This window comes from Vibrio sp. AH4 (assembly GCF_030710545.1).
In the GTDB taxonomy this organism is placed as follows: Bacteria; Pseudomonadota; Gammaproteobacteria; order Enterobacterales; family Vibrionaceae; genus Vibrio; species Vibrio metoecus.
In genome coordinates this window covers 345,437-576,122 of sequence record NZ_JALAIV010000001.1, presented here as the reverse complement: position 1 = coordinate 576,122, position 230,686 = coordinate 345,437, and the positions used below count along the sequence as shown (strand labels likewise).

At 48.4% G+C, this 230,686-nt stretch carries 189 protein-coding genes, 3 tRNA genes, 4 rRNA genes, 2 other RNA genes, 1 pseudogene and 1 other annotated feature (2 of these 200 cut by a window edge); of the genes and pseudogenes, 125 read left to right on the top strand and 74 right to left on the bottom strand.

Annotated elements, in window-relative coordinates; genetic code table 11:
- Nucleotides 1–991, top strand: partial view of a thiamine/thiamine pyrophosphate ABC transporter permease ThiP gene (gene thiP, locus MKA69_RS02735; RefSeq protein ID WP_305847466.1) — the 3' portion only. Its footprint begins 602 nt before the window's first position; the window shows 991 of its 1,593 coding nt (coding positions 603–1,593); its start codon lies beyond the left edge, outside the window; the stop codon is at nt 989–991.
- Nucleotides 992–1,002: 11 nt separating this feature from the next.
- On the top strand, nt 1,003–1,719 hold the full coding sequence (thiQ, locus tag MKA69_RS02730; protein WP_305847465.1) for a thiamine ABC transporter ATP-binding protein: 717 nt from the start codon (nt 1,003–1,005) through the stop codon (nt 1,717–1,719).
- A 100-nt stretch (nt 1,720–1,819) separates the two neighbouring features.
- Here thiQ and yjgA read toward each other — a convergent pair whose 3' ends face one another.
- Nucleotides 1,820–2,389 (bottom strand): ribosome biogenesis factor YjgA, encoded by a 570-nt coding sequence (yjgA, locus tag MKA69_RS02725; RefSeq protein ID WP_055029244.1) that lies wholly within the window; start codon nt 2,387–2,389, stop codon nt 1,820–1,822.
- A gap of 110 nt (nt 2,390–2,499) precedes the next feature.
- Here yjgA and pmbA point away from each other — a divergent pair, with 110 nt between their 5' ends.
- On the top strand, nt 2,500–3,843 hold the full coding sequence (gene pmbA / locus MKA69_RS02720) for a metalloprotease PmbA (RefSeq protein WP_055064375.1): 1,344 nt from the start codon (nt 2,500–2,502) through the stop codon (nt 3,841–3,843).
- A gap of 72 nt (nt 3,844–3,915) precedes the next feature.
- On the opposite strand, the gene mgtE is transcribed toward pmbA, so the two are convergent.
- The 12 genes from mgtE to MKA69_RS02660 all read right to left on the bottom strand — a co-directional run bounded on the left by mgtE (nt 3,916) and on the right by MKA69_RS02660 (nt 13,174).
- Nucleotides 3,916–5,277, bottom strand: a complete 1,362-nt coding sequence (mgtE, locus tag MKA69_RS02715; protein WP_000840452.1) for a magnesium transporter — start codon at nt 5,275–5,277, stop codon at nt 3,916–3,918.
- 170 nt (nt 5,278–5,447) lie between these two features.
- The gene (locus MKA69_RS02710) at nt 5,448–5,726 is read right to left on the bottom strand and encodes an HPr family phosphocarrier protein (protein WP_001135899.1); all 279 of its coding nucleotides are present in this window, start codon (nt 5,724–5,726) and stop codon (nt 5,448–5,450) included.
- Nucleotides 5,727–5,735: 9 nt separating this feature from the next.
- The gene (gene rapZ, locus MKA69_RS02705) at nt 5,736–6,596 is read right to left on the bottom strand and encodes an RNase adapter RapZ (RefSeq protein ID WP_001237194.1); all 861 of its coding nucleotides are present in this window, start codon (nt 6,594–6,596) and stop codon (nt 5,736–5,738) included.
- Nucleotides 6,597–6,608: 12 nt separating this feature from the next.
- On the bottom strand, nt 6,609–7,055 hold the full coding sequence (ptsN, locus tag MKA69_RS02700) for a PTS IIA-like nitrogen regulatory protein PtsN (protein WP_001177165.1): 447 nt from the start codon (nt 7,053–7,055) through the stop codon (nt 6,609–6,611).
- Nucleotides 7,056–7,057: 2 nt separating this feature from the next.
- Entirely contained in the window at nt 7,058–7,345 is a 288-nt protein-coding gene (gene hpf / locus MKA69_RS02695; protein ID WP_001166644.1) for a ribosome hibernation promoting factor, read from the bottom strand.
- A 24-nt stretch (nt 7,346–7,369) separates the two neighbouring features.
- A complete protein-coding gene (locus MKA69_RS02690) occupies nt 7,370–8,833 on the bottom strand; it encodes an RNA polymerase factor sigma-54 (RefSeq protein ID WP_000804821.1) in 1,464 nt (487 codons plus the stop codon).
- 55 nt (nt 8,834–8,888) lie between these two features.
- Nucleotides 8,889–9,614, bottom strand: coding sequence for an LPS export ABC transporter ATP-binding protein (gene lptB / locus MKA69_RS02685; RefSeq protein WP_000996178.1), 726 nt, complete (start codon nt 9,612–9,614; stop codon nt 8,889–8,891).
- Nucleotides 9,615–9,616: 2 nt separating this feature from the next.
- The gene (gene lptA / locus MKA69_RS02680; protein ID WP_000830441.1) at nt 9,617–10,114 is read right to left on the bottom strand and encodes a lipopolysaccharide transport periplasmic protein LptA; all 498 of its coding nucleotides are present in this window, start codon (nt 10,112–10,114) and stop codon (nt 9,617–9,619) included.
- The gene (gene lptC, locus MKA69_RS02675) at nt 10,095–10,658 is read right to left on the bottom strand and encodes an LPS export ABC transporter periplasmic protein LptC (RefSeq protein WP_001102449.1); all 564 of its coding nucleotides are present in this window, start codon (nt 10,656–10,658) and stop codon (nt 10,095–10,097) included. Before lptC ends, lptA begins: the two co-directional genes overlap by 20 nt.
- A complete protein-coding gene (kdsC, locus tag MKA69_RS02670; protein WP_305847464.1) occupies nt 10,655–11,212 on the bottom strand; it encodes a 3-deoxy-manno-octulosonate-8-phosphatase KdsC in 558 nt (185 codons plus the stop codon). The genes lptC and kdsC overlap by 4 nt, the downstream gene beginning before the upstream one ends.
- 3 nt (nt 11,213–11,215) lie before the next feature.
- A complete protein-coding gene (gene kdsD, locus MKA69_RS02665; RefSeq protein WP_000072350.1) occupies nt 11,216–12,190 on the bottom strand; it encodes an arabinose-5-phosphate isomerase KdsD in 975 nt (324 codons plus the stop codon).
- Between the two features lie 24 nt (nt 12,191–12,214).
- Nucleotides 12,215–13,174 carry a calcium/sodium antiporter gene (locus tag MKA69_RS02660; protein ID WP_305847463.1) on the bottom strand — a complete coding sequence of 320 codons (960 nt, stop codon included), beginning with the start codon at nt 13,172–13,174 and terminating at the stop codon, nt 12,215–12,217.
- Between the two features lie 496 nt (nt 13,175–13,670).
- On the opposite strand from MKA69_RS02660, the gene mlaF reads away from it, so the two are divergent.
- The 8 genes from mlaF (at nt 13,671) to MKA69_RS02620 (ending at nt 19,038) form a co-directional block, all read left to right on the top strand.
- Nucleotides 13,671–14,474 (top strand): phospholipid ABC transporter ATP-binding protein MlaF, encoded by an 804-nt coding sequence (mlaF, locus tag MKA69_RS02655; RefSeq protein ID WP_055030930.1) that lies wholly within the window; start codon nt 13,671–13,673, stop codon nt 14,472–14,474.
- A 4-nt stretch (nt 14,475–14,478) separates the two neighbouring features.
- On the top strand, nt 14,479–15,255 hold the full coding sequence (gene mlaE / locus MKA69_RS02650; RefSeq protein WP_080004243.1) for a lipid asymmetry maintenance ABC transporter permease subunit MlaE: 777 nt from the start codon (nt 14,479–14,481) through the stop codon (nt 15,253–15,255).
- A gap of 2 nt (nt 15,256–15,257) precedes the next feature.
- The gene (gene mlaD / locus MKA69_RS02645) at nt 15,258–15,749 is read left to right on the top strand and encodes an outer membrane lipid asymmetry maintenance protein MlaD (protein ID WP_055043531.1); all 492 of its coding nucleotides are present in this window, start codon (nt 15,258–15,260) and stop codon (nt 15,747–15,749) included.
- Between the two features lie 3 nt (nt 15,750–15,752).
- Nucleotides 15,753–16,388 carry a phospholipid-binding protein MlaC gene (gene mlaC / locus MKA69_RS02640; RefSeq protein WP_055030931.1) on the top strand — a complete coding sequence of 212 codons (636 nt, stop codon included), beginning with the start codon at nt 15,753–15,755 and terminating at the stop codon, nt 16,386–16,388.
- Nucleotides 16,388–16,717 carry a lipid asymmetry maintenance protein MlaB gene (locus MKA69_RS02635; RefSeq protein ID WP_032473106.1) on the top strand — a complete coding sequence of 110 codons (330 nt, stop codon included), beginning with the start codon at nt 16,388–16,390 and terminating at the stop codon, nt 16,715–16,717. The genes mlaC and MKA69_RS02635 overlap by 1 nt, the downstream gene beginning before the upstream one ends.
- Nucleotides 16,710–16,964, top strand: a complete 255-nt coding sequence (ibaG, locus tag MKA69_RS02630; RefSeq protein ID WP_000376481.1) for a BolA family iron metabolism protein IbaG — start codon at nt 16,710–16,712, stop codon at nt 16,962–16,964. Before MKA69_RS02635 ends, ibaG begins: the two co-directional genes overlap by 8 nt.
- A 7-nt stretch (nt 16,965–16,971) precedes the next feature.
- Complete coding sequence (gene murA / locus MKA69_RS02625; protein ID WP_305847462.1) at nt 16,972–18,231, top strand: UDP-N-acetylglucosamine 1-carboxyvinyltransferase; 1,260 nt, start codon at nt 16,972–16,974, stop codon at nt 18,229–18,231.
- Between the two features lie 78 nt (nt 18,232–18,309).
- The gene (locus MKA69_RS02620; RefSeq protein ID WP_032473107.1) at nt 18,310–19,038 is read left to right on the top strand and encodes a 1-acylglycerol-3-phosphate O-acyltransferase; all 729 of its coding nucleotides are present in this window, start codon (nt 18,310–18,312) and stop codon (nt 19,036–19,038) included.
- A gap of 80 nt (nt 19,039–19,118) precedes the next feature.
- Here MKA69_RS02620 and MKA69_RS02615 read toward each other — a convergent pair whose 3' ends face one another.
- From MKA69_RS02615 to MKA69_RS02590, 6 genes are all read right to left on the bottom strand, one after another.
- A complete protein-coding gene (locus MKA69_RS02615) occupies nt 19,119–19,508 on the bottom strand; it encodes a RidA family protein (RefSeq protein ID WP_000170060.1) in 390 nt (129 codons plus the stop codon).
- 104 nt (nt 19,509–19,612) lie between these two features.
- Nucleotides 19,613–20,080 carry an aspartate carbamoyltransferase regulatory subunit gene (pyrI, locus tag MKA69_RS02610; protein ID WP_000032501.1) on the bottom strand — a complete coding sequence of 156 codons (468 nt, stop codon included), beginning with the start codon at nt 20,078–20,080 and terminating at the stop codon, nt 19,613–19,615.
- 11 nt (nt 20,081–20,091) lie between these two features.
- Complete coding sequence (gene pyrB / locus MKA69_RS02605; protein WP_000013853.1) at nt 20,092–21,021, bottom strand: aspartate carbamoyltransferase; 930 nt, start codon at nt 21,019–21,021, stop codon at nt 20,092–20,094.
- 249 nt (nt 21,022–21,270) lie between these two features.
- Entirely contained in the window at nt 21,271–22,275 is a 1,005-nt protein-coding gene (argF, locus tag MKA69_RS02600) for an ornithine carbamoyltransferase (RefSeq protein WP_305847461.1), read from the bottom strand.
- A 149-nt stretch (nt 22,276–22,424) separates the two neighbouring features.
- Complete coding sequence (locus tag MKA69_RS02595) at nt 22,425–23,801, bottom strand: PhoH family protein (protein WP_000502893.1); 1,377 nt, start codon at nt 23,799–23,801, stop codon at nt 22,425–22,427.
- 204 nt (nt 23,802–24,005) lie between these two features.
- A complete protein-coding gene (locus tag MKA69_RS02590) occupies nt 24,006–24,224 on the bottom strand; it encodes a hypothetical protein (protein ID WP_001013830.1) in 219 nt (72 codons plus the stop codon).
- Between MKA69_RS02590 and rapA the strand changes: the two genes are divergently transcribed.
- The 5 genes from rapA to MKA69_RS02565 all read left to right on the top strand — a co-directional run bounded on the left by rapA (nt 24,223) and on the right by MKA69_RS02565 (nt 31,276).
- The gene (gene rapA, locus MKA69_RS02585; RefSeq protein ID WP_055029258.1) at nt 24,223–27,132 is read left to right on the top strand and encodes an RNA polymerase-associated protein RapA; all 2,910 of its coding nucleotides are present in this window, start codon (nt 24,223–24,225) and stop codon (nt 27,130–27,132) included. The two genes, MKA69_RS02590 and rapA, sit on opposite strands and share 2 nt — an antisense overlap.
- 96 nt (nt 27,133–27,228) lie before the next feature.
- The gene (locus tag MKA69_RS02580; RefSeq protein WP_001925938.1) at nt 27,229–27,966 is read left to right on the top strand and encodes a pseudouridine synthase; all 738 of its coding nucleotides are present in this window, start codon (nt 27,229–27,231) and stop codon (nt 27,964–27,966) included.
- A gap of 39 nt (nt 27,967–28,005) precedes the next feature.
- On the top strand, nt 28,006–28,983 hold the full coding sequence (locus tag MKA69_RS02575; RefSeq protein ID WP_305847460.1) for a D-2-hydroxyacid dehydrogenase: 978 nt from the start codon (nt 28,006–28,008) through the stop codon (nt 28,981–28,983).
- Nucleotides 28,984–29,108: 125 nt separating this feature from the next.
- Nucleotides 29,109–30,281 (top strand): YjgN family protein, encoded by a 1,173-nt coding sequence (locus MKA69_RS02570; RefSeq protein ID WP_305847459.1) that lies wholly within the window; start codon nt 29,109–29,111, stop codon nt 30,279–30,281.
- Entirely contained in the window at nt 30,281–31,276 is a 996-nt protein-coding gene (locus tag MKA69_RS02565; protein ID WP_044128057.1) for a M48 family metallopeptidase, read from the top strand. Before MKA69_RS02570 ends, MKA69_RS02565 begins: the two co-directional genes overlap by 1 nt.
- Nucleotides 31,277–31,364: 88 nt before the next feature.
- On the opposite strand, the gene MKA69_RS02560 is transcribed toward MKA69_RS02565, so the two are convergent.
- From MKA69_RS02560 to pepA, 3 genes are all read right to left on the bottom strand, one after another.
- Nucleotides 31,365–34,226, bottom strand: coding sequence for a valine--tRNA ligase (locus tag MKA69_RS02560; RefSeq protein ID WP_305847458.1), 2,862 nt, complete (start codon nt 34,224–34,226; stop codon nt 31,365–31,367).
- A 93-nt stretch (nt 34,227–34,319) separates the two neighbouring features.
- On the bottom strand, nt 34,320–34,769 hold the full coding sequence (locus MKA69_RS02555; protein WP_001141708.1) for a DNA polymerase III subunit chi: 450 nt from the start codon (nt 34,767–34,769) through the stop codon (nt 34,320–34,322).
- An 83-nt stretch (nt 34,770–34,852) separates the two neighbouring features.
- The gene (gene pepA, locus MKA69_RS02550; RefSeq protein WP_055027386.1) at nt 34,853–36,364 is read right to left on the bottom strand and encodes a leucyl aminopeptidase; all 1,512 of its coding nucleotides are present in this window, start codon (nt 36,362–36,364) and stop codon (nt 34,853–34,855) included.
- A gap of 193 nt (nt 36,365–36,557) precedes the next feature.
- Here pepA and lptF point away from each other — a divergent pair, with 193 nt between their 5' ends.
- Both lptF and lptG read left to right on the top strand, forming a co-directional pair.
- Nucleotides 36,558–37,658, top strand: coding sequence for an LPS export ABC transporter permease LptF (lptF, locus tag MKA69_RS02545; protein ID WP_000587728.1), 1,101 nt, complete (start codon nt 36,558–36,560; stop codon nt 37,656–37,658).
- Nucleotides 37,659–37,661: 3 nt separating this feature from the next.
- The gene (gene lptG, locus MKA69_RS02540; protein ID WP_000472773.1) at nt 37,662–38,732 is read left to right on the top strand and encodes an LPS export ABC transporter permease LptG; all 1,071 of its coding nucleotides are present in this window, start codon (nt 37,662–37,664) and stop codon (nt 38,730–38,732) included.
- Between the two features lie 79 nt (nt 38,733–38,811).
- Here lptG and MKA69_RS02535 read toward each other — a convergent pair whose 3' ends face one another.
- Complete coding sequence (locus MKA69_RS02535) at nt 38,812–39,285, bottom strand: RDD family protein (protein ID WP_032469948.1); 474 nt, start codon at nt 39,283–39,285, stop codon at nt 38,812–38,814.
- A gap of 191 nt (nt 39,286–39,476) precedes the next feature.
- Between MKA69_RS02535 and MKA69_RS02530 the strand changes: the two genes are divergently transcribed.
- Both MKA69_RS02530 and MKA69_RS02525 read left to right on the top strand, forming a co-directional pair.
- Nucleotides 39,477–39,561: transfer RNA gene (locus MKA69_RS02530), tRNA-Leu, on the top strand.
- A gap of 335 nt (nt 39,562–39,896) precedes the next feature.
- Complete coding sequence (locus MKA69_RS02525; RefSeq protein ID WP_055064387.1) at nt 39,897–41,150, top strand: HD-GYP domain-containing protein; 1,254 nt, start codon at nt 39,897–39,899, stop codon at nt 41,148–41,150.
- A gap of 34 nt (nt 41,151–41,184) precedes the next feature.
- Here MKA69_RS02525 and MKA69_RS02520 read toward each other — a convergent pair whose 3' ends face one another.
- Nucleotides 41,185–42,609, bottom strand: coding sequence for a methyl-accepting chemotaxis protein (locus tag MKA69_RS02520; protein ID WP_305847457.1), 1,425 nt, complete (start codon nt 42,607–42,609; stop codon nt 41,185–41,187).
- A gap of 730 nt (nt 42,610–43,339) precedes the next feature.
- Between MKA69_RS02520 and MKA69_RS02515 the strand changes: the two genes are divergently transcribed.
- The 6 genes from MKA69_RS02515 (at nt 43,340) to rrf (MKA69_RS02490) (ending at nt 48,728) form a co-directional block, all read left to right on the top strand.
- Nucleotides 43,340–44,882, top strand: a 16S ribosomal RNA gene (locus tag MKA69_RS02515).
- Nucleotides 44,883–44,950: 68 nt separating this feature from the next.
- Nucleotides 44,951–45,026, top strand: a tRNA-Glu gene (locus MKA69_RS02510).
- Nucleotides 45,027–45,313: 287 nt separating this feature from the next.
- Nucleotides 45,314–48,200 (top strand): 23S ribosomal RNA (locus tag MKA69_RS02505).
- Nucleotides 48,201–48,330: 130 nt separating this feature from the next.
- Nucleotides 48,331–48,446, top strand: a 5S ribosomal RNA gene (rrf, locus tag MKA69_RS02500).
- Between the two features lie 48 nt (nt 48,447–48,494).
- Nucleotides 48,495–48,570: transfer RNA gene (locus MKA69_RS02495), tRNA-Thr, on the top strand.
- A gap of 42 nt (nt 48,571–48,612) precedes the next feature.
- Nucleotides 48,613–48,728: ribosomal RNA gene (gene rrf, locus MKA69_RS02490) — 5S ribosomal RNA — on the top strand.
- The 16S, 23S and 5S rRNA genes sit together here with 2 tRNA genes alongside, the layout of an rRNA operon.
- Before the next feature lie 58 nt (nt 48,729–48,786).
- Here the strand turns inward: rrf (MKA69_RS02490) and MKA69_RS02485 are convergent.
- The 5 genes from MKA69_RS02485 to leuA form a co-directional block, all read right to left on the bottom strand.
- On the bottom strand, nt 48,787–49,578 hold the full coding sequence (locus MKA69_RS02485) for a DUF547 domain-containing protein (protein WP_305847456.1): 792 nt from the start codon (nt 49,576–49,578) through the stop codon (nt 48,787–48,789).
- A gap of 100 nt (nt 49,579–49,678) precedes the next feature.
- Nucleotides 49,679–50,281 (bottom strand): 3-isopropylmalate dehydratase small subunit, encoded by a 603-nt coding sequence (gene leuD, locus MKA69_RS02480; RefSeq protein WP_305847455.1) that lies wholly within the window; start codon nt 50,279–50,281, stop codon nt 49,679–49,681.
- A 15-nt stretch (nt 50,282–50,296) separates the two neighbouring features.
- A complete protein-coding gene (leuC, locus tag MKA69_RS02475; RefSeq protein WP_000030313.1) occupies nt 50,297–51,700 on the bottom strand; it encodes a 3-isopropylmalate dehydratase large subunit in 1,404 nt (467 codons plus the stop codon).
- A gap of 57 nt (nt 51,701–51,757) precedes the next feature.
- Nucleotides 51,758–52,849 (bottom strand): 3-isopropylmalate dehydrogenase, encoded by a 1,092-nt coding sequence (gene leuB / locus MKA69_RS02470; RefSeq protein ID WP_305847454.1) that lies wholly within the window; start codon nt 52,847–52,849, stop codon nt 51,758–51,760.
- A gap of 106 nt (nt 52,850–52,955) precedes the next feature.
- A complete protein-coding gene (gene leuA, locus MKA69_RS02465) occupies nt 52,956–54,506 on the bottom strand; it encodes a 2-isopropylmalate synthase (RefSeq protein ID WP_000999703.1) in 1,551 nt (516 codons plus the stop codon).
- A 395-nt stretch (nt 54,507–54,901) separates the two neighbouring features.
- Between leuA and MKA69_RS02460 the strand changes: the two genes are divergently transcribed.
- The 7 genes from MKA69_RS02460 (at nt 54,902) to ilvN (ending at nt 63,191) form a co-directional block, all read left to right on the top strand.
- Nucleotides 54,902–55,537 carry a TetR/AcrR family transcriptional regulator gene (locus tag MKA69_RS02460; protein ID WP_001131022.1) on the top strand — a complete coding sequence of 212 codons (636 nt, stop codon included), beginning with the start codon at nt 54,902–54,904 and terminating at the stop codon, nt 55,535–55,537.
- A gap of 129 nt (nt 55,538–55,666) precedes the next feature.
- Nucleotides 55,667–56,200 (top strand): phosphatase PAP2 family protein, encoded by a 534-nt coding sequence (locus tag MKA69_RS02455; RefSeq protein ID WP_001263816.1) that lies wholly within the window; start codon nt 55,667–55,669, stop codon nt 56,198–56,200.
- Entirely contained in the window at nt 56,197–57,285 is a 1,089-nt protein-coding gene (locus tag MKA69_RS02450; RefSeq protein ID WP_055029046.1) for an MJ1255/VC2487 family glycosyltransferase, read from the top strand. Before MKA69_RS02455 ends, MKA69_RS02450 begins: the two co-directional genes overlap by 4 nt.
- Before the next feature lie 305 nt (nt 57,286–57,590).
- Nucleotides 57,591–58,550 carry a transcriptional regulator LeuO gene (gene leuO / locus MKA69_RS02445; protein ID WP_305847453.1) on the top strand — a complete coding sequence of 320 codons (960 nt, stop codon included), beginning with the start codon at nt 57,591–57,593 and terminating at the stop codon, nt 58,548–58,550.
- Between the two features lie 174 nt (nt 58,551–58,724).
- Nucleotides 58,725–60,530 (top strand): long-chain fatty acid--CoA ligase, encoded by a 1,806-nt coding sequence (locus tag MKA69_RS02440; RefSeq protein WP_055031077.1) that lies wholly within the window; start codon nt 58,725–58,727, stop codon nt 60,528–60,530.
- Nucleotides 60,531–60,973: 443 nt separating this feature from the next.
- Nucleotides 60,974–62,695, top strand: a complete 1,722-nt coding sequence (locus MKA69_RS02435; protein WP_305847452.1) for an acetolactate synthase 3 large subunit — start codon at nt 60,974–60,976, stop codon at nt 62,693–62,695.
- 1 nt (nt 62,696) lies between these two features.
- The gene (ilvN, locus tag MKA69_RS02430) at nt 62,697–63,191 is read left to right on the top strand and encodes an acetolactate synthase small subunit (protein ID WP_001215916.1); all 495 of its coding nucleotides are present in this window, start codon (nt 62,697–62,699) and stop codon (nt 63,189–63,191) included.
- Nucleotides 63,192–63,291: 100 nt separating this feature from the next.
- On the opposite strand, the gene serA is transcribed toward ilvN, so the two are convergent.
- The 5 genes from serA to MKA69_RS02405 all read right to left on the bottom strand — a co-directional run bounded on the left by serA (nt 63,292) and on the right by MKA69_RS02405 (nt 66,632).
- The gene (gene serA / locus MKA69_RS02425) at nt 63,292–64,521 is read right to left on the bottom strand and encodes a phosphoglycerate dehydrogenase (protein WP_001151635.1); all 1,230 of its coding nucleotides are present in this window, start codon (nt 64,519–64,521) and stop codon (nt 63,292–63,294) included.
- A 252-nt stretch (nt 64,522–64,773) separates the two neighbouring features.
- A complete protein-coding gene (gene rpiA / locus MKA69_RS02420; RefSeq protein ID WP_000189751.1) occupies nt 64,774–65,430 on the bottom strand; it encodes a ribose-5-phosphate isomerase RpiA in 657 nt (218 codons plus the stop codon).
- A gap of 109 nt (nt 65,431–65,539) precedes the next feature.
- Nucleotides 65,540–66,124, bottom strand: coding sequence for a 5-formyltetrahydrofolate cyclo-ligase (locus MKA69_RS02415; protein ID WP_305847451.1), 585 nt, complete (start codon nt 66,122–66,124; stop codon nt 65,540–65,542).
- A gap of 3 nt (nt 66,125–66,127) precedes the next feature.
- A non-coding RNA gene (ssrS, locus tag MKA69_RS02410) (6S RNA) lies at nt 66,128–66,311 on the bottom strand.
- A 12-nt stretch (nt 66,312–66,323) separates the two neighbouring features.
- Nucleotides 66,324–66,632 (bottom strand): cell division protein ZapA, encoded by a 309-nt coding sequence (locus tag MKA69_RS02405; protein WP_305847450.1) that lies wholly within the window; start codon nt 66,630–66,632, stop codon nt 66,324–66,326.
- A 242-nt stretch (nt 66,633–66,874) separates the two neighbouring features.
- Between MKA69_RS02405 and MKA69_RS02400 the strand changes: the two genes are divergently transcribed.
- From MKA69_RS02400 to MKA69_RS02390, 3 genes are read left to right on the top strand one after another with little or no spacing between them, the layout of a single operon-like run.
- The gene (locus MKA69_RS02400; RefSeq protein WP_305847449.1) at nt 66,875–67,450 is read left to right on the top strand and encodes a YecA family protein; all 576 of its coding nucleotides are present in this window, start codon (nt 66,875–66,877) and stop codon (nt 67,448–67,450) included.
- Nucleotides 67,451–67,462: 12 nt separating this feature from the next.
- A complete protein-coding gene (gene ubiH / locus MKA69_RS02395) occupies nt 67,463–68,671 on the top strand; it encodes a 2-octaprenyl-6-methoxyphenyl hydroxylase (RefSeq protein WP_305847448.1) in 1,209 nt (402 codons plus the stop codon).
- Between the two features lie 11 nt (nt 68,672–68,682).
- On the top strand, nt 68,683–69,912 hold the full coding sequence (locus MKA69_RS02390) for an FAD-dependent 2-octaprenylphenol hydroxylase (protein ID WP_305847447.1): 1,230 nt from the start codon (nt 68,683–68,685) through the stop codon (nt 69,910–69,912).
- 98 nt (nt 69,913–70,010) lie between these two features.
- Here MKA69_RS02390 and MKA69_RS02385 read toward each other — a convergent pair whose 3' ends face one another.
- Nucleotides 70,011–70,217: a DUF1107 domain-containing protein gene (locus MKA69_RS02385; RefSeq protein WP_001235991.1), complete on the bottom strand. Its 207-nt coding sequence runs from the start codon at nt 70,215–70,217 to the stop codon at nt 70,011–70,013.
- A gap of 628 nt (nt 70,218–70,845) precedes the next feature.
- Complete coding sequence (gene ygfZ, locus MKA69_RS02380; RefSeq protein WP_305847446.1) at nt 70,846–71,817, bottom strand: tRNA-modifying protein YgfZ; 972 nt, start codon at nt 71,815–71,817, stop codon at nt 70,846–70,848.
- Nucleotides 71,818–71,969: 152 nt separating this feature from the next.
- Here ygfZ and MKA69_RS02375 point away from each other — a divergent pair, with 152 nt between their 5' ends.
- Together MKA69_RS02375 and MKA69_RS02370 are read left to right on the top strand one after the other, a co-directional pair.
- Nucleotides 71,970–72,230, top strand: a complete 261-nt coding sequence (locus MKA69_RS02375) for a succinate dehydrogenase assembly factor 2 (protein ID WP_000287744.1) — start codon at nt 71,970–71,972, stop codon at nt 72,228–72,230.
- Between the two features lie 4 nt (nt 72,231–72,234).
- Nucleotides 72,235–72,624, top strand: a complete 390-nt coding sequence (locus tag MKA69_RS02370) for a protein YgfX (protein ID WP_371131851.1) — start codon at nt 72,235–72,237, stop codon at nt 72,622–72,624.
- 28 nt (nt 72,625–72,652) lie between these two features.
- Here the strand turns inward: MKA69_RS02370 and nadB are convergent, their stop codons facing one another.
- Nucleotides 72,653–74,260: an L-aspartate oxidase gene (gene nadB, locus MKA69_RS02365; RefSeq protein ID WP_305847445.1), complete on the bottom strand. Its 1,608-nt coding sequence runs from the start codon at nt 74,258–74,260 to the stop codon at nt 72,653–72,655.
- Nucleotides 74,261–74,775: 515 nt separating this feature from the next.
- On the opposite strand from nadB, the gene rpoE reads away from it, so the two are divergent.
- The 14 genes from rpoE to MKA69_RS02295 all read left to right on the top strand — a co-directional run bounded on the left by rpoE (nt 74,776) and on the right by MKA69_RS02295 (nt 87,140).
- The gene (rpoE, locus tag MKA69_RS02360; protein WP_001005347.1) at nt 74,776–75,348 is read left to right on the top strand and encodes an RNA polymerase sigma factor RpoE; all 573 of its coding nucleotides are present in this window, start codon (nt 74,776–74,778) and stop codon (nt 75,346–75,348) included.
- Nucleotides 75,349–75,379: 31 nt separating this feature from the next.
- Nucleotides 75,380–75,994 carry a sigma-E factor negative regulatory protein gene (locus MKA69_RS02355; RefSeq protein WP_000763850.1) on the top strand — a complete coding sequence of 205 codons (615 nt, stop codon included), beginning with the start codon at nt 75,380–75,382 and terminating at the stop codon, nt 75,992–75,994.
- Nucleotides 75,991–76,956: a sigma-E factor regulatory protein RseB gene (gene rseB / locus MKA69_RS02350; protein WP_055028200.1), complete on the top strand. Its 966-nt coding sequence runs from the start codon at nt 75,991–75,993 to the stop codon at nt 76,954–76,956. Before MKA69_RS02355 ends, rseB begins: the two co-directional genes overlap by 4 nt.
- Nucleotides 76,953–77,423 (top strand): SoxR reducing system RseC family protein, encoded by a 471-nt coding sequence (locus MKA69_RS02345; RefSeq protein ID WP_055028199.1) that lies wholly within the window; start codon nt 76,953–76,955, stop codon nt 77,421–77,423. The genes rseB and MKA69_RS02345 overlap by 4 nt, the downstream gene beginning before the upstream one ends.
- Before the next feature lie 112 nt (nt 77,424–77,535).
- Nucleotides 77,536–79,329 (top strand): translation elongation factor 4, encoded by a 1,794-nt coding sequence (lepA, locus tag MKA69_RS02340; protein WP_000680628.1) that lies wholly within the window; start codon nt 77,536–77,538, stop codon nt 79,327–79,329.
- 91 nt (nt 79,330–79,420) lie between these two features.
- The gene (gene lepB, locus MKA69_RS02335; protein WP_055029052.1) at nt 79,421–80,317 is read left to right on the top strand and encodes a signal peptidase I; all 897 of its coding nucleotides are present in this window, start codon (nt 79,421–79,423) and stop codon (nt 80,315–80,317) included.
- A 31-nt stretch (nt 80,318–80,348) separates the two neighbouring features.
- The gene (gene rnc / locus MKA69_RS02330) at nt 80,349–81,026 is read left to right on the top strand and encodes a ribonuclease III (protein WP_000188754.1); all 678 of its coding nucleotides are present in this window, start codon (nt 80,349–80,351) and stop codon (nt 81,024–81,026) included.
- Nucleotides 81,019–81,996 (top strand): GTPase Era, encoded by a 978-nt coding sequence (era, locus tag MKA69_RS02325; RefSeq protein ID WP_305847444.1) that lies wholly within the window; start codon nt 81,019–81,021, stop codon nt 81,994–81,996. Before rnc ends, era begins: the two co-directional genes overlap by 8 nt.
- Nucleotides 81,997–82,065: 69 nt before the next feature.
- Complete coding sequence (recO, locus tag MKA69_RS02320) at nt 82,066–82,791, top strand: DNA repair protein RecO (protein WP_001279493.1); 726 nt, start codon at nt 82,066–82,068, stop codon at nt 82,789–82,791.
- Nucleotides 82,788–83,519 (top strand): pyridoxine 5'-phosphate synthase, encoded by a 732-nt coding sequence (pdxJ, locus tag MKA69_RS02315; RefSeq protein ID WP_000095367.1) that lies wholly within the window; start codon nt 82,788–82,790, stop codon nt 83,517–83,519. Before recO ends, pdxJ begins: the two co-directional genes overlap by 4 nt.
- Before the next feature lie 4 nt (nt 83,520–83,523).
- A complete protein-coding gene (gene acpS, locus MKA69_RS02310) occupies nt 83,524–83,904 on the top strand; it encodes a holo-ACP synthase (protein ID WP_000635060.1) in 381 nt (126 codons plus the stop codon).
- A 256-nt stretch (nt 83,905–84,160) separates the two neighbouring features.
- Nucleotides 84,161–85,441 carry a hypothetical protein gene (locus MKA69_RS02305; RefSeq protein WP_371131850.1) on the top strand — a complete coding sequence of 427 codons (1,281 nt, stop codon included), beginning with the start codon at nt 84,161–84,163 and terminating at the stop codon, nt 85,439–85,441.
- A gap of 9 nt (nt 85,442–85,450) precedes the next feature.
- Entirely contained in the window at nt 85,451–85,855 is a 405-nt protein-coding gene (locus tag MKA69_RS02300; protein ID WP_081018348.1) for a hypothetical protein, read from the top strand.
- Nucleotides 85,848–87,140, top strand: coding sequence for a sensor domain-containing diguanylate cyclase (locus tag MKA69_RS02295; RefSeq protein ID WP_305847443.1), 1,293 nt, complete (start codon nt 85,848–85,850; stop codon nt 87,138–87,140). Before MKA69_RS02300 ends, MKA69_RS02295 begins: the two co-directional genes overlap by 8 nt.
- Here the strand turns inward: MKA69_RS02295 and barA are convergent.
- Entirely contained in the window at nt 87,128–89,905 is a 2,778-nt protein-coding gene (gene barA, locus MKA69_RS02290) for a two-component sensor histidine kinase BarA (RefSeq protein WP_305847442.1), read from the bottom strand. The genes MKA69_RS02295 and barA overlap by 13 nt on opposite strands.
- A 172-nt stretch (nt 89,906–90,077) precedes the next feature.
- Here barA and rlmD point away from each other — a divergent pair, with 172 nt between their 5' ends.
- From rlmD to eno, 5 genes are all read left to right on the top strand, one after another.
- On the top strand, nt 90,078–91,400 hold the full coding sequence (rlmD, locus tag MKA69_RS02285) for a 23S rRNA (uracil(1939)-C(5))-methyltransferase RlmD (protein ID WP_095468712.1): 1,323 nt from the start codon (nt 90,078–90,080) through the stop codon (nt 91,398–91,400).
- A gap of 69 nt (nt 91,401–91,469) precedes the next feature.
- Nucleotides 91,470–93,686 (top strand): GTP diphosphokinase, encoded by a 2,217-nt coding sequence (gene relA / locus MKA69_RS02280; RefSeq protein WP_055031066.1) that lies wholly within the window; start codon nt 91,470–91,472, stop codon nt 93,684–93,686.
- A 99-nt stretch (nt 93,687–93,785) separates the two neighbouring features.
- Nucleotides 93,786–94,598, top strand: coding sequence for a nucleoside triphosphate pyrophosphohydrolase (gene mazG / locus MKA69_RS02275; RefSeq protein WP_305847441.1), 813 nt, complete (start codon nt 93,786–93,788; stop codon nt 94,596–94,598).
- 277 nt (nt 94,599–94,875) lie between these two features.
- Complete coding sequence (locus MKA69_RS02270) at nt 94,876–96,513, top strand: CTP synthase (RefSeq protein ID WP_154138981.1); 1,638 nt, start codon at nt 94,876–94,878, stop codon at nt 96,511–96,513.
- A 78-nt stretch (nt 96,514–96,591) separates the two neighbouring features.
- Nucleotides 96,592–97,893 carry a phosphopyruvate hydratase gene (eno, locus tag MKA69_RS02265; protein ID WP_000036741.1) on the top strand — a complete coding sequence of 434 codons (1,302 nt, stop codon included), beginning with the start codon at nt 96,592–96,594 and terminating at the stop codon, nt 97,891–97,893.
- A 102-nt stretch (nt 97,894–97,995) separates the two neighbouring features.
- Here the strand turns inward: eno and MKA69_RS02260 are convergent, their stop codons facing one another.
- A complete protein-coding gene (locus tag MKA69_RS02260) occupies nt 97,996–99,207 on the bottom strand; it encodes a multifunctional CCA addition/repair protein (RefSeq protein WP_305847440.1) in 1,212 nt (403 codons plus the stop codon).
- A gap of 92 nt (nt 99,208–99,299) precedes the next feature.
- On the opposite strand from MKA69_RS02260, the gene MKA69_RS02255 reads away from it, so the two are divergent.
- Both MKA69_RS02255 and MKA69_RS02250 read left to right on the top strand, forming a co-directional pair.
- Nucleotides 99,300–100,889, top strand: a complete 1,590-nt coding sequence (locus MKA69_RS02255) for an ExeA family protein (protein WP_305847439.1) — start codon at nt 99,300–99,302, stop codon at nt 100,887–100,889.
- Nucleotides 100,889–101,650 carry a general secretion pathway protein GspB gene (locus MKA69_RS02250; protein WP_032469988.1) on the top strand — a complete coding sequence of 254 codons (762 nt, stop codon included), beginning with the start codon at nt 100,889–100,891 and terminating at the stop codon, nt 101,648–101,650. The genes MKA69_RS02255 and MKA69_RS02250 overlap by 1 nt, the downstream gene beginning before the upstream one ends.
- Nucleotides 101,651–101,727: 77 nt before the next feature.
- Here MKA69_RS02250 and MKA69_RS02245 read toward each other — a convergent pair whose 3' ends face one another.
- From MKA69_RS02245 to MKA69_RS02235, 3 genes are all read right to left on the bottom strand, one after another.
- Complete coding sequence (locus MKA69_RS02245) at nt 101,728–102,336, bottom strand: TIGR04211 family SH3 domain-containing protein (protein ID WP_000733233.1); 609 nt, start codon at nt 102,334–102,336, stop codon at nt 101,728–101,730.
- Nucleotides 102,337–102,503: 167 nt separating this feature from the next.
- Nucleotides 102,504–103,766 (bottom strand): inorganic phosphate transporter, encoded by a 1,263-nt coding sequence (locus MKA69_RS02240; RefSeq protein ID WP_000404208.1) that lies wholly within the window; start codon nt 103,764–103,766, stop codon nt 102,504–102,506.
- Between the two features lie 147 nt (nt 103,767–103,913).
- Entirely contained in the window at nt 103,914–104,594 is a 681-nt protein-coding gene (locus MKA69_RS02235; RefSeq protein WP_009355407.1) for a TIGR00153 family protein, read from the bottom strand.
- A 205-nt stretch (nt 104,595–104,799) separates the two neighbouring features.
- Here MKA69_RS02235 and MKA69_RS02230 point away from each other — a divergent pair, with 205 nt between their 5' ends.
- The 5 genes from MKA69_RS02230 to tnpA (MKA69_RS02210) all read left to right on the top strand — a co-directional run bounded on the left by MKA69_RS02230 (nt 104,800) and on the right by tnpA (MKA69_RS02210) (nt 113,068).
- A complete protein-coding gene (locus MKA69_RS02230; protein WP_095469922.1) occupies nt 104,800–106,317 on the top strand; it encodes an inorganic triphosphatase in 1,518 nt (505 codons plus the stop codon).
- Between the two features lie 347 nt (nt 106,318–106,664).
- Nucleotides 106,665–107,921: a methyl-accepting chemotaxis protein gene (locus MKA69_RS02225; RefSeq protein WP_055028192.1), complete on the top strand. Its 1,257-nt coding sequence runs from the start codon at nt 106,665–106,667 to the stop codon at nt 107,919–107,921.
- A gap of 123 nt (nt 107,922–108,044) precedes the next feature.
- On the top strand, nt 108,045–110,891 hold the full coding sequence (gene glnE, locus MKA69_RS02220) for a bifunctional [glutamate--ammonia ligase]-adenylyl-L-tyrosine phosphorylase/[glutamate--ammonia-ligase] adenylyltransferase (protein ID WP_055031061.1): 2,847 nt from the start codon (nt 108,045–108,047) through the stop codon (nt 110,889–110,891).
- Between the two features lie 63 nt (nt 110,892–110,954).
- Nucleotides 110,955–112,385, top strand: coding sequence for a bifunctional D-glycero-beta-D-manno-heptose-7-phosphate kinase/D-glycero-beta-D-manno-heptose 1-phosphate adenylyltransferase HldE (hldE, locus tag MKA69_RS02215; RefSeq protein WP_305847438.1), 1,431 nt, complete (start codon nt 110,955–110,957; stop codon nt 112,383–112,385).
- A gap of 224 nt (nt 112,386–112,609) precedes the next feature.
- Nucleotides 112,610–113,068: an IS200/IS605 family transposase gene (gene tnpA, locus MKA69_RS02210; RefSeq protein WP_055027481.1), complete on the top strand. Its 459-nt coding sequence runs from the start codon at nt 112,610–112,612 to the stop codon at nt 113,066–113,068.
- A 132-nt stretch (nt 113,069–113,200) separates the two neighbouring features.
- Here tnpA (MKA69_RS02210) and tolC read toward each other — a convergent pair whose 3' ends face one another.
- Nucleotides 113,201–114,517, bottom strand: coding sequence for an outer membrane channel protein TolC (gene tolC / locus MKA69_RS02205; RefSeq protein ID WP_055029065.1), 1,317 nt, complete (start codon nt 114,515–114,517; stop codon nt 113,201–113,203).
- 232 nt (nt 114,518–114,749) lie between these two features.
- On the opposite strand from tolC, the gene nudF reads away from it, so the two are divergent.
- The 7 genes from nudF (at nt 114,750) to tnpA (MKA69_RS02170) (ending at nt 122,392) form a co-directional block, all read left to right on the top strand.
- Nucleotides 114,750–115,376 (top strand): ADP-ribose diphosphatase, encoded by a 627-nt coding sequence (gene nudF / locus MKA69_RS02200; protein WP_001150032.1) that lies wholly within the window; start codon nt 114,750–114,752, stop codon nt 115,374–115,376.
- A gap of 6 nt (nt 115,377–115,382) precedes the next feature.
- Nucleotides 115,383–115,829, top strand: a complete 447-nt coding sequence (locus tag MKA69_RS02195; RefSeq protein ID WP_000080870.1) for a DUF1249 family protein — start codon at nt 115,383–115,385, stop codon at nt 115,827–115,829.
- A 30-nt stretch (nt 115,830–115,859) separates the two neighbouring features.
- Complete coding sequence (gene cpdA / locus MKA69_RS02190) at nt 115,860–116,672, top strand: 3',5'-cyclic-AMP phosphodiesterase (RefSeq protein WP_170938089.1); 813 nt, start codon at nt 115,860–115,862, stop codon at nt 116,670–116,672.
- Between the two features lies 1 nt (nt 116,673).
- Nucleotides 116,674–117,261 (top strand): esterase YqiA, encoded by a 588-nt coding sequence (gene yqiA, locus MKA69_RS02185; RefSeq protein ID WP_305847437.1) that lies wholly within the window; start codon nt 116,674–116,676, stop codon nt 117,259–117,261.
- 330 nt (nt 117,262–117,591) lie between these two features.
- Nucleotides 117,592–119,472 carry a DNA topoisomerase IV subunit B gene (parE, locus tag MKA69_RS02180; protein WP_055029068.1) on the top strand — a complete coding sequence of 627 codons (1,881 nt, stop codon included), beginning with the start codon at nt 117,592–117,594 and terminating at the stop codon, nt 119,470–119,472.
- A 3-nt stretch (nt 119,473–119,475) separates the two neighbouring features.
- Nucleotides 119,476–121,761: a DNA topoisomerase IV subunit A gene (gene parC / locus MKA69_RS02175; RefSeq protein ID WP_000102521.1), complete on the top strand. Its 2,286-nt coding sequence runs from the start codon at nt 119,476–119,478 to the stop codon at nt 121,759–121,761.
- A 172-nt stretch (nt 121,762–121,933) separates the two neighbouring features.
- A complete protein-coding gene (gene tnpA, locus MKA69_RS02170) occupies nt 121,934–122,392 on the top strand; it encodes an IS200/IS605 family transposase (protein WP_055027481.1) in 459 nt (152 codons plus the stop codon).
- 127 nt (nt 122,393–122,519) lie between these two features.
- Here the strand turns inward: tnpA (MKA69_RS02170) and yacG are convergent, their stop codons facing one another.
- From yacG to nadC, 8 genes are all read right to left on the bottom strand, one after another.
- Nucleotides 122,520–122,717 (bottom strand): DNA gyrase inhibitor YacG, encoded by a 198-nt coding sequence (gene yacG / locus MKA69_RS02165; protein WP_000162865.1) that lies wholly within the window; start codon nt 122,715–122,717, stop codon nt 122,520–122,522.
- An 88-nt stretch (nt 122,718–122,805) separates the two neighbouring features.
- Entirely contained in the window at nt 122,806–123,546 is a 741-nt protein-coding gene (zapD, locus tag MKA69_RS02160; protein WP_000207202.1) for a cell division protein ZapD, read from the bottom strand.
- Nucleotides 123,547–123,577: 31 nt separating this feature from the next.
- Nucleotides 123,578–124,186, bottom strand: coding sequence for a dephospho-CoA kinase (coaE, locus tag MKA69_RS02155; protein WP_305847436.1), 609 nt, complete (start codon nt 124,184–124,186; stop codon nt 123,578–123,580).
- On the bottom strand, nt 124,183–125,058 hold the full coding sequence (locus MKA69_RS02150; RefSeq protein WP_305847435.1) for an A24 family peptidase: 876 nt from the start codon (nt 125,056–125,058) through the stop codon (nt 124,183–124,185). Before MKA69_RS02150 ends, coaE begins: the two co-directional genes overlap by 4 nt.
- A 57-nt stretch (nt 125,059–125,115) precedes the next feature.
- The gene (locus MKA69_RS02145) at nt 125,116–126,342 is read right to left on the bottom strand and encodes a type II secretion system F family protein (protein ID WP_000648399.1); all 1,227 of its coding nucleotides are present in this window, start codon (nt 126,340–126,342) and stop codon (nt 125,116–125,118) included.
- 53 nt (nt 126,343–126,395) lie between these two features.
- The gene (gene pilB / locus MKA69_RS02140; protein ID WP_305847434.1) at nt 126,396–128,084 is read right to left on the bottom strand and encodes a type IV-A pilus assembly ATPase PilB; all 1,689 of its coding nucleotides are present in this window, start codon (nt 128,082–128,084) and stop codon (nt 126,396–126,398) included.
- Nucleotides 128,084–128,545, bottom strand: coding sequence for a prepilin-type N-terminal cleavage/methylation domain-containing protein (locus MKA69_RS02135; RefSeq protein WP_305847433.1), 462 nt, complete (start codon nt 128,543–128,545; stop codon nt 128,084–128,086). The genes pilB and MKA69_RS02135 overlap by 1 nt, the downstream gene beginning before the upstream one ends.
- A 244-nt stretch (nt 128,546–128,789) precedes the next feature.
- Nucleotides 128,790–129,680 carry a carboxylating nicotinate-nucleotide diphosphorylase gene (gene nadC / locus MKA69_RS02130; protein ID WP_055027604.1) on the bottom strand — a complete coding sequence of 297 codons (891 nt, stop codon included), beginning with the start codon at nt 129,678–129,680 and terminating at the stop codon, nt 128,790–128,792.
- 287 nt (nt 129,681–129,967) lie between these two features.
- Between nadC and ampD the strand changes: the two genes are divergently transcribed.
- Nucleotides 129,968–130,519 carry a 1,6-anhydro-N-acetylmuramyl-L-alanine amidase AmpD gene (gene ampD, locus MKA69_RS02125; RefSeq protein ID WP_000567323.1) on the top strand — a complete coding sequence of 184 codons (552 nt, stop codon included), beginning with the start codon at nt 129,968–129,970 and terminating at the stop codon, nt 130,517–130,519.
- A gap of 63 nt (nt 130,520–130,582) precedes the next feature.
- Here ampD and fldB read toward each other — a convergent pair whose 3' ends face one another.
- Entirely contained in the window at nt 130,583–131,101 is a 519-nt protein-coding gene (gene fldB, locus MKA69_RS02120; protein ID WP_000690108.1) for a flavodoxin FldB, read from the bottom strand.
- Between the two features lie 167 nt (nt 131,102–131,268).
- Between fldB and xerD the strand changes: the two genes are divergently transcribed.
- From xerD to recJ, 3 genes are read left to right on the top strand one after another with little or no spacing between them, the layout of a single operon-like run.
- The gene (gene xerD, locus MKA69_RS02115; protein ID WP_304572761.1) at nt 131,269–132,147 is read left to right on the top strand and encodes a site-specific tyrosine recombinase XerD; all 879 of its coding nucleotides are present in this window, start codon (nt 131,269–131,271) and stop codon (nt 132,145–132,147) included.
- Nucleotides 132,148–132,163: 16 nt separating this feature from the next.
- A complete protein-coding gene (gene dsbC / locus MKA69_RS02110; RefSeq protein WP_095474639.1) occupies nt 132,164–132,916 on the top strand; it encodes a bifunctional protein-disulfide isomerase/oxidoreductase DsbC in 753 nt (250 codons plus the stop codon).
- A 51-nt stretch (nt 132,917–132,967) separates the two neighbouring features.
- On the top strand, nt 132,968–134,707 hold the full coding sequence (gene recJ / locus MKA69_RS02105; RefSeq protein WP_305847432.1) for a single-stranded-DNA-specific exonuclease RecJ: 1,740 nt from the start codon (nt 132,968–132,970) through the stop codon (nt 134,705–134,707).
- Between the two features lie 44 nt (nt 134,708–134,751).
- Here the strand turns inward: recJ and MKA69_RS02100 are convergent, their stop codons facing one another.
- Nucleotides 134,752–136,656, bottom strand: coding sequence for a bifunctional UDP-sugar hydrolase/5'-nucleotidase (locus MKA69_RS02100; RefSeq protein WP_305847431.1), 1,905 nt, complete (start codon nt 136,654–136,656; stop codon nt 134,752–134,754).
- Nucleotides 136,657–137,113: 457 nt separating this feature from the next.
- Between MKA69_RS02100 and pdhR the strand changes: the two genes are divergently transcribed.
- The 19 genes from pdhR (at nt 137,114) to lpxC (ending at nt 161,458) form a co-directional block, all read left to right on the top strand.
- Entirely contained in the window at nt 137,114–137,884 is a 771-nt protein-coding gene (gene pdhR, locus MKA69_RS02095) for a pyruvate dehydrogenase complex transcriptional repressor PdhR (RefSeq protein ID WP_000331318.1), read from the top strand.
- A 49-nt stretch (nt 137,885–137,933) separates the two neighbouring features.
- The gene (gene aceE, locus MKA69_RS02090) at nt 137,934–140,594 is read left to right on the top strand and encodes a pyruvate dehydrogenase (acetyl-transferring), homodimeric type (RefSeq protein ID WP_001281965.1); all 2,661 of its coding nucleotides are present in this window, start codon (nt 137,934–137,936) and stop codon (nt 140,592–140,594) included.
- 18 nt (nt 140,595–140,612) lie between these two features.
- Complete coding sequence (aceF, locus tag MKA69_RS02085) at nt 140,613–142,502, top strand: pyruvate dehydrogenase complex dihydrolipoyllysine-residue acetyltransferase (protein ID WP_305847430.1); 1,890 nt, start codon at nt 140,613–140,615, stop codon at nt 142,500–142,502.
- 267 nt (nt 142,503–142,769) lie between these two features.
- Nucleotides 142,770–144,197 carry a dihydrolipoyl dehydrogenase gene (gene lpdA, locus MKA69_RS02080; protein WP_000031534.1) on the top strand — a complete coding sequence of 476 codons (1,428 nt, stop codon included), beginning with the start codon at nt 142,770–142,772 and terminating at the stop codon, nt 144,195–144,197.
- Between the two features lie 174 nt (nt 144,198–144,371).
- Nucleotides 144,372–144,773: RNase P RNA component class A (rnpB, locus tag MKA69_RS02075), an RNA gene on the top strand.
- Between the two features lie 181 nt (nt 144,774–144,954).
- Nucleotides 144,955–145,905, top strand: coding sequence for a 16S rRNA (cytosine(1402)-N(4))-methyltransferase RsmH (gene rsmH / locus MKA69_RS02070; RefSeq protein ID WP_000127225.1), 951 nt, complete (start codon nt 144,955–144,957; stop codon nt 145,903–145,905).
- 9 nt (nt 145,906–145,914) lie between these two features.
- Nucleotides 145,915–146,235 (top strand): cell division protein FtsL, encoded by a 321-nt coding sequence (gene ftsL, locus MKA69_RS02065; protein ID WP_305847429.1) that lies wholly within the window; start codon nt 145,915–145,917, stop codon nt 146,233–146,235.
- Nucleotides 146,232–147,977, top strand: a complete 1,746-nt coding sequence (locus tag MKA69_RS02060; protein WP_305847428.1) for a penicillin-binding transpeptidase domain-containing protein — start codon at nt 146,232–146,234, stop codon at nt 147,975–147,977. Before ftsL ends, MKA69_RS02060 begins: the two co-directional genes overlap by 4 nt.
- Nucleotides 147,978–147,993: 16 nt before the next feature.
- Complete coding sequence (murE, locus tag MKA69_RS02055; RefSeq protein WP_305847427.1) at nt 147,994–149,481, top strand: UDP-N-acetylmuramoyl-L-alanyl-D-glutamate--2,6-diaminopimelate ligase; 1,488 nt, start codon at nt 147,994–147,996, stop codon at nt 149,479–149,481.
- A complete protein-coding gene (gene murF, locus MKA69_RS02050; protein ID WP_305847426.1) occupies nt 149,478–150,839 on the top strand; it encodes a UDP-N-acetylmuramoyl-tripeptide--D-alanyl-D-alanine ligase in 1,362 nt (453 codons plus the stop codon). Before murE ends, murF begins: the two co-directional genes overlap by 4 nt.
- Nucleotides 150,836–151,918: a phospho-N-acetylmuramoyl-pentapeptide-transferase gene (gene mraY / locus MKA69_RS02045; protein WP_305847425.1), complete on the top strand. Its 1,083-nt coding sequence runs from the start codon at nt 150,836–150,838 to the stop codon at nt 151,916–151,918. Before murF ends, mraY begins: the two co-directional genes overlap by 4 nt.
- Nucleotides 151,919–151,941: 23 nt before the next feature.
- Nucleotides 151,942–153,264 carry a UDP-N-acetylmuramoyl-L-alanine--D-glutamate ligase gene (gene murD / locus MKA69_RS02040; protein WP_055029085.1) on the top strand — a complete coding sequence of 441 codons (1,323 nt, stop codon included), beginning with the start codon at nt 151,942–151,944 and terminating at the stop codon, nt 153,262–153,264.
- A gap of 16 nt (nt 153,265–153,280) precedes the next feature.
- Nucleotides 153,281–154,477, top strand: a complete 1,197-nt coding sequence (gene ftsW / locus MKA69_RS02035; RefSeq protein ID WP_032469982.1) for a cell division protein FtsW — start codon at nt 153,281–153,283, stop codon at nt 154,475–154,477.
- Nucleotides 154,464–155,525 (top strand): undecaprenyldiphospho-muramoylpentapeptide beta-N-acetylglucosaminyltransferase, encoded by a 1,062-nt coding sequence (gene murG / locus MKA69_RS02030; RefSeq protein ID WP_055029086.1) that lies wholly within the window; start codon nt 154,464–154,466, stop codon nt 155,523–155,525. The genes ftsW and murG overlap by 14 nt, the downstream gene beginning before the upstream one ends.
- Nucleotides 155,526–155,538: 13 nt before the next feature.
- Nucleotides 155,539–156,999 (top strand): UDP-N-acetylmuramate--L-alanine ligase, encoded by a 1,461-nt coding sequence (gene murC, locus MKA69_RS02025; RefSeq protein ID WP_000152814.1) that lies wholly within the window; start codon nt 155,539–155,541, stop codon nt 156,997–156,999.
- 179 nt (nt 157,000–157,178) lie between these two features.
- Nucleotides 157,179–157,961, top strand: a complete 783-nt coding sequence (locus MKA69_RS02020) for a cell division protein FtsQ/DivIB (protein WP_000608983.1) — start codon at nt 157,179–157,181, stop codon at nt 157,959–157,961.
- Complete coding sequence (gene ftsA, locus MKA69_RS02015) at nt 157,954–159,216, top strand: cell division protein FtsA (RefSeq protein ID WP_000167614.1); 1,263 nt, start codon at nt 157,954–157,956, stop codon at nt 159,214–159,216. The genes MKA69_RS02020 and ftsA overlap by 8 nt, the downstream gene beginning before the upstream one ends.
- Before the next feature lie 30 nt (nt 159,217–159,246).
- Nucleotides 159,247–160,443 (top strand): cell division protein FtsZ, encoded by a 1,197-nt coding sequence (gene ftsZ / locus MKA69_RS02010; protein WP_000462806.1) that lies wholly within the window; start codon nt 159,247–159,249, stop codon nt 160,441–160,443.
- 97 nt (nt 160,444–160,540) lie between these two features.
- Nucleotides 160,541–161,458, top strand: coding sequence for a UDP-3-O-acyl-N-acetylglucosamine deacetylase (gene lpxC, locus MKA69_RS02005; protein ID WP_000621100.1), 918 nt, complete (start codon nt 160,541–160,543; stop codon nt 161,456–161,458).
- 106 nt (nt 161,459–161,564) lie between these two features.
- Here the strand turns inward: lpxC and MKA69_RS02000 are convergent, their stop codons facing one another.
- Nucleotides 161,565–162,038: a DUF721 domain-containing protein gene (locus MKA69_RS02000; protein ID WP_305847424.1), complete on the bottom strand. Its 474-nt coding sequence runs from the start codon at nt 162,036–162,038 to the stop codon at nt 161,565–161,567.
- Between the two features lie 353 nt (nt 162,039–162,391).
- On the opposite strand from MKA69_RS02000, the gene secA reads away from it, so the two are divergent.
- The 6 genes from secA (at nt 162,392) to MKA69_RS01970 (ending at nt 172,386) form a co-directional block, all read left to right on the top strand.
- A complete protein-coding gene (secA, locus tag MKA69_RS01995; RefSeq protein WP_000628948.1) occupies nt 162,392–165,103 on the top strand; it encodes a preprotein translocase subunit SecA in 2,712 nt (903 codons plus the stop codon).
- Nucleotides 165,104–165,193: 90 nt separating this feature from the next.
- Complete coding sequence (gene mutT / locus MKA69_RS01990) at nt 165,194–165,592, top strand: 8-oxo-dGTP diphosphatase MutT (RefSeq protein WP_055029090.1); 399 nt, start codon at nt 165,194–165,196, stop codon at nt 165,590–165,592.
- Nucleotides 165,593–165,705: 113 nt separating this feature from the next.
- Nucleotides 165,706–166,515 (top strand): 4-hydroxy-tetrahydrodipicolinate reductase, encoded by an 810-nt coding sequence (gene dapB / locus MKA69_RS01985; protein ID WP_055029091.1) that lies wholly within the window; start codon nt 165,706–165,708, stop codon nt 166,513–166,515.
- A 482-nt stretch (nt 166,516–166,997) separates the two neighbouring features.
- The gene (gene carA, locus MKA69_RS01980) at nt 166,998–168,137 is read left to right on the top strand and encodes a glutamine-hydrolyzing carbamoyl-phosphate synthase small subunit (RefSeq protein ID WP_000045131.1); all 1,140 of its coding nucleotides are present in this window, start codon (nt 166,998–167,000) and stop codon (nt 168,135–168,137) included.
- 16 nt (nt 168,138–168,153) lie between these two features.
- A complete protein-coding gene (gene carB, locus MKA69_RS01975) occupies nt 168,154–171,384 on the top strand; it encodes a carbamoyl-phosphate synthase large subunit (RefSeq protein ID WP_158106354.1) in 3,231 nt (1,076 codons plus the stop codon).
- A 216-nt stretch (nt 171,385–171,600) separates the two neighbouring features.
- Nucleotides 171,601–172,386 carry a TSUP family transporter gene (locus MKA69_RS01970; RefSeq protein WP_305847423.1) on the top strand — a complete coding sequence of 262 codons (786 nt, stop codon included), beginning with the start codon at nt 171,601–171,603 and terminating at the stop codon, nt 172,384–172,386.
- Here the strand turns inward: MKA69_RS01970 and MKA69_RS01965 are convergent.
- From MKA69_RS01965 to gltB (MKA69_RS01920), 10 genes are all read right to left on the bottom strand, one after another.
- Complete coding sequence (locus MKA69_RS01965) at nt 172,316–173,176, bottom strand: LysR family transcriptional regulator (RefSeq protein WP_305847422.1); 861 nt, start codon at nt 173,174–173,176, stop codon at nt 172,316–172,318. The genes MKA69_RS01970 and MKA69_RS01965 overlap by 71 nt on opposite strands.
- Nucleotides 173,177–173,326: 150 nt before the next feature.
- Nucleotides 173,327–173,947: a TRIC cation channel family protein gene (locus MKA69_RS01960; RefSeq protein ID WP_000381505.1), complete on the bottom strand. Its 621-nt coding sequence runs from the start codon at nt 173,945–173,947 to the stop codon at nt 173,327–173,329.
- Nucleotides 173,948–174,028: 81 nt separating this feature from the next.
- The gene (btuF, locus tag MKA69_RS01955; RefSeq protein ID WP_305847421.1) at nt 174,029–174,859 is read right to left on the bottom strand and encodes a vitamin B12 ABC transporter substrate-binding protein BtuF; all 831 of its coding nucleotides are present in this window, start codon (nt 174,857–174,859) and stop codon (nt 174,029–174,031) included.
- Complete coding sequence (locus MKA69_RS01950; RefSeq protein ID WP_055031583.1) at nt 174,860–175,813, bottom strand: cobalamin biosynthesis family protein; 954 nt, start codon at nt 175,811–175,813, stop codon at nt 174,860–174,862.
- A 12-nt stretch (nt 175,814–175,825) separates the two neighbouring features.
- On the bottom strand, nt 175,826–176,521 hold the full coding sequence (gene mtnN / locus MKA69_RS01945; protein ID WP_000689863.1) for a 5'-methylthioadenosine/S-adenosylhomocysteine nucleosidase: 696 nt from the start codon (nt 176,519–176,521) through the stop codon (nt 175,826–175,828).
- A 71-nt stretch (nt 176,522–176,592) separates the two neighbouring features.
- Nucleotides 176,593–177,027, bottom strand: a complete 435-nt coding sequence (locus MKA69_RS01940) for a DUF1499 domain-containing protein (protein WP_081020269.1) — start codon at nt 177,025–177,027, stop codon at nt 176,593–176,595.
- A 170-nt stretch (nt 177,028–177,197) separates the two neighbouring features.
- Nucleotides 177,198–178,610 (bottom strand): FAD-dependent oxidoreductase, encoded by a 1,413-nt coding sequence (locus MKA69_RS01935; RefSeq protein WP_000081724.1) that lies wholly within the window; start codon nt 178,608–178,610, stop codon nt 177,198–177,200.
- Between the two features lie 18 nt (nt 178,611–178,628).
- Complete coding sequence (gene gltB / locus MKA69_RS01930; RefSeq protein WP_305847420.1) at nt 178,629–183,092, bottom strand: glutamate synthase large subunit; 4,464 nt, start codon at nt 183,090–183,092, stop codon at nt 178,629–178,631.
- Nucleotides 183,093–183,499: 407 nt separating this feature from the next.
- Nucleotides 183,500–184,969 carry a glutamate synthase subunit beta gene (locus MKA69_RS01925; protein ID WP_305847419.1) on the bottom strand — a complete coding sequence of 490 codons (1,470 nt, stop codon included), beginning with the start codon at nt 184,967–184,969 and terminating at the stop codon, nt 183,500–183,502.
- Nucleotides 184,970–189,514 carry a glutamate synthase large subunit gene (gltB, locus tag MKA69_RS01920; protein WP_055027563.1) on the bottom strand — a complete coding sequence of 1,515 codons (4,545 nt, stop codon included), beginning with the start codon at nt 189,512–189,514 and terminating at the stop codon, nt 184,970–184,972. It lies immediately after the preceding gene.
- A 579-nt stretch (nt 189,515–190,093) separates the two neighbouring features.
- Between gltB (MKA69_RS01920) and MKA69_RS01915 the strand changes: the two genes are divergently transcribed.
- The 3 genes from MKA69_RS01915 to arcB all read left to right on the top strand — a co-directional run bounded on the left by MKA69_RS01915 (nt 190,094) and on the right by arcB (nt 195,347).
- The gene (locus MKA69_RS01915; RefSeq protein ID WP_305847418.1) at nt 190,094–191,032 is read left to right on the top strand and encodes a TIGR01212 family radical SAM protein; all 939 of its coding nucleotides are present in this window, start codon (nt 190,094–190,096) and stop codon (nt 191,030–191,032) included.
- Between the two features lie 67 nt (nt 191,033–191,099).
- Nucleotides 191,100–192,839 (top strand): diguanylate cyclase domain-containing protein, encoded by a 1,740-nt coding sequence (locus tag MKA69_RS01910; RefSeq protein ID WP_305847417.1) that lies wholly within the window; start codon nt 191,100–191,102, stop codon nt 192,837–192,839.
- 150 nt (nt 192,840–192,989) lie between these two features.
- Nucleotides 192,990–195,347, top strand: coding sequence for an aerobic respiration two-component sensor histidine kinase ArcB (arcB, locus tag MKA69_RS01905; RefSeq protein ID WP_055044196.1), 2,358 nt, complete (start codon nt 192,990–192,992; stop codon nt 195,345–195,347).
- A 58-nt stretch (nt 195,348–195,405) separates the two neighbouring features.
- Here the strand turns inward: arcB and arcA are convergent, their stop codons facing one another.
- Nucleotides 195,406–196,122, bottom strand: coding sequence for a two-component system response regulator ArcA (arcA, locus tag MKA69_RS01900; RefSeq protein ID WP_001194426.1), 717 nt, complete (start codon nt 196,120–196,122; stop codon nt 195,406–195,408).
- A 316-nt stretch (nt 196,123–196,438) separates the two neighbouring features.
- Between arcA and MKA69_RS01895 the strand changes: the two genes are divergently transcribed.
- Both MKA69_RS01895 and MKA69_RS01890 read left to right on the top strand, forming a co-directional pair.
- Complete coding sequence (locus MKA69_RS01895) at nt 196,439–196,828, top strand: DUF3293 domain-containing protein (protein ID WP_032469979.1); 390 nt, start codon at nt 196,439–196,441, stop codon at nt 196,826–196,828.
- Nucleotides 196,829–196,850: 22 nt separating this feature from the next.
- Nucleotides 196,851–197,336, top strand: coding sequence for a putative 4-hydroxy-4-methyl-2-oxoglutarate aldolase (locus MKA69_RS01890; RefSeq protein WP_001204894.1), 486 nt, complete (start codon nt 196,851–196,853; stop codon nt 197,334–197,336).
- On the opposite strand, the gene MKA69_RS01885 is transcribed toward MKA69_RS01890, so the two are convergent.
- Nucleotides 197,333–197,758, bottom strand: coding sequence for a hypothetical protein (locus MKA69_RS01885; RefSeq protein ID WP_095469941.1), 426 nt, complete (start codon nt 197,756–197,758; stop codon nt 197,333–197,335). The two genes, MKA69_RS01890 and MKA69_RS01885, sit on opposite strands and share 4 nt — an antisense overlap.
- Nucleotides 197,759–198,029: 271 nt before the next feature.
- Here MKA69_RS01885 and thrL point away from each other — a divergent pair.
- The 4 genes and pseudogenes from thrL to thrC all read left to right on the top strand — a co-directional run bounded on the left by thrL (nt 198,030) and on the right by thrC (nt 202,939).
- Nucleotides 198,030–198,141, top strand: a pseudogene (gene thrL, locus MKA69_RS18180) (thr operon leader peptide).
- Nucleotides 198,077–198,195, top strand: a sequence feature (Thr leader region). It overlaps the preceding pseudogene by 65 nt.
- Before the next feature lie 30 nt (nt 198,196–198,225).
- Nucleotides 198,226–200,685 carry a bifunctional aspartate kinase/homoserine dehydrogenase I gene (thrA, locus tag MKA69_RS01875; protein WP_305847416.1) on the top strand — a complete coding sequence of 820 codons (2,460 nt, stop codon included), beginning with the start codon at nt 198,226–198,228 and terminating at the stop codon, nt 200,683–200,685.
- A gap of 20 nt (nt 200,686–200,705) precedes the next feature.
- The gene (gene thrB, locus MKA69_RS01870) at nt 200,706–201,662 is read left to right on the top strand and encodes a homoserine kinase (RefSeq protein WP_000118013.1); all 957 of its coding nucleotides are present in this window, start codon (nt 200,706–200,708) and stop codon (nt 201,660–201,662) included.
- The gene (thrC, locus tag MKA69_RS01865; RefSeq protein WP_305847415.1) at nt 201,659–202,939 is read left to right on the top strand and encodes a threonine synthase; all 1,281 of its coding nucleotides are present in this window, start codon (nt 201,659–201,661) and stop codon (nt 202,937–202,939) included. The genes thrB and thrC overlap by 4 nt, the downstream gene beginning before the upstream one ends.
- 78 nt (nt 202,940–203,017) lie before the next feature.
- Here the strand turns inward: thrC and grcA are convergent, their stop codons facing one another.
- Nucleotides 203,018–203,395, bottom strand: a complete 378-nt coding sequence (gene grcA / locus MKA69_RS01860) for an autonomous glycyl radical cofactor GrcA (RefSeq protein WP_000614137.1) — start codon at nt 203,393–203,395, stop codon at nt 203,018–203,020.
- Nucleotides 203,396–203,739: 344 nt separating this feature from the next.
- Between grcA and nfo the strand changes: the two genes are divergently transcribed.
- From nfo to MKA69_RS01845, 3 genes are all read left to right on the top strand, one after another.
- Nucleotides 203,740–204,594: a deoxyribonuclease IV gene (gene nfo / locus MKA69_RS01855; RefSeq protein WP_305847414.1), complete on the top strand. Its 855-nt coding sequence runs from the start codon at nt 203,740–203,742 to the stop codon at nt 204,592–204,594.
- 378 nt (nt 204,595–204,972) lie between these two features.
- Nucleotides 204,973–205,653 carry a uracil-DNA glycosylase gene (ung, locus tag MKA69_RS01850; RefSeq protein WP_000083543.1) on the top strand — a complete coding sequence of 227 codons (681 nt, stop codon included), beginning with the start codon at nt 204,973–204,975 and terminating at the stop codon, nt 205,651–205,653.
- Nucleotides 205,654–205,741: 88 nt separating this feature from the next.
- Nucleotides 205,742–206,293 (top strand): hemerythrin domain-containing protein, encoded by a 552-nt coding sequence (locus tag MKA69_RS01845; RefSeq protein WP_032470003.1) that lies wholly within the window; start codon nt 205,742–205,744, stop codon nt 206,291–206,293.
- A gap of 72 nt (nt 206,294–206,365) precedes the next feature.
- Here the strand turns inward: MKA69_RS01845 and MKA69_RS01840 are convergent, their stop codons facing one another.
- Nucleotides 206,366–206,545, bottom strand: a complete 180-nt coding sequence (locus MKA69_RS01840) for a DUF3545 family protein (protein WP_000343856.1) — start codon at nt 206,543–206,545, stop codon at nt 206,366–206,368.
- Nucleotides 206,546–207,237: 692 nt separating this feature from the next.
- Here MKA69_RS01840 and MKA69_RS01835 point away from each other — a divergent pair.
- From MKA69_RS01835 to MKA69_RS01815, 5 genes are all read left to right on the top strand, one after another.
- The gene (locus MKA69_RS01835) at nt 207,238–208,668 is read left to right on the top strand and encodes a sodium:alanine symporter family protein (RefSeq protein ID WP_032469977.1); all 1,431 of its coding nucleotides are present in this window, start codon (nt 207,238–207,240) and stop codon (nt 208,666–208,668) included.
- A gap of 163 nt (nt 208,669–208,831) precedes the next feature.
- Nucleotides 208,832–209,602: a peroxide stress protein YaaA gene (yaaA, locus tag MKA69_RS01830; protein ID WP_055065104.1), complete on the top strand. Its 771-nt coding sequence runs from the start codon at nt 208,832–208,834 to the stop codon at nt 209,600–209,602.
- Between the two features lie 32 nt (nt 209,603–209,634).
- Complete coding sequence (locus MKA69_RS01825; protein WP_001935559.1) at nt 209,635–209,775, top strand: DUF5363 family protein; 141 nt, start codon at nt 209,635–209,637, stop codon at nt 209,773–209,775.
- A complete protein-coding gene (locus MKA69_RS01820) occupies nt 209,756–210,571 on the top strand; it encodes a TatD family hydrolase (protein ID WP_162233353.1) in 816 nt (271 codons plus the stop codon). Before MKA69_RS01825 ends, MKA69_RS01820 begins: the two co-directional genes overlap by 20 nt.
- Before the next feature lie 186 nt (nt 210,572–210,757).
- On the top strand, nt 210,758–212,014 hold the full coding sequence (locus MKA69_RS01815) for a NupC/NupG family nucleoside CNT transporter (protein WP_000051826.1): 1,257 nt from the start codon (nt 210,758–210,760) through the stop codon (nt 212,012–212,014).
- A gap of 309 nt (nt 212,015–212,323) precedes the next feature.
- Here MKA69_RS01815 and MKA69_RS01810 read toward each other — a convergent pair whose 3' ends face one another.
- Complete coding sequence (locus tag MKA69_RS01810; RefSeq protein ID WP_032469975.1) at nt 212,324–212,506, bottom strand: hypothetical protein; 183 nt, start codon at nt 212,504–212,506, stop codon at nt 212,324–212,326.
- A gap of 106 nt (nt 212,507–212,612) precedes the next feature.
- Here MKA69_RS01810 and deoC point away from each other — a divergent pair, with 106 nt between their 5' ends.
- The 4 genes from deoC to deoD all read left to right on the top strand — a co-directional run bounded on the left by deoC (nt 212,613) and on the right by deoD (nt 216,872).
- A complete protein-coding gene (gene deoC, locus MKA69_RS01805) occupies nt 212,613–213,392 on the top strand; it encodes a deoxyribose-phosphate aldolase (protein ID WP_055029106.1) in 780 nt (259 codons plus the stop codon).
- A gap of 87 nt (nt 213,393–213,479) precedes the next feature.
- Nucleotides 213,480–214,826 (top strand): thymidine phosphorylase, encoded by a 1,347-nt coding sequence (deoA, locus tag MKA69_RS01800; protein ID WP_305847413.1) that lies wholly within the window; start codon nt 213,480–213,482, stop codon nt 214,824–214,826.
- Between the two features lie 17 nt (nt 214,827–214,843).
- Nucleotides 214,844–216,064, top strand: a complete 1,221-nt coding sequence (gene deoB, locus MKA69_RS01795; protein ID WP_305847412.1) for a phosphopentomutase — start codon at nt 214,844–214,846, stop codon at nt 216,062–216,064.
- Nucleotides 216,065–216,146: 82 nt separating this feature from the next.
- On the top strand, nt 216,147–216,872 hold the full coding sequence (gene deoD, locus MKA69_RS01790; protein ID WP_000224887.1) for a purine-nucleoside phosphorylase: 726 nt from the start codon (nt 216,147–216,149) through the stop codon (nt 216,870–216,872).
- A 96-nt stretch (nt 216,873–216,968) separates the two neighbouring features.
- Here the strand turns inward: deoD and MKA69_RS01785 are convergent, their stop codons facing one another.
- Nucleotides 216,969–217,592: a YtjB family periplasmic protein gene (locus MKA69_RS01785; protein WP_000349083.1), complete on the bottom strand. Its 624-nt coding sequence runs from the start codon at nt 217,590–217,592 to the stop codon at nt 216,969–216,971.
- A 102-nt stretch (nt 217,593–217,694) separates the two neighbouring features.
- On the opposite strand from MKA69_RS01785, the gene serB reads away from it, so the two are divergent.
- A complete protein-coding gene (gene serB, locus MKA69_RS01780) occupies nt 217,695–218,675 on the top strand; it encodes a phosphoserine phosphatase (RefSeq protein WP_305847411.1) in 981 nt (326 codons plus the stop codon).
- Nucleotides 218,676–218,780: 105 nt separating this feature from the next.
- On the opposite strand, the gene MKA69_RS01775 is transcribed toward serB, so the two are convergent.
- Complete coding sequence (locus MKA69_RS01775) at nt 218,781–221,123, bottom strand: PilZ domain-containing protein (protein WP_305847410.1); 2,343 nt, start codon at nt 221,121–221,123, stop codon at nt 218,781–218,783.
- Between the two features lie 130 nt (nt 221,124–221,253).
- Between MKA69_RS01775 and radA the strand changes: the two genes are divergently transcribed.
- Together radA and fusA are read left to right on the top strand one after the other, a co-directional pair.
- Nucleotides 221,254–222,630: a DNA repair protein RadA gene (gene radA, locus MKA69_RS01770; RefSeq protein ID WP_305848219.1), complete on the top strand. Its 1,377-nt coding sequence runs from the start codon at nt 221,254–221,256 to the stop codon at nt 222,628–222,630.
- A gap of 270 nt (nt 222,631–222,900) precedes the next feature.
- Nucleotides 222,901–224,988: an elongation factor G gene (gene fusA, locus MKA69_RS01765; protein ID WP_000774527.1), complete on the top strand. Its 2,088-nt coding sequence runs from the start codon at nt 222,901–222,903 to the stop codon at nt 224,986–224,988.
- 115 nt (nt 224,989–225,103) lie between these two features.
- Here fusA and MKA69_RS01760 read toward each other — a convergent pair whose 3' ends face one another.
- From MKA69_RS01760 to chrA, 3 genes are all read right to left on the bottom strand, one after another.
- Nucleotides 225,104–226,789 carry an AMP-binding protein gene (locus tag MKA69_RS01760; RefSeq protein WP_305847409.1) on the bottom strand — a complete coding sequence of 562 codons (1,686 nt, stop codon included), beginning with the start codon at nt 226,787–226,789 and terminating at the stop codon, nt 225,104–225,106.
- Between the two features lie 143 nt (nt 226,790–226,932).
- The gene (locus tag MKA69_RS01755) at nt 226,933–228,087 is read right to left on the bottom strand and encodes an HD-GYP domain-containing protein (RefSeq protein ID WP_055065098.1); all 1,155 of its coding nucleotides are present in this window, start codon (nt 228,085–228,087) and stop codon (nt 226,933–226,935) included.
- 83 nt (nt 228,088–228,170) lie between these two features.
- Nucleotides 228,171–229,313, bottom strand: a complete 1,143-nt coding sequence (gene chrA, locus MKA69_RS01750; protein ID WP_305847408.1) for a chromate efflux transporter — start codon at nt 229,311–229,313, stop codon at nt 228,171–228,173.
- A 319-nt stretch (nt 229,314–229,632) separates the two neighbouring features.
- Between chrA and MKA69_RS01745 the strand changes: the two genes are divergently transcribed.
- Nucleotides 229,633–230,686 carry the start of a beta-galactosidase gene (locus MKA69_RS01745; RefSeq protein ID WP_305847407.1) on the top strand. It continues 2,021 nt past the right edge of the window, so only the first 1,054 of its 3,075 coding nucleotides appear in the window; the start codon lies at nt 229,633–229,635; its stop codon lies beyond the right edge, outside the window.

The following is a 230,686-nucleotide window of genomic DNA, read 5'->3' as shown; positions in this document are numbered from 1 at the left end:
TAGCTTTGCAACCGTGATGGCGCTCGGCGGCGGGCCTAAAGCAACCACGATTGAGCTCGCTATCTACCAGGCGATCAAATTCGATTTCGATCTGCAAATTGGCGCGTTATTGGCGATTTGGCAGATGTTGCTGTGTACCTTACTGACTTTTACCCTGCAGCGTTTTTCTCATTCCCGCCCCATGAACAGTACCGCAAGCAAGGTGACTGAGCGTTGGATGCGTGATTCATGGCGCGCCAAAGTTTGGGACGCGAGCTGGATTGTCGCCGCATGCGTCTTGGTGTTGCCACCGCTACTGATGGTGATATTGGCAGGGATCAATTCAAAGCTAGGCAAGGTACTGACGAGTGGCGATTTTTGGTCGGCAGTCAGCCACTCTTTGCAAGTGGCGAGTTTAGCCAGTAGCTTGGCTCTGGCCAGTGGAATCGCGATGTTACTCACCAGCCGAGCCTTGCGGTTGAAAGCGGCCCATCACCGCGCGAATGGCGTGGAGTGGATCGCGACGTTAATTCTGGTGACGCCGGGATTAGTGGTGAGTACCGGGCTGTTTTTGTTGCTACGTAATATCACCGATGTGTTTAGTTTAGCTTACTGGATTGTGGTCGCAGTCAACGCGCTAATGGCGCTGCCTTACGTCGTAAAAACCTTGAGCCAACCTATGTGGCACTTGGCTCAGCAATATGAATTGCTGTGCGCCAGTTTAGGCATGTCTGGTTGGCGTCGATTTCGTTTAGTGGAGTGGCGCGCGCTGCGCAAACCTATTTCCCATGCGTTTGCGATCGGTTTTCTGCTCTCGATGGGGGATTTAAGCGCAATTGCCCTGTTTGGTAGCCAAGATTTTCGCACTCTGCCGCTCTATCTTTATCAACTGCTCGGCAGCTATCAGATGGATACCGCGGCGGTCGTCGCGTTGGCCATGCTGATCATGAGTGTGGGTTGGTTTTATGTGATTGAGCGGCTGTTTGCCCAGCGTCCGCTTACCAAACGCTAATAAGGAAAAGCATGTTAGCTCTAGATAAAGTGCGTTACGAATATGAGCACGAATGGTTTGAGTTTGATCTAAACGTGGCTGATGGCGACATTGTGGCGCTGATGGGACCCAGTGGCGCGGGTAAATCTACCTTGCTGAGTCTGGTGGCGGGATTTATTGAACCGGTGAGCGGCAGCATCAAGGTCAATGATCAGTCGGTACTCGGTTTAGCGCCTTATCAACGCCCTTTTTCGATGCTCTTTCAGGAGCACAACCTGTTTGCCCATCTTACCGTGCGTGAAAACATCGGCTTAGGTTTACACCCTGGCCTCAAATTGAACGCTGAGCAGAAACAGCAAGTGATTGATGCCGCACAGCAAGTAGGAATTTCCGACTATCTGGATCGTTTGCCTGAGCAACTTTCAGGGGGACAACGCCAACGGGTGGCACTTGCGCGCTGTTTTGTGCAGCCGAATCCGATTTGGTTGCTTGATGAGCCGTTTTCGGCGCTCGATCCTTTACTGCGTGAAGAGATGCTTGCGCTAGTGAAACAGTTAGCCTGTGAGCGCAATCGTACCGTAGTGATGGTGACGCATCACTTAACCGATGCGCGTGCCATTGCCAGCCAAGTGGCGTTTTTGAGCCAAGGTAAAGTGCAAGTGGTGAGCGATTGTCCGGCGGTGACGGCGCAGCATCCTCATCCTGAGCTAGCTCAGTTTGTGGCGGCGGCACTGAGTGAGCCGAAATAACGCTGAGTGAACGGATATACATCGACCGTAAAGAAAAAGGTTAGCTTGCGCTAACCTTTTTATGATCTTACTTAAAACGAGATAGCTTGCTGCCTGCGTTTTATTCCTCTGAATCCAGATCGTCTTCACTCTCTTCTTCGATCTCTTGTTGTGCCAACATGACTTCTTTCAGTAGTTGGAAGATCTCGCGAGATGATTTTGGCGGCTTGTTGCCCGCTTTTTCTTTGGTGGCTTGACGCGCTAACAGACGCAGACGTTGACGATCCGCGTCAGGGTACAATTCCATCGCCACCTCAATCGCGCTATCACCTTCAGCAACGATGCGATCACGCAGTTGTTCCAGTTTGTGCAGCAAAGCGGTGGTTTGTGAATGTTTGTTACGCAGTTTATCCAACGCCGTTTGTAGCGGCTCCGGATCGATATGGCGCATCAGTTTGCCAATGTATTGCAGTTGGCGGCGACGAGCTTCGTTTTTAAAACGTTGCGCATCTTTAATCGCCTCGGCCAGATCTTCTGGCAGTGGGAATCTGGCTAACGCGGAAGGCTTTAGCTCAACCAGCTCTTCGCCCAGTTTTTGCAGGGCCAACATGTCATTTTTCAATTCGGTTCTACTGACCCAAATGATCTCTTCTTCCTCTTCCCAAGGGGCTTTTTGGTTTTTACGTGCCATCTTCTTCATCATGATGAGTTACTTATGTCGGCTATTTTAGCAAGAATCGTGGGGAGAAAGCGAAATTCTTGTTATCCTAATAACATCAATAACCAATGGTTGAATGAAATATGGATGTAAAAGAGCGAGTTGCGTTGCAGCGTCAAGAGCTGGAAACCGCGGTTGCCAAAGCATTAGAGATGGCGGCGGCGAGTTCGGATGCGGCTGAAGTGGCGATCACCAAGAGCACGGGGTTAAGTGTTTCGACCCGCATGTGCGAAGTTGAGAACGTTGAATTCAACAGCGATGGTGCACTTGGGATTACGGTTTATCGTGGCCAACGTAAAGGCAGTGCTTCAACGTCAGACTTGAGTGAAAAAGCGATCCAACAAACTGTGTTGGCGGCGCTGGATATTGCGCAGTACACCTCTGAAGATCCTTATGCAGGCCCCGCGCCGAAAGAATTGATGGTGCAGGATATTCCTGATCTTGACCTCTTCCATCCTGATGAGCCGAATCCCGATGTGGCGGCGCAAATTGCCATTGCGGCAGAACGTGCGGCGTTAGGTTACAGCAAGAAAATTAAACAAAGCGATGGCGGTAGCTACGATAGCCACTATGGCATTCGTGTCTACGGTAACAGCCATGGTCTGCTAGCCAGTTATGCTTCCAGCCGCCACAGCATTAGCTGTAGTGTGATTGGTGAAGGCCGCAACGGTGAAATGGAGCGTGATTACAGCTACACCGTTGCCCGTCACCGTGACGATCTATGGACGCCAGAACGCGTGGGTTTGCTAGCGGCGGAAAATACCGTCAGTCGTCTGGATCCGCAAAAGCTGAAAACAGGCCAGTTCCCCGTGATGTTTGCGGCAGATGTGGCGACTGGTTTAATCGGTCATCTGGTGATGGCGATCAGCGGTGGCAACTTATATCGCAAATCGAGTTTCTTACTCGATCATCTTGGCAAAACCATTCTGCCAACGTGGTTCAATATCAGTGAGCGTCCGCATGTGATGCGTGGTTTGGCTTCCAGCCCATTTGATAGTGAAGGGGTTCGTACCCAAGATTTGGAAATCATCACCGATGGTGTACTAGCGACTTACTTACTGACCAGCTACGCCGCGCGTAAAATGAACATGACGCCAACCGGTCATGCCGGTGGCATTCATAACTGGTATGTGAAATCGACCGGTCAAAACTACCAACAGATGCTCAAAGAGCTGGGCACCGGCTTGCTGGTGACCGAAGTGATGGGACAAGGGGTGAATGTGGTAACGGGGGATTACTCGCGCGGCGCTGCCGGTTTCTGGGTAGAAAATGGTGAAATCAAATACCCTGTTTCTGAAATCACCATTGCAGGTAACCTCAAGCAGATGTTGCAGCAGATTGTCGCAGTGGGCAGTGATGTGGAAACACGCTCCCAGATCCAAACCGGTTCTATTTTGATTGAATCAATGAAAGTGGCGGGCGAGTAAGCTCTGATCTATCGAATGAAAAAGCCGACAGAAAGTCGGCTTTTTTGTCGAATCAATTTGGGAAATGAGACATTAACTGGCCAGCAGCAAAGTGGCTAGACCGAGAAAGACGGATAAACCAATCACATCGGTGACGGTGGTGAGCGCCATCCCGCCGGCAAGAGCTGGGTCGATGTTCATCTTTTTCAGCAAAATAGGAATGCTTACCCCGGCAATACCTGCCACGATCAAATTGGTCATCATTGCGGCGGAAATGATCCCGCCTAGCATCCATTCGCCTTTCCACACCACGACGATGGCTCCGATGATCAATGCCCACGTAATGCCATTCAGTAGGCCGATTGCCGCTTCTTTCATCAGCAATTCGCGTTTGTTACTGTCACCGATATGACCCAGTGCCAGTCCACGAATCACCAGAGCAACGGTTTGGTTGCCCGCAACACCACCCATAGATGGCACGATGGTCATCAACACGGCCACCGCCGCCATTTGTTCGAGTGTGGCTTCAAACATGTTCGAAACCGAAGCCGCAGCAAGGGCGGCTAGCACGTTGGCACCGAGCCAAATACTGCGTTTGCGCGCTGATTTCACCACAGGGGCGAAGGTATCTTCATCATCATCCATACCCGCCATACTCATCATTGAGTGTTCGGCGTCTTCACGGATAATATCGACCACGTCATCGATGGTAATACGGCCAACCAGATGCTGATTTTCATCCACCACAGGGGCAGAAACCCAGTTACGCCGTTCGAACAGATTCGCGATATCGGAGTCTTTCATATCGACTTTGATCGCTTCATCCGCATCGTCCATCACTTCACTGACGGGCACATCCGGTTGGGTGGTGAGCAGAGTGACAAGAGAAAGATGGCCAATCAGTTTGCTTTCATCATCAATCACATACAGCGCATCGGTGGCTTCGGGTAGTTCGCCCTTCATGCGCAGATAACGCAGTACAACGTCGACATCCACATCGGCACGGATGGTGATCACGTCGGTGTTCATCAGACCGCCGGCGGTATCTTCCGGATAGGAAAGAGCGGTTTCGACCCGCATGCGATCCGCGGCATCCATTTGGGACAGAACTTCGCGTGACACATCATCCGGCAAGCTACGCAACACGTAGGCGACATCATCGATGTCCATACCTTCGGTTGCTTCGGCGAGTTTCTCTGGTGCCATTTTCGACACCAGCGCATCCTTAACGTCTTCATTCAGCTCATCAAGGATTTCACCGTAATCTTCCGGGTCAGTCAGTTGCCATAACACCTCACGCGCTTTACGTGGTGAGGCTTCCAGCAGATGAGCAATATCTTCTGGCTCCATGTCCTGCAGTTGGCGACGAACATGAACAAAGCGGCCATTATCTAAGGCTTCAGTGATTTCTTGGAGGGTGAGGTGAGCTTGGTCAAATTCGATTTGCTCGGCCATGGCTTCCCCCTAGGTTGGAATTGGAATAATGGTCAGCATGGTAACTTAATTTACCTGCTTATTTAATAAGATCTTAGTGAGGAAGAAAGATTTCTTTACTGTTATTTACTGGGATCTGGTAAGTGGGTTCTGAAGAGCGATAAGTTGTAGGTCAGAGAAAACCAATAACCTTACTCATCTTCATCAAATTTTTGTTCAATAAGCTGACAAACGGCCTGTAGTGCTTGTTCGGCTTGCGAACCTTCCGCGGAGATCACCACGTTTTGCCCTTGCGCGGATTCCAGCATCAGTAGCCCCATGACACTATCGGCTGTCGCTTCTCGGCCATCTTGGCTCTGCACGGTTAGTACAGCATCAAACGACTGAGCCAATTGCACCAATTTGACGGCTGCGCGCGCATGCAGACCAAGGCGGTTTTGGATGAGAACGGTTTGGCTCAATTGTGGCATGGTGGACTCCTAGGATTGCTGTTTTTCCAATGAAGTATGGCGGATTTGTACCTGATGACCAAGTTGGGCAAAGTATTCGCCAATCTGTTGTGTCAGATAGACTGAGCGGTGTTTGCCGCCAGTACAACCGATCGCAATGGTGAGATAGCTGCGATTATTTTTCTCAAGCATGGGCAACCAGTATTCAAAGAATTTTTGGATTTGCTGTTTGAGTTCCATCACTTCGCTATGGCCTTCTAAGAAGGATTTGATCGGCGCATCCAGCCCAGTTAGTGGTCGTAATTGCGGTTCCCAATGTGGGTTGGGGAGAAAGCGCACATCGAACACGTAGTCGGCATCGGTTGGTAAACCGTACTTAAAGCCAAACGATTGAAACACCATGACGAGGTCTTTGCGCTCACGGCCTTCAATGCGCATACGCACGGTTTCGCTCAGATCATGCAGCGACTGATTGCTGCTATCAAGGAGCAGATCGGCTTGTTCCTTGAGTGGACCCAACAGTTGTTTTTCTAACTCTATCGCTTGTGCGAGCGAAGGCTTGCTGTGACTCAGAGAAAGAGGATGAATACGCCGTGTTTCACTGTAGCGTTTGAGCAGTGTCTCTTTGCTGGCATCAAGAAACAGCATGCTGACATCATTATTCTGCTTGAGCTGTTCGAGCACATCCTGCACTAAGCCCGGTTCTTTGGGCAAATTACGGATGTCGATGCTGACAGCCACATTCTGCTGACTGCCCTGTACCGATTGAATAAAAGCGGGCAGCAGACTGACGGGTAGGTTATCAACGCAATAGTAACCTAGGTCTTCCAGTACGCGAAGAGCGACGCTCTTACCGGCTCCTGATTGTCCGCTGACCACGATCAAACGCATACTGTTTGCCTGCTATTGGTTTACCATGATGTTAAACAGCTCTTGATCGCTTTCTGCATTGCGAAGCTGCTTGAGGATCTGCTTATCGTTGAGGCGTTCTGCCATACAAGCGAGAGTTTTCAAATGCTCTTTGCACTGATCTTCAGGAACCAAGAGAGCAAACAGGAGATCGACCGGACGGTTATCAATCGAATCGAATTCAATCGGTTCTTCACATTGCAGTAATACCGCGACCGCTTTTTCACTGTCGGACATGCGTGCGTGAGGGATGGCAATCCCGTTACCAATACCAGTACTGCCCATTTTCTCGCGGCTTAACATGCACTCGAACAGTTCGGTGGCATTCTGGCCAGTGTGAAGGGCAGCGACTTCGCTGATGATTTCTAGTGCTCGTTTCTTACTAGAACATTGGACTGCACTTTTGGTGCAGTCCAATGAAAGTACTTCGCTCAATTGCATGATTAATAACTACTTAGCTTTTCTTTGTGCTTATTCAATTGTCGAACCAATTTATCCACCACACTATCGATGGCGGCATACATGTTTTCATCGTCCGCGTGGGCGTGAATTTCAGCTTGGTTTACGTGGAGCGTAGCTTCGGCGATCTGGCGCAGTTTTTCAACACGTAAAATGACTTGAACGTGATTAATGTGGTCGAAAAAACGCTCAAGTTTGTCAAATTTGGAGTGAACATAGTCTTGCATTGAATCGGTAAGATCAATGTGGTGGCCTTGAATGTTGATTTGCATAGACTTTCCTTTTCTAGTTTAGGCCTATAGCAGGCGTTTACGCTGACTTGATGGAGCAATGCCGAGTGACTCGCGATATTTAGCAATGGTTCGTCGCGCCACTTGGATACCTTGGTCAGCCAGTAGGGTTGCGATCTTGCTGTCACTCAGTGGCTTGGCTGGGTTTTCCGCCGCCACCAGTTTTTTGATCAGCGCTCTGATCGCAGTGGACGAGCACTCTCCGCCATTGTCAGTACTGACGTGACTGGAGAAAAAGTACTTCAACTCAAAAATGCCGCGTGGGGTATGCATGTATTTCTGCGTGGTGACACGCGAAATGGTGGATTCATGCATTTCCACGGCCATTGCGACATCGTTGAGCACCATCGGCTTCATCGCTTCTTCTCCATACTCGAAGAAATCGTGCTGGTGTTCAACTATGCACTTGGCAACTTTGAGCAGTGTCTCGTTTCTACTTTCTAAACTTTTGATCAGCCATTTTGCTTCTTGCAAATTGGTGCGGATGTAGTTGCTCTCCGCATTATTGCCGCGCATCAGGTCGGCATACTGCTGATTGATCTTCAGTTTAGGCACACTGTCTGGGTTGATGGTGACCAACCATCGACCTTGTTCTTTATACACTGACACATCAGGAATGACGTACTCAGCGTGATCTTCAGAGATTCGACTGCCTGGGCGAGGATCGAGTTGCTGAATGAGCTGTAGGATCTCGCGTAAGTCCTCTTCTTTGAGCTTAGTCTCTTTCAGAATGGTTTTGTAATCGCGATTACCTAAATCATCAATGTATTGTGAGAGTAGCAGTCGTGCCTCTTCCAACCATGGGGTCTCAATGGGATAGGTGGTGAGTTGCAGCAGTAGACAATCTTGCAGATTGAGTGAGGCAACACCAAAAGGATCAAACTGTTGTATGCGTTTACGCACCGCTTCGATTTCATCCAACTCAATCTCATCGCTGTGTAGGCTTTCTTGGATTTCTTCTAATGAGACCGTCAAATAACCGTAGTCATCGATGGCATCGATGAGGGCGGTTGCGATGGTGCGATCCACATCGCTAAAGGGGGTTAAATCGAGTTGCCAGAACAGGTAATCTTGCAGGGTTTGGGTGGTTTCGCCTTGGTAGATCGGTGCATCATCATCGAGTGCCAGGCCTGTACTGCCAGTATTGGCGCTATAAACTTCATCCCAAGTGGTATCCATTTCCAGTTCGGCACTGATTTCGGATTTTTCAATCAAGTCTGAGCTGTCTTGTGGCTCAGGTTCGTAGAGTTCTTCTGGCTCGCGTGGGCTTTCTTCCGTCAATCGCACGCTATCGAGTGATGGTGCATCGTCTTGGTTATCTTCCACCTCTAACAAGGGATTGGATTCCAATGCTTCCTGAATTTCTTGCTGCAGATCCAGCGTCGAAAGCTGCAACAAGCGGATGGCTTGCTGGAGCTGCGGAGTCATGGCTAACTGTTGACCTAGCTTGAGCTGTAATGACGGTTTCATGCAGTAATGGATGCCTTGTTATTGTTAGTATTGTTTGAACTCTACTCTGTTTTAATCATAGACGGAATTGTTCGCCGAGATAAACCTGCTTCACTTGTTCATTATTAAGAACATCTTGTGGGGTGCCTTCCGCAATCAGACGTCCTTGGCTGACAATATACGCTTTTTCACACACATCGAGTGTTTCACGTACGTTGTGGTCGGTGATGAGGACGCCTAAACCACGATCGCGCAGATGTTCGATGATTTTTTTTATGTCGATAACTGAAATCGGGTCAACGCCGGCAAAAGGCTCATCGAGCAAAATAAATTGTGGGTTAGCGGCCAAGGCTCGCGCGATCTCGACTCGGCGACGTTCACCTCCCGATAGCGCCATTCCGGCACTTTTACGGATGTGTTGAATATGGAACTCTTCGAGCAGATCTTCGAGTTTGTCTTGACGCTCTTCATGGGTCAGCTCTTCACGAGTTTGCAGTACGGCCATGATGTTGTCTTCGACCGAGAGCTTGCGGAAGATCGACGCTTCTTGTGGTAGGTAGCCAATGCCCATGCGTGACCGGCTGTGCATCGGTAAAATACTGATGTCGTTGTCATCAATAGTGATGGTGCCTTCGTCACGCGCGACCAGACCCACAATCATGTAAAACGAAGTGGTTTTGCCTGCTCCGTTCGGGCCAAGCAAACCAACAATCTGGCCTGACTCAACTTGTAAGCTGACGTCTGAAACCACTTTGCGTTTTTTGTAGCTCTTGGCTAAGTGCTGTGCTTTTAGAATGGCCATGGTTACTCTTGTTGTACTGCTTGTGGTTGAAGAACGGTTGACACACGTCCTTTGCCTTCACTATCGGCAATCAGCTTTTGTGAGCTGATTTTGTAGCGGATTTTTCTGCCGCGAATTTCACTGTCATCTTGTGACAACATGGCTTTGTTGATCATCACCAATTCATCATCACGAACTTTGTAGTACAGCTCATTCGCTTCCCCATACAGGGTTTTGCCTTCATCGGTGAGCTGAGAAAAGGTCGCGACGTCGCCGTAGCCTTCAATTTCTTCAATCTTACCGTTCGTTGCATTGCGGATCACGATCAGCTTGTCGGCATTGATGTTGATGCTGCCTTGCTTGAGTTTCACATCCCCGATAAAGGTCACGCGGTTGCTTTTCATATCCAGTTGTTGACTGTCGGAGTCAATGTAAACCGGTTGTTCTCTGTCGGTAGAGAGTGCATAAGCCTGAGTCGAGGCAAGCAAACAAGCAATAAGACTAAGGTGTGAGCGTTTCATATCTACCTTGTACTTGGTTATAAAGTTCAGCCGAGTGATCGGCAAAGTTGCCTTTCATCGCTTGACCATGTGTTTCAAATTGTGGACCGCGTAGTTCGACCGGTTTATCTGCCCAGAAATCACGGCTTTTCAATTGGATACTCATTTCACTGGTCGAAAGAGTATCAAAACCGGAGTCGGGGAGTAGATTCTTCGCGAGAACATCATCGTACAGGGTTAGCACCTGATCTTTACTCAAAATGCCTCGGCGTGCGGTAATTTCCCACTCTTGTAATGTGCCTTCCCGATACACTTTGAGTATCGGTGCTTTGAACAAGGTATTGCCGCTTTTGGCGTAGTGATCTAAATGGATAGAGGTGATCACATAGTTACGGATGCCTTGTTCGCTGTATGAAATATTTTCTAAATTTTCGCCACTGAACATCGGCAGCTCCAAGTTAGGGGCTACCTGAATCGTGCTGTTTTGCTCTTGCTCTAGCAGGTAATAGAGTGACCAAGAACAGATAAACAACAGCAGGACATAAACAATGCGTGGCACATTCATAGGCTCAGGCCTTTATGTACATCCAATTCGTCACGCGCCTGTAAGATTAAATCACACACTTCTCGGACTGCACCGTGGCCGCCTTTTATGTGAGTAACATAGTTAGCACGCTTGGCAAGGAGTGGATGGCCATCTGCAACACACACACGCAGGGCGACTTTTTCCATGACTGGCCAATCGATAAGGTCATCGCCAATATATCCGGTTTGCTCAGGTGCGATCGCGAGCTTTTGACAAATGTCATAATAAGCCTGCACTTTATCATCCTGCCCCTGATAGATCAGTGAAATGCCTAGCGCTTTCATGCGATTTTCAACAATCTGTGAACGGCGACCAGTAATGATCGCGATTTCAATGCCGGCATTCATTAGGGCTTTCACGCCGTAGCCATCACGAGTGTGGAAGGTTTTCAGCTCTTCGCCTTGATTTCCCATGTAAATTAGGCCGTCAGAAAATACACCGTCAACATCACAAATCAGCAGTTTGATCTGTTTGGCAATTTCCAGCAGTGAAGGTTCCAGTTCTCCGTATAAGGTTGAGATGGTTGAACTCATTAATTACATCACTCCGGCTTTGAGTAGGTCGTGCATATTCAGCGCGCCAACCAATTTATTATTTTCAACAAGCATCAGTCCATTGATGCGCTTGGCTTGCATCAAATTCAACCCTTCTACCGCCAGTAAATTAGGCTGTGCTACGGTCGGTTGGCGAGTCATCACGTCAGCAATCGCGGTGGTGTGAATGTCGATACGTTTGTCGAGAATACGGCGTAAATCCCCATCGGTAAAAATGCCGAGTAGGGTATCGTCTTCATCAACCACGGCAGTCATGCCGAGCCCTTTTTGGCTGATTTCCAGCAAGGCATCACGGATAAGTGCTTGAGGTGCAACTTTAGGTAACGCTTCACCGCTGTGCATAATGTCATTCAGCTTGAGGAGTAGTTTACGCCCAAGTGCGCCACCTGGGTGAGACAAAGCAAAATCTTCTGCGGTGAAACCGCGTGCCTGCATCAGCGCAACCGCCAACGCATCTCCCATAACGAGAGTGGCGGTGGTGCTGGATGTTGGGGCTAGCTCTAGTGGACAAGCTTCACGTGGTACGGTGATTTGTAGGTGGATGTCCGCCAGTTTTGCCATGTTGGAATTGGGGTTGCCCGTCATGCTGATCACGCGAATATTCAAGCGTTTGAGCACGGGAAGTAGGGCGAGAATTTCTGATGATTCACCAGAATTGGAGATGGCAAGCACGATATCGCCACGTTCAATCATCCCCAAATCGCCGTGCGAGGCTTCTCCTGGGTGAACGAAGAATGCTGAAGTCCCCGTACTGGCTAACGTTGCCGCAATTTTCTTACCAATGTGACCGGATTTTCCCATCCCCATCACCACCACTTTACCCGTTTGATTGGCGAGTATGGTGGTACATGCATTCGCAAAATCAGTGTTAATGTACTGCTCTAACTGCTGCAATGCTTGGATTTCAGTGCGCAAAACTTGCTTGGCGACATCTTGGTAATTAAAGGTATTAGACATGCTCGGTATTCCCTTCTAATGCACTTAGATATTCATCATCAAGTAAGTAATGTAAGCGACGAATGCACACAGCAAGAGTACGCCTTCGACTCGGGTAATTTGTCGCTTTTTACCTAAAGCGACCGCAACCAACAACAGCGAAACGCCAAGCATGACCCAAAAGTCACGTCCCATCGCTTCTGGGCTGAGTAGTGACGGGTTGAGTAAACCAGGCAAGCCCATGACGGCTAAAATATTGAAGACGTTAGAGCCGATGATGTTACCGACTGCCATGTCGTCTTCCCCTTTCAGTGCGCCCGCTAAAGAGGCAGCAAGCTCAGGTAAGCTCGTTCCCACGGCAATAATGGTTAAACCAATCACCAGATCGCTCATACCAAAATACTTGGCGATCACCACGGCGTTATCGACCAACATGCCAGCACCAATCGGGAGCAGGATCAAACCGACGACCACCCAAAATGCCGCTTTCGGGTTGCTGACGCCTACCGGAATTTCAGACTCTTGCTCATCCAGTAGAGCATCACCATTGTGTTTTTCTTTACGGCTAACTTGCAGCATCACGAGGATAAAGGCGGCAAAAAGCGTAATCAGTAAAATGCCTTCATAAAAGCCAAGGTGGTTATCCCACAAAATCGCGCCGGCAATCAACGTTACCCCAATCATCATCGGGAGTTCACGACGTAGTACTGCCGAGCCAACTGAGAGGGGTTTGATTATGGCGGTAATACCTAAAATCAACGCGATATTGGCAATGTTTGAGCCCAGCACGTTACCGACTGCGGTATCGGTTTTGCCTTCTAAAGCGGCTGTAGCGGAAACCATCATTTCTGGTGCTGAGGAACCCATCGCCAAGATGGTCATGCCGATCACTAAAGGCGAGATGCCCACATTGCGAGCCAAAGCCGCTGAACCGAATACGAGTTTGTCTGCTCCCCATACTAGGATTGCAAGACCGATAAACAGAAAGACCACCGCTTCAAGCATGATGATTCCCAAACATTAAATGAATACGAATACCTAATGCTTAGAAACAAGAGAGAGTGCGCTATCAGTGAGAGAACGAAGTCCTCAAGTGATGAATCAAGCCCACTCTGTATGCATCATCAGCGTTTTAGGCAGAGAATTGACCGCCAATTTTGACTTGTTGATCATTAAAAGGGAAGTCGAAGTTCCAATTAATTGTCGCCATGCTGCGTCAATTCGCTGCTGATTGCGTCAGTTTGTGCAACAGAAATAATAGGAGAGAAACCGCAGTGTGAAGGCTTAAAACCCCGACAAATCAAGGTTGCCTCTCGGCAGGTATCGGCTATGCTCACTGAAGGTTTGTATGTCGATTTGGCGTTATAGAAGGCTAAACCTCGCTTTGACAAATCTTGGTCAATAACCGAGATGCACATTGAAGCATGCTTTTAATTGCACCATATTGTGCATTATCATGCGCATTCTTTCAGGATGTCGACCTAACAGTGAAGTGCTCCCTATGTCTCAATCTGACTTAGTCACCATCAAAAATTTGCGTTTTTCGCGCTCGCAGCGCGTGATTTTTGATGACATCGATCTGCATGTCCCTAAAGGCAAAGTAACTGCGATTATGGGGCCTTCAGGGATAGGTAAAACCACACTCTTACGCTTAATCGGTGGTCAACTGTTGCCTGAGCAGGGTGAGATCTGGTTCGATGGTGACAACATTCCCACTCTCAGTCGTCGCAAACTATACCGCGCGCGTAAAAAGATGAGCATGCTGTTTCAATCAGGCGCACTCTTTACCGATCTTAATGTGTTTGACAATGTGGCCTATCCGCTGCGTGAACATACCGAGCTCGACGAATCCATGATCAAAACCTTGGTACTTCTTAAATTAGAGGCCGTGGGGTTACGTGGTGCTGCGTATTTAATGCCGAGCGAACTGTCAGGCGGAATGGCGCGCCGAGCCGCCCTGGCGCGTGCGATTGCGCTCGACCCTGAATTGATTATGTTTGATGAGCCGTTTGTGGGGCAAGATCCCATCACCATGGGCGTGTTAGTGGAATTAATCCGCAGCCTCAACCAAGCCTTGGGGGTGACGTCTGTGGTGGTATCACACGATGTGCCTGAAGTCATGAGCATTGCAGATTGGGTTTATCTGTTGGCAGATGGTAAGGTGATCGCTCAGGGTACACCACAAGCGCTGCGTGATAATCCCGATCCGCGCGTACAACAATTTTTATGCGGCGATGCAGATGGACCTGTGCCATTTCGTTTTCCGGCCAAGCCGATAGAACAGGAGCTGTTTAGTGCTAAATGATGTGATGCGATGGGTCAGCTCAGTCGGGCAACGCACGCTGGCGGTCAGTGAAACTTTTGGCCGTGCGAGTTTGATGTTGTTCGGTGCACTAGTGGGGCGTCCGCAGCCGGTACGTCATTTCCCTCTTTTAGTCCGTCAGTTGTACAGTATTGGCGTGCAGTCTTTGGCCATCATCATTGTCTCGGGTCTTTTTATTGGCATGGTGCTCAGCTTGCAAGGCTATGTGATTCTGGTCGATTACGGTGCTGAAACCAGCCTAGGTCAAATGGTGGCATTATCATTGCTGCGTGAATTAGGCCCAGTAGTCACGGCGCTGCTGTTTGCTGGGCGTGCTGGATCCGCCTTAACTGCTGAAATTGGTTTGATGAAAGCGACCGAGCAATTATCCAGTTTGGAGATGATGGCGGTTGACCCACTGAAACGGGTTATTGCGCCACGCTTCTGGGCCGGCGTTATCTCCATGCCGCTGTTGGCGATGATTTTCATGGCGGTTGGTATTTGGGGTGGTCAATTGGTGGGTGTCGATTGGAAAGGGATTGATCACGGCAGTTTCTGGTCAGCCATGCAAGCCTCGGTCGAATTAGGTCAAGATATCGGTAACAGCACCATCAAATGTGTGGTGTTTGCGTTTACCGTGACTTGGATTGCTCTGTTTAACGGTTATGACGCGATCCCCACTTCAGAAGGGATCAGCCGAGCCACCACCCGCACCGTAGTGCACTCATCACTGGCCGTACTTGGGCTAGATTTTGTTCTAACCGCATTGATGTTTGGGAACTGATCATGCAACAAACACGAAAAATTGAATTTTGGGTTGGCAGCTTTGTACTCGCAGGAATTTGCGCGATTTTGGTGATGATTTTTCAGGTCGCTGACGTGAAAGGTCTGGGTGCTAGCGATACTTATCGCCTGACGGCGGAGTTTGACAACATTGGTAGCTTGAAAGTGCGTTCGCCAGTCAAAGTCGGTGGTGTCGTGGTTGGACGGGTTGAGTCGATTGCACTCAATAAAAAAAGCCTACTGCCTACCGTGACGTTGGCGATCGATAGCCAATATAACCAGTTTTCTGAAAACTCAAGCTTACAGATCCTGACCTCAGGTTTGATCGGTGAGCAATATTTGAGCTTAGTGCCGGGGTTTGTGTTGGATGACGAAGCCATGCTTAAAGAGGGCGATCGCATTGAAGATACAAAATCAGCATTGGTTCTTGAAGATTTGATCGGCCAAGTGCTGTACAGCGTGGGTGGTGGATCAGATAAGGACAAGAAGGAATAAGTCATGTGGAAGAAAGCCCTGCTCCTAGTGAGTGTTCTGGTCATGCCTTGGTTCGCAACCGCGGCCACCATTGATAGCAGCAACCCTTATCAAATGATGAAGGCGGTGGCTGAAAAGTCGTTCGATCGTCTGAAAAACGAGCAAGAGAAAGTGCATCAAGATCCGCAGTACCTCAAGGTCATTGTGGAAGAAGAATTGATGCCTTATGTCAATGATCAATACGCCGCCCTGAAGTTGCTTGGCCCGAACCTCAAGGGTGCGAAACGTGAAGATGTGGCAGAGTTTGTTAAAGCGTTTCGTGATTACTTGGTCACCAACTATGCACAGGTATTAACGCAGTATACAAATCAAACCATCGAGTTTGGCCCTGAAATGCCTCTGGAAGATGATCGTCGGATCACCAGTGTCAAAGTCGAAATCGTTGATGCGCCTCGTCCGAATATCAAACTGGAATTTAAACTACGCCAAGAAAAATCCGGTGAGTGGAAAGCATTCGATATGATTGCTGAAGGGGTGAGCCTGCTTTCCAGTAAGCAATCGGAGTGGAACGGAAAAATTCGTCAAGATGGCATTTTAGCGGTAGCACAAGAGTTAGAACAATTGGCTAAACAACCCATTCGTTTTGAGAGCAAAAAGTAATGACTCATCCACAATGGTTAGTTGAGAATGAACGAAAGTTCAGTTTGATTGGCGAGTTGGATCGAGAAACTGTGCCTGAATTGTGGATCTTTCTCAAAAATTGGCAGCCGCAAGTGAAGCAAATCGAGCTTTCTTTGCAACAAGTTGTCAGAATTGACTCGGCCGGAATGGTGCTGTTAATTCACTTAATAGAGCATGCAAAAGTGAGAAACTGTCATATAATGCTCAGCTTCGTGCCAGAACAACTGCGCACACTGTTTCAGTTGAGCAATATTGAACATCTGATGTCTCAACACATAGCCAAACCAGCAGAGGTGAATTGTGGATAGCGCACAAGTCCAACAAATTTTACAACAAGCCCTTAATCTTGAAGAAATTCATGTCAAAGGAGAGGGCAGCCATTACGAAGTGATCGCTGTCGATGCTTGTTTTGCCGATATGAGCCGCGTGAAGAAACAGCAGATGATTTATGCCCCTTTGATGGGATACATCCAACGCAACGATATTCACGCGGTTACAATGAAAACGTTTACCCCACAAGAGTGGGCACGCAATAAGAAGTTGATGTCCCTTTAAGGTTTTTATGGAAAAGTTTCGAGTTATTGGGTCCACGCAGCCACTCCAAGGCGAAGTGACCATTTCAGGCGCAAAGAATGCCGCCCTACCGATTTTATTTGCTTCAATTTTGGCGGAAGAGCCAGTTGAAGTGGCCAATGTGCCTCACCTACGTGACATCGATACCACTATGGAACTGCTTGAGCGTTTAGGCGCGAAAGTTGAGCGTAATGGCTCTGTGCATGTGGACGCCGGTCCAATCAACCAATATTGCGCACCTTATGATTTGGTAAAAACCATGCGTGCCTCGATTTGGGCCTTAGGTCCATTGGTGGCGCGTTTTGGTCAAGGTCAAGTTTCTCTACCGGGGGGCTGTGCAATTGGTGCGCGCCCTGTGGATCTGCATATCCATGGTTTGGAGCAGCTTGGCGCAACCATTACCTTGGAAGATGGCTATGTAAAAGCCCACGTCGATGGTCGTTTGCAAGGCGCGCATATTGTGATGGATAAAGTGAGCGTGGGTGCCACGATCACCATCATGTGTGCCGCAACACTCGCAGAAGGCACTACCGTACTGGATAACGCGGCGCGTGAACCTGAGATTGTGGATACCGCTATGTTCCTCAATAAATTGGGTGCGAAAATCTCTGGTGCCGGCACGGACAGCATTACCATTGAGGGCGTAGAACGTCTTGGTGGTGGTAAGCATGCTGTGGTTCCCGATCGTATCGAAACTGGCACCTTCTTGGTCGCCGCTGCCGTATCGCGTGGCAAAATCATGTGTCGTAATACGCACGCTCATTTGTTAGAAGCGGTTTTGGCTAAGCTCGAAGAAGCTGGCGCAGAGATTGAGTGTGGCGAAGATTGGATCAGTTTGGACATGACAGGGCGTGAGCTCAAAGCGGTTACGGTACGTACTGCGCCGCACCCAGGTTTTCCAACCGACATGCAAGCGCAGTTCACACTGCTGAACATGATGGCAAAAGGCGGCGGCGTGATCACTGAAACCATCTTCGAAAACCGGTTTATGCATGTGCCTGAGTTAAAACGCATGGGTGCCAAAGCGGAGATTGAAGGCAATACCGTGATTTGCGGGGATGTCGATCGTTTAAGCGGTGCGCAAGTGATGGCAACCGATCTGCGTGCTTCTGCCAGTCTGGTGATTGCGGGTTGCATCGCTAAAGGCGAAACCATTGTCGATCGTATCTATCACATTGATCGTGGTTACGAGCGAATTGAGGACAAACTCTCAGCGCTTGGTGCCAATATTGAGCGTTTCCGCGACTAGCGTTAAACTCCTCATTCATGAATGGGCCGAAATCCAAGGGTTTCGGCCTTTTTCTTCCAGTGCTTTTGGAGAAGTTGCATGATTGCGTTATTGCGAATCTTGGCAGTGGCAGTGTTCGCTGTCTATATGTTTGTGTTTGGTTGTGGTTACTGTTTATTTAGCCCACGTAACCCTAAACACGTTTATACCTTTGGTAAGCAGTTTGCGGCGATGTCGAAAGTGTTCGGCATTAAGCTTGAATACCGCGCTCCGGCCGATGTTGATCAGCGTGGTCAGCACATTTATATTGCTAACCACCAGAATAACTGGGATCTGTTTACGGTTTCCAAGGCGGTAACCCCTAAAGTGGTCACCGTCGGTAAGAAAAGCCTCGCGTGGATGCCGCTGTTTGGTCAGCTCTACTGGTTGACGGGCAATATCCTGATTGATCGCGCCAACAAAGCCAAAGCTAAAGGCACCATTGATCAAGTGGTTGATTCGATGAAACAGAGCGATGTTTCGGTGTGGATGTTTCCTGAAGGTACGCGCTCGCGTGGCCGCGGTTTGCTGCCATTTAAAGCCGGCGCTTTCCATGCGGCAATTGGTGCGGGTGTGCCGATTATCCCTATCGTGTGCAGCTCGACCGATAAACTTAAGTTTAATCGTTGGAACAACGGTCATGTGATTGTCGAAGTGTTACCGCCAATCAGCACCGAAGGCTACAGCAAAGAGAATATCCGCGAGCTGTCACAGCACTGCCATGATCTGATGAAAGACAAACTGGCGCAGTTGGATGCCGAAGTGGCTGAGCTGAACCGTAAAGCCTAGCCACAGTTTTGAGCAAAACAAATAAAAAGAAAGGGTTGCCAGTGGCAACCCTTTTTGCATTTTAACGCCAACGAGTGGGATTATTTGCGTACTGCGATCGCTTCGATTTCGATGCCCACATCTTTTGGCAAACGCGCGACTTCAACACAAGAACGCGCTGGGTAGTGCGCCACTTTATGTTCATCAAAGAATGCGCCATACACTTGGTTTACCGTGCCGAAGTCATTGAGATCTTTCACGAATACGGTCATTTTCACAATGTCACCGACGGTTAGGCCAGAGGCTTCAACCACGGCTTTCACGTTGTCCAGTGATTGGCGAGCTTGCGCAGCGATATCCGCAGGAATGTCACCTGTGGTTGGGTTAACTGGGATTTGACCAGACGTCAGCACCATGTTGCCAAGATCAACACCTTGAATGTATGGGCCAATGGCAGCTGGGGCCGCGTCAGTATGCAGAACTTTTGTCATCTTTTTTATCCGTTAGTGGTTCCAAAATCGCTGTTCAGTTTGCCTGTAAAGCTGGGGTAGGTAAAGCACCGCACGCTCATTTCTCCCCTTCTGACTAGCAAAGGTTACGCTTCGATTTCCGTGACTACATCGCGCGCAAACACTTTTTCGCAGTATTTGCATTTCAGGCGGATATCGTTGTTCTTCTCAGTAATTTTGAAGCTGCTTTCCACAGGCTCGTTGTGTGAAATACAGTTGCTGTTTGGGCAGGCAAACACATTATTAATGCGCTCTGGCAGTTTCAGTGCCAACTTCTTCACCACTTCATAGTTTTCAATTTGGTTCACGGTCGCGTGTGGCGCGTACAGCGCGAGTTTGTTGGCTTGCGCTTCACTGATGAACACATTTTCAATCTTGAGCAGATCTTTGCTGCCGAGGGCAGAAGAAGGCAGATTGAGGCCGATGGTGACACGCTGCGCAGAGTTGTGCATATCAAACAGCTTCAGCACTTTAATCCCCACTTTGGCGGGAATATGGTCAATCACCGTGCCGTTTTTGATCGCTTCAACTTGTAATTTCGTCTCTTTGCTCATGATTGCTCTCCTTACAGCGATTCGTTCAAAACTAGAGCCAGCAAGGCTTCACGGGCGTAAACACCGTTTTCAACTTGCTCGAAATAGTAAGCGTGCGGGGTTTTATCTACGTCAGTAGTGATCTCATCCACGCGTGGCAGTGGGTGCAGCACTTTCAGATTGCTACGCGCATCGCTCAGGTGGGCTGCGGTCAAAATATAAGCGGATTTGATGTGCGCGTATTCCGATTCATCAAAACGCTCTTTCTGTACACGTGTCATGTACAGAATATCCAGCTCTGGGATCACGCTTTCCATATCACTAAACACTTGGTATTTCACGCCTGCTTCATCCAGCTCTTCACAGATGTAATCTGGCATCGCTAATGCTTCAGGTGCCACAAAGTAGAAGCGGTTGTTATCAAATTTAGCCAGTGCTTGTGCCAGCGAATGTACGGTGCGGCCATATTTTAAATCACCGACGAACGCGACATCGAGGTTGTCGAGACGGCCTTGAGTTTCAAAAATCGAATAAAGATCGAGCAGGGTTTGCGACGGGTGTTGGTTTGAACCGTCACCGGCGTTAATCACTGGGACGCCGTTAGAAAATTCAGAGGCTAAACGTGCTGCCCCTTCTTGTGGGTGACGCATTACAAAAGCATCAACGTACGAAGAAATTACGCGTACTGAGTCAGCTAAAGTTTCGCCTTTCTTCGCCAGTGACGTGTTGCCGCCGTTATCAAAGCCAATCACGCTGCCACCGATACGTTGAATCGCCGTTTCAAATGAGAGGCGAGTACGAGTGGAGGGTTCGAAGAAACAGCTGGCCACGACCTTATGCTTAATCAATTCTGGATTCGGTTGTGCCTTCAGTTGGCCTGCGGTTTTCACTATCAACTCCAACTCAGCGCGTGAGAGTTCAGCAATGGAGATGATGTGCTTTTGGTAAAGCGAATTCGCCATGATCGTCTTCCCTATATTTTCTAACAGCCATAAAAAAGCCCCCCATAAGGGAGGCTTTAACAAATCGATGAGGGGAAAAACAGTGAAGCCAGTAAGCCAATTTGCTTACTACGATGGACACTGCTTTGAGCTGCACGCTGTGCAAATTTCATTGGCTACCCCTCAGACAAACGGTCGGCATTATACGCCGAAAGGCTGTGAGCACAAGCGATTACATCACAGAGTCAGGGATATTAAATCAGTGGCACTCTATTGGCCTAAAGTGGCGACCATCACCGCTTTGATGGTGTGTAGTCGGTTCTCCGCTTCATCAAACACAATCGAGTATTCTGACTCAAACACCTCTTCGGTGACTTCTAAGCCTTGCATGCCGTATTTGGCCGCAATCTCTTGACCCACTTTGGTTTGGTCATCATGAAATGCCGGTAAGCAGTGCATGAATTTAACTTGCGGATTACCTGTTGCTTTGATCACATCCATGTTGATTTGATATGGCTTCATTAACGCAACCCGCTCATCCCAAGCATCCGCCGCTTCGCCCATCGAAACCCACACATCGGTGTAAAGGAAATCACAGCCTTTTACGCCCTCATGCACGTCTTCCGTCAAGGTGATTTTGGCTCCGGTTTGCTTGGCAATCTCTTGGCAGGTTGCCACTAAGGTATCGTTTGGCCAGTACGCTTTCGGCGCGACTAAGCGAATATCCATGCCCATTTTGGCGGCTCCCACCATCAGGGAATTGCCCATGTTGTTGCGTGCATCACCAAGGTAAGCGAACTTCATTTCATGCAGTTGTTTACCGCGCCCATGCTCTTGCATAGTCAGAAGATCGGCCAAAATCTGCGTGGGGTGAAATTCATCGGTTAAGCCATTCCACACCGGAACACCCGCGTATTTTCCGAGCACCTCAACAATCTCTTGGCCGAAGCCACGGTATTGAATGCCGTCGTACATGCGGCCTAACACGCGCGCGGTATCTTTCATCGATTCTTTATGACCAATTTGCGAGCCAGAAGGGCCGATGTAGGAAACTTGTGCACCTTGATCAAAGGCCGCCACTTCAAAGGCACAGCGAGTACGGGTGGATGACTTTTCAAAGATCAACGCAATGTTTTTGCCTCGCAGCGTTTTTTGCTCAGTGCCTGCGTATTTGGCGCGTTTTAGCTCGGCAGACAGATCCAGTAGGAAGTGGATCTCTTTTGGAGTGAAGTCGAGCAGTTTTAAAAAGTTGCGGTTACGTAAATTGAAAGCCATTTCCCTATCCTCGTTTGGCGATTCCAGTTGCGGCTAGTAAAGCATGAAAATGTTATAAAAGTGAATAAATATTTTTAATTAAATAAAGAAAAGGCAAGGGAAGATAGATTTTGTGAGGCGAGATGCACATAACATCTCGCCAAAAGTGATTATAAATTCTCTTCAGCGAATTCAGCCAAACGGCTGCGTACTACGCCATTGAGGTGGATATTGGCGCTGCCTTCAAAGTTTTTGAAGCGCTCAACCATGTAGGTAAGGCCTGAGGTGACAGGGGTTAAATAGTGGGAATCAATCTGCGCTAAGTTACCTGAGCAGACAATCTTGGTGCCTTCACCACAGCGGGTGATGATGGTTTTGATCTGCGAGGCGGTGAGGTTTTGACACTCATCGAGCAGCACGAAGGCGTTTTGGATTGAACGACCACGCATAAAGTTGATCGATTTAAACTGAATGTTGGCTTTATCGCAGATGTATTTGAGCGAGCCATCGGTACAGTGATCATTTTTATGCAGCGCTTCTAAGGTATCGGTGACGGAAGCGAGCCACGGCATCATTTTTTCCTCTTCCGTGCCGGGCAGGAAGCCAATCGATTCGCCGATATCAGGGGTGTTGCGAGTGACGATGATTTTATCGAACATTTTGCGCTCGACGGTTTGCTCCAGCGCCGCCGCCATTGCTAACAGGGTTTTGCCACTGCCGGCCGCTCCGGTCAGGATCACCAGATCAATATCCGGATCGAGCAGTGCGTCCAGCGCCATCCCTTGGTAAATATTTTTTGGGGTGATGCCCCACGCTTTGCGATGCATCATGCGTTCACGGCTGAGATCGCGCAGCGTCAATTTATCGCCATCGATGGTTTCGACCCGCGCGGCAAAGTCGCTGTCTTCATCAATCACATATTGGTTGAGGAAGGTTGGATCGAACGGCGCGCGATCCAGCTTATGAAAGGTTTTGCCGCCGAGCGTGTAGCTCGCGACATCTTCTACGCTGTCCCAAAAACTGCCGGGACGAGTTTGAAAGCCCTTGGTCAGGTATTGAATATCATCAATCAGTTGGTCGGTGCGGTAGTCCTCTACATACAGCACGCCCGCTCCTTTGGCGCGCAAACGCATGTTGATGTCTTTGGTCACCAGTACCACGGCGCGTGGCGCACGTTGAGTTTGGAGATAAAGTACGGCATTGAGGATCCGGTTATCGCCCTCTTTATCGGTAAAGGCTTTGACGGTTTCATGCAGTTCATAATCGGCGAGGATCGAGATGGTTCCTGTTGCGCCCTCTTGCTTAGAAAGCGGGATCCCTTCGGTGATTTCTTCGGGAGTGGCATCATGGAATAAGTGCTCTAAAGCCCGAATCGCTACGCGTGCATCGCGCGCCACATCGCGTTTGCTGTCTTTGATTCGGTCGAGTTCTTCAAGAACGGTCATCGGGATGACCACGTCGTGCTCTTTGAAAGAGTAAATCGCGAGAGGTTCGTGGAGTAGGATATTGGTATCCAGTACAAACAGTTTCCGATCGGTATCGCCCATAAGCGTCTCCTTGCTACATGTAGCATGCTTTGTCGTGGATGTTCACAAGCGGCCTGTAGGATCGTACGCTCAGGTGAGCGTTACGATCATTGTCGACTTGCTGCAAACCCGTGTTGATACTCTCTGTTTGAACTTGCAGGCTTTGTGCCAACCAATTTTTGACACAAATCCCGCACCTTCAATTCGAGTATAGCAATCATCTTGTTAACAAATGCCATTGGTTTTTGACAATTTGATGTCACCCAAAAGCTCTACAAAAAAAAGCGCGTTACGGCAGGGAATGGGCGTGACCTGTGTCACGCCATCAAGTAAGATTAGCGGCCTTTTTCTGCACTCAAAGCGGTCAGCATCCATAATAAAAAGCTGGCTGGAGTGAAGTGCAAAAATTCTCTGCAACGCTATTTGATGAGGTAGTCCATTCATGTCATTTGCTTTAGGGCAACGCTGGATAAGCGATACGGAAAGTGATCTCGGGTTAGGCACTGTGGTGGCGCTTGATGCGCGTACAGTGACCTTGATGTTTGCAGCATCGGAAGAAAATCGTGTTTATGCACGTTCAGATGCGCCGGTCACCCGTGTGATCTTTAATGTCGGCGATGTGGTGGATAGTCAGCAAGGCTGGTCGTTACAAGTTGAACAAGTGGTGGAAGACCAAGGCGTCTACACCTATCTAGGCACGCGAGTGGATACCGAAGAAAGCGGTGTCGCGCTGCGTGAAATTTTCCTCAGTAACCAAATTCGTTTTAATAAACCGCAGGACAAGTTGTTTGCCGGTCAAATCGATCGCATGGACAACTTCGTGCTGCGTTATCGCGCTCTAGCCAATCAATATCAACAGCACAAAAGCCCAATGCGTGGCTTGTGTGGTATGCGCGCCGGGCTGATCCCACATCAGCTGTACATTGCCCATGAAGTCGGTCGTCGCCATGCCCCACGCGTGTTACTGGCCGATGAAGTCGGTTTGGGTAAAACCATCGAAGCGGGCATGATCATCCATCAGCAAGTGCTGACCGGGCGTGCCGAGCGCATCCTAATTGTGGTACCTGAAACGCTGCAACACCAATGGTTGGTGGAGATGATGCGCCGTTTCAACCTGCACTTTTCCATTTTTGATGAAGAGCGCTGTGTGGAAGCCTTTAGCGAGGCCGATAACCCATTTGAAACTCAGCAGTATGTGCTGTGTTCACTCGATTTCTTGCGTAAAAGCCGCCAGCGTTTTGAACAAGCGTTGGAAGCGGAATGGGATTTGTTGGTCGTCGATGAAGCTCACCATCTTGAGTGGCACCCAGAGAAGCCAAGCCGCGAATATCAAGTGATTGAAGCGCTCGCAGAGCAAACGCCGGGCGTACTGCTATTGACGGCAACGCCTGAGCAGTTAGGTCGTGAAAGCCACTTTGCTCGTCTGCGCTTGCTGGATGCAGATCGTTTCTACGATTACGAAGCTTTTGTTAAAGAAGAAGAGCAGTACGCACCGGTTGCCGATGCAGTCACTGCGCTGTTCAGCGGTGAGAAGCTGAGTGATGAAGCGAAAAACAAAATCACTGAGCTTCTGTCTGAGCAAGATGTGGAGCCACTGTTTAAAGCGTTGGAAAGCCACGCCAGTGAAGACGAAATTGCTTTGGCGCGCCAAGAGCTGATCGACAATCTGATGGATCGTCACGGTACTGGTCGCGTGTTGTTCCGTAACACGCGTGCGGCCATCAAAGGCTTCCCAGTACGTAATGTGCATTTGCTGCCATTAGATATTCCCTCTCAATACACGACTTCAATGCGTGTCGCGGGCATGCTCGGCGGTAAACTGACGCCAGAAGCGCGCGCGATGAAAATGCTCTACCCAGAAGAGATTTTCCAAGAGTTTGAAGGCGATGAGTCAAGCTGGTGGCAATTTGACTCACGCGTCAACTGGCTGCTCGAAAAAGTCAAAGCCAAACGCAGCGAGAAGATCCTCGTCATCGCTTCACGTGCCAGTACCGCATTGCAGCTAGAGCAGGCACTGCGTGAGCGTGAGGGCATTCGCGCAACGGTATTCCATGAAGGCATGTCGATCATTGAGCGTGACAAAGCTGCCGCTTACTTTGCCCAAGAAGAGGGCGGTGCGCAGGTGCTGATCTGTAGTGAAATTGGCTCTGAAGGTCGTAACTTCCAGTTTGCTAACCAGTTGGTGATGTTCGATCTGCCGTTCAACCCAGACTTGCTGGAGCAGCGTATCGGGCGTTTAGACCGTATTGGCCAAAAACGTGACATTGACGTGTACGTGCCGTACCTGACCGAAACGTCACAAGCGATTTTGGCGCGCTGGTTTCAAGAAGGTTTGAATGCCTTTGCGGAAACCTGCCCAACCGGTCGTGCCGTTTATGATGCCTTCGCTGAGCGCTTGATCCCCATTCTGGCCGCCGGTGGCGGTGAAGAGCTGGAAGTGATCATCGAAGAGTCAGCCAAGCTCAACAAAACACTGAAATCGCAGCTGGAAGTGGGGCGTGATCGCTTGCTGGAAATGCATTCGAACGGTGGCGAAAAAGCGCAGCAGATTGCTGAGCAGATCGCAAAAACCGATGGCGATACCAATTTAGTGACGTTTGCCTTGAGCCTGTTTGATGCGATTGGTCTGCATCAAGAAGATCGTGGCGAGAATGCGTTGGTGGTCACTCCCGCCGAACACATGATGGTGCCAAGCTATCCGGGTCTGCCGTATGAAGGCGCCACCATTACCTTTGATCGTGACACCGCACTGTCGCGTGAAGATATGCACTTCATCAGTTGGGAACACCCCATGGTGCAAGGCGGCATTGATTTGCTGATGAGTGAAGGGGTGGGGACTTGCGCGGTGTCGCTGTTGAAAAACAAAGCGCTGCCAGTGGGTACCATCTTGCTGGAGCTGGTGTATGTGGTGGATGCCCAAGCGCCGAAACGCAGTGGCATCAGCCGCTTCTTGCCTGTCTCGCCAATCCGAATTCTGATGGATGCGCGCGGTAATGATCTCTCTTCGCAAGTGGAGTTTGAAAGCTTTAACCGTCAACTTAGCCCAGTGAATCGTCATTTGGCCAGCAAGTTGGTGAGCTCAGTACAGCATGACGTGCATCGTTTGATTACGGCAAGCGAAGCGGCGGTTGAACCGCGAGTGAGCGCGATTCGTGAACAAGCGCAGCGTGATATGCAGCAGAGCCTAAATAGCGAGTTGGAGCGTTTGCTGGCACTCAAAGCGGTTAACCCGAACATTCGTGATGAAGAGATCGAAGTGCTGGAGCAGCAAATCAAAGAGCTGACTGGCTATATTGCGCAGGCGCAGTATCAGTTGGATTCACTGCGTTTGATTGTGGTGGCACACAACTGATGACGTAGGCCCTCAAAACGAGGGCCTTGTTTTATTCCCCGTTGGCGACATTTTGCGTATATAATGCGCCGTTTTTTGTGATACGAGACGATAGCGATGGCAATGACCGAGTACAATCCGCCTAAGGATCCGTGGATTGATGTGATTTATGAGGATGAACACATCATCGCAGCCAACAAGCCTTCTGGTTTGTTATCTGTTCCTGGGCGACCTGTTGAGCACTACGACAGTATGTGGGCTCGTTTGGTGGATTACTGCCCTGATGTGAAGGTCGTACACCGTTTGGATATGTCGACTTCTGGGCTGATCCTGTTTGCGAAAGGCAAACATATGGAATCGGCGTTGAAGAAGCAGTTTCAGTATCGTCTCACTCATAAAATCTACTATGCCCGTGTATGGGGTGTGATGGAGCAAGACGAAGGCGAAGTGAATTTGCCGCTGTGTTGTGATTGGCCAAACCGCCCGAAACAGAAAGTCTGTTTTGAAGAGGGACGTGATTCTCTGACCCGCTATCAAGTCGTCAAGCGTGAAGAGAAAACCACAGTCGTACGCCTCATCCCGATCACTGGACGCTCTCATCAATTGCGTGTGCACATGCAATCGCTCGGTCATCCGATTGTCGGTGATGATCTTTACGCGCCACCAGAAGCTGTTGAGTTTGCTGATCGTCTGCAACTGCACGCCGCGGAGCTCTGTTTCTACCATCCTCGCAGCCATTGGCTACGCACTCTGTTTGTCCCTTGTGACTTCTATCCCGAAGCCGAGGAGCAGATTTTGCAGCATTTCGATCCTGAGCGAAAATTACCGGACTATAAAAAGCTATCCCAAGACTAATCTTATGGTGGGTAGCGGATAATCAGACTCGGAGTCAGCATGTCACTACCCACTACTTCTTTGCCTACGGTCGTTTTTCTCGACCGCGCGACCATTCCGCGCCATATCCTCTTACCTGCTCTGCCTTTTGAACACCATTGGCTTGAGTATGATGCTTGTGAGCCTCAGCAAGTGGTAGAGCGCCTCTTAGCGGCCGATATTGTTATCACCAATAAAGTAGTACTCACCCGTGAAATGCTGGTTCAGCTACCTAAGCTCAAGTTGATCGCCATTTCTGCCACGGGCACCAACAACGTCGATTTGCCGGCGTGTCGAGATCTCAATATCGCGGTATGTAATGTGCAGGGTTATGCCACGCGCTCTGTCCCTGAGCATGTTGTCGCCATGATGTTTGCTTTAAGACGTAATCTTATCGGTTATCACAATGATATTGCGGCCGGAGAGTGGCAGCGCCATAAGCAGTTCTGTTTTTTCACGCATCCGATTGGCGATATTGCGGGTTCAACCATGGGCATTATCGGCAGTGGTGCATTAGGCCAAGCGACGGCGAATTTGGCTCGCGCATTAGGTATGCATGTGCTGTTGGCTGAACGTAAAGGTCAGGTGGAATGCCGCGATGGGTACACACCATTTGAACAAGTGCTGGCGCAGTCGGACGTGCTATCACTGCACTGTCCGCTGACCGATGAAACGCGAAATATTATCTCAGAAGCGGAATTGGCGCAGATGAAGCCCAATGCTCTGCTGATCAATACCAGTCGCGGCGGTTTAGTGGATGAACAAGCGCTGGTGGATGCGCTGAAAAGACGTCAAATTGCTGGGGCTGGGGTGGATGTGTTTAGTGCTGAGCCTGCGGATATGGATAACCCACTGATTGCCAACCGTGATTTGCCTAATCTTCTGCTGACACCGCATGTGGCGTGGGGCAGTGATTCTTCGATACAACAACTGGCGACTATCTTGATCGACAACATCAATGTATTTATGCGTGGTGAAGCGAAAAATCGAGTCGTCTAGAAGTTGCTTTATTGATTATGTGTGTGATTTATATCGCCATAATTCAATTGGCGTTGTGAATGGTTCTTACAGGTTGTTACACTCGGAGCGCTTTTTTACTCTAAAAACAACGTCAGGAATCATTCATGGTTAATCAACATAAACATACCGTCACCTTCAGTGGTGAGGGTAAAGAGTTTTTTGGGATCTGGAGTGTCAATCTTCTGCTCTCCATTATTACCTTGGGCATCTACTCTGCATGGGCTAAGGTGCGTACTAAGCGCTATTTCTACGGCAATACTTTCATTGCGGGCGATAACTTTGAATATCATGCCCAGCCGATGCAAATCCTCAAAGGGCGTTTGGTCGCATTCGCCGCTGTTCTCGTGTGGTTCGTGGCTAACTCTTTATTCCCGATCGCTTCATTGTTGCTGCTCTTGGTGTTTTATTTTGCTTTGCCTTGGCTGCTTTGGAGCAACGCCCGCTTTGATTCTGCGATGACCAGCTTTCGTAATGTGCACTTCTCCTTTAACGGCACACTGCAAGAGGCCTATTTCTCGTTTATGGGCCGAGGGATTGGCGCATTAGTCGCGTTGCTGATCTACTTTATTATTGCTTCGGTCTCAGCATCTGTTTCGGCAAGTCTCTCCGTCGTCATGTTTATTGGCTCTTTTTTAGTGATGGCGGCGCTCTATGCTTGGGTTATTGCTGGCGTGCAAAACTATTTTGCTAATGGTTACCGTTATGGGGATTGGCAGTTTAGCGCCCAACTGACTACGCGCTTCTTCCTGCATACCTATTTAAAAGCAGCGGCAATTGGGGTTGCCTCGGTGCTCGCGATCATCTCTATGGTACTTATCATGGTGTTCGGCAGTATCGATTTCTCTAACCTTACCAATTGGGAGAGCTCGCTACTGGCGAGTGGCTCACCGTTTATGCTGATCGTTACTGTGTACATAGGGATGATCGTAATGAGTATCGCGGTGACGGCTTATATTACTTCACGGGTACGCAATTACATTTTCTCGCAACTGGTGATGCAGCAAGCGCTGAACGAGGACACTGCCTTTCGTTTTGAATCCACTCTCAGTGCTCGTGGTTATACTGGCTTAGTGATCAGTAACTTCTTACTGCAAGCCGTGACTGTGGGTATCGCACGCCCATGGGTGATGGTGAGAACGACGCGCTATCTGGCTGAACGCACAGCTGTGATTGGCGATATGGATGTGCTCAAATCGACCGATCAATCTTCAGATGTAAAATCGGCTATCTCGGATGAGTTGGCTCAAGCGTTTGATCTCGGTATCGGGATCGGCTGATGCGTATTACCGGAACCGCTTTCCCACCTCGCAGCTCATTACGTTGCGAGGCCGAGCTCGATCTTTCACAAACTCATTTTCTCGCTTTGCATGTCGATGGTGAGATTATTAGCTGTGCGCAGAGCGATGCTCAAATCAGTGCTCCTGTCGGAAAATTACCGATTCGTTTTCAATTACCCAGTGGCTGGGTTTTCGTTTGTGAACGTAATGCGCCGTTGAACCATTGGTTAGGACAACACAATAAACCGGGGTGGGTGGATCGGCTGGAAGGAAAGTGGAGCGCTTGGCTAATCGCCGTGGTGCTTGGCATCGGTTTATGTGTTTGGGCTTATGTGGCATTTCTACCTTGGCTAAGCAAAGAGGTGGCTGAACGAGTTCCGGAATCTGCCGCTGTGGTGCTGGGTGAGAAAATTCTGCAAACGTTAGATCGCGATTTAAAACCGAGTGAACTTTCTCTCGCGCAACAAGATGAGATAAAGCAACGAGTTTTCTCCCATCTTAACCAACTTGAGCCGCTACCTTATCCGATCAAAGTGGAGTTTCGTCACTCAGATATTGGCGCTAACGCGTTCGCTTTGCCCGGTGGAACCTTGGTGTTACTGGATGAGTTGGTGCTACTGGCTAAAACGCCCGAGCAGTTAGACAGCATTATTCTGCATGAGCTGGGGCATGTACATCATCGCCATATGCTTAAACGCTTGGTGCATTCTAGTGTGCTTTCGATTGGTGTGGCGCTGCTGACAGGTGAAAGTTCTGGGGTGGTGGATAATCTGGTTGGGATTGGGGTGTTTACGCTCTCCAACGGCCAATCCCGCGATGCGGAAGAAGAGGCTGATCAATACGCGAAACAAGCGATGCAGGTGATTTACGGTAGCAGTGAACCGCTAGCTGAAATGTTTGAACTGTTTCAGCAGCAAGAAACGATTGAGGTTCCGGCTTGGCTCAGTACCCATCCTGATCTGGAACAGCGGATCGATGCGGCGCGTCAGCCTTAATCTCAGGTAAAAGCATTCAGCATCGTAAACAAAAAGGCAGCGAAATCGCTGCCTTTTTTCTATCGACTTTTTGTATGAAAAGCTTGGCTTACAGCGCCGCGATGGTCGCTTTCTGCTGCTCAAGTTTCACCAGTGCTTCTTGGTAACCCGCGAGCTTTTCACGCTCTTTGGTGATTACGGCTTCTGGTGCTTTCGCCACGAAACCTTCGTTACCCAGCTTGCCTTCGATGCGCGCAATTTCACCTTGCGTCTTAGCAATCTCTTTGGCCAGACGATCCAGCTCAGCGTTTTTATCAATCAGACCTGCCATTGGGATCATCAGCTCAGACTTACCAACCAGTGCGGTTGCACACGCAGGTGTCGCTTCGCCATCCGCCAATACACGAATGCTTTCGAGCTTGGCCAGTGAAACCAGCACTGGCTTGTTCGCTTCGATACGCGCGGCATCTTGCTCATTCGCTGCTTTCAGCATGACTTCCAGAGGCTTACCTGGGTTGATGTCGTACTCAGCGCGCAGGTTACGGATGCTAGTGATAAAGGCTTTCACCCATTCAATATCATCCAAGGCTTCTTGGTTGAAGTTTGCCGCATCGTACTGAGGTAGTGCTTGCAGCATGATGGTGTCGCCTTCCACGCCATCCACCAGTGGCTTAACACTTTGCCAGATGGTTTCGGTGATGTAAGGGATCACTGGATGCGCCAAACGCAGCGTTTTCTCTAGTACGGTGATCAGCGTGCGACGGGTCGCGCGTTGCTGAGCTTCTGTACCTTTCCACAGAACCGGTTTAGTCAGTTCTAAGTACCAGTCACAGAATTGGTTCCAGATGAATTCGTACAGCGTGTTGGCTGCCATATCCAGACGGAAGTTATCAATGTGACCATTGAACTCTTTCGCAGCCAGCTCGAACTGTGATTCGATCCACTTATCGGCCAGTGAGTATTCAAGTTCAGCACCTGCTGCAAAACCGCAATCTTGCTCTTCGGTGTTCATCAGCACGTAACGGCTTGCGTTCCACAGCTTGTTACAGAAGTTGCGGTAACCTTCTAGACGCTTCATATCCCAGTTGATGTCACGACCGGTTGACGCCATGGCCGCGAGGGTGAAACGCAGTGAGTCAGTACCGTAGGCTTCAATGCCGTTTTCAAACGTCTTACGCGTGTTTTTCTCGATCTTTGCCGCCAGTTGTGGCTGCATCATGTTGCCGGTGCGCTTCGCGACCAGAGACTCAAGATCAATACCGTCAATCATATCGATTGGGTCAAGCACGTTACCTTTCGATTTCGACATTTTGTCGCCGTTTTCGTCACGGATCAGACCCGTTACGTACACGGTTTTGAAAGGAACTTGTGCTTTGCCATCTTCATCTTTACAGAAGTGCATGGTCATCATGATCATGCGCGCCACCCAGAAGAAGATAATGTCGAAACCGGTTACCAGAACATCGGTTGGGTGGAATACGTTTAGCTCTGGCGTTTTTTCTGGCCAGCCCAGTGTTCCGAAAGTCCACAATGCAGAAGAGAACCAAGTATCCAGTACGTCATCATCTTGACGAAGTGCAACATCCGCTGCGATGTTGTTTTCTGCACGCACTTCTTCTTCGTTACGGCCTACAAACACATTGCCTTGCTCGTCATACCAAGCCGGGATGCGGTGACCCCACCACAGTTGGCGAGAGATACACCAGTCTTGAATGTCACGCATCCAAGAGAAGTACATGTTCTCGTACTGTTTTGGTACAAATTGAATATCGCCACTTTCTACCGCTTCAACCGCGGGTTTTGCCAGAATACCGGCGCGAACGTACCATTGGTCAGTCAGCATTGGCTCAATCACCACGCCACCACGGTCGCCGTAAGGAACCGTTAGGTCGTGATCTTTGATTTCTTGCAGTAGACCCAGTTCTTCAAATTCCGCCACGATCGCTTTACGTGCAGCAAAACGTTCCATGCCTTGGTATTTAGCAGGGATCTCTGTGTCGTAAGCATTGCTTGCTTCGCCGTTGGAGTTGAAGACTTCGGCTGCATCACGGATGTTGGCATCAAAGGTCAGAATATTGATCATCGGCAGGTTATGACGCTTGCCGACTTCATAGTCGTTGAAGTCATGCGCAGGGGTGATTTTCACACAGCCCGTGCCTTTCTCCATATCGGCGTGCTCATCGCCCACGATAGGGATGCGACGACCAACGATCGGCAGAATGATCTCTTTACCAATCAGATCTTTATAACGAGGATCTTCTGGGTTAACCGCAACACCAGTATCGCCGAGCATGGTTTCTGGACGTGTTGTCGCAACCACGATGTAATCTTTGCCATCGGCCGTTTTTACGCCATCTGCTAGCGGGTAGCGGAAGTGCCACATGTGACCTTTGGTCTCTTTGTTTTCCACTTCCAGATCGGAGATCGCAGTGTGCAGTTTTGGATCCCAGTTAACTAGGCGCTTACCGCGGTAGATCAAGTCATCTTTGTAGAGACGCACGAACACTTCTTGCACGGCTTTGTAGAAGCCATCATCCATCGTAAAGCGCTCACGATCCCAATCGACAGAGGCGCCAAGACGACGTAGCTGTTTAGTGATGGTGCCGCCAGATTCTGCTTTCCATTCCCAAATCTTGTCGATGAACGCATCACGGCCGTAATCGTGCTTGGTTTTACCTTCTTCTGCAGCGATTTTACGCTCAACCACCATTTGAGTGGCGATACCCGCGTGGTCAGTACCCACTTGCCACAAGGTATTTTTACCCTTCATACGCTGACAACGGATCAGAGTATCCATAATGGTATCTTGGAAGGCGTGACCCATGTGCAGGCTGCCTGTGACGTTCGGTGGCGGGATCATGATGCTGTACGCGTCTTTTGATGTGTCACCGTGAGGCTTAAAGTAGCCTTGCTCTTCCCAAGTCTTATACAGATCTTGTTCGATTGATGTTGGGTTGTATGTCTTTTCCATAGTGCTCTTTGATGGATGCTGTGATGGTTAATTCAGTCTATCGCTATAAGTGAGTTCTCTTGGATAAGAGAGCTTAACTATAAGGATGGACGGTTATGGGTACTGAATCTCAACAGTTTGCAGCTGATAACCCGCTTGTCGATAGAGTTTATACCGCTCGCGTGCTAGCTGCTTGGCATTTTCTGCGCAGGGCACGAAGTCTACCACTTCGGCAAAGGTACGCGCAAAGGTTGTCTGATTATCCGCCAAATTTATTGCCAGTTGACGATTCCAAGAGGGGGAAACGCCCACATAGCCGATTTCAATCGCGGTACCAGATTTGGGGCCTTCACCGACCAGATTGTGCGCTAAAAACTGTTCGGGTTCGATTTGCCAAAATCGCTCAGCGAGCTGCTCGGCGTGTTGTTTATCTTGGCATTGTAGATAAATGCGTGCGCCCTGCGCGGCAAAGTGACGCGTCAAATACAGCACGTACTGCGCGAAGCCTTCTGGTGTTGCTTGAGCAGAATCTGGAGAAATCAGGTAAAAAGTTGCGGTAGGCATCTTGGTCTCTTGCAAACAATCGCCACGCCTGTGGCGGTAGTTTAGGTCTAGTAATGAAAAAGGGCCCGAAGGCCCTTTTGCGATTACTCTTCAGCGTCTAGGCCACCGCTGCGATTAAGCAGGAATTGGACTAGTAGCGAGACAGGACGACCGGTTGAGCCTTTCGCGGCACCCGATTTCCACGCAGTACCCGCGATGTCTAAGTGTGCCCAGTTGTATTTCTTAGCAAATTTAGACAGGAAACAAGCTGCAGTAATGGCGCCACCTGGGCGGCCACCGATGTTTGCCATATCAGCAAATGGGCTCTTGAGCTGCTCATGGTATTCATCAGCGATTGGCAGACGCCATGCGCGATCGCTCGACTGCTCAGAGGCATTCACCAACTCATGTGCTAGTGGGTTGTGGTTAGACATCACCGCACTAATGTGGTGGCCTAAAGCAATCACACAAGCACCGGTTAGTGTTGCTACATCCACCACACATTCAGGCTCAAAACGCTCAACGTAAGTCAGTACGTCACACAGTACCAAACGACCTTCTGCATCGGTGTTTAACACTTCCACCGTTTGACCTGACATCGTAGTCAGAATATCACCCGGACGGTAAGCATTGCTGCCAGGCATGTTTTCACAGCCAGCCAATACGCCAATCACATTGAGTGGTAGGCCGAGTTTGGCAATGGCTTTCATAGTGCCGAATACCGATGCTGCGCCACACATGTCGTACTTCATCTCATCCATACCTTCACCTGGTTTGAGTGAGATACCGCCTGAGTCAAAAGTCAGACCTTTACCCACCAGTACGATTGGCTTGGCTTCAGGATCTGGATTGCCTTTGTATTCGATAACCGACATCATCGATTCATTGCGTGAGCCACGGCCTACCGCGAGGTAAGAAGCCATGCCGAGCTTATCCATCTCTTCTTCACCAATGATTTTAGTGGTGATGCTCTCGTAATCGTCAGCCAGACGACGAGCTTGAGACGCGAGGTAAGCTGGGTTAGCAATGTTTGGTGGCATATTGCCAAGGTCTTTACAGGCTTTCACGCCGGAAGAGATGGCTAAGCCATGGGAAATTGCACGCTCACCAAGATTCAATTCACGGCGAGTGGGAACGTTGAACACCAGTTTACGCAGTGGACGGCGAGTTTCTGGTTTCACACTTTTGAATTGGTCAAAGGTGTACAGGCCATCTTTGGTGGCTTCAACCGCTTGGCGCACTTTCCAATAGGTATCGCGACCTTTGACGTGCAACTCGGTCAAGAAGCAGACCGCTTCCATCGAGCCAGTTTCATTTAAGGTATTGATGGTTTTCTGAATGATCTCTTTGTACTGACGTTCACCCAGTTCGCGTTCTTTACCGCAACCGACGAGCAGTACTCGCTCAGACAACACACCGGGTACTTGATGCAGCAGTAGCATCTGCCCCGGTTTACCCTCTAGATCACCGCGACGTAGCAGTGAACTAATATAGCCGTCGCTGATTTTATCAAGCTGTTCTGCGACTGGAGAAAGGCGACGTGGTTCAAACACCCCAACAACGATACATGCGCTGCGCTGTTTCTCAGGGCTGCCACTCTTAACACTGAACTCCATGCGTACTCCTACATCCTGAAGACAAATAGAACTAAATGGTAGATAATGCGCTCTTACTTGCTGGATCCCATGAAGGATCGACCTTTTGCGTGCGCAACCTAACCGTTAGCGAAATTATTCAAAAAATAAAAGGTTCATCGGGAAATTATAGTGATTCAATCAAAAAAACAAGTTTTGCATAGGTAATTTCAGCGTGATTATTGTTAGATATTTGATCCGAGAAACAATAAAAAGCCAGTTTGCGATCTTTTTCGTGCTGTTTTTAGTGTTTCTCAGCCAGAAGTTTATTCGTGTTTTGGCGGATGCCTCTGACGGTGAAATTCCTACCAGCATGATCTTATCCATCGTTGGATTGAATATGCCGGCGATGGGGCTATTAATGTTGCCGCTTAGCCTGTACATCGGAATTTTGCTCACTTTCGGCCGTTTGTACGCGGAGAGTGAGATAACCGTGATGAACGCGACAGGTATTGGTAATAAATTCTTAATCCGAGCTGCGCTTTACCTTGCTTTGATTACTGCCTCCGTCGCAGCCTTTAACGCGTTGTGGCTTGCGCCTTGGAGCCAAGACAAAGAAGCACAATTGATGGAGCAGTTTGCGGCAGAAAACAGTGTCGATCTGTTGCAAAAAGGCCACTTTCAACGCTCACCTGATGGATCGTCGGTGGTTTTTATCGACAACATTGAAAACCGCAAACTGCATAATGTGTTTGTGGCACAGTTAGCGCCGCGAGATTCTGTACTGCCGAGCGTGATGTTTTCCAACTCCGGAGCCGTAAAAGAGCTCAGTGATGGTCGCCAGATCATTACCCTTTACGATGGCACTCGCTACGAAGGCGTACCGACTCGGGTCGACTACATGATCACCAACTTCGATTCTTACGATGGTTTGATTGGTCAACGCGAAGTGAAATCTACTGGGCGTGATTGGGAAGCGTTACCCACATTAAGTTTGCTGAAGAATGCAGATCGCCAAGCTCAAGCTGAATTGCAATGGCGACTCTCCTTAGTGGTTTGTATTCCTTTGCTTACGATGTTGGTCGTGCCTCTATCGGCTGTAAATCCTCGTCAGGGGCGCTTTGCCAAAATGGGGCCAGCCATTTTGATCTATTTGACTTATTTCCTTACGCTCAGTGCAACCAAATCCGCGATTGAAGATGGCTCGTTACCCGTGATCATTGGTTTATGGCCAGTGAATGCGGCACTGCTGTTTGCGGCGCTGATCGTCAATACCATGGATAGCATTCCTGTGCGCCGTTTTAAAGATCGATGGAAACAGAGAAAGGTAGCTTAAGTCGTGTTTAAAATTCTTGATTGGTATATTGGCCGCACTATTGTTGCCACCACAGCACTCGTATTAGTTACCTTTGTTGGTTTATCCGGCATCATCAAATACGTTGAGCAGCTGCGCAAAGTCGGTGAGGGAAGTTATGACTTGCTACAAGCCTTGTTATTTGTAGTGCTGAGTATTCCACGTGATGTAGAAATGTTTTTCCCGATGGCGGCATTGTTAGGAGCATTGATAGGTTTAGGTGCCTTGGCTTCCAGCTCTGAATTGGTGGTGATGCAGGCCGCTGGTTTTTCTAAGCTTGATATCGGTCTTTCTGTCCTCAAAACCGCTATTCCGCTGATGATTATTATCACTTTGCTCGGAGAGTGGGGCGCACCACAAGCTCAAAAATTGGCGCGTGATATGCGAGCGTTTGCGACCTCTGGTGGGGCAATTATGTCTGTGCGTACTGGTGTGTGGGCGCGTGATGCGAACGATTTTATCTTCATTGCTAAAGTGGATAATGAACAGCTTATTGGCATGAATTTATGGCGATTTGATGAAAATAAGAAACTCAGTACGGTGATTTTCGCGGAGGAAGTGGATTACATCGGTAACAATGAGTGGTTAATGAAAGATGTTCATTTAACCCGCATGGTGAACGATATCGAGATCAGCAAAGAAGCGTTGCCGGAGTATCGTTGGCATACCTCATTAGCCCCCGACAAGCTGGCTGTGGTCACCGTCAAGCCGGAAGAGCTATCGCTTAGTGGCTTGAGTGATTATGTTCATTACTTAAAAGCCTCAGAACAAGATGCCTCACGCTATGAGTTAGCCCTGTGGCGTAAAGTGACTCAGCCCATTTCCATCGCCGTTATGATGCTTATGGCGTTGTCGTTTATCTTTGGTCCATTGCGGAGTGTGACGATGGGGGCGCGGATTTTATCTGGCGTGATAGCCGGTTTCACTTTCTATATTTCCAGTGAGTTTTTTGGGCCATTGAGCTTGGTTTATGGATTACCGCCATTGTTTGGTGCGATTGCGCCAAGTTTAGTGTTCTTAACGATAGCGCTAGGTTTGTTAGGTAGAAAGCTGTAATACACTGGTTGATGAAGCATATAAAGAAAGGAAGGCATTGCCTTCCTTTCTTTATATGGGGCAGTGGGTTAGTCTGCGGCTAATTAGCTTTGGGCATCACCACGACTTTAGTTTTCGCCCAGATGTCATGAAAGCCCCGTTTCTTAGGGTCAAAGAAGACGGTTAAATTGGCGAGCCCAAAACCGGAAGTTGCCAATCGAATCAGGGCTTGTGTTGTCGAAATATGGCGTCCATCTTCAGTACAAATATACAGTTTCCATGCGCGCATTCCCAAGGTTTGTCCGCCTCGAGTCCAGAAGTAAACGAAAAAATAAACCCATACCAAAGCGAGATATGCCGTATAGATCGGGCTCCAAATAGGATGAGCACTGAGAAGATCGCTGGCATCTTGATAGGGCGCATAGCTAAGCAGCCCCGCAGCCACCAAGGCTTCTAGTATCGCGACCACAATACCGCCCGCCATCATCAATATTGCTATTACGATCAGGGCATCATAGGTCCAGGCTCCTAAGCGCCGAAAAAAGCCAGCGGGTGGAAGTGTTGCATAGTTCATCATCGTCATTCTTGGTCATTTTCAAAGGTGGCAAGCATAGCCAGTGGTAAATCCGAAAGAAAGAGAGCTAACGCACAGCTTCGCGCTTTGTGGTGAAATAATCGGCAAACGATTTTATTTTCAATCTTTTGCTATTGCGTGCTTCGACTTCTTACGTATAATGCGTTCCATCAAAGGGCAACAGCCTAGATGCCGATGTGGTGAAATTGGTAGACACGACGGATTCAAAATCCGTTTCCTTCGGGAGTGACGGTTCAAGTCCGTCCATCGGTACCATAATTTATATGACAAAGCCTCGACGAAAGTCGGGGCTTTGTTGTTTCTGAACTAAAAATTTAGCTCAGTTTCTTTCCTTATTTGATTATTGTCCTCATCAAAATCCAGACACACTGAATATTGATATGTAGGTGAACATTTCCATCCTTTGCAAATCTTGGTGAAGATACAGCCCTTTTCATACCAATGAAGATTACGTTGAAGGCTTGCTCTCTGCAGCCTTAGCAAGAGCGTGATTTTCGTGATCCTTCAGTTTCTACGAAGATAAGGCTGATGAAGTTATGATTAACTTCTTCTATGATACTGAGGTTATTCACTGAGATGTAATGAAGATTGTGGCAAGTATTAAAATCACGGTAGATAGATTGCAACCAGGGCTTTATGTTCGATTACCAGTAAAATGGAACGAACACCCATTCTTATTCAATAGTTTCAAAATTAAATCGCAAGATCAGATCCAATTGATCAAGCACCTTGGCATTCAGCATGTGTTTCTAAACCCAAGTTTGAGTGATGCACAACCTTTACCCCCGAATCTTGAAGAGAATGCTCCTGAAGCCGTTCAGCCATCTGTTGATGGCGAGGCTGAAAAACTCTGGCAAGAAAAACAAAATCGGATTGAGAAGCTCAATGCGTATCGACGCCGTGTTCAAACCTGTGAGAAAGAATTTGAGCGTTCTCTAGCGCGTATGCGTGCGGTGGTAAATAAAATCCGTAATCGTCCTTTGGATGCTGTCGGTGAGGCAACGCAATTGGTTGATGATATCGTCGATCAATTGTTGAGTGATGATAATGTCACCTTGCATTTAATGAACAGCAAAAGCGAATTTGAAGATATCTATTTTCATTCTCTCAATGTCTCAGTCATTGCTATGATGATAGGTAAAGCGCGAGGTTTTCCTGCGGAGAAAATTAAAGAGCTTGCCTTTTCAGCTTTATTTCATGATATCGGTAAGGTTCGGGTTCCTACGGCGATTGTGCGAAAGAAAACGCCTTTAACCGATCCAGAAGAAAACTACTTACGTTTACATACCAAATATGGCATAGAGCTAGCGAACAATATTGACGCTTTTCCAGAGAGCGCAAAGCGTGTGATTGAGCAACACCACGAACTACGAGATGGTTCTGGTTATCCTCTTGGAATGAAAGGGGATGATATTGATGAATTAGCTCAGATTGTTGCGGTCGCGAATGCGTTCGACAATCTTTGTCATCCGAATATCCCTTCAGAGCAGAAGATCCCTTATCTCGCGCTCTCTTATTTATTTAAGAACTGTAAACATCTTTACCATGCTGAGAACCTTGGCATTTTAGTGAAGTTTATGGGCGTGTTCCCTCCTGGGACGGTGGTGCAGCTTTCCAATGATATGGTGGGATTAGTGATCTCAGTGAATGCGGGTAATCTTTTATATCCGAATGTCTTGATCTACGATCCATCAGTACCGCGTTCTCAAGCGCCGATTATTGACCTTGCGGACCGCGATCTGAAAATCGTTAATGCTATTTTGCCAAACAAATTGCCGGATAAGGTTCGTGATTATCTCAATCCACGTTCACGAATTTCTTACTTCTTTGATAATGAAGAATAATAAGAAGGCATCATGAGATGCCTTCTTGCTTTAGTTAGGCCTGCAATTGGAATTGATTGAGTGTGCGCTGCAGATTTTGAGTGATTTCTGATAATTCTTGACTGATATGTTCTGTCATATGAATCTCTTCCGTATTATGTGACATCGCATGCATCAGTTCGGATTGCGTCTCCTGAAGCAGCTCTAGCTTTTTACCTTGCTCACTGATCACTTCAATGATGTTTTGAGAGTATTGAACGTTGCTATCAATAGCTTGCAGGATTAAGTGGAAAATATCGCTTACCTGTTGGGCTTTCTCATGGCTTATATCGGTTGTCTGGATAATACTCTCCATCGCTTGACTATTGCTTGCTACCAAGGTGTTAAGGTTATTCACGATCTGATTAATATTGCTTGTTGCCTCACCGACGCGTTGAGCCAGTTTTCTTACTTCATCTGCAACCACGGCAAAGCCTCGACCAGACTCACCAGCCCGTGCTGCTTCAATTGCAGCATTAAGTGCTAAAAGGTTCGTTTGTTCAGTGATTTCGTTAATAGATGTGGTAAAGGTTTGAATTTGCCGGCTTGCATCACCGAGTGCTTTTACTTCTGCTTCTGCCCCTTTAACTAATTCTGCGGCATGGCCCATCTCATGAATATTGTCTTGGATCGTCTTGATCGCTGAAGATGCTTTACTTTTAACTTCTTTAGTACTGCAGTTAACCGTTTGAGCAAGGCTAAATACTTGCTGGGAAGCATGGCTAAGGTTGATGGTGGCTTGTTGAACATCTTGTGAGCTTTGCTGTTGCTCTACGGCGACTTCACCGATGTGATGAGAAATATTAGCCATTTTGGTCGAGCTCTCAGATATGGCTCCAGAGGCCATAGAAATCCCTTGCATGGAATTCGCTAGGCTTTTGGCCATATATTGCATACTCCCCAACACACTATGAGGATCGCGCGAGAGGTTTTTAATCGAAACACTGAAATTTCCCTGCGCAATCTGTTGAGTTACCCAAAGTGCGTAACTGGGTTCCCCGCCTAACAAGCTGATCAACTGCCGATAAATGAAATACCCAGCGGAGACAAAAATAAGAAGAGTTAAAAAGCCACTGAAGATAAAAGCCATGAACAGCTTATCTTGCCATTCTGATTTCAGTGTCGAAACGGACAAAAGTTTAGGCTCTAGTGTTTCGGCAAGAGACTGCATTGTATCGCCTAGTACATCAGCACGAGCGTCAAATCCAGAACCGGCTTGCTGCATTACCTGATTTCCCGCTTCCTGCCCATTAGCGATATAGGCTTTCGCCATCAAAATACCGACATCATATAACTGCATAACGCCAGACTTCGCGTCATTAACTTGGTTATTTAAGTCTGGAACTAACAGTGCCAAAGAGTCTAAAGCATTAAGCGCAGCCGTTTTGTGTTCTTCTGCTAAAGCCTGATCTTCTTCTAATTCCCCCGACAGCTGAAGCATCGGTTAAATACTGCTGAATCTGAACAACATGGTAACGAACATCTTTAAATATTGTGCGTGCTTTATAGAGAGAGTCTTGTGTTGATTCCAGCTCAGACAACATACGACTATTGTAGGACAAGACCGTATTGCTCAATAAAAGTAGGACAACCACAATAAGCCCTGTCGAAAACATGAGCTTTCTGATCGTAATTCTAGAGTTTTTCGTAGCCATAACGTTGTTCGCCTAAAGTGGAAATGAGCACTTTCATATCTTGAAGTGCCTTTTTAGTAACACTGGTCGATCAAAAAAAACATCGAGGCGATTATTTGTTGTTCGAATGGCGTTTTTTATAAGGAAATTTTAAAAAATCACTTGCGTCGAAAACGAGTATCCCTATAATGCGCCCTCACTGACACGGCAGACGCCGCAAGGCTTCAGAGCCAGTCAGTAAGGCTAAAACGCTTCGATGAAGAAAGTTGAAAAAAGAGTTTGACTCTGACAATTATCTCGCTAGAATGCACAGCCTCTTCGGTAAGAAAGCCGAAGCAAAACGCTCTTTAACAATATAAACCAATCAATCTGTGTGGGCACTCGTTGATGATAATCAAAAAAGATTTATCAATGAACTGAGTGACCATTTGAATGAGCAATCATTCAGCACAGTCAATTCAACATTACTTCGCTTTTTATTAAGCAAAGAATGTAATCAGTATTCATTGAGCCGAAGCGAAAGCTTCACAAAACTTTTAATTGAAGAGTTTGATCATGGCTCAGATTGAACGCTGGCGGCAGGCCTAACACATGCAAGTCGAGCGGCAGCACAGAGGAACTTGTTCCTTGGGTGGCGAGCGGCGGACGGGTGAGTAATGCCTGGGAAATTGCCCGGTAGAGGGGGATAACCATTGGAAACGATGGCTAATACCGCATAACCTCGTAAGAGCAAAGCAGGGGACCTTCGGGCCTTGCGCTACCGGATATGCCCAGGTGGGATTAGCTAGTTGGTGAGGTAAGGGCTCACCAAGGCGACGATCCCTAGCTGGTCTGAGAGGATGATCAGCCACACTGGAACTGAGACACGGTCCAGACTCCTACGGGAGGCAGCAGTGGGGAATATTGCACAATGGGCGCAAGCCTGATGCAGCCATGCCGCGTGTATGAAGAAGGCCTTCGGGTTGTAAAGTACTTTCAGTAGGGAGGAAGGTGGTTAAGCTAATATCTTAATCATTTGACGTTACCTACAGAAGAAGCACCGGCTAACTCCGTGCCAGCAGCCGCGGTAATACGGAGGGTGCAAGCGTTAATCGGAATTACTGGGCGTAAAGCGCATGCAGGTGGTTTGTTAAGTCAGATGTGAAAGCCCTGGGCTCAACCTAGGAATCGCATTTGAAACTGACAAGCTAGAGTACTGTAGAGGGGGGTAGAATTTCAGGTGTAGCGGTGAAATGCGTAGAGATCTGAAGGAATACCGGTGGCGAAGGCGGCCCCCTGGACAGATACTGACACTCAGATGCGAAAGCGTGGGGAGCAAACAGGATTAGATACCCTGGTAGTCCACGCCGTAAACGATGTCTACTTGGAGGTTGTGACCTAGAGTCGTGGCTTTCGGAGCTAACGCGTTAAGTAGACCGCCTGGGGAGTACGGTCGCAAGATTAAAACTCAAATGAATTGACGGGGGCCCGCACAAGCGGTGGAGCATGTGGTTTAATTCGATGCAACGCGAAGAACCTTACCTACTCTTGACATCCTCAGAAGAGACTGGAGACAGTCTTGTGCCTTCGGGAACTGAGAGACAGGTGCTGCATGGCTGTCGTCAGCTCGTGTTGTGAAATGTTGGGTTAAGTCCCGCAACGAGCGCAACCCTTATCCTTGTTTGCCAGCACGTAATGGTGGGAACTCCAGGGAGACTGCCGGTGATAAACCGGAGGAAGGTGGGGACGACGTCAAGTCATCATGGCCCTTACGAGTAGGGCTACACACGTGCTACAATGGCGTATACAGAGGGCAGCGATACCGCGAGGTGGAGCGAATCTCACAAAGTACGTCGTAGTCCGGATTGGAGTCTGCAACTCGACTCCATGAAGTCGGAATCGCTAGTAATCGCAAATCAGAATGTTGCGGTGAATACGTTCCCGGGCCTTGTACACACCGCCCGTCACACCATGGGAGTGGGCTGCAAAAGAAGCAGGTAGTTTAACCTTCGGGAGGACGCTTGCCACTTTGTGGTTCATGACTGGGGTGAAGTCGTAACAAGGTAGCGCTAGGGGAACCTGGCGCTGGATCACCTCCTTACACGATGGTTATCGTGATGAGTGTCCACACAGATTGATTCGGTTTAGATTAGAGAAGAGTATCTTAGTGTCCCGTTCGTCTAGAGGCCTAGGACACCGCCCTTTCACGGCGGTAACAGGGGTTCGACTCCCCTACGGGATACCATCTTTAAGCGTTTTCGCTGAGAATGTTTAAAAATGGTTTTCATCAGAAAATCTTGCTCTTTAACAATTTGGAAAGCTGACAAAACAACAAATTATTGTTGTTTGTAAAGTTCTCAATGTTTATCGAAAGATAAACACCAACAACACATTCAAGTGTGCTTGGTATCGAATAAGACTTCGGTCTTGTTCAAATTTGAGTCCGGCAAAATCTGTCTCGCACTCATGTAAATTAAACGCGAGACAACTTAGGTTGTTTAAACAACAACCCGAAACTCCTTCGGGTTGTATGGTTAAGTGACTAAGCGTACACGGTGGATGCCTGGGCAGTCAGAGGCGATGAAGGACGTACTAACTTGCGATAAGCGCAGATAAGGCAGTAAGAGCCGTTTGAGTCTGCGATTTCCGAATGGGGAAACCCAACTGCATAAGCAGTTACTGTTAACTGAATACATAGGTTAACAGAGCAAACCGGGGGAACTGAAACATCTAAGTACCCCGAGGAGAAGAAATCAACCGAGATTCCGGTAGTAGCGGCGAGCGAACCTGGATTAGCCCTTAAGCACTCGGTGAAGTAGGTGAACAAGCTGGAAAGCTTGGCGATACAGGGTGATAGCCCCGTAACCGACGCTTCATCGAGCGTGAAATCGAGTAGGGCGGGACACGTGATATCCTGTCTGAATATGGGGGGACCATCCTCCAAGGCTAAATACTCCTGACTGACCGATAGTGAACCAGTACCGTGAGGGAAAGGCGAAAAGAACCCCTGTGAGGGGAGTGAAATAGAACCTGAAACCGTGTACGTACAAGCAGTAGGAGCACCTTCGTGGTGTGACTGCGTACCTTTTGTATAATGGGTCAGCGACTTATATTCAGTGGCAAGGTTAACCGTATAGGGGAGCCGTAGCGAAAGCGAGTCTTAACTGGGCGTTCAGTCTCTGGATATAGACCCGAAACCGGGTGATCTAGCCATGGGCAGGTTGAAGGTTGAGTAACATCAACTGGAGGACCGAACCGACTAATGTTGAAAAATTAGCGGATGACTTGTGGCTAGGGGTGAAAGGCCAATCAAACTCGGAGATAGCTGGTTCTCCCCGAAAGCTATTTAGGTAGCGCCTCGGACGAATACTACTGGGGGTAGAGCACTGTTAAGGCTAGGGGGTCATCCCGACTTACCAACCCTTTGCAAACTCCGAATACCAGTAAGTACTATCCGGGAGACACACGGCGGGTGCTAACGTCCGTCGTGGAGAGGGAAACAACCCAGACCGCCAGCTAAGGTCCCAAAGTATTGCTAAGTGGGAAACGATGTGGGAAGGCTCAGACAGCTAGGATGTTGGCTTAGAAGCAGCCATCATTTAAAGAAAGCGTAATAGCTCACTAGTCGAGTCGGCCTGCGCGGAAGATGTAACGGGGCTAAGCAATACACCGAAGCTGCGGCAATGTCTTTTAGACATTGGGTAGGGGAGCGTTCTGTAAGCCGTTGAAGGTGAATCGTAAGGTTTGCTGGAGGTATCAGAAGTGCGAATGCTGACATGAGTAACGACAAAGGGGGTGAAAAACCTCCTCGCCGGAAGACCAAGGGTTCCTGTCCAACGTTAATCGGGGCAGGGTGAGTCGACCCCTAAGGTGAGGCCGAAAGGCGTAATCGATGGGAAACGGGTTAATATTCCCGTACTTCTGACTATTGCGATGGGGGGACGGAGAAGGCTAGGTGGGCCAGGCGACGGTTGTCCTGGTTCAAGTGCGTAGGCTTGAGAGTTAGGTAAATCCGGCTCTTTCTAAGGCTGAGACACGACGTCGAGCTACTACGGTAGTGAAGTCATTGATGCCATGCTTCCAGGAAAAGCCTCTAAGCTTCAGATAGTCAGGAATCGTACCCCAAACCGACACAGGTGGTCGGGTAGAGAATACCAAGGCGCTTGAGAGAACTCGGGTGAAGGAACTAGGCAAAATGGTACCGTAACTTCGGGAGAAGGTACGCTCTTGACGGTGAAGTCCCTCGCGGATGGAGCTGATGAGAGTCGCAGATACCAGGTGGCTGCAACTGTTTATTAAAAACACAGCACTGTGCAAAATCGTAAGATGACGTATACGGTGTGACGCCTGCCCGGTGCCGGAAGGTTAATTGATGGGGTTAGCGTAAGCGAAGCTCTTGATCGAAGCCCCGGTAAACGGCGGCCGTAACTATAACGGTCCTAAGGTAGCGAAATTCCTTGTCGGGTAAGTTCCGACCTGCACGAATGGCGTAATGATGGCCACGCTGTCTCCACCCGAGACTCAGTGAAATTGAAATCGCTGTGAAGATGCAGTGTACCCGCGGCTAGACGGAAAGACCCCGTGAACCTTTACTACAGCTTGGCACTGAACATTGAACCTACATGTGTAGGATAGGTGGGAGGCTTTGAAGACATGACGCTAGTTGTGTTGGAGCCGTCCTTGAAATACCACCCTTGTATGTTTGATGTTCTAACTTAGCCCCGTTATCCGGGGTGAGGACAGTGCCTGGTGGGTAGTTTGACTGGGGCGGTCTCCTCCCAAAGAGTAACGGAGGAGCACGAAGGTGGGCTAATCACGGTTGGACATCGTGAGGTTAGTGCAATGGCATAAGCCCGCTTAACTGCGAGAATGACGGTTCGAGCAGGTGCGAAAGCAGGTCATAGTGATCCGGTGGTTCTGTATGGAAGGGCCATCGCTCAACGGATAAAAGGTACTCCGGGGATAACAGGCTGATACCGCCCAAGAGTTCATATCGACGGCGGTGTTTGGCACCTCGATGTCGGCTCATCACATCCTGGGGCTGAAGTCGGTCCCAAGGGTATGGCTGTTCGCCATTTAAAGTGGTACGCGAGCTGGGTTTAGAACGTCGTGAGACAGTTCGGTCCCTATCTGCCGTGGGCGTTGGAAGATTGAAGGGGGCTGCTCCTAGTACGAGAGGACCGGAGTGGACGAACCTCTGGTGTTCGGGTTGTGTCGCCAGACGCATTGCCCGGTAGCTAAGTTCGGAATCGATAACCGCTGAAAGCATCTAAGCGGGAAGCGAGCCCTGAGATGAGTCTTCCCTGACAGTTTAACTGTCCTAAAGGGTTGTTCTAGACTAGAACGTTGATAGGCAGGGTGTGTAAGCGTTGTGAGGCGTTGAGCTAACCTGTACTAATTGCCCGTGAGGCTTAACCATACAACACCCAAGGGGTTTTGTAGTGGACTCAAAGTTAAGCGCATAAGAATGTGTTGAGAGAATGAAGACAGCTTTCCAGAATTGTTGGTTATCACTTTTTAAGAAAAAGTGAAATCAAAAACAGAATTTGCTTGGCGACCATAGCGTTTTGGACCCACCTGACTCCATCCCGAACTCAGAAGTGAAACGAAACAGCGTCGATGGTAGTGTGGGGTCTCCCCATGTGAGAGTAGAACATCGCCAGGCTTTAATTTACAAAACACGTTACTTATAACGTGTTTTAAATTTTTGTGTGCTGATATGGCTCAGTCGGTAGAGCGCATCCTTGGTAAGGATGAGGTCCCCAGTTCGATTCTGGGTATCAGCACCATTTATTTCGATGCTTAGCTCAAAGCTGAGATCACAAAATTTGTTTGGCGACCATAGCACTTTGGACCCACCTGATTCCATCCCGAACTCAGAAGTGAAACGAAGTAGCGCCGATGGTAGTGTGGGGTTTCCCCATGTGAGAGTAGGACATCGCCAGGCTTGATTTACGAAGCCGCTGTAGAGATACAGCGGCTTTTTGCTATTTCACTTTTCTGTATTATTTCTTTTCTTTCGCATCGTTCAGTTTCCAATCATATTGATAGTCGATTTTGCCCGAATAAAGAGATAGCTCAGGACGATACTGCGTAAGGTGAATAAGAAGATCTTCTTTATTACCAAAATCAACGGCAAACCAGTCATAAATAGAGGAGAGGATTAAGGTGTCATTGTTCAATGTTGCTCCCTTACTGCTGTTGATAAAGGTATGTGCTGCATTACTAAGTAGTTGTTCTGTGTTTTGTGCGGTAAAAGCTTGGGATTGCAGATTTGGGCAGCCTAGGCTGGCACAATTGACTGCATAATGGGTTCGTGGCTCCTTCCAGATAGGGCGTAAAATTCGGTGCTCGATGTCATTGAGGGTTAGGGTTTGTCCTGCCACAGTAAAAACTTTCTCATCCCACGGCCCAAAACTGAATAGGCCCCCTAGTTTGGTTATGGACGCGACTGGGTAGTTATCCAAAATTAATTTCACTGTCAGAGCGTTGTAGAGATTAACCCAATAAGCATATTGCTCTTGGCGGTTAAATTCTCTTGGATCCAATTTTGACAGTTGATCTAAGTAATCATTGAGTAGCGTTTTATCTTCCTTTGTTACTTCTGCATAACGAAAGAGGGCGTTCTCTCCCACTTGGACAAGATTGCGATCGAGGATGCTTTGCCAAGCTTGGTGGGAGATGCTTGCCGCATTACTGTCATTATTTGCTTGCCAATAAGCCCAAAGCTCAGCCTTTGGTGCTGCATAAACAATGTTCGAAAAAATCAGAAGACAGAAAGCGAAGAGTGTTTTCATATCAGAGTAACCTTATCGTGAGATTGTGATTAGCTAGACCCGATGGCAATGCATTTTCTTTCGCGATAAAAAAGCTGCCATTAAGGCAGCTTAGTCATGCTTATTTTAAGAAGCTCGGTATTTTGGTTTCATACTCCGCTATTTTTGCTTCGTGCTGTAAAGTCAGGCCTATATTGTCTAAGCCATTGAGTAAACAGTGACGACGGAAATCGTCAATCTCGAAATGGTAGGTTTTACCATTCGCGGTTACGCTCAGCGCTTCTAAATCGACGGTAATCGTTGCACCTTCCGTATCATGAACATAGCTAAAGAGCTCATCCACTTCTTGCTCGGTTAAACGAACGGGCACCATCTGGTTGTTGATCGAGTTACCATAGAAAATATCGGCAAAGCTTGGGGCAATCATAACTTTGATGCCGTAATCCGCTAATGCCCAAGGGGCGTGTTCGCGCGACGAGCCGCAACCAAAGTTCTCTCTTGCGAGCAAGATGCTAGCACCTTGGTATCGAGGTTGGTTCATCACAAATTCTGGGTTGGCTTTTTCACCTGCATCGTCCAAAAATCGCCAGTCGTGGAACAGATGTTTGCCAAAGCCAGTGCGATTCACTTTTTGCAAAAACTGTTTTGGAATGATCGCATCGGTATCGACGTTGGCGGCATCAAGTGGAACGACTAAACCGGTGTGTTGCTGAAATCCTGACATGGGGTTCTCCTTGAATTAAAACTGACGAATATCGACGAAGTGACCTGCAATCGCGGCGGCGGCTGCCATTGCTGGGCTAACTAAATGAGTGCGACCATCACGTCCCTGACGTCCCTCAAAGTTGCGGTTTGAGGTAGACGCGCAGCGTTCTCCTGGCCCTAAGCGGTCATTGTTCATGGCTAAACACATTGAGCAACCCGGCAAGCGCCATTCAAATCCTGCTTCAATAAAGATCTTATCTAAGCCTTCCGCTTCGGCTTGCGCTTTCACTTGTTCGGATCCGGGCACGATCAATGCTTGGACATGAGAGGCGACTTTTTTCCCTTTGGCTACCGCTGCTGCAGCGCGCATATCTTCTATACGCGAGTTGGTGCATGAACCGACGAACACTTTATCGACCTTATAATCGGAGAGCATTTTGCCGGCTTCAAGTCCCATGTAAGCCAGAGCTTTTTCTGCTGAGCTGCGTTCAACAGGATCGGCAAACTGGCTAGGTGATGGGATTGGCTCATCAACGGCAATCACTTGGCCTGGGTTGGTACCCCAAGTCACTTGCGGTTTGATTTCACTGGCTTCAAGCGTCACGACGGCATCGAACTGTGCATCATCATCGGTTTTTAAGGTTTGCCAATAGTCGACTGCGGCATCCCAATCACTGCCTTGTGGGGCAAACTTGCGGCCTTTGATGTAGTTGAACGTAGTTGCATCAGGGGCAATCAAGCCTGCTTTCGCACCAAGTTCAATCGCCATGTTACACACGGTCATGCGACCTTCCATGGAGAGATCGCGAATCGCTTCTCCACAAAATTCCACGACATAGCCTGTACCGCCAGCGGCAGTTGTTTTACCAATGATCGCCAGTACGATGTCTTTAGCGGTGATGCCGGGAGCCACTTTACCACGCACTTCGATTTTCATCGTCTTAGCGCGGCCTTGCTTTAGGGTTTGGGTAGCCAGTACGTGTTCTACTTCTGAGGTGCCTATCCCAAAGGCAAGCGAGCCGAATGCACCGTGAGTTGCGGTGTGTGAATCGCCACATACAATCGTCATACCGGGTAGAGTAATACCAAGCTCAGGTCCCATCACATGCACAATGCCTTGGTACTTGTGGTTAATGTCGTACAGCGTGACGCCAAACTCTTCGCAGTTTTTGGAAAGCGTTTGCATCTGGATGCGCGCCATTTCACCTGAGGCATTGATGTCTTTAGTAGTGGTGGAGACGTTGTGATCCATGGTCGCGAAGGTTTTGCTAACTTGGCGTACCGGGCGACCTTTTTCACGCAAGCCATCAAAGGCTTGTGGAGAGGTCACTTCATGGACTAGATGACGGTCGATGTACAAAATCGGCGTTTCACCCGGTGCGGCAACCACCACATGGGCATCGTAAATTTTTTCGTAAAGCGTTTTGGCTTTTGACATTGCTTCTTCCTTGAGCTCAGTGAGCTAAAGAGGAGTGGGGTAACCCCACTCTCAAACTTATGAATTCAAAATATAGCTTGCGATTTTATCGCCCATTGCGGAGGTCGATAGAGCTGGTTTACTGCCTGCGAGATCCGCCGTCAGTTCACCTGCTGCTAAGGCTTGGCTAACCGCGTTTTCAATATCACGCGCTGCCGCTTCTTCACCTAAGCTGTAACGCAGCATGAGTGCCGCAGATAAGATCTGCGCGACAGGGTTGGCGATGTTTTTGCCTGCGATATCTGGCGCGCTGCCGCCCGCTGGTTCGTACAAGCCAAACTTGCTCTCATTCATACTGGCCGAGGGGAGCATGCCCATGGAGCCTGTGATCATCGCGCATTCATCAGAAAGGATGTCGCCAAAAATGTTCGAGCAGAGCATCACATCGAACTGGGAAGGATCTTTAATCAGCTGCATGGTGGCATTGTCGATGTACATGTGTGAAAGCGCGACATCGGGATACTCTTGGGCAATCTCACTAACCACTTCGCGCCACAGTATTGAGCTTTGCAGCACGTTAGCTTTGTCGATTGAGCAGACTTTTTTGCGGCGCAAGCGAGCGGACTCAAAAGCGATTCGCGCGATACGTTCAATTTCAAAACGATGGTAAACCTCGGTATCGAAGGCTTTTTCATTCGCGCCTTCACCTTCACGTCCTTTTGGTTGACCAAAGTAGATACCACCTGTCAGTTCACGTACCACCACAATATTGAAACCGCGAGCAGAAATGTCAGCACGCAATGGCGAAAAAGCTTCTAGGCCTTGGTGAATCTGCGCAGGACGTAAATTACAAAACAGTTGGAAATGTTTGCGCAGAGGCAGCAAAGCACCACGCTCAGGTTGCTCATTGGGCGGCAGATGTTCCCATTTTGGGCCACCGACGGAACCAAACAGTACCGCGTCAGCGTCTTCACAGGCATGCAGAGTGCTTTCTGGCAGTGGACAACCATGGTTATCAATCGCGATACCCCCTACATCGTGTTCTTCACGACTGAAGTGAATGCCGTGCTTTTGTTCAATAGCATCCAATACTTTGTGGGCTTGCGCCATCACTTCCGGGCCGATACCGTCACCGGGCAATACGGCAATTTTGTAATGTTTGTCTGTCATGCGAGTCCTTTATGATCGATTTTTAAGTTGTGTTTGTGTCGCGGTCTATCCCTTAGTAATTAAAGTGGCAGCCGTGTTGGCTGCAACGTCAAAGCACTGAGGAAGATTAAACCGTAGCGACGCTTTTTTTCTGTTTAATTTGGGCGATTTGATCCGCGCGATGAATGCTATTGATAACATGCAACAAGGCTTGACCGGAAGCTTCGACGATATCGGTTGAGACACCCGTACCGTGATATTTACGTCCTTTATAATTCGCGATGATGTCCGCTTGACCAAGACCATCCTCCCCTTCGCCTTTGGCGGTGAGATCGAATTTATCCAACACAATCTCATACCCAGTTAGGCGGTAGATACACTGATATAACGCATCGACAGGGCCATTACCAACGGCGGCTTCGCATTTTTCTTCATCGCCGCACAGGAGTTTGATACTGGTGGTGGCCATTACGCTGCCGGATTGCACGCTCAAGTAGTTGAGTTTGTAGAAGTCATCTTCTTCACGCAAATTGGAGAAATGCATCAAGGCTTCTAAGTCATAATCAAATACCTGACCTTTGCGATCTGCTAGCTTCAAGAAGTCCTCATACAAAGCATCCAAGTTGTATTCATTCTCGTTGTAACCCATCGAATCCATATGGCTTTTCACGGCGGCACGCCCACTACGGCTAGTGAGGTTCAGTGCTTGGTTTTTCAGGCCAATCGATTCGGGAGTCATGATTTCGTAGGTGTTTTTGTTTTTCAACATACCATCTTGGTGAATGCCCGAAGAGTGGCTGAAGGCATTGGCTCCGACAATCGCTTTGTTGCTTTGGATAGGCATATTGCAGAGTTGACTCACTAGCTTACTGGTACGGCTGATCTCTTCGTGTTTAATACCTGTGGTTACCCCCAAAAATTCTTGGCGAGTTTTGATGATCATCGCGATCTCTTCCAGTGCGCAGTTACCCGCGCGCTCACCAATACCATTGATAGTGCCTTCAACTTGACGAGCTCCTGCGTGAACCGCAGCAATTGAGTTGGCGACAGACATACCCAAATCGTCATGGCAGTGCACGGAGATGATCGCCTTATCTATATTAGGCACGCGGTTAAACAGTGTCTGAATGATGCCACCAAATTCGCTTGGGATTGTGTAGCCGACGGTATCTGGAATATTGATGGTGCGTGCACCGGCATTGATCGCGGCTTCAACCATACGACAAAGGTTGTCGATAGGTGTGCGTCCTGCGTCTTCACACGAAAATTCAACATCATCGGTGTATTGGCGCGCATGTTTCACCGCTTTGACTGCCATTTCGACGACATCGTCATAGCTACGGCGCAATTTGTCTTGCACATGGATAGTCGAAGTGGAGATAAAGGTGTGAATACGGAAGGCTTCGGCGACTTTCAAGGCTTCTGCGGCGGCATCGATGTCTTTCGCAACGGCTCGCGAAAGGGCACAGACACGGCTGTTTTTAATGTGTTTAGCAATGGTTTGTACCGATTCAAAGTCACCTGGGGAAGAAACAGGGAAACCCGCTTCGATAATATCAACCCCTAAGCGCTCCAGTGCGTAGGCGATTTGTAGCTTCTCTTTTACCGTCAGGCTGGCAGACAACGCCTGCTCACCATCGCGCAATGTGGTATCGAATATAATCACCTGATCGTTCATGTTTGCTTCCTCGCACTAGAGTTAACGACTAACTTCCTGAATATTGTTGTAAAAATCGGCTATAAAAAAACCCGCATCGGCTGCGGGTTTTTTATCTTGTGTGGTGTTTTTCGTCCACAACCTACCCGCGTGATGGTTCCACGATCAGTAGTAGGCCTAGCAGGAGAGAAAAACGCATTGTCATCATTAACAATCCACCAAATTAAGTTAACAGATTAGTACCGTACTCGACACAATGCGTCAACCCCAAAGTTGGTTTTTTATTCATCTTGCTAAGCATTTGAACAAAATGTTGAGTCTGTCGCCCTGTAGAATCCAAGATGGAAAGTCGGGTCGATTTGAGTAAAAAGGGTGAAGTTACTTATAATTCATCGAGTGATGAATAAGGAGATAACATGCCATTACGTAAAGCAGGACGGCCAACTCAACAGACACAAGCACGTGAACAGCTAATTATTCATGCCAGAGAACTGTTTTCTGTGATGCCTTATGACAAGGTTTCAACACGCTTGATCGCCAGTAAAGCTGGTGTCGATATTGGTTTGATTCGCTATTATTTTGCGAACAAAGCGGGGCTATTTGAGGCGATGTTACGAGAAACTTTAATGCCTATGAAAGCACAATTGGGCTTATTGGTAGCAGAAAGTAGCCATCAAAATTTCACCGATTTAATGCGAACGTATTATCGGGAAATGTTCAATATCCCGCATTTTCCTCGTCTCATTATGCAAGTGATGAGTACCCCAGGGAGTGATATCAAAAAGCAACTGATTGAAAAAGTGGTTTTAGATATTACGCGTCCGATTCAAGAAACGCTGTTTGAAAAGTTAATTGCGCGAGGCGTGATTCGAGAGGGGATGGATCCGCACTTGTGTAAAATTTCCTACCTGAGCTTGATGATTTTTCCTTTTGTTGCACCTCCTGCACTGCTCAAAATCCATGGTGTAGAACTATCGCAGGCATTTCTCGAAAAGTTGGTCGAGCATAATATTCAGTTGATGGAGCAAGGGTTTATCACGATAGCGAGATAAATAATGCCGTTTAGCCATGCTTGGCGAAGGTTTGCCACTGATGTGTCACCATTTCGACAAACAATTTTCACCTGACTGTCATGCGCTCTCGATAAGCTCAAAGCATCACCTTATGAAAAAGGATGCGTGATGCGAGTGATTGAACCTATTGCTAAATTGGATTTGGCTTTTTCACTACTCTGTTTGCAGCACCGATATAATTTACCTGCTGCAAGGCTGAGTAAGTCGATTTCACATACCGGAGACGGTCATCTTTATGCGGTTATGGGCGGCTTGGCTTGGCTGTTGGATAGTAGCCATGGTTTGCTTTTCCTGACCATCGGATTGTTAGCATTTGCAATCGAGCTCCCAATCTATTGGGTGCTGAAAAATGGTTTTCAACGTCGCCGCCCCCAAGAACTCTCCGCGTTAGTGACCGCTTACATCACCCCCAGTGATCGCTACAGTTTACCTTCCGGTCATACCGCAGCCGCTTTTGTGATGGCGACAGTGATTGGCTACATCTACCCACATTGGTATCCCCTAGCCGTCAGTTGGGCGAGTTTGATTGGTTTTGCGCGAGTATTGCTCGGAGTACATTTTCTGAGTGATGTATTGGCTGGAGCTTTACTTGGTATCAGTAGTGCAACTTATGCGATCAGCGTGGTGGGGAAGACCATTTGAAAATTCTTTATGGAATACAAGGCACGGGCAATGGGCATATTGCTCGTTCTAGAGCGATGTGCGCGGCATTGAAACAGCACCAAGTTGAAGTAGATTATTTGTTTTCTGGACGGCCTGCTGCAAACTACTTTTCGATGGAGTGTTTTGGCGATTTTGCTACTCGACGGGGTTTATCGTTTGTGACCGAAAATGGTCACGTTAATTACGTCAAAACTTTGTGTAAGAATAGTTTGTGGGAATTTTGGCAAGATGTACAAGCTCTGGATCTAAGCGCTTATGACTTGATTTTGAATGATTTTGAACCAATAACCGCTTGGGCTGCAAAGCAACAAAATGTGCCTTGTTTGAGCATCAGCCATCAAAATGCCTTCCTTTATCCGGTGCCGTTAAAAGGAGCTTCTTGGCTAGATAAGGCGATCCTGCGCTATTTTGCTCCAGCACGACATCAGTTAGGTTTACATTGGTATCATTTTGAACAGCCTATCTTACCGCCAATTGTCTATACGCCAGAGCAGACCATTGATGACCAAAATTTTGTTTTAGTGTACCTCCCTTTTGAAAATGTGAATGAAATCTGTGAGTTACTGCATGGATTCATGAGTGTCCATTTCATCTGTTATCACCCTGATGTGCCAGATAATGAGTTCGTGGAAAATGTCGAGTTGCGTCGATTACATCACGGTGACTTCCAACATCACTTACATCAATGTCATGGAGTGATCACCAGCGGTGGCTTTGAACTGCCATCAGAAGCATTAGCGTTGGGGAAAAAGCTACTTATCAAGCCGTTACATGGTCAATTTGAGCAAGTGAGTAATGCGGCAACCCTTGAAACGCTTGGTCTGGCGAGTGTTATGGAATTTCTGGATCCGGCTAGTTTGCGCAAATGGTTGGACGAAAAGCAGGCAGAACGAGTGGTGTATCCTGATGTGGCCAATTCTTTAGTTGAGTGGATATTGAATGGTCAATGGGAGGATAGTGAAGATCTCTGTCGTCAACTTTGGCAAAAAGTGGATTTACCGAGTTACACAATATTAAGCAATGAAATGACGAGCTCAATGAATTCTCCGTTAAATCATTTTTAACGTGAATATTAGTGTGTGATAAAGAGAGAACCTATTGTTCAGATTAATAATTAATAAAAATCCATTAAAAGTGCATTTTTATAGATTTTTATAAAAATTAATCGTATTGATTAATAAGGTTTTTTTGATGCAATGACTAAAATTAACTGACTTTTTGTCAATGCTATTGCATAGCCTCAAATGATTAGTCGATATTAATAGCCATCCACCAAGTATCTGGGCGGTAAATATTAAAAACAGCGCTTATCTATTCACCTGCGAATTATGCATATCTATCGTTGGTGATAACACTGTGAGGCATGCAAATGTTAGATAAAAAAGACGCAATGAGTGCCATTGCGAGTTACCGCATGGAAAGCACCCTTCGAGGCGTAGACCTCAACCTGTTAACCGTTTTTGACGCCGTGATGCAAGAGCAAAACATCACACGTGCTGCGCATAATTTAGGTATGTCACAGCCTGCGGTAAGTAATGCCGTGGCGCGTTTAAAAGTGATGTTTAATGATGAGTTGTTTATGCGCCAAGGTCGCGGTATTCAGCCTACTCAGCGTGCTCGCCAATTGTTTGGTCCGATCCGTCAGGCTCTGCAATTGATCCGCAATGAACTTCCGAGCTCAGTGTTTACCCCAGAAACCTCAACTCGTTTGTTTAAACTGGCGATTTGCAGCCCTTGCGATCTGCGTTTTGCACCTCAAATCATGGCATCGATTGATGAGTTAGCTCCAAGCGTACAACTGCATTTGGATGCAGAGTTTGATCGTCAAATTGCGGAACGTATGCGTTATCAAGAAATTGATTTTGTTATCGACTATGCTCGTTTTGATGATCAGGGCTTCTCAAGCACTGAAATTTTCCAAGATGAGTTGGTGGTAGTTGCATCAAAATTACACCCACGCATTCAAAGCAACATCACCGCTGAGCAACTGACTGCAGAAAAACACGCTAAACTTTCGAAAGTACACGGCCAGCGCAGCTTCTCTGAATTGGCATACCGTGAATTTGATTGTCAGTCTTACTACGAAGGTACTAGCTTGAGCAACGTGCTGTATGTTGTTGGCCAATCAGAATTGGTCACTATCGCACCACGTTGGATGGCAGAAAATGCCGCGAATCGTGATGAGTTACAGATCCTTGATTTCCCATTTACTGATGCAAAAATCTCGGGTTATCTGAGCTGGCATGAGTCGAGTGAGAAAGACAAAGGCCATATTTGGCTGCGTGATCAACTGATGGTGATTTGTGGAGAAGTGGTCGCAAACCGCTAACTTCTCAGTAAACCGAGTTACTAAGCCTTGAGTAGTAAACGCTGCTCAAGGCTTTTTTGTTACAGAATGAGTTTTAATCGATAACTTTGACGTTAGTCAGTTGTGTTTTGGGCTTTGAAATGTACACTTGTGCGCTGAAAAAAGGCTTACATGTGTAAGCTATAGGTAAGAGATATGACGAACTTAGATTTTCACATCGTTAAACGGATCCGTCAGCGCATTGCCCAAGGTGGTGATCGAGCGGCGCTGAAGCATAAAGAGAATGGTGCATGGCATGCAATCAGCTGGCAGCAATTCGGTAGCCAAATTGATGCACTTTCGATGGCATTGCTCGCTCAAGGTATTGGCGTACAAGATAAAATCGCGATTTTCGCTAATAACATGCCGCGCTGGACTGTAGCAGATTTCGCCACGTTACAGATCCGTGCTGTGACGGTTCCCATTTATCCTACCAACACACCTGAACAAGCCGCTTACATTTTGCAAAATGCCGATGCTAAAGTGGTTTTTGTGGGGGATCAGCCTCAATTTGATGCCGCCTTGAGCCAGTTTGAACAATGTCCAGAGCTACGTTTGATTGTAGCGATGAATCCGAACATCGAGCTTAAGCAAGCTGACTGTGCGATGCATTGGGATGATTTTGTCACGTCGCATCAAACACAAGATCGCGCGCCGCTTTTGGAACTGATTGAGCAAGCTGATTTTGACGATCTTTTCACACTGATTTATACCTCAGGAACCACCGGAACGCCGAAAGGCGTAATGCTGGATTATCGTAATATTGGTGCACAGTTAGAGGGGCATGATCAGCGTCTCAATCTCACTGAAGAAGATGTCTCACTTTGCTTCTTACCACTGTCACATGTCTTTGAGCGAGCTTGGACGGCCTATGTGTTGTACAAAGGGGCAACCAATTGTTACCTGCATGATGTCTCTCATGTACGCGATGCGCTAGGTGAAGTTCGCCCGACCGTGATGTGTGCCGTGCCTCGTTTCTACGAAAAAATCTTCTCGGCGATCCATGAAAAAGTGGCTAAAGCACCACTGATTCGCAAAGTATTATTTACTTGGGCGGTGAATATGGGCGCAAAAATGGCGGTGTGCCGTCAGCAGCAGCGTCAACCTTCGTGGTTACTCAAACAAAGCCATCAGTTAGCTGACAAACTCGTACTGAGTAAATTGCGCGCGCTGCTCGGTGGGCGGATCAACTTTATGCCTTGTGGCGGCGCCAAGCTGGATGAAACGATAGGTCGTTTTTTCCATGCGATCGGAATTAACGTTAAGCTCGGTTATGGTATGACCGAAACGACAGCCACCGTTTCGTGTTGGGATGATCACTGTTTTAACCCTGATTCGATTGGTCTTTCGATGCCGGGAGCGCAAGTGAAAATCGGCGAGAACAACGAAATTTTAGTGCGTGGTCCAATGGTGATGCGCGGCTACTATAAGTTAGAGAAAGAAACCGCGGAAAGTTTTGATGAAAACGGTTTTTTGAAAACGGGTGATGCAGGTCATATTGATGAAAATGGCAACCTGTTTATTACCGATCGTATCAAAGAGCTGATGAAAACCTCAGGTGGCAAATACATTGCGCCACAAGTAATAGAAGGCGCGATCGGCAAAGATCATTTCATTGAGCAGATCGCGGTGATTGCCGATACTCGCAAGTTTGTCTCGGCTTTGATTGTGCCTTGTTTTGATTCGTTGGAAGAGTATGCCAAAGAGTTGAACATCAAGTATCACGATCGTTTAGAGCTTATCAAACACAGTCAAGTGCTCGAAATGTTTGAAAAACGAGTTAACGAGCTGCAAAAAGAACTGGCAAAATTTGAGCAGGTGAAGAAGTTCAAACTATTACCTAAGGCATTTTCGATGGATAGCGGAGAGCTGACTCCGACGCAAAAACTGCGTCGCAAAGTGATTAACGACCGTTATCAGGATGAAATTGAAGAAATGTACCAAGATTCTCCGAAGAAATAACATCATCAAATTGTTAGCTTGATTCTGTTGAACACCTCTAAGCCTAATCAGCTCAGAGGTGTTTTTTTATCTTTAAGCTGGCCTGAATGGGTTAGGGCGGAAGAGTTGAAGCTATGATGCACAGCTATGCCTCTAGATGACAAAATAATCTACTTTTTTTAAATAGCTCAATGGTTGTTCAACCTGAAACCTGATGGCAGAGCGAAATGGAATGCTTAATCACCGTCTTATTTTCGATTCTGCTGTAAAAGTGTGCAAATTGGGGTTAGACCAGTTGCTAAGAAAGCGTTACATTTGTTGCGTAACCTCGCGGCTGTTATGACAGGCGCAGGACATAGCCGAAAGCGGAGCGTTTTCGAATTAGGCTACAAATAAGCCCTAAACTATGTAAAACCAACCCTTTTGCCGACCGGGCATTAGGTATGTTGGTAAAAGGAGACAAGATGGAAATGCTATCTGGCGCAGAGATGATCGTCCAATCTCTGATTAATGAAGGTGTTGAGCAAATCTTTGGTTATCCCGGTGGTTCAGTACTCGACATCTATGATGCCCTTCACGAAAAAACCGATCAAATTAAACACGTCCTCGTTCGTCACGAACAAGCCGCAACGCATATGGCCGATGGCTATGCGCGCGCAACCGGAAAACCGGGCGTAGTGTTAGTGTGTTCAGGCCCAGGTGCCACCAATACGGTCACGGGGATAGCAACCGCGTATATGGATTCGATCCCGATGATTGTTATCTCGGGTAACGTTGCGACCAATCTGATTGGTAACGATGCGTTCCAAGAGTGCGATATTGTTGGTGTGTCACGCCCCATCGTTAAACACAGTTTCTTGGTGAAAAGAGCGGAAGACATTCCTGAAACCATCAAAAAAGCATTTTACATTGCCTCAACAGGCCGTCCGGGCCCCGTGGTCATTGATGTGCCAAAAGATGTGATGAACCCTCTCAATAAGCTGCCTTATGAGTATCCCGAAACCATTAAAATGCGCTCTTACAACCCAACCACGGCTGGCCATAAAGGTCAGATCAAAAAAGGGTTGCGCGCATTATTGGAAGCGAAAAAACCTGTAATCTACATTGGTGGTGGCGCGGTGATTTCGAATGCACATCAACAGGTACGCCAGTTAGCCGAAGCACTGAATCTGCCTGTGGTGAGCACTTTGATGGGGCTGGGTGTATTTCCCGGTACACATAAAAACGCGCTAGGTATGCTGGGTATGCATGGTGTGTATGAAGCCAATATGGCGATGCACAATGCCGATCTGATTTTTGGTGTTGGGGTGCGTTTTGATGACCGCACGACCAATAACTTAGAGAAATACTGCCCGAATGCGAAAATCATGCACATTGATATCGATCCTTCATCGATATCGAAAAACGTGAAAGTCGACCTACCGATTGTCGGGTCCGCTGACCAAGTGTTGGATGGCATGCTCAAGCTTCTGGAAGAGAGTGCAGAGCGCAATGATGCGGCAGCACTAGATAGTTGGTGGAATGAGATCCAAGTGTGGCGTGATCGCCAATGCTTGGCTTATGATAAGTCTGCTGAGCGCATCAAGCCGCAGCAAGTGATTGAGGCTCTTTACAAAATCACAGAAGGTAAAGCGATTTTGGCTTCCGATGTAGGCCAACACCAAATGTTCGCGGCACTTTACTATCCCTTCTCTCAACCACGTCAATGGATCAACTCTGGCGGCTTAGGGACGATGGGCTTTGGTTTGCCTGCGGGGATGGGGGTGAAATTCGCTATGCCAGAGGAAGAGGTATTGGTGGTGACGGGGGATGGCAGTATTCAAATGAATATCCAAGAGCTATCGACCGCCCTGCAATACGATATTCCGGTAAAAATTATCAACCTGAATAACCGTTTCCTTGGAATGGTAAAACAGTGGCAGGACATTATTTATCAAGGGCGTCACTCTAACTCATACATGAGTTCCGTGCCTGATTTTGCGGCGATCGCGGAAGCTTATGGTCATGTGGGGATTCGCATTTCTCGCCCAGATGAACTGGAAGCGGGGCTGGAAAAAGCCTTAGCACTGAAAGATCGTCTGGTGTTTGTCGACATTAATGTGGATGAAACTGAGCACGTGTACCCAATGCAGATCAAAGGCGAAGGGATGGACAAAATGTGGTTGAGTAAAACGGAGAGAACCTAAGATGAGACACATTATTTCACTGCTATTGGAAAACCAACCGGGTGCACTGTCTCGTGTTGTCGGGCTCTTTTCACAGCGCGGCTACAACATTGAAACGCTCAATGTGTCGCCGACGGATGATGAAACGCTCTCGCGACTCAACATCACCACCAAAACCGACGAAATGCAGTTGGAGCAAATCCAGAAACAACTGCATAAATTGATCGATGTACTGAAAGTACAGGAAGTGACGGAGTGTGAGCACATCGAACGTGAGCTAATGCTGGTTAAAGTGAAAGCCTCTGGCTTTGCTCGTGCGGAAGTGAAACGTACAGCGGATATTTTCCGTGGACAGATTGTGGATGTAACCGCAGCGCAATATACCGTTCAGTTAGCGGGAACGAGCGAAAAACTGGATGCCTTTATTGAAGCGATTGCTGAAGTTACCGAAGTGATTGAAGTGGCACGCAGTGGTGTGGTTGGTATCGCGCGTGGCGAGCGAGCCCTCAGAGCGTAGTCGTTACCAACACAATAACAAGCAAATAAAAAACCAGCTGAAAGGCTGGTTTTTTGTGTTCAGGATTCTGGATAGGTGAGCGATGTCGCCCACCCATCAATTAGTGCAGAATACGCGCGCGGATGGTGCCATCGATCGCTTTGAGCTTAGTTAACGCCTCTTCAGAGCGAGCGGTTTCGACATCGATGACCACATAGCCAATTTCTGCGGTCGTTTGCAGGTATTGAGCAGCGATGTTGATGCCTTCTTCTGCGAAGATGGTGTTAATTTGAGTCAAAATGCCCGGACGGTTGGCGTGAATGTGCAGCAGACGAGAGCAGTTGCGATGCTCTGGTAGCGATACATCTGGGAAGTTAACGCTAGAGAGCGTTGAGCCATTGTCTGAGTATTTAGCTAGTTTGCCAGCGACTTCGATACCGATGTTTTCTTGTGCTTCTTGAGTTGAACCACCCACGTGTGGAGTCAAAATTACGTTATCGAACTTCATCAGCGGAGATTCAAACGGCTCTTTGTTGGATGCCGGTTCTTCTGGGAATACGTCAATCGCCGCGCCTGCAATATGGCCAGACTCAAGTGCACTACACAGGGCTGGGATATCCACCACAGTGCCGCGTGCTGCGTTGATGAAGATAGAGCCGGGCTTCATACGTGCAAACTCTTCTGCGCCCATCATGTTTTTGGTACCTGAGGTTTCTGGGACATGCAGCGAAATTACATCACATTTGTTGAGTAGGTCGCTTAGCGTATGCACTTGAGTGGCGTTGCCGAGAGAGAGCTTGCTCTCAATGTCATAGAAATAAACGTGCATCCCCAAGTTTTCAGCAATGATCCCCAATTGAGTACCGATATGGCCGTAACCAATGATGCCTAAACGCTTGCCGCGTGCTTCATAAGAGTTGTCGGCACTTTTCTTCCATATTCCACGGTGGGCAAGAGCGTTCTTTTCTGGAATACCACGCAGTAACAGTAGAATTTCGCCTAACACCAGTTCCGCCACGCTACGAGTATTGGAGAATGGCGCGTTAAACACTGGAATACCGCGTTTTGCTGCTGCATTAAGGTCGACTTGGTTGGTACCAATACAGAAACAGCCAATGGCCACCAGTTTTTCCGCCGCATTAATCACTTTCTCGGTCAGGTTACTGCGCGAGCGGATGCCGACAAAATGCACATCTTTGATGGCTTCGATCAACTCAGCTTCTTCAAGCGAGCCTTTATGGTATTCAATGTTGCTGTAACCGGCTGCTTGCAGAACTTCTACCGAAGAGGGATGAAGTCCTTCAAGAAGGAGGATCTTAATTCTGTCTTTTTCCAGTGAAACTTTGGCCATTTTATCGTCCTTAAAACTATGGAAAGGTGGGCTAACAGGCGCTGTTGTTCGAAATTGATCGAATTTAAGTCGTAATTTAGAAAAGCAAACGTTTTCCTTGTGCGCCTTCTGTTCACTAAATTAACAAACTTTTTTTGCTTTGGGTAAGAAAATTACGGAATAAGGCATATTTTTCTGAGAGAAAAGGATAAAAACGGCACCCATGGGTGCCGTTTGTAATCAAATAACGGAATATGTGTGAAATCGCCGATATTACTCTTCGATTTTTGCACCTTGTGGTGTACCTGTGATCACGACATCCGCGCCGCGGTGGGCAAATAAGCCTACCGTCACAACGCCCGCGATGCCGTTGATCTTAGTTTCCAGATCTTTCGGATGGGTGATCTTCATATTATGTACATCGAGGATCACGTTGCCGTTATCGGTGATGACGCCTTCACGATACACAGGATCGCCACCTAGTTTCACCAGTTCACGTGCCACGTAAGAACGCGCCATTGGGATGACTTCAACAGGCAGTGGGAAGTTACCTAGAACATCAACCGCTTTGGTACCATCAACGATGCATACGAATTTTTTGGCAATCGCAGCTACGATTTTCTCACGCGTCAGCGCGGCGCCGCCACCTTTGATCATGTCACGTTCTGGGTTGATTTCATCCGCACCATCAACATAAATATCGAGTGCAGCAACCTCATTGCAGTCATAAACGCGGATGCCGAGAGCTTCGAGTTTCTCGGTAGAAGCGATAGAGCTAGATACTGCGCCTTTGATTTCTTCTTTGATAGTGCCTAAAGCATCGATGAAGTGATTCACGGTTGAACCAGTACCGACACCGACAATGCTGCCTTTTTCTACGTATTTTAGAGCAGCCCAACCGGCGGCTTTTTTCATTTCATCTTGAGTCATGCCTATCTCCTGAATATCGACTTGAGGGTATGTTGCGCGGCGCGATTATAACCCCAAATCGAAAGCAGAAGTAATCATTCGCATGCGACTAAAACGGCGGAGAGTGAGCTTACCACTGCCAAAGTTTGCTCGGTGTCACGATTTTACGCAGTGGAATATCCCAATGTTCTGTAGGGAGGGCCTCCACATATTGGCAGTCGTGTGCTAATCCAATTGGGAGCGGGCCTTGCTGGGTTTGAAACCATGGCGCTAAGGTGCGATCGTAGTAACCGCCACCCATCCCCAAACGCTGTCCTGAACCATCAAAAGCCACCAGTGGGGTACCGATAATATCGAGTTCCCGAACTGGGCAGATCAAGCGCTGATCGAGTTTCGGCTCATCAATCCCATAACGGTTTTTGGTCATCGGGGTTTGTGCGTGGTACTGCAGAAACAGCAGGTGACCCTTTGCGAAAGGGTGTAAAACGGGGAGATACACTTGTTTACCTTGCTGCCAAAGCCATTCGATCAGTGGTTGGGTATTTAGCTCACCATCATTGGCAAGATACAGGGCAATCCGCTGTGCTGAGGCAATCTCTGGTTGCGTTGAAAAGGTTTGAATAAGTTGCTGGCTGGCGGTTTGCTGCTCTGCAGGAGAGAGCGCTTGCCTACGTTGACGAATTTTCTGGCGGAGGAGTGTGCGAGAATCAGTCATAAAGGGAACCCCGGGGTGCCGTTGAGGATCGTAGCCCTTGAACCATTAGGTTCAAGGCGGATCAGTAATGGTAACCGTAGGCTTCTCGGTACAAGCCGAGCCTGCTCAATAGCTACCCAATACCAACCCTGTTATGTTGCTTATCGGCTCAGGGACATAAATCCGCTGACGAACACCCCAGGGTAAATCAATTCTTTGCTTATTGCTTTGCTGGTTTCACATTTTTCAATGCGACTTCTAATGAAGAGGTGAGCTGTTCCATGCGCTCACTGAGCTGTGACTGAGTACCTGCATTTTCTTGCTGCTTAGTTTGTAACTCGTAGCAAATATTCAGTGCGGCAATCGTCAATAACTTCACCTCATTGGTGACTTTAGTCCGCTCAGCCATTTCTTTCAAACGATTGTCGAGATCTTGCGCGGCTTGAAGCAACGACGCCTCTTGACCCGCAGGGCAGTTTACCCGGGTCACCTTGCCCAAAATTTCAATGTCAACCGCTTGATTACTCATGATAAATGAACTCTTTTGGCGTAACTAAAAGATGAATCAGCTCAGGTGACCATCGAGGTGGAACTATAGGTAAAGCTAAAACAAGATTCAAGCCTTTCCCGTCGCAACCCCGTAATTGGGCGTTTGAAAACTCAGGATTTGGACAATTTGTGCAAAAGCTAAGCACCAACTGCAAGCGAGCGTTTTCGCTCTGGCGATGAAGTGGTAGGATTGAACTAAATTTCTCGGTTAGTGAATCCAATATGAGCAAAAACACACTTCCTGCTTACCCAGCTTTGGCAAACGAGCTGCGTACCGCTTCTCTCGGTATCAATCCTGCTGAGCTACAAGGGCTACTGGCGGGGATGTTGTCTGGCGGTTTGAGCCTCAACGATAAAAGCTGGCAAGCGTTGATCTTTGATTACACCAATGACGGCATGGGCTGGCCAATTGGGGTACTAGCCAGTGCCGAGCACATTCTGCTCGCGATGAATGCTGAGTTGGTGGATACCGATCTTGAGCTTTCTTTGCTACTGCCAGAAGGAGAAGGCGAAGAAGCGTTGTTTGAATTAGCGGATGCCGTTGCTGAATGGATTAACCATTTTATCTCTGGATTAGGCTTGATCGGTGCCAATCTTAAACATGCCTCAGCAGAAGCCAAAGAAGCGCTAGAAGACCTTGAAGAAATGTCGAAATTGGGCATTGATGAAGAGGATGATTTGACAGAGCAAGCAGAGCTTCTTGAACAAGTGATTGAGCATATGAAAGCCTGCGTGTTTATTTTGCATGCTGAATTTGGCGTAAAACCAGAACAAGATAACAAGCCAACAGTGCATTAATAAGGAAGCGCAATGACGGAAAGCAAGCAGCCTACTTTGAGTAAGTCGAACCATTTTGATGTGATCATTGCGGGTGGAGCGATGGCGGGCGCGACTTTAGCTTTGGCTTTACATCAACTGAGCCAAGGCAAACTTAAAGTAGCGGTTATTGAGGCGTTTGCCACCGATCATTCTGCGCACCCCGGATTTGATGCACGCAGTATTGCTCTGTCCTATGGCACAGTGCAGATCCTGCAAGATTTGCAACTCTGGACGAGTTTGCGTCCTTTTGCGACTCCGATTGAGCACATTCATGTGTCGGATCAGTCCCATGCAGGGATGACGGAGATTCGTCGTAAGTCACTTGGAGTGGAAGCATTGGGGTATGTGGTTGAGCTTGCTGATGTGGGGCGAGTTTACGCTGAGCGTATGGATCAATGTTCTTCCATTCAACAATTTGTGCCGAGTCGAGTCGTGAACATTACTCGTGAACAAGAGTTGGTTACAGTACAACTTGATAGTGGTGAAGTCTTACAAGGCAAGTTGTTGGTTGCGGCGGATGGTGCAATGTCCACCTGTTGCCAAGCGCTTGGTTTGACGATGCAGGAACACGATTTTGAGCAAGTTGCGCTGATCACCAATATCATTAGCTCGCAACCTCATGCAGGACGAGCTTTCGAGCGTTTTACGCCACATGGCCCTGTGGCTTTGCTGCCTATGAGTCAAGATCGCCTGTCTTTGGTGTGGTGTTTGCCGCCAGAACAAGTGGCGCATTGGCAGCATTGTAGTGACGCTGAATTCTTGCAAGGTTTACAACAAGCCTTTGGGTGGCGACTCGGAGAGCTTACGCATGCAGGGGAGAGAAGTGTTTATCCGCTGATTCTACGTTATCGAGAACAAACCATCTCTCATCGATTTGCTATGGTGGGTAACGCTGCGCAAACCTTACACCCTATTGCAGGGCAAGGGTTTAACTTAGGTATCCGCGATGTCGCCACGCTGGCCGAAGAAATAACCCAAAGTGATGATGCGGGTGATTATGCTTTGCTGCAGCGTTTTTATCAGCGTCGGCAAGCCGATCGCACCGCGACTATCACGCTGACGACTGGCTTAGTACACACCTTTTCCAACGACTGGTTACCGATGCGGATCGGTCGTAACCTTGGTCTGATGGCGATGGATAATCTGCCTGTCTTGAAAACCCCGTTATTGCGCCGCACTCTCGGCATAGTTAACCGCTAATAGGTAAGAAAATGATGCAAAGTGTTGATGTTGTGATTATCGGTGGCGGCATGGTTGGCCTTGCGCTAGCGGCCGCTCTGAAAGAGAGTGATCTGCGTATTGCCGTGGTCGAAAACCATTTTCCGGAAGACTCTTTAAACCCACTGCCGGATGTACGCGTTTCTGCCTTGAGTCGCTCAAGTGAAATTGTGCTGCGTAACCTGAATGCGTGGGCGGATATTGAAGCGCGCCGTGCTGCGCCTTACACAGCAATGGAGGTGTGGGAGCAAGACAGCTTTGCGCGCATTGAATTTAAAGCCAATGAGATGACTCAACCGAATCTTGGTCATATTGTTGAGAATCGAGTGATTCAGTTGGCGCTGTTAGAACAAGTACAGCAGCAAGCTAATGTTACCTTACATGTGCCAGCGACCTGCCAAAGCATTGCGATTGGTGAGAGCGAAGCGTGGCTAACACTGAGTAATGGCCAAGCCTTAAGTGCGAAGCTCGTTGTTGGGGCTGATGGGGCGAATTCTTGGCTACGTCGTCAAATGGATATTCCTTTAACGCATTGGGATTATGGACACAGTGCGTTGGTGGCTAACGTACGTACCAGTGAAGTACACAACAAAGTCGCGCGGCAAGTCTTTACGGCGCAAGGTCCTTTGGCTTTTCTGCCTATGTCAGAGCCGAAAATGAGCTCGATTGTGTGGTCAACGGAGCCTTCACGCGCTGAGGCTTTGCTCAATATGAATGATGCGCAGTTTAACAAAGCGCTGACCGCAGAATTCGATGCACGATTAGGCCGCTGTGAAGTGGTTGGTGAGCGACAAGCTTTTCCACTGAAGATGCGCTATGCCCGTGATTTTGTCGCCCCTCGGGTTGCTTTGGTGGGGGATGCCGCGCACACCATACATCCTTTGGCGGGGCAAGGCGTAAACTTAGGCTTGCTGGATGCTGCTTGCTTGGCTCAAGAGCTGCTGAGCTTGTGGGAACAAAATCGTGATATTGGTGATGAGCGTAATTTGCGTCATTACGAGCGCTGGCGTAAGGCGGAAGCGGCAAAAATGATTGCTGCGATGCAAGGTTTCCGCGATCTGTTTGAGGGCGATAATCCCGCCAAAAAGCTGATCCGTGGGATCGGTATGCGTCTAGTCGGTCAGTTGCCGGGAGCAAAAGATGAAATCATGAAGCGTGCTTTGGGTTTGAAGGGCGATTTGCCTGAACTGGCGAAGCAAGTTTGGTTAGAGCGTGCTTATTGATTAAATAAAAAGTTGATCAAATAAAAAGGGTTGGCATTGCCAACCCTTTTTACATTGAATCTTTACATTGAATCGTATGCTATTGAGTGTTTGCTTGTTTATGCATAAGCGCAACGCAGTTTCATGATCTCTTGATTGACCTCTTTAACGGTCTGATAGTGACGTTGTTCGGCTTTTTCCGGCAGCTTTAACTTGCCGTTATCAAACTCGAATTTACCGACACCAAAGATATAAATTCTACCTTTAAACAGCCGACTCACGTGTTTAGCTATCATACCTGGGGTATAGCGCTTAAACAGTCTCATACTTCGATCCTTGCGTTGTTCTAGCACTGCTAAGTATAAAAAAACCTGAATAAAAATAGTGTGATAGGTTTGGTGAAAAACGCAGTGCTAACGGATTATTTGGAATATCTGTGCAGAAGCAAACAAATCTGCAGTGAAATATCCAGAATCATGTGACCAAACTTACAAATTCTTCTGGCCTCTAAAAACGGGTTCCCTGTGAACGCGAATATTAAGCCACCCTCTTGTGACACTTTAAAGAATAGTGGTAAAAATTCCGATTAGGCAAGTTGATTGTAAAATAAATGTAAAAAAATGCCCGCAATTAGGCGGGCAAATAGTCACAGATGCATTACACAAAAAGTGGATAACTTGAATGCTTAGTTGATTCACTTTTGAGTTGATGAAAAAAGAGCGAACTTGGTTACTCGATGTCCCATCAACTTTACATAGCGTAGAGGATTATGATTGTTTTGACTATTTATGTTTTTGTTATGACTTTAAATTCATTGATAAGTATTGGTTTGTTTGAAGAGGCTCGCGTGGATATGTAACTTTGGTTGGGCGTTACATGCAGGATGCGATAAGAAACGCTTCATCACAAGCTTGAGTGGCACGAATATACCGCTCAAGCTTGTGATGGGGTTATTTATTCGTCGTTGAGAGAGTAAGGCAGTGCTTGAATATGCCAGCGCGTGTCGGGTTGATCGGCTAAGCGCAGCTCAACCTCTTGCTCCAGATCGTTAGGTAGTACAATGAGACCGATAGCCATTGAGTCTGTGAAGCTGTAATGGGTGAGTAAGGTTCCTGCATTACGCCAGTTTTCACCAACTGCACGTTCGAGGGTCACCGGGGCGTCATGGCTAAGCGCTTTAGTCAGGTTGCCTTTAACGATGTACATGGCTCGCTTATTGATCCCGCGATACTTGGCTCGCGCGACGGTTTCTTGTCCTGTGTAACAGCCTTTGGTAAAGCTGATGCCATTTACTGCTTGTACGTTGAGCGCTTGTGGAATGTGTTCATTCTGAGCGTTTTGCGTGACCACAGGTACGGCTTCTTCAATATCCATGCATGTCCACAGGGCTTGTTCAACACACAGACCTTGCCACGCATTCACGTATTGCTCTGCTCGCTGTGCATCCACCAGTAGCAACCAACGCAATTCACTAATGCGTACGGCGGTTCCACCTTCGATACGACGTACATCACCAGTTTGCTCTGTCAAGCTATCAATCCAAGCGTTGGCTTGGCTACCCATCACACCGAATGCGATATCGCAGCTCTCGGCAATCGTGACTTTGGAAAAAATGGCGTATTTCTTGAGTTCGCGTAGCTCAGCCTCAATCGCAGAGCGAGGTTGGAACATCGCGTAACCATCGTGATGATGGAATAAACGAAATACAGACCATACTTTGCCTTTAGCATCACAATGAGCACCAAAGATCACTTGTTGTTCTTGCAAAGAAACCACGTTACAGGTGACCTGGCCTTGCAAATAAGCTTTTTTATCTGCACCGACCATAGTGATGGCTCCCCATTCAGTCAGATGCGAGAGCATCAATTCGGGGAGAGAATCGTGAGATGAGAGGTTGTGTACTGAAAAGCGATTTTGCCAGTCCATGTTGTTCACCAGTGAGGAAAAAAGTCCCGCTATGTTAATCTGGATCAACTTTTTTGTCAGCTTGAACAGGGACTGTGACTGAGTTACTAGTTGTCCGCGAAAGCCCTTGTTACACTCCGGTGCAAATAAAAACCATAAGGTGAGGAATACTGATGTACACCGCTGAACAAAAAGCGCGAATCAAATGGGCATGCCGTCGTGGTATGTTGGAGCTTGATGTGGTCATCATGCCATTTTTCGAAGAGTGTTTTGATTCTCTGACTGAATCTGAACAAAACGACTTTGTGGCGCTACTGGAAAGCGACGACCCAGACCTTTTTTCTTGGATTATGGGACATGGTCGCTGTGAGAATTTAGGCCTAGCTGCGATGGTGGATAAGATTGTCGCTCATAACCTCAGCAAAGTCCGTTAAGCTGATTTTAACGTCTTCTTATTACGCTCAGTTCATCGCATGCTTAATTCTAATGTTGATGCTCTGGGCGTTATTCGTTTCTTCTATTCCTCTCGTATTAGTCCCCTTTTTTAGTGCTTGGATCTGGCGTGGTCATCATCTTAGACAATGGATGCCAAGCAGCCTTACGGGGGATGTTGAACTCACGTTTTGCGGTTCGTTGGAGCACAATGGGCAGCATTTCACATTCCATACCATTCAAACCTTGTATGCACCGCTGTTTATCACCTTACAAGGGCCGCGTCAGCGTTGGTTTATCTGGCGTGATAGCTGTGATGATGCGACTTATCGACAGCTATTGGTGAGATTAAAACGGGAGCTGAATAGCTCCCGTGATAATGTGCCGATCTCTTGATTGTGCTTTCTCGCGATGATCGCGAGCGTTATTTTTCTGGCACGAGAATCGTCGGGCCGCTGTCTGCGAGCTGATCTGGGTAGTCTAGCGTGTAGTGTAATCCGCGGCTCTCTTTACGCTGCATTGCGCAGCGAACCATTAACTCTGCGACTTGCAGTAAGTTTCGCATCTCAAGCAGGTTATTGGAGACTCGGAAGTTGCTGTAATACTCATGGGTTTCTTGTTGCAGCAGCTGAATTCGGCGCATCGCACGCTCTAAACGTTTATTGGTACGAACAATCCCCATGTAATCCCACATAAAGAGGCGCAGTTCGTGCCAGTTATGCTGCAGTACCACTTCTTCATCGGAACAGGTCACTTGGCTTTCATCCCAAGCGGGGAGTGACTGTGGCATGTATGCATTAGGCAACTGAGCAATGATGTCTTGCGATGCAGACCACGCGTAAACCACACACTCAAGCAGAGAGTTGGAGGCCATACGATTCGCACCGTGCAAGCCGGTATAACTGACTTCACCAATCGCATACAACTGCTTGATATCGGTTTGCCCTTGTGGGTTGACCATCACACCACCACAAGTGTAGTGCGCGGCTGGAACGATAGGGATAGGCTCCTTGGTCATATTGATTCCCAAATCCATCAAGCGTGAATAAATGGTTGGGAAGTGTTTCTCGATAAAATCCGCAGGTTTATGACTGATGTCGAGATACATGCAGTCTGCCCCTAAGCGCTTCATTTCAAAGTCGATGGCGCGCGCCACGATATCTCGCGGGGCAAGTTCAGCTCGCTCATCGAAGTCCGGCATAAAACGGCTACCATCCGGACGGCGTAAATAGGCGCCTTCACCACGCAGCGCTTCGGTGAGCAGGAAGTTACGTGCTTCGGGATGATATAAGCAAGTTGGGTGGAATTGATTGAATTCTAAGTTGGCGACCCGACAACCCGCGCGCCATGCCATGGCAATGCCATCGCCTGAGGACACATCGGGGTTGGAGGTGTATTGATATACCTTAGACGCACCACCGGTAGCCAGTACCACAAATTTAGCGCGGATGGTTTCTACGTGCTCCGCATTGCGGTTCCACACATAAGCCCCAACAACTTTGTTTACATCGCCCCCAATCTTATCTTCAGTGATCAAATCGAGTGCGTTGTGCCGTTCCAGTACCGTAATGTTGGGATGGTTATGGGCGTTATCTTGCAATGAAGTTTGCATTGCCATGCCAGTTGCATCGGCTGCGTGCAAAATACGGCGATGGCTGTGACCGCCTTCGCGAGTCAAATGGTAGCGTGGATGTTCTGTATCACTGTCATCTTCTTTATCGAATGGCACGCCACCATCAATCAGCCATTGCACGCACTCTTTGGCATGCTCGGCAATAAAGCGCACGGTTTGCTCATCACAAATCCCTGCGCCAGCAATTAACGTATCTTGTACGTGTGATTCAATGCTGTCTGACTCATCAAACACGGCGGCAATGCCGCCTTGAGCATAAAAGGTTGCGCCTTCACTGCGCGGCCCTTTGCTTAATACAATCACTTTTCCGTATTGAGCGACCTGTAAAGCAAGCGATAAGCCTGCTGCGCCACTTCCTATGACTAATACATCACATTGATGCTCTCGGTCTGCGTTCATAAAATTGCCAATTCCCAAACAGTAGCGAGTAATCTAACTCGACATTTCTTTAAATTGCTCAAACACAGACAACGGCTGAACTGAGTTTGAGCAATAAACACCCCTTCCGTTTAGCGAATATGTCTCTCTCCACAATCAAGTGGCAAGAAATTAACGGTAAAATCGGATCGTTGATACGGTGTTAGTCCTGCTATTATCATCGCGCTAAATGCAATAGTTTGTAAATCTTATTGTCATCTTGGCTATCACGCCCTATTTATCTGCCATTTTCACCCTTATATAAAGAATGGGCGTGGAGTGGTGAATGGTAAATGCATCATATAAGCTAGAAACAAAGGGTGAAATGCTGCATTGGTAAGGTTTTGAGTAAAATATTTCACCAAATAATGAACTTTCTCGAAGATGCCGAGTCTCTAAAGGTGCTCATGCTAGTAGTGGTGTCAATATTACAATTCGCATAATGAGTACCCATATCTGAGAAGGTAGGGGAAATAACAATAGGAGTGACCGCTCGAATGAACGAGCAACTGACCGATCAAGTATTGATTGAGCGAGTTCAGAATGGGGATAAGCAAGCATTTAACCTTTTGGTTTTGAGATATCAAAATAAAGTGTGCAACCTTATTTCCCGGTATGTGAGCAATTCCGGCGATGTGGCTGATGTAGCGCAGGAAGCGTTTATTAAGGCGTATCGAGCCATTCCAACCTTTCGTGGTGAGAGTGCGTTTTACACTTGGTTGTACCGTATTGCTGTCAATACCGCGAAAAATCACATTGTTGCGCAAAGCCGACGCCCACCCGCAAGCGATGTTGATGCTGAAGAAGCTGAATTTTATGAAGGTGGTGATGCATTAAAAGAATTATCGAACCCGGAGAACATTACGTTGTCCAAAGAGTTGAAGCAGGCGGTGTTCGATGCGCTTGATGCGTTACCTGATGATTTAAGAACGGCAATGACGTTGCGCGAGCTTGATGGCTTGAGTTACGAGGAAATTGCGGAAGTGATGGATTGCCCTGTCGGTACAGTGCGTTCCCGAATTTTCCGCGCTCGTGAGGCGGTAGAGAAGAGAATTAAACCTCTGCTTTAACGCAAATTCCGTAATGACAATGGTGAATAGAATGGCTGACAAAGAAAAACTTTCAGCACTCATGGATGGCGAAACGATCGACAATGAGTTGATTTTAGGGTTGACTCAGGATCAAGATGCTCGTGAAACATGGAAAAATTATCATCTGATTGGTGATGTGCTCCGTGGTGACATTCCGATGCAAAAAGAATGGAATATTGCTGAAAGTGTGGCCTTGGCGTTAGAAAATGAACCCGCGCATAATCCGCTGACCCATTCACAAAAAGTGATCGACCTGCAGCAAGCAAGGTTGGAGGCTCAGCCGAAACCGCAACAGGCGAAGCGTCAATTGCCTACATGGTTGACTCAGTTTGGTCAGGTAGGGATTGCGGCTTGTGTCTCTCTCGCGGTCATCTTTGGTGTGCAACAATATGGCGCTCAAAGCTCTGCTGAAAATGATTTACCAGTGTTACAAACGATCCCGCTGGCGGGAAGCGCTGAACCCGTGAGCTTGACTCGTGATTCGGTTGAAAAGCATTCATCAGACAGCACCATGCAAGAACAACGTCGTCGCGTAAACGCCTTGCTGCAGGACTACGAACTGCAATTACGCTTAAATAGTGAGGATCTCTCTCACCAACATCCAGTTGAATCGGTTGTGGAATGAATAAATTTTTGATCAGTGCGCTGACACTGTTCTGTGTGAATTCAACGTTCGCCTTTGCAGAGGAAGAGTCTGCAGAGGCGTTGTTGTCTCAGATGAACGAAGCCAGCCAACATCTCAACTACGAACTTTCGTACATCTTAGTTAAGAAAAACAGTATTGAACCTTTGCTCTATCGCCATGCACGGCAAGAAGAGCAGCAACTGGCGCATTTAGTCTATTTGAGCGGCCCTGTGCGTGAAGTGATCCGTCGTGGTGATGAGGTCAGTTACATCGAACCTGGCGTCGAGCCGTTTACTATTGAGTCAGGGAGCATGGTGGCGCCAACCATTCCGATGATCAATAGCGATGTGACCGAGTTGAGCCAGTACTATGACTTTGTCAAAGTAGGGCGAGCACGTGAAGCCGGCACTGCATGTCAGGTATTGCGTATTGTACCGAAAGATGGCTTACGTTATTCCTATGTTCTGTGGGTAGATGAAAAGAGCCGCTTACCATTGCGTGCCGATTTACTCGATCGCGATGGTGAGGTGCTGGAGCAGTATCGCACCATCTCCTTCTCTGTTAGTGAGCGTTTGGCTGAATTGATGGCTGGGCTGAACAAGGTTCAACTGCCGGAAGTGCTTAAACTGCCTAAAGGCAGCGTACAAGAGACATTTTGGCAAGTCAGCTGGGTGCCTGAAGGGTTTAAAGCGATGGAACTGAACCGCTATCGAATGGCGATGACCGATCGTTTAGTCGAAAGCCAAATGTATTCCGACGGACTCTTTAACTTCTCGGTATACGTCTCCGCCAGTGATAACTACTCATTGAAGGGACAATTGGTTCGACAAGGTCGCCGCACTTTGCACAGCTTAGTCAAAGGCGAGAATGAAATCTCCGTCGTTGGTGATATTCCTCCTTCTACTGCGCAGCGTATTGCTCAATCCGTCATGTTTGGCGTGGGAGGCGTGAAAGCGCAATGATGACTGCATTAGCCACGGTAACCAAAGTGGTACCCGCTCAACAAGGATTTCAAGTCACACTGAGTTGCGAGCAGCAAACCAGTTGTAGTCATTGCCAATCCTCACAAAGTTGTGGCACTGGCGTGGTTTCCAAAGCGCTGGGCAATAAAACGCTTTTCTGGCGTTTGCAAACCACACAGGCTTTACAAGCTGGAGAAGTGGTTGAAATTGGTTTGCCAGAGAAGAGCCTGTTGCAGTCGGCTGCGTTGGTCTACTTATTACCGCTGTTTTTCATGATGCTGGGCGCTTGGCTTGGTACTCAATGGCTAGCTCCTATGTTGGATCTGGGGGAGGGAATCGTGATCTTTACTTCACTGCTCTTCATTGGATTAGGTGTGTGGGTCGCCAAACGTTACGCGAAAGTGCTCGAACTGCGCTCAGAACAACAAGTGGTTTTGTTACGAAAACTGGGTATACCGGTTGCCTAAATTATGATGCGAACCCCAACGAAATTGGGTAGAATCGCCCAACTTGAATGAATAGCCGCCAACGCGGCTTTTCTATGTCCTTATTATTTAAGAGTTTAGTCATCCCAAACCTATGAAGCACATTCGTAACTTTTCGATTATCGCCCACATTGACCATGGTAAATCGACTCTATCTGACCGTTTAATCCAAGTCTGTGGCGGCTTGAGCGATCGTGAAATGGCCGAGCAAGTTCTTGATTCTATGGATCTGGAACGTGAGCGTGGCATCACCATTAAAGCGCAGAGTGTGACTCTCGACTATAAAGCAAAAGATGGCGAGACCTATCAACTGAACTTCATCGATACCCCAGGACACGTTGACTTCGCGTACGAAGTATCACGTTCATTGGCGGCGTGTGAAGGCGCACTGTTGGTGGTGGATGCAGGTCAAGGCGTAGAAGCGCAAACCCTAGCAAACTGCTATACCGCGATCGAAATGGATCTGGAAGTAGTCCCCATTCTGAACAAGATTGACCTACCTGCAGCAGAGCCTGAGCGTGTCGCGGAAGAAATTGAAGATATCGTCGGTATCGATGCGATTGATGCTGTGCGTTGTTCAGCCAAAACCGGTGTGGGTGTCGATGACGTTTTAGAAAAGATCGTCTCTGCGATCCCTGCGCCACAAGGCGATCCTGACGCACCGCTGCAAGCGCTGATCATCGACTCATGGTTTGATAACTACTTAGGCGTGGTTTCTCTGGTTCGTATCAAAAACGGTAGCCTGAAGAAAAACGACAAGATCAAAGTGATGAGCACCGGCCAAACTTGGGGTGTGGATCGTTTAGGTATTTTCACACCAAAACAAGTGGATACTGATTCACTGGATACTGGCGAAGTTGGCTGGGTAGTGTGTGGTATCAAAGACATCATGGGTGCACCGGTGGGTGATACTCTAACCTTGGCGAAAAATGGTTGTGACAAAGCACTACCGGGCTTTAAAAAGGTAAAACCTCAGGTGTATGCGGGCTTGTTCCCGGTTTCTTCTGATGACTATGACAACTTCCGTGATGCGCTGGGTAAACTCAGCCTCAATGACGCGTCGCTGTTCTATGAACCAGAAACGTCAGCGGCACTTGGCTTTGGTTTCCGTTGTGGCTTCTTGGGTATGCTGCACATGGAGATCATCCAAGAGCGTTTAGAGCGCGAATACGATCTCGACCTCATCACTACAGCGCCGACCGTAGTGTATGAAGTGCTGAAGACCAACAAAGAGATCGTCTACGTTGATAGCCCAGCCAAACTGCCTGCGATCAACGATATTGAAGAGATCCGCGAGCCAATCGCGCGTTGTAACATTTTGGTTCCTTCGGATTATCTGGGTAACGTGATTACTCTGTGTATCGAAAAACGCGGTACTCAGGTGGATATGGTTTACCACGGTAACCAAGTCGCACTGACTTACGACATTCCAATGGCTGAAGTAGTTCTCGATTTCTTTGACCGTCTGAAATCGACGTCACGTGGCTATGCGTCATTGGATTACGGTTTCCAGCGTTTTGAAATGTCGTACATGGTACGTGTGGATGTACTGCTCAACGGTGACAAAGTGGATGCGCTTGCGATCATCACTCACCGTGATCTGTCACAAACTCGTGGTCGTCAATTGGTAGAGAAGATGAAAGAGTTCATTCCTCGCCAAATGTTCGATATCGCGATTCAAGCGGCGATTGGTAACCACATCATCGCGCGTTCAACCGTGAAACAGTTACGTAAAAACGTACTGGCGAAATGTTACGGTGGTGACGTGAGTCGTAAGAAGAAACTGTTGAAGAAGCAGAAAGAAGGTAAGAAACGTATGAAGCAGATCGGTAACGTTGAGCTGCCACAAGAAGCGTTCCTTGCGATTCTGCATGTCGGCAAAGACTAATTTCTTTGGCGACTTCAATCTTATTGGTTTAACACATGAGTGAAAGGGTTTCGGCTCTTTCACTTTCGTATTTTTTAGATAAGGGAAGTCAATGGCGAACACATTTTCACTGATTTTGGTGATTGTAACTTTGGTCACCGGTATCGTCTGGACACTGGAAAAGCTGGTGTGGGCGAAAAAACGCCAGCAGAAACAGGCTCAGTTACAGGCGCAAACTCCGGATCTGCCAGAGTCGGCGGTGAATAAAGCGGTGGCTCAGCCTTGGTGGGTTGAGAACAGTGTCTCTATTTTCCCTGTGATTGCCTTTGTTCTGGTTTTGCGTTCATTTATCTATGAACCATTCCAGATCCCTTCTGGCTCCATGATGCCAACACTGCTGGTGGGTGATTTTATTCTGGTTGAAAAATACGCTTACGGTTTGAAAGATCCGGTATGGCGCACTCAACTGGTAGAAACGGGTAAACCTGAGCGCGGCGATATCGTGGTGTTCAAATACCCAATGAATCCGAATATCGACTACATCAAACGCGTGGTGGGCATGCCGGGTGATACGGTACGTTACAGCGCAGGTAAAGAGTTGTGCATTCAGCACCAAGGTGAGAACGAGTGTCAAACCGTTAAGCTATCGAATGTGCAAGAAAGTGCGTTTTACCAAAACAATATTCCGCTGATCCAATTAGACGAACAGTTAGGGAAAGTTGAGCACAATATTCTGATCAATCCACTGCGCATTGATAACGTAGCAGACTATCGTCCACGCAGTGGCGTGAATGAGTGGGTTGTACCACAAGGGCACTATTTTGTGATGGGCGATAACCGTGACAACAGTGCTGACAGCCGTTTCTGGGGCTTTGTGCCAGAGCAGAATCTGGTCGGAAAAGCCGTGGCTATTTGGATCAGTTTCGAGTTTGAACGCGCTGAAGACAGCGTACTTCCAAGTTGGGTTCCAACCGGCGTACGATTTAATCGTGTTGGTGGGATCCATTAAGCCAGCATGAGCTGGCAATGACGTTGAGATTATGACACCTCCAATGAATAAATTAACAAGTAAGCTCGGTTATACCTTTAAGGAGATCGAGCTGCTTAATCTGGCGCTGACACACCGCAGCGCCAATGGTAAGCACAATGAACGTCTTGAATTTCTGGGCGATTCAATTTTAAGTTTTGTCATTGCTGACGAGCTGTATCACCGCTTCCCGAAAGTGAATGAAGGTGATATGAGCCGCATGCGTGCCACCTTAGTGCGTGGTAACACGTTGGCGGAACTGGGTCGTGAATTCGATCTGGGAGATTACTTAAAATTAGGTCCAGGTGAGTTGAAAAGCGGTGGTTTTCGCCGAGACTCAATTCTGGCCGATGCCGTAGAAGCGATCATCGGTGCAATCTACCTCGACAGTGAGCTAGAAACGGCACGCCGTATCGTGCTTGAGTGGTATCACTGCCGTTTGGAAGAGATCAAACCGGGCGCATCACAAAAAGATCCGAAAACTCGCTTACAAGAGTTTTTGCAAGGCAGAAGAAAACCGCTGCCTGTCTACACAGTGACTAATATTAAAGGTGAAGCACACAACCAAGAGTTTACCGTTGCGTGTGAAGTAGCAGGTATGGATACGCCTGTGATCGGTAAGGGCACCAGCCGCCGCAAGGCAGAGCAAGCGGCTGCAGAAACGGCTCTGGAGCAATTGACCAATGGCTGATCAAGAATTTGATATCGATGCATACTTTGCTTCTCAAAGCGAAGGCCAATCTGTGGCAGCATCGACACCGGAAAACCAACATTGTGGCTTTGTCGCGATTGTGGGGCGTCCAAACGTAGGTAAATCAACCCTGCTCAATAATCTTCTAGGGCAGAAGATTTCTATCACTTCGCGTAAACCACAAACCACTCGCCACCGTATTATGGGCGTGGAGACCGATGGCAATTATCAAGCCATTTACGTGGATACCCCAGGGCTGCACATTGAAGAAAAACGCGCCATCAACCGTTTGATGAACCGCGCGGCATCAAGCTCGCTGAGTGATGTGAACTTAGTGCTGTTTGTCGTTGAAGGTACGCACTGGACCGCCGATGACGAGATGGTATTCACTAAGCTGCAAAAGGCGAACTTCCCTGTGGTGCTTTGTGTGAACAAGGTCGATCAGGTGAAAGATCGTAACAAAGTGATGCTGCACATGCTGGAGCTTTCTAAGCGCATGCCGTTTGTCGATATCGTACCGATTTCTGCTAAGCAGGGTAAAAACACCGACGTGCTGAAAAAGCATGTACGCGACCATTTACCGAAAGCCGTGCACCATTTCCCTGAAGAGTATGTGACGGATCGTTCACAGCGCTTTATGGCGTCAGAAATCGTGCGTGAAAAGCTGATGCGTTTTACTGGTGAAGAGCTGCCATATTCGGTGACCGTTGAAATCGAACGTTTCGATTACAACCCAGATACCGATGGCTTCCACATCAATGCCCTGATTTTGGTTGAGCGTATCGGCCAGAAAAAAATGGTGATTGGCAAAAACGGCGAAAAAATCAAAACCATCGGCCGCGAAGCGCGTCTGGATATGGAAGAGCTGTTTGGCCGCAAAGTCTACCTAGAAACTTGGGTGAAAGTGAAATCCGGTTGGGCGGATGATGAGCGCGCCCTGCGTTCACTCGGTTACATCGACGATCTCTAAACGCTAAAGGTGGCAACCCAGTTGCCACCTTTTTCATTTCTACCTTCAACTGCATGATAGAAAGGGAAAATGTCAGACGGACTGCAACGCTGTTTTGTTCTGCACCGCCGCCCTTACAGTGAATCGAGCTTAATTCTCGATGTGTTCAGTGAGGAGTACGGGCGAGTTACCTTGATGGCTAAAGGTGCGCGCGGAAAACGCTCCAATCTCAAAGGGGCGCTGCAACCTTTCACTCCTTTACTGCTGAAATGGTCGGGCAATGGCTCGATGAAAACTTTGCGCCAAGCTGAACCAATTAGCCTTGGTTTGCCGCTTTCCGGCGTCTATCTCTATTCGGCGATGTACATCAACGAGCTAGTGGATAGAGTGCTAATGCCAGAAGTCGCCAGCCCTGGGCTATTCCATGATTATCTGTTTGCGCTCACTGAACTGGCGCAAAGCACTAATCCCGAGCCCGCGTTACGCCGCTTTGAACTCGCTTTGCTTGCCGCGATGGGCTACGGTGTGGATTTTCTGCATTGTGCAGGTACGGGCGAGCCAGTTTCACCAGACATGACTTATCGTTACCGTGAGCAAAAAGGCTTTATTGCCTCGGTGCGCCGCGATAATCTCACCTTTCTCGGTAACGAGCTGATTGCGATCAGCGAGCGACGTTTTACCAGCAAAGAACAACTGCAAGCGGCAAAACGCTTTACACGTTTAGCCTTAAAGCCGTATCTTGGCGGCAAACCTTTAAAGAGTCGTGAGTTGTTTCGTCAAACAACTCTACCTAGAGCACGGAGTACAGAAGAATGAGCTCAATTTATCTTGGTGTGAACATCGATCACGTGGCGACTTTGCGTAACGCACGCGGCACGCAATATCCCGATCCTGTGCATGCAGCAGAAATTGCTGAACGTGCGGGTGCAGATGGTATCACCATCCATCTACGTGAAGATCGTCGTCACATTACTGATCGCGATGTACGTATTTTGCGTGAAACGCTGCAAACGCGCATGAACCTTGAAATGGCGGTGACCGATGAGATGGTTGAGATTGCGCTGCAAACTCAACCTGAATACGTTTGCTTAGTGCCTGAAAAACGTGAAGAACTGACGACAGAAGGTGGCTTAGACGTACTTGGTCAGCTTGAGCGCGTAAAAGCGGCCACGGAAAAACTCACCGCGGCAGGCATTAAGGTATCTCTGTTTATCGATGCCGATCGCGAGCAAATTGATGCAGCCAAAGCCTGTGGTGCACCATTCATTGAGCTGCATACCGGTCATTATTCGGATGCAAAAAGTGAAGTCGATCAGCAAAATGAGCTGAAAAAAATCGCGGCAGCAGCGGCTTATGCTCACGACTTGGGCATTACGGTGAATGCTGGTCATGGATTGACTTATCACAACGTTGCTGCGATTGCGGCGATCCCTGAAATCTACGAGCTGAACATCGGCCATGCGATCATTGGTCGCGCGGTATTTGATGGCTTAGCGAAAGCGGTGGCAGACATGAAAGCCATCATGGTTGCAGCGCGCCGTTAACACTATGATCGTTGGACTCGGCACGGACATTGCTGAAATTGAACGGGTTGAGAAGGCCTTGGCGCGCTCAGGTGAACACTTCGCGCGCCGAGTGCTCAGTGATCCAGAATTTGTGCAATTTCAGGCTTTAAAGCAACAGGGGCGTTTTTTAGCTAAACGCTTTGCGGCGAAAGAAGCCGCATCCAAAGCCCTAGGGACTGGAATTGCGCAGGGCGTGTCTTTCCACGATTTCACCATTAGCAACGATGCATTAGGTAAGCCCTTACTAAGTTTGAGTGGCAAGGCCGCTCAGTTAGCTGCACAACTGCAGGTGGCGAATATCCATCTTTCCATCTCTGATGAGCGCCATTACGCAATGGCTACCGTGATCCTTGAACGTCGCTGATGCGGCGTTCGTGCTTTCGGTCATTTCAAATCTTTCATTTTCTGACTATATTTTCTCTATCTGCTGATTCTTTCTTAACGGAAGAATGAGTTTGCTCTACCTTGAGCACTCTGCCACATGATTGAGCTCATCAACCACTAGAATAAGAGTAATTGGGCGATGTCATCACTGATGACCATCGAAATGGAGAAAGTTTCACTTGGCGTAGACGTCTGCGCTTTGGTGCAGTATGTGCGAGTTTAGGAATGCCCCAATGATGCGAAATCCTTATCGAACTTTGCTTGTTAGCCGAGTTTTAAGCCTATTGGCGATCATTAGCTCTCCGGTCTTTGCTGCGGATTGGGCGATATCTGGGTACGGTTCGCTCGGTTACAGTTACGAGAACGAAGAGAATCTTGGTTTTTTGCGTAATATCGCTCAACCAGATGACCATCGACGTAATGGATCATTTAAGCCAGATTCGAACATCGGGGTGCAGTTTGATTTGCAGTTGAATCCGCAGTGGTCCGTGACGGCACAATGGGTGTTGGAAGATAGAGTCGAGCAGCGCTTTGAGGATGTCACTGAGTTAGCTTTTGCGCGATATACGCCGGATGAACATTGGGATCTTCGCGTTGGGCGCCTTGGCCTTAACGCTTATATCGCCGCTGACAGCCGACGGATTGACTACGCGCATCTTTGGGTGCGTCCTCCCCAAGAGTTTTATGGCGGTATCTTCTACGATTCGATTGATGGGATTGATGTGACGTATCGCAGCCAGCTGAACGACATCAGCTGGTCATTAGGCGCTCAATACGGAAAGATTAAGCAGAAATTGCAAAATACCTCGTCGGGCGAAATTTCGGGTACACAATCGGATAAAACCTTAGCTATTGTGCTCTCTTTGGAGCAAGAACATTGGTTCGGGCGCCTCTCTTATGTCCATGTCGGGCAGTTGCAAGTGGATTTGGATGGCAATTCACTCTTGGCAGTAAAAGCGGTTCAACAGCTCGGACAAGCTGATTTAGGTATGCTCAGTTCTGAAGCCAACCAGCTCGCCGAGCAGATCAATTTAACATCGGAAACCATCGAGTACTGGCAATTAGGCTTTGGTTATCGCGGTACTCAATGGTCACTGCAATCGGAAATCTACACTATTTTCGGGGAAAAAGCCGTTGTGCCAGAAGGGATTGGCGGCTATGCCATGGCAGGGTATACGTTCGGTAGCGTGACGCCTTATGTCATCTACGGCAAATTTAATCCGAAAAATCCGCCTTACCAAGCTCAATCCGATTGGGGATTATCGCCCGTGAACGGCGCTCAACTGGCGGAAATTCAGAAATGGTTGATTGGAGGGATCAATTCGACTTACATCGATCAGCAAACCTATTCACTAGGGGTTCGTTGGGATGTGAGTGCGCAAGTTGCCTTGAAAGCACAATACGATTTCATCCAGATTGCGGATAATGGTTATGGCTTGTGGTCGATACCATTAGAGGAAAATCCTCAAGGACGCGATGTGCATCTGTTTTCGTTAAGCGTCAATTTTGTATTTTAGGAGGACTGAATGAAATATTGGTTACTCCTAATGATGTTGGTATCGCCATTGGCCTCTGCCGAGTTGTATGTTGTTGCAGGCCAAGAGAGCCCGGTCTCTGCCATTACCAAAGAAGAGCTCTCTGCGTTATATCTTGGGCGCAATAGGGTTGTGGGGAATACTTACATTAATCAGATATTGGATCGTAGTGGTGACGTTCGCCAACGCTTTTTCTTACAAGTCACTAACATGCAAGAAAGCCAGATTAATGCGTATTGGGCGAAGTTAAAATTTTCGGGACGGCTCCGTGCTCCGGAGTCGGTGCCTAGTGATCAAGAGCTAGCGATTAAACTTGAGGCTAACCCATTCTCGATTGGTTACATGGCTGAGCCGCCAGATAAAGCATTAAAAGTGCTATTGGTGATTTATGACTGATCAAACGCGAACTTCTCCTCTGGTCAATCGATTATTGAAGATGATTTCGCTGTGTGCGCTTAGCTATCTGCTGATCATTCTTGCGGTCATTATTCCGCGAGGTTTGCAGAGTGTTGAATTGCAGAAACAAGAACTGGAAGAGAAATTAGCACTTTCTTTGAGCAACTCGGCGGCGATTGCTCTGTACGTGAATAACTACGATATCGCCTCTGAGGTGATGGATGCCCTGTTGCTGCATAAAGAGATCAATGCCGTCAAACTGGCGAGTATCGATGGGATTGTCTTTGAACGAACTAGCATTCCCCAGCTCCTCAAGGAGCATGATATTTGGGAAGATGCTAACCGCTATCGCTTAGTGTCGCCTGTGGATGGCAATTTGATTGGCTACTTGATGATTCATGAGGATCACCAAGTGATTAGGCAGCAGGCGACGAGCAAAATCCTCGATCAAATAGCCGTGGTGTTGATCCAGTTTTTAGTTACCTTTGTGGCGTTAATTTGGATTGTACGCCGTTTGGTCGGTAAACCGTTGACTGAGCTTTATGAAGCATTATCGGAAGTGCGCCCTGACCATGATCGAAAAGTCTCAGTGGCTCAGGAAAATAAGCATAACGAGATCGGTTTGGTGGCGAAAAGCATCAATGAGTTTATTGATGCTTCGCATCAAGCGCTGATCCGTGAGCGAGAATTACGCCAACAAATTGAACGTTGGGAAAGCTATTACCGAACCATTGCTGAGCAAGATACGTTGACTGGGCTAAAAAATCGGTTGGGGTGTGAAAAATATGTGCTGAATAAAAAGCGCGCCAGTTTAACCATGGTGTTGCTACTTATCGACTTGGATGGTTTTAAACAGGTCAATGATACGTTAGGACATGGTGCCGGTGATGACGTATTGCGCGAAATCGCCAAACGCTTTTTGGCTCTTGCGCAGGCTCACTTTACCGACTCTGTCGTCGGCCGACTCGGTGGGGATGAATTTGCGATTTATATCCCACTCGACGTTTATGATCAGACGTCAGTGGAAGCTCTTGCCGCCGATGTGATCGACGCCTCGGGGACGCCGATCGTATTGGGAAAACAGAGCGCTCAAGTTGGGTGCAGTATCGGGATCAGTCATATGGATTGTGTGCACATCGACTTAGAAAAACTGCTTTTACAAGCGGATAAAGCAATGTATTGGGTTAAACATCGCGGCAAGCATGGCTATCATGTTTATGTGACGGGGCAAGAGGTACATCCTTTGCCCCATCAGCAAGACATGAAACGCGATCAATCCAGATAATCCGTCGCAGCTTCGCTAACTTTCTCCATCTCATCTTGTAGCTCGAAGAGCTCCGGCTCCAATTCGTGTATGGCGGCTCCGCTGCGCAGAGCTTGTTCCAGACTCGCGCAGACTTTGCGGAGCCGTGGTACGCCACTGTATGAGCAACTGCCGTGCAGTTTGTGGATATGATGCAATAAATCGCTCGTGGCGTATTCTTCATCTTCTAAAGCCATGTTGACGACCGTCTCGACCTCCTGCAAATAATTGACCAGCATGGTCAGCATCTCTTTAGCGAGATCTTCTTTGTTGGCCGACTGGCGCAATGCGGCTGACCAATCAATGATCGCATCATCTTGCTCTGCCGTATGCAAAGCACTTTGTACCGCAGCGCCATCTGGCAGGGTAATTTTTGCTACCTGCTTACTGCGCGTGTGTGGGCTCCAATGGACCAACACTTGTTGCAAAATATGCTCTTCAATCGGTTTGGTGAGGTAGTCGTCCATTCCCGCTTTCAGTAGGCGATCTCGCTCGCCCGCCATGGCGTGGGCCGTAACGGCAATGACAGGAGTCTCTTGATAGCCATGCAGCTGTTTAATCGATTTACATGCGGTTACCCCATCCATGTGCGGCATCTGAATGTCCATCAAGATGATATCGAAGTGGCGTTCTTGTGCTTGCTCTATTGCTTCCTGGCCACTGGCGCAGGCGATAACGCATTCAACTCGCTCTTGAAGCAGCGCCGTAATCAGTTTGAGGTTAGCTAGGTTATCATCGACCGCCATAACACACAACGGCAACTTATCGGCTTGTGGTTTAGGTTGTGCCGAATGGAGTGAAAGCGGTTGTTGTGCGGCTAACGTTTGCAGCAGCTTTTTACGTGAAAGCGGTTTACTGATGCATTTCACCGGATAGTGTTGCATCAAGCGATCGGCCAGTGCCAACTCGGTGCTCGGCACACCGACAATCACGTTATGTGTCATGGCAAGCGCACGCTTAACCCAAAGCTCGACCATTGCATAGTTGGTTTCTTTGCTTGGGGCGAGGTTGAGTAACACATAGTCGTAACTCTGTTCCTCTTCCGGTATCGCGGAGCGATAAATCACTTCTAACCCGCTTTGCACTAGCGTTTGTTGCACAATAGCTGCAGCTTGCATGTTGGGTTCAATCAACAATAGATGACGATGGTTGAGCAGTTGCGCATCATAACCATCATTGACGGGCAGCTCCGTTGTGTGCAAACGCAGGGTAAACCAGAACGTAGAGCCTTGGTGTAAGCGGCTGGTCAGGCTGATTTCGCCCCCCATATGGCTCACCAGTTTTTGAGTAATGACCAGCCCCAATCCTGTGCCGCCATAACGGCGAGAAATACTGGCATCGGCTTGGCTAAAGGCTTGGAATAACTGGGCTTGTTGGCGCTCTGAAATACCAATGCCCGTATCGCGCACCATAAATTGCAGGTCAATCACATCATCGCGTAGTGAACGCATTTCCACGCTGACATCAATATTGCCGCGCTCAGTAAACTTGATCGAGTTGCCGACTAAGTTAGTCAAAACTTGTTGAATACGTAGTGGATCGCCCACCACGCCGCGTGGAATTTTCGGGTCAATTTTGAGGGTGATTTCTAACCCTTTCTCATGGGCGCTCGTCGCTTGAAGGTTAACCACTTCTTCCAACACTTCTTGGAACTCAAATGGAATGTTTTCCAGAGCCAATTTACCGGCTTCGAGTTTGGAGAAATCCAAAATGTCGTTAATGATAGTAAGGAGGTTGTTAGCTGATTTTTCAATCGTTTGCAGGTAATCAGTTTGGCTGTTGGTGAGCTGGGTTTTCAGCATTTGTCGGGTAAAGCCAATCACGCCATTGAGTGGAGTGCGCAGCTCGTGCGACATATTGGCCAGAAATTCTGACTTTACGCGCGCTGCTTCTTGCGCTCGTTTTTTAGCGATGTCGAGTTCGACGTTCTGAATCTCTAGCTGCTCCAAGGTTTCCCGCAAATCGGAAGTGGCTTGGTCAATGCTGTGTTGCATCTCGACATGGTATTCAGAGAGCGACACAGCCATCGCATTGATGCCTTTTTTCAGTGAATCCAACTCGCCATGCATTTTGCCTTCGATCCGTACATCCAAATGTCCACGACGAATGCGATCCACCATGTTTTTCATGTGCGTGATGGGGCGAGTCACATCGTGCATCAAACGAAATGCAAACACACCAGAGAGCAAAATCCCAATCACCAGCACTAAGCCCGCTGAGAAAATTTCCTGATACTGCTGTAAGCGCAAAGAGGAGAGATCAAGTTCAATGGCGATATAACCCATCACTGGTGTGGCAGGGTTGGCATCACCGTTTTCGAGAATCGTTCGTTCAGAGACGATCGGCGTGCGCAAAATTAGGGTGTTCTCATCAATCACCGAACTGCTCAGAAATGGGATCGGCTTATCCTTGGGGTACATGAGCTTTTCGAAATTGGGGTGAAAGTTGGAGGTGACAAACAACTCGTGATTCGCATCAAACACTGCAATGCTGCGCACCAACTTAGAGTTTTTACGATGCGCATAGCTAATGATACGCCGCACAGATTCGCGGCTTTGCATCCGTAGCGCATCTTCACTGGCGATCGCCAGTGGTTCGATGATGCTGGCACCCGAGTTTATCACTTGGTTTTCTAAGTCGTGATAACGGTTAAAAGAGAATAGTGCGCTAAGCAGCAGGCCAATAATCAGGGTTGGAGCCAGAGTGAGCGTAACGACGCGGGCGCGCAAGCCATATCTTCGATTCATTATTGTCTAAACATTGTGGTGTGGATATGGGAAAATACCCCCGCACAAATCGGATTGCATGGGGAAACATTGGCGTTAGCTTAATCAACTCCCTGACCTTCGACAATCACCCCCGTGCAGAATAGTGATGCCGGGGCAAAAACAATTCTACTCCAACACTTGAGCACAGAGCATGGCACGTTTCTTTCAACCGAAAAAGCACAGCACGTTAGACAAAAAGCATCAACCGGTCACCATTGAACGGTTGGATCACCAAGGCAGTGGACTGGCCTTTTTGCAGAAGAAACCGTTGTTTGTCGATGGTGCTTTGCCGGGTGAAGAGGTGCTGATCCAGCTCACCGAAAGCAAAAGTAAATATGCGCGTGGGCAATTGATCAAAGTGCTCAAACCTAGCCCTGAGCGTGTTGCTCCTTTTTGTGCTCACTACGCACAATGTGGCGGCTGTGATTTACAGCATCTTGACCGAGCCGGTCAAATTAACCACAAGCAGCAGGCGTTAAGTCAATTAATGGTGAAGTTTGCAGGGCAGAGCCTTGCTCTGTCGGCACCGGTTTGTTCTGATGATCAAGGCTATCGTCGCCGCGCAAGATTAAGCCTGATGTGGGATAAGAAAACCCAGCAACTGCAGTTTGGTTTTCGCCGTAAGCAGAGCAAAGCGATTGTCAATGTGACGCATTGCCCTGTATTAGAGCCGAGTTTGAATGCGCTTTTACCGGAATTGAACACTTTATTGAGCCAATGGAGTCAGCCTGAGTTGCTTGGCCATGTTGAATTGGTGAAAGGTGACAACACACCAGTATTGGTGTTACGCCATTTGGGCGTATTGGCTGAGCAAGATAGACAGTCTTTATCTGACTTTGCTACGCAAAAGGGGCTAACCTTATACCTAACGTTGGAAGCGGGCGCGTTGCAACATGTGCAAGGTGAACCGCCTTACTGCGAAGAAACGGGTAGTTGTTTACGCTTCTTGCCGAATCACTTTATTCAGGTGAACCGTTCGGTGAATCAACAGATGGTCGAGCAAGCCCTCAACTGGCTTGAAGTGAACAAGCAGGATCGTGTGCTTGATTTGTTCTGCGGTTTAGGCAATTTCACTCTGCCGTTAGCCGCACAAGCGCAAGAGGTGGTGGGGATTGAAGGCGTGGAAGAAATGGTGCAACACGCCACGCATAACGCCAAATTGAACCAAATCAACAATGTGGCGTTTTATCAGGCCAATTTGGAACAAGATATGACGAACGCCTCATGGGCGCAGCAGAAATTTGCTAAAGTACTGCTCGACCCTGCCCGAGCAGGCGCAGAAGGGATTGTGGATCAGCTCGCAGCGCTTGGCGCTGAACGAGTGGTGTATGTGTCGTGTAACCCCGCGACACTGGCGCGTGATAGCCAAAGCTTGCTGAGCCAAGGATTTCACTTAGAGAAACTGGGCATGCTGGATATGTTCCCGCACACCAGTCATCTTGAGTCCATGGCTTTATTTGTGAAAAAACGCTAGCGACTGAACTCTTCATCTAAGCGTCAGTCGAAAGCTAAAAAATACAATGATTATATTAGGACGATATCAATGGTTGCGGTACGAAGCGCACACTTAAACCCAGACCAACAGTTTGAGCTAGAAACATGGATAGCCAGTCTTGCCCAAGAGGGTAAAACGGCCGCTAAATTGACCGCTGTGTACCGTGAGTGTGAACAGTTGCTTGCCGGTAATCCACAAGGGCCATTGCTGCTGTGGCGTGGGCGGGAAATGATCGAAATCTTGATCACCTTATCTATGGATCGCCCAACGCTGGTGGCGGCTTTGCTATTTCCCATCGCCACCAGTGGCGTGTTGGATAATGAGTCGCTCGAAGAGAGTTACGGCAGAGAAGTACTCAAACTGATCCTCGGCGTAGAAGAGATGGCGGCAATTGGTCAGCTCAATGTGACCATGCATGGCAGTGAAGCCTCGGCGCAAGTGGATAATGTGCGCCGTATGCTACTCGCGATGGTGGATGATTTCCGCTGCGTAGTGATCAAGCTTGCCGAGCGGATCTGTAACCTGCGTGAAGTGAAAAATGAACCGGATGAAGTGCGCCGCATCGCCGCGAAAGAGTGTGCCAACATTTACGCGCCACTGGCTAACCGTCTAGGCATTGGTCAGCTCAAATGGGAAATTGAAGACTACGCGTTCCGTTACCAACAACCGGATACCTACAAACAGATTGCCAAACAGCTTTCTGAGCGCCGTATTGTGCGTGAGCAGTACATCCGTGATTTTGTCAGCGACTTGCGTGCCGAGATGAAACAGCTGGGCATTAACGCTGAAGTCAGCGGTCGCCCGAAACACATCTACAGCATCTGGCGCAAAATGCAGAAAAAGAGCCTCGCTTTTGATGAGCTGTTTGATGTGCGCGCGGTGCGGATTATTGCCGACAAGCTGCAAGATTGTTATGCCGCACTTGGCATTGTGCATACCAAGTACAAACATTTGCCGAACGAGTTTGATGACTATGTGGCCAATCCGAAACCGAACGGCTATCAGTCAATCCATACCGTGATTTTGGGGCCAGAAGGCAAAACCATCGAAATCCAGATCCGTACTAAGCAGATGCACGAAGAGTCAGAGCTTGGGGTGGCGGCACACTGGAAATACAAAGAAGGCAGCAGCGCTGGCCGCAGTGGTTACGATGAGAAGATCACTTGGCTGCGTAAACTGCTCGATTGGCAAGAAGAGATGTCCGATTCGGGCGAAATGCTCGACGAGCTGCGTAGCCAAGTGTTTGATGATCGCGTCTACGCCTTTACCCCGAAAGGTGATGTGGTTGACCTGCCGATGGGGGCGACCCCGCTCGATTTTGCTTACCACATCCACTCTGAAGTGGGGCATCGCTGTATTGGCGCCAAAGTGGCTGGCCGCATCGTGCCATTTACCCATAAATTACAGATGGGTGATCAGGTCGAAATCATCACTGCTAAAGAGCCCAACCCATCTCGTGACTGGTTAAACCCATCACTCGGTTTTGTGCATTCAGGGCGCGCGCGCGCCAAGATCAATGCTTGGTTCCGCAAGCAAAGCCGCGAGAAAAACCTCGAAGCAGGACGTGAAATTCTCGAAATCGAATTAGCCAAAGTAGGCGCCAATCTGAAACATGCCGAGGCGTATGCACTTAAGCGTTTCAACGTTAACAGCGTCGATGAAATGTACGTCGGTATCGGCAGTGGCGATCTGCGTATTAACCAAATCGTTAATCACATCAACGCGTTAGTGAATAAGCCGACCGCCGAGGAAGAAGATAAGCTCGTCCTGGAAAAACTGCAGGAAAACAAAGCCCTAACGCCGAATCGTCCGCATAAAGATGCGGTGGTGGTGGAAGGGGTCGATAACCTAATGACTCACCTTGCGCGTTGCTGTCAGCCAATTCCTGGGGATGAAATCCGCGGTTACATTACCCAAGGCCGTGGTATTTCCGTGCACCGTAGCGATTGTGAACAGTTGGAAGAGTTGAGCCTCCATGCACCAGAGCGGATCATTGATACCGTTTGGGGCGGCGGTTTTGTGGGTTCTTACCTGCTGACCGTGCGCGTTGAAGCGATGGAGCGCAGTGGCTTACTCAAAGACATCACGACCTTATTGGCTAATGAGAAAGTTAAAGTGGCGAGCATGAAAAGCCGCTCCGACTATAAACGCCAAATCATCATCATGGATTTCGATCTTGAAGTGAACAACGTCGAAGCTTTAGCGCGCGTTTCTAAACGCATCGAGCAGATCAAAGATGTTATGTTGGTCAAGCGCTTAGGTTAAATCCAACTCAAACAGCGAGGTGTGAAGTGAAAACTTCCACCTCGTTGCTTTTTCAACTTCAATAAGTTTAGGCGCTCAATGCCTGATGTGAGGAAAGCCATGTCACACCCGATTGAACAACTCGAACAGATCATGACTCGCCTACGTGACCCTGAGCTAGGTTGCCCGTGGGATAAAGAGCAAACCTTTGACACTATAGCGCCATACACCATAGAAGAAACCTTCGAAGTGGTGGATGCCATCACCCAACGCGATTGGCCTAATTTGCGTGAAGAGTTGGGGGATTTACTATTTCAGGTCATTTTCTACAGCCAAATGGCCAAAGAGCAAGGGTTGTTTGAATTTCGCGATGTGGTAGACACGGTTAATGAAAAGCTGACGCGCCGTCATCCTCATGTATTTGGAAATGTGACCTTTGAAAATGACGAGCAAATTCACGCCAATTGGGAGGCAGAAAAAGCCAAAGAAAAAGCGCAAGCAGGCAAAAACGAGCAGAGTATTCTAGACTCTGTACCACGTTCATTGCCCGCGTTATCGCGTGCTCACAAGATCCAGAAAAAGTGCGCCAAATACGGATTTGATTGGGACAGCTTAGGTCCCGTTGTCGACAAAGTGCACGAAGAAGTCTCAGAAGTGATGGAAGAAGCGCTGCAAGTGGATGTGGATACGCAAAAAGTAGAAGAAGAGTTAGGTGATTTATTGTTCGCCACCGTCAATTTAGTGCGCCATTTAGGGCATGACCCTGAGATGGCTCTGAGCAAAGCCAACGCCAAATTTGTGCGCCGCTTTCAAGGTGTTGAAGACAAAGCGAGAGCGAAAAATAAGCCACTCCAAGACTTTACTTTGGCTGAGTTGGACGCGTTTTGGGATCAGGTAAAACTTGAAGAAAAACAGGCGATAAAGTCGTTTTAATCGCTGAGCATTAAAAAACAAAGCAAACTCACTGATGAGCTTACTGGTTGATTAAACTGCTAATTTCTCAATTGCTGAAAAAGAGTCCCGTTTGGGACAAAATTGACTCAGATAATGTGCCGCTTGTGTGCTTCGCTTCAATTTGGTTTGATTTGAAGCAAAAAATAAAAAATTGAGTGTGATAGATTTCACGTTGTGGCAATGGGGGCCTTCTGGTATAGTTTTGTCCCGTCCAGAAGAAATCCATTTCCCTCATTCAACCATTTTCAGGTTAAACATGACGACAAATTATATTTTTGTTACTGGCGGGGTTGTATCCTCTCTAGGTAAAGGTATTGCAGCGGCATCCCTTGCAGCGATTCTCGAAGCTCGTGGTCTTAAAGTGACCATGATGAAGCTTGACCCTTACATCAACGTTGACCCAGGCACAATGAGCCCAACTCAACACGGTGAAGTGTTCGTTACGGAAGATGGCGCGGAAACTGACCTAGACCTTGGTCACTACGAGCGTTTCATTCGTACCAAAATGACCAAACGCAACAACTTCACGGCAGGTCGTGTTTACGCTGACGTACTGCGCAAAGAGCGTCGTGGCGACTACCTAGGTGCCACCATTCAGGTTATCCCTCATATCACTAACGCGATCAAAGATCGTGTGATTGCTGGCTCAGAAGGCCACGATATCGCTATCGTTGAAGTGGGTGGTACTGTGGGTGATATCGAATCTCTGCCATTCATGGAAGCGATCCGTCAGCTAGCAATCGAAGTTGGCCGTGAAAACGCGATGTTTATGCACCTGACGCTGGTTCCTTACCTAGCGGCTGCAGGCGAAGTAAAAACGAAGCCAACTCAACACTCAGTAAAAGAACTGCTTTCTATCGGTATTCAGCCAGACATTCTGGTTTGCCGTAGCGATCGTATGATCCCAGCCAACGAGCGTAAGAAGATCGCTCTGTTCTGTAACGTGCCTGAAAAAGCCGTTATCTCTATGAAAGACGTGGATTCTATCTACAAGATCCCACAACTGATCCGTTCTCAAGGTTTGGATGATTTGGTGTGTGCACGTTTTGGCATTAACGCGCCAGAAGCGGATCTGTCTGAATGGGAACAAGTGATTTACGAAGAAGCGAACCCAACCGGTGAAGTGACTATCGGTATGGTTGGTAAATACACCGAGCTGCCAGATGCTTACAAATCCGTCAACGAAGCTCTGAAACATGCGGGTCTGAAGAACCGCCTGAGCGTGACCATCAAATACGTGGATTCACAAGACGTTGAAACCAAAGGTGTTGATGTTTTAGCGGGGCTGGATGCGATTCTGGTACCGGGTGGCTTTGGTGATCGTGGTATCGAAGGCAAAATCCGTGCAGCGCAATATGCACGTGAAAACAAAATTCCTTACCTTGGCATCTGCTTGGGTATGCAAGTGGCACTGATCGAATACGCGCGCAATGTAGCGGGTATGGAAGGTGCACACTCAACCGAATTCAATAAAAACACCAAATACCCTGTGGTTGGTTTGATCACGGAATGGGTAGATGGCGAAGGCAATGTCGAAGAGCGTAGCGAAAAATCGGATCTGGGCGGCACCATGCGTCTAGGTTCACAGCTATGCCACCTTGAGAAAGGCACTAAAGCGTACGAAATGTACGGTAGCGCGACGATCCATGAACGTCACCGCCACCGTTATGAAGTCAACAACCTGCTGCGTCCTCAGATTGAAAAAGCAGGTTTGAAGGTTTCTGGTCTGTCAGCAGATAAGAAGCTGGTTGAAGTGATTGAGAACCCTGCTCACCCATGGTTTGTGGCAGCGCAGTTCCACCCAGAATTCACTTCAACCCCACGCGATGGTCACCCTCTGTTTGCTGGTTTTGTCAAAGCAGCAGGTCAGTACCAACGCGGTGAATTGAAGTAAAAGGATACGGGTAGCCACTTTAGCAGTGTGGCTACCCTTTTAGTTTTGACATTTAAATTCAATTGAGAGGAAACATTAATGTCTAAGATCGTTAAAGTTCTAGGTCGTGAAATCATCGACTCACGTGGTAACCCAACTGTAGAAGCGGAAGTTCATCTGGAAGGTGGTTTCGTTGGTATGGCAGCAGCTCCATCAGGTGCTTCTACTGGTTCTCGTGAAGCGCTTGAACTGCGTGACGGTGACAAGTCTCGTTTCCTAGGTAAAGGCGTTCTGAAAGCGCTGGCTGCGGTTAATGGTCCAATCGCAGACGCTCTGGTTGGCAAAGATGCAAAAGATCAAGCAACTATTGACCAAATCATGATCGACCTAGACGGTACTGAGAACAAGTCAAACTTCGGTGCAAACGCGATTCTAGCGGTTTCTCTAGCAAACGCGAAAGCAGCAGCAGCAGCAAAAGGCATGCCTCTGTACGAGCACATCGCTGAGCTGAACGGCACTCCTGGCGTATTCTCAATGCCTCTACCAATGATGAACATCATCAACGGTGGTGAGCACGCTGACAACAACGTAGACATCCAAGAGTTCATGATCCAACCTGTTGGCGCAAAAACTCTGAAAGAAGCAGTACGTATGGGCGCAGAAGTGTTCCATAACCTAGCTAAAGTACTGAAGTCTAAAGGCTACAACACTGCAGTGGGTGACGAAGGTGGTTTTGCTCCTAACCTGAAATCTAACGCAGAAGCGCTAGAAGTTATCGCTGAAGCAGTTGCGGCTGCAGGTTACAAACTGGGTACTGACATCACTCTAGCGATGGACTGTGCTGCTTCTGAGTTCTACGACGCAGAGAAGAAAGAATACAACCTGAAAGGCGAAGGTCGTATCTTCACTTCTAACGGTTTCTCTGATTTCCTAGAAGAGCTGACTGAGAAGTTCCCAATCGTTTCTATCGAAGACGGTCTGGACGAGTCTGACTGGGAAGGTTTCGCGTACCAAACTGAGAAACTGGGTAAGAAAATCCAAATCGTTGGTGACGATCTGTTCGTAACTAACACTAAGATCCTGAAGCGTGGTATCGACAACGGTATCGCTAACTCTATCCTGATCAAGTTCAACCAAATCGGTTCTCTGACTGAAACTCTGGCTGCGATCAAGATGGCAAAAGATGCTGGCTACACTGCAGTTATCTCTCACCGTTCAGGCGAAACTGAAGACGCAACTATCGCTGATCTAGCGGTAGGTACTGCTGCAGGTCAAATCAAGACTGGTTCTATGAGCCGTTCTGACCGTGTTGCTAAGTACAACCAACTGATCCGTATCGAAGAAGCACTGGGTTCACGTGCTCCTTTCAACGGTCTGAAAGAAGTGAAAGGCCAAGCTTAATTTTAAGCGAGCGCCTTCGCGACTGTTGACGATAACAGTCTCGCGATAAAAAAACGCCCTGCATTGCAGGGCGTTTTGCTTTCTACGGTTGCAGGCAACGAACTACAGAGCCTCGATTGCCGATACGCGCCGTTTATCCAACTCTTCTTTGATATGCTTGCCTTGAAAGCCATCCGCAATCACGGCTTGAACTTCTACGCCAAGGGCGGCTTGGTAGGCACGCAGGAAAATCTCACGCTGCGGATACGGCTCTGCCTCTAAACCTAAACGGCCACGATGATCTGCTTCACAACACAGTAGCACTTGCTCAAGTCGCTCCGGTTTGCGCCACACATCCAAAAGCCCCAGCACTTTAAGCTTGGTAGCAGACTTTAACTCGTCGGCACGATGAACATTGGAATGCTGTGCGCACACCGCGAGCGCTAAATCACGAAACTCATTAGGCACGCGAATGCGCTCGCACAATGATTCAATGATGTTAAGCCCAGTATGGCAGTGCAATTTATGGCTTGGCCATTCAGAAGGTGGCGTCACGCCTTTTCCTAAATCATGTACTTGCGCGGCAAAACGCACGGGAAGGGAATCAGAAAGTTGTGCGGCTTGTTTAGCGACCATTAACGTGTGAATACCGGTGTCGATCTCTGGGTGCCATTTTTCCGGTTGTGGCACGCCGAACAAGCGATCGATTTCAGGCAGCACCACAGCCAATGCGCCGCAATCACGTAACACCTGCAAAAACACTTCGGGATGATTCGTCGAGAGCGATTTATGCCACTCTTGCCAAACGCGCTCAGCGGTTAAGTGCTGTAATTCGCCCGATTGCGCAATCTTCGCCATTAACTGCATCGTCTCTTCGGCAACGATGAAACCTAGGTGATGCAGCTTGGCCGCAAAGCGCGCCACGCGCAGCACACGCAAGGGGTCTTCCACAAACGCGGGCGAAACATGGCGCAGCACTTTCGCGGCGAGATCGCGCTGACCTCCATAAGGATCAATAAGTTGTCCAGAGTCATCTTGCGCCATCGCATTGATGGTCAGATCGCGGCGCAGCAGATCGTCTTCCAAAGTCACGTCTGGAGCATAGTGGCAAGCAAAGCCGGTGTAACCCACGCCCGTTTTGCGCTCGGTACGAGCAAGGGCATGTTCTTCTTTACTTTTCGGATGTAAAAACACTGGGAAGTCTTTTCCCACGGCTTGAAAGCCAGCACTGAGCATAGCTTGTGGGCTGCTGCCGACCACCACCCAATCACGGTCATAAACTGGAAGTTGCAGCAATTGATCGCGCACTGCGCCGCCAACGAGGTAAATTTGCATCGTAGAGTCTCAAAAAATTGCGCGAATGGCATTGGCTAATCTTAGTCAGCAATGATACGTTGCACCCACTGCGATGAATAGGGTCAACAAGCATGTATCTGAACTTCTTTGGGTTTGACGAATTACCGTTTTCTATCGTCCCCAATGCGCGCTATCTCTACCTGAGTCAGCGTCATCAGGAAGCCATAGTACACCTGCAAGCCGGATTGGGCGATGGTGGGGGCTTTGCCATGCTCACCGGAGAAGTCGGGACGGGAAAAACCACGGTAGCGCGAGCGATTCTGGCGAGTTTGCCGGGCAAAACGCGCGCGGGGATGATCCTCAATCCCACTTTCTCGGATCTGGAGCTGTTGGAAGCGATTTGTGATGAGTTCGAACTGAGCTATCCGAAAAAAGCGACCTTAAAAAAGCTCACCCAAGTGCTGCATGAGTTTTTGTTGGCCGAGCACGCACAAGGCATACAAGTGCTCTTGATGATTGATGAAGCGCAGCATTTGGCTCCTGATGTGTTAGAGCAGCTGCGCCTATTGACCAATCTGGAAACCGAAAATCATAAGTTGCTCAAAGTGCTGCTTATTGGCCAACCGGAATTGCAAGAGAAGCTGCGAATGCCGCAGTTGCGTCAACTCGCGCAGCGCATTACCGGACGCTACCATTTACTACCGCTGAGTGAGGCGCAAAGTGCTGACTACATCCGTTTCCGGCTTGAGCAAGCGGGTGGTAATGTCGAGCTGTTTAAACGCAAAGCCTGTCAGTGGATTGCCCAACAAACTCACGGTATTCCGCGCTTAATCAATCTGGTGTGTGATGCCGCTTTAAAGCAGGCTTATCAAGCGGGCGAGCAGGAACTGAGTTTGGACAGAATCAAACGTGCCTGCCAAGAGGTGATGAGCTTTCAATCTTCCGTCTACCAAGTCACACCCACTAAATCACAAACACCAAAGTTATCTTATCTCTCTAGCGCATTAGGCGGTGTTGCCCTTGCCGTGTTACTAGCATGGCAATTACCGCCACAGCTTGAGCGAGCTGTACAAGACTATTTCCCTGCGCCAGAGATTGTGCCACCAACCGAACAAACGGTATTTCCACAAGCTCTGCGCAGCGCGTTACTTGATGCGACCAGTAGTGAAGATGCTGTAGAAACACTATACGCCGTGTGGGGTTTTCAAGCCTCGGTGATGGATCGATTTTGTCAATCGAAGCCGGATGCCTTGCTCTGGTGTGAGCAGCAAACCGGAGATTGGGCGAGTTTACAAGCGTATGATTTGCCTGCGGTACTGACATTAGTGATTGATGAAGTGCGCACTTATGCGGTGTTGTACCGGTTAAGTGGTGATGATGCAGAACTCTTGGTGGGTGGTCAGCGTTATCGGATTGCTCGCCAGTGGCTTGAGCCATTATGGCGTGGCCAATATGCACTGTTATGGCAAGGCGGATTTTCTCGCACTTTAAAGCAAGGAATGCGAGGAGATGATGTGGCCTTGTTGGAAAGTAAATTGGCGCAAGTATTAGGTGAGCCAGAACGCTCTACCGATCTGTTTGATAAGGATATTTCGCGTAAGGTTGAGTTATTTCAACGTTGGCAGAGTATGCATGTTGATGGCATTGCGGGAAAACAAACTCTGCGTCGTTTAGAACTGTTGACTCAGCAGCAAGCGCCGAGTTTGAAGGAGGAAGGCTAATGTCAAAAGTGATGAATGCCTTGAAGCAATCTCAGCAAGAGTATCTGCAGGCTCAGCCAGCCACCTATCGCACTTCTACAGAACAAGATCTGAGTACCTCGACCTCATCGCGCTGGTTGCACTTAATGCTGTGGCTAGTGCCGGGGGTAGTCACTGCGGGAGTGATGATTTACCAACGTTATGAGCAAGTGCAGCAGGAAGTCGCAACACGGCAAACCGAGCCGAGCATTGTACAGGTCGATGCCCCGTTGGAGCGTTTGGCTTACCCAGAATGGAGCGATCTGCAACCCACTTTTATTGAGCCTGTATTGACCCAAACGAGCAGTGTGGAGGATTCCATCTCTCTTGAGGAAAAGACCATAACGCCCCCCGCAACTTTAGAAACATCACCGCAACCGGCAGAAAATGATGGTTTGGGCGATCTGGATTTAACCCAGCTCTCGCCGGAATTAGCATTGCGAGTTCAAGCCATCATGCGTGATCAACCGGTGCCAGCCGCCGCTAAGCCAGAGTCTTCGGTGGTGGCGCTCACTCAGCACAGCGATCGTTACCAAGGCCGTTTACCCGCACTGAATTTCCAGATGCATGCCTTTTCCAGTAATGAACAAAAACGCTGGGTGAAAGTAAATGGTGTTGAACATCGTGAGGGGGAGATGTTAGCTCCCGATGTGAAGTTAGAAAGCATTAAACCGCAAAGCAGTGTGATTCTATTTGCTGGCGAGCAGATAGAAATTCCCGCACTGCATGATTGGAAAGGCTAAGCTGCGATAAAGTGGAAGTATAAAAAACGGTCACAGAAGTGACCGTTTTTTTTATACCTTTGCGTCGTAAGGGGCTATTATGCCCAGCCTGCAGGGTGGCGTTTACGACGTGGAATGATATGTGGCAATACAAGACCAAGCAGCAAACCAATACCAGCAACACCACCACCGTAAGTGAAGTATTTCAGCAATAGGTCTTCTTTTTGCGTATCGAGCTTTGCGCGCAGTTCACGAATTTCTGTTTGTGATTCCGTCAACTGCTTGCTGATATCGCCATAGCTGCGTTCTAGATCGGCGATTTGTTGATTGCGTAATTCGAGTGATTCCGCCAGCCCAGTTTTTTCACTATCGGCATTTTGACGCGCATTCGCGAGCTGATTCTTCACTTCTGCCAGTTCTTTTTCTAGAGCTGGTAAACGCAATGCCGTGCTGACTTCACGGGTCACAAAACGGCTTTCTACCCAACCTGTACGGCCGCGCTCATCAGCAATCTGGCTGTAACCACTCTCTTTGTTAACGTCGAGCAGCTTAACCTTTTCCCCCGCATCAATGCTGCCAAGGATACGGTATTGGTTATTTGGGCCTGAATGCATGTAAGTGAAGAGTTTGTCCGCGATGTAGCGGTCTTGCGCGAACGTTGGTGCGGCCAACATGGATAAGAGCACCATGCAGATCAGTTTTTTCACAGTAAATCCCTTAATTTAAAGATAGATTTGGCGGTAAGTCTCATAAAGTTTGTGGCAAATAGTATGCAGTTTTGGCAAGCGCTGCAACAAAGAAGGGAGGCAAAGCCTCCCTTTCTGTGCGATTGAGTCAATAATGACAGTTCGCTAACACTACGCTTACGTGTCGTTTAGCCGACAAACACGGCCTGAATTGCGTAGAAGAAAACGACGGCCAGTAGGGCACCCGCAGGAAGCGTGATAACCCAAGACGCAACGATATTACGTACTACACCGAGGTTCAGTGCGGCAATTCCGCGTGCAAAACCTACACCCAGCACTGCACCTACCAACGTTTGCGTGGTTGAGATAGGGAGACCTGTGCCTGAAGCCAACACCACGGTTGAAGCGGTTGCTAGCTGAGCTGCAAAACCACGGCTTGGTGTTAGTTCAGTAATACCGGTACCAATAGTTGCCATCACTTTGTGGCCTAATGTCGCAAGACCCACAACGATACCGAAGCCGCCCAGTGGCAGAATCCACCATGCGATAGAGCTTTTCGCGGTCACTTCACCCATGTGTTGAACGGTTGAAACCACAGCAGACAAAGGACCAATCGCGTTTGCTACGTCGTTTGAACCGTGAGCAAAAGCCATCGCACATGCGGTGATGACCATCAGTGTGCTGAAAATGCTTTCCACACCTGAAAACCCATGGTCTTCATCGCGGTTAGCGAATTTCTTTTGAATGTAAAGGTAACCGCCAACCATCACGATGGCAGAAACGACAGCTGACCACATCCAAGCTTCTGGGTTAGTCAGGTGCAAACCGACGTGCTTGAGACCTTTCTTGATCGTAACCAGTGCAATCACCATGGTGGTGATAAACATGTACACAGGCACAAAACGTTTCGCGTTGATTAGCGGCTTTTCTGTATCGAAAATGAGGCTTTGTGCACTCACGAAGATGAGGTAAGCAAAGAAGCCTGAAATCACCGGAGTGATAATCCAGCTACCGACAATACCTTGTACTGAGCTCCAATCGACCGCTTCAGTGCCCACAGACACACAAGCAAAACCGATGATGGCACCAATGATAGAGTGAGTGGTAGAGACTGGCCAACCCATGTAAGAGGCGACGAGCAACCAAGTACCTGCAGCCAGCAATGCTGACATCATGCCGTAAATCAGCACATCAGGCTTATCGGCGAAAAGAGAGGTTTCAATAACCCCATTACGGATAGTTTCTGTTACTTCGCCACCGGCTAAATAAGCGCCTGCGAATTCAAAAATCATCGCAATAATAATAGCTTGTTTAACGGTGAGCGCTTTTGACCCTACGGAAGTGCCCATTGCATTGGCGACGTCATTCGCACCAATACCAATTGCCATCAAGAAACCGAAGACTGCTGCCACAATAATCAAGACGGTGCCGTAGTTCGCAAGGATTTCCATCGTAATACCTAGTTGTTGATAACAAGCGGAGCAACCTTGGCTTGTTTTTGACGCACATAACGACCTTCAGCGTAGAAAATACTCATCGCCTAGCAGGTCGTCATACTGTGGTTGCTCTTCGTTATTTGGTTAACTTTAACTTTAAATTTAAGAACGAGAGAGCATCAGCTCTAAGCGAGCGCCAACGCGCTGCGCTTGGTCGGCAATGCCGCCCATCCATTCCAGAATTTTGTACAAGAACATCACATCGATAGGGTTCATTCTCGATTCGATGGCCATCAATTGTTGGCGCAGGCGAATCTGCATGCTATCGGTGTCATCTTCAATCACATCCAGTTGATGGATCATTTCAGCCACGAGCGTTACCTCACGACCTTTGAATCCAGTTTCCAATAACTCGTCGAGCTCGTTGATCACATTCTGCGCTTGGTTAGCCGCGTCTAAACAACGTTTAACGTAAGCGATGAAGTTTTCTTGGAGAGGCTCAGGGATGACAAGCTGACGGCCATATACACGGCCCGCAATGTCTTTGGCGAGGTTTGCGAGTTTATCCTGTTGAGTAAGAAGCTCAAGCATGTCACTACGATCAACAGGCATGAACAAACCGCGAGGAAGTTTAAGACGAATTTCACGCTTTAACACGTCAGCTTCTTTCTCAAGATGAGAAATCTGTGCACGAATTTCACCTGCTTTTTCCCAATCACCTTTGTTACAGACTTCAAAGAAGTTGATCAGATGAGAGCAGCATTCATTCACGCACACAACGTGGCGTTGCAAAGGCTTAATCGGGGACTTTGCAAATAACCCCATGATTGTATTTACTGGCATGGTCATTCAACCTAATAGCTATAACCTTGAAATAACATACACCATAATATGGTGAAATGTTGAGCGTTGGCTATAAAGGCGCGCATGTTAACCCAAACATCGTCGCAATAAAACTGTTTTAGATCATGATTGGGCGGATATTTCTCTCTTGCTCCGCTGTCTATAAGGCAATATCCTGTCGGCATCTGCATCGAAAGGTATAACTATGGAAACCGAGATAGAACTGAAGTTTTTTGTTTCTCCAGAATTTTCAACGATTTTAAGCGCTAAGATTTCTGAAACCAAAGTACTTCAGCATAGCTGTCGGGAGTTAGGAAACACTTACTTTGATACCCCCGATAACTGGTTACGTCAGCATGATATTGGATTGCGCATCCGTCGTTTTGATGACGTCTATGTCCAAACGGTGAAAACCGCAGGTCGTGTGGTCGCCGGTTTACATCAGCGCCCAGAGTTCAACGCTGAACATCACAGCAACGACCCTGATCTCTCTTTGCATCCTGCGGATATCTGGCCGCAAGGAAAAGACCTCTCTCAATTACAAGCGGAGCTTATGCCGCTTTTCTCAACCAACTTTACCCGTGAACAATGGCTGATTGGCATGGCTGATGGTAGCCAAGTCGAAGTCGCCTTTGACCAAGGTGTGGTGGTGGCGGGCGATCGCCAAGAACCGATTTGTGAAGTAGAGCTTGAGCTTAAGTCAGGCCAAACGGATGCTCTATTTACACTGGCGCGCCAGCTGTGTGAACACGGTGGTATGCGTTTAGGTAACCTTAGTAAAGCTGCGCGCGGTTATCGCTTAGCTGCCAATTATTCGGGGGATGAAATCCAACCGATGGCGTTGGTCAGTGTTGATAAGAATGACACCGCAGAATCTTGCTTTATTCGTGCTTTGGAACATGCTTTAGCGCACTGGCATTACCATGAACAGATTTACACTGAGCGTGAAGCGGTGGCTGCGCTGCATGAGATTCGCCATGCGGTGAGTTACCTGCGCCAACTGCTTTCTGTCTACGGAGGCATTATTCCGCGCCGTGCCAGCGCCATTTTGCGTCAAGAGCTGAAATGGTTAGAACAAGAGCTGCAGTGGCTGAAAGAGTTTGAGTATCTGGAAAGCCTGCAAGAAGATAAAGGTTATGCACTGCGTAAACTGGATGCGCGTAAGTTTCTTGTCACTGCACTGAAAACCTTACAAGAAAGCCTACCGCAGCGTGAGGATACACTCCGTTTGCTCAGTAGTGCTCGCTACACCGGCTTGTTGCTTGATTTAAGTCGCTGGGTACTCACTCGTGGTTGGCAACCGTTCTTGGATGACAAAGCACGTGAGAAAATGGCGCTGTCGTTGGAAGCGTTTTCAGTGAAACAACTCGACCGCACATGGGCTGAGCTGATGGAGGCCTTCCCTCCGGGTAAAGCGTTAACCGTACAAGAGTATGTGGATCAGCAGTATCGCCTAATGCGTAACCTGTACACCGGCGTCAGTTTTGCGGGCTTGTATGATGCAGAGGATCGCCAAGCATTCCGTATGCCATGGGCGGATTTATTGCATGGTATCGATGATTTATTGCGCTTGAAGCCCTTAGAGCGTTTGGTCGATTTACTGCAAGATGAAGAACAAGATCAACTTAAGCGTTGGTTGATTCGCCAAGAGAACTCGATTTTGCATGCCATGGAGCAAAGCCGCACTATGGGTGTTGAAGCACATCCTTATTGGCGTGAATAAGCCTTCTCATATTGAGATCAACTCAATAATCGTGCGCAAATGGATCTGGGAGGCTTAGGCCTCCCTGATTGCGATCAAAGGGCTAACAATGCCTATCACAGGATGAAAAAGACTTTAGCTTTAGCGGTTTAGGCCGATAGCAAGGTAAGACGATAGTAAAGTCGAGGGCGAGCGTTGTTCGGAAGCGGGCAAAGATCACAAATTATTTTCCTAAACGAAAGAATTAGCGATATTCCGCGCATTGGCTTGGCTTTATCTTTGTTATCATCACCGTCGATTTATTTAAGGGGCCATGTTTGGCTGCCAACTGTTTTGTCACTCAGTCTCAACAATATGGAGTAAGGATAATGACAACGATGTCGTTTAAACCGTGGGAGCGCCTGATCACCGATATTCGCCTTGTGCCTAAAATGGTGATGTTAATGGTGTTCAGTACGGCGTTGATCGTTGGCAAACAACTTTGGGATGCCCATACTTTTTACCAATCCTTATTGACCGCAACCAATAGCGTTGAAGTCGCGCAGCAGCATTACGATAACTACCTTGTGCAAGTGTTTTGGCAAACGCTGTTGTTGATTGCGGTATTCGTGGTGCTCTTGTTGTTTGCCGCTCGCGTCATGTTAAGACAAACCCAGTATCTCAATGATGCGATCAAGTTGATGGCACAACGCAACTTATCTGAACCGATCAATATGGATTGTAAAGATGAGTACGGCGATGTGGCACGAGAACTAGAAAAAACTCGCCGCCAGCTACAAGATTTGATCCGTATGCAGATGAATGCCTCACAAGAGCTGACTTCGCTAACGGAAGTCATGACGATGAGCATGTCGGAAACCAAAGACTCGGCGCAAGAAGAGTTCAACGAAATTGACCAACTGGCGACGGCGATGAGTGAGATGTCGTCAACGGTACAAACTGTGGCAGAACATGCGCAGAGTGCCTCTTCGCTCACGGAAAATGCTTCGCAGCAAGCTAAAACTGGGCAACAGTTTGTCAAAAGCACCATCAGCAAAATGAGTGAACTGTCGAAAGACATCAGCTCTTCTGCGCAAGCCGTCAATCAGGTGGAAGAGCGAGTGGTGGCGATCAGCAGCGTAGTCGGGACGATTCGCGGTATTTCAGAACAGACCAACTTGCTTGCGCTTAACGCGGCGATTGAAGCTGCGCGTGCTGGTGAAGCAGGACGTGGTTTTGCGGTGGTTGCCGATGAAGTGCGTAACTTGGCTCAACGTACGCAAAATGCGACAGTGGAAATCCAAGAGATGATTTCTCAACTGCAAAACAGCGCCAACAGTGCGGTGGATTTAATGGAGAAAAGCGTGGTGCAAGCCGCCGATGGGGTTGAGCTGATCACCAACGCGGGCAGTGAATTGGATGGCATCGTGAACCAAGTTCAGCAGCTCAACGACATGAACTTCCAAATTGCGGCGGCGGCGGGTCAGCAAAGCAGCGTGGCAGAAGAGATGAATGAAAATCTCAATAATGTGCGTGAGTTGGTGGAAGGTTCCGTGACGGTGATGACCGAGCTACTGGAAACTTCAGAAATCATGCAAAACAACGCCGAAGAGTTGGACCGCAAGATCACTGCCTTTCGTGTGTAACTGATCACGATGCTTATCAACTGAAAATATTTCGAGTAAAACGCCCACAACTGTTCTGTGGGCGTTTTTTTTAAGCCTGAGTTTGCGATATAACTAGTGAACATTCAAAGACAAGGAAGCATCATGTCACTGCCCAGCGCGCTTTTGCCTACCGCCGAGTTGCATTATCAATCATTGATTTCTGATCATCCGCAAGTCGCGAATTGGCCTTCGACTTTAGTGAGTCAATTGCATTATGTGCTCGGTTTGAGTCAATTTGTGGCACAAACCTTACAGCGTGATGAGCACTTGTGTCAGGTGCTCCCAACCTTATTGGCGCAACCAAGCCGTGAGCAGGACTACCGTACAGAGCTCGCCCAGTGGTTAACCGAGTGTCAGGATGAAACGGCAGCACAAAAACGTCTACGCCAGTTTCGTAACCAAGAAATGGTTTATATTGCGTGGCGTGATTTCTGTGCGAGTTGGACATTAGAAGAGAGCCTTTCTCACCTTTCCCAACTGGCGGAAGCACTGATTTTTGAAAGCTACCAATGGCTTTATCAACGCTGTTGCCTTGAAATGGGTACGCCATGCAATGCGCAAGGGGAAGCGCAGCCCATGCTGATCATTGGCATGGGTAAACTCGGTGGTGGTGAGCTCAACTTTTCTTCCGATATCGATTTGATTTTCACTTATCCAGAGAATGGCGAGACGCAAGGCGCGCGCCGCTCGATTGCCAATGCGCAATTTTTCACACGCTTAGGTCAGCGCTTGATCAAACTGCTCGATCAATCCACGCCGGATGGTTTTTGTTACCGAGTCGATATGCGCTTGCGCCCGTTTGGTGACAGCGGCCCACTCGCGATGAGTTATGCCGCGTTAGAGGATTACTACCAAGAGCAGGGGCGTGATTGGGAACGCTACGCGATGATCAAAGCGCGAGTGATGGGGCGGGAAATGTACCCGCAATACCAAGAGCTGCGCCAGATGCTGCGCCCATTCGTGTTTCGTCGTTACATTGACTTCAGCGCGATTCAATCCCTACGCCGAATGAAATCCATGATCAGCAGCGAAGTGCGCCGCCGAGGTTTGAGCAACAACATCAAGCTCGGTGCTGGCGGCATTCGTGAAGTGGAGTTTATCGCGCAAGTGTTCCAATTGATTCGTGGTGGACGTGAGCCAAGCTTACGTAAACGCGGCTTGCTAGAAACACTTGATGCGATTGCGGAGCTTGAGCTGCTGACGAAGGAACAAGTCCAAGATCTGCGTGATGCCTACCGCTTTTTACGTCGTTTGGAAAATTTGTTGCAAGCGATGGCGGATAAGCAAACCCAAACTCTGCCCGATAAAGAAGATGATCAACTGCGCCTTGCGGTAGCGATGGGCTTGGCTGACTGGCCGAACTTGCAACAACAAGTGAGTGAACAAATGCAGCGTGTGCATAACGTGTTTGCGACCTTGATTGGTGAAGAAGATGAGGATGAAGAGCAAGCGGTGGCTCGTCATTTCCATGAATTGTGGGATATGGCACATAAGCCTGAGGTGATTGAACACATTATCCAACAAGATCTTGGCTTGCTTGATGGCGCAGAGCAGATCCGAACGATCACTCAATTTAAAGAGGACCTCGCTAAACGCACTATTGGCCCGCGTGGGCGTGAGGTGCTTAACCGACTGATGCCCAAAGTCTATCAAGCGATCTTTGCTCATCCAGAAGCGGAGTTTGGCGTTTCTCGCGTGTTGGCACTGCTACATAGCATTGCCACGCGTACCACTTACCTTGAACTGCTTGATGAACACCCTGCCGCATTAGTGCAGCTGGTGCGCTTGTGTACCGCCAGCCCGATGATTTCAGAGCAATTGGCTCGTTATCCGATCTTGCTCGATGAGTTGATTGATCCACAGCATCTGTATAACCCGATCCCGCTTGAATCCTACAAAACGGAGTTGCGTGATTTCCTCGCACGTATTCCGGAAGACGATATGGAGCAGCAGATGGAAGGGCTGCGCCAGTTTAAACAGATCTCGATTCTGCGCATTGCTGCGGCGGATATTGCGGGCGCGTTACCAATCATGAAAGTCAGTGATCACTTAACTTACCTTGCCGAGGCGATTGTGGAAGCGGTGATCAGCCAAGCGTGGTTACAAGTGAGCAGTAAATATGGCGAGCCGACTCATCTTAAAGATCGTGATGGCAAAGGTTTTGCCGTGGTGGGTTATGGCAAAGTCGGCGGCTGGGAGCTAGGTTATAACTCCGATCTCGACATTGTCTTTATGCACGACTGCCCGGTTGAAGTGAACACCGACGGTGAGAAAAGTATTGATGGTCGCCAGTTCTATCTGCGTTTAGCACAGCGCATCATCCATATTTTTTCTACTCGTACCGCATCTGGCATTTTGTATGAAGTTGATACCCGACTGCGCCCTTCTGGCGCTTCTGGGCTACTGGTAAGCCCCACCCAAGCTTTTGATGAGTATCAACGCAAAGAGGCGTGGACATGGGAGCACCAAGCACTGGTTCGCGCCCGCATGATTTATGGGGATGCCCCTTTGCAACAAGCCTTTGCAACGACACGCCATGAGATTCTCTGTTTGCCGCGTGAGGAACAAAAACTCAAACAAGAGGTGGTGGAGATGAGGATCAAAATGCGCGATCACCTCGGCGGCAAAAAAGCGGGGCGTTTTATGCTCAAGCAAGATGAAGGGGGAATTACCGATATTGAATTTTTAGCGCAATATCTGGTCTTACGCTTTAGTCATCAACAACCTAAGCTGACCCGTTGGTCAGATAATGTGCGCATTTTTGAATCCTTGATGAATCATCAAGTGATGGAGGAATCACAAGCCTTGGCATTGACCCATGCGTATACCAGCATGCGCGACCAAATTCATCGTCGTAACCTACTCAATCAATCGGCGGATGTGCGTGATTCCCAATTTGTGCTTGAACGTGAACAAGTGATACAAGCTTGGCAGCAGTGGCTCAGTTGAGCGCTTCTGCCGCCTAGGCGGCTGTGATAAACTCCGCCCCAATCGGATTATTGGAGATTGAGAATGAAACCAGTCCTACCTGACTACAGCAAAGCGGGTGTGTTAATTGTCGGTGATGTGATGCTTGATCGTTACTGGTATGGCCCTACTGGCCGTATCTCACCGGAAGCCCCTGTGCCAGTGGTAAAAGTAGAGCAGAGTGAAGAGCGTCCTGGTGGTGCAGCTAACGTTGCGATGAACATTGCCTCTTTAGGTGGTCATGCACATATCATTGGCCTGACTGGGCAAGATGAACCGGCGAGTGTGTTAACCGATAAGCTGACCTCGTTGAAGGTTCATTGTGATTTTGTCGCGCTGCCGAATTACCCGACCATCACTAAATTGCGTGTATTGAGCCGAGGTCAGCAACTGATCCGTCTGGATTTCGAAGATAAGTTTGAAAATACCGATGCGCAGTTAATCTTATCGCGCATGGAAAGTGCCTTATCTAACGTTCGTGCAGTGATCTTGTCTGACTATGCTAAAGGTGCGCTAGAGCACGTGCAGCAATTCATTCAAAAAGCCAATGCAGCGGGTGTTCCCGTGTTTATCGATCCCAAAGGCAGCGATTTTGAACGCTACCGTGGTGCATCACTCCTCACGCCAAATATGTCTGAGTTTGAAGCGGTAGTGGGTAAAGTGAAATCAGAGCAAGAGCTGGTAGAAAAAGGCTTTGCGCTGATTGAACAGTTTGATCTGGGGGCATTACTGGTCACTCGTAGTGAACACGGTATGACACTGCTCCGCCGTGGTATGGAGCCTTTCCATTTACCAACCCAAGCCAAAGAAGTGTATGACGTGACGGGCGCGGGCGATACGGTGATTTCTGTGCTAGCTGCTTCTGTTGCGGCAGGCAAAGTGCTCGATGAAGCTTGCGCTCTGGCTAACGCCGCTGCCGGTGTTGTGGTCGGTAAACTGGGTACATCAACCGTTTCAACGATTGAATTGGCAGAAGCTGTACACGGTAGCAAAGACACCGACTATGGCGTGATCAGCGAAGATGCACTGATTGAAGCCGTGAAGAAAGCGCAAGCTCGTGGCGAAAAAGTGGTGATGACTAACGGCTGTTTTGACATCTTGCATGCTGGTCATGTTTCCTATCTTAACCATGCAGCAGAACTGGGCGATCGCCTGATAGTTGCCGTTAACACAGATGAATCGGTAAAACGCCTGAAAGGCCCTGGCCGTCCTGTGAATAGCACCGATCGTCGTATGGCGGTATTGGCAGGTCTTGGCGCTGTAGACTGGGTAGTGCCATTTGGTGAGGATACACCACAACGTTTGATCGCAGCCGTTTTACCTGATTTATTGGTTAAAGGTGGCGATTACAAACCAGAAGATATTGCCGGCGGGCAAGAAGTGATTGCGGCTGGCGGTGAAGTCAAAGTTCTGAACTTTGAAGAAGGTTGTTCAACAACCGAAATTATTGAAGCGATCAAAGGTGGCCGCGGTTAATACTGCGCCACAAATCATGCGCCGTTTATCACTCTCGTGAATAAACCAATAGCAAAAGGGGCCAAACGGCCCCTTTGTTTTTGTATAGAGAAAACCCCCAGCTAGGCTGGGGGTTCCGTAAAGCTTTCAGCTATAAGTCAGTTATAAAGCCCCTTTCAATTTGTTAAAACACTCTTGCGGTCTGGCAACTGCGAGAGTTAAACAGAAATTGAAAGGGGGTCCCAATGGGGGACGAAAAGAGCTTAGCGCACACGCGCTGGAACTGTAAATACCACATAGTCTTTGCACCGAAATATCGACGTCAGGTGTTCTACGGAGAAAAACGTAGAGCAGTGGGAGAAATATTGAGGAAACTATGTGAATGGAAAAATGTGAACATTCTTGAAGCAGAGTGCTGTTCGGATCATATCCACATGCTTTTAGAAATTCCGCCGAAAATGAGCGTTTCAGCTTTTATGGGATACTTGAAAGGTAAAAGTAGCCTAATGCTTTATGAACGATTCGGAGATTTGAAATTTAAATATCGGAATCGGGAATTTTGGTGCCGAGGGTATTATGTAGATACGGTTGGTAAAAATACGACCAAGATACAGAACTACATAAAGCATCAGTTGGAGCAGGATAAAATGGGAGAGCAATTGTCGATCCCATATGCAGGAAGCCCGTTTACGGGCCGTAATTAATCGTCATATGCAAATGTCAGATCGTAATGCGCCTGTTAGGGTGCTGCTTGTAAGAAAGCCTTATAGGCGCATATGAAAAACCTCCGGCTATGCCGGAGGATATTTTTTTTCTAGTCTAATTCGTGTCACGAATTACTTTTTCGCGACTTTCAAACCCGCATTCACATCCATGATGTCTTGCTCACTCAGAGTACCAACCGCTTGGCGCAGTTGCAGCACACTCAGAATATAATCATAGCGAGCGTTAGACAGGTTTTTGTTGGCATCGTACAGACGACGTGTAGCGTCGAGTACGTCAACAATCGTACGTGTACCCACATCAAAACCCGCTTCGGTCGCTTCCAGTGCTGACTTGGCTGAAATCACTGCTTGTTCGTAGGCACGCAGTGCACCAATTGAAGCATTAATGTTGTTGTTGTACGCACGTACATCTTTAACCACTGAACGGTAAGCTGCTTCCAGATCTTGGCTCGCAGCCACATAAGCAAATTCAGCCTGCTTGGTCTGTGAAGTTGTATTACCACCTGTGTACAAAGGAACCGACAGATTCACACCGATTTTGAAATCGTTGTACTCTTCGCTAGAGCTGCCTTTGGCATTGTCGTTACTGTTGTTACCATAGTCATAGCCGCCATTTAGAGTGAGCGATGGCAGGTGGCCTGAGCTAGCAAGCGAGATATTATCGCGCGCCACGTCTTGGCTAATACGAGCCGACAATAGTGACAAGTTTTGCTGCTGGGCTTTCTCGATCAGTGCTTCTGTTGAGTCAGTAGTACGACTTGCCGCAAAACGCTTGGTGTCTAATACCGCTAGCTTCGAATATTCCTGGCCAGTGATTTCACGCAGGGTTTCGTAGCTGTTGGTCAAACTGTTTTCTGCCAACACTTCATCGGCTAATACACCATCATATTGTGCTTGTGCATCATGCACGTCAGTAATCGCTGACAAACCGACTTCAAAACGCTGTTTAGTTTGCTCAAGTTGACGACCTACGGCGGCTTTTTCTGCACGCACAAATTCTAGGTTATCTTGAGCGCGTAGCACTTCAAAATAAGCGTTTGCAACACGTAAGATTAAGCCTTGTTGCGCTGCAGCATACTGAGAGTCTGCTTGGCGGGCTTTTTTCTCAGAAGTATCGAGGCTGATCCAGCTTGAACGTTGATACAGCTCTTGCGAGAAGCTGATGCCCGCGGTAAAGAGATCGCTTTCGCGTGGATCTTGATCACTACGGTTTACATTGTAGCCAGCTTTCAAATCGATTTGTGGCAAAAGAGAGCTGCGGCTTGAGGTAACCGCTTCAAACGCTGCATCACGTTGAGCCGCTACACTAAGTAACTGGGGATCATTTTCTTTCGCTTGGTTATAAATCTCTGCCAGGTTTTCTGCCCAAACGGCAGAGCTTAGTGTGCCTAGCGCAGCACTAACAAATAATGGAAGCAGTTTTTTCATCGGTCCTATTCCTGACGTGATGTGAAAGGATTTATTCCTCAAGAGTTTAACTCAAATTGGTGGTAATTCACCCGAAACTTTGCACTTTTTTACACTTAACTATCCACTTGTGCAATAAAATTTATGACCCACTTAAAAAATAAAATAAATTTTATATAAAAAGTTGAGTCACCACTTGGTGGTCGGCAAATTCCGCGAGTAAACTATAAAATTCTCTATATAGGAGGTACGAATGCAAGACGCGAATCAGCAGCCAGTCTCTTTTAATAAGAAAGATGTCGAAATCCTTAATAAAGAGACACTATTTAAAGGTTTCTTCCGCATGATTAAGTATCGCTTCAAGCATAAACGCTTTGCGGGGGGCTGGAGTGAGCCGATCGAGCGAGAGATGTTTGAACGAGGTCATGCCGCCGCGATGCTGCCGTACGATCCTATTCGTGACCAAGTAGTGATCATTGAGCAGATCCGCGTGGGAGCGTTAGAACATGAACAGCCTTGGCAACTGGAAATTGTTGCAGGGGTTATTGATACCGAAGAAAGCTCTGAACAAGTCGTACGCCGTGAGGCGATGGAAGAGGCGGGGCTAGCAGTGGGGCGAATTGAGAAAATCACCTCTTACTATCCTTCTTCTGGGGGATGTTCTGAAAAGTTGGATGTTTTTATTGGTGAGGTCGACTGTTCACAAGCCGGTGGTCTTCATGGTTTAGACTGTGAAGGTGAAGACATTAAAGTGCATGTGATGAGCCGTCAGGATGCCTACCAATTGGTTTTGCAAGGACGAATTGAAAATGGTGCTTCAATCATTGCCTTACAGTGGTTGGAGCTGAATTATCAGCCATTACAACAGCAATGGCAGTAATAAGTGATGAGTCAATTGACAGCAAGAAAACCTTATCATGTTGATCTTCCTGAATTAATGCGGGTATATGAGACCAACTACGCCAAACTGAATGCTCTGTTGCCTGTGCAGCCGGAGGTCGGTGATGTACGTTGTTATCAAGCTGCTCAAATGACTTATCAACTGGAAGTGCTAGAGGTCACAAAGTACACAACTTTGTTGGAGATTTGTCAAAGTGATGACTTGTCAGTATTTCCATTGCCAACTATGTCTGTCAGGCTGTACCACGATGCTCGCGTGGCCGAGGTGTGCGCCAGTGAACAATTAGGGCGAGTGCTACCACGTTATGACTATCCGAACGAAAACATGGTGCAACCCGACGAAAAAGTACAACTGAATCGTTTTTTAGGTGATTGGCTAACTTTTTGCCTTAAGCATGGCATTAGCCGTAGCCCGATCTCCCTATCACAATAAATAACAGAGTTAGGTTTACCGATTTTGAAAGTGTCGTCTCAATCAGAGGATTCATCCGTCAAGCTTGTTCAGATCACGGACACACATTTGTTCGCCGCTGAGAATGGGAGCTTGCTTAGCGTGAATACGGCTGACAGTTTTGCTGCTGTGGTTGCGGCCATTGGTGAAGAAAAGGTGGTGTTTGATGCCATTCTCGCCACGGGCGATATCTCGCAAGACCACACCGCTGAGTCTTATCAGCGTTTTGTCTCGGGGATTCAGCCATTACAAAAAAACTGTTATTGGTTACCGGGCAATCATGATTACAAACCTAGCATGCAGAGTGTGCTGCCTACGGATCAAGTTCAAGCACAAGAACAAGTATTACTCGGTGAGCATTGGCAAATGGTGTTGCTTGATTCGCAAGTGACAGGTGTACCGCATGGCAAACTGAGTGAGCAGCAGTTACAACTGCTGGATAATAAACTGACCGAGTATCCAGAACGCCACACTTTAGTTCTGCTGCATCATCATCCGCTCTTGGTGGGAAGCGCTTGGCTTGATCAACACACACTCAAAGAGAGCGAGCGTTTTTGGGATGTCGTCGCCAAGCACCGTAATGTGAAAGCGATTGTATGTGGCCATGTGCATCAGGATATGGATCGTCTTCATCTTGGCGCGCGTGTGATGGCAACCCCATCCACCTGCGTGCAGTTTAAGCCTAATTCACAAGATTTCGCGTTAGATAACTGCTCACCCGGCTGGCGTGAATTAACCCTTCACGCGGATGGGCAAGTGAGCACCCAAGTGAAGCGACTTAAACAAGGCCGCTTCTTACCTGACTTTAACTCGAACGGATATTGATATGACTGCCCGCCCAGCATTGCTGCTTTACATCCACGGTTTTAACAGCTCACCTTTGTCACACAAAGCGCAAGTGATGCAGCAGTATTGCCTGCAGTATCGGCCTGATATCAAAGTCGTAGTGCCCAAATTACCGAGCTTTCCTGCGCAAGCGTCGCAGCATTTACTATCGGTGGTGGAACAATATCGTGTGCAATATCGGATCGGGCTGGTGGGTAGCTCGTTAGGCGGTTATCTCTCCACTTGGTTAAATGCCCAATTTGGCTTTCGTGCGGTCCTGATCAATCCCGCCGTCAAACCTTACGAGCTATTAGCCGATTTCCTTGGTGAGCAAATCAATCCTTATACGCAAGAGCACTATGTGCTCAAGGCTTGTCATATTGATGAGTTGAAAGCCTTGGACACCCCCACTCTTAAGCAGCCAAGCGATTTTTGGTTACTGCAGCAAAAAGGCGATGAAGTGCTCGATTACCGACAAGCGGTGGACAAATACCGAGCCGCCAAGCTGACGCTGGAAGAAAATGGCGACCACAGTTTTGTCGATTTTGAGCGATATCCAAAGCAGATCATTGAATTTCTCGACCTTTGATTGATAGCCGACTTTTACTGTTTGCGGAGTCAATCCGCGTTTTGCTGCGCAAAGCTTCATAAATTTACTTGATACTTGCGCTGTGCCCTTGACATCAGAGGGCGGCTTCCAGACTATGTTCCCCTTAGACTTTAGCGTGAAAGTTCCCAGTGACTGAGTGGCTTGCCGCGTGATCAACTCATGCGTTTGGCCTAAATACTCAGCTTGGGTTGAGTTGGATGAACTGCCCCAAATTAATGCGATTTTTCGCACAATTCATACACAAAAAAACGGGTTTTCACACAGCGCTGATAAAGTTACCAATCATGAGCAAATAAAGCATTCCGTATTATGACTGAACAATATAATGCTGGCGCCATTGAGGTACTCAATGGCTTAGAACCAGTGCGTCGCAGACCGGGAATGTATACCGACACCACGCGCCCCAATCACCTTGGGCAAGAAGTGATCGACAACTCCGTCGATGAAGCGCTGGCCGGATACGCCTCCAAAATTCAGGTAATTCTCCATGCCGATCAATCACTCGAAGTGATTGATGATGGGCGAGGGATGCCCGTGGATATTCACCCCGAAGAGAAAGTTTCTGGGGTTGAACTTATCCTGTGCAAACTGCATGCGGGCGGCAAGTTCTCCAACAAAAACTACCAATTCTCTGGCGGCTTGCACGGGGTGGGTATTTCGGTGGTGAATGCGCTCTCCAAACGGGTAGAAGTGGCGGTGCGTCGTGATGGCCAAGTGTATGAAATCGCTTTTGAACATGGCGATAAAGTGACTGAGCTGACAGTTACTGGCACTTGTGGTCGTCGTAACACCGGTACTAGCGTCCATTTCTGGCCAGACACCAAATACTTTGACTCACCGAATTTCTCCGTATCGCGCCTGATTAATAACTTGCGAGCCAAGGCGGTACTTTGCCCTGGCTTAGAAATCATCTTTACCGATAAGGTGAATAACAACGAGCACCGCTGGTTGTACGAAGATGGCCTAAAAGACTATCTGGCCGAAGGGGTGAAAGGTTATACCTTACTGCCGGAAGAGCCGTTTACAGGCGAATTTACTGCGCAAACCGAAGCGGCAACGTGGGCGGTGATTTGGCTACCCGAAGGTGGCGAGCTGATCACGGAAAGCTACGTTAACCTGATCCCGACCGCGCAAGGTGGTACCCATGTTAACGGCTTACGCCAAGGCTTGCTGGATGCCATGCGCGAGTTTTGTGAGTTCCGCAACCTGTTGCCACGCGGGGTAAAACTGACGGGCGAAGACGTGTTTGATCGCTGCGCATATGTCTTGTCGATCAAAATGCAAGATCCGCAGTTTGCTGGCCAAACCAAAGAGCGCCTCTCTTCACGCCAATCGGCGGCGTTTGTATCCGGTGTGGTGAAAGACGCGTTCAGCTTGTGGCTGAACGAAAAACCACAACTGGCAGAGCAGTTAGCTGAAGTCTGTATTGCCAACGCACACAGCCGAATGCGTGCCAGCAAGAAAGTGGTGCGTAAGAAGATCGCTTCAGGCCCTGCCTTGCCGGGCAAACTGACCGACTGTACTGTGCAAGACCTTAACCGCACCGAACTCTTCCTGGTGGAAGGGGATTCTGCGGGCGGCTCGGCGAAGCAAGCGCGGGATCGTGAATTCCAAGCGGTAATGCCGCTGCGCGGTAAAATCCTCAATACGTGGGAAGTTTCTGCCGATCAGGTACTGGCTTCACAAGAAGTGCATGACATCTCGGTTGCTCTGGGGATTGATCCGGACAACGACAACCTCGAAGCACTGCGCTACGGCAAAGTGTGTATTCTTGCCGATGCGGACTCGGATGGTCTGCACATCGCCACGCTATTGTGCGCCCTATTTACCCGCCATTTCCGAGCGTTGGTGAAAGCCGGTCATGTCTATGTTGCCATGCCGCCACTCTACCGTATCGATTGTGGCAAAGAAGTGTTCTACGCACTGGATGATCAGGAAAAAGAGGGCGTGTTAGAGCGCCTGAGCCAGAAAAAAGCCAAAGTGAACGTGCAACGCTTTAAAGGATTGGGTGAAATGAACCCGCTGCAACTGCGTGAAACCACGATGGATCCCAACACTCGCCGCTTGGTGCAACTGACCATTGATGATGCCGAAGCGACCGACGAGATGATGGATATGCTGCTGGGTAAAAAGCGTGCGGATGATCGCCGTACTTGGCTGCAACGCAACGGCGATATGGCAGAGGTGTAACGAATGTCTACAGAAATCAGTTTCGATGGTGTTGAACAGCTGCCGCTGCGCAAGTTTACTGAAGACGCTTATCTCAACTATTCGATGTACGTCATCATGGACCGTGCGTTGCCTTACATTGGCGACGGTTTAAAACCGGTTCAACGACGTATTATCTACGCGATGTCCGAGCTGGGTCTTTCCGCATCGGCCAAATACAAAAAATCGGCACGTACCGTGGGTGACGTACTGGGTAAATACCATCCGCATGGCGATTCAGCCTGTTATGAAGCGATGGTATTGATGGCGCAGCCATTCTCCTATCGCTATCCGTTGGTGGATGGTCAAGGTAACTGGGGTGCGCCGGATGATCCAAAATCGTTCGCAGCCATGCGTTATACCGAAGCCAAGCTCTCTAAGTTTGCGGAGATTCTGCTTAGCGAATTAGGCCAAGGCACGGTGGATTGGCAACCGAACTTTGATGGCACGATGCAAGAGCCGAAAATGTTGCCTGCGCGTCTGCCACATATTTTGCTGAATGGTGTCACCGGTATCGCGGTAGGTATGGCGACCGATATACCACCGCACAACGTGCGTGAAGTGGCGGAGGCGACCATTCACTTGATCGATCACCCAAGCGCGCCGCTGACCGATTTAATGCAATACGTCAAAGGGCCAGATTTCCCGACTGAAGCGGAAATCATCACCCCAACGGTGGAGTTAGAGAAAATCTACCGCTCCGGCCGTGGCAGCGTAAGAATGCGTGCTGTGTGGTGCAAAGAAGGGTCGGACATCGTGATCACCGCGCTGCCGCATCAAGTTTCTGGTGCGAAACTGCTGGAGCAGATCGCCGCGCAGATGCGTGCGAAGAAACTGCCGATGGTGGAAGACTTGCGCGATGAATCGGATCATGAAAACCCAACCCGTATCGTGATCGTGCCGCGCTCAAATCGAGTCGATTGCGATCTGTTGATGAACCACTTGTTCGCTTCAACGGATCTGGAAAAGAGCTTCCGCGTTAACCTGAACATGATTGGTCTCGACAATCGTCCTCAGGTTAAAGGTTTAGTGCAAATCTTGAGTGAGTGGATCACTTTCCGCCGTGAAACGGTACGCTCACGTCTGCAATACCGCCTCGATAAAGTGCTGGCTCGTTTGCACGTTTTGCAAGGTTTGCTGATCGCTTATCTCAACCTTGATGAAGTGATTGAAATCATCCGTACCGAAGACGATCCAAAAGCGGTGCTGATGGCGCGTTTCAACCTGACGGATATTCAAGCTGATGCGATCTTAGATACCAAGTTACGCCACTTGGCTAAACTGGAAGAGATGAAGATCCGCGGTGAGCAAGATGAGCTGGAAAAAGAGCGTAAAAAACTGGAAGAGCTACTCGGCTCTGAACGTCGCTTGAACAATCTACTTAAGAAAGAAATCAAAGCCGATGCCGACAAGTTTGGCGATGATCGCCGCTCACCACTAGTCGAACGCGAAGAAGCTAAAGCGCTAACCGAGCGTGACTTGATGCCAAGTGAAGCGATCACCGTGGTACTGTCTGAAAAAGGCTGGATCCGTCACGCTAAAGGCCATGACGTGGATGGCCAAAGCCTGAGCTACAAAGCGGGGGATAATTACCTGACCCATGCTTGTGGTAAGAGTAATCAGCAAGCGGTGTTCTTGGGCAGCGATGGCCGCAGTTACTCGCTTGAATCACACACGCTGCCATCGGCGCGTGGTCAAGGTGAGCCGATTACCGGACGTTTGAACGTCGCCGAAGGCACTACCATTCGTCAGGTGGTGATGGGTGAAGAAGATCAGCTCTGGCTGGTGGGTTCAGATGCCGGGTATGGCTTTGTGTGTAAAGGCGATGACCTGCTGTCGAAAAACCGCAGCGGTAAAGCTTTGATCAACCTGCCGGAAAACTCGGAAGTGATGACACCACAAGTGATTGCCGATCTGGATAAGGATGAGATTCTCGCGATTACCAACCAAGGCCGTATGCTGCTGTTCCCGATTAAGGATCTGCCGCAACTGAGCAAAGGTAAAGGCAACAAGATCATCAACATTCCTGCGGCGAAAGCCAAAACCCGTGAGGAAGTCTTGTCTAACCTGATGGTGTTGCCACAAGGCGCTTCAATTACTCTGTATGCGGGTAAACGTAAGCTAGGCTTGAAGGTGAGCGATCTGGATAACTTCCGTGGTGAACGCGGCCGCCGTGGCGCTTTGTTGCCCCGTGGCTTGCAACGCGTGACCGCGATTGAGATTGAAACTTCAGCTGAGCCAGAGTCAACCCAGCATTCGGAAGATGAATAGACAAGAGGAGCCATTTGGCTCCTCTTTTTTGTATAGAGAAAACCCCCAGCTAGGCTGGGGGTTCCGTAAAGCTTTCAGCTATAAGTCAGTTATAAAGCCCCTTTCAATTTGTTAAAACACTCTTGCGGTCTGGCAACTGCGAGAGTTAAACAGAAATTGAAAGGGGGTCCCAATGGGGGACGAAAAGAGCTTAGCGCACACGCGCTGGAACTGTAAATACCACATAGTCTTTGCACCGAAATATCGACGTCAGGTGTTCTACGGAGAAAAACGTAGAGCAGTGGGAGAAATATTGAGGAAACTATGTGAATGGAAAAATGTGAACATTCTTGAAGCAGAGTGCTGTTCGGATCATATCCACATGCTTTTAGAAATTCCGCCGAAAATGAGCGTTTCAGCTTTTATGGGATACTTGAAAGGTAAAAGTAGCCTAATGCTTTATGAACGATTCGGAGATTTGAAATTTAAATATCGGAATCGGGAATTTTGGTGCCGAGGGTATTATGTAGATACGGTTGGTAAAAATACGACCAAGATACAGAACTACATAAAGCATCAGTTGGAGCAGGATAAAATGGGAGAGCAATTGTCGATCCCATATGCAGGAAGCCCGTTTACGGGCCGTAATTAATCGTCATATGCAAATGTCAGATCGTAATGCGCCTGTTAGGGTGCTGCTTGTAAGAAAGCCTTATAGGCGCATATGAAAAACCTCCGGCTATGCCGGAGGATATTTTTTTTACTCTCAAACCCGAGAATTAATACTGATCTTCTGACCAACCATCACTGTCGGACATATCCGGTGCGCCGGGAATGGCTTTTTCTTCATCTGCCCACTCACCAAAATCAATCATTTGACATTGTTTACTACAAAAAGGGCGGTGTGGGCTCTGTTCGCCCCATTCCACATCGGTACCACATTGTGGGCATTTCACTATCGTGAGTTTTTTGGTCATAACACTGTCCTATTGAAAATAACAGCAATGGCTTACTGTTCAGCAAAGCCAAGTTCGCAAAATTCTTTCGAGAAAAAGTAGCGAGGGTTTAGCAGCAAACTGCCAAATCAAACGCCACATCTTGGGTGCAAGCTTGCCCACTATAAAAGTCGATAAACTTGATGGCGAAACGGTTTTTGTGCCCAGAAATCATCGGGTACACACCGTATTCAAGAGGAATCGCAAGGCGCAGAATGTTGGCATCCTCCGCGTCACTTTGGTAGAAACCGTTGCTTGCCATGCGTGAGCGGTAATGGCCGGTTTCACGGGTCAATTTAAGCCACAGTTTCAGCGCATTGGAAAGTGGCGTGAGCGTTTGCATCCATTGCTGGGCATCGTGCATTTTTCGCTCAAGCGGCAAATGCAGCCAGTAATGCAGCGCAGGCAGATCAAAACAGCAGGATCCGCCGGGCAGATTAAAACGTTGTCGAATCGCACTCAAGAAGCGATCTTCCTTGAGTGATTGGCCAAAACGCTCCGCTCCCATCAAATCGCGATGAACTTCATCCACCTCGGCTAACAGAGATTTAAGCATCTCTTGGTCGACCCCTTCGACGTTAAGCCAACTGCGATAGGTTAAGCGTTGTTTTTCCATATCTTTCGCCAGTTCGCTTTTGAGTTGGATTTGCTCAAAGATGTCGAGCATATCGAACAACGAACGAAAGAAAAGTTGATGTTGAATCCCATCACTGAAAGTGGAGGATCGCTCCATCTGGTTAAGCAGCGCTTCCACACGCAAGTAGATACGTGTCTTTTCATTGAGAGGGTGTTCAAACTGGTGCGTGGTCATTGAGCTAGCCTTGGATTCTTTGCACTTATTCTCACAAATTTTGCCCGCTCATGGCTAGATACTTTTGGTGCAATAGTGTGATTTGAGGCAAAAGTTTCTGGTTTTCTGTGTCATTTTTGAGCACGTCATCGGCAATCGCCAAACGTTGTGCGCGTGAGGCTTGCGCAGCAAGGATCGCTAGCGCTTGTTCGCGTGAAACATTGTCACGCGCCATGGTGCGCTCAATCTGTATTTTTTCATCCACATCGACCACTAACACGCGATCGGCCATGCTTTGCAGTTGGTTTTCCACTAACAGTGGCACAATCAACAGCGCGTAAGGTGAGGTCGTTTGGGTAAGCGCTTGGCGCATACCTTGGCGGATCATTGGATGCAGCAGTTGGTTTAGCCAGACTTTTTCATTAGGATCGGCAAAGATGCGTTCACGCAGCGCGGCACGATTGAGAGAGCCATCAGAGTGTAAGACCGATTGCCCAAAATGGGCGGCAATCGCTTTTAATCCTTCAGTTTCCGGTTCAACCACTTCACGTGCGATCACATCGGCATCGACCAGATCAATGCCAAATTGTTCGTGAAACAGGTTGGCGACGGTGGTTTTGCCACTGGCGATACCGCCAGTTAATGCCACGACAAAACTCATAGCGGTTGTCCTACCCAAACGGTGAAGTACCAATTAATCACCTTCTCGCCCCACAGCAAGGCAAACCATCCGGCGATAGCTAAATAAGGACCAAACGGAAAGGCCATATCTATGCCTTTTTTCTGTTGGCGCAGTTGGATTAAACCGAAAATTACGCCGACTACGGATGAGAGCAGCACGATAACCGGCAACTGCTGCCAACCCAACCAAGCGCCCAGTGCCGCGAGTAATTTGAAGTCGCCATAGCCCATGCCTTCTTTACCAGTCAGCAGTTTAAACAGCCAATAAATCGACCACAGCGAGAGATAGCCCGCCATGGCTCCAATCACTGCATCACTGAGTGAGACTGGAGAAAAGCCAAGCAGTGCCAGCGCAATACCGCCCCACAGTAAAGGCAGCGTTAATTGGTCGGGCAGCAACATGGTATCGAGATCGATAAAGGTCGCGGCAATTAAAATGTAGCTGAAAAACAGTACCGCAACAGCAAATGCACTAAAAGGGAAATGAATGGCAATCACCAAACTCATCACGGCGCTCAGGAGCTCAATCAGGGGATAACGAACGCTGATCGGCGCTTTACAGTGTGAGCATTTGCCGCGCAGAGCCAGCCAACTCAGTAGCGGGATATTATCAATGACGCGAATCGGTGTTTGGCAGTGTGGGCAAGTGGAGCGCGGCAAACTGAGGGTCAGTTTACCCTCTGGTGGCGTGATGCCATATTCAGGAAAACTGGCTGCGCATTCGGCACGCCATTCACGCTCCATGATTTTCGGTAAACGATAAATCACTACATTGAGAAAGCTACCGACAATCAAGCCAAACAAAGTGGCTAAAACAGGAAATAACCAAGGGTAGTAGTAAAACAGTTCCATCCATTGTGCTCTAAGCAAATTGAGGGCGCGCTCAAGGGCACGCCGTTTGATTCCATACTAACCCAATACACTCATTAAGTTAAAGATAGGTAAGTACATCGCCACCACCAAGCCGCCCACCACGATGCCCAGAAAAACGATGATCAGCGGCTCTAAAATTTTGCCTAAGTTATCGACCGTATTATCGACTTCAAATTCATAGATGGTGGCGACTTTGTTGAGCATGTCATCCAATTGGCCAGATTCTTCACCAATCATCACCATTTGTAGCACCATCTCAGGGAAGGCCTCGGTATTACGCATGGCGATATACATGGGCATACCAGCGGCGGTGTCACGGTGTACCTCGTTGATCGCTGTTTCAAAGTGCACATTGCCTGAGGTTTTTGCCGTGGTTTTCAAACTGGCGAGGATCGGAATCCCCGCTGCAAAGCTGGTGGCAAGCGTACGGCTGAATTTGGCGATTGACGCTTTGGCGAGCACATTGCCAATAATCGGAAATTTCAGCCCCAAGCGACTGGTTTTTAATCGGATTTGTAACGAGTTTTTGCGCAGGGTTTTTAGTCCAAACAGTGCAGCACCGAGAACGATCAACACCCATAAACTATAAGCCTGCACCCAGTGTGAGAGTTTCAGCACTTGCTGCGTAAACCACGGTAATTCAGCGCCAAAGCCTTTAAACATGCTTTCAAACTCTGGGATCACCATGGTCAACATCAAGTAGGAAACCCCAAGCGCCACCAACACCACCATGCTGGGGTAGATGAGCGCTTTAATCACCTTAGCGCGCAACTGTTCACTTTTCTCGCGGTAGGTGGCTAGACGCTCAAACACTTCGGGTAGATTTCCTGACATTTCTCCCGTTTCCACTAAGTCCACATACAAGGCATCAAAATGGGGACTAGCTGTGCGCATCGCTTTGGAAAGCGGCGTACCGGCTTCTACGCCTTTGGTGATTTGTGCCAAGATCGATTTCATCTCCGCTTTGCGATGATTATCGCCCACCAATTTGAGGGCTTGTACAATCGGTACGCCGGTAGTCAGCATGGTGGCTAATTGGCGGGTAAGAATGGTGATGTCTTTCGTTTTGACACGATGGGTCAGGCGAGAGAGGAGAGAAACGCTGCCTTTCTTGAGTTTTTTGATTTGGATATGCTGCTCTTTGAGCTTATCGCGAACCTCCAATTCGTTTAAGGCAAGCATTTGGCCCGACACTTTTTTGCCGTTGCTGTTGATGCCTCTCCAGCGATAGTTTTTTAAGGCTACATGTTTGGTTGCTTTCATGTTTCGGCTCGCCATGTCATGGGTAGAGTTACAAGGTATAAAAAATTAAACGGTTAAAAATAGAGCACGCGTTGTAGCTCGGCAAAGCTGGTAATGCCCTCACGTAGTTTTTCTAAGCCGGATTCTTGCAAGCTTTGCATGCCATTGGTTTTGGCTAAACGTTCAATTTGGTGAATGGTGGCACGTTGCATAATGGCTTCTGCCAGTTCGGTATTAAACGCCATCACTTCATAGATGCCGACGCGCCCTGAGTAGCCGCCCGTACACTCGTTGCACCCCGCCGCATTGGCTTCATACAAGATTTCATTCGGTTGAAACGCAAATTGGCTTTGCAGAAGGGCAGAAGGGCGCACCGCGATTTTGCAGTGTTTACATAGGCGGCGCGCGAGGCGTTGGGCGATGATTAAACTGAGTGATGACGCGAGGTTAAATGGCTCCACCCCCATATTGGCTAAACGAATCACGGTTTCGGCGGCTGAGTTGGTGTGCAGTGTGGAAAGCACTAAGTGGCCGGTTTGCGCCGCTTTGACCGCGATTTCTGCGGTTTCCAGATCGCGGATTTCGCCGACCATCACCACATCAGGGTCTTGGCGCAGAAACGAGCGCAGTGCCTCGGCAAAGCCAAAGCCGATTTTCGGCTGCACTTGCACTTGGTTAATCCCAGAGAGGTTAATTTCTACCGGATCTTCCGCGGTGGAGATATTGATCTGTGACGTGTTGAGAATGCGCAGCCCTGTATAGAGCGAAACGGTTTTGCCGCTGCCGGTGGGGCCGGTCATCAAGATCATTCCTTGCGGTCTTTTAAGAGCATTGAGGTAGAGCTGCTTTTGCTGCGGGTTATAACCGAGCTTATCAATGTCCAGATTGGCGGCGCTGCTATCTAGCAGACGCAGCACGATTTTTTCACCCCACAAGGTCGGGAGTGTTGAAACGCGCATATCAATCGCGGTATCGCGGCTCAGGCGCAGTTTAATTCGCCCATCTTGCGGCAAGCGGCGTTCGGCAATATCTAATTTGGAGAGAATTTTAATCCGCGCGGCTAAACGGCGGCTTAAATGGCTGGCGGGTTGCTGAGTTTCCACCAAGATCCCATCGCAGCGCAGGCGAATTCGGTATTGGTTTTCATAAGGCTCAAAATGAATATCCGAAGCGCCTTTACGCACCGCATCGAGTAACACTTGGTTGATAAAGCGACTGACGGGGGACTCATCTTGGCTGAGATCTTCGATCGATTGCAGCTCGTCATCACTGACTTTAACCAGATTGGCGAGCTCATCTTGGCTGATCTCTTTACCCTGATTGGCGGCGCCTTGAATCGAGCGGCCATACAAACGGCGAATCGCGGCTTGCAGCGCGCGGTGATCGGCTAGCGCCAGTTCAACTTGTAATCCTGTGGCAAAACGAAACTCTTCTTCGGCTTGCAGTAAGGTCGGGTCAGAGACGGCGAGCAGCAGTAAATTGCCTTGCTTGGCAATCGGCAGTGCATCGTAGCGGGTTATCAGTTCACGTAGCCCAAGCTGTTGGCACAGGGGGGCGTAGTCGTAGCGGCTAAGGTCGGTTTCCGGCAAGCCGAAAATATGGCTCAGTTGCTCGGTCAGCTCTTGGGGGGGGAAAATCCCTAAACCAAGCAGCGCCTCGGGCACTGAAGTTCCCGAAGCGCTAACCTGTGTAACCACCGCTTGTTCTTGCGTTGCGCTGATTAACTCAGCCTGACGCAAGATAGCAACAAGGTTGGTGAGCATTAACGCTCAGGACACCAGTCATTAGAACTTGCGCCATTACATGTCATAGCCCATGTAACACCAGAGGTGCTAATTGTTGGAGTTAGTACAACAGTACCTCCTACGGGTAGGGCTCCTTTTGCAACAACAGTAGCTGTAACTGCTCCAGTTGCAGTACCTAACGCTGCTTGCTCTACGTTTGATGTTATTGTGAAATTGTCAGTGGCGCTTTTTTGGAACTGCTGTTGAGCTGGAACTCCACCATTACCCGCAGTACAGAGCTGTGTACCATCAAGTAAACAGATACTCACAGCTGTCTTAAATGCAGATGATGCACTTGCCATTTCACTAGCATGAGCACGCATAGTGTAATTTTGATAAGCTGGCACCGCGAATGCAGCGAGTACACCAACAATCGCTACCACAATCATTAATTCAATTAAGGTAAAACCTTGCTGTTGTTTGTTTTTATACGCTTTCATGATTCCCTCCGTAGGTCTTTGCGTATTAAGCGCAATGAGCATAAGCAGTGTGCTGCAAAGGGGGAATGCCGTTGAAAGGAGGCTGCGAGGCAAATATGGATTTAACCAACTGATTTGCATAGTGAATACAAAATATTACGAGTCAGTTAAAAAAGGTGGGTTGATCATCTGAAAATAAAGAACAAAACAGGAAGCGTCTCGCTTCCTGTTAACTATTTGAAATGTTTGAAGTTAGCCTCAAGGGTTACGACTTAAAACGCATCGACAAATCAAGGGCTTTGAGGTGTTTGGTCAGTGCGCCGACTGAGATGTAATCTACGCCGGTCTCGGCACACTCTTTGAGATTATCCAGCGTGATATTGCCGGAGTTCTCCAGCGCCGCACGCCCAGCGTTAATCTTTACCGCTTCACGCATCATCTCAAGGCTAAAGTTATCGAGCATAATGATGTCGGCACCGGCGCTGATCGCCTCTTCCAATTCCGCCAAGGTTTCGGTTTCCACTTCCACTGGTTTACCCGGATTGAGCTGTTTCGCTGTGCTAATCGCCTGACGGATCCCGCCACAAGCAATAATGTGGTTTTCTTTGATGAGGTAAGCATCAAACACGCCGATGCGGTGGTTATAACCGCCGCCACAAGCCACGGCGTATTTCAGTGCGCTGCGCAGGCCGGGAATGGTTTTACGAGTATCGAGCAATCGACACTGGGTGCCTTTGAGCTCTTGCACATAACGCGCCGTAGCCGTGGCGCAACCGGAAAGGGTTTGAATAAAGTTCATCGCGTTGCGCTCACCGGTGAGCAGAATACGCGCAGGCCCGGTTAAGGTACACAAGGTTTGGTTGGGCGTGAGGGTATCACCATCTTGCACATGCCACTCAATGGTGACTTGGCCGCCGAGCTGTTTAAACACTTCATCCGCCCACAACTGGCCACAAAACACGCCCGCTTCACGAGTGATGATGGTTGCCGTATTGATGCGATCGGCGGGGATGAGGCTAGCCGTGATGTCCGCGGCTGGATCGAGCGTTCCCCCTAAGTCTTCTTTTAATGTGTCGATCACGCTGCGAGTAATATCGGCAGGCAGTTGCTGTTTCAGGTACGCAAGGCGATCCTGACTGTTGTGAGTTTCTTTCATCGCAAGTCGAATTTCCGTGTTAAACATAACCGCGCCATGATACTGACTGTTGCCTAAGAATTCAGCCTCTAATCTCGCATTTCGCTGTTAGCTAGGTAAAATCAGCGTCATTCAAGTATCCGTTTCTCATTGAAGTTGCCGCGGTGTTGGTTAGGTTTTTTCATGATCATCGCGTTGGTCGATGTTGGAGATAAACCCACTGTCAGCTACCTGCAACTCTCCGTTGTTTGAGGATATATAGACGAATAAGGTGGCCATTCGATGAAAGCTCAAGGCAAGGAGAAAAAATGATTGATAGCCAAGGTTGGTACAGCCATGCCAGAAAAGTCCCTTCTCCGCATTGTGATGCACGCAGTGATCGGGAAGATGTTTCATTGTTGGTGGTGCACAACATCAGTTTGCCCCCCGGCCAGTTTGGTGGGCCGTATATTGAGCAGTTTTTCCTTGGCCAGTTGGACGCTCATCAGCATCCGTTTTTTAAGGTGATCGCCAAGATGCGCGTCTCGGCGCATTGTGTGATCCGCCGTGATGGTGAAGTGGTGCAATTTGTGCCGTTTCATCTGCGCGCGTGGCACGCAGGTGTTTCTTCGTTTGCGGGACGGGCAAAGTGTAACGATTATTCGATTGGCATTGAGCTAGAGGGGAGCGATTTTGTTCCGTACACCGATGCGCAATATCAGGCGTTGACTGAGCTGACCCAAGCTTTGATGGTGCATTACCCGCACATCACTCTACCGCGCATTACAGGGCATCAATATATTGCGCCGCTGCGTAAAACCGACCCCGGTTTGGTGTTTGATTGGCGACGTTTTCGGGCGGGTTTGCAGCCAGAGGTTTAGAACCCGACTGAGTTCCCTCCCTTGGTAAGGGAGGGGCAAAAGATGCGGTGATGACGAATGTTCTTAAATCGCGTCGTGATATTCGGTCAGCACTTGCTCAATCCAAGTCGCGATGCGTTCATCACTCAAGTCGTACTGCGAATCTTCATCCAGCGCGAGACCGACAAAATGGCGGCCATCTTCGGTCAGTGCTTTAGAAGCCTCAAACTCATAGCCTTGATTTGGCCAGTAGCCAATCATGTTAGCTCCGCTCTTCTTGATCTGGTCGTGCAGCAGCCCCATCGCATCCAGATACCATTCGCCATAACCTTCTTGATCGCCTAAGCCGAATAACGCGACGTACTTGTTTTTTAGCGACACGCCATCGATGTGATCCCATACCGCACTCCAGTCTTCTTGAATTTCACCGAAATCCCACGTTGAAATGCCCAGCAGTAAAAGGTCGTAATCACTCATTAAAGTGAGGGGGGATTCTTTTACGTTGTGGATGTCCACCAACTCTTCACCAAGAATGGCGCGAATTTTCTCCGCGGTCATTTCGGTATAGCAGGTGCTTGAGCCATAAAATAGACCAATCTTCATTAATTATTTGTATCTGTCTGCGAAGGAATGGCAAATTCTAACCATAAAAATGGCCGGAATGCAGCCAATATCCTGCATCGCCGGCTTTTTTATGCTATTAAACGCGCTGTAATGACAAAGCAAGAGCTGAGGATGCGGTGAGCGATGCCTTTTCTCCCGATCACGGGTTGGTAGAACAATTTTTAGATACGATGTGGTTAGAACGTGGTTTGGCCGAAAATACCGTTGCTTCGTATCGTAATGATTTAAGTAAACTATTGGAGTGGATGGATCAGCACCACTATCGGCTGGATTTTATTAGTTTCTCCGGCTTACAGGAGTACCAAAGCTGGTTGTCGGAGCAGAATTACAAGCCATCTTCAAAAGCGCGTATGCTCTCGGCGATTCGCCGTTTGTTTCAGTATTTGCATCGCGAGAAGGTGCGCGCGGATGATCCTAGCGCACTGTTGATTAGCCCTAAATTACCGATCCGGCTACCGAAAGATTTGAGTGAAGCGCAAGTCGATGCTTTACTCAATGCGCCAGACCCTCAAACGCCAATCGAACTGCGTGATAAAGCCATGCTTGAACTGCTGTATGCCACAGGGTTACGGGTGACGGAACTTGTCTCTCTAACCATGGAAAACATGAGTTTACGCCAAGGGGTCGTGCGAGTGATTGGTAAGGGCGGCAAAGAACGGCTAGTTCCAATGGGTGAAAATGCCATTGAATGGATTGAAACTTTTTTGCAGCAGGGGCGGTCTTTACTTCTGGGGGAGCAGACGTCGGATATTGTTTTCCCGAGCAGCCGAGGGCAACAAATGACTCGGCAAACCTTCTGGCATCGTATTAAGCACTATGCGGTGATTGCAGGCATTGATGTGGAAAAACTCTCACCACACGTACTGCGTCATGCGTTTGCCACTCACTTGCTCAATTACGGGGCGGATCTGCGCGTGGTGCAGATGCTGCTTGGGCATAGTGATTTATCCACCACACAAATTTATACTCATGTCGCCACTGAGCGACTTAAACAACTCCACAATGAGCACCATCCAAGGGCTTGAAAAAAAGGTGATTTTCATGAGCGTATTGCGCCGATTAACATGGCTGGCATTTCCTTTACTGAGCATTGCATTCAACGTGCATGCGAGCAGCGCGCCAGTTCAATTCAATAAAGCCGAACTTGAGCAGCGCTTTGCCAAACTGGGATTACAGATTCAAGACATTAAACCCGCAGATATGGATGGTTTGCTCGAAATACAAACGTCAGGCGGTATTCTTTTTTCTTCGCCGAATGGAGAGCACTTCATCGCGGGGACGCTGTACGCACTGGATGCCAATGGCGGCTACGTCGATGTTGTGGCTCAACGCCAAGCGCCATTGAATGCGAAGAAGTTGGCCGCGTTGCAAGACACTATGATTGAGTACAAAGCGCCGAATGAAAAATACGCAATCACCGTATTTACCGATATCACGTGTGGTTACTGTGTGCGACTGCACAGCCAGCTCAAAGAATACAATGACTTAGGCATTACCGTGCGCTATTTGGCTTACCCACGCCAAGGGCCTAAAGGCCAAGTGGCTGATCAGATGGCGGCCATCTGGTGTTCAAATGATCCGAAAGCGGCAATGCACGATGCGAAAACCAATCGTAAAACCATCACTGCCGATAAAGATATTGCTCAGTGCCAGAAGACGATTGAGCAGCACTATATGCTAGGTCATGAGCTTGGCATTAGCGGTACTCCGGCGATCTTCCTGCCAAATGGCGAGATGGTTGGCGGTTACTTGCCTGCGCCACAACTACTGCAACGCCTGCAAGCCACTCAATAATCTCCAACCGATAAAGGAATCAGGCCAAAGGCAACTTTGGCCTGTCACAGCATGATAGAAATCCAGCGACGTCCAGACCCCGATCTTTCTCTTCTTCCTGACCATATCGACCCGCTATTGCGCAGGCTTTACCTCAACCGTGGTGTGCGTGATATCGCGCAGCTCGAAAAAGCCGCCAAAGCACTGCATTCCTTTAAGCAACTGCATGGGATTGAACGCGCGGTCGAATTGCTGTTTGCCGCGATTGCCGAGCAAAAACGCATCATAGTGGTGGGGGATTTTGATGCCGATGGCGCAACCAGTTCGGCGCTTTCGGTGCTCGCGCTACGTATGCTCGGCAGCCACAATGTGGATTACTTAGTGCCGAATCGTTTTGAAGATGGTTATGGCCTGAGCCCCGAAGTGGTTGATCAAGCGATTGAGCGCGGCGCAGAGATGATCATGACAGTGGATAACGGCGTTTCTTCGCTGGAAGGTGTGCGTTACGCCAAGCAGAAAGGCTTGCAAGTGTTGGTGACCGATCACCATCTACCGGGGCAGCAATTGCCTGAGGTCGATGCCATGGTGAACCCGAATTTGCAGCAGTGTGCTTTTCCTTCTAAGGCGCTTGCCGGAGTAGGGGTGGCGTTTTATTTGATGATGGCGCTTTGTGTGCACATGCGTCAGCAAGGTTGGTTTGCTGCACAAGGCATTGCTGAACCGAAACTGATGGAGTTGATCGATTTAGTGGCGCTTGGCACCGTTGCCGATGTGGTGCCGTTGGATGACAACAACCGGATTCTGGTGCATCAAGGTTTGCAGCGTATTCGTGCGGGCTTAGCGCGTCCCGGGATTCAAGCTCTGATTGAAGTGGCTAAGCGCGATGCGCGCCGTTTGGTCGCCGCTGATTTTGGCTTTGCGCTTGGACCACGAATTAATGCAGCAGGGCGTCTGGATGATATGTCATTCGGCGTTGAGCTTTTGCTGTGTAATAACATTCACGCGGCGCGGCGCATGGCGAGTGAACTGGATGGCCTCAATCAAACCCGTAAAGATATTGAAGAGGGGATGAAGCAAGAGGCTGTCGCGTTCTGTGAGCGTTTGCAACTAAGCGATGATCGCGAGCTGCCTTACGGTTTAGTGCTGTTTCAGCGCGATTGGCACCAAGGGGTGATCGGCATTCTGGCTTCGCGTATTAAAGAAAAATACCACCGCCCCGTGATTGCGTTTGCTGAAGGCGGTGATGGCAAGCTAAAAGGCTCGTGTCGTTCGGTTCCTGGCCTGCATATGCGTGATGCGTTGGATAAAATTGATACGCAAAATCCGGGCATCATTCTCAAGTTTGGTGGCCACGCGATGGCGGCGGGTCTCACCATTGAAGAACAGAATTTTGAGCGTTTTTGCCGACTGTTTGACCAAGTGGTGCGTGAAGAGCTGGATGAAGCGGCACTTAAAGGCATTATTCTCAGTGATGGTGAGCTGAAACCAGAAGAGTTTTCGCTGCATACTGCCGAATTACTGCGTGCCGGTGGCCCGTGGGGACAAGCGTTTCCTGAGCCGCTGTTTGATGGTGAATTTAAAGTGCTACACCAAAAACTGGTTGGCGAAAAACACCTCAAACTGATGCTTGAACCGTTGTATAAAGGCTTCCCAACTAATGTGATGATCGACGGCATTGCGTTTAACGTTGATCTGCGCCGCTGGCCGGACGCTTCTGTAAAAACGGTACGCTTGGCGTACAAACTCGATATCAACGAGTTTCGCGGTAATCAGTCATTACAACTCATGATTGACCATCTGGAAGCGAAATGATTGAAAACAACGCCCTCTCTCATAAAAAGAGGGCGTTTTCGTTATTAAGGATTAAGCGCTTCCAACAAAATGAGCTCACGTTTGAGTGTGGCTTTTTCGTCACTTGGCGCAGTTTCCAAGCGCGATAAACGCTGCATGATCGCCGCATTTTTTGCTGCTGAATCGTCTAAAATCAGGTCTTGGACATTAATCGATTCAATATTGGTGTAACGGCCATCGGCGCTGGTTGGCACATCCATTTTGCCACTGTTAATCAGCTTTTTAACGATCTCCCGTTCCTTCTCAAATCCTTCTAATCCCGACAGTTTCCAGCGTTGCATCGGTTTACCTTGATACTTACCTTGCTTTTGTTCGGTCAGGTAACGAATGGTGAGGTTGCGGATGGTGCCTTGTTCTTCACCGTATTCGGCTTCGGTATCAAACAACACAGGGAATTGTTGTCCTTCCAATACGCCCCCTTTCTGAGTGAGATGCCCCATGCGGTAGCTGTTCATACCCAAGCGAATTTCACTGTTGTCAGTCACTGGCGTACCATCTGCAAATTTCAAATCGGTGATGCGTTCCCCAGCGGGTTGAGTCAGATCGATGATGTAAGTTACACCTGCAAAGAAATCGTTGGTGGAGTATTTTGAGGCTCGGCGTTCAGGGTTAAAGCTGTATGTGACATCCCCCGGTTTGACGGAGTTGAAATAGCCCGCTGACCATTCCATATATTGTTTCAACTCTTTGCCCGTCATTTGGTAAACCGTGATTTCGCCGCCGGCATATTGGTAGTTGTAGGCGATATCTTTGGCCTTGATCGGCCCTACCTCTAACTTGGCATTGTCGTTATCAATTTGCAGCGCAATCACATTGGCTTTGGGCGCATAAAAGAAGCTCGCTTCTTGGAAGAGTGCGCTGATGCCGGTGTCCTGCACATGCACTTGTGGAATACCGCGAATTTCGTTTTCTGGCACTAAATTCACTCCACTGAGCTGAGCCACTTCGCGGTTTGCCATCTCACGTAGACGTTGATGGTAAGGCTGGTAGAGCGACTCCATTTTGCTGTCGGAGGCGATGTCTTTGATTTTGTAGGTCAGACTATCTTTATTGATGAGAGTGAATTGGCCGTTTTGCTCTTCAAATTGCAGATCAATGCGCGATAGCGCGCGTCCATATTTGTCTGGCTCAGTGATGATCACTCCGTTCACCACGGCTTTATCAATCCGGGTGTGCATGTGGCCAGCCACAATGGCATCCAACTCTGGGTTGCCATTGGCAATGTCGGTTACACCGGTATTGGCGATGTCGTTTTCATTCTCTAGCCCCATATGCGCGACTAAGATAATCGCATCCACCTGTGGATCGATTTGTTTGATGACCTTTTGCACTTCAAGGGTAGGGTTAGTAAAGGTCATGCCTTCGAGTCGATTGGTTCCTTCAGCAAACACTTGGGTCATTGGGGTATCCATCCCAATAACCCCGATCTTGATGCCATCACGCTCGATAATAGTGTAACTGGGGAGAAACGGGTTGCCATCGGCATGGTGGATGTTACCTGCCAGAGATTGTCCTTTAAATTGCGTTAGAGAGCGGTTGAGCACCTTGAGACCAAAATCAAACTCATGGTTACCTAACACCCAAACGTCGTACTTCATCTCATTGAAGCCCAACATCATCGGATCAGTCGCTTCCTCTTTGAACGTTTCCACAAAGTTGCCTTGAATGGTGTCGCCGGCATCGACCAGAATCACGTTCGGTTGTTCTTGGCGAATCGTTTTTACTTGAGTCGCAATTTGGCTCAGGCTGCCGCTCATCTCTTTTTTATCCGCAGCATAATCCCAAGGCATGAAATGGCCGTGTAGGTCAGAAGTCCCGAGAATGGTTACATTATGAATATCACCATTCGCGGCGAGGGCTGGAAAAGTCAGTGCCAATCCAATTGCACTGGTGAGGAGTGTTTTTTTCATTGTTCGTCACGTCATTGGTTAAAACCATATGCATAGTAATCAATGGAATCATTACTTAATGTGATAATTGTTGATAAATGACGGGAATGTGAACATTTGTTGCATGAAATTGTGCGAAGTGAGGTGGTTTTTGATGGTGGGTTATCACCAATATTATTTCGCTGTCATCTGGAGGAACAGATTTCTAAGTGGTTGATATTCAATCTTGAGCTTCGTTTGAGTTGGTACTTCTAGCCCGCCAATACCCCATCTGTATCTATTTTGTAATTGGTCTGACCAATAATTTTGCTGTTTTAATCAACTATTGTTGCTGGATTGTTAGGGCGTGACCTGTTCTATGATTTAGGTCAATTTTCGGCTGGACACTGGCGTTTTAATTATGTTAATTTCTGCACCAACTTAAAATTGGTATTACCAATTGCCAGCAAGAAGAATAAGAGTAGAAGAACAATAAATTATGGCTTATCAAAGGATCCGTCAGCCAAAGCTCTCCGATGTGATTGAACAAGAACTGGAGAGACTGATAGTGGAAGGAACACTCTCACCCGGTCAGCAACTTCCTCCGGAACGCGAACTGGCCAAACAATTTGAAGTGTCTCGCCCTTCGATCAGAGAAGCCATACAACGCTTGGAAGCCAAACGCTTGCTTACCCGCCGTCAAGGTGGCGGTACATTCGTTAGTGACCGAATTTGGCAGAGCTTTTCTGATCCTCTGCTAAATTTATTGTCTAGCCACTCCGAAACTCAACTGGATCTGCTGGAAGCGCGTCATGCGCTGGAAGGCATTTGCGCCTATTTTGCGGCGTTGCGTGGTACCGAAGAAGATTTTGCTCGTATTCAACACTGTGTCACGCGTATCGCGGAAGCTCAGGCATTGAATAATGTGGATGAAGAAGCAGAGCGGGTGATGGCTTTTCTGATTGCCATTACTGAAGCCGCGCACAACGTTGTGCTACTGCACATCGTACGCAGCCTGAGTCCACTGCTGGAGCAGAATATTCGTCAGAATTTTAAACTCTTACATCGCCGCCCTGAAGCGGTAGAGAAAGTAAGCAAACACCGGGCTAACATTGTGGATGCGATAGTTTCGGGTCAGCCGGAAAAGGCACGTGAAATGTCCCATTCTCACTTAGCTTATATCGAAGAAACGTTGTTGGATTTGACTCGTGAACAGACTCGCCGTGAGCGATCTCTGCGTCGAATTCAACAAGGTAATGAGCCGCAATAGCGGCCATTGCGATTCAACTTAAATCCAACCAACAGAAGGATAGATCGCCATGTCTGACATGAAGCATGACGTAGATGCACTGGAAACTCAGGAGTGGCTTGCTGCCCTTGAATCCGTTGTCCGTGAAGAAGGCGTAGAGCGCGCGCAGTACCTGCTTGAGCAAGTATTGGAAAAAGCGCGTTTGGATGGTGTAGACATGCCAACAGGCGTGACCACCAACTACATCAACACGATTCCTGCGGCGCAGGAGCCTGCTTACCCAGGTGACACCACGATCGAACGTCGTATCCGTTCAATCATTCGCTGGAACGCGATCATGATCGTGCTGCGTGCATCGAAGAAAGATCTGGAACTGGGTGGCCACATGGCTTCTTTCCAATCTTCCGCTGCTTTCTACGAAACCTGTTTCAACCACTTCTTCCGTGCTCCAAACGAGAAAGACGGTGGCGACTTGGTTTACTATCAAGGTCACATCTCTCCAGGGATCTACGCGCGTGCTTTCGTTGAAGGCCGTTTGACCGAAGAGCAACTGGACAATTTCCGTCAGGAAGTGGATGGCAAAGGTCTTCCTTCTTACCCACACCCGAAATTGATGCCTGAATTCTGGCAATTCCCAACCGTATCTATGGGTCTGGGGCCAATTTCTGCGATTTATCAAGCTCGTTTCCTGAAGTATCTGAATGGTCGTGGCCTGAAAGACACCACGGCGCAGCGCGTATACGCCTTCCTTGGTGACGGTGAGATGGACGAGCCAGAATCACGCGGCGCGATCTCTTTCGCAGCGCGTGAGAAGCTGGATAACCTATGCTTCCTGATCAACTGTAACCTGCAACGTCTGGACGGCCCTGTTATGGGTAACGGCAAGATCATCCAAGAACTGGAAGGTCTGTTCCGTGGCGCAGGCTGGAACGTTGTGAAAGTGATCTGGGGTAATGGCTGGGACAAACTACTGGCGAAAGATACCACAGGTAAACTGCTGCAACTGATGAACGAAACCATCGACGGCGACTACCAAACGTTCAAAGCGAAAGATGGCGCTTACGTTCGTGAACACTTCTTCGGTAAGTACCCAGAGACTGCAGCACTGGTTGCTGACATGACTGACGATGAGATCTTCGCTCTGAAACGCGGTGGTCACGAATCATCTAAACTGTACGCGGCGTTCAAGAACGCTCAAGACACCAAAGGTCGTCCAACCGTTATCCTAGCGAAAACCGTTAAAGGTTACGGCATGGGTGATGCGGCAGAAGGTAAGAACATTGCGCACCAAGTGAAGAAGATGGATATGACCCATGTTCTAGCGATGCGTAACCGCCTAGGCCTGCAAGATCTGATCTCTGATGAAGAAGTGAAGAACCTGCCGTACCTGAAACTGGAAGAAGGCTCAAAAGAGTTTGAATACCTGCACGCTCGTCGTAAAGCGCTGCACGGTTACACGCCTCAGCGTCTACCTAACTTCACGGGTGAGTTAGTGATCCCTGCGCTGGAAGAGTTCAAGCCACTGCTGGAAGAGCAGAGCCGCGAAATTTCTTCAACTATGGCGTATGTACGTACTCTGAACATCCTGCTGAAAGATAAGAACATTGGTCAAAACATCGTTCCTATCATCGCGGACGAAGCGCGTACGTTCGGTATGGAAGGTCTGTTCCGTCAAATCGGTATCTACAACCCGCATGGTCAGAACTACACTCCACAAGATCGCGATATCGTTTCTTACTACAAAGAAGCGACGTCAGGTCAGGTACTGCAAGAAGGTATCAACGAGCTGGGTGCCATGTCATCTTGGGTTGCGGCGGCAACGTCATACAGCACCAACAACCTGCCGATGATCCCGTTCTACATCTACTACTCTATGTTCGGTTTCCAACGTGTTGGCGACATGGCATGGATGGCGGGCGACCAACAAGCGCGTGGCTTCCTACTGGGTGCTACTGCGGGTCGTACCACGCTGAACGGTGAAGGTCTACAGCACGAAGATGGTCACTCGCACATTCTGGCGGGCACAGTACCAAACTGTATCTCTTACGATCCAACCTTCGCTTACGAAGTTGCGGTAATCCTGCAAGATGGTATCCGTCGCATGTACGGTGAGCAAGAGAACGTGTTCTACTACCTGACGCTGATGAACGAAAGCTACGCTCACCCAGCAATGCCTGCTGGCGCTGAAGAAGGTATCCGTAAAGGTATCTACAAGCTAGAAACGCACGCTGGTAACAAAGCAAAAGTTCAACTGATGAGCTCAGGCACCATCATGAACGAAGTACGTAAAGCGGCACAAATTCTGAGTGAAGAGTACGGCGTAGCGTCTGACGTTTACTCTGTGACTTCATTCAACGAGCTGGCGCGTGATGGCCAAGCGTGTGATCGTTTCAACATGCTGCACCCAGAAGCAGAAGTGAAAGTACCTTACATCGCACAAGTGATGGGTACTGAGCCTGCTATCGCAGCGACTGACTACATGAAGAACTACGCGGATCAAGTACGTGCGTTCATTCCTGCACAGTCTTACAAAGTGCTGGGTACGGATGGTTTCGGCCGCTCAGATAGCCGTGAAAACCTACGTCGTCACTTTGAAGTGAATGCTGGCTACGTGGTAGTTGCAGCGCTGAATGAACTGGCAAAACGTGGTGAAGTTGAGAAGTCTGTGGTTGCAGCAGCAATCAAGAAATTCGACATCGATACTGAAAAAACCAACCCGCTGTACGCTTAATTGAAGGTAGGAAAAGTAATGGCAATCGAAATTTATGTACCTGACATCGGTGCGGATGAGGTTGAAGTCACTGAGATTCTCGTCAAAGTCGGCGACAAAGTGGCTGAAGAGCAATCTCTGATCACGGTTGAAGGCGACAAAGCTTCTATGGAAGTTCCTGCGTCTCAAGCGGGTATCGTTAAAGAGATCAAAGTAGTGGCAGGTGACAAAGTGTCTACTGGCTCTCTGATCATGGTCTTTGAAGCGGAAGGTGCAGCAGCGGCTGCACCAGCTCCTGCGCCTCAAGCGGCAGCACCGGTTGCTGCGGCTCCAGCGGCAGCTGCACTGAAAGAAGTGCAAGTACCAGACATTGGCGGTGATGAAGTTGAAGTGACTGAAATCATGGTCAAAGTGGACGATGTGGTTGCGGAAGAGCAATCTCTGATCACCGTTGAAGGCGACAAAGCGTCAATGGAAGTGCCCGCACCTTTCGCAGGTACGGTTAAAGAGATCAAAATCGCTGCGGGCGACAAAGTATCAACAGGTTCACTGATCATGGTGTTTGAAGTAGCCGGCGCTGCGCCAGTTGCAGCACCAGTTCAAGCTGCGGCACCAGCAGCCGCTGCTCCAGCCGTTGCAGCACTGAAAGAAGTTCAAGTACCTGATATCGGCGGTGACGAAGTGACCGTAACTGAAATCATGGTTAACGTGGGCGACAGCATCAGCGAAGAGCAATCATTGATCACAGTAGAAGGCGATAAGGCTTCTATGGAAGTACCAGCACCATTTGCTGGTACTCTGAAAGAGATCAAAGTGGCTGCAGGCGATAAAGTGAAAACTGGCTCGCTGATCATGGTGTTTGAAGTCGCTGGCGCAGCGACAGTCGCGGCACCAGTCCAAGCAGCAGCACCAGCACCTGCGGCAGCGCCTGCTCAAGCAGCGACTCCTGCGGCGGCTGCACCTGCAACAAGTGGTGAATTCCAAGAAAACCATGAGTACTCACACGCTTCTCCAGTAGTGCGTCGTCTGGCTCGTGAATTTGGCGTTAACCTAGCCAAAGTCAAAGGCTCTGGCCGTAAGAACCGTATCCTGAAAGAAGACGTACAGAACTACGTGAAAGAAGCGCTGAAACGTCTGGAATCTGGCGCGCAAGCGGCGGCTTCAGGTAAAGGTGATGGCGCAGCGCTGGGTTTACTGCCTTGGCCAAAAGTGGACTTCAGCAAGTTCGGTGATACCGAAGTGCAACCACTGTCTCGCATCAAGAAAATCTCGGGTGCTAACCTGCACCGTAACTGGGTGATGATCCCGCACGTGACCCAATGGGACAATGCAGACATCACTGAGCTAGAGAAATTCCGTCAAGAGCAAAACGCGATGGAAGCGAAGCGCGACACAGGCATGAAGATCACTCCGCTGGTGTTCATCATGAAAGCAGCCGCTAAAGCGCTGGAAGCTTTCCCTGCGTTCAACTCTTCTCTGTCTGACGACGGCGAAAGCTTGATCCTGAAGAAATACGTGAACATCGGTATCGCAGTGGATACACCAAATGGTCTGGTGGTTCCTGTGTTTAAAGATGTGAACAAGAAAGGTATCTACGAGCTGTCAAAAGAGCTGGCTGAAGTATCGAAGAAAGCGCGTGGCGGTAAGCTGACTGCTGCTGACATGCAAGGTGGCTGTTTCACTATCTCTAGCCTAGGCGGCATTGGCGGTACTGCGTTTACCCCAATCGTTAACGCGCCAGAAGTTGCTATTCTGGGTGTGTCTAAGTCTGAGATGAAGCCAGTGTGGAACGGCAAAGAGTTCGCGCCACGTCTGCAACTGCCACTGTCACTGTCTTACGATCACCGCGTGATCGACGGTGCAGAAGGTGCACGCTTCATTACTTACCTGAACGAGTGTCTAAGCGACATCCGTCGTCTGGTACTGTAAGCGCATTCTCGGGTGGCGAAAGCCACCCGATTTAATGGTTATCTCCCAATTTGACGTTGAAACTGATTTTCCGTTGAATTGTTGTCTAGCTCACAGGCTACATGGATTTACTTTTCACACCATTAACATCTCTGTAAACTGTTGCGGTCTGAAAGTAATCGTTTTACATGCTTGATTTGAAACATTCGTTTTTGATTCGTTTGTAAATAAAACAACTAGATAGAACACCCATCAGCCTGTTAGGGATATTGACTACAAGAGGTCGAAATGAGCAAAGAAATTAAAGCCCAAGTCGTGGTGCTTGGTGCCGGTCCTGCTGGTTACTCCGCCGCATTCCGCTGTGCAGACTTAGGTCTGGATACCGTCATCATCGAACGTTACAACACGCTAGGTGGTGTGTGTTTGAACGTTGGTTGTATTCCTTCTAAAGCACTGCTGCACGTTGCAAAAGTGATTGAAGAAGCTAAAGCGCTGACTGAGCACGGTATCGTGTTTGGCGAGCCAAAAACAGACATCGACAAAGTTCGTCTGTGGAAAGAAAAAGTGATCAATCAGCTGACTGGTGGTCTGGCTGGTATGGCAAAAATGCGTAAAGTGAACGTAGTGAACGGCTACGGTAAATTCACTGGCCCGAACACTATTGAAGTGGAAGGCGAAGAGGGCAAAACTGTCGTAACTTTCGATAACGCGATCGTTGCAGCAGGTTCTCGTCCAATCAAACTGCCATTCATTCCGCATGAAGACCCACGTATTTGGGATTCAACCGATGCGCTGGAACTGAAAGAAGTGCCTGGAAAACTGCTGATCATGGGCGGCGGTATCATCGGTCTGGAAATGGCGACCGTTTACCACTCACTGGGTTCTAAAATTGATGTGGTTGAGATGTTTGACCAACTTATCCCTGCTGCGGATAAAGATATGGTTAAAGTCTATACCAAACGCATCAAAGATAAGTTCAACCTGATGCTGGAAACCAAAGTGACCGCCGTTGAAGCGAAAGAAGATGGTATCTACGTTTCAATGGAAGGTAAGAGCGCACCAGCACAAGCTGAGCGTTACGATGCGGTTCTGGTTGCGATTGGCCGTGTACCAAACGGTAAACTGCTGGATGCTGAGAAAGCGGGTCTGGAAGTGGACGAGCGTGGCTTTATCCGCGTGGATAAGCAAATGCGCACTAACGTTCCGCACATCTTCGCGATCGGTGACATCGTGGGTCAACCAATGCTGGCACATAAAGGCGTGCATGAAGGCCACGTAGCGGCAGAAGTGATCTCTGGTAAGAAGCACTACTTCGATCCAAAAGTGATCCCATCAATCGCTTACACTGAGCCAGAAGTGGCTTGGGTTGGTAAGACAGAAAAAGAAGCGAAAGCAGAAGGCATCAACTATGAAGTTGCTACTTTCCCATGGGCAGCCTCTGGCCGTGCGATTGCTTCTGACTGTGCAGACGGTATGACTAAGCTTATCTTCGATAAAGAGACTCACCGTGTTATCGGTGGTGCTATCGTAGGTACTAACGGTGGTGAACTGCTGGGTGAAATCGGTCTGGCGATCGAGATGGGCTGTGATGCAGAAGACATCGCACTAACCATTCACGCTCACCCAACTCTGCATGAGTCTGTTGGTCTGGCTGCTGAAGTATTCGAAGGCACCATCACTGACCTGCCAAATGCAAAAGCGAAAAAGAAAAAGTAATTTCTGATTCACTTGTTTGGTTAAAAAGTGTTTGATTGAAGAAACCGCTGCTTGCAGCGGTTTTTTTTCGTCTTTGATTCCTAATTGAATGCAAAGTAAGCAGTCAAACCGAGATTTGACTCACTGGCCGATTGTTTCTGGACTCTGCTCACACTTCTCGCTACAATCCGCCGCGGAGTTGACTGGGTAGTCGCTGCCTTATTGACGTCCCTTGGCCTATCGCCAGGGAGACTGATAAGGGGGAGGAAAGTCCGGGCTCCATAGAGCAGGGTGCCAGGTAACGCCTGGGGGGCGCAAGCCTACGACAAGTGCAACAGAGAGCAAACCGCCGATGGCCTCTCCTTCGGGATAGGATCAGGTAAGGGTGAAAGGGTGCGGTAAGAGCGCACCGTGCGACTGGCAACAGTTCGTAGCAGGGTAAACTCCACCCGGAGCAAGACCAAATAGGCCTCCACATAGCGTTGCTCGCGTTAGGAGGCGGGTAGGTTGCTTGAGCCAGTGAGTGATTGCTGGCCTAGAGGAATGGCTACTACCGCGCAAGCGGAACAGAACCCGGCTTATACGTCGACTCCACCTATTGCAGACCCATCATAGCCTCGTGTTATGGTGGGTTTTTTGCTTTTTGCTGACTCAGCTAACAGCAAAACCATTAAACTTAGCGCAAAGTCACGTCCTGTATACGCTTATGGCTAGCGGTAGTGTCTGAAATCGGTACACTAACCCATATGACGGGCATGCCCAGCACAACGAGAAAATCATGACTGCATCTTTCCAACACATCTCTGTACTACTGAACGAATCGATTGAAGGATTGGCGATTAAGCCGGATGGCATTTACATCGATGGCACCTTTGGCCGCGGTGGTCACAGTCGTACCATTCTTGCGCAGTTAGGTCCACAAGGTCGTCTGTACAGCATCGACCGTGACCCACAAGCGATTGCTGAAGCGCAGAAGATTGATGATCCGCGTTTTACCATCGTCCATGGTCCTTTCTCAGGGATTGCGGAATACGCACAGCGTTATGATCTGGTGGGTAAAGTCGATGGTGTGTTGTTTGATCTCGGCGTTTCTTCACCGCAGTTGGATGATGCTGAGCGCGGTTTTAGTTTTATGAAAGATGGTCCACTCGACATGCGTATGGATCCAACCAGTGGTATGCCAGTTTCCGCGTGGTTGGCACAAGCCGACTTGGATGACATCACTTGGGTGATTCGCGAGTTTGGTGAAGATAAACATGCGCGCAGAATAGCTAAAGCCATTGTCGAATATCGGGAAAACGAGCTCAACGAGCCCTTGACGCGTACTAGCCAGTTAGCAAAACTCATCTCCGACGCGGCGCCTAAAAGTTTCAAAGAGAAAAAGCACCCCGCAACCCGCGCTTTTCAAGCTTTTCGGATCTACATCAACAGTGAATTAGAAGAGATTGATACCGCATTGCGCGGCGCTTCGGACATTCTGGCTCCACAAGGCCGCCTGTCCGTGATCAGTTTCCATTCACTGGAAGATCGCATGGTGAAACGCTTTATGCGTAAAGAGAGCCAAGGCCCAGAAGTGCCACACGGCCTTCCTTTGACCCAAGAGCAAATTCGTGCGCTCGGCAGTGCCAAGATGAAAACCGTGGGTAAGGCACTCAAGCCATCGGATCAAGAAGTCGAACTTAACCCGCGTTCACGCAGCTCTGTTCTGCGCGTGGCAGAAAAACTGTAGAGGGTTACTATGCCTCGTCAGTCGCCGCCGAACCTCGCGAAGTTAATTGCCCTCGATCTACTGACGGTAGGTCGGGTGCCCTTGCTGCTTTTAGTGCTGATTTTTAGCTGTGCTATGGGCGTGGTGTTTATGACTCACCATACCAGACAGGCGATCAGTGCTAAAGATCAAGCCTTTATGGAGCGTGAGCGGCTTGATAACGAATGGCGTAACCTGATTTTGGAAGAAACTGCTTTGGCTGAGCACAGCCGAGTACAACAATTGGCTAGACAAGATCTGGAGATGAAGCGTCCGGATTCAGACAAAGAAGTCGTGATCAATCTTAAATGAAGAAGAAAGCAACCCCTGCCAAATCCTCTCGCGTTTCTCCCCGTGTCACCACGGCTGAACCCGCGCCAATTTTTATCCGCTGGCGTTTTTACCTACTGCTGTTTTTTGTGCTAACCGCTTTTTGCGCTTTGGTCGCACGGGTGGCATATATCCAAATCATTGAACCTGACAACCTGATTAAAGAGGGCGATTTGCGCTCGATTCGCGCTAAAACGTTGCAGTCTGCGCGCGGGATTATTTCCGATCGTAATGGTGAAGCATTAGCGGTGAGTGTACCCGTGGAAGCGGTCTGGGCTGACCCTGTAGCGATCTATAAAGCAGGTGGGCTGGTCGAGAAAGAACGCTGGTATGCACTCGCCGATGTACTTGGTTTGGATCGTCAAGAAATGATGAAAAAAATCGAGGATAACCGTGCGCGGCGATTTATCTATCTGCAACGTCAGGTGAGCCCTGCAATGGCGAAATACATCCGCGAATTGAAATTAGCGGGCGTTGGCCTAAAAGAAGAGTCTCGCCGTTATTATCCAGCAGGTGAGGTGAGTGCACACTTAGTCGGCGTGACCGGAATTGACGGCCATGGTCTTGAAGGGGTAGAGCGCAGTTTTGATAGCACGCTCACTGGCGAATCAGGCAAAAGCGTGACGCGTAAAGATAAGTTTGGCCGCGTGGTCGAAAATATCGCTTTGGAAGAGCGTGAAGAAGGTAAGCCAATTCAGCTCACCATTGACCAGCGCTTACAAGCGATCGCTTTTCGTGCCGTGAAACAAGCCATGGCGGATTACCGCGCAACCTCGGCATCGGCGGTGATGTTGGATGTGAAAACGGGGGCGGTGTTGGCGATGGTCAATGCGCCTTCTTACAACCCAAACAATCGCAATGATTGGCAAAGTTTTAAAATGCGTAACCGAGTGATCACGGATGCGTTTGAACCCGGTTCAACGGTCAAACCTTTTGTAGTCTTGGCGGCGCTCGCCAATGGGGTCGCGGATAAGAATACCATCATCGATACTGGCAATGGCACCATGCAAATTGGTGGTAGCCGTGTGCGGGATACTTCCAAAGTGGGCAAAGCCGATCTCACGCTGATTTTGAAAAAATCGAGCAACATTGGTGTGGCTAAATTGGCTCTCGAAATGCCACTAGAAGCCTTACTCGGCATGTATAACTCGGTAGGCTTAGGCGAAATGTCTGGGCTCAACTTAGTGGGCGAAACGCTAGGTATTTTCCCTAACCGTCGCCGTTGGTCACAATTTGAAATTGCCACTTTGTCGTTTGGCTATGGTTTGGCAATCACGCCGATTCAGCTTGCACACGCTTATGCAACCTTAGGTAACCACGGTAAATATCAGCCGATTCATGTTGTGGAAGGTAACCGGCTTGGTGAGCCTCGTCAGGTGGTGGATGCTAAATACGTCAATCAAGTGCTTGAGATGTTGGAGACGGTAACGCAACCCGGCGGTACAGCAACCCGTGCGGCGGTTCCTGGGTATCGGATTGCGGCCAAATCAGGGACGTCACGTAAAGCGATTGCGGGCGGTTATAGCGATGAATATTTTGCTTATACCGCAGGGGTAGCACCGGTAAGCGACCCAAGAATTTCACTGGTGGTCATGGTTAACGAGCCGCAAGGCGACTCTTACTATGGCGGCGCGGTGGCCGGTCCGGTTTTCTCGGAAATCATGAAAGGCGCATTACAAATCCTCAATATTGCTCCAGATGAAAACCGCTTCCAAAACAAATAATAGTGTGAGACGGAACATGAACACGCATACAGCGCTCTCCGAACTGATCGCTCCTTGGTTAGAGTTGACTGACCCTAAATTGGCGTCTCTGGTCATTACTCATCTAGAACTGGATAGTCGCCAGATTAAGAGCGGTGATACCTTTGTTGCGATTCGAGGCCATGCGGTCGATGGTCGCCAATTTATTGATAAAGCCATTGCACAAGGTGCTAATGCCGTGTTGGCAGAAGCGGATGCTCACCACGCTCACGGGCAGATTGAGTACCGTGAAGCAGTACCAGTGATGTATTTGAGCGAGCTTGGTCAGCATTTGTCGGAAATGGCAGGACGTCTTTATGGCGGCCACCACAATCAACTGATTGGCGTAACGGGTACCAATGGTAAAACAACCATCACGCAACTGATTGCTCAGTGGCTAGAATTACTGGGCCATAAGGCAGCAGTGATGGGTACGACAGGCAATGGCTTTTTAAATGCGCTTGAGCCGGCGGCGAACACCACAGGTAACGCGTTACAAATTCAAGCCACACTGCGGGATTTAGCTGAGCGCGGCGCGCACTATACGGCACTGGAAACCTCATCACACGGTTTAGTGCAAGGGCGAGTGAAAAAGCTCCATTTTTTCGCGGGCGTATTTTCCAACTTGAGCCGTGACCATTTGGATTATCACGGAACGATGGAGGCTTACGCCGCCGCGAAATTCGCCCTATTTAGTGAGCATGCCTGCCAAAACGCGATTATTAATGTCGATGATGCCGTCGGCGCACAATGGGTAAAACACTTGCCGCAGGCGATCGGGGTTTCCTTAGTGACGAAACCAGATACGGCGCAAGCCATCTGGGCGCGCCAAGTGGAATACGCTGAAAGCGGTATCACGCTGAACTTTGACAGTTCGTGGGGAGAAGGCGAACTGCACGCGCCACTGATTGGTGAGTTCAACGCCTGTAACGTATTGCTCGCGTTCGCAACCTTGCTTAGCTTGGGTTTTGAGAAAAGCGCATTGCTCGCCACAGCGCCACAATTGCGCCCTGTCTTAGGGCGGATGGAGCTGTTCCAACGTGAGCAAAAAGCCAAAATAGTGGTCGATTATGCACACACACCTGATGCGCTGGAAAAAGCTCTGCGCGCGTTACGTGTGCATTGTGCTGGTCAGTTGTGGGCGATTGTTGGCTGCGGTGGCGATCGCGACCGTGGCAAGCGTCCGATGATGGCCGCGATTGCTGAGCAGTTTGCTGATCGGGTGATCTTGACCGATGACAACCCGCGCAGCGAGTCTCCACAAGCGATTGTGGCGGATATGGTGGCAGGGTTGAATCATCCCGAGCTTGCTCATATTGAACATAACCGTTTTCAAGCCGCGAGCTATGCACTGCAACAGGCCGGTGCACAAGATATCATCCTGCTCGCCGGCAAAGGACATGAAGATTATCAGGTGCTGGTCAACGAAACGATCCATTACTCGGATCGGGAAACCGCCCAACAGTTATTGGAGTTACACCCATGATCCGCGTGATGCTTTCACAGCTTTGTTCGGTATTGAATGCTCGCTTAATCGGCGCTGATCGCGCGATCAGCGCGGTATCAACCGATAGTCGTCAGATTCCCGCTGAAGCACTGTTTGTCGCTCTGGTCGGTGAACGTTTTGATGCGCACGATTTTGCTTCTCAAGCCGTCATCGGCGGTGCAGTGGCGCTGTTGGTTGAGCGTGAGCTCGATGCTGACTGTTCACAGCTGGTAGTGGCGGATACCAAACAAGCCTTAGGTCAACTGGGGGCTTGGGTACATGCGCAGTGCCAAACACCTACCGTGGCGATCACTGGCAGTTGCGGTAAAACGACTGTTAAAGAGATGGTAGCGAGCATTTTAAGCCAGAAAGGCCAAGTGCTTTATACCCAAGGGAACTTCAATAATGACATCGGCGTTCCACTGACTTTGCTACGTTCAACAGCCGAAGATGATTATGCGGTGATTGAGCTTGGTGCCAATCATATTGGTGAAATTGCTTACACCACGGCTTTGGTTAAACCGGATGTGGCGTTAGTCAATAATGTGGCCGCCGCACACTTAGAAGGTTTTGGCTCTATCGATGGCGTAAAACGTGCCAAAGGTGAGATTTACCAAGGCCTACGCGAAGGCGCGGTCGCAATTGTGAACCTAGATAGCCATGGTGGCGAGCACTGGAGAGCGGTTCTGGCTGACAAAACCGTGAAAACATTTTCCGCGACCGATCACAATGCTGACTTTTATCCACGCGATGTGCGGTTAAATCCGCTTGGTGTGGCTAGCTTTACTTTGGTTACGCCGATCGGTGAAGTGGACGTTGAGTTGGGTATTATAGGTCAACACAATGTAGCCAATGCTTTGGCGGCGGCGGCGTTATCACTGGAAATGGGCGCAAGCTTGGCGGAAATTGGTCAAGGTTTGGCACATTTATCCAAAGTGAAAGGCCGAGTTGATCTGACTCACCTGCGTGACGATATCACTCTGATTGATGACAGTTACAACGCCAGTGTGCCGGCCATGAAAGCCGCAGTGGACTTGTTGGGTAGCTTTTCAGCAGTACGTTGGTTAATTTTGGGTAATATGGCGGAGTTAGGTGATGAAAGCCTTGCACTTCACCAACAAGTCGGTGAACATGCTGCACCATTCAGTTTTGAGTTTGTCCTGACGTATGGCAAGGACGCAAAAGTGATCAGCGACCTTTGCCAAGGGCATCACTTTGCTACCCATCAGGACATGATGACATTTATTGAGCAGCACATAGAACAACAACAGGGTCGCGCTCAAGTATTGTTGGTGAAAGGTGCCAACAGTGCAGGGATGAGTAAGATTGCTGCTGCTCTCAAGGAGAAATTTGCATGATTATTTGGCTTGCTGAACTGCTCCAGCCATATTTTTCTTTTTTCCGTCTGTTCGAATATCTCTCATTTCGCGCCATCGTCAGCATCCTGACTGCGCTTGGGATTTCGTTGTGGATGGGGCCGCGCATGATTAAGCGTCTGCAAATGTTGCAGATTGGCCAAGTGGTGCGTAATGAGGGGCCTGAATCTCACTTTAGCAAACGCGGCACTCCGACCATGGGCGGGGTGATGATTCTGGCTGCGATTACGATCACCGTGCTGCTGTGGGCGGATCTCTCCAACCCTTATGTGTGGGCGGTTTTAGCGGTATTGCTCGGTTATGGTGCGGTAGGATTTGTGGATGATTACCGTAAAGTAGTACGCAAAAATACCGATGGCTTGATCGCACGTTGGAAATACTTCTGGCAATCGACGATTGCCTTGGTGGTTGCCTTTGCGCTGTATGCCCACGGTCAAGATACGGCGGCGACGCAGTTGGTGGTGCCTTTCTTTAAAGACGTGATGCCACAACTGGGTTTGATGTATATCGTGTTGACCTATTTTGTGATTGTTGGCACCAGTAATGCGGTGAACTTGACCGATGGTCTGGATGGTTTGGCGATCATGCCGACTGTGCTGGTTTCTGCTGGTTTTGCGGCGATTGCATGGGCGACCGGTAACGTTAACTTCGCGAACTATCTGCATATCCCTTATATTCCTCACTCTTCTGAGTTGGTGGTGGTGTGTACCGCGATGGTCGGTGCCGGTTTAGGCTTTTTATGGTTTAACACCTATCCAGCCCAAGTATTTATGGGCGATGTCGGCGCGTTGGCATTAGGTGGTGCGTTAGGCACTATCGCGGTACTGGTTCGCCAAGAGTTCGTGTTAGTGATCATGGGCGGCGTGTTCGTGATGGAAACCCTGTCAGTGATTTTGCAAGTCGGCTCGTACAAGCTGCGTGGACAACGCATCTTCCGTATGGCACCGATTCACCATCACTACGAATTAAAAGGATGGCCAGAGCCACGTGTTATCGTACGTTTTTGGATCATCTCTATCGTTTTAGTTTTGATTGGCTTGGCGACACTCAAAGTTCGCTAAGTGGATTAAGGATGTAAATTTCAATGGACCGTTGGCAAGGCATACAGCATGTGGTCGTCGTAGGGCTCGGGATTACCGGGCTCTCTGTCGTTAATTATCTGCGAAAATATCACCCGTCAGTGACCGTGCAGGTCATTGATACCCGTGCAACGCCTCCGGGGCAAGAGCAGCTTTCGTCTGACGTTGCACTGCATCGTGGCGGTTGGAATCTTGAGTGGTTACTCAGTGCCGATTTGGTGGTCACTAACCCGGGTATTGCGTTGGCGACTCCTGAGATTCAACAAGTGCTTGCGGTAGGGATTCCCGTGGTCGGTGATATTGAGCTGTTCGCATGGCATGTGGATACGCCCGTTATTGCGATTACCGGATCAAATGGCAAAAGCACGGTGACTGATTTAAGTGGTGTGTTAGCCAATGCTGCTGGTGTGAAGGCCGCAGTAGGCGGCAACATTGGTGTGCCTGCACTGGATTTGATTTCTCCAGAAGTTGAACTGTATGTGCTTGAGCTATCGAGTTTCCAACTTGAAACCACCTCTAGCTTAAAACTGAAAGCCGCTGCGTTTCTCAATCTCTCTGAAGATCATATGGATCGCTATCAGGGGATGGAGGACTACCGCCAAGCAAAATTGCGCATTTTTGATCATGCTGAAACCGCAGTAGTGAATGCCGATGATGTGCAGACGTTTCCTGACCATGCGGCGCATCTGCAAGTGGTCACGTTTGGTGTTGAGCAACCTGCGCAATTTAGCGTAGCGGAACATCAAGGTCGTGAATATCTCTTTGCACGCGATGAAGCCGTGATGGCGTGTGCTGAGCTGAGTTTGGTTGGCCGTCATAACGTGGCAAACGTACTGACCGTGTTGGCTTTACTTGATTCGGCAGGAGTGAATGTTCGTTTAGCTTTGGATGCACTGAAGTCTTACACCGGGTTGACACATCGCTGCCAAGTGGTTGCCGATAATCACGGCATCAAATGGGTCAATGATTCTAAAGCGACCAACGTAGCGAGTACGCTTGCGGCTCTGTCAGGCCTTAAAGTTGAAGGTCAGCTCTATTTGCTGGTGGGTGGTGTCGGTAAAGGGGCGGATTTCACGCCGTTAGCGCCGGTATTTGCGACTCTGCCTCTGCAATTATGCTGCTTTGGTGTGGATGGTGACAAGTTTATGTCGCTGCACCCTTCAGCTCGTTTTTATGACTCGATGGAGAGCATTATTCGCTCGATTCGTCCACAGTTGAAAAGTGGCGATATGGTTCTGCTTTCTCCTGCTTGTGCGAGCTTTGATCAATTCAAAAACTTTATGGCGCGTGGGGATATTTTTGCCCAACTCGCTCGGCAATACGCCTAACAACAGGTAGTTCAGCTTGTTTTTATCCAGACCTTTTACAAAACTTCGCCACTGGCTGAGCTCGGCTTCGCCAGAGGCTCTGTTTGACCGCCAATTGGTCTGGATTGCGTTTGGCTTGATGCTGATTGGTCTCGTAATGGTGACATCTGCTTCGTTCCCAATCAGCTCTCGCCTGACTGATCAACCTTTCCACTTTATGTTCCGTCACGCGATCTTTCTATTATTGGCTCTTGTCACCTCCAGTTTGGTACTGCAGGTTCCGTTAGAGCGTTGGATGAAATACAGCTCACTGCTACTCGGGATCTCCTTTTTCTTGTTGGTGGTGGTCTTGGTCGCTGGTAAGTCAGTAAATGGTGCATCACGTTGGATCCCGTTAGGGTTGTTTAACCTTCAACCTGCGGAAGTGGCCAAGCTGTCACTATTTATTTTCATGTCTGGCTATTTGGTGCGCAAACATGACGAAGTTCGTCAGACGTTTTTTGGCGGATTTTTAAAACCGATCATGGTGTTTGGTACGCTCGCCGTATTGCTGCTTGGGCAGCCAGACTTGGGAACGGTGATCGTAATGTTGGTCACGCTGTTTGGTATGTTGTTTATCGCAGGTGCGAAACTCTCCCAGTTTTTGGCATTAATGGTCGCAGGCGTACTGGCGGTGGTCGCCCTGATTGCTGCAGAACCCTATCGTATTCGTCGTGTGACTTCCTTTCTTGACCCATGGGAAGATCCGTTCGGCAGTGGCTATCAGCTCACTCAATCTTTGATGGCGTTTGGCCGTGGTGAATGGTTTGGGCAAGGCTTGGGCAATTCGATTCAAAAGCTCGAATACTTACCCGAAGCGCACACCGACTTTGTGTTTGCCGTATTGGCAGAAGAACTGGGTTTTGTTGGCGTGGTATTAGTGCTGGTGTTGATTTTTAGCTTGGTACTGAAAGCCATTTTTATTGGTAAGAAAGCCTTCCAACATGATCAGCAGTTTGGCGGTTATCTCGCGTTTGGTATTGGTATTTGGTTTGCTTTCCAAACCTTGGTTAACGTTGGTGCAGCGGCAGGTATGGTTCCGACTAAAGGTCTAACGCTACCGCTGATCAGTTACGGTGGTTCTAGTTTAATTATTATGTCAGTGGCGGTGTCGATTTTACTGCGTATCGATCATGAATGCCGTTTAGCGGATCGCCACACACCAGAAGAAATCACAGTTGATGAACAAGAATAAAAAATTAATGGTGATGGCCGGAGGTACTGGCGGTCACGTGTTTCCCGGTTTAGCCGTGGCGAAACAACTACAGCAACAAGGCTGGCAAATTCGTTGGTTGGGAACGGCTGACCGAATGGAAGCGGACTTGGTTCCTAAACACGGCATTGAGATTGACTTTATTCAGGTCAAAGGGCTGCGTGGTCAAGGATTTATGCGTTTGCTCAAAGCGCCGTTCCAAATTGTGAATGCGATTTTGCAAGCGCGCCGCCATTTACTGGCCTATCAGCCTGATGCGGTACTCGGTATGGGCGGCTATGTGAGTGGTCCTGGTGGTATTGCCGCTTGGCTACTGGGTATTCCCGTGGTGCTGCATGAACAAAATGCCGTTGCGGGTTTAACCAATCAATGGTTGGCAAAAATTGCTCGCCGTGTGTTTCAAGCTTTCCCAGGAGCATTCACTGACGCGCCTGTAGTGGGTAACCCAGTACGTCAAGATGTGGTGCAACTTGCCGAGCCAGAGCAACGTTTTGCGCAGCGTAGTGGTGCGATCCGAATTTTGGTGATGGGCGGTAGCCAAGGCGCTCGCATTTTGAATCAAACTATGCCAGCGGTAATGGCAGCGTTAGGTGAGGGGTATGAAATCCGTCATCAAGCAGGAAAAAACAGCCAACAAGAAGTCGCAGAGGCTTATGCGGCAGCTGATGTTGTGGACGCACAAGTTACCGAATTTATCGACGATGTGGCAGAGGCCTATAGCTGGGCGGACTTACTGATTTGTCGTTCAGGTGCATTGACGGTTTCTGAAGTGTCGGCAGCGGGAGTCGGTGCAATTTTTATCCCTTTCATGCATAAAGATCGCCAGCAAGCACTCAACGCTGATCATTTAGTGGCCTGTGGAGCCGCCAAAATGATTGAACAGCCCGATTTGAGCGTGGAAAAGCTCGCTCAAATGGTACGCCAACTCGATCGAACACAATTATTGTCTATGGCACAGAAGGCGCGCCAAGCTGCCAAATTAGATGCTGACAAGGTGGTGGCGCAAGCGATCATCGCCATTACCGAATAACGAGAACAGAATTATGACGATTAAACACACTCAAGATCTTGCCCAAATTCGCGCTATGGTGCCAGAGATGCGCCGTGTTAAAGCGATCCACTTTATTGGTATCGGTGGGGCAGGAATGAGCGGGATTGCCGAAGTGCTGCTCAACGAAGGCTACCAAATTTCAGGTTCCGACTTAGCGGCAAATCCAGTCACTGAGCGATTAGCGGAAAAAGGTGCGACGATTTTTATTGGCCATGAAGCGCAGAATATCGAACGTGCCAGCGTAGTGGTGGTTTCCACCGCCATCAATGAACAGAATCCTGAAATCCAAGCTGCACGTGAAAAGCGCATCCCGATTGTACGCCGCGCCGAAATGCTGGCTGAACTGATGCGTTTTCGTCACGGTATCGCAGTCGCCGGAACCCATGGCAAAACCACTACCACGGCACTGGTGACTCAGATTTATTCTGAAGCGGGATTGGATCCTACCTTTGTGAATGGTGGTTTGGTAAAAAGTGCTGGCACCAATGCCCGTTTGGGTTCTAGCCGTATTTTGATCGCTGAAGCCGATGAAAGTGATGCTTCATTCTTGCATCTGCAACCGATGGTCACCATTGTCACCAATATTGAAGCCGATCACATGGATACTTACGGCGGCGATTTTGAAAACCTCAAACAGACCTTTATCGACTTTTTGCACAATCTGCCTTTTTATGGTCAAGCGATTTTGTGTATTGATGACCCGGTGATTCGTGAGCTTATTCCACGGGTAAGTCGCCAAGTCATCACCTATGGATTTTCGGAAGATGCCGACGTGCGTATTGAGAATTACCGCCAAAATGGCCAGCAAGGCCAATTTTCCGTGGTGCGTAAAGGCAAAGCGAATTTGGATATCACATTGAATATTCCTGGACGTCATAACGCGCTCAATGCTTCGGCGGCTATTGCGGTTGCGACCGAAGATGACATCCGTGATGAAGCGATTTTACGTGCGATGGCTAATACGCAAGGCACAGGGCGCCGTTTTGACCACTTGGGCGAGTTTGAAACTGGCAATGGAGTGGCAATGTTGGTGGATGATTACGGTCACCACCCAACCGAAGTGGATGTGACCATTAAAGCCGCGCGTAATGGCTGGGCTGAAAAACGTTTAGTGATGATTTTCCAGCCGCATCGTTACACACGAACTCGCGATCTGTATGACGATTTTGCCAACGTACTTGAGCAAGTCGATGTGCTGATCATGCTAGATGTGTATTCAGCGGGAGAGAAGCCAATTGCTGGTGCTGATGGTCGATCCTTGTGTCGTACGATTCGTAGCCGAGGTAAAATTGACCCGATCTTTGTGCCGGATAGCCAGACATTGCCTGCGGTGCTTGCCAATATCTTGCAAGATGGTGACTTAGTATTGACGCAAGGCGCGGGTGATGTCGGGAAAGTAGCAAGACATTTAGCGGCTCTTGAACTCAATATTGCGAACATGCAACAGATATAAGCAACCGAAAGGTTGTCTCATTGGTGAATTCCTTGGTATCAAGCCCAGATTTCTGATGTTGGGTATTTGATACTTTGGATCACCTCAGTATAATCCGGAGGTTAAAGTCATTGCTTTTACCTCTATGACGCAACGAAATAGGGAATCAAATTGCCAGTCGTTAACAGGAACACCGGGCTTTGATCAACAAGGTACTTTTAGAAGGCCGTAGAATCACCCGCTCACCACAAGTGAAACAACATGCCTGTGGTGCGAGTTTTTTTCTGGTGGTGCTATTGCTGATAGGTGGTTTGCTGTATTCGACGATCAGTTGGATGTGGGACGAACAACGTCTTCCTCTCTCGAAACTCGTTTTACAGGGTGACTTACAATATGTTTCCTCCCTCGATGTGCAACGAGTATTAGCGCGCTTGGATCATATCGGGACATTTATGTCGCAAGATATTAATGTTCTGCAAGAGAGTGTGCAGTCGATCCCGTGGGTATCACATGCATCGATAAGGAAACAGTGGCCAGATACGATTAAAGTCTATTTAACCGAATATCAGGTCGAAGCATTATGGAATGCGAATGCGTTATTAGATAAAAATGGCACAGTATTTTATGGTGATATTGCGCAAGTTAAAGGCGAACACGTTAAATTATATGGGCCTGATGGCACTGCGCCACAAGTATTAAAAGCATGGCGAGATTACAACCCGAAATTTGCTCAGCTAGGTTTAAATATCTCCTCATTAGTATTAAATGACCGACGAGCTTGGCAAATTATTCTCGACAATGGTATTCGTCTGGAATTGGGGAAAGAGTCATTAGAAGAGCGAATATCGCGCTTCTTTTTGCTCTATAAACAATTAGGTAATAAAGCTGAACAAATCAGCTATATCGACCTCAGGTATGATACTGGAGCCGCGGTGGGTTGGTTCCCTGAACAAGAGTTAACACAAGAGAAAAACGATGACTAAGACTGCCGATGACAACATTATTGTTGGTCTAGATATAGGCACTGCCACCGTCTCCGCTCTCGTGGGTGAAATACTCCCTGATGGTCAAATCAATATTATTGGCGCGGGTAGTAGCCCATCCCGTGGGATGGATAAAGGTGGTGTAAACGACCTTGAATCGGTAGTGAAATCGGTTCAACGCGCGATTGATCAAGCAGAGATGATGGCTGAGTGTAAAATCAGCCACGTATTCCTTTCGATTTCTGGGCGACATATTGCTAGCCGTATTGAGAAAGGAATGGGGACGATTTCAGATGAAGAAGTTTCCCAAGAAGATATGGATCGCGCGATCCATACAGCAAAATCGATCAAAATTGGTGAAGAGCAGCGTATTCTGCATGTGATTCCGCAAGAATTCACCATAGATTATCAGGAAGGCATCAAGAACCCGCTCGGTTTATCCGGGGTTCGCATGGAAGTGAGTGTGCACCTGATCACTTGTCATAATGATATGGCAAGAAACATTATCAAAGCGGTTGAGCGCTGTGGGCTAAAAGTTGAACAATTAGTCTACTCTGGTTTAGCCGCAAGTAATGCTGTGATTACCGAAGATGAGCGCGAACTGGGTGTTTGTGTGGTTGATATCGGCGCAGGTACCATGGATATCGCAATCTGGACCGGTGGAGCATTACGTTACACCGAGGTCTTTTCCTATGCAGGAAATGCCGTTACTAGCGATATCGCGTTTGCTTTTGGTACGCCAGTCAGTGATGCGGAAGAGATCAAAGTAAAATATGGCTGCGCGTTGAGTGAATTGGTCAGCAAAGACGATACGGTTAATGTTCCCAGTGTGGGTGGACGTCCGTCGCGAAGTTTACAGCGACAAACCTTGTCGGAAGTGATTGAGCCTCGCTACACTGAGCTAATGGGTTTAGTTAACCAAACGGTGGATTCGGTGCAAGAATCCTTACGTAAAGAAGGTATCAAGCATCATTTGGCTGCCGGTGTAGTGCTCACTGGTGGCGCAGCACAAATTGAAGGTTTAGTGGCATGCGCAGAACGCGTATTCCGCAATCAAGTTAGGGTAGGTAAGCCGCTGGAAGTGAGTGGCCTTACCGACTACGTAAAAGAGCCGTATCATTCTACGGCAGTGGGATTACTTCATTACGCAAGAGATAGTCAAATCAGCGACGATACTGAATATCAAGAACCCAAACGCCCGTCAATGACAGGTTGGATTGGCCGCTTGCGCAACTGGATACAAAAAGAGTTTTAACCTGAGAGACAGGAAAAACGGAGATAACACATGTTTGAACCGATGATGGAAATGTCTGACGATGCGGTAATCAAAGTCGTTGGAGTAGGTGGTGGCGGCGGTAACGCGGTTGAACACATGGTGCGTGAATCCATCGAAGGTGTGGAATTCATGAGTATCAATACCGATGCTCAGGCACTGCGCAAAACAAGCGTTGGTACTGTTATTCAGATTGGTGGCAATATCACCAAAGGTCTAGGTGCGGGCGCTAACCCACAAGTGGGGCGTGATGCAGCACTAGAAGATAAAGAACGCATTAAAGAATTCCTTACTGGTGCCGATATGGTGTTTATCGCAGCAGGTATGGGTGGCGGTACAGGAACCGGAGCTGCACCAGTGATTGCCGAAGTGGCAAAAGAGCTGGGCATTTTGACGGTTGCTGTGGTAACTAAACCTTTCAGCTTTGAAGGCAAAAAGCGTTTGGCTTTTGCTGAGCAGGGAATTGAAGAGCTATCTAAGCACGTTGATTCACTGATCACCATTCCAAACGAAAAACTGCTCAAAGTATTGGGTCGTGGTATCACGTTACTGGAAGCCTTTGCGAGCGCGAACAACGTACTTAAAAATGCAGTGCAAGGCATCGCTGAACTGATTACTCGCCCAGGCATGATTAACGTCGACTTTGCGGACGTACGTACTGTGATGTCAGAAATGGGTCACGCCATGATGGGTAGTGGTGTTGCAAGAGGTGAAGACCGCGCGGAAGAAGCTGCTGAAATGGCAATTTCTAGCCCGCTGCTGGAAGACATCGATCTCGCCGGTGCGCGTGGTGTTCTTGTGAACATCACTGCAGGTTTAGATATGCGACTGGATGAATTCGAAACTGTCGGCAATACTGTTAAAGCCTTTGCTTCTGACAATGCAACTGTGGTTATTGGTACTTCGTTAGATCCAGATATGGCAGACGAAATCCGCGTAACTGTCGTGGCAACCGGTATCGGTAACGAGAAAAAGCCAGATATCACTCTCGTTGCAGGTGGCAAATCTAAAGTTGCACCTGTATCGGCTCCGGTGACTTCTCGCGTGGAAGAGAAAGCGGCACAGCCTTTGCATGAAAGAGTTGAAGTGAAAACTCAACCCGCAGCAGCGCCATCGCACTCATCTGCAAGTCAGAGTGTCGCGCCAAAGCCAGAGAAAGAGAGCGGATATCTTGATATTCCAGCTTTCCTGAGACGTCAAGCTGACTAAAATATCAGCACAATTTGACAGTGTTCAAAATTCTGGTAGGATGACGGTCGGTGTTGTGCCGACCGTGCATTGTGGCTAAAATTTTCGAGGCAACTAGATGATCAGACAACGTACTCTGAAAGAAATAGTGAAAACAACTGGAGTGGGCTTACACTCTGGTCGTAAAGTTACGCTGACTCTTCGCCCGGCCGCAGCCAATACGGGGATTGTATATCGTCGTACTGACGTCAACCCACCGGTTGATTTCCCTGCCGATCCGGCTTCTGTGCGTGACACCATGCTTTGCACGGCTTTGGTTAATGACCAAGGTATTCGAATCTCTACCGTAGAGCACCTAAATGCCGCTTTAGCGGGTATGGGGATTGATAACGCGATTATCGAAGTCGATGCACCTGAAATTCCTATTATGGATGGCAGTGCAAGTCCGTTTGTTTATCTGCTACAACAAGCAGGCATTGAAACGTTGAATGCACCAAAACGCTTCATCCGTATCAAGAAACCAGTACGTATTGAAGATGGCGATAAGTGGGCGGAGTTTGTACCATTTAACGGCTTCCGTATGGATTTCGAAATCGAATTCAATCACCCAGCGATTGAAGGCGATGATCAGCGTCTTGTGTTTGATTTCTCTTCACAAGGTTTTGTGAAAGAAATTTCTCGTGCGCGTACTTTTGGTTTCATGCGTGATATTGAATATCTGCAGTCTCAAAACCTCTGCTTAGGTGGTAGTTTTGATTGTGCGATCGTTTTGGACGATTATCGTATCCTGAACGAAGAAGGCTTGCGTTTCGATAACGAATTTGTGACTCACAAAGTATTGGATGCGATTGGTGACTTGTACATGGCTGGTCATGCGATTGTTGGTGAGTTCCGTGCTTATAAATCAGGTCACGGTTTGAATAACCAACTGCTGCGTGCAGTGTTGGCCGATCAAGAAGCATGGGAATGGGCTACTTTCGAAGAAGAAGTGGGTTCACCTGTTGCTTTTGCTGAGCCGAACATGGTACTGGCATAAGCCATTCATAAAGAACAAGCATAATAAAGCCAGACTGATGTCTGGCTTTATTTTTTCTTTTAAATTCAATTATATTGACGTGGAGGGCTAGATAAGTTCAATCTTCTCACTCGTCTTTCTGATTGGCTTTCGCTAAACGTGCCAAGCTTTGTAAGCGTTTTTTCACTTTATCTGAGGCTTGATCGGCAATCGCGAGCAGTACATGAGCGGCATTTTCAGATAAAGGTGGGCGAGGATTTGCCGTCGAGGCCTCTCCAGAAGGCAGTTTGGTTTGCCGATACAGCTCTGGGTTGACTCGTACCTCGATGCTGATCAAATGGCCAAATCCGTTTTGCCGTAACTGAGTCAGAATGTGTAATCGCTCATAATCCACTTTCATTTTAAGTGCTGCACTCGCGGCTTCGAGTACCAAATTTCCCCCTCGTACATTTGCAGCCCTCACTTGTGCTTTTAAGCCTTTGGGTAGGATTTCTTGTAATTGGCGATTGATCTGCAAAATCGCTTTAGCATGTTCTTGGAGCTGTTTGAGTTTGGATGCCTGAATCAAGTCATCAGTGGCCGTCGGTCGATGATCTCGCATCGGACTCTCCTTTGATTGGGGTACGGTTATTCTAGCGCGCTTCTTAGCGCATCGAAACGTACATCTTAGATTGCATCGTTCCTTTAAAAAGCAGCAGAAACCTTGTAAACATTGGGCTTAGTGCACAAAACCGCAAGCTCGTATTCAACAAATCATCGAGAACCTTGGTTGTTGAGACAAAAATTCCTTAAACTAGGCAGCACTTAATTAACTGCGTGCCTTGAAAATAAACGCTGTCATCACAATATCTCACACAGATGACTTATCTCAGTATCCTTAGTTGAAAATAGGTAGAGACTAAAGACATTCCAAGGTCGATAGACAGCGATTTAGCACAGAGAGATTCACAACAAATGATAACTAAGCTACTGACAAAGGTGATTGGCAGTCGCAATGACCGCACACTGCGCCGTTTACGCAAGATTGTAAAAGAGATTAATAACTACGAACCTGCCTTTGAAGTTCTCTCCGATGAAGAGCTAAAAGCCAAAACAGTAGAATTCCGTCAACGTATTGAACAAGGTGAAAACCTAGACCAACTTCTACCAGAAGCGTTCGCGACCGTTCGTGAAGCCTCTAAGCGTGTGTTTGGTATGCGCCATTTCGATGTACAGCTGATTGGCGGTATGGTGCTGCATGGCGGCCAAATTGCCGAGATGCGCACGGGTGAAGGTAAAACCTTAACCGCAACGTTGGCTGCTTACCTGAATGCCTTACCTGGTAAAGGCGTACATATTGTTACGGTTAACGACTACTTGGCCAAACGTGACGCTGAAACTAACCGACCTCTATTTGAATTTTTAGGCATGACGGTGGGCGTGAATATTCCAAACATGCCACAGCCAGCCAAAAAAGAGGCTTATCAAGCCGATATTCTTTACGGAACCAACAACGAATTTGGTTTTGACTACCTGCGCGATAACATGGCATTTCGCCCTGAAGATCGTGTGCAACGCGCTCGTTTCTTCGCTGTGGTCGATGAAGTGGATTCGATCTTAATCGACGAAGCGCGTACTCCACTGATTATCTCAGGTCCTGCGGAAGATAGTTCTGATCTCTATATCCGTATCAACAAGCTGATCCCACAACTGGAAAAGCAAGATAAAGAAGATTCTGAAGAGTACCGCGGTGATGGTCACTTCACTGTTGATGAAAAATCTAAACAGGTGCATTTGACCGAAACCGGCCAAGAGTTTGTTGAAGAGCTGCTGGTGAAAAACGGTATGATGCAAGAGGGGGATACGCTTTATTCTCCGGCTAACATTAGCTTGCTGCACCATGTGAATGCGGCACTGCGTGCCCATGTGCTGTTTGAAAAGAACGTTGATTACATCGTGACACCAGATGGTGAAGTCGTGATCGTCGATGAACACACTGGCCGTACCATGCCTGGTCGCCGCTGGTCTGACGGTCTGCACCAAGCGGTGGAAGCGAAAGAAGGGGTGAAGATCCAGAACGAAAACCAAACGCTGGCTTCGATCACTTTCCAAAACTACTTCCGTCTGTATGAAAAACTATCCGGTATGACGGGTACTGCCGATACCGAAGCATTCGAATTCCAACAAATCTATGGTTTGGAAACGGTGGTGATCCCAACCAACAAACCTATGGTGCGTAACGATATGCCAGATGTGGTGTATCGCTCCGAAGCAGAAAAGTTTGCTGCGATCATTGAAGACATCAAACTCCGTGTTGAAAAAGGTCAACCCGTGCTGGTGGGTACCGTTTCGATTGAAAAGTCAGAGCTACTGTCTAACGCGCTGAAAAAGGCGGGCATTAAGCACAATGTTCTGAACGCGAAGTTCCACGAAAAAGAAGCGGAAATTGTTGCCGAAGCTGGTAAACCCGGAGCGGTGACTATCGCAACCAACATGGCGGGTCGTGGTACAGATATCGTGCTGGGTGGTAGTTGGCAAGCCAAAGTTGAGAAGCTAGAAAACCCAACACAAGATCAAATCAATGAAATAAAAGCTGAATGGAAGCAAGTGCACGATCAAGTGCTGCAAGCGGGCGGCTTACACATCATTGGTACTGAGCGTCACGAATCTCGCCGTATCGATAACCAGTTACGTGGTCGTTCTGGTCGTCAAGGTGATGCGGGTTCTTCACGTTTCTATCTCTCAATGGAAGATACGTTACTGCGTATTTTCACCTCAGATCGCATGGCGGCATTGATCCAAAGCGGTATGGATGAAGGCGAAGCGATTGAATCGAAAATGCTGTCTCGCTCAATTGAAAAAGCACAGCGTAAAGTAGAAGGCCGTAACTTCGACATTCGTAAGCAATTGCTGGAATACGATGATGTGGCAAACGATCAGCGTAAAGTGGTTTATGAACTGCGTGATGAGCTGATGAGCGCAGACGATATCAGCGATATGATTGCGCAAAACCGTGAAGATGTGCTGAATGCGGTGATGGATGAGTACATTCCGCCACAATCTCTGGAAGATATGTGGGATATCAAAGGCTTGGAAGACCGCCTGAAGAACGATTTCGATCTGCCACTGCCGATCCAATCTTGGTTAGATGCTGACAACAAGCTGTATGAAGAAGCGCTACGTGAGCGCATCATCGAACAAGCTGTTGAGGTTTACAAAGCCAAAGAGCAAGCGGTTAGTCCTGCGGTGATGCGTAACTTTGAAAAATCTGTGATGCTACAAACGCTTGATACTCTTTGGAAAGAGCATTTGGCGGCGATGGATCACTTGCGCCAAGGTATCCATCTACGTGGCTATGCGCAGAAGAACCCTAAACAAGAGTACAAGCGTGAATCGTTTGAGTTGTTTGAAGAGTTACTTGAATCACTCAAATCAGATGTGATCACAGTTTTGTCAAAAGTGCGTGTTCAACAGCAAGAAGAAGTTGAGCGCATGGAAGCTCAACGCCGTGCTCAAGCTGAAGAGGCGGCTCGTCATGCTCATGCACAACACGCAAGCGCGGATGAGATTGAGCAAGAGGAATCGAATCAGCCGATGGTGCGTGATGAGCGCAAAGTGGGTCGAAACGAACCTTGCCCATGCGGTAGCGGTAAAAAATACAAACAGTGTCACGGGCAAATTAACTAAACCTGTTTCACCTCATTAAAGAAAAGAGTCGCTAAGGCGACTCTTTTTACAACTGAAATATATGTCAGCCAGAAACACAGGAGCGACACCTTGAAACGAATCCACATTGTTGCGGGGATCATTTTTAATCCAGAGCAGAGCGAAATTTACATCACCAAACGTCCAGATCATCTTCATAAAGGTGGGTACTGGGAGTTTCCCGGCGGTAAAGTCGAAGCGGGTGAGCATATTGAGCAAGCCATGGCTCGCGAATTGGAGGAGGAAGTCGGTATTGTGGTGACAGAACAGCAAGCTTTCCAACATTTCGATTATGACTATACGGACAAATCACTAAGCTTTGATTTTATGTTAATCACGGCTTTTGAAGGGCAGCCTCATGGCCGTGAAGGTCAGCAAGGTGGTTGGGTGAAAATTGCCGATTTGGCTAATTACCGTTTTCCTGAAGCGAATGAGCCTGTACTGCATCAAGTGGTGGCACAGTTTGGTTAAGTGGTTTTTTCCTCGCTCGGCAAAGCCGTGAGGCTAGCCAGAGTGGAAGATAGTTGGTAGTTTAAGTCTACAAATTGGAACTGCCTAAGGCAGTGGAGAATGGAGACAGCAACATGGTTAGAATTGCGATTGCGGGTGCCGCAGGACGTATGGGACGCAATCTGGTAAAAGCAACGCACCAGAATCCGCTTTCCGAATTGGGCGCGGGCTCTGAGCGTCCAGAATCCTCATTAGTCGGTGTCGATGTTGGCGAGCTGTGCGGTATCGGTAAGCAAGGCATTGTTTTGGTCGATAATCTAGAGCAAGCCGTTGAGCAGTTTGATGTGATTATTGATTTTACTGCGCCAGCCAGTACTTTGGCTAACTTAGCCCTGTGTGAACTGCATGGTAAAAAACTGGTGATTGGTACGACCGGTTTTTCTGATGCTCAGCGTCAAGCGATTGAACAAGCAGCAAAAAATATCCCAATTGTCATGGCTCCGAACTACAGCGTTGGCGTGAACTTGGTATTTAAACTGCTAGAAAAAGCGGCCAAGGTAATGGGCGATTACTGCGATATCGAAATCATTGAAGCCCATCATCGCCATAAGGTCGATGCCCCTTCAGGTACGGCGATTGGTATGGGTGAAGCGATTGCTCATGCGATGGGCAATCAACTGAGTGATGTGGCCGTTTACGCGCGAGAAGGGATCACCGGCGAGCGCTCACGTAATGAGATTGGTTTTGCCACTATTCGTGCTGGAGACATCATTGGCGAGCATACTGCGATGTTTGCTGACATTGGTGAGCGAGTCGAGATTACCCATAAAGCGACCGACCGAATGACTTTTGCCAATGGTGCGGTCAAAGCCGCCATTTGGCTCGCGGAGCAACCCGCCGGTTTCTACACCATGACCGATGTGCTCGGATTGAATGACCTCTAAATACATAATTATGCGCCAGCAAACTGCTGGCGTTTTTTTTATTATCAAAATCCTATAAAAATTATTCTTACCATTTTTAGGTGTTTTTGATGCTTGATTTGTTATTTTTTTATGGCTTAGGCTGCCAATTGCTCGTGTGGCCTTTGTTTTTTTAACTAAAAATTGCCAGTTAACGTTTGCTTTGTAGGTGGTTAATTTTTTGCCACTTATTCTCGATTGTAAAATCTCCATTCTCATTGAATGGCTAATGAATAGATGATATCGGCCAGATAAAGGTGGGTTTTTGATGGTTTTGTTGAATAAATCTATCGAGAGCTCGTAAAGATAAATTAATTTTTTAGGCTTGTGTTGACAGGTCTCGTTCTGCTCTCTAGAATATCGCCAATTTGTCTATAGCATCCTAATGCATGATTTAGTGGCTAGTAGGAAGACGAGTTTGCAAAATAATTTATTTTTTATGCATTTTTATTCTGGAGGTTGTCTTGAGTAAATCAGCACTGTTAGTCCTAGAAGATGGGACAGTGTTCCGCGGAGTGTCCATCGGGGCAGATGGTATTTCCGTTGGTGAAGTTGTTTTCAATACCTCGATGACGGGGTACCAAGAAATCCTCACTGATCCTTCTTATTCCCAGCAAATCGTTACTCTTACTTATCCTCACATTGGCAATACCGGAACCAACTCCGAAGACGAAGAATCCACTGCGATTCATGCTCAAGGCCTTGTGATTCGTGATCTCCCTCTTATCGCTTCTAACTTCCGCAGTGAACAATCCCTCTCTGATTACCTCAAATCGCAAAACATAGTCGGCATTGCTGATATTGATACCCGTAAACTGACTCGTATCTTGCGTGAGAAAGGCGCACAGAACGGCTGCATCATGGCGGGCGATAATCTGGATGAAGCATTAGCACTGGCGAAAGCGAAAGAGTTTCCGGGCCTGAAAGGCATGGATCTCGCGAAAGTGGTTTCCACCAAAGAAGCGTATGCGTGGAAACAAGGCTCATGGACGCTAGAAGGCGGCCTACCTGAAGCGAAAGCGGACAGCGAACTGCCTTACCATGTTGTGGCTTACGATTTTGGTGCGAAGCGTAACATCCTACGTATGTTGGTGGATCGTGGTTGCCGCTTAACTGTGGTGCCAGCGCAAACCTCTGCAGAAGACGTGCTCGCCCTTAATCCAGACGGTGTGTTTCTATCCAATGGCCCAGGCGACCCAGAGCCATGTACTTATGCGATTGAAGCCACACGCGTTTTCCTTGAGAAAAACATTCCTGTTTTTGGGATCTGTCTAGGTCACCAAATTCTGGCACTCGCCTCCGGCGCGAAAACAGTAAAAATGAAGTTCGGTCACCATGGTGCAAACCACCCAGTGAAAGATTTGGATCGCGGTGTGGTGATGATCACCTCACAAAACCACGGTTTTGCAGCCGATGAAGCGACTCTGCCTGACAACCTGCGTGCAACCCACAAATCGCTGTTTGATGGTTCACTGCAAGGGATTCATCGTACCGACAAGCCAGCGTTTAGCTTCCAAGGTCACCCAGAAGCAAGCCCAGGTCCACACGATGCAGCACCGCTGTTTGACCACTTTATTGAACTGATTAAACAATTCCGCGCTTAATTTGGAGTAGTAGATAATGCCAAAACGTACTGACATTCAAAGCATCCTTATCCTTGGTGCGGGTCCAATTGTTATCGGTCAGGCTTGTGAGTTTGACTACTCAGGCGCGCAAGCGTGTAAAGCCCTGCGCGAAGAGGGTTACCGCGTTATTCTGGTCAACTCAAACCCAGCGACCATCATGACTGACCCAGAAATGGCCGATGCGACTTACATCGAGCCAATCCATTGGGAAGTGGTGCGTAAGATCATTGAAAAAGAGCGTCCAGATGCGATTTTGCCCACCATGGGTGGCCAGACAGCGCTGAACTGTGCGCTGGCACTGGAAAAACATGGTGTATTAGCCGAGTTTGGCGTGGAAATGATCGGCGCAACCGCCGATGCGATTGATAAAGCGGAAGACCGCTCACGCTTTGATAAAGCGATGAAATCAATCGGTCTGGAGTGTCCTCGCGCTGATACTGCGAAAAGCATGGAAGAAGCGTACAAAGTCCTCGATATGGTGGGTTTCCCATGTATCATCCGTCCTTCTTTCACTATGGGCGGCAGCGGTGGTGGTATCGCTTACAACCGTGAAGAGTTTGAAGAAATCTGTACTCGCGGCTTGGATCTTTCACCGACCAATGAACTGCTGATCGACGAATCACTGATTGGTTGGAAAGAGTACGAGATGGAAGTGGTGCGTGATAAGAACGACAACTGCATCATCGTCTGTGCGATTGAAAACTTTGACCCAATGGGCATCCACACTGGTGACTCGATCACAGTCGCTCCAGCGCAAACGCTGACTGATAAAGAATACCAAATCATGCGTAACGCCTCTTTGGCGGTACTGCGTGAAATCGGCGTAGAAACCGGCGGTTCAAACGTTCAGTTTGGTATCAACCCGAAAGATGGTCGCATGGTGATCATCGAGATGAACCCACGTGTATCACGCTCTTCGGCGTTGGCTTCCAAAGCCACCGGTTTCCCAATTGCTAAAGTGGCGGCCAAACTGGCGGTGGGTTTCACACTCGATGAGTTGATGAACGACATCACAGGCGGCGCAACGCCAGCTTCGTTCGAACCGACCATCGACTACGTAGTGACTAAGATCCCTCGTTTCAACTTCGAAAAATTCGCCGGCGCCAATGACCGCCTGACCACACAAATGAAGTCAGTAGGTGAAGTGATGGCGATTGGTCGTAACCAACAAGAATCACTGCAAAAAGCACTGCGCGGCTTGGAAGTCGGTGCGGCTGGTCTGGATGAGAAAGTGGATCTGGACGCGCCAGATGCCCTGACCAAAATTCGTTATGAGCTGAAAGAAGCAGGCGCAGAGCGTATTTGGTACATCGCTGACGCATTCCGTGCTGGTATGTCAGTGGATGGGGTATTTAACCTGACCAACATTGATCGCTGGTTCCTAGTGCAAATCGAAGAACTGGTGAAGCTGGAAGCGGAAGTAAAAGCCGGTGGCTTTGCGGGCTTGAACCAAGACGTACTGCGTAAGATGAAGCGCAAAGGCTTCTCCGATGCGCGTTTGTCCAAACTGCTCGGTGTGAGCGAAAACGAAATCCGTCGTCTGCGTGACCAATACAACATCCACCCAGTTTACAAGCGTGTGGATACCTGCGCGGCAGAATTTAAGTCAGACACGGCTTACATGTACTCTACTTATGATGAAGAGTGTGAAGCTAATCCGACTGACAAAGACAAGATCATGGTGCTGGGCGGTGGTCCAAACCGTATCGGTCAAGGTATTGAGTTTGACTACTGCTGTGTACACGCAGCACTTGCCCTGCGTGAAGATGGTTACGAAACCATCATGGTCAACTGTAACCCAGAAACCGTATCAACTGACTACGACACCTCAGATCGCCTCTACTTTGAGCCTGTAACTCTGGAAGATGTGCTCGCTATCGTGCGTGTTGAGAAGCCAAAAGGCGTTATCGTGCAGTACGGTGGTCAAACTCCACTGAAACTGGCTCGCGCGCTTGAAGCGGCTGGCGTACCTGTGATTGGTACTAGCCCAGATGCGATTGACCGCGCTGAAGACCGTGAACGTTTCCAACAAGCGGTACAGCGTTTAGGCCTCAAACAGCCTGACAACGCAACCGTAACAGCCATCGAGCAAGCGATTGAGAAGTCGCGTGAAATCGGTTTCCCACTTGTGGTTCGCCCCTCTTATGTTCTGGGTGGTCGTGCGATGGAGATTGTGTACGATGAGCAAGATCTGCGTCGTTACTTCAACGAAGCGGTGAGCGTATCGAATGAATCACCAGTTCTGCTGGATCGCTTCCTTGATGATGCCACCGAAGTGGACGTGGATGCGATCTGTGACGGTGAGCGCGTCGTGATTGGCGGCATCATGGAGCATATCGAACAAGCGGGTGTTCACTCTGGTGACTCAGCCTGTTCTCTGCCGGCTTACACCTTGAGCCAAGAGATCCAAGACAAGATGCGTGAGCAAGTTGAGAAGCTGGCATTTGAATTGGGTGTTCGTGGTTTGATGAACATTCAGTTTGCGGTCAAAGACAACGAAGTTTACCTGATTGAAGTTAACCCACGCGCCGCGCGTACTGTACCGTTTGTATCAAAAGCAACGGGTGCACCGCTGGCGAAAATCGCTGCGCGAGTGATGGTTGGACAAACGCTGGAGCAACAAGGCTTCACTAAAGAGATTATTCCACCTTACTACTCAGTAAAAGAAGTGGTTCTGCCGTTCAACAAGTTCCCAGGTGTTGACCCACTGCTTGGCCCTGAAATGCGCTCAACTGGCGAAGTGATGGGTGTTGGTGCGACGTTTGCTGAAGCGTACGCCAAAGCAGAATTGGGTAGTGGCTCTGTTTACCCTGAAGGTGGCCGTGCGCTGCTTTCGGTTCGTGAAGGTGACAAACAACGTGTGGTGGATCTGGCTTCTAAGCTAGTGAAACTGGGTTACCAGTTGGATGCGACTCACGGTACTGCGGTGATTCTGGGCGAAGCGGGTATCAACCCACGCCTGGTCAACAAAGTGCATGAAGGTCGTCCACACATTCTGGATCGCATCAAAAACCATGAGTACACCTACATTGTGAACACGGCTTCTGGCCGCCAAGCAATTGAAGACTCAAAAGTGCTGCGCCGTGGTGCTCTGTCACACAAAGTGAACTATACCACCACACTGAACGCCGCCTTCGCAACTTGTATGTCACACACGGCAGATGCCAAAGCATCCGTCACTTCAGTGCAAGAGCTGCATGCGCGTGTAAAAGCTAGCCAAGCTTAATTGGTATTACAATAAGAGAGGCTCAAGGCCTCTCTGACAACCTCTTTGCCCGCTCGTCAGCGGGCTTTTTTATTTTTGAATCCCTCGATCTTTGCTGATTTCACCTTGAGTGCTGATTGATGAAAAATGGGAATAGGTTGTCGTCTTGTGTTTCGCTGTTTTCACTTTTTCAGCAGTGTTACTGTTGGGTTTTATTGTTCAATGCGTTGATAAGAAATGGAACTTTCACTGGAAGTATTAGGCCTGCTGTTTTTAGTGGCGGGAGTTGCGGGATTTATTGATGCTATGGCGGGCGGTGGTGGTTTGCTGACCTTACCAGCCTTGCTGGCAGCAGGGGTGCCGCCGACTCAGGCTTTGGCGACCAACAAACTGCAAAGTTCCTTTGGTAGCTTTTCGGCCACACTCTATTTTGTGCGCAAGGGCGTTGTGAGCCTAAAAGCGATGCGACTGGCGATTGCTTGTACTTTTGTCGGCGCGGCGCTTGGTGCAGAAGCGGTGCAATATATTGATGCCACTTTGCTAACCAGCCTCATCCCCCTGTTACTGCTCGGAATTTCGCTCTATTTCTTATTGGCACCGACCACCAAAACGCACACAGGGCCTGCGCCTTTATCCGAAACCGCGTTTGCTTTCACGGTGGGTTTTGGTATCGGTTTTTATGATGGCTTTTTTGGCCCCGGTACTGGCTCAATTTTTACCGTCTGTTTTGTCGCTTTGGGGCATTTTAGTTTGGTGGAAGCTACCGCTCGCACTAAGGTTCTCAATTTTACTTCCAACATAGCCGCGTTGACCTTTTTCTTAATCGCGGGTCTACCGATTTGGCAGATAGGTTTAACCATGGCGGTTGGCGGATTTATCGGTGCTCGTATGGGGGCAAAAGTGGTGATCAGCAAAGGTCAGCGTTGGATTCGGCCTCTGGTGATCACCATGTCTATGTTGATGGCGCTAAAACTGCTTTGGGAACAGCATCATGCAGCGCTGTTATCAATGCTTGGACCCTAGAGCTGCGATACCGACTGGCACGCAGACAAATATGGATGGGCCGAGTAAGGTCTGCTAATTCAGCAAAATCAAAGCAGTGCTGGGGCTCAATTTTTAGGGTGCTGACAATCGAGCGTGGCACTAAGGCTGGTAACATGCCGCCGAGTGCGAGCTGCGCAGCGGCGGTGTAAGAGTCCATCTCCATCGCTGGTCGAATACCTTGTTTGTGCAGCATTGCGGCTTGATAGGTATTCGAGGGGTTAGTTAAATCATTGGTAATCAACTCGCTTGGCAGTGAGTGCAGAGCCTCTTTGCTGACAACAGTAAAAGGCTCGTCCCCTAAGTGGAACGTTAATAAGCCATGATTGGCGGGTAGATAACCGGCACAAAAGCCTAAGGCGGCTTTGCCAGACTGCACATTCTCGACAATTCGCGGTGTGTGGTTGGTGGTGATCACCCAATGCGGATCCTGCTTGCGATGTTGCCCCATCGTCTGGCCAAGATAACCCGCGACTAACGTCTCCGAGCAATCCATACGCAGCAGCGTGTTATCTTCCAGTGTCTGTTGCTCGAAAATCAAGCCATGCAACTCATTAAAGGTGGGGCCGATGCTGGCAATTAATTGCTCGGCATCCGCCGTTAATTTGATGTGTCTTCCCGCAGGAACAATCAGTTTTTTTCCCAGTTTTTTTTCTAAATTGGCAATACGTTTGCTAACCGCCGATTGGCTGATATAGAGCTGGCTACCGGTTCGGCTCATGGTTTTTTCTTTGCTGAGCACCAGCAGGGTTTCAATGCCTTCGAGTAACATGTGTTGATGACAAATGGGAATAGATGCAGGGATTGTATGTGGAATCTTAAGTGAGGTCGTGCATAAAGGTCACAAAGTGAGTTCTGATCGCCGTGCCGGAGAGGTGCTGAAGAACTGACACCCATCTTGGCGTGATGGGTGTTTAGGGAATTATTTGGTCAGGGCAAACGTGGGCAGAGAAAGATGCCAACGGATCGCACCAAGCCGAATGAGCAACGTGGTGAAAACACCAGATAATAGTGCCGTTGAACTGCTATAACCCATGGTTAACGCAGTGGTATGGAAAATACCGCCGATAATACAGGCGGTTGCGTAGACTTCACTACGCAATACCATCGGGATCTCTCGGGCTAATACATCACGAATGATGCCGCCGCCACAGCCAGTGATCACTCCCATAATGACTGCAATAAGTGCGGATTCTTGATAAATCAGTGCTTTTTCAACTCCAATCCCAACGAATACGGCTAAACCGATCGCATCACTGACCGGTAGAATCCACCATGCGAGTCTCTTTGGGCGGCGCACCAACAACATAGTCAGTGCACAGGTGATCATAATTACCCATAGGTAGTTGGTGTCTTTGATCCAGAAAACAGGGGTAGCACCTAGCGCCATATCTCGAATGGTTCCGCCACCAATCGCCGTAACACTGGCGAGTACCATCACCCCGAAGGGATCCATCTTTAGGCGTCCAGCCAAGAGCACACCAGAAACCGCAAATACGGCAGTACCAAACATATCAATCAGATAAAGCAGGGAAGTATCCAAGGCTGTCTCACTATCAACAGAACGATTAAAAATATAGAACGGCAAATTGGGGCGGATTTTACGAGATTTTATCCGCTAAAGTTACTGCTTTTGTGCAATTTTGAGGTACTGACACACTTGTTCTACGGCATCTAAGGTTCTGGGGGTTGGGCGGTTTAACCAGTCAGAAGTGAGTGGCCATACCTGCTCTTTTTGAACCGCACTGAGCTGGGCTCGCCAAGCTTGCCACATATGGCCATTAGCGATGGCATGTTCAGAAGTAAAGATAACCTCGGGTTGTTTTACCAGAACTTGTTCAATGCTTACTTGCGGGTAGGGGGCGGCACTGTCGGCAAAAATATTTACTCCACCACAGAGGCTAAATACTTCGCTAGGCCAGTGTCCTTGAGCCAGCGTAATGATTGGTTTTTCGCTGAGCTGATAGAAATAACGGACGGGCTGATTGCTGGCGTATTGTTTACGTAAATTCTGCAAACGTTGACGAAAATCGTTGGCCGCTTTTTTACCTACCGCAGGATTGCTCGAATACTGACTAAGGGCTTCGATATTGTCAGCGATTTCATCCAGAGTTTTGGTTTGCGAATCATAGATAGTGATGCCGAGTTGGCGCAGTTTAGCGAGTTCGCGTGGTGGGTTACCCGCTGGCCAAGCGATGATCAAATCCGGCTTGAGAGTCAGGATTTTCTCGATATTGATGGTTTGATGATTGGCTACGCGATCCAGTTTTAGGGCTTCTGGCGGGTAGTCACTGTATTCACTGACTGCGACCAACTTATCACCTAACCCCGCCGCATAAGCAATTTCTGTAGCGTGAGGGGCAAGGCTAATTACACGCTCTGCCGCAAAGGGGGCTGCCAATACATTTGGCGCGATAAACAGAAAAGTCAAGGTAATGAGCCGGATAACAGGCATTTATACTCCGCGATAAATCAGCAATAACAGTAAACTTTCCAGCGCTATCCAAACGAAAATACGCCACGCAATCAAACTTTGTACTTGAGCAATATGTATCGCGGCTGGAGCGATGCGTCCGCCAATCTTTGCTCGAACGCTTTTTTGTTCGCCATAAATCGCAGGTCCGCCTAAAGAGAGCTGCAATTTATTGCCAACCGCACACAGTAGCCAAGCCGGTCCCGGTAGTGGCCAACTGCGGCTTTGTACTAACACCGCGTTGAAAACGCTCCCGGCTTGTTTGCCTGTGATAATGAGTAAGCTAAATAGGCGCAGAGGAAGCCAGTCGAGTAACGCAAGCATTCTTATGGCAGGTAAACCAAAAGGTTGGAAGGTGGTACGCGAAGGTGACCAAGCGCGAGCCAATTCCGCGATTAAGCGATACATTAAAGCGCCACTGCCCCCAAGCAGCCCATACCAAAACAACACGCCCACCACATTACGACCAAATCCCATAACGAGAGTTTCAACACCGGCTTTACCCAACCCAAGCGCTGAAAGTGTGGTGGTTTGTCGATTGACAAAAGGTTGCAATAAAGCCCTTGCTTGTGGTTTATCTTCTTTTGCCAAGGCTTGTGTCAGTTGATTGGCTAGGGTTTCTTGGCGTCGCCAATCCAAGGCGAGTAGCAGCAGTGCCAAATCAAATAATTGAGGATGCCACACCAGAGGTTTGAGCGCCCAAAGAAGTGCCATCGTCGGGAAAATCATCACCCCCCATGCGAGGGAGCCTGACAAGAGATTTTGCGCATAACTGGCTGGTGTGTTGACCTTACTTGCCAGCAGTTCGGCAAATTTGTGCCACAAAGTGACTGGGTGCGCAGCATGAGGAATAGGCAGCAGCAGATGAAATAAGAGTGCGCCCCACATTACGAGGAGCGCACCATTAGCATAAAGGTGGGAAAACCACGTTTCCATTAATCGGCTCGCTTACTTGAGCAGTTCAACCATTTTCAGCACCATAGCAGAAGAGCTTTGTGCTGCCAGTGGCAAGAACTCTTCAAACGACAGTGGAGATTCTTTATCGGCAACGTCAGAAATCGCGCGAACCACCACAAATGGCACCTTGAATTGGTGACAAGTTTGCGCAATCGCAGAGGCTTCCATTTCCACCGCAACAACGCTTGGGAAGTGTTGGCGGATAAATTGCTGACGTTCAGCGGTGCACACAAACGCATCACCGGTACAGATAAGGCCACGCACCGCATGAGTATCTGGCAATTGAGCCAATGCTTGTTCAGCCACCGTCATCAATTTCTCGTCGGCTTTGAACGCCGCAGGTTGACCGGCCATTTGACCAATCTCATAACCGAACGCAGTCACATCCGCATCGTGGTGGCGCACTTCGCTTGAAATGACCACATCACCCACATTCAAACTTGCGTCAAAGCCGCCAGCTGAGCCCGTATTGATCACGACATCTGGTGCATACTGGCTGAGGAGTAACGTTGTGCCCAAGGCTGCCGCCACTTTGCCAATACCGGATTGCAGTAAGACAACGTCGACACCTTGGATTTGACCGCTGTAAAAAGTACAACCGGCTTGGTTAACTTCTTGCACGTCTTCAATGAGATCTTTCAGGATGGCGACTTCTTGTTGCATGGCGCCGATGATGCCGATTTTCATAAGGGCTCTCTTTCATCTATCAATAGGAAAACAGGCCGCAGTGTAGCATGAGCTTCCTAAATGGATCGAGATTAGGGTTGCTCAAGCAGGCCTGATAGAGTTAGCTTTTCACGCAACGCTTCTGCGCGGCGGCGATTCACACCGAAATCACTATAACCAATCCGCGACTCGGAGCGTACCCATAAATGATCTTGTTGAATCTTCAATTCAAGGTCATCAACAAAGCGAAACACACTTGAAGTACATTCAATGCGCAAATATTGCGCATTTTTTTCAGCGGTACTGGCACCGGAGAGGGAGAGGGCAACACGCTCAACTTGTTCCATGGTGACACCGGGGCGCAAGATAAATGGCGCAAGGTTAAATTTATCGCGCTCATCCTGAGTCGAGACACAGTTGGGTTTGTTGGCACAAGGGATGGCGGTGCGATCTTCCATTGGAACAACTCCCTGACTACAGGCGGTAAGCGAAAAGGCAGCGATAGCAGCATAAAATGATGGATGCATGGTGATAAGTTCACTCTCATCTTTAGTTATGCTCTTCTTCCCTGCAATATTCGGTTGGAAGGGCATATATGAATATATTTTGTGCTCATTATAGGTAGCAAAAATAAAAAAGGATCCATAACACTATGAATCCTTTGTTGTTTGCGTCAATGTTCTCGTAAAAGTGTGAGCTAGACTCCAAGATAGTCGAGAATTCCCTCGGCTGCCTTACGTCCTTCATCAATCGCCGTCACCACCAAATCAGAACCACGAACCGCATCACCACCGGCGAAAATTTTCGGGTTGGTGGTTTGATATTGATAAGTTTGCTGCGCGGATGCTTTGATACGTCCCCATTGATCGAGCTCGACATCAAACGGCTCTAACCAAGCCATTTTGTGCGGTTGGAAACCAAATGCCATGATGACGGCATCGGCAGGCAATACGTGTTCACTACCGGCGACCGGTTCAGGTTTGCGACGGCCTGCTGCATCGGGTTCTCCGAGCGCAGTTTTGACCACTTTCACGCCGGTCACTTGGCCTTGGTTATTCACTTCAATCCCCAATGGCTGCAGGTTAAACATGAATTCCACGCCTTCTTCTTTGGCGTTTTTCACTTCACGGCGTGAGCCGGGCATGTTCTCTTCGTCGCGGCGATAAGCACAAATCACGCGAGACGCACCTTGGCGAATCGAGGTTCGTACACAGTCCATCGCAGTATCACCACCACCGAGTACCACCACGTTTTTTCCTGCCATATCAATGAAGGGTTGATTGCTGGCTAGCTCCATCACTTTATAGGTATTGGAGATCAAAAACGGCAGTGCATCGTAAACGCCAGAAGCATCTTCGTTGGCTAAGCCTGCGCGCATATATTGGTAGGTACCGACGCCGAGAAAGACGGCATCGTACTCATCCAACAGTTGTTGCAGTGTGATGTCTTGGCCAACTTCGACATTAAGACGAAACTCGATACCCATCTCGCTAAAAATGCGGCGACGATTCTCCATCACCCCTTTTTCTAGCTTGAACGACGGGATACCAAAGGTGAGCAGGCCGCCGATTTCTGGATAGCGATCAAACACCACAGGTCGTACCCCGTTGCGCACCAGAACATCCGCTGCGGCAAGACCTGCTGGGCCCGCGCCGATGATCGCCACTTTTTTATCGGTCCAGACCACGTTGGACATGTCCGGTTTCCAGCCCATTTCGAAGGCGGTATCCGTAATGTATTTTTCGATGTTACCAATGGTGACGGCACCGAAGTCAGCATTCAGAGTGCATGAACCTTCGCACAGACGATCTTGCGGGCATACTCGGCCACACACCTCTGGCAGGCTATTGGTTTGATGCGACAATTCAGCCGCTTCAATAATGCGCCCTTCATTGGCCAGTTTCAGCCACTGCGGAATGTAGTTGTGCACTGGGCATTTCCATTCACAGTAAGGGTTACCACAATCGAGGCAGCGATCGGCCTGTGCGGTGGCTTGTTGCTTAGTAAAGGGCTCATAAATTTCGACAAACTCAATCTTGCGGATTTGCAGGGGCTTTTTCGCCGGATCCACACGACTGACATCGATAAATTGGTAAACGTTTTGGCTCATCAATCAGGCTCCTTCCAATTATTGTGCTTGCACGCGCAGTTCAGCTGCGCTGCGGCTCTGATGGCCGAGCAGGGTACGTAAGTCCGCTGCCTGTGGTTTAATCAGATAGAACTTCGGAATCCATTCATCAAAGTTCGCCAAAATCTGCTCAGCGTGTGCTGAACCGGTTTCTTCAAGATGCTCTGCAATCAGGCCACGCAGATGTTCTTGGTGGATATACAGATCAGTCAAGGCTACCGCTTCAACGGATTCATCGTTAACACGACCTTGGAAATCGCCGTTTTCATCCAGTACGTAAGCAAAGCCGCCAGTCATACCGGCGCCAAAGTTCACGCCCGTTGCGCCCAAAATGGCGACGATACCGCCGGTCATGTATTCGCAGGCGTTATCGCCAGCGCCTTCAATCACCGCAATCGTGCCGGAGTTGCGTACCGCGAAACGCTCGCCAGCTTTACCTGCGGCAAACAGTTTACCGCCCGTTGCACCATACAAGCAGGTGTTGCCGATAATGGTCGCTTCGTTACACACAAAAGCGGTGCCTTGGTGAGGGCGAATCACAATTTTGCCACCCGCCATGCCTTTGCCGACATAGTCGTTGGCATCACCGGTGAGATACAGCTCAAGACCACCTGCGTTCCAGACTCCGAACGATTGACCAGCCGTGCCGTTGAGTACGAGCTTGATCGGGGAGGTGGCCACACCCACGTTACCGTAGCGTTTGGCAATTTCTCCAGACAGGCGCGCGCCAATTGAACGATCGGTGTTGATCACGTTGTAATACAGCTCCAGCGATTGCTGGTTTTCCACAGCCGCTAACGCATCTTCCACGATCTTCTGGTTAAGTGCCCCTTTATCAAACGGCGTGTTCGGTTCGGTGCAATACAACGGCAGATTTTGTGGTGACACTGGTGCTTCAAGCAGATCGGTGAGATCCAGTTTGCTCTGTTTCGCGGTCATGCCTTCTACCACTTCCAGTAGATCGGTGCGGCCGATGAGATCAGTGAGCTTTTCAACACCTAATTCGGCCAGATATCCGCGCACTTCTTCAGCTAACCCTTTGAAATAGTTCATCACCATTTCTGGTAGACCTTTGAAGTAGTCTTTACGCAGCGTTTCATCCTGCGTTGCCACACCAGTTGCACAGTTGTTGAGGTGGCAAATACGCAAGAATTTACACCCCATCGCGACCATTGGCGCAGTACCAAAACCAAAGCTTTCCGCCCCTAGAATTGCCCCTTTGATCACGTCGAGTCCGGTTTTCAAACCACCATCGACTTGCAGGCGAATCTTGTGACGCAGACCGTTGGCGACCAGTGCTTGTTGCGTTTCCGCCAAACCGAGCTCCCACGGACTTCCCGCATATTTTACGGAAGTCAGCGGGCTAGCTGCGGTGCCGCCGTCATAGCCTGAGATGGTGATAAGGTCGGCGTAAGCTTTCGCAACACCAGTTGCAATCGTGCCAACGCCCGGCTCAGACACCAGTTTGACTGAGACCAAGGCTTTCGGGTTGATCTGTTTGAGATCGAAAATCAGCTGCGCCAAATCTTCAATCGAGTAGATATCGTGATGTGGCGGCGGTGAAATCAAGGTTACTCCGGGAACGGAGTAACGCAGTTTCGCGATCTCAGCGGTGACTTTGTGCCCCGGAAGCTGACCGCCTTCACCGGGTTTTGCCCCTTGAGCGACTTTAATTTGCAGCACATCGGCATTGGTTAGATAGTGCGGTGTTACCCCGAAGCGGCCAGAAGCGACTTGCTTGATACGCGAGTTACGTTCGGTGCCAAAGCGGCGTGGATCTTCACCACCTTCACCTGAGTTGGAATAACCGCCCAAGCGGTTCATCGCAGTGGCCAACGCTTCGTGTGCTTCTGGGCTTAACGCGCCAATCGACATGGCGGCGGAGTCAAAGCGTTTGTAGAGATCACTGGCGGGCTCAATATGCTCCAGTGGCAGCGGTTTATCCGAGGTTTTCAAACGCAGCAAATCACGCAGCATGGCCACTGGGCGCTGGTTGACTTGTTTAGCAAAGTCGCGGTAATCCACCGTTTCGCCAGATTTCACCGCTTTTTGTAGTGTGCCAACCACATCTGGGTTGTAGGCGTGGTATTCGCCACCGTGGACGTATTTGAGTAAACCGCCGTGTTCGAGAGGTTTACGTTTTGCCCATGCCTTACGTGATAGGTTGAACAGATCTTGCTCAAAATCGTCGAAGTTCGCACCTTGGATGCGTGTGGTTACCCCTTTAAAGCAGAGATCAACCACATCTCGGTGCAGACCTACGGCTTCAAACAGTTGTGAGCAGCGATAAGAGGCAACGGTCGAAATGCCCATTTTGGACATGATCTTGTACAGACCCTTGTTGATGCCGTATTGGTAATTCTGCATCACTTCGCGATAGCTCTTTTGCAGTGCGCCATCATCAATCATTTTGCCCAGCGTTTCGTAGGCAAGGTAAGGATAAACGGCCGTGGCACCAAAGCCGATCAGCACCGCAAAGTGATGTGGATCGCGCGCGGCACCAGTTTCAATAATGATGTTGGCATCGCAGCGTAGATTGGCTTCAACCAGACGGGCTTGTACTGCACCCACCGCCATCGCGGCAGGGATTGGCAAGCGATCTGCCGTTAATGCGCGGTCGGAAAGCACGATCAATACCGTACCTTCGCGCACCACTTGCTCTGCTTTATCACACAAATCGAGCACGGCTTGTTTGAGATCTTTCTCTTGCGGATCGAAGTTGATGTCGAGAATCGTGTTGCGATAGTGTTGATCACTCAATGTCAGCAGTTGCTGCATATCTGAATAGAGCAATACCGGCGAGCCAAACGTCACACGATGCGCATGGCCATCGGTTTCACAAAACACGTTCATCTCTTGGCCAATGCTGGTGGCCAGCGACATCACATGTTTTTCACGCAATGGATCGATCGGTGGGTTCGTCACCTGAGCAAACTTTTGGCGGAAGTAATCGCTGATCAGGCGCTCTTTTGAGGAAAGCACCGCCATCGGCGTGTCATCGCCCATTGAGCCGACCGCTTCTTGCGCCATATCACCAAGTACACGCAGCACTTGATCGATCTCTTCGTTGCTCATCGCAAACTGCTTTTGGTAAGTTTTGAGCAGATCTTGTTCGAAGCTGCGCTCACCGACCTGATCGTCAGGCAATTCTGAGAATGGTGTCAGTTTGTGAACGTTGTTTTCCATCCATTCACGATACGGATGGCGACTTTTCAGATCGTTATCGATCTCGCTCGATTGCCAAATTTTGCCTTTGCGAGTATCGATCACCAGCAGTTCACCGGGGCCAACTCGGCCTTTTTCGGACACCTCATCCGGCGCGTAATCCCAAATCCCGACTTCGGAGGCGAGGGTGATGAGCTTATCTTTGGTGATCACATAACGCGCAGGGCGCAGGCCATTACGGTCAAGGTTACACGCGGCGTAGCGACCATCGGAAAGTACGATCCCAGCTGGACCATCCCATGGCTCCATGTGTTTAGAGTTGAAATCGTAGAATGCACGCAGATCCGGATCCATATCCGGATGGTTTTGCCATGCGGGCGGAACCAGCATGCGCATCGCGCGGAAAATATCCATCCCGCCGGCTAAAAACAGATCCAGCATGTTATCTAAGCTTGAGGAGTCAGAACCGGTTTCATTCACGAAAGGCGCGGCGGTTTGTAGATCGGGCAACAATGGTGAAGCAAATTTATAAGCACGCGCGCGCGCCCACTGGCGGTTACCATCAATGGTGTTGATTTCCCCATTGTGTGCCAGATAGCGGAACGGCTGAGCCAGAGGCCAGCGTGGCTGAGTATTGGTGGAGAAACGTTGGTGGAATAAGCAAATCGCTGATTCCATACGTAGGTCTGCTAAGTCGAGATAAAAGCGTGGCAAATCTGCGGGCATGCACAGGCCTTTGTAGACCAACACTTGTGTGGAGAGCGAACAGATATAGAAATCACGATCATCAGTGATCTGTTTTTCAATCCGGCGGCGCGCGATATAAAGGCGGCGCTCAACATCGCGTTCGCGCCAACCTGCAGGCGCGGAGATAAAGACTTGTTGAATGTCTGGCAAAGAATCGAGAGCAATCGGGCCAAGCACTTTCGGGTTGGTGGGTACTTTGCGCCAGCCCGCAACACTTAAGGTTTCTTTGGCGAGTTCTTGATTAACAATCTGTTGTGCCTGTTGCGCTTTTTGCGGATCTCGGCTGAGAAACAGCATCCCGATCGCGTACTGTTTGCTGAGCTTCCAATGTTGCTCTTCTGCGATCAGGCGCAAATAAGAGTCTGGTTTTTGCAGCAGCAGACCACAACCATCACCGGTTTTGCCATCGGCAGCGATACCGCCGCGGTGAGTCATGCGATCAAGTGCTGAAATCGCAGTACGAACGAGTTTGTGGCTGGCTTGCCCTTCCATGTGCGCGATCAAGCCGAATCCACAGTTGTCTTTTTCAAGACTTGGATCGTATAGAGCCATTGCAATTCTCCCTTTGCTTCTCTGTCATCCAGACAGTAAATGACTAACTATTCATTTGAATTTTTATATTTTGAATATTTAACTAACATTTAAGGTTAATTAATTAACATTTTTGCGGGGTTTTATTTTCACCGAATTCACAACCTATAGCTTATTGTGCAAAAGGTCAAGTTATTGGTTAAAAATAGGGTTTGAGGGAGATTTGCCGAGGAATTCTTCAAATAATGTCATTATATTCAATGGGATAGTTTTCTCTCAGTTACAGATAACTCAAGGTTTTATCCCGTGCAATGAGAATAGGCGTAAAAAAGGCCAGCAGGGAATGCTGGCCGAAGTAAAACAATATGGAAGGAAACGTTCACGTTAAGGCGTGGGTCAGGATGTATGACTCACGCCTTGGTACTCACTTACGCTGAAAGCATTAATGAGTCAGCTTTAGCTTCAAGGTGGGTATTGCCCATCAAGAAGGTATCAACGGCTCGCGCACATTCACGTCCTTCGTTGATGCAACGCACCACCAGTGATTGGCCTGTGCGCATATCGCCTGCGGCGAATACGCCTTTTTGGTTGGTCGCAAAGTCTTGCGTTGCCACATTGCCACGTTCATCGAGTTTAATGCCGAGCTGAGCAAGCACACCGTGTGGTTCAGGATGCAAGAAACCCATCGCCAGAAACGCCATATCACAAGGAATGACGCGCTCACTGCCTGCGATCTCGTCAAAGCTTGGACGCTCACCGGGCGCCGCATCTTTCCACACGATGTCAGCAATGCGTAGACCCGTTACTTCACCTTGCTCATTACCAATGAATTCTTTGGTGAGGATATTCCAGTGACGTTCACAGCCTTCTTCGTGAGAAGTGGAAGTGCGCAGAATCATCGGATATTGCGGCCAAGGCATATTCACTGGGCGCATTTTTGATGGGATCGGCATGATCTCAACTTGAGTAATGCTTGCAGCACCATGACGGTTAGAAGTTCCCACACAGTCAGAGCCAGTATCGCCACCACCAATCACCACCACGTGTTTGCCTTTGGCGTGGATCTCTTCGCCTTTCAGATCCATTCCATTGGCGCGGCGGTTGTTTTGCGCGAGGAATTGCATCGCGAAGTAAACGCCTTTCAGATCACGTCCCGGAATCCCCAGATCGCGTGGTACGGTTGATCCGCCCGTCAGCAACACGGCATCAAACTCCTGACGCAGTTGCTGAGCGTTGATGTCTACACCGATATGCGCATTGACCACGAACTTAACGCCCGCTTGCTCCATCACATTGATTTTGCGATCAATCACATCCATGCCGAGTTTGAAATCCGGAATGCCAAAGCGCAGCAAGCCGCCGACTTTTTCATCACGTTCAAACACGGTCACGCTATGACCCGCTGCATTCAACTGCTCAGCCGCGGCAAGCCCCGCAGGTCCGGAGCCAATGATCGCGACCGTTTTGCCTGTGCGTGAACGTGGCGTTTTCGGCTTGGCATAACCTTCTTGGTAAGCGCGTTCCACAATGGTTTTTTCAATGTTGCAGATGGTGATCGGATCTTGGTTGATACCTAACACACACGCGCTTTCACAAGGAGCAGGACAAACACGACCGGTAAACTCAGGGAAGTTATTGGTCGAGCTCAGAATATTCCAAGCCTCTTCCCAGCTGTCGCGATACACCGCATCGTTAAACTCGGGAATGATGTTGCCAATCGGGCAGCCGTTATGACAAAACGGCACGCCACAATCCATACAACGTGAAGCCTGCTGATTGATCTTCTTACCAAACTCTTGGTTAAGAACGAACTCTTTGTTGTTTTTGATCCGCTCTGCCGGGTCGATTTTTTTCGGCAGTTCACGACCAAATTCTAAAAATCCGGTTGCTTTACCCATTTATACCGCCTCCGCTGCTAATGTGGCTTGTTGCTCCTGCTCTTTGCGCTTTTGCAGTACCGCTTTGTAATCACGCGGCATCACCTTGGCCATCGTGGCTAGGCTTGCGTCAAAGTTGGCAAGGAAAGCTTTGGCCACTTCACTTCCTGTGAATTGAACATGCTTGGTTAACATTTCTTTGAGTAGGGCTTTGTCTTCCGCTTCGATTGGATCTAAATCGACTAACTCAGCATTCAGCTTAGATTTGAAGTCGCCAGATTTATCCCAAACGTAAGCCACACCGCCACTCATACCCGCTGCGAAGTTACGACCGGTTGAGCCGAGGATCACCGCGACACCGCCTGTCATGTATTCACAGCCGTGATCGCCGATACCTTCCACCACTACTTTGGCACCTGAGTTACGTACACAGAAACGTTCACCGGCTAGGCCACGAATGTAAGATTCGCCAGAGGTTGCGCCGTAGAAACAGACGTTACCGACCACAATGTTCTCTTCCGGAACGATGGTGGCGTTACGGTTCGGGTAGAGCACCAGCGTGCCACCAGAAAGACCTTTACCCCAGTAGTCGTTGGCATCGCCTTCCACTTCAAAGTAAACGCCTTTAGTGAGGAAGGCTCCGAAAGATTGTCCCGCACTGCCGTTGAATTTCACCTGCATTGGCTGTGGTAAGCCTTGGTCTTTGTAAACTTTACAGATTTCGTTCGACAGCATAGTACCGGTACTGCGATCGGTGTTGATAATCGGCAGCTCAGCTTTGACGGCTTCACCACGCTCAAGGGCAGGCGTCGCCAATTGGATTAAGGTGCGATCCAGTACGCTTTCAAGCTGATGGTTCTGCTGAGTCTGGCAGTAAATACCATCGACACTGCGCGGCTGCTCAATAAAGAGGATGGGCGACAGATCAAGATTCTTATATTTCCAGTGACCCACATCATCACGCACTTTGAGTTTGTGCGCTTGGCCAACCATGTCATTGATGGTGCGGAAGCCCAGTTCAGCCATGATTTCACGCAGACCTTGAGCCATGTATTGGAAGAAGGTAACAACGTCATCCACACGGCCAGCAAAACGCTCACGCAGGGTTTTGTTTTGCGTCGCGATACCGACAGGACAAGTGTTTTTGTGACACTTACGCATCATGATACAGCCTTCAACCACGAGTGCTGCGGTTGCGACGCCCCATTCTTCTGCACCCAGCAGTACCGCAATCGCGATATCGCGTGGGGTTTTCATCTGTCCATCAGCTTGCACCACGATGCGGTTACGCAGACCGTTTTTGAGCAGAGTTTGGTGAGTTTCAGCCAGACCCAATTCCCAAGGCAAACCTGTATGGCGGATAGAAGAGATCGGCGATGCACCGGTACCACCATCGTGACCTGCAATCAGAACGACATCGGCTTTGGCTTTGGCTACACCTGAAGCGATGGTGCCGACACCAGCTTCAGAAACCAGTTTGACGTTGACGCGGCCTTTACGGTTGGCGTTTTTCAAATCGAAAATCAGCTGAGCTAAGTCTTCGATTGAGTAAATGTCGTGGTGTGGTGGTGGCGAAATCAGGCCCACTCCTGGTGTGGAGTGACGAGTTGCACCGATCCATTCATCGACTTTGTCGCCAGGAAGCTGACCGCCTTCGCCCGGTTTCGCCCCTTGCGCCATCTTGATCTGGATTTCATCCGCGTTGGTCAGATAGTAAGAGGTCACACCGAAACGGCCAGAAGCCACTTGCTTGATCGCTGAGCGTTCTGAATCGCCATTCGCATTCAGTTCAAAACGCATTGGGTCTTCACCACCCTCACCGGAGTTGGATTTCGCGCCTAAGCGGTTCATCGCAATCGCCAGTGTGGAGTGCGCTTCGTAAGAGATAGAACCGAACGACATTGCACCCGTTGCAAAGCGCTTCACAATGCTTTCGATCGGTTCCACTTCCTCAATCGGAATCGAACCCGCAGGATTTTTCACAAAATCGAGCTGGCTGCGCAGAGTCACCGCTTTATCGCCTTGGCTATCAACCGCTGCCGCATATTTCTTAAATTGCGGGTAGTTTTTATGGCGAGTGGACTCCTGCAGCAGGTGAATGGTTTCTGGGTTAAACAGATGTTGTTCACCGCGCTGTTTCCATTGATACACGCCGCCGACATCCAACACTTGCAGTGGGATTTCGCGCGTTGGGTAACCAATGCGATGACGAACCAACACTTCTTTGGCGATGTCATCGAGGGTTAAACCTTGAATACGGGTGATGGTGCCGGTGAAGTATTTGTCCACCACCGCTTTGCTGATCCCGAGCGCTTCAAAAATCTGTGCACCGTGATAAGACTGCAGCGTTGAAATTCCCATTTTTGAGAAGATCTTCAGCAAGCCGCCATTAACGCCTTTACGATAGTTTTCGAAGTATTTCTCAACCGAAATATCAGCATCGAGTTTCTTCTGACGTTTGAGGTCAACGATGGTTTCCACCACAAGATACGGGTTAACAGCGTTCGCGCCGTAGCCGAGTAGGGTAGCAAAGTGGTGCGTTTCACGCGCATCACCAGTTTCGACCACAATGCCGCATTTAGAACGCAGACCTTTGCGGATCAGGTGATGGTGCACTGCGCCCACGGCCAGCATCGCTGGGATGGCGGCATGGTTGGAGTTCACCGCGCGGTCGGTCAGCAAAATGATCGAGTAGCCATCAATCACCGCATCTTCCGCGTATTGGCAAATACGTTTCAGAGCACGCTCTAGCTTGCCTGGTTCGTCGCTGGCACGAAATACGATGTCCAACGTTTTGGCTTGTAGGTGCTCGTTATCAATTGCACGCAGTTTTTCCAACTCAGCGTTAGAAATCACAGGTGATTCCAGCTCAACCTTACGGCAGTGAGCAGGCGTTTCAGAAAGCAAGTTTTGATCGCGACCGATATAGGTGTTAAGCGACATCACCATGCGTTCACGGATCGGGTCGATCGGTGGGTTCGTCACCTGAGCAAACAACTGCTTAAAGTAGTTTGAGAGATGCTGAGATTGGTGCGACAGCACGGCCACTGGCCAGTCTGCACCCATCGAACCGAGCGGCTCATAACCGGTTTGTGCTAGGGTCAGAATGATGTCATTGACCTCTTCGCTACTCACCCCAAACGCTTGTTGACGGTGGAGGAGACGCTCTGGCGACGGTTGGCTATGTACGTTGTCGGCATCCGGCAGCTTTTTCAAGCTGAGTAGGTTTTCTTCTACCCATTTTTCATAAGGCTGCGCGCAAGCGATGCCGTCTTTGACTTCTTCATCCGAGATGATACGGCCTTGCTCTAGGTCAGCCACAAAGATACGTCCCGGTTGCAGACGACCACGGTATTCCACATTGGCAGGATCAATTTCCACTACGCCAGATTCGGAAGCCATGATCAGAAAATCGTCTTTGGTCACGGTATAACGAGACGGACGCAGACCGTTACGATCCAGCGTTGCGCCGACTTGTACCCCATCGGTAAAGCACACGGATGCAGGGCCATCCCAAGGTTCCATGACGTTGGCATGGTACTGGTAGAAGGCGCGGCGTTTGGGATCCATCGCTTTATTTTCTTGCCATGCTTCCGGGATCATCATCATCAGAGCGTGAGGTAAGCTGCGACCAGAAAGCACCAGCAGTTCGAGTACCATGTCAAAGTTAGCGGAATCGGATGCGCCTTCTTGGCAGATAGGCAGCAGCATGTCGATTTCAGCTTGGGTAAAGAGCTTGGATTGTAAAATCGCCTCGCGCGCTTTCATCCAGTTCAAGTTACCGCGAACGGTGTTGATCTCACCGTTGTGTGCGATGTAGCGGAAAGGCTGAGCCAGTCGCCATTTCGGGAAGGTGTTGGTAGAAAAACGCGAGTGCACCAGCGCCAGTGCGGTGACCATGGTCGGATTTTGCAAATCGAGGAAGTATTGCGGTACTTGCTCTGTGGTCAGCTGACCCTTGTAGACCAAGGTTTTGTACGACATCGAGTTAATGTAAAAATCATCGCCGATGTTAGAGACGCTCTCAAGGCAGACGCGAACGGTGTAGTTACGTAGCACATACAGTTTACGCTCTAGCTCATCTGGCTGCATACCTGGGCCACCAGAAATGAACACGTGTTCAAATTGTGGCTCTGTGCTGAGTGGGTCGGCACCCAACATGCTGTTGTCGGTTGGCAAAACACGATAGCCAATCACATCCAGATCTAGGCGTTTGGCATTGCGTTCTAGAATATCGCGGCATTGGGCGCGTTTGTGTTCGTCTTTCGGGAACAGCACTACACCCACGCCATATTTTTCGAATGAAGGCAGTTTAACGCCAAGCTTAACCGCTTCTTCGAGTAAAAATTCGTGAGGTTTTTGCAACAAAATACCTGCACCGTCACCGCTGCAAGGGTCACAACCCTGACCGCCGCGGTGTTCCATGCGTGCTAGCATGTCCAAAGCTTGAGTGACTACCTGATGAGATTTGCGATTTTTCAGGTGAGCAACAAAGCCGATACCACAAGCATCGTGCTCTAACTCAGGCGTATAAAGACCCCGCGAACGCTGCGCTTTATCTACCATAGATACATCCTTCCAGTTCTTGAGGACGCAACAGCACTGAGTTTGCACTCAGTTATTCCCTTCACACATCAAGCAGCATTCGCTGTATCAAGTGCTCGGGTGATACGCCCTGTCCTTTTTTGTTTTGAGTGAAATCTGCTTAGGGAGCAGATCCGCGTCCTTTCCGTCTCTCACAGGAAATATATTGTGAGAAAGACAATCCTTAGTGACATTCCTGTTGTTGAGCCACTTTACTAGTGGATTCTTTTGGTAGGTATGGAATATCACCGATAGTCTGCCGAGTTTTTTGTAATTAATTGAGCAAAAAAGCACGGAAAACTGAAAGTATCCTACAATTTTGCTGGCGCAAATTCCAACGAAAAGTCTGCGGATTGGTTTATTTTTTTACAGTAAGATGAATGTTTTGTTTAACAAAACAGCAACAAAATGCAAATAGTGTTTAGTTTGTGCGTATTTATTGATTTCGCACCGTTTGAAATCAAACACGAACGATTAAAATTTGTGACGAATTTGATTGGAAATGTAATTAAATTACACGGATGGTAGTGAGAGATATTTGTATTTAGATTGGGCAGGCATATGCATCTACATCAACTGGTGAACACCATAGGTCAAGACTTACAGCGTCGCTATGGCGAAAAGGTTCACAAACTAACGCTCCACGGTGGGTTTAGTTGCCCAAATCGAGACGGTACGATTGGCCGTGGTGGCTGTACTTTCTGTAACGTGGCCTCGTTTGCCAATGAAGAAACCCAGCAGAAAAGTATTCAAGAGCAGTTGAAGGATCGGGCTGGAGAGATCAAGCGTGCCAAGAAATATCTCGCTTATTTTCAGGCTTACACCAGCACGTATGCGGAAGTGCAAGTGCTGAAATCTATGTACGAACAAGCTCTAGAAGAAGCGGATATTGTGGGGCTGTGTGTGGGCACTCGGCCTGATTGTGTGCCGGATGCAGTGCTTGAGCTGCTCGCCGATTATGTGCAGCAAGGTTACGAGATTTGGCTTGAATTGGGTTTACAGACGGCGCACGACCAGACTTTAAAACGCATTAACCGTGGGCACGATTTTGCCTGCTACGCAGAGATCACCGCAAAAGCTCGATCACTAGGCATCAAAGTGTGTACTCACTTGATTGTCGGTTTACCCGGTGAAGGGCGCAGTGACAATCTTGCCACATTACAGCAAGTGCTTAAGGTGGGAACGGATGGTATTAAGTTGCACGGTTTGCACATTGTGGAAGGCAGCACCATGGCGAAAGCGTGGCGAGCTGGGCGTTTAACGGTGCTCGAACAAGACGAATATGTTTCAATTGCTTGCGAAATGATTCGTTCGACGCCTCCGCAGATTATTTATCATCGTGTGTCTTCGGCGGCCCGTAGACCAACGCTACTTGCCCCGTTGTGGTGTGAAAACCGCTGGTGGGCAATGACTGCGATTGGCCAAAAATTGGAAAAAGAAGGGGTTCAGGGCTCGTTACTCGGCACGCCTTTTGAGTATTCTCCTTTGAACTTAAAGTAATAATCCGCAGCAAAATCAGATAATCTTTTGTACTATTTAAAGAATCATCAATAACACATCTGAATGCATGCCTGAATTTCTCTCTGAATTTGTACTGACCTTGTTCGCCACTGGGCTCATGCTTGGTGGTGGACTATTACTCTGGTTTGGCTGGTACAGCTACCTTCAACCTCAAAGATTGATTCAGTTTTTTCATCATGCTCCCTCTGGAGTACTGCTCGTCGGCGAGCAACGTATTCTGCGCGCTAATGTCGCTGCGTATTTACTGCTTGGGATTCGTTTGGTTGGACGACACTATTTGTTTGCTAGCGAGCAAGGTGAGGAGGGAGAGCATGCCTTTTATCGAGCCCTAGAAAGCAGTGTACGGCAAAAACGATCAGTGCCTTTACTTTGGCCTGTTGCGGGTAAAACCGCGCAAACCTTAGAAATATCAGCATCACTATTACGCCATTGGCCGAAAAAATTATGGCTAGTGAACGTGATTGGATTTGATTGTCCGAGTACGGATATGCAGCAAGAGCGCCATTCATTAGCGATGGCGCGTACGGCACTCGATTCTCTGTCTGAGTTGATCTTTATTAAAAGCACGGAAGGGACATTAATGGCGACCAACCGTGCGTTTGATCAGTTCTGGCAAGACCGAATCGAAGAGGGCAGCGCGACCTTCAAAGGCATTATGAAAGGGCGCACGAGCCAGCGTTGTTGGACGGTGACTCCCGACGGGCGTAGCTGTCTTTTAGAAACCTATCAACGGGTACTAATGTCACCAGAAGGCGAAAATATTGGGCTACTGGGTATCAGCCATGATGTGACCGACTGGTACAACATGCAGCGCCAATTAAGAGAAGAGATGGACAAGCGACGTGATACCGAAGTGGCATTGGCGCAGCGTGATACCATCTTACAAAACATCCTTGAATCTAGCCCTGATTCGATTGGTATCTTTAACGAAAACATGGTTTATCAGGCTTGTAATCAGCCCTTTGTTGAAGCATTGGGGATTGCTGAAGTTTCCGATTTAGTGGGTAAGCGTTTGCAAGATGTGATCCCAGAACATATTTATGCTCGTCTAGCGGAATCGGATAGCCAAGTGCTGCATGAAGGAAAGTCGGTACGTCGGATTGATAAAATCGCGCGCCCGAATGGGGAGTTTGTCTGGTTTGATGTGGTTAAATCTCCTTTTCGTGATCCGGCCTCGGGTACCAATGGGGTATTGATCATGGCGCGAGATGTGTCCGATCGTTATTTGGCTGCCGAGCAATTAAAAATCGCAAACCTTGAACTTGAACGGTTAAGCTTCTTAGACAGCCTGACTCACGTCGCCAATCGCCGTCGTTTTGACGAGCAATTACACACATTGTGGCACCTGCATGTGCGTGAAGGTAATCCACTGAGTATCATTCTTTGTGATGTGGATTATTTTAAAGATTACAACGATGCCTATGGTCATCTGATGGGCGATGAAACGTTAAAGCAAGTCGCAATGGCCTTTACTCAAGTTGCGAATCGTCAATCCGATTGTGTTGCGCGTTATGGTGGTGAAGAGTTTGGCATCCTATTACCCAATACCCCTCAATCAGGGGCGATTTTGATTGCCGATCGTATTCACGAAAAAATCCGTTCGCTGGCGATCCCTCATGTCCATTCTAAAGTCGCGGATCGCCTTACGGTGAGCCTTGGGGTCATTACGCACATTCCTCATCCGGAAGACATTCCAGAGCAGATTGTCTCTTTGGCCGACCAAGCCTTGTATCAAGCCAAAGCTAATGGTCGAAATCAAACCTCTATTTATGAAAAAAATGACTAATACAATATTTTCAATTGCTTGAAATACGACCGCCCAACTTAACGATAATGCGATGCCTAGGATGGCTTGGTATGGGAAATGGATCCTCGTCGCTAACGTTTGCTCGGGAAAAAGGCTAGACTAGTGGCTCTTTATCTGACGGAGCAGTGAATGAAACCGATGAAAAATCTGGCCCAGTATTATGTCGATTTGTTAGTCAAACTGGGTATTTTGCGTTTTTCGATTTTATTAGCTCTCGCGCTCGTAGCGTTAGCTGTGGTGGTGCAGGTTGGCATTACATTGATTCTCAACGGTTTTGTTGATGACATTGACATAATTCGATCGGTTTTCTTTGGTTTGCTCATTACACCTTGGGCGGTGTACTTCCTTTCTGTGGTGGTTGATCAGTTGGAAGAATCACGCCAACGCCTGTCGAAATTGGTTTCCAAGCTCAAAGATATGCGCTCTCGCGATCAAGAGCTTAACCAAAAACTGCAACAAAACATCGTGAAACTGAATCAAGAGATAGAAGAGCGGATCAAGGCAGAAGAAGCTCGTGAAGAGGCGATGGCCGATCTCGAAAATGAAGTGTATCAACGTGAAAAAACCCAAGTGGAGCTCGCAGAACGTACGGCATTACTGCGCTCCTTCATCGATGCCTCTCCAGATTTGATCTATTACCGCAACGCTAAAGGTGAGTTTTCCGGCTGCAACCGAGCGATGGAAGAGCTGACCGGCAAGCGCGAAAGCGAGTTGGTCGGGCTAACCCCTTGGGATGTGTACCGCAAAGAAATCGCACAATCGATTGTCGAAACCGATCAGCGAGTTTTTAACAATAATACAGCGATTACTTATGAGCAGTGGCTTGAGTACCCTGACGGTCGCAAGAGCTTCTTTGAACTGCGTAAAGTGCCATTTTATAGCAAAGATGGGCGTCATCTTGGTTTGGTCGGTTTTGGTCGTGATATTACCGAGCGCAAACGCCACGAAGAATCACTGGAAAAAGCCAGCCGTGACAAAACCACGTTTATTTCCACCATCAGCCACGAGCTGCGCACTCCGCTCAATGGCATTGTTGGTTTGAGCCGTATGCTGCTGGATACACCATTGAGCGGTGAGCAACGTAAGCATTTACAAACCATCAATGTGAGTGCTGTGACGCTTGGTAATATCTTCAACGATATCATTGATATGGATAAGTTTGACCGCCGCAAGCTTGAGCTGTTCCCTGCCGCCCTAAACTTTGAAGAGTTTGTGGCAGAAATTGAAGTGTTAGCTGCTTTGATGGCGGAGCAAAAAGGGCTGCGGTTTGATTTAGAACGTCTGACCGATTTACCTTCATTGGTGGAAGTGGATGCTACGCGTTTGCGCCAAGTGTTGTGGAACTTAATCAGTAATGCGATGAAGTTTACCAAAGAAGGTGGCGTTGTGATGACGGTGAGTGCGGAGTGCGATGAGCAGCATGCCGATATTACTATTGAAGTTGAAGATACTGGGATTGGTATTCCTGAAGCTGAGCAAGAAAAAATCTTTGCCATGTATTATCAGGTTAAGTCAGGCAAAGACAACTTACATGCAGTAGGCACGGGGATTGGCCTAGCCGTATCTCGTCAATTGATTAAATTGATGGGGGGCGATATCAGTGTAAACAGTGAAGAAGGCTTCGGCAGCACCTTTACCGTTACGATGCGTGTACCGCTTTTGGAGGAAGCGCCACTGACTGAGGAGCCTCAAGAATCACAAACCCAGCTGAACATTTTCATGGTTGAGGACATTGAACTCAATATTACGGTTGCTCGTTCGTTACTTGAAAGCATGGGACATAAAGTAACTGTGGCGATGACCGGAGAAGACGCGATCCAACGTTTTACGCCGACTGATTACGATCTGGTGTTTCTCGATATTCAGCTACCGGATATGACAGGGTTCGATATCGCTCAATATTATCGTGCTCACTACACCGAACTTCCGCCTTTGGTGGCTTTAACTGCCAATGTATTGAAAGACAAAGAAGAGTATCGCCAAAAAGGTATGGATGCGGCGATCAGTAAACCGTTGTCTGTGGCGGCGGTACGTGAAGTGATTGGTAAAGTAACGCATGAGCTTGAGGATGATGCTGATTTACATGAGCCGAGCTCGATTCAGAAAACTCAAGAGCAAGACATTTATCAGCAGTTGCTCGATCTTGAGATGCTGCAATCTTACGTTGAAATTGTGGGCACTCAGCCTGTTATCGATAGCGTGAGTTTATTTGAGCACTCGATGCCAGCTTATCTCGAAGTATTGGACTCCAATATGGTCGCCAAAGATAAAGAGGGGATAGTCAGTGAAGCGCATAAAATAAAAGGGGCGGCAGGCTCGGTAGGGCTTAAGCGGATCCAAAAAATTGCCCAAAAGGCGCAATCACCGGAAGCTCCGGCATGGTGGGAAAACATCAGTGATTGGGTTGAAGAAATAAAAAATGAATACCAGTCCGATATTGCGTTGTTAAAGCAGTGGTTGAGTCAGCAAGCAGGCTCAAACAAGTGACAAAAAAAAAGACCCTAGCCATGGCTAGGGTCTTATCTAATCAGCGGCAGAGAAGAAATTAGTCTTCTAAATCACCACAGAAACGGTAGCCTTCACCGTGAATGGTGGCAATGATTTCAGGTGTGCCTGATACCGATTCGAAATGCTTACGAATACGACGGATTGTTACATCCACAGTACGGTCGTGTGGTTTTAGCTCACGGCCGGTCATTTTCTTCAGCAGATCCGCACGTGTCTGGATCTTGCCTGGGTTTTCACAGAAGTGCAGCAGAGCGCGGAACTCTGAGCGTGGCAGCTTGTAGCTATCGCCATCTGGGCTAACCAGTGAACGGCTGTTGATATCCAATTCCCAACCATTGAACACATATTTTTCAACGCTGCGTTTTTCTTCTTGCGTGGTGCCTGCATGCATTGAGCGGCTCAACAAGTTACGCGCACGAATGGTTAATTCACGTGGGTTGAATGGTTTGGTGATGTAATCATCTGCGCCGATTTCTAGGCCCAGAATCTTATCCACTTCATTGTCGCGACCGGTCAGGAACATGAGCGCTACATCCGCTTGCTCGCGCAATTCGCGTGCTAGCAGTAGGCCATTTTTACCTGGCAGGTTGATGTCCATAATCACCAAGTTAATTGGATAATCGGACAGCACTTGGTGCATCTCTTCACCATTGCTGGCCTCAAAAACAGCGTATCCCTCTGCTTCAAAAATACTCTTAAGAGTGTTACGAGTTACTTGCTCGTCTTCGACGATAAGGATCTGCGGGGTTTGCATTAGCGTTACCTAAACTTGTGAAAAAATCGTGCTAGTAGAACTCATTCTAGGCAAAAAGATTACATATCGGTTAGTGATGTTAACAATAAAGTAAAAAATCTAATTAACATCACCACTTTTTGTCCGCCATCCTTGGTGTAACTAGTGTATGAGGACTCCCATTCTCAAGAGGTTCTACTAGTCTATGGGGCGGATTCTATAATGTTAACAGCATGCTAACAACGCCCGAATGTTAATTCCAATCACTTTGTTGATTTACATCAAGAGTTAGAATGTAACAGATATTAAGAACAATCACGAGTTGTAAAATTACCAAATGATGACGATCGACGCGAGCCTTTGGCAGGCCTACCAATCAGTGAGTTTTTCCTTCGAAAAGCCAGTAAATTGGTCGTTTTACTGCATAATTACCGCATGGAACCCTAGGAGTATTCACTTGTCAGATGATGAGAATTGCGTAAATAATCAACGTTTACAGCAATGCTTGATCGATTATGATTGGGTGAAAGTGAGGGTAGGAGACGCTCATTTTCACTGGTTTGAAGACAGTTTTGCGGTCGCGATGCCGCTTTCAGAAGCCCGATTACTGGCACAGAGGTTTGCTCAAAACGCGATCTATTATGTGCAAGATAGAGAACTTTACCTCTGTTCATGTGTTGATGATCACGAGCTTTATCTCGGGCCAATCCAAAATCAACAAATCTGAAAAATAAAATCATGGAGGAATGATGAGAGATATAACCCCAGATCTTTGCGATAAGTACGAAGCGCAAGTCACTTTACTCAACCTACCGTTACAAAACTTTGGTCAACGCAGTGCCTTTTGGGGGGAGATTGTGACTGTTCGTTGTTATCACGATAACTCGAAAGTACGCGATGTGTTGAGCCAAAATGGTAAAGGCAAAGTATTGGTGGTTGATGGCCACGGCTCATGTCATAAGGCATTGATGGGTGATCAATTGGCCATTTTAGCCATCAAAAATGATTGGGAAGGTGTGATCATTTATGGTGCGGTGCGTGATGTGGTCGCGATGTCTGAGATGGATTTAGGCATCAAAGCGTTAGGTGCTTGCCCATTCAAAACAGAAAAACGTGGTGCAGGGCAAGTCAATGTGACATTGACCATGCAGAACCAAATCGTTGAACCTGGCGATTACCTTTATGCCGATTGGAATGGCATCTTGATGTCTGAGTCCCCTCTTGATGTGATCTAAAAACGGAACCCAATACCGAACTCGACACCTTGCTGCCATTCTTGGTAATCCAGTGTGGCATGCAAGTCGAGATTTTCACTTAGCTTCAATCGACTAGAAAGCTCTGCCGAAAGAGCCGCCTCTTTACTTTTGGTTTTGTCTGGGTTTGCTGTGCTCAGTAGAGTGCTTTTGAACGAGAGTCGCTCAGTAAACTGGTAACGAATACCACTAAGCCAGCCATTCTCACCTTGCTTGTTATTATTGATCCGCGCACCGACATACAAGTCAATATCCTCAAACACGCTGTAGGCGTAACCACTATCAATGGTCCAACTATCAAAGTGTTGGCTGCTGTTATCGCTAGCAAAAAATAGTTTGTGCGCCGATGGAGTGTTTTCCGAAGGTAGAGCTGGGAGTGTTTCGGCCCAGCAAAGCGGACTCATGAAGAGCGCCAGATATAGCATCCTGATCTTCACAACGGCTCCTTGTATGGCTAGCTGACATTGATGGGTAAGCTCAATTTAAGCACAAAAATACCGACAGTACAGACTCGGTTTTATAGCAATTTGTTATTTATATATAGGCATTTCATTGGTCGCTTGTTATCTGATTCATCCGATTGAGAAAATCTTTAACGTCTCGCGGATTTTTTAAATCCTAGATAAATAAATCAGATTTTCGTTGACGAATTGAACACAAATGGGTTAAACGTATTTGCAAGCAAACACACAGATAAACAGAAACCGTTATGTTGAATCACAGCCTAATCGTAATGACCACCATTATTACCATTACCGACACGTCGCATGTTGGGGCAGGCTGCTGAGCGCAAAATTTCACAAAAAAGGCCTGTATCCCAACCGATACAGGCCTTTTTTTATACCCGCTTTTAGAGCATTTGGAGGAAGGGATGCGAGTATTAAAGTTTGGAGGTTCATCGCTGGCGGATCCGGAGCGTTTTCTACGCGCCGCTGACATCATCGCCAATAATGCCCAGCAGGAAGAGGTGGCCGTTGTGCTCTCAGCTCCGGGCAAAACCACCAATAAACTGGTGGCGGTGATTGAAAGTGCGTTAGCCCGCGGTGAAGCGGAAGCGCAAATCGTAGAGCTGGAAAGTTCTTTTTATGCCTTGCTTGATGGTATTAAAACCCAGTTACCGAATTTGAATGACAGTGCTTACAAGCAGCAAGTCGACTCATCGATGACTCAACTGCGCCAGTTTGTACACGGCATTACCTTGCTAGGAATGTGCCCTGATAACGTCAATGCACGCATTATCAGTAAAGGTGAGCGAGTCTCCATCCAATTGATGAAGGCCGTAATGGAAGCGAAAGGCCTGCCTGCGAATTTAATTGACCCCGTGAAATACCTGCTCGCGAAAGGGGATCATCTTGAAGCTATGGTGGATGTGGAAACCTCCACTCAGCGTTTTAGACAATCTCCATTACCGCAACAGCATGTCAATATTATGCCGGGCTTTACCGCGGGTAATGCGCAAGGTGAATTGGTCTGTTTAGGGCGTAATGGTTCGGATTACTCAGCCGCTGTACTGGCAGCCTGTTTACGTGCGGATTGCTGCGAGATTTGGACGGATGTGGATGGTGTTTACAACTGCGATCCACGTTTGGTCGATGATGCGCGTCTTCTGAAATCGCTCAGCTACCAAGAGGCGATGGAGCTTTCTTACTTTGGGGCATCTGTATTGCATCCAAAGACGATTGCACCGATTGCTCAATTTCAAATCCCTTGCTTAATCAAAAACAGCTTTAATCCACAAGGCGCGGGAACGCTGATTGGTCAAGACACTGGCGAAGATAAACTCGCGATCAAAGGCATCACCACTTTGAGCAATCTGACTATGGTCAACGTTTCTGGTCCAGGAATGAAAGGCATGGTGGGGATGGCGAGCCGTGTGTTCGGGGCGATGTCAGCGGCCGATGTGTCGATTGTGCTTATCACTCAATCCTCTTCGGAATACAGCATCAGCTTCTGTATTGAAGCGCAACATAAAGCTTTGGCACAGCAAGCACTGGCGGAAACCTTTGAATTGGAGCTCAAAGATGGTCTGCTTGAGCCAGTTGAGTTTGTGGATGACGTCGCCATCATCACTCTAGTTGGTGACGGTATGCGCACTTCGCGCGGCGTGGCCTCGCAATTCTTTGCTTCACTTGCTGAAGTGCATGTTAACGTGATTGCGATTGCCCAAGGTTCCTCTGAACGCGCGATTTCTGCAGTGATCCCTGATGATAAAATTTCGGAAGCGATCAAAGCTTGTCACGAAAACCTCTTTAACTCTAAACACTTCTTAGATGTGTTTGTGGTCGGTGTTGGCGGTGTGGGCGGTGAGCTGGTCGATCAAATTCAGCGTCAACAAGCCAAGCTTGCGCAAAAAGGCATCATGATGCGCGTTTGTGGCCTCGCTAACAGTAAAGGCATGCTGCTTGATAGCCGTGGCCTGCCTCTTGAGCAGTGGCGTGATCGCATGGTCAATGCTGATCAAGCTTTTAGCTTAGCGAACCTAGTGGCCTTGGTGCAGCGTAATCACATCATTAACCCAGTATTGGTGGACTGCACTTCCAGTGATGAGATTGCCAACCAGTATGCGGATTTTCTTGCAGCAGGTTTCCATGTGGTGACACCAAACAAGAAAGCCAATACCGCCAGTATGAGTTACTACCATCAACTGCGTAATGTGGCGCGTCATTCACGTCGCAAACTGATGTACGAAACGACGGTTGGTGCGGGGCTGCCCGTTATCGAAAACTTACAAAACCTAATTGCAGCAGGGGATGAGCTGGAAAAATTCAGCGGTATTCTCTCTGGTTCTCTCTCCTTTATCTTCGGTAAATTGGATGAAGGCATGACCTTGAGCCAAGCCACGCAGCTTGCTAAAGAGAAAGGCTTTACAGAGCCAGATCCGCGCGATGATCTCTCTGGTATGGATGTGGCGCGCAAGTTACTGATTTTGGCGCGTGAAGCAGGGTACGAATTGGAGCTGAGTGATGTGGATGTTGAACAAGCACTGCCCGCTGGCTTTGATGCTTCAGGCAGTGTTGAGGAGTTCATCGCACGTTTACCCCAAGCGGATGCGGCGTTTGCTAAGCGAGTGGAGCAAGCCAAAGCCGAAGGCAAAGTGCTGCGCTATGTGGCGCAAATCGTCGATGGCCAGTGCCAAGTACGGATTGTCGCGGTCGATGAAAACGATCCTATGTTCAAAGTCAAAGAAGGTGAAAACGCGCTAGCTTTCTACAGCCGTTACTATCAGCCAATTCCACTGGTACTGCGTGGCTATGGTGCTGGTTCAGAAGTGACTGCGGCAGGCGTATTCTCAGATGTAATGCGTACACTCGGTTGGAAATTAGGGGTTTAATAGAAATGAGTTCAGGTGACATGAGTGTTGTGGTGTACGCACCCGCTTCTATTGGTAATGTCAGTGTTGGGTTTGATGTGTTGGGGGCCGCCGTGTCCCCGATTGATGGCACGTTACTCGGCGACCGAGTGAAAGTAGAAGCAGGCGCAGAGGCTTTCACACTGAAAACGGCGGGGCGATTTGTCGATAAACTGCCCGCGAATCCGCAAGAAAACATTGTGTATGACTGCTGGCAAGTCTTTGCGCGCGAGCTAGAGAAAAAATCGGTGGCACTGAAGCCGCTGACCATGACGCTAGAAAAAAACATGCCGATTGGTTCAGGATTGGGCTCCAGTGCTTGCTCGATTGTCGCTGCATTGGATGCATTGAATCAGTTTCACGCCAGTCCGCTGGATGAAACCGAGCTTCTGGCTCTGATGGGGGAAATGGAAGGCAAGATCTCTGGCAGTATTCACTATGACAACGTTGCCCCCTGCTATTTAGGCGGTGTGCAGCTCATGCTTGAAGAGCTTGGCATCATCAGTCAATCCGTACCGAGTTTTGATGACTGGTATTGGGTGATGGCCTATCCGGGGATCAAGGTGTCCACAGCGGAAGCGCGTGCCATTTTGCCAGCCCAGTATCGCCGCCAAGATATCGTGGCGCATGGCCGCTATCTGGCAGGATTTATTCACGCTTGCCATACTCAGCAGCCTGAATTAGCGGCAAAAATGATCAAAGACGTGATTGCCGAACCCTATCGTGAGAAACTGCTGCCGGGTTTTGCCAAAGCACGCAGCTACGCCGCTTCGGCTGGCGCACTGGCAACGGGCATTTCGGGCAGTGGTCCGACTTTGTTTAGCGTGTGCAAAGAACAAGCAGTGGCTGAACGTGTGGCACGTTGGCTTGAGCAAAACTATGTGCAAAATGAAGAAGGATTCGTCCATATTTGTCGCCTAGACAAGCAAGGTTCGAAAGTAACAGGAAGTGAGCTATGAAGCTGTACAACATAAAAGAAAATGATGAACAAGTCTCCTTTGGTCAAGCCGTTCGCCAAGGGTTAGGCCGCAATCAAGGCCTGTTTTTTCCGGCACAATTGCCGAAGTTTGATGATATTGATGCCCTATTAGCCGAAGATTTTGTCTCTCGTAGCAGCAAGATTTTATCGGCGTTGATTGGCGATGAACTCCCAGCGGATAAAATTCGCTCTATGGTGGATTCCGCTTTTCAATTCGCAGCACCGATTGCCAAAGTGAAAGAGGGTGTTTACGCATTAGAACTGTTCCATGGTCCAACGCTCGCGTTTAAAGACTTTGGTGGCCGCTTTATGGCGCAATCTCTTGCTGCAGTATCAAATGGTGGCAAAATCACGATTTTGACCGCAACTTCAGGGGATACCGGCGCTGCTGTTGCGCATGCTTTTTATGGCATGCCAGACATCAATGTGGTGATCCTCTACCCGAAAGGCAAAATCAGCCCACTGCAAGAAAAGCTGTTCTGCACATTAGGTAAAAATATTCACACCGTGGCGATCAATGGTGATTTTGATGCGTGCCAAGCGCTAGTGAAACAAGCTTTTGATGACGCAGATCTGCGTCAACAGATCGGTTTGAACTCGGCCAACTCAATCAATATCAGCCGCTTAATGGCACAAATATGCTACTACTTTGAAGCCGCTGCGCAGATGAGCAAAGCTGAGCGTGAAAATCTGGTGATTTCAGTGCCTAGCGGTAACTTTGGTAACTTAACCGCGGGGCTGTTAGCCAAAGCACTGGGTTTACCGGTGAAGCGCTTTATTGCGGCAACCAATGCCAATGATACGGTGCCACGTTACTTGGAAACAGGACGTTGGGAACCCAAACCCACGGTAGCGACAACGTCAAATGCGATGGATGTGAGCCAACCGAACAACTGGCCGCGTATCGAAGAGCTCTGCCAACGTATGGGATGGGGCTTAGAAACGTTAGGCAAAGGCGCCGTTTCTGACGAGGAAAGTGCGCAAGCCGTACAAGAACTTTATGATCTAGGTTACTTGTGTGAGCCGCATGGTTCGATTGCTTATCGTGTATTGGAAGAGCAGCGCCAGCCGCAAGAAACGGGGCTATTCTTATGTACCGCGCATCCCGCTAAATTCAAAGAAGTGGTGGATGAGATTTTAGGTACAGACATTGATTTACCAGCGCCATTGGCAAAACATGCGGCGATGGAATTGCTCTCACAAGAACTGAATGCCGATTTCGCGGCGTTGCGTGCGTTACTCGTGAGTGTGAAATAATCAGCGGATTGGCGAAATCAAGATAATAAAAAACGGTGCTCATTGAGCACCGTTTTAGTCTGGATTCTTTACTGACGATTACAGAGATTCAGTGAAAGTACGCGCGATAACGTCGCGTTGTTGCTCTGCAGTCAGTGAGTTGAAACGCACGGCGTAGCCAGAAACACGGATAGTCAGCTGTGGGTATTTTTCTGGATGTGCGACTGCATCTTCCAGAGTTTCACGCTTCAGCACGTTCACGTTCAGGTGTTGGCCACCTTCGATACGTGGCGTGGTTTCAATAGCGACTTCACGGCTTTCAAAGTGGCCTAGATCGTTGATGCTAACCACTTGATCAGCTTCAAAGCCATTCAGGGCTGCAACACAACGTGCTTCATTCTTTTCGCTGTCCAGCAACCAGATAGAGTTCAGTAGGTCGTCGTTAGCAGCTTTAGTGATTTGGATACCTTGGATCATCGCTTTCTCCTAGTCCACATCAAGTGGCGTTATTGGTGTTAATTTTCAGATCTTGTTGAGCTGGCTATTATATAGCAAATATCCATACTGCTGATATTGATTTAGGTCAAATTACAACAAAAAACCATTTTTAAACTAAGGTTTGATTTTTGATTTGCATCAATAAATGCTTTAAAAACAATGCTAATTAAATTTATTTTAACTAATCAAAAAAAGTTAAATGTGATTTTGTTGTAATTTTACTACATTTTACAATTGAACTTGACCCATGATAGATAAAATCAGAAAGTTAGCGGCGTGAACTGAAAGTCCGAAGTCATTTAGCAACAATAAGAAGTCGTGTTATGTATGAGAAGTTAATTGGGGCGCATGTTTCGGCCTCTGGTGGTGTTGAACTGGCACCTGTTAGAGCTCACGAAATCGGAGCGAATGCGTTTGCTCTGTTTACGAAAAACCAACGCCAATGGGCTGCCAAGCCTCTAGATACAAGCAGTATTCGTACGTTCAAAACAAACTGTAGTAAGTTGGGTTTTACCAGTGAGGCGATTTTGCCGCATGACTCTTACCTGATAAATTTAGGGGCTCCAGAGCCTGAAAAATTAGAGAAATCACGTGCTGCTTTTATTGATGAAATGGTGCGTTGTGAACAGCTAGGGCTCACCTTGCTTAACTTCCATCCGGGCAGTCATTTGCAGTTGGTATCGGAAGATGAGTGTTTAGCGACGATTGCTGAGTCGATCAACTTAGCTCATCGGCAAGTGCCGAATGTCATCGCGGTGATTGAAAATACGGCAGGACAAGGCAGTAATTTAGGTTGGCGTTTTGAGCATCTGGCGGCAATTATTGACCAAGTTGAGGATAAAGAACGGGTTGGAGTTTGCCTCGATACTTGCCACACCTTTGCTGCAGGTTATGACTTACGTACAAAATCGGCGTGTGATGAGACATTCGCTGAGTTTGAACGGGTGGTCGGGATGCACTATTTACGCGCAATGCATATCAATGATTCAAAAGGTAAACATGCAAGCCGAGTTGATCGCCATCATTCACTAGGTATGGGGGAGATTGGTTGGGAGTGTTTTGAATATATTGCTAAAGATCCACGATTTAACGGTATCCCCCTGATTTTAGAAACGATTGACCCTGATATCTGGGCGACAGAGATCGCAACACTGCGCAAATTTTCTGAGGAAAAGTAAAAATAATCGGCGGGTTTCACAGATTTGGCATCTTTTTTTCATCATGCTCATGTCAGCGTTGTAAGAAGGATGCCGCTATGAACACATTTGCTCCGCCAGCTTCTCCCAGTTCTAGACCTGCCGCTCGCCGTCCTGTGCCTAACCGGCATGTCAATGGACAGGGGCATAACCGCGCTCCACAGCCGACAAAACCTCATTAAGAAGGGTTTGTCGTCTTTATGGTTCTAAAGTTTTTACCGTCAGGGTGCGTAAGGACCCTGACGGTTTCTCCATTTGTTCAAAAAAAAGGGGGGGGCAAAGCGATAGTGCCATGCTTGTGCAACTTCGTGTGGTTTGGGTATACAATACCGCGCTAGAAAATAGATTTAAGGTACTGATATGTCGCAATCACTGACTTGGCATGATGTCATCGGGAATGAAAAGCAGCAGGATTACTTTCAACAAACACTACAATTTGTTGAAAGCCAGCGTCAATCCGGAAAAGTTATTTATCCCCCGGCTAAAGAGGTGTTTAACGCTTTCCGCTTTACTGAATTTGGTGATGTCAAAGTGGTGATTTTAGGACAGGATCCTTACCATGGCCCGAATCAAGCTCATGGGCTGTGTTTCTCAGTCTTACCCGGTGTCAAAACGCCCCCTTCGTTAGTCAACATTTATAAAGAGTTGGCGCAAGATATTCCAGGATTTCAAATTCCCTCGCATGGCTACTTACAAAGTTGGGCGCAGCAGGGCGTATTGTTATTAAATACCGTATTGACCGTTGAGCAAGGGATGGCGCATTCGCACGCCAATACGGGATGGGAAACATTTACCGATCGCGTGATTGATGCACTAAATCAACATCGTAGCGGTTTGGTTTTTTTACTGTGGGGATCTCATGCACAGAAGAAAGGACGCATGATTGATCGCCAGCGTCACCATGTATTAATGGCGCCCCATCCTTCGCCACTTTCTGCTCATCGTGGCTTTTTGGGTTGCCAACATTTCTCTCAAACCAATCAATTGCTGCAAGCGCAAGGTATCGCTCCAATTCACTGGCAGCCCGAGCTCGAATCTTAATTGAATTGGCGTTTTTTCGACCAGTCTCAAAGCCGATCTATCAATCCTTATGTACACTTTACCTTAGTACAGTATGGAGATTGATATGATGATGATGGAACGAATTCGCCGCGAGCACAGCTACATGGTGCGTTTGTTGTCGATTTTACGCCATAAATTGGATCTGGTGAAAAACGAACAACCGATTAACTACAGTTTGTTGAAAGAGATCGTTGACTACTTAGCGAGTCACTCGGAAAAGGTGCATCACCCAAAAGAGGATATTCTCTATCGTCACTATATGAAGTGCTATGGTGATGAGAAAGTTGTCGCTAATCTTGAGCAGGAACATCAAACGCTGGCTCAAACTACTCATCATTTTCTTGAAATTATGGAGATGATTTTAAACGATGCTGTGGTGCCTCAGGATGTTTTTATTGAACAGCTCGAAACGTTCTTACAAGGCCAAAAAAGCCATCTAGAGTTGGAAGAGCAGTCCATTTTACCTCTGATTAATCAAACCTTTGTATTGGAAGATTGGCAGAGCGTTGAAGCACAATGGCAGGACAACGATGATGACCCTGTTTTTGGTGAAACAATCGCTGAACGTTATGCTCATTTGGCAAGACGAGTGCGTAAAAGTGAAAACGAATACACCTAACTTGAGGTGTGAGTTTTCGAGATAGGTAAAAATAATAAAGGCACGTGATACGTGCCTTTATTATTCAATTCTTCAGATTTTGATGCTATCTAAATCAAGACACACATCCATTTCCAATAATTCTTTTTCTAGCCGTTTACGATCTCGAATCGCTTCGATTTCGCGCCACATACGCTTTACTGGTTTTGAACGACTAGTACGAATTTTGGAGATTTCCATTTCCAACAGCTCATCAAAGTGCAGTTCGTCCATAAGTAGCCTCATTATTGTTGTCATCATTCCTTGAGTGCTCTCTAAATAGCACACCTTGGCGAAGCGTAACTATGATTTGTTTCTCATTTGTTTCGTTTCAATGAAGCTTTAATGAGCTTTTGAATAGAATTTCACATTTTTGACCCGCTGTTATCGATGAAAAACCAAACAAAAAACTCAAGCAAACGATTAAATTGTGCATTTGTCGATGTTGCTAGAATGTTGATTTTCGCGTTAAGAGGAGTGTGGGTGAGTGTTTTTTGTTCGAGCGATCGCAAAATATGACGTTATTCTGACAAAAATTGCTTAGCTGAACAGGGATGTTGCGATTCCCAAGGGGTGAGATTCTGTTTATGCAATAAAGAGTTTGTGGTGAATAAATGCACTGAATTGTAAATTTGTTGTTTTGTTTTTATTTTGCAATTGTGTCGAGTTTGGTTTGAATGATGTTGCGCGAACGTAACTTTAAGGTGAAAAATAACATTTTAATGCAATTGTTATCATATTGATTTTTGTCCGGTGAGATTGCATTATCCGCCCGTCAAAAAATAGGCTGGGTGCTGTTTGAGGCCTTTCCTGCTCGATAGCACCAAGACATACACGGCAAAAACATAATCTCAATACCGTATCCGTGTAACAGAAACTCTTACTCATCGGGGTAAGAGCAGCTCATCACTCAATGCGAGGTTCCCGTGACAGACTTAATTAATTTAATGAACGACCTACTATGGGGTTCCATTCTGGTTTACCTATTGGTTGGGGTCGGTATCTACTTCACTCTACGATTGGGCTTTATCCAATTTCGCCATTTCACTCATACTTTCACCGTTCTTAAAAATAGCCGCAAAGCCGATAATGCGGGCATCTCTTCTTTTCAAGCGCTATGTACCAGTTTGGCGGCTCGTGTAGGTACTGGCAATATGGCTGGTGTAGCGGTTGCATTAACCGCGGGCGGTCCTGGTGCCATTTTCTGGATGTGGTTGATTGCGATGCTTGGTATGGCTACCTCTTTTGCGGAAAGTACGCTAGCTCAACTGTACAAAACCCGTGATAAAGATGGTAACTATCGTGGTGGTCCTGCGTACTATATGGAGAAAGGCCTTGGTATGCGTTGGATGGGCGTGCTGTTCTCCATCTTCCTGATCATTGCCTTTGGTCTGGTGTTTAATGCCGTTCAAGCCAACTCCATTACTAACGCAATGAAAACTGCTTTTGGCTTTGAGCCAATGCTGATCGGTGTCGGTATCGTGTTGCTGACCGCTTTCGTGATTTTTGGTGGTATTCGTAAGATTGCACGTACGGCTGAGCTGATTGTGCCTTTCATGGCGTTTGCTTACCTTGCGATTGCCCTGTTCGTTGTGCTGATGAACTATGAAAAAGTCCCTGATGCGATTAGCCTGATTTTCAAAAGTGCCTTCGGTTTACAAGAAGCGGCAGCGGGCGGTTTGGGCTATGCCATTGCACAAGCCATGATCAACGGCGTGAAACGCGGTCTGTTTTCTAACGAAGCGGGTATGGGTTCTGCACCTAATGCCGCAGCGTCAGCGACACCTTACCCACCACACCCAGCGTCACAGGGTTACGTTCAGATGTTGGGAGTATTTATTGATACTATCGTTATCTGTACTGCGACTGTAGCGATTATTCTGATGTCCGGCGAATACGTACCTCATGGTGAGCTGACAGGGATTGAATTGACTCAGCGTGCCTTAAGTTCACAAGTGGGTGAGTGGGGAAGTATCTTCATCGCGTTTGCGATCTTCTTCTTCGCGTTCACTTCAATTATTGCGAACTACTCATACGCAGAAACTAACCTGATTTTCCTTGAGCACAATAACAAGAAGGGCTTAGTGCTGTTCCGTTTGGTGTTTTTAGGCATGGTGATGTTTGGTTCATTGGCGACCTTGCCGACCGTATGGGCGATGGCTGACGTGTCGATGGGCTTAATGGCGATTGTTAACCTCGTGGCGATTCTGCTGCTTTCAGGCATCGTGATTAAGTTGGCTAAAGATTACAACCGCCAATTGGATGCAGGCAAAGTCCCGACTTTTGATGCGAACGATTACCCAGAGCTGAAATCTCAACTTGAAGATGGTATTTGGGATAACAATAAAGCGTCATAGAAATTACCGATGCGAGAAATTGAAAAAGCCATGCAGACACTACATGGCTTTTTTTGTACCCTAGCCCACATCATCTTATAAATATCTATATCACTTGTAGTTGCTGTCAGTAGTGTTACTTCAAGTCGGTTAGGAACACGCTCAACAAAAGATAGGAATTAGTATGCTGATTGTCGTTTCACCTGCGAAAACGCTGGATTATGAATCTCCCGTTTCTACCTCAAACTTTACGCAGCCTGAATTAACCGAGCATTCGGCAGCGCTGATCAAGGTTTGTCGCACTTTGTCACCTAGTGATATCTCAGAGTTAATGAGTGTCAGCGATAAAATAGCTGGGCTCAACGTGGCGCGCTTTGCACAGTGGAGTGAAAATTTCACACTAGAAAACGCGCGGCAGGCGATTTTTGCTTTTAAAGGCGATGTCTACACAGGGTTGCAAGCAGAAACACTGTCTGAAACCGAGTTAGAGTTTACTCAGCAACATTTGCGTATGCTTTCTGGCTTATATGGCGTGCTGCGTCCGCTCGATTTAATGCAGCCTTATCGTCTGGAAATGGGCACCAAGCTCGCGAATGAGCGCGGTGCCAATTTGTACCAGTTTTGGGGCGATATCATCACGGAAAAACTCAATCAAGCCATTCAAGCGCAAGGTGACCATGTGCTAGTAAATCTGGCTTCTAATGAGTATTTCAAAGCGGTAAATCCGAAGCGATTGGATGCGCAAATCGTGACGCCAATTTTCAAAGATGCCAAAAACGGGCAATATAAAATCATCAGCTTCTTCGCTAAGAAGGCGCGTGGCATGATGGCTCGTTACATTATTGAAAACCGAATTGATTCTGTTAAGGATTTGGAAGGCTTTAACACGGCTGGCTACTATTTTGTTGCCGAAGAATCGACACCAACGGAGTTAGTGTTTAAACGTGAAGAGTAGTAGTCTGTGGCATTTAAGGGAAGGGGCGCGCAATGTGGCAATGGTTAAAAGGTTGGATCGCAAAATACGATGCTTGGTGTAAAAGCCTAGGATTGACCCCAGAACAGAAACGCAGTTGTGTTCCTTATCGAAAAGATCCGGCCAATGAACGTGATGACACCAAATCAGCCTGAGTGGGCATTATTTGACACTCATTGCCACTTTGACTTTGCCCCTTTTACTGCTGAGCCTGAGCTTGAATTACAACGAGCAGCAGAACAAGGGGTTCAACGTTTGCTGGTTCCTTCGGTTGGCCCACAAGACTGGCAAGCCGCGGCTGAGTTGGCTCAGCGTTTTCCATCAACGATTTACTATGCGTTAGGCTTTCATCCTCTCTATTTAGATTCCTCTTCTCCTGCACATTTACCTGAGTTAGAAAAGGCTCTGATGAAAGCTGAACACGCTTGTGTGGCCGTCGGAGAGTGTGGCTTAGATGGCATGATTAATGTGGATGCTCAGTTGCAAGAGCCAATGCTCATTGCGCAGTTAGCTTTAGCTTCACAGGCCAGATTGCCCGTCATCTTACACAGTCGCCGTACTCACAACCGATTGCTACAGTTATTGAAACAGCAACGCTTTCGACAAGGTGGCGTGTTGCATGCGTTCTCCGGCAGTTTGCAAGAGGCACAGCAGTTTGTGGATTTGGGTTTTAAGATTGGGGTCGGTGGTGTGATCACTTACCCTAGAGCCAATAAAACGCGTCAAGCGATAGCCGCTTTAGCACCCGAGCACCTAGTCTTGGAGACCGATGCTCCCGATATGCCGCTCAACGGATTCCAAGGCCGAGCCAACCATCCGGCTCAATTACCTAAAGTTTTAGAAACACTTGCTGAGTTAAAAGGCGTTTCGGCACAATATCTGGCGCCAATTCTCTGGAAAAGCAGCCAAACTCTGTTTGGCTTGTGTGAACAAAACCGAAACAAGATGTAGCGTTAATGACGTATCTGTCACTAAAAGTTGAGTGGCGTCACATATATTAGTGAACGCGTGATGAATCTTATCCTAAAGTGTGAATCCTGCATTACTTTCTCGCAGTGCCCGTGAGTATAATTGCCCCCGCTTAATAGCTCCATTTTGTAACACGCCAACATTAAACTAATAAGGAAGTCATAAACTATGAGCCTGTTTATGAGCCTCATCGGCATGGCAGTCCTGCTGGGAATCGCAGTACTTCTGTCAAGTAACCGTAAAGCTATCAAAATCAGAACTGTGGGTGGCGCTTTTGCTATCCAATTTTTACTGGGTGCATTTATTCTGTATGTGCCTTGGGGCCAAAAGCTGCTTCGTGGCTTTTCGGACGCCGTATCTAACGTAATTAACTACGGTAACGATGGTACTTCATTCCTCTTCGGCGGACTGGTATCAGGCAAAATGTTTGAAGTGTTTGGCGGCGGCGGTTTCATTTTTGCCTTCCGCGTACTACCAACACTGATCTTCTTCTCTGCGCTGATTTCTGTACTGTACTACTTGGGTGTTATGCAATGGGTTATCCGCATTCTTGGTGGTGGCCTACAAAAAGCACTAGGTACTTCACGTGCGGAATCAATGTCTGCAGCAGCAAACATTTTCGTTGGTCAAACTGAAGCGCCATTAGTGGTGCGTCCATTCGTTCCAAAAATGACTCAATCTGAGCTGTTTGCGGTAATGTGTGGTGGCTTGGCTTCTATCGCTGGTGGTGTTCTTGCGGGTTACGCTTCTATGGGCGTTAAGATCGAATACTTGGTAGCGGCGTCATTCATGGCGGCACCGGGTGGTCTGCTGTTCGCAAAACTGATCATGCCAGAAACCGAAAAACCACAAGAAGGCGAAGAAATCGCAATTGATGGTGGTGACGACAAACCAGCTAACGTAATCGACGCTGCGGCGGGCGGTGCTTCTGCAGGTCTGCAACTGGCTCTGAACGTAGGTGCAATGCTGATTGCCTTTATCGGTCTGATCGCTCTGATCAACGGTATGTTGGGTGGTATTGGCGGTTGGTTCGGTATGCCTGAACTGAAACTGGAAATGCTGCTGGGTTGGGCGTTTGCTCCTCTTGCTTTCCTGATCGGTGTTCCTTGGAACGAAGCCACCGTTGCGGGTGAGTTCATCGGCCTAAAAACCGTTGCCAACGAATTCGTTGCATACTCTCAGTTTGCTCCTTACCTGACTGAAGCTGCACCAGTCGTTCTGTCTGAGAAGACTAAAGCGATCATCTCTTTCGCTCTGTGTGGTTTTGCGAACCTTTCATCTATCGCAATCCTGCTGGGTGGTTTGGGTAGCTTGGCGCCTAAACGCCGTGGTGACATCGCTCGCATGGGTATCAAAGCCGTTATCGCTGGTACTCTATCGAACCTGATGGCCGCAACCATCGCTGGCTTCTTCCTCTCTTTCTAAGTTAGAGACAGAGTTTTATAGACGCCGTTTAAATTCACCCCGTAGCAAGTAATTGCTGCGGGGTGTTTTGCATTTAGGGCGAGTTCAATATCCCCTGATGCGTCACAATGTTTGTAATGGATTGCAGTGCTGAAGCCTTGTATAGCAAGGGATTGACCGTAAATTTCAGCCAGTTTTTTTGAGATACAAACCGTTTGCTCTTAGCGTAACGCTACCGTTTTGCGACAAATATCGATATTGTAGCCATGGATAGAAAGCGGGTTGAATCAAGATTGAATGAATAACTCGTTTTGACCACTGAGCTGAGGCTCAGATGGCGGACTTATCCAGTGGAATATGGATGAGTTTTCGCTGGCTCTCAACATGACAAGGAGTATGATGAGCGCCGGAGGCAATCGCATTGCCTGTATGCAGTAAGATACCGCAAACGCAGATTGTTGTGCCATTGACCAAACTGGTACTGTGCGGTGACAAGGATAGCAATTGGTGCATGAGCACCGAGTCTTCAAGGAACCAAGTCCGTTCATTTGTGGCTGTTTAGCTGAATCGAAAATCGGCTGAACAGTGAACTATATGACTATATTGATCGGAGATAGAAATGAGCGAATTAAAAGTAGCAGCTCTACGTGCACTGAAACTGATGGACCTCACCACGCTGAATGACAACGATACGGATGCCAAAGTGATCCAACTTTGTCATGATGCGAAAAGTCCAGTCGGCAACACCGCTGCCATCTGTATTTACCCTCGCTTTATTCCTATTGCTAAGAAGACACTTCGCGAGCAAGGAACCCCTGAAATCCGTATTGCTACGGTAACTAACTTCCCTCACGGTAATGACGATATTGAAATCGCCGTTGCTGAAACCAAAGCGGCTGTAGCTTACGGCGCAGATGAAGTGGATGTGGTATTCCCATATCGCGCTCTGATCGCCGGTAACGAGCAAATCGGCTTTGATCTAGTGAAACAGTGTAAAGCGGCTTGTGGCGACAAAGTGCTACTGAAAGTGATCATCGAAACCGGTGAGCTGAAAGAAGAAGCGCTGATCAAAAAAGCCTCTCAAATCTGTATTGAAGCGGGTGCTGACTTCATCAAAACCTCAACCGGTAAAGTGCCAGTAAATGCGACACCAGAATATGCGCGCATGATGCTGGAAGTGATCCGTGATATGGGCGTAGCCAAAACCGTTGGTTTCAAACCAGCCGGTGGTGTGCGTACTGCAGAAGATGCGCAGCAATATCTGGCCATGGCCGATGAGATCCTTGGTGGCGATTGGGCGGACAGCCGTCATTACCGCTTTGGTGCATCAAGCCTACTGACCAACCTTCTGAATACATTAGATGTGACAGACCAAAAGGCAGATCCTGCCGCTTACTAATATCCATTGTGTCTGAGAGCAGCGCGAGGCTTCGCGCTGCTTAACCTCTTTACACTACGCAGTTTCTTTGGGAACTGGGAGGCAGCTATGTCTTTATCTCAAGCAAGGTATTTACCTCAAGAAATTATCCGCAGAAAGCGTGATGGTGAAATTCTCACCAACGATGAAATCAACTTCTTCATTCAAGGTGTAGCGAATAACACCGTCTCTGAAGGGCAAATTGCCGCGTTTGCGATGGCGATTTTTTTCCGTGAAATGACCATGCCTGAGCGTATTGCACTGACGTGTGCGATGCGCGATTCCGGTATGGTGATTGATTGGAGCCACATGAATTTTGATGGCCCGATTGTCGATAAACACTCCACGGGTGGAGTGGGTGATGTCACTTCACTGATGCTTGGTCCTATGGTGGCAGCCTGTGGTGGTTATGTGCCGATGATTTCTGGTCGCGGCCTTGGTCATACCGGTGGTACGCTCGACAAACTTGAAGCAATCCCCGGCTACAACATTACCCCAACCAATGACGTGTTTGGCAAAGTGACCAAACAAGCTGGCGTGGCGATCATCGGCCAAACTGGCGATCTGGCACCCGCTGATAAGCGTGTGTACGCAACGCGTGATATTACCGCGACGGTGGATAACATCTCGCTGATCACCGCATCGATTCTTTCTAAGAAACTGGCGGCCGGCCTTGAATCGCTCGTGATGGATGTGAAAGTTGGCTCTGGTGCTTTCATGCCAACTTACGAAGCGTCTGAAGAACTCGCCAAATCGATCGTGGCAGTGGCCAACGGTGCAGGCACCAATACCACGGCAATCTTAACGGATATGAACCAAGTGCTGGCGTCCTCTGCAGGTAACGCGGTGGAAGTGCGTGAAGCAGTACGTTTCCTCACCGGCGAATACCGCAATCCGCGTCTGCTGGAAGTCACGATGGCGTCGTGTGCCGAAATGCTGGTACTTGGCAAATTAGCAAAAGATACCGCGCAAGCACGTGAGAAACTGCAAGCAGTGCTGGATAACGGCCAAGCCGCCGATCGTTTTGGCAAAATGGTGGCAGGCCTCGGTGGCCCAAGCGATTTTGTTGAAAACTACGACAAGTATCTTGCGAAAGCTGAGATTGTTCGCCCTGTTTACGCTCAGCAATCTGGCGTTATTTCTGCGATGGATACCCGTGCCATCGGTATGGCGGTGGTGGGAATGGGCGGTGGCCGCCGCGTAGCGACCGATCGTATCGATTACGCTGTCGGCTTTGATCAGTTTATCCGTCTGGGTGAAATCGCCGACAGCAACAAACCTTTAGCAATGATTCATGCCCGCAATGAAGAGCAGTGGCAACAAGCTGCCAATGCACTACAAAGTGCGATTAAAGTGGGCGGTGATTACGTACCAACACCGGATGTTTACCGTCAAATTCGAGCACAAGACGTGTAAGTTCGGGGGAGTGAGCAATGAAAAGAGCATTTATTTTAGTTTTAGACTCGTTTGGCATTGGCGCAACAGCCGATGCAGAAGACTTTGGTGATGTCGGTTCTGATACCTTAGGCCACATCGCGGATCAATGTGCGCAAGGTTTGGCGGATAACGCAGAGCGCAAAGGCGCATTGCAACTGCCGAATCTTTCTAAGCTGGGTTTAGCGATGGCACATAAAGAGTCGACCGGACGTTTTGCGCCAGGGCTGGATGAGCGTGCCGACATCATCGGTGCTTATGCCCATGCCGCAGAGCTGTCATCGGGCAAAGATACACCGTCAGGTCACTGGGAAATTGCTGGTGTGCCTGTGCTGTTTGAATGGGGCTACTTTAGCGATAAGCAAAACAGCTTCCCGAAAGAGTTGACCGATCGCATTTTAGCGCGCGCGGGTCTGGACGGATTTTTAGGCAACTGCCACGCTTCAGGTACTCAAGTGCTGGATGACTTGGGCGAAGAGCATATGCGTACTGGCAAGCCGATTTTCTACACATCGGCAGATTCCGTATTCCAAATTGCCTGCCATGAAGAGACATTTGGCTTAGATCGTCTGCTGGAGTTGTGCCAGATTGCTCGTGAAGAGTTGGCGGATTACAACATCGGTCGCGTCATTGCGCGTCCATTCGTTGGCCCAGGTAAAAGCCAATTTGCTCGTACCGGTAATCGCCGTGACTTGTCGGTTGAGCCACCTTCAGCGACTGTGCTGCAAAAGCTGGTGGAAGAGAAGCAAGGTCGAGTGGTGTCTATCGGTAAAATTGCCGATATCTACGCGTACTGTGGCATTACCGACAAAGTCAAAGCGACGGGCATTCCAGATCTGTTTGAAGCGACTTTAGATCAGATTAAGCAAGCCGGTGATAACACCATCGTGTTCACTAACTTTGTGGATTTTGACTCGGCTTACGGTCACCGCCGTGATGTTGCGGGTTATGCGGCGGCACTGGAGTATTTCGATAAGCGTTTACCTGAAGTTCTAGCGCTGATGCAGGAAGATGACATTCTGATTTTAACTGCCGACCACGGCTGTGACCCAACATGGCCGGGCACTGACCATACTCGTGAACACATTCCGGTACTGGTTTATGGCAAGAAAGTGGCACCGGGCTCATTAGGTCGTCGTGACACCTTTGCAGATATCGGGCAAACTCTGGCAAGCTACTTTGGCACTTCGCCAATGGATTACGGTAAGAACTTTTTATAATACGCATACCCTAAGGTTAGCTTCAGTCTTAGGGTTTTGTTGAATGATGGCGATTGAGCCAACAAACCAAAGGAACGAAAACATGGCAACTCCACATATTAATGCGCAAATGGGTGATTTCGCTGACGTTGTACTGATGCCGGGTGATCCGCTGCGCGCGAAATACATCGCAGAAAACTTCCTCGATAACGCAGTTCAAGTATGTGATGTGCGCAATATGTTCGGCTACACAGGCACTTACAAAGGCCGCAAGATCTCTGTGATGGGACATGGTATGGGTATCCCATCTTGCTCAATCTATGTGACCGAGCTTATCAAAGATTACGGCGTGAAAAAGATCATCCGCGTTGGTAGTTGTGGTGCTGTGAATGAAGGCATCAAAGTGCGTGATGTGGTGATCGGCATGGGCGCATGTACTGACTCTAAAGTGAACCGTATTCGCTTTAAAGATCATGATTTTGCTGCGATTGCGGACTACAAAATGGTGAAGGCAGCAGAAGAAGCGGCTAAAGCACGTGGCATTGACGTGAAAGTGGGCAACCTGTTCTCAGCAGAACTGTTCTACACGCCAGATCCTTCCATGTTCGATGTGATGGATAAATACGGCATCGTTGGCGTAGAAATGGAAGCCGCAGGCATTTACGGTGTAGCGGCGGAATACGGCGCGAAAGCACTGGCGATCTGTACTGTGTCTGACCACATCAAAACGGGCGAGCAAACCACCTCAGAAGAGCGTCAAAACACCTTCAATGAGATGATTGAAATTGCGCTCGATTCGGTACTGATTGGCGACCAAGCGGGTTACTAATCTTTGTATTAGTGTTATCGCTGAAACAAAAAACCTCAGCTGGTGCTGAGGTTTTTTTATCACTCGACTTTTTATCTTTATAGCGTTTTATCGCATTTACTCATTCAAAGACTGTTCGGCTTGCTTGAGTAATAAATTCTCACCTGTTGGCTTTTGGGGTCTGCGTCGCAACAAAAGCGTGAGTAGCACACCGCTGACAAAACTCATCAGTAGCATCCAGTACATGTTGTGATCGCTTTTACGATAGTGGTGGTCTGAAATCGCCGTCACTTTACCCGTTTCAAAAGTAATGCGTACAAAGCCAATCACGCTACCATCGTGAACGACCGGCTCAACCAGTTGTTGGCGGCCAATACTGGCAGTATGCAGTGGCGTATCTAAACCTAGCACTTCACGCACACTGAGCGCAGAGTCACTCGCAGCCAGTAATACGCCTTCAGAATCATAAATGGAGGCATCAAATACCAGACGCTCGGTTGCGAGTTGGTTAGTGAGTGCTAACAGACGTTCCTGATCTTGGTCTGCAATCATACTGCCAGCAGACATTGCCGCTTGTGTGATCAGCACTTTAGTCAGTGTCTCCAACTGGTTGGCTTGGATCCGTTCGTTACCTTTACTGATCACCACGCTGTTTTGGATGGTGATAAAAAACATCACCGCGACAGCGAGCACTGTGGTCACTCGAACCACGACTTTGAATGAAAAAAGTGAACCATCCATGTTGAAAGAAACCTGCAAAAAACCAACTGCACTCAGTTTGAGACTTGCGTTTTTAAATTGCAATAGGGTAACGTCTGGCTATACAGAATAAGGAAAGTGGACATGGATGCTTTGACAACTTTATCGATCAAAAAACACACAGCGCTGCTTAACCGTTTCCCTGAAACGCGTTTTGTCACTCAACTTGCGAAAAATCGCGCGAGCTGGATTGTGTTCGGTCATTACTTAACGCCTGCACAATTTGAAGATATGGATTTCTTCACCAATCGTTTTAATGCGATTTTAGAGGCGTGGAAAGTGGGCAATTATGAAGTCGCGTTGATGGAGGGAGAGCTGACTTCAGAGCATGAAACCATCTTAAAAGCGCTAGAACTTGATTATGCTCGAATTCAAGATGTGCCGGATTTGACCAAACCAGGGTTGATTGTGCTGGATATGGACTCGACCGCGATCCAGATCGAATGCATTGATGAAATTGCTAAGCTGGCGGGAGTCGGGGAAGAGGTCGCTGAAGTCACTGAGCGTGCGATGCAAGGTGAGCTGGATTTTGAGCAGAGTTTACGCTTGCGAGTCAGTAAACTTAAAGATGCTCCGGAGCTGATCCTCAGCCAAGTACGAGCAACTCTGCCGTTAATGCCTGAATTACCTGAATTGGTGGCGACGCTGCATGCTTTTGGTTGGAAAGTGGCGATCGCCTCAGGCGGCTTTACCTACTTCTCTGATTATCTCAAAGAGCAGTTGTCTCTAGACTATGCACAGTCCAACACCCTAGAAATTGTGAACGGCAAGCTGACTGGGCAGGTGCTGGGAGAGGTAGTCTCCGCGCAAACCAAAGCCGATATTTTGCTGACGCTAGCTCAACAATACGATGTGGAAATTCATAACACGGTAGCGGTAGGGGATGGCGCGAATGATCTGGTGATGATGGCTGCGGCGGGATTGGGCGTGGCATTTCATGCCAAACCCAAAGTGGAAGCCAAAGCGCAAACCGCGGTTCGTTTTGCTGGATTAGGGGGCGTCGTGTGTATTCTTTCTGCTGCCTTGATTCGTCAGCAAAAACTGAGTTGGCAATCGAAGCCTTAAGTTTGGAAGGTTTGGGGGAAGCACAAAAAAGCCACGTGAAAACGTGGCTTTTGCTGATCTGGGGGGGCGTTCAATCTGTGTTGCGGGATGCGCACCTTTAATACGTTAACGAGTCAATTCAAGGCGGATTAACACTTCTTCAGTAATATCGACCAGTTCACCATACCCAACTTGTGCCAGCATCTCTTTTTCTAAACTTTTGGCATGATGTGGGCTGATCGAAGCCAGTTCGGTTAAATCACTACGCAACAAATTCGTAATCGGTGCAAACACGGGAACGCCACTCACACGCAGTGCGTAAAATTCTCCCATCTCTTGTCCTTGTTGAATAAAGCGGATCCGATCTCGCGTGTCGGTAAAATCGCTCAACAGACGAGATTCTACCGATTGAATGCGAGTGCCATATTTCACCACGCTGATATACACGTCATGATACTGCGGTACCGCGCCTTCAATCCGCTTCATCGGTGTAGCAAGCAGAGAGTTGGTGTGACCTTTGAAAATAGGCTGCAGGGTAATACGATTCTCACTGCCTAGTTTAGCCAGCAAAGCCAGATGTGGGGGAAGAGGATAATTAACCCCAATCACTTTCGGTTTAAGGTTACTGCCGACTTTCTCAACGAAGATAGGGGTACTGACCATTTTGTCCAACAGAATATTATGCAGACTTTCGAGCAGAGCATTACTGGGCAGGATCTCTTCTTTAGGCAGCAACTTATCTTGATTGTGTTCAATGATGCTATTGAAAAAGGCTATCGTCTTGAGTGTTTGAGATGTCTCCTCAATCATCAGTTGCAGGCGGCGTCCTTCTGGCCCAATGCGTACCACCTTATAGGGCGCATTCCCTAACGGAAGATTTTTGTCATACAGTTTGAGTTCGAGGTAATCGACCCAAACCTGATCGTTGGCTTTGACATCCAGTGGAGTATCCAAAATCAGGCTCAGACCCCGTTTGGAAAGATCCACCGTGGCTCCGGACACTTTCTGTGCATCTTTATTGATTTGTACCGGCGTTCTAAAACGATAGCGTGGCTCTTTACGTCGTGAACGAGCGTCAAAATAGACCCCCATCGGGCTACCGACAACTTGTCTTGGATGGCGAAAGTCATTCAATGCACTGCTGGGCAGGTTGGGTTTTTCAACCAACAAATAATCGCAGGCGGCTTCTGTATCACTGATTTCTTGTAGCACCCCACAATGTGTCAGAGCGCTGGATTGATTTGCCAACTCGCGAGAGTGCTGCGCCAACGCTTGTCGCTCTTCTTCTGACAACTCAAAAACAAACAAACGAAAAGCCTTCCAAGTGTCACGCTTGGCACCAATATGCCAAAACAGTTTACGTTGCTCTTGAGTGGCCTCTGGCATCAACATAGAGAAAAATAGAGTTTTGTGGTGATGCTCATGTTTAAAGGCGTACAACACATTATTACTGCCTCGCACCCCAGGAGCGGTAAGGTGTGCCATTCGCTCAGGTTTGAATAAGGTGCCGAGGGCTTGTTGATTACGCTCATCGTGCCAGTATTGCCAAATGGGGCGGTTATTTTCGGTGAGCAACGCCAGCTTGAGTTCGTTACCACTAAAAAACAGCGGTAGGTTGCAAGTGTGTTTAAGATACATATGCTCATAGCCACGAGTACGTGCGCGGATGATCTTATCTTGGTTATCGTGGCGTGCTTTTTGAGTATTGGTTTGAATGGCTTCCTCAATGACCTTTTCGATCACATCCGTTTCACTGAGTTTTAGAACGCGGAGAAATTTAATCGCATCACTGTCATAAGATTCATCAACGCCGAGAATTCGGTAATCGATACTTTTATGCAGTCCAACCACGTTTGAGGTCTTATTCAAATCAGAAAAATAGACTTGAATCACCTCACCCAGCTTATAGTCAAACGCTGCTGGCACTTTTAACTTGGCACCGGAAGGGGAGAGGTCAACACTCAGTCCGTGTACTAATTGCTCGTTCTTGAGATGGATTTCGATCTGGCTTGAGATTTTTAAGCGGTTTTCTTGGCGTTTAAGATCGTAACCGAGTTTGATTGGTTCAACTTCAAAACTGGTGTCTTTCGGTTGGTCCGTTTTCGGGTCGAGCTTGCCTTGTTGCTTCATTACCCGGAAATTATTGCGCGTGTTATTGACCGCTTCCCAAACCCCTTCGGTATAAGCCCCAAATTTTTTGAGGCATTTTTGGTAAGAGTTGAATGCCACATCATCAAGCCAGTGTTGGCGACCATCGAAATTGTATTCCCGACACTCTCCTTGCACTTTGCCTCGCAAATCAATGTTTTTACTGCAAGGTGCCATGATGCGGTTCAGTTCCATTTTGACCAATAATTTGGCCGAAGGGGGCTGCCCTTCGGTCATTTGCGACAAAAGGTAGTCAAGGTCACCGGAACGGTAAACGGGGATAAGCCTTTCAACCAGAGAGAGAATTTCGGTTTGCTGCATACTTTTCTGTTAAAGTGTCTTCCATTCTGATGCATCGGCATCAACATACTAATCTTTAGCGATATGTTGCAGCCGTTCCACTTTTTCTTAAAGTATTACGCCTGATAAGTGAGAGCAAGTTCGAGGATTGATCGTGAAAGCAAAGCGCGCCTATGTATGTAACGAATGTGGAGCCGATTTTCCACGCTGGCAAGGGCAGTGTAATGCCTGCGGTTCGTGGAATACGATTTCGGAAGTTCGTTTAGCGGCTTCTCCCCAAGTCGCCCGCAATGAACGGCTAGTGGGGTACGCTGGAGCTGTGGAAGCGAAAGTACAAACTTTGGCCGATATCGATCTGCAAGAGGTTCCTCGTTTTACCAGTGGTTTTAAAGAGCTAGACCGAGTTCTTGGGGGCGGGATTGTACCTGGTGCGGCGATTTTGATCGGCGGTAATCCGGGAGCGGGTAAATCCACCTTACTACTGCAAACCATGTGCTTGCTTTCCGCACAAATGCCGACACTATACGTCACCGGTGAAGAGTCATTGCAACAAGTTGCGATGCGTGCTTCGCGGCTTGGTTTGCCGAAAGAGCATCTAAAAATGCTCTCTGAAACGAATGTGGATCGGATTTGCCAAATCGCAGAGCAAGAAAAACCGCGCATCATGGTTATCGACTCCATTCAAGTGATGCATGTTGCGGATGTGCAATCTTCCCCGGGAAGTGTCGCGCAAGTTCGTGAATCCGCAACCGCACTGACTCGTTATGCTAAACAAAATAATGTGGCAGTGTTTATTGTGGGTCATGTAACCAAAGACGGGACTTTGGCGGGGCCGAAAGTGCTTGAGCATATTATTGACTGTTCGATTTTGCTTGATGGTGATACGGATAGCCGCTTTCGTACCCTGCGTAGCCATAAAAACCGGTTTGGCGCCGTGAATGAACTCGGTGTGTTTGCAATGACAGGCCAAGGGATGCGTGAAGTGAGTAACCCATCGGCGATTTTCCTATCTCGCGGAGAAGAAGCCACATCAGGTAGCTCGGTGATGGTGGTGTGGGAGGGAACGCGTCCACTGTTGGTGGAAATCCAAGCCTTAGTGGATTACTCACAACTGGCCAACCCAAGACGCGTCGCCGTTGGTTTAGAACAAAATCGCCTCTCTTTACTTCTGGCGGTATTGCACAAACACGGTGGTTTACAGATGGCCGATCAGGATGTGTTTGTGAATGTGGTGGGCGGCGTTAAAGTGACAGAAACCAGTGCTGACTTAGCATTGCTGATGGCGCTACTTTCAAGCTTTCGCGATCGCCCTCTACCCAAAGATGTCGTGGTTTTTGGTGAGGTCGGATTGGCCGGTGAAATTCGTCCCGTACCGAGTGGTCAAGAGCGCCTCAACGAAGCCTTCAAGCATGGGTTTAAGAAAGCGATTGTGCCGATTGCCAACATGCCGAAAGGTGGTATCGCCGGAATGCAAATTCATGGTGTGAAGAAATTGTCGGATGCGATTGAGGCTTTTGACGAGCTGTAACGCGCTGCGAATATTCAAAGCCAATAACACGAAAAAACGAAGCGTAAAAATATCATGATTGCGCCTCGCGAGCGGTTAGAGGATCGCCTATAGTTTCTCAGCGATAGGCACGGGTGCATGTCCCTTGCTACTTGAAAGCGCGGTTGTATTGGCTGCAACGCTAAGTAGTTTGGGTATATTTTTTTTCAGCAAATGCATGCAGGGGTATCAGTCTTGACAGATTGTGATATACTCTGCGCGCACTTTATACCTTATTAACAGAGTAAGACAATGGCAGATTTATCATTATACAGAAACATTGGTATCTTCGCGCACGTTGACGCGGGTAAAACCACTACCACTGAGCGTATCCTGAAGCTGACTGGTAAAATCCACCGTCTGGGCGAAGTACATGACGGCGCTTCAACGATGGACTTCATGGAACAAGAAGCTGAGCGTGGTATCACTATCCAGTCTGCTGCGACTACCTGTTTCTGGAAAGGTCACCGTTTTAACGTAATCGACACCCCGGGACACGTTGACTTCACAGTTGAAGTTTACCGTTCTCTGAAAGTTCTTGACGGTGGTATCGGTGTATTCTGTGGTTCTGGCGGTGTTGAACCTCAGTCAGAAACTAACTGGCGTTACGCGAACGATTCAGAAGTATCTCGTCTGATCTTCGTAAACAAACTAGACCGTATGGGTGCTGACTTCTTCCGCGTAGTTGCGCAAGTGAAGAAAGTTCTTGGCGCAAACCCACTGGTTATGACTCTACCTATCGGCCGCGAAGATGAATTCGTTGGTGTGGTTGATGTTCTAACTCGTCAAGCGTTCGTATGGGATGACTCAGGTCTTCCAGAAAACTTCGAGATCAAAGAAGTTCCAGCAGACATGGTTGATCAGGTAGAAGAATACCGTGAAATGATGATCGAAACTGCTGTTGAGCAAGATGACGAGCTGATGATGGCTTATATGGAAGGCGAAGAGCCAACTGTTGAGCAAATCAAAGCATGTATCCGTAAAGGTACACGTGATCTAGCATTCTTCCCAACTTTCTGTGGTTCTGCATTCAAAAACAAAGGTATGCAGCTTGTTCTTGACGCAGTTGTTGACTACCTACCTTCTCCAACAGAAGTTGAGCCTCAACCACTGACTGATCCAGCAACAGGTGAGCCAACTGGCGAAGTAGCAACAGTTTCTGTTGATGCACCTCTAAAAGCGCTTGCGTTCAAGATCATGGATGACCGTTTTGGCGCCCTGACCTTCGTTCGTATCTACTCAGGCAAAATTAAGAAGGGTGATACCATTCTTAACAGCGCAACGGGTAAAACTGAGCGTGTTGGCCGTATGGTTGAGATGCATGCAAACGACCGTAACGAGCTAGAATCTGCACAAGCTGGTGACATCATCGCGATCGTTGGTATGAAGAACGTTCAAACTGGTCACACTCTATGTGATCCTAAGCACGAATGTACTCTTGAGCCGATGATTTTCCCAACACCAGTTATCTCTATCGCTGTTAAGCCTAAAGATAAGAACGGTTCTGAGAAAATGGGTATCGCGATCGGTAAAATGGTTGCAGAAGATCCATCATTCCAAGTTGAGACTGACGAAGATTCAGGCGAAACCATCCTGAAAGGTATGGGCGAACTTCACCTAGATATCAAAGTAGACATCCTTAAGCGTACTTACGGCGTTGAGCTTGAAGTGGGTGCTCCTCAAGTTGCTTACCGTGAAACTATCACTAAAGCAGTTGAAGACAGCTACACGCATAAGAAACAGTCTGGTGGTTCAGGCCAGTTCGGTAAGATCGATTACCGTATCAAGCCAGGAGAGCAAAACTCTGGTTTCACCTTCAAGTCAACCGTTGTTGGTGGTAACGTTCCTAAGGAATTCTGGCCAGCAGTTGAGAAAGGCTTCAAGTCTATGATGGACACCGGTACTCTTGCTGGCTTCCCTGTACTTGACGTTGAAGTTGAACTGTTCGACGGTGGCTTCCACGCAGTTGACTCATCTGCAATCGCATTTGAAATCGCAGCGAAAGGCGCATTCCGTCAGTCAATTCCAAAAGCGGCTCCTCAGCTTCTTGAACCAATCATGAAAGTGGACGTGTTCACTCCTGAAGATCACGTTGGTGACGTTATCGGTGACTTGAACCGTCGTCGTGGCATGATCAAAGACCAAGAAATGGGTCTGACAGGCGTACGCGTTAAAGCTGACGTTCCACTATCTGAAATGTTCGGTTACATCGGTACTCTACGTACAATGACTTCTGGTCGTGGTCAGTTCTCTATGGAGTTCTCACACTACTCACCATGTCCAAACAACGTAGCTGAGCAAGTAATTGCTGAAGTTAAAGAGCGTAACGCGAAGAAGTAATTCTTTGTTTTAAAGCTTAAAAAAGCCCCGTAAGTGAAAGCTTACGGGGCTTTTGTTTTGGGCTGTAGAGTTGTTTGAAGGGTATACGCTTTGGATAATCAACGGATCCGACTTCTTACTCTTCCCACACCACCAATTGCCCTTTAGGCCAATCTTGGCCGACATCATGATATTTTTTCTCTAATACATGACGTTTGATTTTTAGCGTTGGCGTTAAAATGCCGTTATCAATACTCCACGGATCCTTAATCATCAAAACCCCTTTGATTTGTTCGTGAGATTCCAATTCCCTGTTCATTCGAGTAATGACTTTCTGAACCGTACGCTCATAACGTGCGCGATCAAAATCTGGGAACTGGTGAGGGATGACTAATAGGATTGGTGCAGGTAAACCGGAACCAATCAAACACATCATTTCCACTCGGCTGTACTCAAACAGTTTTTTCTCGATAGGTACAGGGGCAACAAACTTGCCTTTGGCCGTCTTGAAAGTGTCTTTTTTACGACCTTGAATAGTCAGATAGCCTTCACTATCAATAAATCCGATATCGCCTGTATGTAGCCAGCCGTCATCGTTAAAGCTTTCGGCGGTAGCGGTGTCATTTTTATAATAGCCAGCAAACAACCCTTTGCTGCGCACTAAAATTTCTTCATCTTCGGCAATTTTGAGTTCAATGCCAGGACCTGCATTACCCACAGTACCAATCTTATCGGCTCGGAAAGGGTAGTTGAGGGTGCTGTAAGCAAAAGATTCGGTCATCCCCCATGCTTCGGTGATATTGAGCCCGACACTGCGATACCACTCTAATAATGCCGGAGACACAGGGGCGGAACCACAACCAAGAACCCGAGCTTGATCTAGCCCTAAGCCATCGGCCAACTTACGTTTGATGAGTGAGTTGATGAACGGGATTTTGAGTAGAATGTTGAGTTTCTTTTGTGGCAGTTTATCTTGGATGCGCTGTTGGAACAGCGTCCATAGCCGTGGTACAGAAATGAATAGGGTTGGACGGTGCATTTTGACATCTTCGATAAAGGTATCGAGTGATTCCGGAAAGGCTGTTGGTACACCGCCTAAAATCGAAGATCCAAAAATGTAGACTCGCTCGGTAATATGGGCGAGCGGTAAATAAGAAAAGAGTCGATCGCCTTCTTCTATCCCAATATGGTTAATCAACTGTTGGGCTGACCAAGTAAATGCACCATAGGTCAGCATTGCGCCTTTCGGAAGCCCCGAGGTGCCAGAGGTGTAAACTAAAGACATCACTTTTTCATCAAAATGATTGGGGCGTTCGGTGCTGGGTTGATGTTGTTTGAGTAGCGTGCGGTACTCATATTGACATTGAGCGGCAGATGGGTAGGGCAACGCGATGCTGAGCAGGTTTGGTCTGTTAGTTAATACTTGCGTGGTGGCTTTATTATCGTCAAGTTTGCCCACGATGAGGATTTTGCTCTCACTGTGCTCAAGGCAGTAATCGATGGTTTCGCTACCTGCGGTGGGGAAAATCGGTACACTGATGTAGTCCCCGAGCATCAGTGCCAAATCGCAGATAAACCATTCAGCACAGTTTTTGGAAATCAGCGCAATTCGATCTCCCGGTTCAGCCCCTAATCCACGTAAGGCAGAGACAAGGCGCAGTGCCTGATCGGCTACGTCGGCATAAGTAAATTCAACGAACTTACGATTAATAATTTGTTTTAAATACACCTCATTGGGGCGCTCTTGAGCCCAACGGAGTAACATTTCATTGGGAGGTGGGAGAGCACAAGGAGGGTGATTGAATTGATTCGGCTGGATCATTCTCAAACTCCGGATTATGTTGTTTTTATGTTAATTTGTTGTAAACCATAGCATGAGCGGTTCAGCGCATCGAACCTTTTTGCGGTAGAGAATTGTAAATCTTGTAAATCTGTCGCCGAGATCAAAGGAGAAGTTTCGTTCTGTTAGTGTGTTACACCGCTGTCTTTCGGATCCCGCTCTGGAAACTGTTCAATAATCGTTTTTAACTCTTCTTGACTCTCACGTAGAGCGTTTACGCAATGGCGATCTAATTTGCCTTCACTGACCATTTTCTCAAGCTCTAAAAGTGCATGTGGGATGGATTGCGCTTGTTTGTATGGACGATGAGTCGTCAGTGCATCAAAAATATTCGCGACACTAATGATGCGCGCGGGAATGGGAATTTGCTCGCTAGTGAGGCCGAAAGGGTATCCGCTGCCATCTAGGAATTCATGATGGTAAGCCACGATTTCTCGGAGCACTGCTAAACAAGGGTGGTGAGGTGTCCCTAATTTTTCAATCACATCATTCAGGAGAGTGACGCCAGATTCGATATGGTTATGCACTTGTTCACGTTCATTGCTCGCTAACGTTGTGTTTTTCTGCAAGATATTGACGGGCAAAGCAAGTTTTCCAATATCGTGGCAGGTAGCAAATTGGCTGATATTCTCGATCAACTCATCATCAAGCGCGTATTGCTCTGCAATGTTTATGGCGATGATATGCGCATAACGGCTAATTCGTTCTTTGTGTTGTTTGAGCTGCGCCCAATGTTCAGGCGATTGTGACTCTATCTGCTCTACATTTTGAATCAGATGATGAATTAAGGTGTATTCACTGCAGACGGCTTGTTGAATCAAATCAATATAAGGTTGCAACTCTTTGACCACGCTCGGCGAGAAGTAGGATCCTGTCGAGGAGTTAAAAAACAAGAAGCCAACAAACTCTTGGTGATGGAATATGGGTTGGACAAACGATGAACGGTATTGGTGTTCTAGCAGCCAGCGATTGTGGCGAGTTTGACTTTGTAACTGGTTAGGCATGTCATGAATTATGCGTACCGAGCCCGATTCTTTGACCTGCTGTAGCGATGGTAACCCCGAGAGTTGAAACTCGTAATGCACAAAGTCATGGCTGACAGGTGAGCTGTCTGCGTAGGTCTTTATTGAGTCATGTTTCTCATCATACAGAGCAAAGGAAATTCTCTGAATATCAGGAAATTCCACACGGATTTTCTCATGCATACTGACAAAGTAAGTATTCAATGAGCCTACCGATGGATAATAGCGAAACTGACCGACTTTGGGTTGCATGTGCATGTCATCGTATTCCTTGCTAGCTACTTAATAAGTTTAGACAAGGTTTGGCGTATTGCCGCATTAGGGCGGTGCTTTTCTGTGTTTTAGATCAAGCCATTGATAAAACCAAACAGCAAAGCACTGGCGACCATGCCCACCAAGGGTAAGCGGATGACTTTAAACAAGAAGAAGCCGACTAACAGGGCTGCCCAATCGAGAGGGGCATGTACCGTACTGCTCCAAACGGGCTGATATAACGCCGCAAGTAGTAAACCGACCACACACGCGTTTACCCCTTGCATGGCTCCTGCAACCTTCGGACGCTGAGCTAATGTCGACCAATTTTTTAGTACGCCTAGTAGCAATAAAAAGCCAGGTAGAAAGACAGCAAAAGTCGCGATTAACGCGCCAAGCACTGGCATCTCTGGTGTGAGCACATAGCCAAGGTAGGTGGCTAAGGTAAACATTGGCCCCGGCACCGCTTGGGCAGCCGCATAGCCAGTCAGAAATTGATCGGTGGATAGGCTGTCACTCAAGGCATTCTGTAACAAGGGAAATACCACATGACCGCCTCCAAACACTAAGCTTCCCGCTTGGAAGAAATGGCCAAACAACTCAACCAGCGGTGAGCTTGCAGCCAAGAGCGGCAGTCCAAGTAATAAACTCGCAAAGAGCAGCAGTGAAAGCCAAGAGGGGCGAAAAGTCTCTAGCGAAGAAGACGGTGGCAGTGCCAAGCGGGCTTGGCCCACTAAGGCTGCGATCAGAAGCACCGCAAACTGAGTGATGAGACTGGGAACCAGCGTAATCGCAACCGCAGTCAGAACGCACAATGTTGCAGTAAGACGCCGCTGACAAAAATTGCGATACATGGTCAGACAGGCATCGGCCACCACTATGATAGCGAGTAGCTTCAAGCCATGAATCACCTGTTCAAACAACGGTGTATCAAGGATATGGCTACTCAGTCCCGCGAGTAGCAGCATGATGAGCACAGAAGGAAGGGTGAAACCGAGAAACGCCGCCCAAGCGCCAGCTAGCCCTCCACGCTGATAACCAATCGCAAAACCAACTTGGCTAGAGCCGGGGCCTGGTAAAAACTGGCTCAGCGCTACCAATTGTGCGTATTCTTGCTCGCTAAGCCAACCCAACTTTTCCACAAAAGTATGACGAAAATAGCCAATATGTGCCGCTGGGCCACCAAAGCTCACCCAACCTAAAGCAAAAAAAGTTTTAAAAATCGTCAACATAGTGATTGTGAGTAAAAATCTAATGGTCAATAAAGTAGAGGGGAAGAGAGTTCGCTGCAATCGACAAGATGTAAGAAAATACATCGTTTAAGTGACAATGAGATGACCGTGCTCACGATACCAATGGATGGGAATGAGGTGTAAATCAAAGCAATCTTGTAGGCTGAAAATCTCGCCTATGCCAATTTTTATAGTGGTGTAAGCGTTTACACAAATGCAGAGCTGTTCACAGTCTATCCAATCACAAACCTGCTAGACTTTTCTCTTACTGACGGCGGCTAGGCAAGGAAATGCTGCTCAACTCGAACAAGAGGACGCCATGCGCAACTTCTCCGATATTCTTCTCAGCCAAGATTGGCAAAACCCTCAAATCGTTAAATGGCACTGCCGAACCGCGCATGTACCTTTGCACAGTTATCGCAGTGAGCAGGAGGCTTGTGTGGCTGTCGGGGGCACTCGCCAATCTTTAAATGGCCAGTGGCGATTTGCTCTGTTTGATAAACCAGAAGCGGTTGAGCCTGCGGTGATAGACGCGGATTTCGATGATAGCGCTTGGGCACACATTCCTGTACCGAGTAACTGGCAGATGCAAGGCTTTGATAAGCCGATTTACACCAACATCCAATATCCATTTGCGGATCGACCGCCTTACGTGCCGCAAGACAACCCCACCGGCTGTTATCGCCACCGTTTTACACTGGAAAAACAAGCGCTAACCGAGTCCACTCGCATCGTGTTTGATGGGGTCAATTCGGCATTTCATCTGTGGTGCAATGGTCATTGGGTCGGTTATTCGCAAGATAGCCGCTTGCCTGCCGAGTTTGAGCTCACCCCTTATCTACAAGAGGGTGAAAACCTGTTGGTGGCCATGGTGCTGCGTTGGTCTGATGGCTCTTATTTAGAAGACCAAGATATGTGGTGGCTGAGTGGCATCTTTCGCGATGTGTATCTCTACCGCAAGCCGATACTCGCGATTGAAGATTTTTTTATCCGCACTGAATTGGATGCGCTTTATCAACACGCTGAATTGCGAGTAGAAACTCGCCTAAGCCAAGTGACTCGTCATCATCAAGTGCAAGTGGCTTTATTCGATGCAAAAGGTGAATGCGTGGCGCGTTCACAAGCCTTAAATACAGGCCAGCGTGTGGTGGATGAAAAAGGAGCATGGCACGATAAAACCGAACACAGTTTAGCGATTTGCTCTCCGACACTGTGGAGTGATGAAGCACCTTACCTTTACCGCTGCGTGATCAGTTTGCTTGATGAAGATGGCGCACCGATCGAGTTTGAAAGTGCGGCAGTCGGTTTTCGCAAAGTAGAAATCGCTCATGGGCTACTGAAGCTCAATGGTCAGCCCTTGTTGATCCGCGGGG

Bases quoted from the DNA above. Each gene is read 5' to 3' on its own strand.
- yjgA (WP_055029244.1), bottom strand. From the start codon at position 2,389: ATGGCACGTAAAAACCAAAAAGCCCCTTGGGAAGAGGAAGAAGAGATC.
- recO (WP_001279493.1), top strand. From the start codon at position 82,066: ATGTCAGACGGACTGCAACGCTGTTTTGTTCTGCACCGCCGCCCTTAC.
- parE (WP_055029068.1), top strand. From the start codon at position 117,592: ATGACTGAACAATATAATGCTGGCGCCATTGAGGTACTCAATGGCTTA.
- parC (WP_000102521.1), top strand. From the start codon at position 119,476: ATGTCTACAGAAATCAGTTTCGATGGTGTTGAACAGCTGCCGCTGCGC.
- serB (WP_305847411.1), top strand. From the start codon at position 217,695: ATGGATGCTTTGACAACTTTATCGATCAAAAAACACACAGCGCTGCTT.
- ung (WP_000083543.1), top strand. From the start codon at position 204,973: ATGTCGCAATCACTGACTTGGCATGATGTCATCGGGAATGAAAAGCAG.
- MKA69_RS02455 (WP_001263816.1), top strand. From the start codon at position 55,667: ATGCGAGTGATTGAACCTATTGCTAAATTGGATTTGGCTTTTTCACTA.
- MKA69_RS02570 (WP_305847459.1), top strand. From the start codon at position 29,109: ATGGTTAATCAACATAAACATACCGTCACCTTCAGTGGTGAGGGTAAA.
- MKA69_RS02575 (WP_305847460.1), top strand. From the start codon at position 28,006: ATGTCACTACCCACTACTTCTTTGCCTACGGTCGTTTTTCTCGACCGC.
- MKA69_RS02390 (WP_305847447.1), top strand. From the start codon at position 68,683: ATGATGCAAAGTGTTGATGTTGTGATTATCGGTGGCGGCATGGTTGGC.
- MKA69_RS02460 (WP_001131022.1), top strand. From the start codon at position 54,902: ATGCCATTACGTAAAGCAGGACGGCCAACTCAACAGACACAAGCACGT.
- MKA69_RS01760 (WP_305847409.1), bottom strand. From the start codon at position 226,789: ATGATCCAGCCGAATCAATTCAATCACCCTCCTTGTGCTCTCCCACCT.
- murF (WP_305847426.1), top strand. From the start codon at position 149,478: ATGATCCGCGTGATGCTTTCACAGCTTTGTTCGGTATTGAATGCTCGC.
- fldB (WP_000690108.1), bottom strand. From the start codon at position 131,101: ATGAAGATTGGTCTATTTTATGGCTCAAGCACCTGCTATACCGAAATG.
- MKA69_RS02195 (WP_000080870.1), top strand. From the start codon at position 115,383: ATGAGTCAATTGACAGCAAGAAAACCTTATCATGTTGATCTTCCTGAA.
- dapB (WP_055029091.1), top strand. From the start codon at position 165,706: ATGGTTAGAATTGCGATTGCGGGTGCCGCAGGACGTATGGGACGCAAT.
- MKA69_RS02660 (WP_305847463.1), bottom strand. From the start codon at position 13,174: ATGCTTGAAGCGGTGGTCTTTCTGTTTATCGGTCTTGCAATCCTAGTA.
- ftsA (WP_000167614.1), top strand. From the start codon at position 157,954: ATGACTAAGACTGCCGATGACAACATTATTGTTGGTCTAGATATAGGC.
- ubiH (WP_305847448.1), top strand. From the start codon at position 67,463: ATGACGGAAAGCAAGCAGCCTACTTTGAGTAAGTCGAACCATTTTGAT.
- MKA69_RS01915 (WP_305847418.1), top strand. From the start codon at position 190,094: ATGCATCTACATCAACTGGTGAACACCATAGGTCAAGACTTACAGCGT.
- rsmH (WP_000127225.1), top strand. From the start codon at position 144,955: ATGACTGCATCTTTCCAACACATCTCTGTACTACTGAACGAATCGATT.
- MKA69_RS02385 (WP_001235991.1), bottom strand. From the start codon at position 70,217: ATGAGACTGTTTAAGCGCTATACCCCAGGTATGATAGCTAAACACGTG.
- MKA69_RS02060 (WP_305847428.1), top strand. From the start codon at position 146,232: ATGAAGAAGAAAGCAACCCCTGCCAAATCCTCTCGCGTTTCTCCCCGT.
- pdxJ (WP_000095367.1), top strand. From the start codon at position 82,788: ATGAGCTCAATTTATCTTGGTGTGAACATCGATCACGTGGCGACTTTG.
- lpdA (WP_000031534.1), top strand. From the start codon at position 142,770: ATGAGCAAAGAAATTAAAGCCCAAGTCGTGGTGCTTGGTGCCGGTCCT.
- thrB (WP_000118013.1), top strand. From the start codon at position 200,706: ATGAGTGTTGTGGTGTACGCACCCGCTTCTATTGGTAATGTCAGTGTT.
- deoD (WP_000224887.1), top strand. From the start codon at position 216,147: ATGGCAACTCCACATATTAATGCGCAAATGGGTGATTTCGCTGACGTT.
- leuC (WP_000030313.1), bottom strand. From the start codon at position 51,700: ATGTCAAAAGCCAAAACGCTTTACGAAAAAATTTACGATGCCCATGTG.
- rapZ (WP_001237194.1), bottom strand. From the start codon at position 6,596: ATGCGTTTGATCGTGGTCAGCGGACAATCAGGAGCCGGTAAGAGCGTC.
- MKA69_RS02225 (WP_055028192.1), top strand. From the start codon at position 106,665: ATGACAACGATGTCGTTTAAACCGTGGGAGCGCCTGATCACCGATATT.
- rseB (WP_055028200.1), top strand. From the start codon at position 75,991: ATGAATAAATTTTTGATCAGTGCGCTGACACTGTTCTGTGTGAATTCA.
- MKA69_RS02000 (WP_305847424.1), bottom strand. From the start codon at position 162,038: ATGCGAGATCATCGACCGACGGCCACTGATGACTTGATTCAGGCATCC.
- rapA (WP_055029258.1), top strand. From the start codon at position 24,223: ATGTCATTTGCTTTAGGGCAACGCTGGATAAGCGATACGGAAAGTGAT.
- MKA69_RS02635 (WP_032473106.1), top strand. From the start codon at position 16,388: ATGACTCATCCACAATGGTTAGTTGAGAATGAACGAAAGTTCAGTTTG.
- MKA69_RS01965 (WP_305847422.1), bottom strand. From the start codon at position 173,176: ATGTTACTCGAAGGCATTGAAACCCTGCTGGTGCTCAGCAAAGAAAAA.
- pmbA (WP_055064375.1), top strand. From the start codon at position 2,500: ATGGATGTAAAAGAGCGAGTTGCGTTGCAGCGTCAAGAGCTGGAAACC.
- rpoE (WP_001005347.1), top strand. From the start codon at position 74,776: ATGAACGAGCAACTGACCGATCAAGTATTGATTGAGCGAGTTCAGAAT.
- barA (WP_305847442.1), bottom strand. From the start codon at position 89,905: ATGAATCGAAGATATGGCTTGCGCGCCCGCGTCGTTACGCTCACTCTG.
- tnpA (WP_055027481.1), top strand. From the start codon at position 112,610: ATGGGGGACGAAAAGAGCTTAGCGCACACGCGCTGGAACTGTAAATAC.
- lpxC (WP_000621100.1), top strand. From the start codon at position 160,541: ATGATCAGACAACGTACTCTGAAAGAAATAGTGAAAACAACTGGAGTG.
- arcA (WP_001194426.1), bottom strand. From the start codon at position 196,122: ATGCAAACCCCGCAGATCCTTATCGTCGAAGACGAGCAAGTAACTCGT.
- pepA (WP_055027386.1), bottom strand. From the start codon at position 36,364: ATGGAGTTCAGTGTTAAGAGTGGCAGCCCTGAGAAACAGCGCAGCGCA.
- tnpA (WP_055027481.1), top strand. From the start codon at position 121,934: ATGGGGGACGAAAAGAGCTTAGCGCACACGCGCTGGAACTGTAAATAC.
- deoC (WP_055029106.1), top strand. From the start codon at position 212,613: ATGAGCGAATTAAAAGTAGCAGCTCTACGTGCACTGAAACTGATGGAC.
- MKA69_RS02250 (WP_032469988.1), top strand. From the start codon at position 100,889: ATGTCAAAAGTGATGAATGCCTTGAAGCAATCTCAGCAAGAGTATCTG.
- nudF (WP_001150032.1), top strand. From the start codon at position 114,750: ATGCAAGACGCGAATCAGCAGCCAGTCTCTTTTAATAAGAAAGATGTC.
- nfo (WP_305847414.1), top strand. From the start codon at position 203,740: ATGTATGAGAAGTTAATTGGGGCGCATGTTTCGGCCTCTGGTGGTGTT.
- MKA69_RS02255 (WP_305847439.1), top strand. From the start codon at position 99,300: ATGTATCTGAACTTCTTTGGGTTTGACGAATTACCGTTTTCTATCGTC.
- MKA69_RS02240 (WP_000404208.1), bottom strand. From the start codon at position 103,766: ATGGAAATCCTTGCGAACTACGGCACCGTCTTGATTATTGTGGCAGCA.
- MKA69_RS01840 (WP_000343856.1), bottom strand. From the start codon at position 206,545: ATGGACGAACTGCACTTTGATGAGCTGTTGGAAATGGAAATCTCCAAA.
- arcB (WP_055044196.1), top strand. From the start codon at position 192,990: ATGAAACCGATGAAAAATCTGGCCCAGTATTATGTCGATTTGTTAGTC.
- MKA69_RS02620 (WP_032473107.1), top strand. From the start codon at position 18,310: ATGATTGCGTTATTGCGAATCTTGGCAGTGGCAGTGTTCGCTGTCTAT.
- MKA69_RS02580 (WP_001925938.1), top strand. From the start codon at position 27,229: ATGGCAATGACCGAGTACAATCCGCCTAAGGATCCGTGGATTGATGTG.
- MKA69_RS02405 (WP_305847450.1), bottom strand. From the start codon at position 66,632: ATGAGTAATCAAGCGGTTGACATTGAAATTTTGGGCAAGGTGACCCGG.
- MKA69_RS02295 (WP_305847443.1), top strand. From the start codon at position 85,848: ATGACTGATCAAACGCGAACTTCTCCTCTGGTCAATCGATTATTGAAG.
- ilvN (WP_001215916.1), top strand. From the start codon at position 62,697: ATGAGACACATTATTTCACTGCTATTGGAAAACCAACCGGGTGCACTG.
- MKA69_RS01885 (WP_095469941.1), bottom strand. From the start codon at position 197,758: ATGAGTCCGCTTTGCTGGGCCGAAACACTCCCAGCTCTACCTTCGGAA.
- leuB (WP_305847454.1), bottom strand. From the start codon at position 52,849: ATGACAGACAAACATTACAAAATTGCCGTATTGCCCGGTGACGGTATC.
- MKA69_RS02230 (WP_095469922.1), top strand. From the start codon at position 104,800: ATGGAAACCGAGATAGAACTGAAGTTTTTTGTTTCTCCAGAATTTTCA.
- kdsC (WP_305847464.1), bottom strand. From the start codon at position 11,212: ATGAGTTCAACCATCTCAACCTTATACGGAGAACTGGAACCTTCACTG.
- MKA69_RS02150 (WP_305847435.1), bottom strand. From the start codon at position 125,058: ATGGAACTGTTTTACTACTACCCTTGGTTATTTCCTGTTTTAGCCACT.
- pyrB (WP_000013853.1), bottom strand. From the start codon at position 21,021: ATGGCGAATTCGCTTTACCAAAAGCACATCATCTCCATTGCTGAACTC.
- MKA69_RS02595 (WP_000502893.1), bottom strand. From the start codon at position 23,801: ATGGGCGATACCGATCGGAAACTGTTTGTACTGGATACCAATATCCTA.
- thiQ (WP_305847465.1), top strand. From the start codon at position 1,003: ATGTTAGCTCTAGATAAAGTGCGTTACGAATATGAGCACGAATGGTTT.
- ftsL (WP_305847429.1), top strand. From the start codon at position 145,915: ATGCCTCGTCAGTCGCCGCCGAACCTCGCGAAGTTAATTGCCCTCGAT.
- MKA69_RS02485 (WP_305847456.1), bottom strand. From the start codon at position 49,578: ATGAAAACACTCTTCGCTTTCTGTCTTCTGATTTTTTCGAACATTGTT.
- murE (WP_305847427.1), top strand. From the start codon at position 147,994: ATGAACACGCATACAGCGCTCTCCGAACTGATCGCTCCTTGGTTAGAG.
- lptC (WP_001102449.1), bottom strand. From the start codon at position 10,658: ATGAATGTGCCACGCATTGTTTATGTCCTGCTGTTGTTTATCTGTTCT.
- mraY (WP_305847425.1), top strand. From the start codon at position 150,836: ATGATTATTTGGCTTGCTGAACTGCTCCAGCCATATTTTTCTTTTTTC.
- pyrI (WP_000032501.1), bottom strand. From the start codon at position 20,080: ATGAGCAAAGAGACGAAATTACAAGTTGAAGCGATCAAAAACGGCACG.
- mlaF (WP_055030930.1), top strand. From the start codon at position 13,671: ATGTCTCAATCTGACTTAGTCACCATCAAAAATTTGCGTTTTTCGCGC.
- fusA (WP_000774527.1), top strand. From the start codon at position 222,901: ATGGCAGATTTATCATTATACAGAAACATTGGTATCTTCGCGCACGTT.
- murA (WP_305847462.1), top strand. From the start codon at position 16,972: ATGGAAAAGTTTCGAGTTATTGGGTCCACGCAGCCACTCCAAGGCGAA.
- grcA (WP_000614137.1), bottom strand. From the start codon at position 203,395: ATGATCCAAGGTATCCAAATCACTAAAGCTGCTAACGACGACCTACTG.
- chrA (WP_305847408.1), bottom strand. From the start codon at position 229,313: ATGTTGACGATTTTTAAAACTTTTTTTGCTTTAGGTTGGGTGAGCTTT.
- murD (WP_055029085.1), top strand. From the start codon at position 151,942: ATGGACCGTTGGCAAGGCATACAGCATGTGGTCGTCGTAGGGCTCGGG.
- ygfZ (WP_305847446.1), bottom strand. From the start codon at position 71,817: ATGGACTGGCAAAATCGCTTTTCAGTACACAACCTCTCATCTCACGAT.
- MKA69_RS02690 (WP_000804821.1), bottom strand. From the start codon at position 8,833: ATGAAACCGTCATTACAGCTCAAGCTAGGTCAACAGTTAGCCATGACT.
- hpf (WP_001166644.1), bottom strand. From the start codon at position 7,345: ATGCAAATCAACATTCAAGGCCACCACATTGATCTTACCGATTCAATG.
- MKA69_RS02400 (WP_305847449.1), top strand. From the start codon at position 66,875: ATGAGCAAAAACACACTTCCTGCTTACCCAGCTTTGGCAAACGAGCTG.
- gltB (WP_305847420.1), bottom strand. From the start codon at position 183,092: ATGGCTCTATACGATCCAAGTCTTGAAAAAGACAACTGTGGATTCGGC.
- MKA69_RS01895 (WP_032469979.1), top strand. From the start codon at position 196,439: ATGATGACGATCGACGCGAGCCTTTGGCAGGCCTACCAATCAGTGAGT.
- deoA (WP_305847413.1), top strand. From the start codon at position 213,480: ATGTCTTTATCTCAAGCAAGGTATTTACCTCAAGAAATTATCCGCAGA.
- MKA69_RS01935 (WP_000081724.1), bottom strand. From the start codon at position 178,610: ATGAGCCAAAACGTTTACCAATTTATCGATGTCAGTCGTGTGGATCCG.
- ptsN (WP_001177165.1), bottom strand. From the start codon at position 7,055: ATGCAATTGAGCGAAGTACTTTCATTGGACTGCACCAAAAGTGCAGTC.
- btuF (WP_305847421.1), bottom strand. From the start codon at position 174,859: ATGCCTGTTATCCGGCTCATTACCTTGACTTTTCTGTTTATCGCGCCA.
- coaE (WP_305847436.1), bottom strand. From the start codon at position 124,186: ATGAGTTTTGTCGTGGCATTAACTGGCGGTATCGCCAGTGGCAAAACC.
- glnE (WP_055031061.1), top strand. From the start codon at position 108,045: ATGTCACTGCCCAGCGCGCTTTTGCCTACCGCCGAGTTGCATTATCAA.
- MKA69_RS02305 (WP_371131850.1), top strand. From the start codon at position 84,161: ATGCGAAATCCTTATCGAACTTTGCTTGTTAGCCGAGTTTTAAGCCTA.
- aceF (WP_305847430.1), top strand. From the start codon at position 140,613: ATGGCAATCGAAATTTATGTACCTGACATCGGTGCGGATGAGGTTGAA.
- MKA69_RS02535 (WP_032469948.1), bottom strand. From the start codon at position 39,285: ATGAACTATGCAACACTTCCACCCGCTGGCTTTTTTCGGCGCTTAGGA.
- MKA69_RS01910 (WP_305847417.1), top strand. From the start codon at position 191,100: ATGCCTGAATTTCTCTCTGAATTTGTACTGACCTTGTTCGCCACTGGG.
- rlmD (WP_095468712.1), top strand. From the start codon at position 90,078: ATGGCACGTTTCTTTCAACCGAAAAAGCACAGCACGTTAGACAAAAAG.
- acpS (WP_000635060.1), top strand. From the start codon at position 83,524: ATGATCGTTGGACTCGGCACGGACATTGCTGAAATTGAACGGGTTGAG.
- MKA69_RS02145 (WP_000648399.1), bottom strand. From the start codon at position 126,342: ATGAAAGCAACCAAACATGTAGCCTTAAAAAACTATCGCTGGAGAGGC.
- MKA69_RS02560 (WP_305847458.1), bottom strand. From the start codon at position 34,226: ATGGAAAAGACATACAACCCAACATCAATCGAACAAGATCTGTATAAG.
- MKA69_RS02345 (WP_055028199.1), top strand. From the start codon at position 76,953: ATGATGACTGCATTAGCCACGGTAACCAAAGTGGTACCCGCTCAACAA.
- tolC (WP_055029065.1), bottom strand. From the start codon at position 114,517: ATGAAAAAACTGCTTCCATTATTTGTTAGTGCTGCGCTAGGCACACTA.
- MKA69_RS02590 (WP_001013830.1), bottom strand. From the start codon at position 24,224: ATGAATGGACTACCTCATCAAATAGCGTTGCAGAGAATTTTTGCACTT.
- mlaE (WP_080004243.1), top strand. From the start codon at position 14,479: ATGCGATGGGTCAGCTCAGTCGGGCAACGCACGCTGGCGGTCAGTGAA.
- MKA69_RS02260 (WP_305847440.1), bottom strand. From the start codon at position 99,207: ATGCAAATTTACCTCGTTGGCGGCGCAGTGCGCGATCAATTGCTGCAA.
- yaaA (WP_055065104.1), top strand. From the start codon at position 208,832: ATGCTGATTGTCGTTTCACCTGCGAAAACGCTGGATTATGAATCTCCC.
- relA (WP_055031066.1), top strand. From the start codon at position 91,470: ATGGTTGCGGTACGAAGCGCACACTTAAACCCAGACCAACAGTTTGAG.
- MKA69_RS02375 (WP_000287744.1), top strand. From the start codon at position 71,970: ATGTACACCGCTGAACAAAAAGCGCGAATCAAATGGGCATGCCGTCGT.
- era (WP_305847444.1), top strand. From the start codon at position 81,019: ATGGCTGATCAAGAATTTGATATCGATGCATACTTTGCTTCTCAAAGC.
- MKA69_RS01950 (WP_055031583.1), bottom strand. From the start codon at position 175,813: ATGGAAACGTGGTTTTCCCACCTTTATGCTAATGGTGCGCTCCTCGTA.
- mlaD (WP_055043531.1), top strand. From the start codon at position 15,258: ATGCAACAAACACGAAAAATTGAATTTTGGGTTGGCAGCTTTGTACTC.
- MKA69_RS02100 (WP_305847431.1), bottom strand. From the start codon at position 136,656: ATGAAAAAAACACTCCTCACCAGTGCAATTGGATTGGCACTGACTTTT.
- thrC (WP_305847415.1), top strand. From the start codon at position 201,659: ATGAAGCTGTACAACATAAAAGAAAATGATGAACAAGTCTCCTTTGGT.
- MKA69_RS02520 (WP_305847457.1), bottom strand. From the start codon at position 42,609: ATGCTTCAGCTGTCGGGGGAATTAGAAGAAGATCAGGCTTTAGCAGAA.
- pdhR (WP_000331318.1), top strand. From the start codon at position 137,114: ATGGCTTATCAAAGGATCCGTCAGCCAAAGCTCTCCGATGTGATTGAA.
- MKA69_RS02565 (WP_044128057.1), top strand. From the start codon at position 30,281: ATGCGTATTACCGGAACCGCTTTCCCACCTCGCAGCTCATTACGTTGC.
- MKA69_RS02415 (WP_305847451.1), bottom strand. From the start codon at position 66,124: ATGACTGATTCTCGCACACTCCTCCGCCAGAAAATTCGTCAACGTAGG.
- MKA69_RS02710 (WP_001135899.1), bottom strand. From the start codon at position 5,726: ATGCCACAATTGAGCCAAACCGTTCTCATCCAAAACCGCCTTGGTCTG.
- MKA69_RS02270 (WP_154138981.1), top strand. From the start codon at position 94,876: ATGACGACAAATTATATTTTTGTTACTGGCGGGGTTGTATCCTCTCTA.
- leuD (WP_305847455.1), bottom strand. From the start codon at position 50,281: ATGTCAGGATTTCAGCAACACACCGGTTTAGTCGTTCCACTTGATGCC.
- gltB (WP_055027563.1), bottom strand. From the start codon at position 189,514: ATGGTAGATAAAGCGCAGCGTTCGCGGGGTCTTTATACGCCTGAGTTA.
- leuO (WP_305847453.1), top strand. From the start codon at position 57,591: ATGTTAGATAAAAAAGACGCAATGAGTGCCATTGCGAGTTACCGCATG.
- zapD (WP_000207202.1), bottom strand. From the start codon at position 123,546: ATGACCACGCACCAGTTTGAACACCCTCTCAATGAAAAGACACGTATC.
- rpiA (WP_000189751.1), bottom strand. From the start codon at position 65,430: ATGACTCAAGATGAAATGAAAAAAGCCGCCGGTTGGGCTGCTCTAAAA.
- mlaC (WP_055030931.1), top strand. From the start codon at position 15,753: ATGTGGAAGAAAGCCCTGCTCCTAGTGAGTGTTCTGGTCATGCCTTGG.
- yqiA (WP_305847437.1), top strand. From the start codon at position 116,674: ATGACTGCCCGCCCAGCATTGCTGCTTTACATCCACGGTTTTAACAGC.
- MKA69_RS01815 (WP_000051826.1), top strand. From the start codon at position 210,758: ATGAGCCTGTTTATGAGCCTCATCGGCATGGCAGTCCTGCTGGGAATC.
- MKA69_RS01940 (WP_081020269.1), bottom strand. From the start codon at position 177,027: ATGCATCCATCATTTTATGCTGCTATCGCTGCCTTTTCGCTTACCGCC.
- MKA69_RS01785 (WP_000349083.1), bottom strand. From the start codon at position 217,592: ATGGATGGTTCACTTTTTTCATTCAAAGTCGTGGTTCGAGTGACCACA.
- MKA69_RS01820 (WP_162233353.1), top strand. From the start codon at position 209,756: ATGACACCAAATCAGCCTGAGTGGGCATTATTTGACACTCATTGCCAC.
- recJ (WP_305847432.1), top strand. From the start codon at position 132,968: ATGATAGAAATCCAGCGACGTCCAGACCCCGATCTTTCTCTTCTTCCT.
- MKA69_RS02300 (WP_081018348.1), top strand. From the start codon at position 85,451: ATGAAATATTGGTTACTCCTAATGATGTTGGTATCGCCATTGGCCTCT.
- lepB (WP_055029052.1), top strand. From the start codon at position 79,421: ATGGCGAACACATTTTCACTGATTTTGGTGATTGTAACTTTGGTCACC.
- lepA (WP_000680628.1), top strand. From the start codon at position 77,536: ATGAAGCACATTCGTAACTTTTCGATTATCGCCCACATTGACCATGGT.
- mgtE (WP_000840452.1), bottom strand. From the start codon at position 5,277: ATGGCCGAGCAAATCGAATTTGACCAAGCTCACCTCACCCTCCAAGAA.
- murC (WP_000152814.1), top strand. From the start codon at position 155,539: ATGACGATTAAACACACTCAAGATCTTGCCCAAATTCGCGCTATGGTG.
- MKA69_RS01810 (WP_032469975.1), bottom strand. From the start codon at position 212,506: ATGCACCAATTGCTATCCTTGTCACCGCACAGTACCAGTTTGGTCAAT.
- mtnN (WP_000689863.1), bottom strand. From the start codon at position 176,521: ATGAAAATCGGCATCATCGGCGCCATGCAACAAGAAGTCGCCATCCTG.
- MKA69_RS01755 (WP_055065098.1), bottom strand. From the start codon at position 228,087: ATGCACATGCAACCCAAAGTCGGTCAGTTTCGCTATTATCCATCGGTA.
- MKA69_RS02615 (WP_000170060.1), bottom strand. From the start codon at position 19,508: ATGACAAAAGTTCTGCATACTGACGCGGCCCCAGCTGCCATTGGCCCA.
- serA (WP_001151635.1), bottom strand. From the start codon at position 64,521: ATGGCCAAAGTTTCACTGGAAAAAGACAGAATTAAGATCCTCCTTCTT.
- nadB (WP_305847445.1), bottom strand. From the start codon at position 74,260: ATGAACGCAGACCGAGAGCATCAATGTGATGTATTAGTCATAGGAAGT.
- MKA69_RS02235 (WP_009355407.1), bottom strand. From the start codon at position 104,594: ATGCCAGTAAATACAATCATGGGGTTATTTGCAAAGTCCCCGATTAAG.
- rnc (WP_000188754.1), top strand. From the start codon at position 80,349: ATGACACCTCCAATGAATAAATTAACAAGTAAGCTCGGTTATACCTTT.
- MKA69_RS01775 (WP_305847410.1), bottom strand. From the start codon at position 221,123: ATGCAGCAAACCGAAATTCTCTCTCTGGTTGAAAGGCTTATCCCCGTT.
- MKA69_RS02355 (WP_000763850.1), top strand. From the start codon at position 75,380: ATGGCTGACAAAGAAAAACTTTCAGCACTCATGGATGGCGAAACGATC.
- mazG (WP_305847441.1), top strand. From the start codon at position 93,786: ATGTCACACCCGATTGAACAACTCGAACAGATCATGACTCGCCTACGT.
- MKA69_RS01825 (WP_001935559.1), top strand. From the start codon at position 209,635: ATGTGGCAATGGTTAAAAGGTTGGATCGCAAAATACGATGCTTGGTGT.
- argF (WP_305847461.1), bottom strand. From the start codon at position 22,275: ATGGCTTTCAATTTACGTAACCGCAACTTTTTAAAACTGCTCGACTTC.
- ampD (WP_000567323.1), top strand. From the start codon at position 129,968: ATGATTGATAGCCAAGGTTGGTACAGCCATGCCAGAAAAGTCCCTTCT.
- pilB (WP_305847434.1), bottom strand. From the start codon at position 128,084: ATGCTCACCAACCTTGTTGCTATCTTGCGTCAGGCTGAGTTAATCAGC.
- lptA (WP_000830441.1), bottom strand. From the start codon at position 10,114: ATGAAACGCTCACACCTTAGTCTTATTGCTTGTTTGCTTGCCTCGACT.
- thrA (WP_305847416.1), top strand. From the start codon at position 198,226: ATGCGAGTATTAAAGTTTGGAGGTTCATCGCTGGCGGATCCGGAGCGT.
- MKA69_RS01890 (WP_001204894.1), top strand. From the start codon at position 196,851: ATGAGAGATATAACCCCAGATCTTTGCGATAAGTACGAAGCGCAAGTC.
- leuA (WP_000999703.1), bottom strand. From the start codon at position 54,506: ATGAACGATCAGGTGATTATATTCGATACCACATTGCGCGATGGTGAG.
- eno (WP_000036741.1), top strand. From the start codon at position 96,592: ATGTCTAAGATCGTTAAAGTTCTAGGTCGTGAAATCATCGACTCACGT.
- carB (WP_158106354.1), top strand. From the start codon at position 168,154: ATGCCAAAACGTACTGACATTCAAAGCATCCTTATCCTTGGTGCGGGT.
- hldE (WP_305847438.1), top strand. From the start codon at position 110,955: ATGAAACCAGTCCTACCTGACTACAGCAAAGCGGGTGTGTTAATTGTC.
- MKA69_RS01970 (WP_305847423.1), top strand. From the start codon at position 171,601: ATGGAACTTTCACTGGAAGTATTAGGCCTGCTGTTTTTAGTGGCGGGA.
- yacG (WP_000162865.1), bottom strand. From the start codon at position 122,717: ATGACCAAAAAACTCACGATAGTGAAATGCCCACAATGTGGTACCGAT.
- aceE (WP_001281965.1), top strand. From the start codon at position 137,934: ATGTCTGACATGAAGCATGACGTAGATGCACTGGAAACTCAGGAGTGG.
- MKA69_RS01845 (WP_032470003.1), top strand. From the start codon at position 205,742: ATGATGATGGAACGAATTCGCCGCGAGCACAGCTACATGGTGCGTTTG.
- dsbC (WP_095474639.1), top strand. From the start codon at position 132,164: ATGAGCGTATTGCGCCGATTAACATGGCTGGCATTTCCTTTACTGAGC.
- secA (WP_000628948.1), top strand. From the start codon at position 162,392: ATGATAACTAAGCTACTGACAAAGGTGATTGGCAGTCGCAATGACCGC.
- nadC (WP_055027604.1), bottom strand. From the start codon at position 129,680: ATGAAAGAAACTCACAACAGTCAGGATCGCCTTGCGTACCTGAAACAG.
- ftsZ (WP_000462806.1), top strand. From the start codon at position 159,247: ATGTTTGAACCGATGATGGAAATGTCTGACGATGCGGTAATCAAAGTC.
- MKA69_RS02135 (WP_305847433.1), bottom strand. From the start codon at position 128,545: ATGAAAGCGTATAAAAACAAACAACAGCAAGGTTTTACCTTAATTGAA.
- MKA69_RS02555 (WP_001141708.1), bottom strand. From the start codon at position 34,769: ATGCCTACCGCAACTTTTTACCTGATTTCTCCAGATTCTGCTCAAGCA.
- MKA69_RS02440 (WP_055031077.1), top strand. From the start codon at position 58,725: ATGACGAACTTAGATTTTCACATCGTTAAACGGATCCGTCAGCGCATT.
- lptB (WP_000996178.1), bottom strand. From the start codon at position 9,614: ATGGCCATTCTAAAAGCACAGCACTTAGCCAAGAGCTACAAAAAACGC.
- murG (WP_055029086.1), top strand. From the start codon at position 154,464: ATGAACAAGAATAAAAAATTAATGGTGATGGCCGGAGGTACTGGCGGT.
- deoB (WP_305847412.1), top strand. From the start codon at position 214,844: ATGAAAAGAGCATTTATTTTAGTTTTAGACTCGTTTGGCATTGGCGCA.
- MKA69_RS02435 (WP_305847452.1), top strand. From the start codon at position 60,974: ATGGAAATGCTATCTGGCGCAGAGATGATCGTCCAATCTCTGATTAAT.
- kdsD (WP_000072350.1), bottom strand. From the start codon at position 12,190: ATGTCTAATACCTTTAATTACCAAGATGTCGCCAAGCAAGTTTTGCGC.
- MKA69_RS01925 (WP_305847419.1), bottom strand. From the start codon at position 184,969: ATGGGTAAAGCAACCGGATTTTTAGAATTTGGTCGTGAACTGCCGAAA.